At 40.4% G+C, this 230,686-nt stretch carries 203 protein-coding genes and 4 tRNA genes (2 of these 207 running past the window's edge); 151 read left to right on the plus strand and 56 right to left on the minus strand.

Features of this window, described 5'->3' with window-relative positions; translation table 11 throughout:
* The 12 genes from KO530_RS09625 to KO530_RS09680 all read left to right on the plus strand — a co-directional run.
* Positions 1-88: the final stretch of a sulfatase family protein gene (locus KO530_RS09625; protein WP_216048201.1), read on the plus strand. It extends 1,382 nt beyond the left edge of the window; the window shows 88 of its 1,470 coding nt (coding positions 1,383-1,470); the start codon falls outside the window, past its left edge; the stop codon is at positions 86-88.
* A 102-nt stretch (positions 89-190) separates the two neighbouring features.
* Positions 191-2,623 carry a right-handed parallel beta-helix repeat-containing protein gene (locus KO530_RS09630; protein WP_216048202.1) on the plus strand — a complete coding sequence of 811 codons (2,433 nt, stop codon included), beginning with the start codon at positions 191-193 and terminating at the stop codon, positions 2,621-2,623.
* 115 nt (positions 2,624-2,738) lie between these two features.
* Complete coding sequence (locus KO530_RS09635; protein WP_216048203.1) at positions 2,739-4,400, plus strand: sulfatase family protein; 1,662 nt, start codon at positions 2,739-2,741, stop codon at positions 4,398-4,400.
* A 2-nt stretch (positions 4,401-4,402) separates the two neighbouring features.
* On the plus strand, positions 4,403-7,024 hold the full coding sequence (locus tag KO530_RS09640; protein ID WP_216048204.1) for a glycosyl hydrolase family 95 catalytic domain-containing protein: 2,622 nt from the start codon (positions 4,403-4,405) through the stop codon (positions 7,022-7,024).
* A gap of 222 nt (positions 7,025-7,246) precedes the next feature.
* Positions 7,247-8,269 (plus strand): glycoside hydrolase family protein, encoded by a 1,023-nt coding sequence (locus KO530_RS09645; RefSeq protein ID WP_216048205.1) that lies wholly within the window; start codon positions 7,247-7,249, stop codon positions 8,267-8,269.
* A 3-nt stretch (positions 8,270-8,272) separates the two neighbouring features.
* Positions 8,273-9,466, plus strand: coding sequence for a putative glycoside hydrolase (locus KO530_RS09650; RefSeq protein ID WP_216048206.1), 1,194 nt, complete (start codon positions 8,273-8,275; stop codon positions 9,464-9,466).
* 389 nt (positions 9,467-9,855) lie between these two features.
* Positions 9,856-12,291 (plus strand): glycosyl hydrolase family 95 catalytic domain-containing protein, encoded by a 2,436-nt coding sequence (locus KO530_RS09655; RefSeq protein ID WP_216048207.1) that lies wholly within the window; start codon positions 9,856-9,858, stop codon positions 12,289-12,291.
* A gap of 233 nt (positions 12,292-12,524) precedes the next feature.
* Complete coding sequence (locus KO530_RS09660) at positions 12,525-15,008, plus strand: hypothetical protein (RefSeq protein WP_216048208.1); 2,484 nt, start codon at positions 12,525-12,527, stop codon at positions 15,006-15,008.
* 20 nt (positions 15,009-15,028) lie between these two features.
* Positions 15,029-16,921: a sulfatase gene (locus KO530_RS09665; RefSeq protein WP_216048209.1), complete on the plus strand. Its 1,893-nt coding sequence runs from the start codon at positions 15,029-15,031 to the stop codon at positions 16,919-16,921.
* 13 nt (positions 16,922-16,934) lie between these two features.
* Positions 16,935-17,408 (plus strand): ATP-binding cassette domain-containing protein, encoded by a 474-nt coding sequence (locus KO530_RS09670; protein WP_216048210.1) that lies wholly within the window; start codon positions 16,935-16,937, stop codon positions 17,406-17,408.
* Positions 17,409-17,953: 545 nt separating this feature from the next.
* A complete protein-coding gene (locus KO530_RS09675) occupies positions 17,954-18,244 on the plus strand; it encodes an EF-hand domain-containing protein (protein WP_216048211.1) in 291 nt (96 codons plus the stop codon).
* 97 nt (positions 18,245-18,341) lie between these two features.
* Positions 18,342-19,814 (plus strand): tetratricopeptide repeat protein, encoded by a 1,473-nt coding sequence (locus tag KO530_RS09680; protein WP_216048212.1) that lies wholly within the window; start codon positions 18,342-18,344, stop codon positions 19,812-19,814.
* Between the two features lie 396 nt (positions 19,815-20,210).
* On the opposite strand, the gene KO530_RS09685 is transcribed toward KO530_RS09680, so the two are convergent.
* The 5 genes from KO530_RS09685 to KO530_RS09705 form a co-directional block, all read right to left on the minus strand.
* Positions 20,211-22,697: a PDZ domain-containing protein gene (locus tag KO530_RS09685; RefSeq protein WP_216048213.1), complete on the minus strand. Its 2,487-nt coding sequence runs from the start codon at positions 22,695-22,697 to the stop codon at positions 20,211-20,213.
* A 47-nt stretch (positions 22,698-22,744) separates the two neighbouring features.
* Positions 22,745-24,256, minus strand: coding sequence for a sulfatase-like hydrolase/transferase (locus KO530_RS09690; RefSeq protein ID WP_216048214.1), 1,512 nt, complete (start codon positions 24,254-24,256; stop codon positions 22,745-22,747).
* 143 nt (positions 24,257-24,399) lie between these two features.
* Positions 24,400-26,226 (minus strand): alpha-L-fucosidase, encoded by a 1,827-nt coding sequence (locus KO530_RS09695; RefSeq protein WP_216048215.1) that lies wholly within the window; start codon positions 26,224-26,226, stop codon positions 24,400-24,402.
* A gap of 52 nt (positions 26,227-26,278) precedes the next feature.
* On the minus strand, positions 26,279-27,847 hold the full coding sequence (locus KO530_RS09700) for a sulfatase-like hydrolase/transferase (RefSeq protein ID WP_216048216.1): 1,569 nt from the start codon (positions 27,845-27,847) through the stop codon (positions 26,279-26,281).
* A gap of 5 nt (positions 27,848-27,852) precedes the next feature.
* Positions 27,853-30,285, minus strand: a complete 2,433-nt coding sequence (locus KO530_RS09705) for a glycosyl hydrolase family 95 catalytic domain-containing protein (RefSeq protein WP_216048217.1) — start codon at positions 30,283-30,285, stop codon at positions 27,853-27,855.
* A gap of 562 nt (positions 30,286-30,847) precedes the next feature.
* Between KO530_RS09705 and KO530_RS09710 the strand changes: the two genes are divergently transcribed.
* The 5 genes from KO530_RS09710 to KO530_RS09730 all read left to right on the plus strand — a co-directional run bounded on the left by KO530_RS09710 (position 30,848) and on the right by KO530_RS09730 (position 36,661).
* Positions 30,848-32,062 (plus strand): putative glycoside hydrolase, encoded by a 1,215-nt coding sequence (locus tag KO530_RS09710; RefSeq protein ID WP_216048218.1) that lies wholly within the window; start codon positions 30,848-30,850, stop codon positions 32,060-32,062.
* Positions 32,049-33,515 (plus strand): alpha/beta hydrolase family protein, encoded by a 1,467-nt coding sequence (locus KO530_RS09715; RefSeq protein WP_216048219.1) that lies wholly within the window; start codon positions 32,049-32,051, stop codon positions 33,513-33,515. Before KO530_RS09710 ends, KO530_RS09715 begins: the two co-directional genes overlap by 14 nt.
* 235 nt (positions 33,516-33,750) lie before the next feature.
* Positions 33,751-34,548 (plus strand): IclR family transcriptional regulator, encoded by a 798-nt coding sequence (locus KO530_RS09720; RefSeq protein WP_216048220.1) that lies wholly within the window; start codon positions 33,751-33,753, stop codon positions 34,546-34,548.
* Between the two features lie 291 nt (positions 34,549-34,839).
* Positions 34,840-36,264, plus strand: coding sequence for an L-fucose:H+ symporter permease (fucP, locus tag KO530_RS09725; RefSeq protein WP_436792298.1), 1,425 nt, complete (start codon positions 34,840-34,842; stop codon positions 36,262-36,264).
* Between the two features lie 46 nt (positions 36,265-36,310).
* A complete protein-coding gene (locus KO530_RS09730) occupies positions 36,311-36,661 on the plus strand; it encodes an L-rhamnose mutarotase (RefSeq protein ID WP_216048221.1) in 351 nt (116 codons plus the stop codon).
* Positions 36,662-36,774: 113 nt separating this feature from the next.
* Here KO530_RS09730 and smrA read toward each other — a convergent pair whose 3' ends face one another.
* Positions 36,775-37,359, minus strand: coding sequence for a DNA endonuclease SmrA (gene smrA, locus KO530_RS09735; protein WP_216048222.1), 585 nt, complete (start codon positions 37,357-37,359; stop codon positions 36,775-36,777).
* Positions 37,360-37,475: 116 nt separating this feature from the next.
* Between smrA and KO530_RS09740 the strand changes: the two genes are divergently transcribed.
* Positions 37,476-39,383 (plus strand): M1 family metallopeptidase, encoded by a 1,908-nt coding sequence (locus KO530_RS09740; protein ID WP_216048223.1) that lies wholly within the window; start codon positions 37,476-37,478, stop codon positions 39,381-39,383.
* 74 nt (positions 39,384-39,457) lie between these two features.
* On the opposite strand, the gene KO530_RS09745 is transcribed toward KO530_RS09740, so the two are convergent.
* Entirely contained in the window at positions 39,458-40,072 is a 615-nt protein-coding gene (locus KO530_RS09745; RefSeq protein ID WP_216048224.1) for a MarC family protein, read from the minus strand.
* 401 nt (positions 40,073-40,473) lie between these two features.
* Between KO530_RS09745 and KO530_RS09750 the strand changes: the two genes are divergently transcribed.
* The 4 genes from KO530_RS09750 to KO530_RS09765 all read left to right on the plus strand — a co-directional run bounded on the left by KO530_RS09750 (position 40,474) and on the right by KO530_RS09765 (position 45,857).
* Entirely contained in the window at positions 40,474-42,303 is a 1,830-nt protein-coding gene (locus tag KO530_RS09750) for a cation:proton antiporter (protein WP_216048225.1), read from the plus strand.
* Positions 42,304-42,369: 66 nt separating this feature from the next.
* The gene (locus KO530_RS09755) at positions 42,370-42,981 is read left to right on the plus strand and encodes a biliverdin-producing heme oxygenase (RefSeq protein WP_216048226.1); all 612 of its coding nucleotides are present in this window, start codon (positions 42,370-42,372) and stop codon (positions 42,979-42,981) included.
* Positions 42,974-45,313 (plus strand): ATP-binding protein, encoded by a 2,340-nt coding sequence (locus KO530_RS09760; RefSeq protein WP_216048227.1) that lies wholly within the window; start codon positions 42,974-42,976, stop codon positions 45,311-45,313. Before KO530_RS09755 ends, KO530_RS09760 begins: the two co-directional genes overlap by 8 nt.
* A 94-nt stretch (positions 45,314-45,407) precedes the next feature.
* Positions 45,408-45,857 carry a response regulator gene (locus KO530_RS09765; RefSeq protein ID WP_216048228.1) on the plus strand — a complete coding sequence of 150 codons (450 nt, stop codon included), beginning with the start codon at positions 45,408-45,410 and terminating at the stop codon, positions 45,855-45,857.
* A gap of 38 nt (positions 45,858-45,895) precedes the next feature.
* On the opposite strand, the gene KO530_RS09770 is transcribed toward KO530_RS09765, so the two are convergent.
* Together KO530_RS09770 and KO530_RS09775 are read right to left on the minus strand one after the other, a co-directional pair.
* A tRNA-Arg gene (locus KO530_RS09770) sits at positions 45,896-45,972 on the minus strand.
* Between the two features lie 144 nt (positions 45,973-46,116).
* The gene (locus tag KO530_RS09775) at positions 46,117-47,295 is read right to left on the minus strand and encodes a flagellar assembly protein T N-terminal domain-containing protein (RefSeq protein WP_216048229.1); all 1,179 of its coding nucleotides are present in this window, start codon (positions 47,293-47,295) and stop codon (positions 46,117-46,119) included.
* A gap of 321 nt (positions 47,296-47,616) precedes the next feature.
* On the opposite strand from KO530_RS09775, the gene KO530_RS09780 reads away from it, so the two are divergent.
* A complete protein-coding gene (locus tag KO530_RS09780; RefSeq protein ID WP_216048230.1) occupies positions 47,617-48,081 on the plus strand; it encodes an LPP20 family lipoprotein in 465 nt (154 codons plus the stop codon).
* Between the two features lie 25 nt (positions 48,082-48,106).
* Here the strand turns inward: KO530_RS09780 and flgN are convergent, their stop codons facing one another.
* The 3 genes from flgN to flgA form a co-directional block, all read right to left on the minus strand.
* Complete coding sequence (gene flgN, locus KO530_RS09785; RefSeq protein ID WP_216048231.1) at positions 48,107-48,532, minus strand: flagellar export chaperone FlgN; 426 nt, start codon at positions 48,530-48,532, stop codon at positions 48,107-48,109.
* A gap of 48 nt (positions 48,533-48,580) precedes the next feature.
* Positions 48,581-48,913 carry a flagellar biosynthesis anti-sigma factor FlgM gene (gene flgM / locus KO530_RS09790; protein ID WP_216048232.1) on the minus strand — a complete coding sequence of 111 codons (333 nt, stop codon included), beginning with the start codon at positions 48,911-48,913 and terminating at the stop codon, positions 48,581-48,583.
* A 150-nt stretch (positions 48,914-49,063) separates the two neighbouring features.
* A complete protein-coding gene (gene flgA / locus KO530_RS09795; RefSeq protein ID WP_216048233.1) occupies positions 49,064-49,795 on the minus strand; it encodes a flagellar basal body P-ring formation chaperone FlgA in 732 nt (243 codons plus the stop codon).
* 169 nt (positions 49,796-49,964) lie between these two features.
* On the opposite strand from flgA, the gene KO530_RS09800 reads away from it, so the two are divergent.
* From KO530_RS09800 to flgL, 13 genes are all read left to right on the plus strand, one after another.
* Complete coding sequence (locus KO530_RS09800) at positions 49,965-50,891, plus strand: chemotaxis protein CheV (RefSeq protein ID WP_216048234.1); 927 nt, start codon at positions 49,965-49,967, stop codon at positions 50,889-50,891.
* 29 nt (positions 50,892-50,920) lie between these two features.
* Positions 50,921-51,757, plus strand: a complete 837-nt coding sequence (locus KO530_RS09805; protein WP_216048235.1) for a CheR family methyltransferase — start codon at positions 50,921-50,923, stop codon at positions 51,755-51,757.
* A gap of 106 nt (positions 51,758-51,863) precedes the next feature.
* Positions 51,864-52,268: a flagellar basal body rod protein FlgB gene (flgB, locus tag KO530_RS09810; RefSeq protein WP_216048236.1), complete on the plus strand. Its 405-nt coding sequence runs from the start codon at positions 51,864-51,866 to the stop codon at positions 52,266-52,268.
* Positions 52,265-52,687, plus strand: a complete 423-nt coding sequence (gene flgC / locus KO530_RS09815; RefSeq protein ID WP_216048237.1) for a flagellar basal body rod protein FlgC — start codon at positions 52,265-52,267, stop codon at positions 52,685-52,687. Before flgB ends, flgC begins: the two co-directional genes overlap by 4 nt.
* A gap of 26 nt (positions 52,688-52,713) precedes the next feature.
* Positions 52,714-53,400, plus strand: a complete 687-nt coding sequence (locus KO530_RS09820; RefSeq protein WP_216048238.1) for a flagellar hook assembly protein FlgD — start codon at positions 52,714-52,716, stop codon at positions 53,398-53,400.
* A 40-nt stretch (positions 53,401-53,440) separates the two neighbouring features.
* Positions 53,441-54,823, plus strand: coding sequence for a flagellar hook protein FlgE (flgE, locus tag KO530_RS09825; RefSeq protein ID WP_216048239.1), 1,383 nt, complete (start codon positions 53,441-53,443; stop codon positions 54,821-54,823).
* Between the two features lie 181 nt (positions 54,824-55,004).
* On the plus strand, positions 55,005-55,748 hold the full coding sequence (locus KO530_RS09830) for a flagellar basal body rod protein FlgF (RefSeq protein WP_216048240.1): 744 nt from the start codon (positions 55,005-55,007) through the stop codon (positions 55,746-55,748).
* A gap of 30 nt (positions 55,749-55,778) precedes the next feature.
* Positions 55,779-56,567 (plus strand): flagellar basal-body rod protein FlgG, encoded by a 789-nt coding sequence (flgG, locus tag KO530_RS09835; protein ID WP_216048241.1) that lies wholly within the window; start codon positions 55,779-55,781, stop codon positions 56,565-56,567.
* 11 nt (positions 56,568-56,578) lie between these two features.
* Positions 56,579-57,268 (plus strand): flagellar basal body L-ring protein FlgH, encoded by a 690-nt coding sequence (flgH, locus tag KO530_RS09840; RefSeq protein WP_216048242.1) that lies wholly within the window; start codon positions 56,579-56,581, stop codon positions 57,266-57,268.
* Positions 57,269-57,309: 41 nt separating this feature from the next.
* Positions 57,310-58,392 carry a flagellar basal body P-ring protein FlgI gene (locus KO530_RS09845; RefSeq protein ID WP_436792301.1) on the plus strand — a complete coding sequence of 361 codons (1,083 nt, stop codon included), beginning with the start codon at positions 57,310-57,312 and terminating at the stop codon, positions 58,390-58,392.
* A 25-nt stretch (positions 58,393-58,417) separates the two neighbouring features.
* Positions 58,418-59,395 carry a flagellar assembly peptidoglycan hydrolase FlgJ gene (gene flgJ, locus KO530_RS09850; RefSeq protein WP_216048244.1) on the plus strand — a complete coding sequence of 326 codons (978 nt, stop codon included), beginning with the start codon at positions 58,418-58,420 and terminating at the stop codon, positions 59,393-59,395.
* Positions 59,396-59,419: 24 nt separating this feature from the next.
* Positions 59,420-61,516: a flagellar hook-associated protein FlgK gene (gene flgK / locus KO530_RS09855; RefSeq protein ID WP_216048245.1), complete on the plus strand. Its 2,097-nt coding sequence runs from the start codon at positions 59,420-59,422 to the stop codon at positions 61,514-61,516.
* A gap of 8 nt (positions 61,517-61,524) precedes the next feature.
* Complete coding sequence (gene flgL / locus KO530_RS09860; RefSeq protein ID WP_216048246.1) at positions 61,525-62,751, plus strand: flagellar hook-associated protein FlgL; 1,227 nt, start codon at positions 61,525-61,527, stop codon at positions 62,749-62,751.
* A 7-nt stretch (positions 62,752-62,758) separates the two neighbouring features.
* Here the strand turns inward: flgL and KO530_RS09865 are convergent, their stop codons facing one another.
* Positions 62,759-63,688: a hypothetical protein gene (locus KO530_RS09865; RefSeq protein WP_216048247.1), complete on the minus strand. Its 930-nt coding sequence runs from the start codon at positions 63,686-63,688 to the stop codon at positions 62,759-62,761.
* A 258-nt stretch (positions 63,689-63,946) separates the two neighbouring features.
* Here KO530_RS09865 and KO530_RS09870 point away from each other — a divergent pair, with 258 nt between their 5' ends.
* The 36 genes from KO530_RS09870 (at position 63,947) to KO530_RS10045 (ending at position 101,250) form a co-directional block, all read left to right on the plus strand.
* On the plus strand, positions 63,947-64,771 hold the full coding sequence (locus KO530_RS09870) for a flagellin (RefSeq protein WP_216048248.1): 825 nt from the start codon (positions 63,947-63,949) through the stop codon (positions 64,769-64,771).
* 364 nt (positions 64,772-65,135) lie between these two features.
* Entirely contained in the window at positions 65,136-65,978 is an 843-nt protein-coding gene (locus KO530_RS09875) for a flagellin (protein ID WP_216048249.1), read from the plus strand.
* 499 nt (positions 65,979-66,477) lie between these two features.
* Entirely contained in the window at positions 66,478-67,305 is an 828-nt protein-coding gene (locus KO530_RS09880; protein WP_216048250.1) for a flagellin, read from the plus strand.
* An 861-nt stretch (positions 67,306-68,166) separates the two neighbouring features.
* A complete protein-coding gene (locus KO530_RS09885) occupies positions 68,167-68,991 on the plus strand; it encodes a flagellin (protein ID WP_216048251.1) in 825 nt (274 codons plus the stop codon).
* 92 nt (positions 68,992-69,083) lie between these two features.
* Entirely contained in the window at positions 69,084-69,509 is a 426-nt protein-coding gene (locus tag KO530_RS09890; RefSeq protein WP_216048252.1) for a flagellar protein FlaG, read from the plus strand.
* 19 nt (positions 69,510-69,528) lie between these two features.
* Entirely contained in the window at positions 69,529-70,989 is a 1,461-nt protein-coding gene (gene fliD / locus KO530_RS09895) for a flagellar filament capping protein FliD (RefSeq protein WP_216048253.1), read from the plus strand.
* Between the two features lie 13 nt (positions 70,990-71,002).
* Entirely contained in the window at positions 71,003-71,434 is a 432-nt protein-coding gene (gene fliS / locus KO530_RS09900; protein WP_216048254.1) for a flagellar export chaperone FliS, read from the plus strand.
* Complete coding sequence (locus tag KO530_RS09905; protein ID WP_216048255.1) at positions 71,431-71,739, plus strand: hypothetical protein; 309 nt, start codon at positions 71,431-71,433, stop codon at positions 71,737-71,739. The genes fliS and KO530_RS09905 overlap by 4 nt, the downstream gene beginning before the upstream one ends.
* A gap of 476 nt (positions 71,740-72,215) precedes the next feature.
* Positions 72,216-73,217 carry a UDP-N-acetylglucosamine 4,6-dehydratase (inverting) gene (gene pseB, locus KO530_RS09910; protein ID WP_216048256.1) on the plus strand — a complete coding sequence of 334 codons (1,002 nt, stop codon included), beginning with the start codon at positions 72,216-72,218 and terminating at the stop codon, positions 73,215-73,217.
* Positions 73,218-73,244: 27 nt separating this feature from the next.
* Entirely contained in the window at positions 73,245-74,390 is a 1,146-nt protein-coding gene (gene pseC / locus KO530_RS09915; RefSeq protein WP_216048576.1) for a UDP-4-amino-4,6-dideoxy-N-acetyl-beta-L-altrosamine transaminase, read from the plus strand.
* Positions 74,387-75,079 (plus strand): pseudaminic acid cytidylyltransferase, encoded by a 693-nt coding sequence (gene pseF / locus KO530_RS09920; RefSeq protein WP_216048257.1) that lies wholly within the window; start codon positions 74,387-74,389, stop codon positions 75,077-75,079. The genes pseC and pseF overlap by 4 nt, the downstream gene beginning before the upstream one ends.
* 1 nt (position 75,080) lies before the next feature.
* On the plus strand, positions 75,081-76,040 hold the full coding sequence (locus tag KO530_RS09925; protein ID WP_216048258.1) for a glycosyltransferase family 9 protein: 960 nt from the start codon (positions 75,081-75,083) through the stop codon (positions 76,038-76,040).
* Positions 76,033-77,085 (plus strand): pseudaminic acid synthase, encoded by a 1,053-nt coding sequence (pseI, locus tag KO530_RS09930; protein WP_216048259.1) that lies wholly within the window; start codon positions 76,033-76,035, stop codon positions 77,083-77,085. Before KO530_RS09925 ends, pseI begins: the two co-directional genes overlap by 8 nt.
* 30 nt (positions 77,086-77,115) lie before the next feature.
* Positions 77,116-78,174, plus strand: coding sequence for a UDP-2,4-diacetamido-2,4,6-trideoxy-beta-L-altropyranose hydrolase (pseG, locus tag KO530_RS09935; protein ID WP_216048260.1), 1,059 nt, complete (start codon positions 77,116-77,118; stop codon positions 78,172-78,174).
* A gap of 7 nt (positions 78,175-78,181) precedes the next feature.
* A complete protein-coding gene (locus KO530_RS09940; protein ID WP_216048261.1) occupies positions 78,182-78,754 on the plus strand; it encodes a GNAT family N-acetyltransferase in 573 nt (190 codons plus the stop codon).
* 11 nt (positions 78,755-78,765) lie between these two features.
* Positions 78,766-79,011: an acyl carrier protein gene (locus tag KO530_RS09945; RefSeq protein WP_216048262.1), complete on the plus strand. Its 246-nt coding sequence runs from the start codon at positions 78,766-78,768 to the stop codon at positions 79,009-79,011.
* The gene (locus KO530_RS09950; protein ID WP_216048263.1) at positions 78,989-79,729 is read left to right on the plus strand and encodes an SDR family NAD(P)-dependent oxidoreductase; all 741 of its coding nucleotides are present in this window, start codon (positions 78,989-78,991) and stop codon (positions 79,727-79,729) included. Before KO530_RS09945 ends, KO530_RS09950 begins: the two co-directional genes overlap by 23 nt.
* A 3-nt stretch (positions 79,730-79,732) precedes the next feature.
* The gene (locus KO530_RS09955) at positions 79,733-81,148 is read left to right on the plus strand and encodes an AMP-binding protein (protein WP_216048264.1); all 1,416 of its coding nucleotides are present in this window, start codon (positions 79,733-79,735) and stop codon (positions 81,146-81,148) included.
* Positions 81,145-82,254, plus strand: coding sequence for an acyl-protein synthetase (locus KO530_RS09960; protein ID WP_216048265.1), 1,110 nt, complete (start codon positions 81,145-81,147; stop codon positions 82,252-82,254). Before KO530_RS09955 ends, KO530_RS09960 begins: the two co-directional genes overlap by 4 nt.
* Entirely contained in the window at positions 82,251-83,423 is a 1,173-nt protein-coding gene (locus tag KO530_RS09965; protein WP_216048266.1) for an acyl-CoA reductase, read from the plus strand. The genes KO530_RS09960 and KO530_RS09965 overlap by 4 nt, the downstream gene beginning before the upstream one ends.
* 134 nt (positions 83,424-83,557) lie before the next feature.
* Positions 83,558-84,859 carry a phosphoenolpyruvate mutase gene (aepX, locus tag KO530_RS09970; RefSeq protein WP_216048267.1) on the plus strand — a complete coding sequence of 434 codons (1,302 nt, stop codon included), beginning with the start codon at positions 83,558-83,560 and terminating at the stop codon, positions 84,857-84,859.
* Entirely contained in the window at positions 84,859-85,983 is a 1,125-nt protein-coding gene (aepY, locus tag KO530_RS09975; RefSeq protein WP_216048268.1) for a phosphonopyruvate decarboxylase, read from the plus strand. The genes aepX and aepY overlap by 1 nt, the downstream gene beginning before the upstream one ends.
* Positions 85,980-87,083, plus strand: a complete 1,104-nt coding sequence (locus tag KO530_RS09980) for a phosphonoacetaldehyde reductase (RefSeq protein ID WP_216048269.1) — start codon at positions 85,980-85,982, stop codon at positions 87,081-87,083. The genes aepY and KO530_RS09980 overlap by 4 nt, the downstream gene beginning before the upstream one ends.
* A complete protein-coding gene (locus KO530_RS09985) occupies positions 87,083-87,994 on the plus strand; it encodes a nucleoside-diphosphate sugar epimerase/dehydratase (RefSeq protein ID WP_216048270.1) in 912 nt (303 codons plus the stop codon). The genes KO530_RS09980 and KO530_RS09985 overlap by 1 nt, the downstream gene beginning before the upstream one ends.
* A 187-nt stretch (positions 87,995-88,181) precedes the next feature.
* The gene (locus tag KO530_RS09990) at positions 88,182-90,404 is read left to right on the plus strand and encodes a hypothetical protein (RefSeq protein WP_216048271.1); all 2,223 of its coding nucleotides are present in this window, start codon (positions 88,182-88,184) and stop codon (positions 90,402-90,404) included.
* Positions 90,405-90,414: 10 nt separating this feature from the next.
* Positions 90,415-91,632: a glycosyltransferase gene (locus tag KO530_RS22230; RefSeq protein ID WP_216048272.1), complete on the plus strand. Its 1,218-nt coding sequence runs from the start codon at positions 90,415-90,417 to the stop codon at positions 91,630-91,632.
* Positions 91,633-91,715: 83 nt separating this feature from the next.
* A complete protein-coding gene (locus KO530_RS10000; RefSeq protein WP_216048273.1) occupies positions 91,716-92,750 on the plus strand; it encodes a glycosyltransferase family 2 protein in 1,035 nt (344 codons plus the stop codon).
* A 161-nt stretch (positions 92,751-92,911) separates the two neighbouring features.
* Positions 92,912-93,634, plus strand: coding sequence for a methyltransferase domain-containing protein (locus KO530_RS21945; RefSeq protein WP_216048274.1), 723 nt, complete (start codon positions 92,912-92,914; stop codon positions 93,632-93,634).
* A gap of 139 nt (positions 93,635-93,773) precedes the next feature.
* Positions 93,774-94,847 (plus strand): TDP-N-acetylfucosamine:lipid II N-acetylfucosaminyltransferase, encoded by a 1,074-nt coding sequence (locus KO530_RS10010; protein WP_216048275.1) that lies wholly within the window; start codon positions 93,774-93,776, stop codon positions 94,845-94,847.
* A gap of 359 nt (positions 94,848-95,206) precedes the next feature.
* Entirely contained in the window at positions 95,207-95,908 is a 702-nt protein-coding gene (locus tag KO530_RS10015; protein ID WP_216048276.1) for a WbqC family protein, read from the plus strand.
* Positions 95,909-95,945: 37 nt separating this feature from the next.
* Complete coding sequence (locus KO530_RS10020) at positions 95,946-96,608, plus strand: acetyltransferase (protein ID WP_216048277.1); 663 nt, start codon at positions 95,946-95,948, stop codon at positions 96,606-96,608.
* A 15-nt stretch (positions 96,609-96,623) separates the two neighbouring features.
* Positions 96,624-97,562 (plus strand): hypothetical protein, encoded by a 939-nt coding sequence (locus KO530_RS10025; RefSeq protein WP_252729082.1) that lies wholly within the window; start codon positions 96,624-96,626, stop codon positions 97,560-97,562.
* A gap of 30 nt (positions 97,563-97,592) precedes the next feature.
* Positions 97,593-98,387, plus strand: coding sequence for an FkbM family methyltransferase (locus KO530_RS10030; protein ID WP_216048278.1), 795 nt, complete (start codon positions 97,593-97,595; stop codon positions 98,385-98,387).
* A 5-nt stretch (positions 98,388-98,392) separates the two neighbouring features.
* Positions 98,393-99,175, plus strand: a complete 783-nt coding sequence (locus tag KO530_RS10035) for a phytanoyl-CoA dioxygenase family protein (RefSeq protein WP_216048279.1) — start codon at positions 98,393-98,395, stop codon at positions 99,173-99,175.
* 14 nt (positions 99,176-99,189) lie between these two features.
* A complete protein-coding gene (locus KO530_RS10040; protein WP_216048280.1) occupies positions 99,190-100,092 on the plus strand; it encodes a hypothetical protein in 903 nt (300 codons plus the stop codon).
* A gap of 75 nt (positions 100,093-100,167) precedes the next feature.
* Positions 100,168-101,250: a DegT/DnrJ/EryC1/StrS family aminotransferase gene (locus tag KO530_RS10045; RefSeq protein ID WP_216048281.1), complete on the plus strand. Its 1,083-nt coding sequence runs from the start codon at positions 100,168-100,170 to the stop codon at positions 101,248-101,250.
* 12 nt (positions 101,251-101,262) lie between these two features.
* Here KO530_RS10045 and KO530_RS10050 read toward each other — a convergent pair whose 3' ends face one another.
* Positions 101,263-104,907 carry a 6-hydroxymethylpterin diphosphokinase MptE-like protein gene (locus tag KO530_RS10050; protein ID WP_216048282.1) on the minus strand — a complete coding sequence of 1,215 codons (3,645 nt, stop codon included), beginning with the start codon at positions 104,905-104,907 and terminating at the stop codon, positions 101,263-101,265.
* 304 nt (positions 104,908-105,211) lie between these two features.
* Between KO530_RS10050 and KO530_RS10055 the strand changes: the two genes are divergently transcribed.
* The 19 genes from KO530_RS10055 to flhB all read left to right on the plus strand — a co-directional run bounded on the left by KO530_RS10055 (position 105,212) and on the right by flhB (position 124,377).
* Positions 105,212-106,012: a flagellin gene (locus KO530_RS10055; RefSeq protein WP_216048283.1), complete on the plus strand. Its 801-nt coding sequence runs from the start codon at positions 105,212-105,214 to the stop codon at positions 106,010-106,012.
* A gap of 348 nt (positions 106,013-106,360) precedes the next feature.
* Complete coding sequence (locus tag KO530_RS10060) at positions 106,361-107,830, plus strand: sigma-54 dependent transcriptional regulator (protein WP_216048284.1); 1,470 nt, start codon at positions 106,361-106,363, stop codon at positions 107,828-107,830.
* A 179-nt stretch (positions 107,831-108,009) separates the two neighbouring features.
* A complete protein-coding gene (locus tag KO530_RS10065; RefSeq protein WP_216048285.1) occupies positions 108,010-109,191 on the plus strand; it encodes a sensor histidine kinase in 1,182 nt (393 codons plus the stop codon).
* Positions 109,188-110,531 carry a sigma-54-dependent transcriptional regulator gene (locus KO530_RS10070; RefSeq protein ID WP_216048286.1) on the plus strand — a complete coding sequence of 448 codons (1,344 nt, stop codon included), beginning with the start codon at positions 109,188-109,190 and terminating at the stop codon, positions 110,529-110,531. Before KO530_RS10065 ends, KO530_RS10070 begins: the two co-directional genes overlap by 4 nt.
* A gap of 272 nt (positions 110,532-110,803) precedes the next feature.
* Complete coding sequence (gene fliE / locus KO530_RS10075) at positions 110,804-111,124, plus strand: flagellar hook-basal body complex protein FliE (protein WP_216048287.1); 321 nt, start codon at positions 110,804-110,806, stop codon at positions 111,122-111,124.
* A gap of 19 nt (positions 111,125-111,143) precedes the next feature.
* A complete protein-coding gene (gene fliF / locus KO530_RS10080; RefSeq protein ID WP_216048288.1) occupies positions 111,144-112,847 on the plus strand; it encodes a flagellar basal-body MS-ring/collar protein FliF in 1,704 nt (567 codons plus the stop codon).
* Positions 112,848-112,855: 8 nt separating this feature from the next.
* Positions 112,856-113,893, plus strand: coding sequence for a flagellar motor switch protein FliG (gene fliG / locus KO530_RS10085; protein WP_216048289.1), 1,038 nt, complete (start codon positions 112,856-112,858; stop codon positions 113,891-113,893).
* A gap of 28 nt (positions 113,894-113,921) precedes the next feature.
* Positions 113,922-114,731 (plus strand): flagellar assembly protein FliH, encoded by an 810-nt coding sequence (fliH, locus tag KO530_RS10090; protein WP_342804674.1) that lies wholly within the window; start codon positions 113,922-113,924, stop codon positions 114,729-114,731.
* 3 nt (positions 114,732-114,734) lie between these two features.
* Positions 114,735-116,069: a flagellar protein export ATPase FliI gene (gene fliI, locus KO530_RS10095; protein WP_216048290.1), complete on the plus strand. Its 1,335-nt coding sequence runs from the start codon at positions 114,735-114,737 to the stop codon at positions 116,067-116,069.
* Complete coding sequence (fliJ, locus tag KO530_RS10100) at positions 116,069-116,506, plus strand: flagellar export protein FliJ (protein WP_216048291.1); 438 nt, start codon at positions 116,069-116,071, stop codon at positions 116,504-116,506. The genes fliI and fliJ overlap by 1 nt, the downstream gene beginning before the upstream one ends.
* A 41-nt stretch (positions 116,507-116,547) precedes the next feature.
* On the plus strand, positions 116,548-118,836 hold the full coding sequence (locus KO530_RS10105; protein WP_216048292.1) for a flagellar hook-length control protein FliK: 2,289 nt from the start codon (positions 116,548-116,550) through the stop codon (positions 118,834-118,836).
* Between the two features lie 93 nt (positions 118,837-118,929).
* Positions 118,930-119,451, plus strand: coding sequence for a flagellar basal body-associated protein FliL (fliL, locus tag KO530_RS10110; protein ID WP_216048293.1), 522 nt, complete (start codon positions 118,930-118,932; stop codon positions 119,449-119,451).
* A 31-nt stretch (positions 119,452-119,482) separates the two neighbouring features.
* On the plus strand, positions 119,483-120,541 hold the full coding sequence (fliM, locus tag KO530_RS10115) for a flagellar motor switch protein FliM (protein WP_216048294.1): 1,059 nt from the start codon (positions 119,483-119,485) through the stop codon (positions 120,539-120,541).
* Positions 120,542-120,568: 27 nt separating this feature from the next.
* The gene (gene fliN, locus KO530_RS10120; RefSeq protein ID WP_216048295.1) at positions 120,569-120,982 is read left to right on the plus strand and encodes a flagellar motor switch protein FliN; all 414 of its coding nucleotides are present in this window, start codon (positions 120,569-120,571) and stop codon (positions 120,980-120,982) included.
* A complete protein-coding gene (gene fliO, locus KO530_RS10125) occupies positions 120,942-121,430 on the plus strand; it encodes a flagellar biosynthetic protein FliO (protein WP_216048296.1) in 489 nt (162 codons plus the stop codon). Before fliN ends, fliO begins: the two co-directional genes overlap by 41 nt.
* Complete coding sequence (gene fliP / locus KO530_RS10130; RefSeq protein WP_216048297.1) at positions 121,423-122,172, plus strand: flagellar type III secretion system pore protein FliP; 750 nt, start codon at positions 121,423-121,425, stop codon at positions 122,170-122,172. The genes fliO and fliP overlap by 8 nt, the downstream gene beginning before the upstream one ends.
* A 12-nt stretch (positions 122,173-122,184) precedes the next feature.
* The gene (gene fliQ / locus KO530_RS10135) at positions 122,185-122,454 is read left to right on the plus strand and encodes a flagellar biosynthesis protein FliQ (RefSeq protein ID WP_216048298.1); all 270 of its coding nucleotides are present in this window, start codon (positions 122,185-122,187) and stop codon (positions 122,452-122,454) included.
* A gap of 4 nt (positions 122,455-122,458) precedes the next feature.
* Positions 122,459-123,241, plus strand: a complete 783-nt coding sequence (fliR, locus tag KO530_RS10140) for a flagellar biosynthetic protein FliR (protein ID WP_216048299.1) — start codon at positions 122,459-122,461, stop codon at positions 123,239-123,241.
* Between the two features lie 11 nt (positions 123,242-123,252).
* Positions 123,253-124,377 carry a flagellar biosynthesis protein FlhB gene (gene flhB, locus KO530_RS10145; protein ID WP_216048300.1) on the plus strand — a complete coding sequence of 375 codons (1,125 nt, stop codon included), beginning with the start codon at positions 123,253-123,255 and terminating at the stop codon, positions 124,375-124,377.
* A 57-nt stretch (positions 124,378-124,434) separates the two neighbouring features.
* Here flhB and KO530_RS10150 read toward each other — a convergent pair whose 3' ends face one another.
* The 3 genes from KO530_RS10150 to KO530_RS10160 all read right to left on the minus strand — a co-directional run bounded on the left by KO530_RS10150 (position 124,435) and on the right by KO530_RS10160 (position 126,130).
* Positions 124,435-125,292: a PA4780 family RIO1-like protein kinase gene (locus KO530_RS10150; RefSeq protein ID WP_216048301.1), complete on the minus strand. Its 858-nt coding sequence runs from the start codon at positions 125,290-125,292 to the stop codon at positions 124,435-124,437.
* A 95-nt stretch (positions 125,293-125,387) separates the two neighbouring features.
* Positions 125,388-125,582: a YwbE family protein gene (locus tag KO530_RS10155; RefSeq protein ID WP_216048302.1), complete on the minus strand. Its 195-nt coding sequence runs from the start codon at positions 125,580-125,582 to the stop codon at positions 125,388-125,390.
* A gap of 23 nt (positions 125,583-125,605) precedes the next feature.
* The gene (locus KO530_RS10160; protein WP_216048303.1) at positions 125,606-126,130 is read right to left on the minus strand and encodes a hypothetical protein; all 525 of its coding nucleotides are present in this window, start codon (positions 126,128-126,130) and stop codon (positions 125,606-125,608) included.
* A gap of 130 nt (positions 126,131-126,260) precedes the next feature.
* On the opposite strand from KO530_RS10160, the gene KO530_RS10165 reads away from it, so the two are divergent.
* Entirely contained in the window at positions 126,261-126,767 is a 507-nt protein-coding gene (locus KO530_RS10165; RefSeq protein ID WP_216048304.1) for a DUF3087 domain-containing protein, read from the plus strand.
* A 102-nt stretch (positions 126,768-126,869) separates the two neighbouring features.
* Here the strand turns inward: KO530_RS10165 and KO530_RS10170 are convergent, their stop codons facing one another.
* The 9 genes from KO530_RS10170 to KO530_RS10210 all read right to left on the minus strand — a co-directional run bounded on the left by KO530_RS10170 (position 126,870) and on the right by KO530_RS10210 (position 137,215).
* Positions 126,870-127,583, minus strand: coding sequence for a DUF3379 family protein (locus KO530_RS10170; protein WP_216048305.1), 714 nt, complete (start codon positions 127,581-127,583; stop codon positions 126,870-126,872).
* Positions 127,576-128,133 (minus strand): sigma-70 family RNA polymerase sigma factor, encoded by a 558-nt coding sequence (locus KO530_RS10175; RefSeq protein WP_216048306.1) that lies wholly within the window; start codon positions 128,131-128,133, stop codon positions 127,576-127,578. The genes KO530_RS10170 and KO530_RS10175 overlap by 8 nt, the downstream gene beginning before the upstream one ends.
* A gap of 162 nt (positions 128,134-128,295) precedes the next feature.
* The gene (locus KO530_RS10180; RefSeq protein ID WP_216048307.1) at positions 128,296-130,149 is read right to left on the minus strand and encodes a DUF885 domain-containing protein; all 1,854 of its coding nucleotides are present in this window, start codon (positions 130,147-130,149) and stop codon (positions 128,296-128,298) included.
* An 18-nt stretch (positions 130,150-130,167) separates the two neighbouring features.
* Positions 130,168-131,916, minus strand: a complete 1,749-nt coding sequence (locus KO530_RS10185; RefSeq protein ID WP_216048308.1) for a BatD family protein — start codon at positions 131,914-131,916, stop codon at positions 130,168-130,170.
* Between the two features lies 1 nt (position 131,917).
* The gene (locus KO530_RS10190; RefSeq protein WP_216048309.1) at positions 131,918-133,804 is read right to left on the minus strand and encodes a vWA domain-containing protein; all 1,887 of its coding nucleotides are present in this window, start codon (positions 133,802-133,804) and stop codon (positions 131,918-131,920) included.
* Positions 133,801-134,805, minus strand: coding sequence for a vWA domain-containing protein (locus KO530_RS10195; RefSeq protein ID WP_216048310.1), 1,005 nt, complete (start codon positions 134,803-134,805; stop codon positions 133,801-133,803). Before KO530_RS10195 ends, KO530_RS10190 begins: the two co-directional genes overlap by 4 nt.
* Positions 134,798-135,304 carry a DUF4381 domain-containing protein gene (locus KO530_RS10200; RefSeq protein WP_216048311.1) on the minus strand — a complete coding sequence of 169 codons (507 nt, stop codon included), beginning with the start codon at positions 135,302-135,304 and terminating at the stop codon, positions 134,798-134,800. The genes KO530_RS10195 and KO530_RS10200 overlap by 8 nt, the downstream gene beginning before the upstream one ends.
* Positions 135,301-136,248 (minus strand): DUF58 domain-containing protein, encoded by a 948-nt coding sequence (locus KO530_RS10205; RefSeq protein ID WP_216048312.1) that lies wholly within the window; start codon positions 136,246-136,248, stop codon positions 135,301-135,303. Before KO530_RS10205 ends, KO530_RS10200 begins: the two co-directional genes overlap by 4 nt.
* Positions 136,249-136,258: 10 nt before the next feature.
* Positions 136,259-137,215, minus strand: a complete 957-nt coding sequence (locus KO530_RS10210) for an AAA family ATPase (RefSeq protein WP_216048313.1) — start codon at positions 137,213-137,215, stop codon at positions 136,259-136,261.
* Positions 137,216-137,470: 255 nt separating this feature from the next.
* Between KO530_RS10210 and fadI the strand changes: the two genes are divergently transcribed.
* The 3 genes from fadI (at position 137,471) to KO530_RS10225 (ending at position 141,371) form a co-directional block, all read left to right on the plus strand.
* Positions 137,471-138,781, plus strand: a complete 1,311-nt coding sequence (fadI, locus tag KO530_RS10215) for an acetyl-CoA C-acyltransferase FadI (protein ID WP_216048314.1) — start codon at positions 137,471-137,473, stop codon at positions 138,779-138,781.
* Positions 138,782-138,791: 10 nt separating this feature from the next.
* Positions 138,792-140,981 (plus strand): fatty acid oxidation complex subunit alpha FadJ, encoded by a 2,190-nt coding sequence (gene fadJ, locus KO530_RS10220; RefSeq protein WP_216048315.1) that lies wholly within the window; start codon positions 138,792-138,794, stop codon positions 140,979-140,981.
* Between the two features lie 192 nt (positions 140,982-141,173).
* Entirely contained in the window at positions 141,174-141,371 is a 198-nt protein-coding gene (locus KO530_RS10225; protein WP_216048316.1) for a hypothetical protein, read from the plus strand.
* A 79-nt stretch (positions 141,372-141,450) separates the two neighbouring features.
* Here KO530_RS10225 and KO530_RS10230 read toward each other — a convergent pair whose 3' ends face one another.
* From KO530_RS10230 to KO530_RS10240, 3 genes are all read right to left on the minus strand, one after another.
* The gene (locus KO530_RS10230; protein ID WP_216048317.1) at positions 141,451-141,681 is read right to left on the minus strand and encodes a hypothetical protein; all 231 of its coding nucleotides are present in this window, start codon (positions 141,679-141,681) and stop codon (positions 141,451-141,453) included.
* Between the two features lie 348 nt (positions 141,682-142,029).
* A complete protein-coding gene (locus KO530_RS10235; protein ID WP_216048579.1) occupies positions 142,030-146,514 on the minus strand; it encodes an EAL domain-containing protein in 4,485 nt (1,494 codons plus the stop codon).
* A gap of 310 nt (positions 146,515-146,824) precedes the next feature.
* On the minus strand, positions 146,825-149,590 hold the full coding sequence (locus KO530_RS10240) for an insulinase family protein (RefSeq protein WP_216048318.1): 2,766 nt from the start codon (positions 149,588-149,590) through the stop codon (positions 146,825-146,827).
* Positions 149,591-149,945: 355 nt separating this feature from the next.
* On the opposite strand from KO530_RS10240, the gene sixA reads away from it, so the two are divergent.
* Together sixA and KO530_RS10250 are read left to right on the plus strand one after the other, a co-directional pair.
* On the plus strand, positions 149,946-150,425 hold the full coding sequence (gene sixA / locus KO530_RS10245) for a phosphohistidine phosphatase SixA (RefSeq protein WP_216048319.1): 480 nt from the start codon (positions 149,946-149,948) through the stop codon (positions 150,423-150,425).
* A gap of 74 nt (positions 150,426-150,499) precedes the next feature.
* Positions 150,500-150,679: a hypothetical protein gene (locus tag KO530_RS10250; RefSeq protein ID WP_216048320.1), complete on the plus strand. Its 180-nt coding sequence runs from the start codon at positions 150,500-150,502 to the stop codon at positions 150,677-150,679.
* A gap of 37 nt (positions 150,680-150,716) precedes the next feature.
* On the opposite strand, the gene KO530_RS10255 is transcribed toward KO530_RS10250, so the two are convergent.
* Together KO530_RS10255 and KO530_RS10260 are read right to left on the minus strand one after the other, a co-directional pair.
* Positions 150,717-152,009 carry an HlyC/CorC family transporter gene (locus KO530_RS10255; protein WP_216048321.1) on the minus strand — a complete coding sequence of 431 codons (1,293 nt, stop codon included), beginning with the start codon at positions 152,007-152,009 and terminating at the stop codon, positions 150,717-150,719.
* A 79-nt stretch (positions 152,010-152,088) separates the two neighbouring features.
* On the minus strand, positions 152,089-152,880 hold the full coding sequence (locus KO530_RS10260; RefSeq protein ID WP_216048322.1) for a cytochrome C assembly family protein: 792 nt from the start codon (positions 152,878-152,880) through the stop codon (positions 152,089-152,091).
* 172 nt (positions 152,881-153,052) lie between these two features.
* On the opposite strand from KO530_RS10260, the gene ffh reads away from it, so the two are divergent.
* The 13 genes from ffh (at position 153,053) to KO530_RS10325 (ending at position 162,402) form a co-directional block, all read left to right on the plus strand.
* Entirely contained in the window at positions 153,053-154,459 is a 1,407-nt protein-coding gene (gene ffh / locus KO530_RS10265; protein ID WP_216048323.1) for a signal recognition particle protein, read from the plus strand.
* Positions 154,460-154,780: 321 nt separating this feature from the next.
* Complete coding sequence (locus tag KO530_RS10270) at positions 154,781-155,338, plus strand: CHRD domain-containing protein (RefSeq protein WP_216048324.1); 558 nt, start codon at positions 154,781-154,783, stop codon at positions 155,336-155,338.
* 388 nt (positions 155,339-155,726) lie between these two features.
* Entirely contained in the window at positions 155,727-155,921 is a 195-nt protein-coding gene (locus KO530_RS10275; RefSeq protein ID WP_216048325.1) for a hypothetical protein, read from the plus strand.
* A 29-nt stretch (positions 155,922-155,950) separates the two neighbouring features.
* The gene (locus KO530_RS10280) at positions 155,951-156,112 is read left to right on the plus strand and encodes a hypothetical protein (RefSeq protein ID WP_216048326.1); all 162 of its coding nucleotides are present in this window, start codon (positions 155,951-155,953) and stop codon (positions 156,110-156,112) included.
* A gap of 212 nt (positions 156,113-156,324) precedes the next feature.
* A complete protein-coding gene (rpsP, locus tag KO530_RS10285; protein ID WP_216048327.1) occupies positions 156,325-156,576 on the plus strand; it encodes a 30S ribosomal protein S16 in 252 nt (83 codons plus the stop codon).
* Between the two features lie 23 nt (positions 156,577-156,599).
* Positions 156,600-157,124 (plus strand): ribosome maturation factor RimM, encoded by a 525-nt coding sequence (gene rimM, locus KO530_RS10290; RefSeq protein WP_216048328.1) that lies wholly within the window; start codon positions 156,600-156,602, stop codon positions 157,122-157,124.
* Entirely contained in the window at positions 157,125-157,922 is a 798-nt protein-coding gene (trmD, locus tag KO530_RS10295; RefSeq protein WP_252729086.1) for a tRNA (guanosine(37)-N1)-methyltransferase TrmD, read from the plus strand. It abuts the gene before it with no gap.
* A 19-nt stretch (positions 157,923-157,941) separates the two neighbouring features.
* Complete coding sequence (gene rplS, locus KO530_RS10300) at positions 157,942-158,301, plus strand: 50S ribosomal protein L19 (RefSeq protein ID WP_216048581.1); 360 nt, start codon at positions 157,942-157,944, stop codon at positions 158,299-158,301.
* Positions 158,302-158,651: 350 nt separating this feature from the next.
* On the plus strand, positions 158,652-159,278 hold the full coding sequence (locus KO530_RS10305) for an OmpA family protein (protein WP_216048329.1): 627 nt from the start codon (positions 158,652-158,654) through the stop codon (positions 159,276-159,278).
* A 137-nt stretch (positions 159,279-159,415) separates the two neighbouring features.
* Positions 159,416-160,222: a Rossmann-like fold-containing protein gene (locus KO530_RS10310; RefSeq protein ID WP_216048330.1), complete on the plus strand. Its 807-nt coding sequence runs from the start codon at positions 159,416-159,418 to the stop codon at positions 160,220-160,222.
* A gap of 121 nt (positions 160,223-160,343) precedes the next feature.
* Positions 160,344-160,916 carry a sugar O-acetyltransferase gene (locus KO530_RS10315; RefSeq protein WP_216048331.1) on the plus strand — a complete coding sequence of 191 codons (573 nt, stop codon included), beginning with the start codon at positions 160,344-160,346 and terminating at the stop codon, positions 160,914-160,916.
* Positions 160,917-160,956: 40 nt separating this feature from the next.
* Positions 160,957-161,697, plus strand: a complete 741-nt coding sequence (locus KO530_RS10320; RefSeq protein ID WP_216048332.1) for an enoyl-CoA hydratase-related protein — start codon at positions 160,957-160,959, stop codon at positions 161,695-161,697.
* Between the two features lie 123 nt (positions 161,698-161,820).
* The gene (locus KO530_RS10325) at positions 161,821-162,402 is read left to right on the plus strand and encodes a DNA-J related domain-containing protein (protein ID WP_216048333.1); all 582 of its coding nucleotides are present in this window, start codon (positions 161,821-161,823) and stop codon (positions 162,400-162,402) included.
* A 35-nt stretch (positions 162,403-162,437) separates the two neighbouring features.
* On the opposite strand, the gene KO530_RS10330 is transcribed toward KO530_RS10325, so the two are convergent.
* The 3 genes from KO530_RS10330 to KO530_RS10340 all read right to left on the minus strand — a co-directional run bounded on the left by KO530_RS10330 (position 162,438) and on the right by KO530_RS10340 (position 165,764).
* Complete coding sequence (locus KO530_RS10330) at positions 162,438-162,854, minus strand: hypothetical protein (protein WP_216048334.1); 417 nt, start codon at positions 162,852-162,854, stop codon at positions 162,438-162,440.
* Positions 162,854-164,014, minus strand: a complete 1,161-nt coding sequence (locus tag KO530_RS10335) for a porin (protein WP_216048582.1) — start codon at positions 164,012-164,014, stop codon at positions 162,854-162,856. The genes KO530_RS10330 and KO530_RS10335 overlap by 1 nt, the downstream gene beginning before the upstream one ends.
* 214 nt (positions 164,015-164,228) lie before the next feature.
* Entirely contained in the window at positions 164,229-165,764 is a 1,536-nt protein-coding gene (locus tag KO530_RS10340; RefSeq protein ID WP_216048335.1) for a putative bifunctional diguanylate cyclase/phosphodiesterase, read from the minus strand.
* Between the two features lie 671 nt (positions 165,765-166,435).
* Between KO530_RS10340 and KO530_RS10345 the strand changes: the two genes are divergently transcribed.
* Both KO530_RS10345 and tyrA read left to right on the plus strand, forming a co-directional pair.
* Entirely contained in the window at positions 166,436-167,527 is a 1,092-nt protein-coding gene (locus KO530_RS10345) for a 3-deoxy-7-phosphoheptulonate synthase (RefSeq protein ID WP_216048336.1), read from the plus strand.
* 12 nt (positions 167,528-167,539) lie between these two features.
* Positions 167,540-168,685 (plus strand): bifunctional chorismate mutase/prephenate dehydrogenase, encoded by a 1,146-nt coding sequence (gene tyrA / locus KO530_RS10350; RefSeq protein ID WP_216048337.1) that lies wholly within the window; start codon positions 167,540-167,542, stop codon positions 168,683-168,685.
* Between the two features lie 75 nt (positions 168,686-168,760).
* Here tyrA and pheA read toward each other — a convergent pair whose 3' ends face one another.
* The 3 genes from pheA to yciH all read right to left on the minus strand — a co-directional run bounded on the left by pheA (position 168,761) and on the right by yciH (position 171,402).
* Positions 168,761-169,942, minus strand: coding sequence for a prephenate dehydratase (gene pheA / locus KO530_RS10355; protein ID WP_216048338.1), 1,182 nt, complete (start codon positions 169,940-169,942; stop codon positions 168,761-168,763).
* A 308-nt stretch (positions 169,943-170,250) separates the two neighbouring features.
* Positions 170,251-171,051, minus strand: a complete 801-nt coding sequence (locus KO530_RS10360; protein ID WP_216048339.1) for a response regulator transcription factor — start codon at positions 171,049-171,051, stop codon at positions 170,251-170,253.
* Positions 171,052-171,078: 27 nt separating this feature from the next.
* The gene (gene yciH, locus KO530_RS10365) at positions 171,079-171,402 is read right to left on the minus strand and encodes a stress response translation initiation inhibitor YciH (protein WP_216048583.1); all 324 of its coding nucleotides are present in this window, start codon (positions 171,400-171,402) and stop codon (positions 171,079-171,081) included.
* A gap of 206 nt (positions 171,403-171,608) precedes the next feature.
* Here yciH and KO530_RS10370 point away from each other — a divergent pair, with 206 nt between their 5' ends.
* The 22 genes from KO530_RS10370 to KO530_RS10475 all read left to right on the plus strand — a co-directional run bounded on the left by KO530_RS10370 (position 171,609) and on the right by KO530_RS10475 (position 189,878).
* On the plus strand, positions 171,609-171,914 hold the full coding sequence (locus KO530_RS10370; protein WP_216048340.1) for an STAS domain-containing protein: 306 nt from the start codon (positions 171,609-171,611) through the stop codon (positions 171,912-171,914).
* Between the two features lie 14 nt (positions 171,915-171,928).
* A complete protein-coding gene (locus tag KO530_RS10375) occupies positions 171,929-173,572 on the plus strand; it encodes an ATP-binding SpoIIE family protein phosphatase (RefSeq protein ID WP_216048341.1) in 1,644 nt (547 codons plus the stop codon).
* Between the two features lie 3 nt (positions 173,573-173,575).
* Positions 173,576-174,028, plus strand: a complete 453-nt coding sequence (locus KO530_RS10380) for a GNAT family N-acetyltransferase (RefSeq protein ID WP_353371167.1) — start codon at positions 173,576-173,578, stop codon at positions 174,026-174,028.
* A 150-nt stretch (positions 174,029-174,178) separates the two neighbouring features.
* Positions 174,179-174,631, plus strand: a complete 453-nt coding sequence (locus KO530_RS10385) for a TerB family tellurite resistance protein (RefSeq protein WP_216048342.1) — start codon at positions 174,179-174,181, stop codon at positions 174,629-174,631.
* Between the two features lie 401 nt (positions 174,632-175,032).
* The gene (locus tag KO530_RS10390; protein WP_252729088.1) at positions 175,033-175,296 is read left to right on the plus strand and encodes a hypothetical protein; all 264 of its coding nucleotides are present in this window, start codon (positions 175,033-175,035) and stop codon (positions 175,294-175,296) included.
* 198 nt (positions 175,297-175,494) lie between these two features.
* Entirely contained in the window at positions 175,495-176,901 is a 1,407-nt protein-coding gene (locus KO530_RS10395) for a sensor histidine kinase (protein WP_216048343.1), read from the plus strand.
* The gene (locus KO530_RS10400; RefSeq protein ID WP_216048344.1) at positions 176,898-177,470 is read left to right on the plus strand and encodes a hypothetical protein; all 573 of its coding nucleotides are present in this window, start codon (positions 176,898-176,900) and stop codon (positions 177,468-177,470) included. Before KO530_RS10395 ends, KO530_RS10400 begins: the two co-directional genes overlap by 4 nt.
* Positions 177,467-178,822 carry a sigma 54-interacting transcriptional regulator gene (locus KO530_RS10405; RefSeq protein ID WP_216048345.1) on the plus strand — a complete coding sequence of 452 codons (1,356 nt, stop codon included), beginning with the start codon at positions 177,467-177,469 and terminating at the stop codon, positions 178,820-178,822. The genes KO530_RS10400 and KO530_RS10405 overlap by 4 nt, the downstream gene beginning before the upstream one ends.
* A 298-nt stretch (positions 178,823-179,120) precedes the next feature.
* The gene (aspS, locus tag KO530_RS10410) at positions 179,121-180,887 is read left to right on the plus strand and encodes an aspartate--tRNA ligase (RefSeq protein WP_216048346.1); all 1,767 of its coding nucleotides are present in this window, start codon (positions 179,121-179,123) and stop codon (positions 180,885-180,887) included.
* A 1-nt stretch (position 180,888) separates the two neighbouring features.
* Positions 180,889-181,359, plus strand: a complete 471-nt coding sequence (nudB, locus tag KO530_RS10415) for a dihydroneopterin triphosphate diphosphatase (protein WP_216048347.1) — start codon at positions 180,889-180,891, stop codon at positions 181,357-181,359.
* Entirely contained in the window at positions 181,350-181,874 is a 525-nt protein-coding gene (ruvC, locus tag KO530_RS10420; RefSeq protein ID WP_216048348.1) for a crossover junction endodeoxyribonuclease RuvC, read from the plus strand. Before nudB ends, ruvC begins: the two co-directional genes overlap by 10 nt.
* Positions 181,875-181,922: 48 nt before the next feature.
* Positions 181,923-182,546: a Holliday junction branch migration protein RuvA gene (gene ruvA, locus KO530_RS10425; RefSeq protein WP_216048349.1), complete on the plus strand. Its 624-nt coding sequence runs from the start codon at positions 181,923-181,925 to the stop codon at positions 182,544-182,546.
* 154 nt (positions 182,547-182,700) lie between these two features.
* A complete protein-coding gene (ruvB, locus tag KO530_RS10430) occupies positions 182,701-183,711 on the plus strand; it encodes a Holliday junction branch migration DNA helicase RuvB (RefSeq protein WP_216048350.1) in 1,011 nt (336 codons plus the stop codon).
* A gap of 543 nt (positions 183,712-184,254) precedes the next feature.
* On the plus strand, positions 184,255-184,665 hold the full coding sequence (gene ybgC, locus KO530_RS10435; RefSeq protein ID WP_216048351.1) for a tol-pal system-associated acyl-CoA thioesterase: 411 nt from the start codon (positions 184,255-184,257) through the stop codon (positions 184,663-184,665).
* Positions 184,655-185,344 carry a protein TolQ gene (tolQ, locus tag KO530_RS10440; protein ID WP_216048352.1) on the plus strand — a complete coding sequence of 230 codons (690 nt, stop codon included), beginning with the start codon at positions 184,655-184,657 and terminating at the stop codon, positions 185,342-185,344. The genes ybgC and tolQ overlap by 11 nt, the downstream gene beginning before the upstream one ends.
* Before the next feature lie 8 nt (positions 185,345-185,352).
* Positions 185,353-185,775, plus strand: a complete 423-nt coding sequence (gene tolR / locus KO530_RS10445; protein ID WP_216048586.1) for a protein TolR — start codon at positions 185,353-185,355, stop codon at positions 185,773-185,775.
* A gap of 7 nt (positions 185,776-185,782) precedes the next feature.
* The gene (tolA, locus tag KO530_RS10450) at positions 185,783-186,649 is read left to right on the plus strand and encodes a cell envelope integrity protein TolA (RefSeq protein ID WP_216048353.1); all 867 of its coding nucleotides are present in this window, start codon (positions 185,783-185,785) and stop codon (positions 186,647-186,649) included.
* A gap of 3 nt (positions 186,650-186,652) precedes the next feature.
* Positions 186,653-188,008 carry a Tol-Pal system beta propeller repeat protein TolB gene (tolB, locus tag KO530_RS10455; protein WP_216048354.1) on the plus strand — a complete coding sequence of 452 codons (1,356 nt, stop codon included), beginning with the start codon at positions 186,653-186,655 and terminating at the stop codon, positions 188,006-188,008.
* Positions 188,009-188,057: 49 nt separating this feature from the next.
* Positions 188,058-188,624 (plus strand): peptidoglycan-associated lipoprotein Pal, encoded by a 567-nt coding sequence (gene pal / locus KO530_RS10460; protein WP_216048355.1) that lies wholly within the window; start codon positions 188,058-188,060, stop codon positions 188,622-188,624.
* A 12-nt stretch (positions 188,625-188,636) separates the two neighbouring features.
* Positions 188,637-189,407, plus strand: coding sequence for a tol-pal system protein YbgF (ybgF, locus tag KO530_RS10465; RefSeq protein WP_216048356.1), 771 nt, complete (start codon positions 188,637-188,639; stop codon positions 189,405-189,407).
* 224 nt (positions 189,408-189,631) lie between these two features.
* Positions 189,632-189,707: transfer RNA gene (locus KO530_RS10470), tRNA-Lys, on the plus strand.
* A 95-nt stretch (positions 189,708-189,802) separates the two neighbouring features.
* Positions 189,803-189,878 (plus strand) — tRNA-Lys (locus tag KO530_RS10475).
* Positions 189,879-190,775: 897 nt separating this feature from the next.
* Here the strand turns inward: KO530_RS10475 and KO530_RS10480 are convergent.
* Positions 190,776-191,270 (minus strand): hypothetical protein, encoded by a 495-nt coding sequence (locus KO530_RS10480; RefSeq protein ID WP_216048357.1) that lies wholly within the window; start codon positions 191,268-191,270, stop codon positions 190,776-190,778.
* Positions 191,271-191,397: 127 nt separating this feature from the next.
* Entirely contained in the window at positions 191,398-192,297 is a 900-nt protein-coding gene (locus KO530_RS10485; protein ID WP_252729091.1) for a LytR/AlgR family response regulator transcription factor, read from the minus strand.
* Positions 192,298-192,409: 112 nt separating this feature from the next.
* On the opposite strand from KO530_RS10485, the gene KO530_RS10490 reads away from it, so the two are divergent.
* The 5 genes from KO530_RS10490 (at position 192,410) to yegD (ending at position 198,014) form a co-directional block, all read left to right on the plus strand.
* The gene (locus KO530_RS10490; RefSeq protein WP_216048359.1) at positions 192,410-193,570 is read left to right on the plus strand and encodes an acyltransferase family protein; all 1,161 of its coding nucleotides are present in this window, start codon (positions 192,410-192,412) and stop codon (positions 193,568-193,570) included.
* A gap of 97 nt (positions 193,571-193,667) precedes the next feature.
* On the plus strand, positions 193,668-194,726 hold the full coding sequence (gene nadA / locus KO530_RS10495) for a quinolinate synthase NadA (RefSeq protein ID WP_216048360.1): 1,059 nt from the start codon (positions 193,668-193,670) through the stop codon (positions 194,724-194,726).
* Between the two features lie 114 nt (positions 194,727-194,840).
* Positions 194,841-195,428: an HAD family hydrolase gene (locus tag KO530_RS10500; protein ID WP_216048361.1), complete on the plus strand. Its 588-nt coding sequence runs from the start codon at positions 194,841-194,843 to the stop codon at positions 195,426-195,428.
* Between the two features lie 500 nt (positions 195,429-195,928).
* Positions 195,929-196,018: transfer RNA gene (locus KO530_RS10505), tRNA-Ser, on the plus strand.
* Positions 196,019-196,532: 514 nt separating this feature from the next.
* On the plus strand, positions 196,533-198,014 hold the full coding sequence (yegD, locus tag KO530_RS10510) for a molecular chaperone (protein ID WP_354667872.1): 1,482 nt from the start codon (positions 196,533-196,535) through the stop codon (positions 198,012-198,014).
* Between the two features lie 236 nt (positions 198,015-198,250).
* On the opposite strand, the gene KO530_RS10515 is transcribed toward yegD, so the two are convergent.
* Both KO530_RS10515 and KO530_RS10520 read right to left on the minus strand, forming a co-directional pair.
* On the minus strand, positions 198,251-199,204 hold the full coding sequence (locus KO530_RS10515) for a transposase (protein ID WP_216048362.1): 954 nt from the start codon (positions 199,202-199,204) through the stop codon (positions 198,251-198,253).
* 339 nt (positions 199,205-199,543) lie between these two features.
* A complete protein-coding gene (locus tag KO530_RS10520) occupies positions 199,544-200,479 on the minus strand; it encodes a LysR family transcriptional regulator (protein WP_216048363.1) in 936 nt (311 codons plus the stop codon).
* Between the two features lie 115 nt (positions 200,480-200,594).
* Here KO530_RS10520 and KO530_RS10525 point away from each other — a divergent pair, with 115 nt between their 5' ends.
* Together KO530_RS10525 and KO530_RS10530 are read left to right on the plus strand one after the other, a co-directional pair.
* The gene (locus KO530_RS10525) at positions 200,595-201,620 is read left to right on the plus strand and encodes a zinc-binding alcohol dehydrogenase family protein (RefSeq protein WP_216048364.1); all 1,026 of its coding nucleotides are present in this window, start codon (positions 200,595-200,597) and stop codon (positions 201,618-201,620) included.
* A gap of 49 nt (positions 201,621-201,669) precedes the next feature.
* The gene (locus KO530_RS10530; protein WP_216048365.1) at positions 201,670-201,963 is read left to right on the plus strand and encodes a putative quinol monooxygenase; all 294 of its coding nucleotides are present in this window, start codon (positions 201,670-201,672) and stop codon (positions 201,961-201,963) included.
* A 140-nt stretch (positions 201,964-202,103) separates the two neighbouring features.
* Here the strand turns inward: KO530_RS10530 and KO530_RS10535 are convergent, their stop codons facing one another.
* Together KO530_RS10535 and KO530_RS10540 are read right to left on the minus strand one after the other, a co-directional pair.
* Positions 202,104-202,523, minus strand: coding sequence for a hypothetical protein (locus KO530_RS10535; RefSeq protein ID WP_216048366.1), 420 nt, complete (start codon positions 202,521-202,523; stop codon positions 202,104-202,106).
* A complete protein-coding gene (locus tag KO530_RS10540) occupies positions 202,520-203,686 on the minus strand; it encodes a hypothetical protein (RefSeq protein WP_216048367.1) in 1,167 nt (388 codons plus the stop codon). Before KO530_RS10540 ends, KO530_RS10535 begins: the two co-directional genes overlap by 4 nt.
* A 486-nt stretch (positions 203,687-204,172) precedes the next feature.
* On the opposite strand from KO530_RS10540, the gene KO530_RS10545 reads away from it, so the two are divergent.
* A complete protein-coding gene (locus tag KO530_RS10545; RefSeq protein WP_216048368.1) occupies positions 204,173-205,321 on the plus strand; it encodes a sensor domain-containing diguanylate cyclase in 1,149 nt (382 codons plus the stop codon).
* Positions 205,322-205,394: 73 nt separating this feature from the next.
* Here the strand turns inward: KO530_RS10545 and KO530_RS10550 are convergent, their stop codons facing one another.
* From KO530_RS10550 to KO530_RS10595, 10 genes are all read right to left on the minus strand, one after another.
* Positions 205,395-205,682 carry a hypothetical protein gene (locus tag KO530_RS10550; protein WP_216048369.1) on the minus strand — a complete coding sequence of 96 codons (288 nt, stop codon included), beginning with the start codon at positions 205,680-205,682 and terminating at the stop codon, positions 205,395-205,397.
* On the minus strand, positions 205,679-207,295 hold the full coding sequence (locus tag KO530_RS10555; protein ID WP_216048370.1) for a PepSY-associated TM helix domain-containing protein: 1,617 nt from the start codon (positions 207,293-207,295) through the stop codon (positions 205,679-205,681). Before KO530_RS10555 ends, KO530_RS10550 begins: the two co-directional genes overlap by 4 nt.
* A 5-nt stretch (positions 207,296-207,300) precedes the next feature.
* Positions 207,301-207,585: a hypothetical protein gene (locus KO530_RS10560; RefSeq protein ID WP_216048371.1), complete on the minus strand. Its 285-nt coding sequence runs from the start codon at positions 207,583-207,585 to the stop codon at positions 207,301-207,303.
* A gap of 102 nt (positions 207,586-207,687) precedes the next feature.
* Positions 207,688-209,823: a TonB-dependent siderophore receptor gene (locus KO530_RS10565; protein ID WP_216048372.1), complete on the minus strand. Its 2,136-nt coding sequence runs from the start codon at positions 209,821-209,823 to the stop codon at positions 207,688-207,690.
* Positions 209,824-210,106: 283 nt separating this feature from the next.
* Entirely contained in the window at positions 210,107-210,538 is a 432-nt protein-coding gene (locus KO530_RS10570; protein WP_216048373.1) for a DUF3293 domain-containing protein, read from the minus strand.
* 2 nt (positions 210,539-210,540) lie between these two features.
* Positions 210,541-212,358 (minus strand): ankyrin repeat domain-containing protein, encoded by a 1,818-nt coding sequence (locus KO530_RS10575; protein ID WP_216048374.1) that lies wholly within the window; start codon positions 212,356-212,358, stop codon positions 210,541-210,543.
* A 4-nt stretch (positions 212,359-212,362) separates the two neighbouring features.
* Complete coding sequence (locus tag KO530_RS10580) at positions 212,363-212,866, minus strand: RipA family octameric membrane protein (protein ID WP_216048375.1); 504 nt, start codon at positions 212,864-212,866, stop codon at positions 212,363-212,365.
* 228 nt (positions 212,867-213,094) lie between these two features.
* Positions 213,095-213,613, minus strand: a complete 519-nt coding sequence (locus KO530_RS10585; protein WP_252729093.1) for a nuclear transport factor 2 family protein — start codon at positions 213,611-213,613, stop codon at positions 213,095-213,097.
* Positions 213,614-213,744: 131 nt separating this feature from the next.
* Complete coding sequence (locus KO530_RS10590; protein WP_436792299.1) at positions 213,745-216,000, minus strand: TonB-dependent receptor; 2,256 nt, start codon at positions 215,998-216,000, stop codon at positions 213,745-213,747.
* Between the two features lie 360 nt (positions 216,001-216,360).
* Positions 216,361-217,005: a peptidylprolyl isomerase gene (locus KO530_RS10595; RefSeq protein ID WP_216048376.1), complete on the minus strand. Its 645-nt coding sequence runs from the start codon at positions 217,003-217,005 to the stop codon at positions 216,361-216,363.
* 212 nt (positions 217,006-217,217) lie between these two features.
* Between KO530_RS10595 and KO530_RS10600 the strand changes: the two genes are divergently transcribed.
* From KO530_RS10600 to KO530_RS10640, 9 genes are all read left to right on the plus strand, one after another.
* Positions 217,218-217,868, plus strand: a complete 651-nt coding sequence (locus KO530_RS10600; protein WP_216048377.1) for a hypothetical protein — start codon at positions 217,218-217,220, stop codon at positions 217,866-217,868.
* The gene (locus tag KO530_RS10605; RefSeq protein ID WP_216048378.1) at positions 217,861-218,661 is read left to right on the plus strand and encodes a DUF3307 domain-containing protein; all 801 of its coding nucleotides are present in this window, start codon (positions 217,861-217,863) and stop codon (positions 218,659-218,661) included. The genes KO530_RS10600 and KO530_RS10605 overlap by 8 nt, the downstream gene beginning before the upstream one ends.
* A gap of 328 nt (positions 218,662-218,989) precedes the next feature.
* Positions 218,990-219,307, plus strand: coding sequence for a hypothetical protein (locus tag KO530_RS10610; RefSeq protein ID WP_216048379.1), 318 nt, complete (start codon positions 218,990-218,992; stop codon positions 219,305-219,307).
* Between the two features lie 78 nt (positions 219,308-219,385).
* Positions 219,386-219,643 carry a hypothetical protein gene (locus tag KO530_RS10615; RefSeq protein ID WP_216048380.1) on the plus strand — a complete coding sequence of 86 codons (258 nt, stop codon included), beginning with the start codon at positions 219,386-219,388 and terminating at the stop codon, positions 219,641-219,643.
* A 403-nt stretch (positions 219,644-220,046) separates the two neighbouring features.
* Positions 220,047-221,807: a methyltransferase domain-containing protein gene (locus tag KO530_RS10620; protein WP_216048381.1), complete on the plus strand. Its 1,761-nt coding sequence runs from the start codon at positions 220,047-220,049 to the stop codon at positions 221,805-221,807.
* A gap of 183 nt (positions 221,808-221,990) precedes the next feature.
* The gene (locus tag KO530_RS10625) at positions 221,991-222,704 is read left to right on the plus strand and encodes an NYN domain-containing protein (RefSeq protein ID WP_216048382.1); all 714 of its coding nucleotides are present in this window, start codon (positions 221,991-221,993) and stop codon (positions 222,702-222,704) included.
* A 122-nt stretch (positions 222,705-222,826) separates the two neighbouring features.
* Positions 222,827-224,848 carry a serine hydrolase domain-containing protein gene (locus KO530_RS10630; protein WP_216048383.1) on the plus strand — a complete coding sequence of 674 codons (2,022 nt, stop codon included), beginning with the start codon at positions 222,827-222,829 and terminating at the stop codon, positions 224,846-224,848.
* A gap of 402 nt (positions 224,849-225,250) precedes the next feature.
* Positions 225,251-226,369, plus strand: coding sequence for a purine-nucleoside phosphorylase (locus KO530_RS10635; protein WP_216048384.1), 1,119 nt, complete (start codon positions 225,251-225,253; stop codon positions 226,367-226,369).
* 97 nt (positions 226,370-226,466) lie between these two features.
* Complete coding sequence (locus KO530_RS10640; RefSeq protein WP_216048385.1) at positions 226,467-227,897, plus strand: adenosine deaminase family protein; 1,431 nt, start codon at positions 226,467-226,469, stop codon at positions 227,895-227,897.
* 92 nt (positions 227,898-227,989) lie between these two features.
* Here the strand turns inward: KO530_RS10640 and KO530_RS10645 are convergent, their stop codons facing one another.
* The 3 genes in view from KO530_RS10645 to KO530_RS10655 are tightly spaced (at most 1 nt apart) and all read right to left on the minus strand, a layout consistent with a single transcriptional unit that may run on beyond the window.
* Positions 227,990-228,712, minus strand: coding sequence for a LytR/AlgR family response regulator transcription factor (locus KO530_RS10645; protein ID WP_216048386.1), 723 nt, complete (start codon positions 228,710-228,712; stop codon positions 227,990-227,992).
* On the minus strand, positions 228,690-229,751 hold the full coding sequence (locus tag KO530_RS10650) for a sensor histidine kinase (protein ID WP_216048387.1): 1,062 nt from the start codon (positions 229,749-229,751) through the stop codon (positions 228,690-228,692). The genes KO530_RS10645 and KO530_RS10650 overlap by 23 nt, the downstream gene beginning before the upstream one ends.
* Position 229,752: 1 nt before the next feature.
* On the minus strand, positions 229,753-230,686 hold the 3' portion of the coding sequence (locus tag KO530_RS10655) for an alpha/beta hydrolase family protein (RefSeq protein WP_216048388.1). It continues 434 nt past the right edge of the window; 934 of the gene's 1,368 nt are visible here — the last part of the coding sequence; the start codon falls outside the window, past its right edge; its stop codon occupies positions 229,753-229,755.

The following is a 230,686-nucleotide window of genomic DNA, read 5'->3' on the forward strand; positions in this document are numbered from 1 at the left end:
AGCTGAAACCACTAATCTATTTGAAAAGCGCCCTGATATTGCCAAGCAATTACTTGTTGAGCTTCAGGAAATTCGTAGTAGAAGGTAGTAGTCGACAACAATTTGCAACTTTCTGTTTGCGCTTTTAAATAAAATAACATGCTGTGATAAGCAATAAAGTACTCTATTTACTCTGGGAATTAATCTTTACATGAACAAAAAAGATGCCACTTTATTATGCTTGTCCTTGTTAATAGCGCTCACAGGTTGTAAATACGCGGCAACGCCAGAAACGTCTAGCCAACAGACGAAGGCTCAGCAAACAGCAGTATTTTCCAGTTTTAAGGTTACACACAATGGTGAGCGCATTATTTTAGTCGCTCACCCAAGCGGGGATAGTCTGATAGATGCACTTTCTCACGCTAAAAAACTGTTAGCACAAAAAAAGTCGGTCGAAATTCAGTTAACTGAAGGTACATATCATCTGACACAAGGGATTATTTTAGGCCCAGAATTTTCTGGAACCGAAAAAAGCCCATTTGTTATCAAACCGGTAAATAATCATCAGGTAGTATTGAGCGGCGCAACACCAATAAAGCCCAAGTGGCAACGTCATAACGATAGGCTATTAAAAACACAGGTTGATGCAAAAGAATTCGACTTGCTTTTCATCGATGGTAAACAACAAGTTAGAGCTCGTTATCCTAATTTTGATAAAGATATTGCTATATTTAACGGATTTGCGACTGATGCGATTGCCCGTGAACGTGTTGCAACATGGAAAAATCCTGAGGGCGGTTTTGTGCATGCTTTACACCGTTCTCGCTGGGGCGGCATGCACTATAAAATTACCGGTGTAGACGAAAGTGGCGAGGTGATTTTAGAAGGTGGTTTCCCAAATAATCGAACTTCTGGTTTGCATAACATGTACCGCTATGTAGAAAACGTTTTCGAAGAGCTTGATGCTCCAAACGAATGGTTTTTTGATAAACAAACCAAAACCTTATATTTTTATCCTTCCCAAGACTTCGATATAAAAAATAGCAAAGTTACCGTATCTCAATCGGCACATCTTATTGAACTGCGGGGCAGCATTAATCAGCCGGTTAAAAATATCCATATACAAGGTATTACCTTTACCCAAACTAAAAAGACATTCATGCAAACCAAAGAGCCGTTGCAGCGAAGCGATTGGACGATTTATCGCGGTGGTGCTGTTGTGCTAGAAGGCACTGAAAATTGCCAAATCAGCAATAACGTGTTTACCGAGTTAGGGGGGAATGGCGTTTTTGTCAGTAACTATAATCGTAATGTGACTATTGCTAGTAATGAGATTTTTAATATTGGGGCCAGTGCTATCGCCTTTGTTGGCAGCCCAGATGCTTTACGTTCGCCAAGTTTTCAATATCGCACATATGTAGAACTTGATGATATGGATATGCAAGCTGGGCCCAAAACAGCTAATTACCCGGCTAACTCAAAAGCGCACGATAATTTGATCCACCACATAGGACAAATTGAAAAACAAGTAGCTGGCGTGCAAATTCAAATGGCGGCAGATATTACCGTTAGCCACAATTCTATTTATCATGTTCCCCGTGCCGGTATTAACATTGGTGAGGGGGCTTGGGGTGGGCACATCATTGAATACAACGACGTATTTGATACTGTGTTAGAAACCAGTGACCATGGCGCATTTAATTCCTGGGGACGGGATCGTTTTTGGCATCCGAATCGAAACGTTTTGTTCGATATCGCCAAAACACATCCTGATTTGTACAAACTCGATGTGTTAAAGCCCATTGTCATTCGGAATAATCGTTTTCAATGTGATCATGGCTGGGATATAGATTTGGATGACGGTTCTTCCCATTATCAAATTTATAATAATCTGGCATTAAGCGGTGGCATTAAATTGCGTGAGGGTTTTAATCGGGTCGTTGAGAACAATATTGTGATCAATAATTCTCTGCATCCACATGTGTGGTTTGAAAATAGTAAAGATGTATTTCGTCATAATATTGTCTTTGGCTCCTACAAACCGGCGCTAATGAAAATAGAAAAGTGGGGGCAAGAAATTGACTACAACCTATTTAGTACAGAACAACACTTAAAGGCGTCGCAAGCATTTAATACTGACCAACACTCTATTTATGGCGACCCGCAGTTCGTCGACCCACAATCTGGCAACTATCACGTTGGTAAAGCATCACCTGCCCATAAAATTGGTTTTAAAAACTTTGCGATGGATAAATTTGGCGTGTTAAGCAAGCACTTAAAAGAAAAAGCCGAGCAACCCAGCATTCCCGAATTAACAAATAAAGACGCGAAAGGCCGACACGATCATTTAATTAGCTTATTTGGTGCGCAATTTAATTCGGTTACAACACTAGGTGAGCAGTCTGCCTTGGGTATTCCTGAAATAGCAGGCGCATTTGTTGAAACCATTAAAAGTGGCATTGCGCAAAATGCAGGTTTGCGTGTTGGGGACGTCGTACTTTACGCCATTGTTAATGATAAGAAACAGAAAATAGTCAGCAATACCGATTTACGTGATGCATACGATCAAACGGAATGGCAAGAAGGCCTTAAATTGATCATTGTAAGAAATCAAAAAGAGCAAATGATTTGGTTAACTTATTAAGTAAATAAAGTACCTATTTGTCGCTATTTGAAATGACTTGTTAGCTTGACTGTTCTTCAGGTTGTGAGGGGCAGTTTTGATAAAACGAATGGGCAATTAAACATACGGATAAACAATGAAAATATTTGCAAGAACATCATTATTGAAAAACGTCACATTACTTTGCGTGATATTCACCTTGTCTCCCTCAGTATCTGCAGACACTAGCAAACCTAACATTGTTTATATTTTGGCTGACGATATGGGCTATGGAGATATTCAAGAACTTGCTCCCCATGGAAAAATAAAGACCAAAAACCTTGATAGAATTGCTCAAGAAGGCATCGCATTTTCGCAAGCCTATACAGGTTCATCTATTTGTACTCCTACACGCTATGGTCTTATGACGGGCCGATATCCTTGGCGTGAAAACGTTAATCTTGCCGCTAATTATGGCTCTCGCATTATGCCTGAAGGGCAAGAAACCGTTGCTACCTTTTTACGTAGCCAAGGTTATAAAACATTGATGGTGGGTAAATGGCACCTTGGCACAAGTTGGACGATGAAAGATGGCTCAGTGGTGAAGTCACGACAAAGTATGAGCCATAAAGCGACGCTTAGCGAAGATAAAAGCATTAATTTTAGTGCGCCTTTTTATGGCGGTCCAACCGACCATGGATTCGATTCTTGGTTCGGTATTGCGGGGAGTTTAGATTTTGCACCATACGTTTATCTTGTCGATAATAAAGCAAGTAAAATACCTACAGAGCACCTTGTTGGTAAGAATCGATTTGGTCATCGCACCGGCTTTGCTGATCCTGATCTTGAGCCCTCTCAAGTTCTGGGGGAATTTACAAAACGTACCGTAGCGGCAATTGAACAACAAAATAAAGATGAGCCTTTCTTTTTATATATGCCTCTTAATGCACCGCATTCGCCTGTTGTTCCTTCGAAAGCATTTCAAGGGCTGAGCAAAATTGGCCCGAATGCTGACTACCGTATGGAAATTGACTGGACCGTTGGGCAAGTGCTCGATGCTTTAGACAGAAAAGGTTTATCAGAGAACACGCTAGTTATTTTCACTGCCGATAATGGCTCTTACCCGGGCGCAACAATAGAACTTAAAGAGGCAGGGCACGACACTCACGACGGACGACGTGGCGAAAAAGCCACTTTGTTCGAGGGCGGTCATCGCGTGCCGTTTTTAGTCAAGTGGCCTAAAGGCATTAAAGGTGAATTGAATCGTAGAGAAAACGACAATATTACCTTAGAGGATTTTATTGCCACCACCGCTGATATTCTCGGTCAACCAACACCTGATTATGCTGTTGATAGTGTAAGTTTTTTACCTCAATTACAAGGTAAGGAAGCGCCTGTTGGGCAACGAGAGGTTATTATCAGTAGTTTACATAACATTTTAATTGCACGTGATGGTGAATGGAAACTCATCTATAAATCTTTAGCAGAAATCGCAGAGATTAGACAACGAAATCAAATAAACGCTAAAAAGCTAAAAGAAGGCTACTTTACGCCCAAAAGTAACGAACCATGGTACCAACATGTAACCCTTTTTAACCTAAAAGACGACCAAGGTGAAACGGTTAATATTGCCCGACAAAACCCAGAAATAGTTGCACGCCTCCACAGCGCTGTTCAGAAATCCATAAAGGATCAACGAACCAACAAGGGCGAACCCAAACCAAAAATTAATTGGCAGGTTAATTTCGGCATTGATGCCGATCAACAACGTCGGCTAGCCATACTTGATAGCTTACAATCTGCGAAGGTTAGTTACTGACTATGATTTTCAAACGAGCATTTTATACTGCAAAGTTAATGTTACTGAGCTTAAGTGGATTGTTGTTAGTGGTGGGGTGTAGTGGCGAGCCCTCAACAATGCAATCACCGACTATTGAACGTAAAGAGAGTACGTTAACGACTGCATATAAACACGGTATTACTATGGTTACGCCAGCGTTTAATTGGCGTGAAGGCTTACCCGCTGGCAACGGCACCATCGCTGCCACTGTATACGGTGCGATAGCTGAAGAGCGCGTGTTATTTAACCATAATGAATTATGGTATGGCGGCAAAATATCACCTTTGCCCGACGTTTCAGATGAACTACCCGTGGTGCGACAACTGATGTTGGATAAAAAGTACCTTGAGGCTAACTATCATTACACCAATAAATTAAGGGAAAAAAGACTAGATAGTGCCAATGCCAAGTACCACCCCGCGTTTGATCTTTTGGTAACTACAAACGCTGAACGCATGTTCGCAGACTATGCGCGCACGCTTAATTTTGAAACCGGTGAAATAGAAGTGAAATGGCGAGATGGTGACATTAGCATGTCCCGTCGTTTGATTGTTTCAATCCCTGATCAAATATCGCTGATGTCTATTAAAGCGAACAAGGCCAAATCGATTACGGGTGAAGTCACTTTAGATATTCACGATTTACGGGATGCTATCGCACAAAAAGGTGGCAATTTTGATCCGGGCTTCCGATACAAAAGTCACGCCGATGGTGAGTTTATTAGTTTTAGTTCAACAGGCAGTGATCGCGGTGAATTTGGTGGCGTAGTGCGTGTGGTTGTTGATGGTAGCAATGCTCAAGCGCTGAACATTATACCTAGTGCAAAAAGAAAGTTAGACGGCTATGTTGGACAAACGGAAGGTAAAATTAGCTATCAAAATGCAGACGAGGTGACGTTGTACATCGCCGTATTTGCCAACGAAGATAGTTCTACTGCAATTGCCCGGCTCAAAAGCGAACTTGCCGAAATTGATGAAGGTTATGACGCCTATTTTGCGCGGCATAGTGCCCTACAAAGTCAGAGATTTAATAGCATAAACGTCAATATCAATCCAAATGGTAGCAATAACACGCCAAATGAAGTCTTGTTACTCAATGCTTATCAAGGTGATGTATCTAAAGAGCTTAAACAAAAGATGTTTGAGTATGGCCGTTATTTACTTATTTCTAGCAGTACAGCTGGTGGCTATCCTGCGAATTTACAAGGTATTTGGAATGGTTATTATAGCCCACCTTGGCGCTCTTTATATGGTATCAACGAAAACTTGCAAATGACCTATTGGCAGGGCCTTCCTGGTAATATGAAAGAGTCGATGATGGCGTTTTATGACTATTTTGACAGCCATATTGATGAATTTCGGGAAAACGCACGTAAATTGTGGGGAACACGGGGTATTTATATTCCTCCCTTTATGTCTCCAGATTCCGGGGTGCTTCGCCATACCGCACCACATGTGGTTAACTGGACCGATGCTGCGGGGTGGCTAGCAGCATTTTATTATGATTATTACCTGTTTACCGGCGATGAAAACTTTTTGAGAAATCGCGCTGTTCCTTTCATGAAAGAAGTAGCGCTATTTTATGAAGACTTTATTGTTAAGGGACCTGACGGTAAAAATATGATTTTTCCGTCCCAATCACCAGAAAACGAACCCGCAGAAATGCATATTACCGATGCACAAACAGGTCGTGTTCATAAAGTAAAAGTACAAATTAATTCAACCATTGCCTTTGCGATATCCAAAGAAGTACTGCGCAATTTAATAGCAGCTAGTGAACTATTGGATATAGAGCAAGCCGGTGTGAAACGTTGGAAAGCGTTACTTGCTGATATGCCAAATTATGCAGTGAATGAAGATGGCGCGTTACGTGAATGGATGCATCCTGATTTTAAAGACAATTATGAGCATCGTCATCAATCCCATATCTATCCATTATTCCCCGGCCAAGAAATTACGGCTGAGTCTGAACCTGAGCTATTTCAGGCCAGCAAAGTTGCCATTGAAAAACGTTTACGTATTGGTCTGAAATCACAAACCGGTTGGTCACTTGCACATATGGCAAATGTTTATGCGCGCTTAGATGACGGTGAAAAAGCACAAGAAGCCTTGGATATTTTAACCCGTTGTTGTTTAGGTCAAAACCTATTTACCTATCACAATGATTGGCGAAACATGGGCGCGACCTTACCGCTTATTTGGGGGCCAACAGCACCGTTTCAAATGGATGCGAACTTTGGTTATAGCGCAGCAGTTACTGAAATGTTAGTAGGCTCTACGCAAAGCATATTACGTATTTTACCAGCGATTCCAGGTGATTGGGACGAAGGAAGTTTTAGCGATATTTTAACCCGGCTAGGAATTAAAGTTTCAGCAAAATGGAGTGAGCAGGCAAAACAAATTGAGCTATCCCTAGTAGCAACAAGAAAGAGTCATTTCGATATGAAATTTCCGTCGCCAATTAAACAGATAACGGCAAGTGAAGAGCACATACTGGGTCCCTCAGAATTCGGCGAAAATTACACAAAAGTGAGTTTGTCGGCAGGTCAATCAGCGACTTTTCAGGTGAGTTTGAAGTTAGCTGCATCTGATGTCAATAAATGATGTTGACTATGTTTTAATTATATTTTGTTTTATATATACAATGATGATTTGTATGTGATATAAAATCGAAGGCGTCGAACTAATTGATATTATTCATATGACGTCTATTTATACGCAATTTGCTAAGTAGAAATGCAATAAACAAAAATAGATAAATTAATGTTCATCGTCCTACTGGCTGAGTTTGTGATTTGATTTAAGTTAAACCAAAGTGGAGAGTTGATGAGAACAATATATATAGCTATTTCTGCCTTTGTATTTGGACTTTTGTCCCAGTCAGTAGCAGCCATCGAAGAATCAGCCTTAGTAAAATCTATGTTGCCAGGACCTTTTATCTTGCCCGCGCCAGAAGGAACTTGGACATGGGGGATGGCGCCGATTTATGATGACAACGGTAAAGTACACGTCTTTAATTCTATTATTCCTAAAAATGGCCGATGGACTAAACATAGTAAAATTGTACATTGGATAGCAGATAAACCTGAAGGCCCATATACGCTGCTAGGTGATGTGTTGGTCAGTGACAGTGCCAGCTATCATAATCCACAAATTTCAAAAGTGGGCGACACATTCGTTCTCGTGTTTCTATTAAATCGATACAAAGACGAGAACGGTTCAAAGCAAGAAGTGGGCATAGCAACCACCCAATCTTTAATGGGGCCTTGGATCGAAAGTCCGCATAATCCAATTATAAAAGCGACACCTGAAAATGGTGAACATGCTTCAAATCCTACTTTTGTTGTCGCGCCCGATGGTGAGTATAGGATTTACCATAAAACCATGACTACCCATGAAGGCGAGATTTATCGTGAGATCTCGCTCGCCACAAGTAATAATATTGAAGGGCCGTATAGGGTTTCTGAAAAAGGTCCTGTGATCACTTATGCAGAGCAAAAAGTGGATATTGAAGATCCTTATGCATTTTATTACAACGGCATGTATTACATGATCTTAGAAGATCGACAAGATGTGTCGGCGTTGCTGGAAGGTAAGCATACCGGTGATGCAAAGAAAGGGGGATGGAGACCGGGGTTACTGTATAAATCGAAAGATGGCCTTGATTGGGGCACACCAAGTGAAGCCTATAAAACGAACCAAATTTATTACGGTCACAAACTGGCTCGTAGCGAGCGGCCAAGTATTTTATGGAAAAATGGCAAACCGGATTACCTATACCTTGCTTGTCACGATGATGACAGTAGCGCGGGATATATTTTGAAAATTAATGGCTGGGAAGGAGAATAAACAATGTTAAAGAAGACGTTTAAAGCTATAACGTTGTTTACAGGTTTGGCAATTTTTAATCAGGCATTAGCAACAAATTCAGACAAGTATCCAGAGTTTTCTTGGGATACTATGCCGCTATATATGCACGTTTGGAAACAGACATCATATAGCAAGGATGAACTTAACTATTTAGCCCAATTTCCACTTATCACCTTAGAAAAAGCTCAGGGTAAAAAAGAAGGGTCGGTTCAAGAAGGCACCTTGAAAGCAGCTCGTGCAATCAAACAGATTAATCCAAAAAGCAAGATACTCTATTATAAAAATATCGTTATAGATTGGCACAGCGGAGCGAGCAAAGATCTCGCCAGAATACCCAATGGATATTTGCAGACTGACGATGGCGATTATCCTGTGGTGAATGATAACAGCAATACGAGGTTTTTCGATATCTCCAAGGGTGAGGTCCAACAGTGGTGGCTCAAAGACGCAAAGGAAATGTTAACCGATGAGTCAATAGATGGCCTATTCATCGATGCCAATATCAAAGTACTTATTGGCTACTATTTTGCTAAATCAAAGAAGCTGGGACAAGCCAAAGCGGATGCGTTAATCGCTGGATATCATGACTTACTCAGCGCAATTAATAACGAATTCCGCGATGACAACATTATTTTGGGAAACATTATCAGAGCACGTTTTGATAACGCTGGACTGGAATATATGGAATATTTCGATGGCTCATATTTCGAAGGATTTGAGCATAACGTTGGTGGTGTTTCCAAACCTGACTATCTTGTTAAGGGGATAGAAGCTGGTCAAAAGGCTGCTCGAGAAGGGAAAATTTTAGCTTTTACCGCAGGACTTGGTGAGGCATTAAAACAAGACAGTTCAAAAATTGGACTTGATGAGGCTCGTCAGAAAGTAGGCAATATCCAACACATTCAAAAGCGTTTAGATTATCTAACTGCTATCTTTTTGGTAATGGCCGAAAAGTATAGCTACTTTTACCCTCACGATGGTTTTGGCGTACAAACCAATAAACATGGCGAGCAACGCAATCGAACTTGGATGCAAACTTTCCCCGCATTTAAAAATAGGCTTGGCGCTCCTAAAGGACCTGCGAAAAGGGATGGTTATATATTCACCCGAGAGTTTGCATATTGTTCTGTTTATCTGAATGTACAAACACAAGAAGCTAGATTGACATGGAAATGATCGCGACAGTGTAAATCACAATGAGGTATATCGAGGGAGTAAGCAGTTTGAGTAGTGGGATGTAATCGCTGAGCTCTAAATATCCAAACAGAAGTTCATCGCGGGATTATTGAGTCCTCATCAACACCGCTAAGTGATTTTTACAATTCATCCAACCAAAAGGGCTGCATTGCCCTTTTTCAATTGTTTAATTATCAATTTAATAAAGCGAATTAATTTTTAAATAATTCGTTTCATATGTTAAACAATGTTTGAAATATTGTTATGACTGCTATAATATCCGTATGCAAAATAATCATTCTCTTTTTAATATTTATTAGAATTTCTAGGTGTATTGAATTAGAAATTGGGGAAATACCTTGGTTAATTATCACTCTATAAAAAATAAAATGAAGACGCTTAAAACTGACCATCTTAAATGTGCTTTGTTATTGGTTGGGGCTTCATTCTTAGCATCTTGCTCGAACAATAATGAAGGGATAGCTGCTGCGGAAATGGTTAAGCCCAAAGTAGCAGTAAACATCGATTATAAATCCTTTCTATCACAACAAGATCTGATTTGGGATCGGATCCCAGATAAATGGACCGTCGCTCCTTATACCGGAAACGGTAACGTCGGATTTTTATTCTATCAAGCTGAAAATGAAGCCAAAAATGTTATTTCTATACATACAGGTAGACATGATTATTACGACCATCGCTTACCTTATAAAGGTGAGGAAATGCTATGGATCTACCGAGGTAGACTGCCCTTAGGACATTTTAATCTTACCTCCAAAGGTGATATTGAAAAAGTAGATCTTAGACTTGGATTATATGACGCAGAGCTAACCGGTGAAATCACCACAAGCCTTGGTTCATATGCAATTAAAGGCATCACGCATAGTGAAGAAGATATCATTTATTTTGAAACTGATGCTAAAGACGGAGAGTCAATCACTATAAGTTGGCATCCGGATGAGCCTTATCCACCGGTAAAAGGATTTTTCGATAGAGGAAGAGGTCCTAAATCTGCCCTTTGGGATCGCATGCGGAATGCGCCCATGCCTATGCCTCCGAAAGCTTCAGTATTCAAAGAAGATGATATGAATTTTAGTTTTCAACCATTGTACCAACATCGTGGTGAAACTACTGTTGGCTGGGAAGTGCTTGGAAAAGAGTCTGGCAAACAATATTTATCAGCCAGTATCCATCATAGTTTCCCTGAAAAAAACAGTCTTCAAAAAGTGAAAGCGAATCTACTAAAAGCCCGTGAATTATTAGACGAAAAGCGGTTTTTTCAAACCCACCAACAGTGGTGGCATAACTATTACCCACAAAGTTTTTTATCTATCGGTGAGCCAGAAAAAGAAGCCTTTTATTGGATACAAATGTACAAATTGGCGTCAGCTAGCCGCGGCGATGGTCCTATTCTTGATTTAATGGGGCCATGGTACAACGATACCTTCTGGCCAATGGTGTGGGGCGATTTGAATGTTCAACTAATTTACTGGACACACTTAACAGCTAACCGCATGGAGTTGGGAGAATCCTTAGTCAATAATATAGATAAATATCATGACAACCTAACTGGTAACGTACCTAAACATTGGAAAGACAGTGCCGCTGTTGGTGCATTATTCCCGCAAGATATGGTGTCGACTAATGGTGCAAAAGTCCCTGATATGTTGGCTTGGTTATTACACGATTATTGGCTACATTGCGTTTATTCAGGTGATGAGCAGCGATTGCGTGATGGCTTATTTCCTATCTTGCGAAAAACCGGCAATAGCTACTTAAATTATTTAAAAGATAATGCTTTAGTTTCTGATGATGGCACTATTCATATCAAATACAGTTGGTCTCCTGAATATAAGCCTGGTCGAGGTCAGGACATCAATTTCACGATTGGATTGTTACGTTGGACATTCGAAACCTTAATCGAACTTGATCAAAGCAATAATATGAATGATCCACTCTCAGCCGAATGGAAACGGGTATTAGACAATCTTGTGCCTTTTCAAGTAGACGAGAATGGTTTACGGATAGGCAAAGATATTCCTTTTGATAAGCCGCACCGCCACTATTCACATTTACTGCCGATTTACCCTCTAGCCCAATTGAATGTGGATAACGAGGAAGATGCCAAGCTTGCACGGACATCGGTAGACCATTGGTTAGACGTGACTATGTATAGTCAGAAAAAGGCCAGCGCGATGAAAGTTACTGGTTATACCGCAACTGGCGCAAGTTCTATTTACGCAACTTTAGGCGATGGCGAGCTAGCTTATAAATATTTAGACTTTTTTATTAATCATAAAAATGTTTCACCTACGACTATGTACGCCGAGGTGAAAACGCAACCGGTAATAGAAAGTCCACTATCTTATGCTACCTCAGTGCACGACATGTTATTACAAAGCTGGGGCGGTAAAGTTAGGGTATTTCCTGCGGTTCCTAAACATTGGGAAGATTTAGCGTTTCATCAACTACGGACTCAAGGTGCATTTTTGGTAACGGCTAAAAAATCTGCCGGACAAACTCAATTTGTAGAGCTGCAAAGTTTAGTGGGAACGCCGTTAGTTATTAATCCTGATATTGCTAACCCAATTATCTATATTGACGGTAAGTTGGCTGACAATACGCTTGTGAGAAAAGACCAACGTGGATTTTTCCACATCGAATTAGCAAAGAATGAACGTGTTTTGTTCATGTCGCCAAACATTTCTCAAGGTGACCTATTTATCAGTTCCCAAGACATTGAAAAATCTCAGCAAAACCTATTTGGTCTAAGTGAGAAAACAACCCGTTTACCATCTCATGCATTTTATTACGGTGAAGAATGATCTTTAGCTGAATAAATTGTTGCAACTTTCGTATTGAAGCAAGCGCTAATGGTTTAGCGCTTGCCTCTGCGTTACTTAAAGACACTGAGTAAGCAAAGGTTATTTTAAACAGTATTGATTCATTTTTAAAAAAGTATCACTAAACAATATCCCAATAAGCCTTTTGCGGCCCGAATACACTTTGATCCACCACAGGCTTGAATATATTTCACTGCACGTTGAAGGAATATCGAATGAAAATAGTGTTCATCCCATTTATCTGTCTAATGCTGGTTTCTTGCAATAGCGCAAATCAAATTTATAGCAGTACAGCAGAAATAAATGACTCAGGAAATCCCGTCACGCCAAATAGCAACGCTTACCCTGCTTCATTAATGTGGAAAAATGGCGTGCCATATTTGAATGTGGATCGCCCAGAAGATAAGCATTTACGTGGTTTTAATCAACATAAAACGGCGTTAGTTTGGCAAGTAGGGCAGAACAAAATTGAAGTTAATCCAATCAATATGCAATTTCATTTTGGTGTCAAAGATAAAACCCAAACCAGCTCATTATCATTTGAAATTGTAACCACGGCAGGCGATAAATATTCATTAAAATTACAATTACCACCTAACGTCAATCATGCTTTTCCAATTCGTTTAATTGAAACCGGTAATTGGTTTCAATACTTATCTTTCCATGAGTTTTCTTTAGTTCCAGATAATAATGTCGATCAAATTATTGATGTAGAAGGTCATTTAGATTGGAAGGCTTGGCACAACTCAGGCTCTATATCTTTAACATTAAAATCAACCAAGCAGGTTAAGATTAGCGCTATTAATCCAGTATGGTCTAATCAGGGGCAAGGCATAAATCCGGCTATTAAAAATAAACATAAACAAAATATTACCTTAGCACTGGCTTATAACCTGACAGCAAACCAAGAGGTGCAGTGGTTTGATTTGGAACAAACACCAGTTACCGACATAAAAGTTGTCTCAAAACACTCAACTGTTTCTTTTGAAGCTGCAAATAATGCATGGGAAATTAAACTGCCAGAGATAGAGCAATCAAAACGATTAAGTCGAACCTCCCTTGATGTTTTAAATCGAACAACAACAAATCGTTTTTCTTTGAGCAATGATAGTGCTCAAGCGCAAACGGTGAATTTACGATTTATACATCCCAAACACTCAAAAATCGGTTTTGTGCCTATTTTGCGTGACCATAATGGTATCCAAACAGGCTGGCCCATTCAGGTCAGCAAAAATTGGCACGTTCGTGCAGGACTGCCACGGATAGAGAATGATGGCGCTTGGATTCATACATCTATTAGTTTAAAAGTGCCGGCAAAAAGTCATCACAACTATACCTATGAAATAGTGCATGCCAATTGGAATGGCGTACCAGCAGCATCAGTAGCGCAATTAAGTTTAGTAGGTTGGGGCGGCAATGGCTTTTGGTTGCAAGCGGCTTTAGGCAATTGGAGTGAACACTTTTGTTTTCAACCTGGCAGAGCCCTACGTCGGTCAATGATCACTGATATTAGGCCGCTGTTCCAAAAAGGTATGAAAAACAAAAGTGATGATAAGGGCTATGACTGGACCAGCAATATTGGCGGTGGTGATACTGGATTATTACATGATGAAAACGGCCGCTACATTCAATGGAAACAAGCAAAAACAGAGTTCCATTCACTAGGTCCTATTTTATCTGAAGTATCGATAGCAGAAATCACCACAAATGATTCTGCAACATTGCGCAGTACTTTTATCATGCCACGTAGTGATGATTTAAATCGTAGTTATATAAAACTTGAATTTGAAGTGCTGAAGCCTTTAGCTATTTCGCGTTTTGCACTCTTTCAATTTGGCACAGATTATTATGCATCAGGGCGCTCGTTATCTGTGAAATATGGCCAAGGTAATAAGGTAGACGAACTTTCACAACAGTTAACTCCGTTGCAAAGTGCGAAACAAATCAAATCAGCTGCGGTTCCTTGGCCTGGAAACGCTCCTTGGGCTTTGTTGCCTGCACAGCTCAACCCTCATAATTTACGCACCGGTTATGGAAATCGTGCGGCAATACTTCGTGACTTTAACGCAACTATTGCGGGTAAAAAACTGAATAATGCTTGGCTACATTCGTACGAAGTCGGTGACAACAACGAAGCTGGCAATGTGAATATTGAGTTAGGAATTGATCCACAAATAACACAATTAATGCCGGGGGATATTATCAATGCCACGGTTGAAGTCCTAGCGTTACCAGCTAGTGCTAACTTTTACGTTGGAAAAGATGCCAACATCAAAGAAATTATAAAGGGTACAAATGGAATACAAGCCTTAACCATCAATGAGGCGGTCAAAAACCAAGTTACCATTATCAGAGCTGATGGTACGAATGTGGAGTCAACACTACCTGAAATAACTTACGCCGAAGCGATACAAGGATTTAGTGTTTCAGGTGGGCAAGGATGGTACCCCATTAAAGTGATTGGATTGCCGCGGCCTACAAGCGTTTACTGGGCCGAAAAGGTTAATACTGGTTATGAGCCACTGGGGAGCAGCTTCGACGAAGAAAAAGAAGCTCAGTGGAATTGGCAAGCTGATAACAATACTTGGAACAGCGTATTAAGCCTGCGTTCGTTAAAAAAACATGAACAAATTCGACGTTTTAAATTAATTCCAAGACCCGCATTAGAAGATGAAGAAACGATACTTTTATCAAAATAAACTGATTTGAGAATACTATTATGATAACCATTAAAAAAATCGCATTTTTCAGTGCAGTCTTAATTTCAGGTTGCACCACCGTGCATGAAGAGGTTGTGCATCAGCGCCCTGAAAAACCCAATATAATTTTACTGCTAACTGACGATCTTGGTTGGCAGGATGTGAAAATTTATGACATTGATGAGCCGTCGCCATTCGAAACACCAAACATCGATGCACTAGCAAGTAAGGGGACTATGTTTTGGCAGGGTTATTCGCCAGCACCGTCTTGCGCACCTAGTCGTGGTGCCATTATGACAGGGGCGCATCCAGCCCGCACTCAATACACCCATGTTATCGGTGGCACACCGCCAGCGCCGTTTCATAAAACTGCTCATCGCATGATGCCACCTTGGTATAGTGGACGTGTATCAACAGATTATGTTTCGCTGCCGCAAGCACTTAAAAACAACGGCTACACTACAGGGCATAGTGGTAAGTGGCACATGGCTAGAACTTATCCTGAACCAGAGGATCTTGGCTTTGATTGGACGCGGACTAATCAAGGCACTACTAGACGGATGAAGCCACATAGGTTAACGGGGTTTGCGACGAACAATCCCAAAGATCCGTATCGTCTTGATGAAAACGGATTTGCTACCCACCAACTGAGTGAAGATGCATTAACCTTTGTGCGCGAAAATAAAGCTGACCCATTTTTTCTTTATTATGCCACTAAGCTAGTGCATGCGCCTATTCATACACGCAGCGAACGTTTGCTTAACAAATATGTGAAAAAAATGGGTGTTGAATTACCGGAAAACCCGCAAGAATGGAAAGGTGAGGGACAAACAAACCCTTTTTATGCTGCTATGGTTGAGGAGCTTGATTATTACGTTGGACAAATGTTCGACTATTTAGATAATACAGAAGATCCCCGTTGGCCTGGACATAAGTTGAGTGAAAACACCTATATTATCTTTACTTCGGATAACGGTGGTATGGAAAACATGCCGGGTGAAAAGATCGCCGAAAATTACCCATTGGATCGTGGTAAAATTTCTGCCATGGAAGGGGGGACACGAGTGCCTCTGATTATTGTTGGTCCTGGAATTAAAGCTGGTGTGCAAACCGATGTTATGGCCTCCGGTCTCGATTTTTATCCGACTATTCTTTCTTGGACGAATACACCGAAGCCGACAGGTAGTCAGTTTGACGGTAGTGACCTTTCCAAACTTCTCGCCACAGATGCTACCGACCCGCAATTGGTGAAACAACAAGATGGGCAGGTACGCGACACTCTTTTGTGGCACTTTCCGAACGCTTTGGCGCTGGAGAGTACGATTCGAATCGGCGACTATAAGTTGGTGCGTAACTATGATCATCTAGATCCTAAAAATGACGAGTTAGAGCTGTATCAACTTTATAAAACTGAGGGTGGAAAGCAAATTCGTGTGGACATCGAAGAAGCCAATAATTTAGCCACCAAGATGCCTGATAAGGCGCAGGCGATGAATGCGAAGTTGACCGAGAAGTTAGAAGCCATGGATGCGAGTTACCCTTATTATAATCCGCATTATAGTGACTCACTCCCAAATAAAGAAGCAGTACCAACGGTATTGTCTCACCAAAGAAATGGCAATGTGGTTGAATATCGTTATCAAGAAAATGGTGCGAAGCTGGCACGTGCGCAATTGATGTATACACTTAATGGAGGCGCTAAGAAGGAGGAATGGTTCCGCATGCCTGCTCAGGTCTTACCTGGCAATAAAGTGACTGTCACCTTGCCCGAAGGGACAACCCACTATCTGATCAACTTAATCGATGAGAACAATTTCCTCGTGAGCTATCCATACGTGAAAAAATCATCACGGGGTAATAACTTGCCGTCGAAAGTGGCGCCGTCTGTTGAGGAAAACTTGAAAAAGAAATAACTTAAAGGAATAAATGTTTAAAAGCCTATTGAAAAATAGGCTTTTTTATTTGAATGCTGTTTTGAACAGTAATAGCGTAATTTTATTACGCCCCATCACTCACATGGCTGGTATTTGGCTCATCATTACCGTTCTAGTAGAGCTGCGCCGTAATATGAGCGTGGTGTTACAAGAAAGTATGCTTTTTTCTGGCACCAGTAAAGACAATATTTGCCAGAGCCTACCACAAGTTTACGAGCAAACTACGTTACAAGCAGCAGAGCTTGCAGGTGTTACTGCCTTTACTAGCGAATTACCAGAGGGGTATTACACTCAAGTGGGTGAGCGTGGCAGCGGTTTGTCGGGTGGTCAAAGGCAACGGGTGGCATTAGCAAGAGCACTCATCACCAACCCTAAAATTCTTATTTTATACGAAGCCACGAGCGTCTTTGATTATGAATCAGAAGCGGCAATTATGGTTTATCTTGGGGGGATTATTAGCTGGTAATTCTTGTTGCCACTAATAATACCGGCAAAATATATAAAGTTGAAACAGGCCTGCTTATGGCAAGGATGGTGATTAACGATATTAAATTATATCGTTCATTTTATAAAGGAAGAACAGCATGACATGTGAGCATAATACGAAAGAAAACAAAAAGGAAATTTGTGGTGTTTTTCGTGAAATCACCGTCGTTAGTCAGCGTCATAGTTAATCGTAGTTTTAATATAAATTATTGTGTTATGCGCGGTAGCGCCAGAGTCGTGCATCCTCCTTGCTATACAATAAGTTACACTCACTCAATTCAAATATAAAATGTACTTTTACATACACCTTGGCTTTATGTTAACCTGATGTTACTAATTTGCAATGTCGCTGTAGAACGTTATTCGTTTAGTACTTGAAAAGTGAAAGGAAGAGTTTTTCGAGTTTCATCTGAGTTGCTTAATGCGCACATTGTGAATGGATCGTTAAATGTTAAACGAAGAAGTTTATGGCAACTATTGGATTGACGCTGACAAATAAACTTCCATTAAAAAAGAGGTGTAATTTTGAAAAATTTATTAAAAACAGTGATTGCTACAGCATTTGTAACAACATTATTTGCATGTTCAACAACTTCAACAACCTCAAATACTAAGCAAGACCGATTTAGCAAAGTAGATGCTAATTCTGATGGTCGCGTAACCGTCGAGGAATTTTCGTCTAGTATTAAAAAGCCTAAAAATGGACCAAAGCGCTTCGGCCTACTCGATGTTGATAAAAACGGCTACCTTAATAGAACCGAACTTGAGGCCGAAAGAAAGAACAAGAAAAACAAGAAAAAAAAGAAAGAAAATTAATTGAATCATTTGGTAAAAATGCCGTGATATCAACAGACAATATTGTGATGACTGATAAAATTATTATTTACATTAGGGCTGAAATGGAAAAAGAATTATGATGTTTTTAATTAAGCTAATAAGCATTATAACAACCCTATGTTGTTTCTCTTCATCGCTTGTCTTTGCCCATGATATTTTTAAGGCCGATGAATATTATACTGCGAAAAATTTTAAACTCGCAAAAGCTAGCTATTCGGATGCGGCAAAAGTAGGAAACCCTTATGCATACTATCGGCTTGCTACTATGTATTTCAAAGGCTTAGGGACCGATAAAGATGCGTTCAAAGCACTTATATATCTTTCATTCGCGGCCGAATACGACTTTCATGATTCAAAATCGTTAGTAGAGAAAATATTAAGTAACATGGCTACTAAAGAAAGGCTAAACATTCAAAAATTTCTGAATAAGTTACTAAGCGAAAAAGGTAAAAAATACATCAGTAAAAAATATTTGCCTGAACTTGCTGCAAACAAATTGGCAAACAAGATTACCTTTGATGGAAAGGCGCAATTAGAATTAGACGATTTTGAATTAGAGCTTGCTGACAATGACTTGCTAGTTGATTCTGATTACGATATGGGCGGTGACAGTGAAGACTCGTTCGATATGGATTTCAGTTTCACGACGACGTCTAGCGAGCCCTTTGTCATTATCGATTTTGACCTTGCGCCTGACGGCTCTGTTCGAAATATTGTAGAAGTGCAGCGCGATGGGCGTGCCACTACTTTGCTCGATCAATTCTCTCGGTATTCTTTAGCTAAGCCTACAATACAACACGAAACCGTTGAGTTTGTTGCTAGAGTCAATTTAGGTATTGCTAGTTACGATAAACTCACTTTGCGTAGAAAAAACGCGCAAATGTACCTATCGCTGCTTCGCCAGAGTGAAAAACTCAAGGCGAGTTCTAGCTTAAAAGACCGTTTTCAATATGCGCAGCTATTGCAATATTTTAGTTGGTTAGAGCAGTATGAAGGAGAAGCAAACGAACGCCTTAAAAGCTTGGCCGAAGAGGGCCTTCCTGACGCTATGTATGAATACGGCCTTAAGCTTTATCGAGAACAGGATGATATTGAACAAGCCATTGATTGGATTGGGCAAGCCAGTACTTATGGTTTGGCGAAAGCAGAATCTCGCTTAGGTAAATTATTAATTAGTAGCCCTTGGGTGCAGAAAGACGAAACGAAAGCCTTGTTTTGGTTAGAATCTGCAGCGAAGAAAGATGATATTTCGGCTACCTTAAAGGCTGCAGAATTGAGACTATTTGCTCAAGATAAAGCATTACGCAACTTTTCTTTGGCATTAGAATATCTAACAAAAATAGGCGAGCAACAAAAATGGAATCCTGAATACTACTATTTACTTTCACAAGCATATCGTTTTGGTGAACAGCGTAATTTTCAACAAGTTATTCAATATCTAAAACGGGCAATAAGCATGGGAGAAAGAGTCAACTGGGACATTGAGCCATGGCAAACGCTGTTAGCACAACTCACCATTGGGAAAGTGTTTATTAGTGAAGAAAGTTAAGAAAATTTCAATACAATATCAAGCTGTTATTTTGGCACTGTAGTTGTCGCTGAGCATCAGTAACTGTGCGATAATTTTTCGCAAGAAAATATTAAAATATAGGCGGGTTATCGCTACTCATCTCATATTCCAGACGATTTTGGCGAAGTTAGCTCCCCGTGTGCTAGCCATTGTTCTTCTATAGATTTCCGTAATTGCGGTTTGGAACAAACACATAGGGCGTAGTAAACACAACATGATGATCCATATAGGTGCGTCAAATGGGGGAGGTAACACGCTGACAAACCATAAGTCGCCAACATTTCCTTGATACTCGGTCATAATAGATTTTAAGTTGCACCTGTGCCACGTTGGTAAATAGAACAGACCATATGATAGGTATGACAAGAGTTAATTTCATTTATTGAAGGTGCTTCTTTTTAGGCTTGATACACTTTTCAACTGCAGATCTTTATCCATTTGGAGCATCAATTCGATGACTTCCTGATTGCGCACCAATTTAAGGTTGAGTAGATCCGCAGGTGTACGTTTCAAGGTTTGATTTAATTGACGTAACTTAGAAACTGATTGGCCATTAACATTCTGAATAACATCGCCTGCTATTAACCCCGCTTTAGAAGCTTTGCTATCTTTTGGCACTGTTTTTATCACAACTCCACCTGCTTGTTTACTGACGCCAAAAGCAGAAAAGTCATTACCGGAAAGGTTTACTAAACTGGCCCCCATCCATTTACCTGTAAACGATGGCTGTGCTTTACGTTTGGTTTTTACCGGAGCGCTAAGGTTCGGGGTTCGAGCGATAGCACGTAAAGATGCTTTTTTGACACCAAATTGATCCATCGGAAAATTCTTGAAACCGATCTTCAACGCAGGGGAGTTAGGCTTCACACGGAAGTCTCCGTTTTTCGGGTCGACAAACATCGGATCGCCAAAGGCTGAGTTTTTATCCCAACTTAGGTTGTCGGAAACCGACATTACTTTTTCTTTGCTTTCGCCATAGAAGTTTTTATCTACCATAACTTGATCAACAAAGGGATGAGTCATTCGAGCAGGCTTGTGCCGAGACATGAAAATGTTGTTATAAACTTTATCACCACTTTCTTTATACCAAACATGTGGGTGCAAACCACTGTGAACTGCAATGTTATTCCAGGCGTGGCGGCGAAAACCTTCACGCAATTTTAACCCTCCAGCTAACATCAGGTTATTATAAATATCGTAATTAGTAGAGCCGTCATCTAAGTCAATATCCCAGCCGTGATCACTGCGCCAGCGACTATTACGGATGGTGGTCGTTTCGACTGCATCCAAAAATGGTAAGTCGGGAGCCTCATCAATCGCTTGTTGTGATGTGGCTTGGTCACTTCGCCAGTAACGATCTCGTCCCCAAGAATTGAACGAGCCGTGGTCATGTGTTTCTAGCACGGTGTCAAACACATCAACGCGCTCAATCAAATGCCCACCCCACGTACCGTCACCAATATTGATTCCCGCTCTAGCTGTATCGTAAATTGAAACATCGCGAACCGTAATACCTTTTGCCATAGAAATCTGCACACCAGCAGGCTGACGTTCTACACTGCCTATTTTGTGGATAAGACAATCTTCCACAGTTGAATTAGCTGGATAGTTATTCGTTTTTGGCCCTGGAGTCCGGTCAATTTTAGACAAGTCATTTGTTTGCTTATATTCAAATAAAGGATTACGCACGGCATCAGGATCACCAACAAAGGCTACACCACTGGCACCCGTATCATGAATATGACACCCTTTAATCAATACGTTACGATTATAGTTGTTGACGAAAATAGCATTGCCACCGACCTGATCGAATTCGGTATCTAAAATATGAATGTTTTCAGTGCCCGTAAGAAGGAATGCGCCTCCGCGATAGATTGTCCAATCTGAACGTAGCAAAGGCTCCTTAGTTTTCATGAAAGTGCGAGACGCATGACGTACAACAAAACCTTGTAGGGTAATGTGTTTTACTGGGTTTAATTCAGTACCCTTAAACTCTACAAGATGACTCAGGCGTGCCACTTCTACCTTAGCTGTATTTAGATTTATCCCTTTGGCTGGTTTAAAATAAAGTTTATTTTTTGGGGCGTCATGAAACCATTCGCCTGGTGCATCAAGTTCTTCGAATATATTTTCAACCATTCGAAAGTCTTTATGCATGCCCAGTTGACGGTTATTTTGCCAACCACCTTCATAAGTTATTTCGTTATTGCTTTTCTTGCCAGTGATTTGATAATGGTATCCGCCCCATTGTGAACGATGCATTGCATGAATATAACCACCCCTAGGATCGGCCCAGTCTGCCGCTCGTTCTGCAGAAAAAGCATCGGCCGCATACCCTTGATAGGCTGCTGTTTTTTTGCTCGAATCATAATTGGGGTATCGTGCCATACGCTGATTTTGACCATCAATAAAAAGTTGATCAATGTTTAAACCTACAGGTGTATCGGTTTGGAAAATACCATTTTTATAAGCAGACCAAGTAAGCTTCAATTTTGTACCACCACTTAACACCGCTAGCCCTTCATTCTCTGCTTTGTAAATAATGGGATATCGCTCACTACCAGAGTCCGCCGGTTCAAAAATCAATGTCTCGGGCAAATAATAAACGCCATCAGCAACATGTACTATTACCGCTTCTTTTCCTGCAAAAGACTGAGCGAGTTGTTTGGCTTTAGCTATTGACGCAAGCGGTTTCCCTTGTCGCCCGCTGTTGTTATCCGTTCCTGTTGGTGCGACATAGATCTCAGCTGCGTGGACACTAGACATGCAACTAAAAATACATAGTATTATTGGTGCTATAGCAGATTTATAAACTGCGCTTTTGTGAGTGTTAAAGGGGTTTATCAAGTATTTAGTAGGCATTAAACGTTCCTATCAATATATTTTGCAATTGGTGTCTACTCGCTGCATTACTGAAGAGCTTGTGCATAAAGTTGTGCCGCCTTTTTCCGCATTTCTGCTAAAGTCGATTTGTAATTTGGATCAGATACGAGGTTGTTTTGCTCATCAGGGTCATTTGCTAGCTCGTAAAGCTCCTCAATTACTGGCGAATGTTCGAAATACTCAAAATACTGATACTGTTTTGTTCGTATCCCACGGCTACGATAAGAGCGATTATTTTTTATAACTTCATTATTCTTGGCTTCAACCTGCTTTCCTTTGGTTCTTAACAGCTCCTGAATAAAAAAGTTCTCTGTCAAAACGCCTTCCCGCCATTTTTTCATGTCTTGCTTACCCTCCATGAGTGGACTTAAGTCATGACCTTTCATTACCGGCGGTATGTCTAAGCCTGCCAAAGACAAAATCGTGGGGGCAATATCTGCAGACGAAACCATGGCATCAATCCTACGACCATGGTTTTCTTTAGAGGCTCTTCCATCAAATACAATCAGTGGTTGTTTAATGGCTTCATCGTATTGAATCGCTTTGTCGTAAAGCCCACGTGAACCGTGGTAACGTCCATTGTCACTGGTGTAAATGATGATTGTGTTATCTAGTAGGTCAAGCTCTTCTAATTTAGCGACTAAACGACGAACTTGCTCATCTACACTATAACTCTGCACTGCAAAACGTCGAGCAAGTGTTTGGTAAAGTTCAGGCGTGGATGTCCGTTGCATGTGAAGGTAGGTGCTGCGGCTATAGTCTAATACTTTAGGCAACTGGTCATTTTTGCCTTCTACCCAATTAGCAGGTACCTGCATTTTCTTGTCTTTAAACAGTTCAACATGTGGACCATACATGTCAGTATCACGGTCATTCTTGACCGCATCGAAACTGACTGAAAGGCTAAAAGGTTGACCCTTCGGCTGCGTTTCTAAAAACCGGATCATTGCATCCCCTTTAATCAACGTTCGCTCTTTAGGGTTACGATCCTTACGATAGATATGAGCTAGCTTTTTATCACTTTTAGGAAAGTGAGGGCCTTTTTTACTTGTTGTTGAAATACCTGCATAAAAGTCAAAGTGGTCGGCAACGGTTTCGGGTAATGCTTCTAAGCTAACGCCAAACTTACCAACAAACCCTGTGCGATAGCCTGCTGCTTTCATCAGCGCTGGATAGCTTTGGGCAAACTCTGTTGCAGGTAATGTGCGATTATAAGGGTAGGTGAAACCTACACGATGATCTGAAAAATAACGTCCGGTGAAAATCGTTGTTCTACTTGGCATGCAAATAGCTACAGCATGATAGGCATTGTCAAAACTAACTCCTTGAGCGGCAAGCTTATCAATATTGGGAGTAATTGCATCTTTACTACCGTAGCTACCTATAGTGTCCCAACGCTGATCGTCCGTCATTAAAAACACAATATTAGGAGGAAGGTCTGTTTTAGTTGATGGGGTAGGAGTAACTGCCAATAAAGCTGTTGATTGCGAAAAAAATAATATCAAAAATGAAATATTGAAGAAATTAAATTTTTTCAAAATGAAAGCTCCTTACGTTCGTATATGTCACTACGGGATAACGCTTTTTCATTTGTTATCAGCTCAATTGTTGATCTATGTTTTCTGTCTAAAAACAAAGGCGTTAATTAAACACATCTTGTCGATGTGTAGGCCAATTAGGGTTATTTGAAAATGATCTCTACAGCAAATCCATTTTCAGCCTTTTGCCAATCACGGGCATCGATAACAAGGGCGTGATCAGTTTGTTTCCAAGATAGTTTTTGAGTACTGCCGAGTAATCTAACCGCGTCTATATGTCCGCTGCCTTTGCCCAAAGAAAGTATTTCAATGCTGTCCTGTGGCGGCATTAACGACATTGCATATACTTTGTTTTGTTTTGCCGTGAACCAAAAGTCTTGATTAGTAAATTGACGATTAAAACCGGATTTTGCGCGATGGCCGGTGCCTGACAATAAGGTTTCGTTTGCGCCCTCATAACTGGTATCCCAACGTGTTGTGCCAAAAATTGCAGCGCTATTGGTTTGTATCCATTGGCCCATTTCAGCAAGACGTTGAGCGCTTTCTGGCGGGACATTGCCTTGACCGTCGGGCCCTATATTGAGCAAATAGTTGCCACCTTTGGACAGAATATCGATAAAGTAGTAAAGCAGCTCTTTGGTGCTCTTCCAGTCGTCATCATAAAATTTAAAGCCCCAAGAATTATTGGTGGTGCCGACTGTCTCCCATTGTTTATTCATTTTCTCTGATGCAGAAGGAATAACATTGTCACCCGCATCTAGGTAGTCGCCAAATTGATAACCAACACGACGGCTCACTAACACGTTGGGATTGATATCGTATGCCAATTTATAAAAGTCAAAAGCTTGTTTTTCGGTAATAAGTCCGTCGCCATCAAACCAAATTAACCGTAGTTTTGGCAATAAGGTGAGTAATTCTTTAATTTGCGGGTAAGCTTTGTTGTTTAAGTACTCTGCATGGGTATTCAAACTAGGATCCCATAGGTTCTTACCTTGTGCATGGGTATAAATTCCTAATTTGTCGTTTTGTTTTTTAACGTTTGCGTAGTTGCCATCTGTCCCGTCAAACCAATCGTTGCCATGGGAATAGTAGATACCAAACTCGATGCCCTCTGATAGACAAGCATCATACAGCTCTTTGATTAGATCGCCCTGATACGGCGTTGCATCAACAATATCGTAATCGGACACTGCTGAGTCGTAAAGCGCAAAGCCATCGTGATGCTTAGAGGTAATAACGAGGTATTTCATGCCAGCTTTCTTGGCCAGTTGTGCGAAATTTTGCGCAAAGGATTTGTCAGGGTTAAAAGTACTCGCCAGCTGTTGATATTCTGCGCGAGGTATTCTGAAGGTCGACATTAGCCACTCTGCCACTCGAGGACCAGGGTAGGGCGAATCTTCTATACGGTTTTTTTTCCACATGCCACCTGCCTGAGAATATAACCCCCAATGAATAAACATGCCAAAGCGCGCTTCTTTAAACCAACGCAGTGCTTGTTGCTTTTCCGGTGACTGGTGCATAGTTAGCCATTCGTTATAGTATTGACCAGTGCCAATTGGGTTGGAGCGGTGGGGAACAATTCTAATTTGTTTGACTGGCAGTGTTGTTGTTAATGATAGCTGGTATTGGTTGTTAGCCTCCAAAATTACAGGGCTGCTAAACTCATATACAGAGCCCGATTCAATTTTGTATTTCCCGGTCAACACTTCGCTTTGGTTCTGGCCGTTAATGTTTAACTTACTTAAGGCCTCTTCTCCAGTATCATTAGTGACCAATTGCACGACAAATTTGCCTTTGTGTTTAGCTAAGAACGACTGATCTCGAAATTTGCTTGCTGAATTAATATCGATCACAACCCAATCTTGTCGAGTTGGATTTGATTTGTTGACAGCTAATGAGCTACATCCATTACACAACAAAACGATGCTAATGAAAGTGATACAAGTGGAGACTCTATTGAATATTGTCATGTTGATTTTGTTTACCTGAATAAATTAAATGTGAAAGCGTTTAATCTCATTATCAATAAAGTTCTTTTACTAATGTCTGTGCTCTGGTTCGATAGTACTCAAGCTGTTTTGCGTACTTGGGATCTTTAGCTAGATTGGTCAATTCATTAGGATCCGCCACTATATTAAATAACTCTTCATAAATAGGTTCTTCATTGCTAGCAAAAGACTGTTGTGGCAAATACCGCATTCTGTCTTGCTTCTTACTAAACGAACGAATGTATTTGAATTTTTTATCGCGCACGCCTTCTTGTCTTGGATAGCCTTGGTCGGTAAACAAGTTTTCAAGAAAAATATCTTGTCTCCATGACGATTCTGTTTTCGTTTCTTCTATCAGTGGAACTAAACTTTTACCTTGGTATGAAGATGGGACATCGGTGCCAGCCATATCTAAAAGCGTTGCCACTATATCTTGCCCAACCACTAAGTCATCGATGTGCTTGCCTTGGATGTCAGTGTCGAAGAAAGGAGAGTAGATAATAAGCGGGACGTGCACAGACTCGTCATACAGAATCGTTTTTCCACCAAGTCCATGCTCACCAAGTAACAAGCCGTTATCTGAAGCGAAAACGATGATAGTATTTTCATCTTCAGAGATCGTTTTTAATAGTTGACGTAGTTGTCCAACAAACTGGTCAATGGCGTATACAGCCCGCGCCATCTTTAATTTGTCATTTAACAATTTAGGTTTATTTTCAGTGACATAATATTTCATTAGGTCAGTACTGGCGTACACATCTTTAGGCAAGCTAATAGGCACAGGATAGCCCGCTGGTAGGTCAATTTGATCAACTTTATCTTGGAATAGCGTCTTATAGATAACAGGGTCGCTTTCCAATTTACCCATTGTGCCAATGCTAGAAGCATGGGGTAAATTAAAGTTAATCCACGCAGCAAAGGGCTTATTGGGATCTCTGCGGTGTATACTTCTTTTCGTCGAAGGTTCGGCATTTTCATAAAAATAATCGTAATCTTCGTTTTGCGATAAATAGGCTTGAGTCGCCTCCATTAAGCCTTCAATTTGTGTTTTGTTTTTCAAATTTGAGAAGGTTTTATGGCGTTTAAGATGAAAACCCAAATGGCCAGATGCAAAGTATGAAAAATCGATATTTTTACGTAAAGGACTGTCGTTTTTATCAGCTATTTTTGTATGGTGTTTGCCAATAAAGGCTGTGGAGTAACCCTGCTTTTTAAGCTGCATTAACCAACTATTGTTAAAAACTTCTTCAGTAATTACGTTTTTAGACATGGAATGAAAGCCAATTTTGTTTTTTCGCTCCCATTGGCCTGTAAACATGTTCGCTCTGCTGGGGCCACAAATTGGGCTGGTAATAAATGCGTTATCAAAGAAAACCCCTTCTTTAGCCAACTGATCGATGTGCTTAGTGGGCGATAGTGGATCGCCCGTCATAGTCAGAGAATTAAAACGTTGATCGTCAGTAAAAATGAAAATCACGTTTGGTTGCTTGTTTTCTTTACTAAGGGGGGTTGATGTTGTGGATTCAGCAAACGCTGGCATGTTCATTGTGAGTGTGCAGGCAAGAGATAAACACTGGAATAAGAATATTGAATTTCGACGCATGGTATTTACCTCTTGTAGTAATAGTGATGGCCAGGTAGGCGTTTGGTTTTTTCGTTTAAGCCAAACATATTCCATTCCTCAGGATTGATTGGGGTTGGCTTAATGCTTAACGCGGTGTTTTCGATGTTTGCTTTGGTTAAAATCGCGCGCTCGCCTTTGCTGAGTTTTATCTGATAAAAACCAGAATCATCACGAAACGCTTGTGTTTCGTTAGCAAGTTTACCTTGAATATAAATCTTAGGGTTATCAATGTCTGTTTGAATCACCAAAGGCTTACCAGCGAGGCTTTGTACTTCAACGAACTGGGTTATGCCTTGTTGTTTACTGGCACTAACTAAAAACGCACCTTGTGTACGAAGTTGATAAAAGGCGAGTTCCTGCCAATGCGCAGGGCTTGCTGGAAATACTCGAATTTTGCCGCCCCAACTTTGCAATAACATGTCGTGTACCGATGTAGCGTAGGATAATGGGCTCTCAATTACAGGATAGTTTCTGGATTCTGAGTACATTGTGGTGGGGGAAACATTCTGGTGCTGAATAAAATAATCGAGGTATTGATACGCTTTTACTGAATCACCTAACATCGCGTAAATCGAAGTTGCGCCAGTTGCGGTATAACCGGTTACCGGCATAGCATCTATTTTAATATTTTTATTCATTGAAGTTTCTAGCCAATGATCGACACTGGTGCGCAACAATTGCTTGTTTTCAGGTTTTTCTGGCGTGATCACCGCCAGAGGGTAAAACGGTAATAAATGTGAATAGTGACGATGGGGTTTACTAAACGGAATATCCTTACCTATTCGCAACCCATTTTCATCAATTTGGAATCCAACTATATTATCTAGGATATGTTGCCATTCGTCGGCTAGCGGATCTTGTATATCATAATTTTGGTTGAGATCGATTAGCGTTTGTAAACTCCAGCGCATCAGCCCGATTGTGAAGTTAATATCTTGACCATGGCCTGGTTTATATTCAGGGGACCAACTATGTTTTATGTGTATTGTGCCACTTTTTGAAGGGACGGGGTTTTCGTCCAAGTAATTGCGATAGCTGTTTACGGTTTTACGTAAAATCGGAAACAGTCCGTCTCGCATGCAATTATCATCTGCTAAATATTCGCAATGTAGCCAATAGTCGTGAAGTAACCAAGCCAACATATCTGGTACTTTTCGAGCGTTGTCAGAAACCATGTCTTGTGGAAATAATGCACCTACTGCAGCGCTGTCTTTCCAATCCACAGGAACGTTTTTGGTTAAATTTGTTGCGTACTTATTAATATTATTTATTAAAGAATCACCCAAAGACATTCGGTTTGCGGTGAGGTGTGTCCAGTATATTAGCTGCACGTTAAGATCGCCCCAGACCATTGGCCAGAAGGTTTTATGATACCAAGGCCCCATTAAATCAAGTAGCGGACCATTTCCCCGGTTGGCAGACGCTAGCTTGTACATTTGAATCCAATAAAATGCTTGTTTCTCAGGCTCGCTAATACTTAAATAACTTTGCGGATAATAGTTGTGCCACCACTGTTGATGTGAAGAAATAAACTGCTCGTTTTGGACCGTCTTACGTGCTTTTTGAAGGTTTTCCTTGACCGTTTGCAAACTGTTTTTTTCTGGGAAACTATGGTGAATACTCGCATATAAAGCTTGCTGGCCATCTGCTTTACCTGTGACTTCCCAGCCAGTTGTTGTTTCGCCTCTATGTTGATACAAAGGCTGAAAGCTAAACGTAAAGCCGTCCGATTCTATTTCGGTTGCTGCTGGAGGCATCGGCATAGGTGCAGTTCGCATCTCATCCCAATAGGACGACTTAGGGCCTATACCATCGTCTAAAAATGCTCGCACAGAAGGGAAGGGCACGTCTGGATGCCAACTAATGGTGATTGATTCTCCGTCTTTAGCATCCGTTTCGAAATAAATAATATCCCTTTGGCTATGGGTTAAACCTCTAACTGAATAGCTGCCTCGACTTGTACTAATTGTTCCGGTGAGTTCAGCATCCCAGAGGCTTAATCTAAGATCCACATCAGTGATCTTACCGATAGAAGTCAGTTTAAAATGGCCTAAAGGTAGTCTGCCTCTATATATCCATGGCATTTCTTTTCCGTCGTGAGGTAAACGGTGGTCATAGTAATCGTGTCGTCCAACATGCAAGGAAATGCTGTTGTCTTTATCACTTTGGGACTGATAGAACAAAAAGCCGATATTTCCGTTACCGCTAAAAGGCGCGACTGGCCAACTATCGGGTAGCCGATCCCAAACTAAATCTTGTTGCTTTAAGAACTCAGCGTAATCAACATCCAAGCTTACTTTTAAGTCCGAACTTTGTGTGGAAACGACTGAACTATTATGTACAACGCTATGTACTGAAGGAGACAGTAATAATGCGATACATGCTAATTTTATCGTTGTTAGCCAGAAAAAATTCATTTATGACAATCCTGAAGGCGTTATTTTCACGTAGAAAAACCTTAATATAGAGCTGTACAGATAAAATGGTTTTCTGCTTACTGTAGCGAACCACTCAAACCACTCAAACCACTCAAACCACTCAAACCACTCAAACCACTCAAGCCTCAGTGCATTCATCTGCAAAAACCTGAACTCATAATAGTGATACCTCATTTTAAATATAAAACAAAATATTATATGTGGAATTTATTGGAATGTTATGATTTTGTCAATTATTTGTTTTTTTGCGCTGTATTAGCACAATAAATTTTGAACACTTTAGTAGACTTAGTTCAACAACTACCTCTATATTCGTAGTGATATTTCAAATATAAAATTATATTGAGTATATGAAATTAATCGTGTATGTTAATTTTTTGTTGGATAGGCTGCTTAAAAATGTGTTAATTAAGAATAGATAACCCTTAGAAGCAGTTAGGAATACCTCATCTAATCGCATCTGTGTACAAATAGTTTATTACTGATTAATAGCAAAAGGTACAGCAAACGAGATGCCGCTATGGTTTTTTTAAAGGTTAAAATGAAGATTAAAACATCAACTCTAATCTGCTTTATATTAATGGCAACGTTTTTATCTGGTGCGCTTCGTGAGGCCCATGCTTCTCAATTATCAAACAATCCGTCACAGTCTCAAGTCACCAGTGCTTACCCTAACTTTAATTGGGATACTGTTCCTGTTTATGCTCATTTTGGTCGCACAAAGGGAGACCTTAGCCATGAAGAGAACCTGTTTATTGCTAGCCACTATGACTTTGTCACATTGGAAAAAGGACATGGATTAAAAAAGCATGGCAGCTCTGAAAAGGGCATTATTGCTGGGGCGAAAGCATTAAAACAGCTCAACCCGAATATGAAAGTACTGTTTTACTGGAATGGGTTACTTGATTATTCGCTGTATGACGCTCATGACACATTTTCAAAAATAAAAAACGGCGCAATTAAGACTAAAAGTGGCGAATTGGACCTCAAACGCGGACATTTGAAAAAGTATGATCTAGCCAATCCTGAAGTGCGAAGCTGGTGGATAAAAGTTGCCAACGATGCCATTCAACAGGGGCAATTAGATGGCGTCTTTATTGACGCATTACCACAGATCTCGATCAAGCCTGAGGTGAGCGCAAAAAGACTTGGCACTGCTCGCTTTAAAGCGTTAGAAGAGGGAGTCATCAAATTATTGGATGAAACTAGCGCTACCCTTGGTGCTGAAAAACTTATCATTTATAACGGTATTCGTTCTATTCCTGGAGGTTGGGAAGACGGTGGTTTACGTTATCTCAATCATGCAAATGGAGTCATAGTTGAGCATTTTGATCAGTTTCAAAGTCGTTCTAAGGAGATGATTCAACTGGACATGGAACGCATGATGCAGGCCGCGAAAACCGGAAAAATTGTCATTTTCAAAGCTTGGCCTGGATTTAATTTTACTGACAAGCAAATGATGAAAAAGCCAGAAAAAGAACTGTATGAACTGGCCAAAAAGGCCATTGATTTCCCCCTTGCCTGTTTTTTAGTCATTGCTCAGCCTTATTCTTACTTTAATAACACTTGGGGTTACCGCGATCATCATGGCGCATTGCAGTGGTATCCTGAGTTAGATCGAAAACTCGGCGCCCCCTTATCTGATGCGAAGCAAGAAGGGTGGACTTATACACGAGAGTTTGAGCATGCTTCTGTTGTCGTCAATATCGATACCAAAACCGCCAAAATTACCTGGGGTCAACATGAAGATTCATAGTCACTTTACCAGTATCAATGCCACAGACTTATGCTGGCAGATTACCAAACGAAGTGGGCGATACTTTCATCTACGCCATATTATTAATTTCATTTCCCATAAAATATTCGCAGATGATGCAGTGACGACAAGTTTTAGGAGGTTCGCAGTTGTTGTCATTTTTAGTGGTTTTTTACATGGCTGCAAGGCAATACAGCAGGAGGATACTGGCGCTAATATAAATGTAGACATGTACTTTTCCAAACTGGCTAAAGAACATGTTGCACAGGTTGTATCATCAAAGCTACGCGCTGATGGCATGCTTGAACTCTACTTAGAAGGTGAACCCTACACCGATAAAAGTGGACAACGTAAAACCACTAAAATATTTGCTCTTTATAAGTTTCCAGAACACCCACTGACAACGCCATCGGGTAAAACCCCTGGCATGGTTTTAGTGCATGGGGGAGGGGGGACAGCCTTTAAAAATTGGGTTGATAAATGGAATGATGCAGGCTTTGCGGCAATTTCTGTCGCTGTGGAAGGGCAAACTGACATTCCCGCCGATGATCTTGAAGAAGCAAAAATCAATGACACTTTGAGGTGGCAAAAACATCTAGGTTCTGGCCCTTCTAGACAAGGAATTTATGCAGATTCTGATAGACCACTGCAAGATCAATGGATGTTTCATGCTGTGTCGGCGGTAATTCGAGCTAAACACTTTTTGACCGCACAAGCGGATATTGATAAGCAACATATTGGCCTGACCGGAATATCTTGGGGCGGGGTCATTACTTCAACCGTCATGGGATTTGACGGTAGCTTCGACTTTTCTATCCCCATATATGGTTGCGGTTTTCTTGATGGGATGCAGAATCAATATCAGCAAGCCTTAATGGGAAATTCTGCATACCAAAATACATGGGAGCCCGGACATCGCATAAGCAATTATCGTCAACCTTCTCTTTGGTTGACATGGCGTGACGACAAACATTTTGCACTCGATGCGCAGGCGAGTACATATCAGCAACTAAGCGGTGATTATTCAGTGAGTATCAAGCCGGGAATTAGGCATGGACACAAGCTTGGTTGGGATCAGCCTGAATCCTATCTTTTTGCTAGACAGATTGTGCGTCAAGGCACAGTCTGGGCTAAATCGCTTTCAGTTAAACAGCTCAACTCTGGCAAAGCTCAAGCTGAATTTTCGATCAATTTAGATAACAAAGATTATCAAGTCGCTAAAGCGACAATTCACTATACAGCAGACCAAGGACATACAGGTAAAGCCTCATGGACTCAAGCTGACACTAACTTAGTGACGCCTAGTTCGATACCCGGGCAATATATTGCAACCTTTGATGCACTTCCTTTGGATGTCCGTCACTGGTTTGTTAATTTGCAGGTGTTGGTCACTGATGAAAATCATAAGGAAAATCAGACATACACAGTAAGCAGTGAACTATTTTCAAATTAACTCAAAGTTGATTTTGTTTTAAAAGGTCAGACTCTACGGGTTTTGAAATCTACTCTATTCAACAAAATTGATAGTTTATAATCAAAGGGAATGTAGCTATTAATCTAACGAGTCTGACGCCTAGTTAGTTAAATAAGCAATAATAACGTTTGCAAAAAACAGACTTGTTCTTACAAAAAATGTAAAGCATTATGCTGCAGAACAAATATTACCAAGGGTTAAACAGGGAACAAAAATGACAAAAGCGACTGACAAATCAGAAAACTCTAAACGCAAAACTTACAGTGCCCCAGCACTTGAGAAAGGGTTAGATATTCTGGAGCTGCTAGCCAATCAAGCTGAAGGCATGAACATTGGTGAGATTACCAAAACGCTAAATAGATCAGTCGGCGAGTTATTTAGGATGTTAGTGGTGTTGGAACAACGTGGTTATGTTTCACTTCAACCGGGCAGTGACAGGTACATGCTAACCTTAAAAATGTTTGGTTTAGCCCATCGCTTCCCGCCCGTTAAACGCTTGACCAGTGTTGCGACTCCGGTGTTACAACGCTTGTCCTACGCGATAGAGCAATCTTGCCATTTAGTCATATATTATGAAGGTAAAGGGCACGTAGTCGTACAGCAGGATTCACCATCAGAAAGGGTATTTAGTGTGCGTTTGGGCGCTGAAGCACCTTTAATGAACACCTGTTCAGGACACTTGTTGTTGGCATTTGCAGACCAACATACTCGCGAACAAATGTTAAGTCGTATTCCTGCACATCACTCTACTGATCTTGACTTTAATTTGGATAAAATGGTTAGAAAAGTTCTGAGTCAAGGTTACGAATGTATCCATAGTGCGCAAGCACAGGGGATTCAAGATATCGGTTATCCAGTTTTTGATTATCAAGATCAAGCAGTAGCCGCGTTAATTGTCCCTTTCTTTGAGTATCTGGATGGGTCACATCAAACTAATATCGACGACGCCCATAAATTGATCAAACAGGCAGCGCTTGAGATATCCACCGCGTTAGGATTTGATGCTTCCTAACTATTTGCGAAGCACCTAATTGGCTTTTGTCATTATAAATTTATTCGAAAGTACAACTGTAAATTAAGTTTGCATATGAAATTATGTTTTAAATGTAAAATAATTCTTGCCCTTGTTATCGCTTTGTGAGAATCTTTGATTGATTTTGTAAAAGCGTGAATTCGCTTTTGTTTACAAAAAGATTTGTCTTGGGTTAGATGCAAAACCAATAATTTGCATCACCTGAGTCGATGAATTTTAGAGGCAACTCAATCACTGTCTGTCATTTAAATTAATTAAGTTGGAAAGAATATGACATTGCAAGTCGAAGCAGTTAGTGCACAACAAGCGTCAAAACAGAAATCCACATCTCATCCGCGCATAATCGGTGAAGGCATGTTAGTGCCTTTTATCCTTGTAGCGATGCTTTTCCCATTATGGGGTTTTGCCAATGACGTAACCAATCCGCTTGTAAAAGCTTTTAAAGATATTTTTCTAATCACCAATGCACAAAGTAGTATGGTGCAATTTGCCTTTTACCTTGGCTACGGCATCATGGCTGTTCCGGCTGCGATATTTATTCGTAAATATTCTTATAAATCAGGTATTTTGTTGGGGCTTGCGCTTTACGCCGTGGGCGCTCTATTATTTATTCCCGCCAGTGTCCAGCAAGAATTCAATTTCTTTCTTGCAGCACTATGTATTTTGACTTGTGGTTTAGCGTTGTTAGAAACCACTGCAAATCCCTATATTTTGTCTATGGGTGATCCGGCAACAGCTACTCGTCGTCTTAATTTAGCTCAGGCATTTAATCCAATTGGTTCGTTAACCGGTATGTTTGTCGCATCCACGGTTATCTTAAATAAATTGCAGGTAGAAGAATTCCGCGCCGCTGAGCGTGCGGTTCATCCTGAATATGCTGAGATGCTGCCTAGCGTTGTTGACGGCAAATTGACTGCCGCGTTAAGTGAATTTGCGCAAAACCAGCCTGTCGCCCATCAAGCAATGCAATCGGCTGATTTGATCACCGTAAGAGGCCCTTACATCGCTATAGCTGTGGTGGTAGGAATTTTGTTTTTAGTGTTTCTATTTAGCAAATTACCACGCACGATTTCCCATGATAAACCATTAACTCTAAAAGAATTAGGCGCAACCTTTGGGCGCTTATTCACTAATGGTCGTTACATTGAGGGAGTGATAGCACAGGCCTTTTATGTGGGGGCACAAATCATGTGTTGGACATTTATTATCCACTATGGCATGACCGCTGTAGGCCTCACTGCATCGGAGGCGCAAGGTTACAACATTGTGGCAATGTCACTGTTTCTAATTAGTCGTTTTGTATGTACTTTTTTATTAGGGTTTATTCGTCCTGGTCCGCTGCTGATGTTGTTAGCATTAGGCGGTATTACATTGTCTTTGGGTACGATATTTTTAGGCGGAATGTTAGGGTTATGGTGCTTGATTGGTATTTCAGTTTGTATGTCACTGATGTTCCCCACGATTTACGGTATTGCTCTAAAAGATTTAGGCGATGATGCCAGTTTGGGTTCTGCTGGTTTAGTTATGGCCATTGTTGGCGGTGCATTAATGCCTCCTTTGCAAGCAGCGATGATTGATGCAGCGCCTATTATTGGTGACATTCCGTCAGTAAAAACCTCCTTTTTATTACCTTTGCTATGTTTTGTGGTGATTAGCCTATTTGGTTATCGCGCACATCACGTATACAAAGTTTAAAAGATAAAAAACATTTATAGCCATTGTGCGAAAGGGGAACCGACCTATGGATAATCAGCGTTATTGTCTTCGTCTTGAATTGCAAGACGATGATGAATTGATTCGCTTATACGAGCAATATCATCAGCCCGGTGCAGTGTGGCCAGAGGTACTTGAGAGTATCCGCGCTTCTGGCATTGAAAATATGCAAATTTTTCGACTTGATACGCATTTAGTGATGGTGTTGGACGTTAAGCCTAGCTTTAGTTTTGAAACTAAAGCTAAGTTAGACAGTGAAAATCCTAAAGTGCAGGAATGGGAAAGGCTGATGGAACGTTTCCAGAAAGTCGACAGCCAGCAGCAAAACGCTAAATGGCAACCTATGCAAAACATATTTGATCTGCAAAAAAATGGCTGATTAATTGTGACCTTACTCAGCTAAGGTAGCCTTTGCCTACCTTAGCTTTACTTTACTACTGTATCTTGTACACACCCTTCGCAAAACATCATCAAACTCGGCTTGTTAACCGGCTATTTTTTACGATGTAATTCTCGATTAGTGGCTTTGTCTGTTTCACTCTTTTTCAGCAGCACATACACGGATGCTGAACCGCCATGGTGTTTTTGCGCCGTATGAAAGGCCAAAACTTGCGGCATTTGCTGTAACCATTTGTACACATAACTTTTTAGAAATGCAGGGAAAGGCTGACTATTCAAACCTATTCCATGTTTTACTAATAACGTTCTAATACCCTTTTGTTGGGATTGCAGAACTGTTTCAAACAGTGCTTGTCTAGCTTGTTCAAATTTATACTGCTGCATATTAAGGGTCGCGTCGATCTTGTATTTGCCTAAACGTAAATTTTTAAATACACCTTCTTGAACTCCCGACTTTTTGTAAATAAGGTGATCGTAGGGGTCTAAAGGTTCTACGTACTCGGTACTTAAATGATTTTGCGCTAAATTTAACTCTCTTTGCAAAGCCTCTCGTTTTAAGCTTTGTGCGAGGGTTGGCTTGGTTTTCAAGGTGGTTACTGTATCTTGTTTAGGGAGGGGCTTAACATCTTGCATCGCATCCAAAAACGTCGAAATATCTTGTTCATTTTGTTTAGCCATAACTCCCCCTGTCGACAATTAATGTTTCACTTAACCTAGCTTTAAATTAACGGCTATGCTTTCGGTTCTAACTAGTTTTATGTCACAATTAGCTAAAAAGTTCACTAGGAAAATAAATGAAAAGTATTCGTTATCTTGCATTTTTATGGATATCTACTTTGCTGGCATGTTCAAATCCTGAACAACCCGCTGAAATCAAAGCACCACAAACACCACAGAAAACACCACAGCAAACATCAAAACAAACGCAAATAGACCATGCTAAAGATTATCATTCTTTTGCTAATCCGGATGTTGTGAAAGTTTCACACATCGATTTAGATTTGACCGCAGATTTTGACAAAAAACAATTGATAGGCACGGCAACGCTTACTTATCAAAAAGTTGATGAGCAAGGGAAAACCCTGATTTTGGATACTCGGGGATTAACCATTTTGGAGGTGACTTCAGGAAATACACCGGTTGCCTTTGAGCTTCAAAAAGAAGTTCCAAATCTGGGCTCAGCGCTGCACATTACGTTGCCCGAACAAGGTAATCAAGTCAGCATAAGTTACCACACCTCAAAAGATGCGTCAGGCGCTCAGTGGTTAACACCAGAACAAACTGCCGGTAAACAGTATCCATTTCTATTTACCCAAGCACAGGCTGTTCATGCTCGTAGTTTCATTCCATTACAAGACTCACCACAGGTGAGAGTGACCTATACAGCCACTATTCGCACACCTAAAGAATTGCTCGCGGTAATGAGTGCTGCAAATGATCCTGTTACACCCCGAGACGGCGTTTATGAATTTAATATGCCGCAACCTATACCGTCTTATTTAATCGCATTGGCAATAGGTGACCTTCATTTCAAAGCCATGGGCGAGCGCACAGGTGTTTACGCCGAGCCATCAATCCTTGATGCCGCGGCGAGTGAGTTCGAAGACACCGAAAGTATGTTAGAAGCGACTGAAAAGACCTATGGGCCCTATAGTTGGGATCGTTACGATTTATTGATTTTACCGCCGTCATTCCCTTTTGGTGGAATGGAGAATCCGCGTTTATCCTTTATAACACCGACAGTTATTGCAGGAGACAAAAGTCTAGTGTCTCTAATTGCTCATGAGCTTGCGCACAGTTGGTCTGGCAATACAGTGACGAATGCGACTTGGCGGGATCTATGGTTAAACGAAGGTTTTACGACTTATTTAACCTATCGGATTATGGAAATGATCTACGGAACAGACCGCTACAATATGGAAGCGGTTTTGGGATACCAAGACTTACAAGCCGATATTGCTGCGTTACCTGAAAATGATGAAATTCTGGCGATTGATTTACGAGGACGTAATCCTGATGACGTATTTTCAAATATTCCTTACGAAAAGGGCGCTTTATTTCTTCGCGAAATCGAACAAAAAGTAGGGCGAGATAATTTCGATAAGTTTCTACTTGAATATTTTAATCATTTTGCGTTCAAAAGTATTACAACCGATCAATTTGTGAGCTATTTGGATCAAACGTTACTGACTACTTACGCAGATGTTTTAGACAAAGAGCGTATTCATCAATGGATTTTTGAACCGGGTATTCCAGATGGAGCACCCATGCCAGAATCAGATGCATTTAGTAAAGTTGATACAGTACGTGATGCTTGGTTAGAGGGAAGTTTAAGCGCTAAACAGATTAATACTCAAGATTGGACTGTTCATCAATGGCTGTACTTTTTAAATAATATGCCACAGAAGCTAAACGATATGCAGTTGGTTGAACTTGATAGTACCTTCCAATTAACGGCGAGTAAGAACAATGAAATTGCTCACAGCTGGTTATTAATCGCAGTGAAAAATGAATATAAACCTGCCTATGAGAGACTCTATAGTTATTTGGTCGGAATTGGTCGCAATAAGTTAGTCAAACCTTTGTATCGAGAGTTAGCTAAAACTGTAGAAGGTAAAGCATTTGCCAAACGCGCATTTGAAGAGGCTAAGCCTGGTTATCATCCATTGACAGTGCATGCTAATCAGGGATTTGTTGAATAACAAAGGGCAGCAGTGAAGTTGTTTTAAATAAAAAGGGAGCTGATAAGGCTCCTTTTTGATCTTTATTTAGTTACTTAAGAGAAACTACTAATCCACTTCTCAATAGATAATGCTTCAATCACAAACTCAACAGAAAGTGCGGCTAAAATCATCCCCATAATGCGGGTAAGAATAGAGGCTCCACCAGAGCCGATAATGCGTATGATTTTTCCAGACAGCAGCAACAATACAAGGGTGATAAGCAATACACTTAACATCACCAAAGCGGTAGTAATTTGTTCTTCAATAGGATGAGTATAATTATCGGTTAATAGGATAACCGCTAAAATTGCTCCTGGAGAGGCAGTAGCTGGAATCGCCAAAGGGAACACGGCCATATCATGATCTTTATCCATTTCTTTACGGCTTGAATTATCATCAAAAATCATTTTAATTCCAAACAGAAATAAAATGATTCCGCCGGCCACTTTAAAAGACAACAGACTAATTCCCATTGCCGTTAGGATGATTTGACCAACTACAATTGCTCCCAAAAGTACCAAGCTGGAATAAATTATTGTTTTGAATGCTGTTTTACGGCGCTCTGCTGGCGTAAGGCTACTGGTTAACCCAGCAAAAAGCGCCATAGTGCCTATTGGGTCAACAGTTGCCCAAATAATTAAAAAGTCATTTATTGTTTGTTCCATCATGCTGTATTTACTTCTCGGTCAAAATATCGAATGTTGATCGCATCAAACCTGATAGTTTGATCATCGGTTAAAAAATGGGGTCAAAAAGGCTATTTCAAGGCAGGTATTATGCTTGAGATCTTGATAGCAAAATCTTACAAACTAATTTCCAACTAGAACTTAAGCGCAATTGTAAACTTTTTTGCCTCACTTTTCGTAAATTAATTGGTCATCGGTTGGATTGTATCGAAGCTGAGTAACCTGTATAAATGCTACTTACCATTTGTTATTGTTTAAATGGGATTTGTTGATTCATTTACAACTATATCTGTTCGTCATTTAGTTAAAAAATGCTTAATACTGGCATTAAAAGCTATTAAGAAAATTATTGGAAAGTTTAACTAAGATATTAAGGAAAGTACTTGATTGATATTACTGCTGGACTGGTTTTGGTAGGATTGTTATCCATTTTTTGTCAATATTTTGCCTATCGCATAAAACTACCCGCAATCTTACCTCTGTTAATTGTTGGGATTATAGTTGGCCCCGTTACCGGTGTGATTAATGCCGATCAAATCTTTGGTGACTTATTGTTTCCTGTGGTGTCGTTGTCTGTCGCGATTATTCTCTTTGAAGGTGCGTTAACACTAAGGTTTGAAGATTTACGCGGACACGGTTCGATGGTTCGAAATTTGTGTACATCAGGCGCGGTTTTGACCTGGTGTTTAGTGGCTGTGATCACTCATCTAGTTTTAGATATGTCTTGGGAAATGGCATTTCTATTTGGTGCAATTGTTACCGTGACTGGACCAACCGTTATTGTTCCCATGCTGCGTACCGTCAGACCAAGCAATAAATTAGCAAATATTCTGCGCTGGGAAGGGATTATTATTGATCCTATAGGCGCCTTGTTAGCAGTCTTGGTATACGAATATATTATTTCTACGCAGGATGCGCTGAGTCACACTCTATGGGCATTTAGCATAACAGTAGGGATAGGTCTTGGTGTTGGTGCTGTAATGGGGTATTTGCTCGGACTTGCCCTGAGACGAAATCTCATTCCTCATTATTTACGCAATACCGCTGTGCTTACCTTGATGTTAGGCGCATTTGCCGGTTCAAACATGATGGCTCACGAGTCTGGATTACTCACTGTGACAATTATGGGGATGTGGTTGGCTAATATGCGCGATGTTGATGTCGATGACATACTAGAATTTAAAGAAACCTTAAGTGTACTGTTAATTTCTGGCTTGTTTATCTTATTGGCCTCGAGGATTCAGTTGGATTCCATTCTCAATGTAGGCTGGGGCGCGATCATTGTTTTATTGGCAATAATGTTTGTTGTCAGGCCAATTTCGGTGATGGTTTCTTCCTTGAAAACAGGTTTAAATTGGCGCGAGCAAGCATTCTTAAGTTGGGTTGCACCCAGAGGAATTGTTGCTGCGGCAGTATCTGCTTTGTTTTCATTGAAGTTAGAGGCGCTTAATTATGCGCATATTGAAGTACTAGTACCTTTAGTTTTTCTCGTGATCATTTCTACCGTTGTGGTGCAGAGTTTAACCGCCGTTCACGTGGCCCAATGGCTTGGCATTCGTGCCCCTAAACCAAATGGGTATTTGATCTTTGGAGGGGGTGAATTTTGTAGAATGTTTGCCAAAGAACTGATGGATAATGATGTAAATGTGTGTGTAGCCGATACAAACTGGGACTCTATTCGGTCCGCTAGAATGCTGAATATTCCCACTTACTTTGGTAATCCAATGTCTGAACATGCTTCACGGACCTTGGATTTCACCCTATTTGGCAGAGTGCTGGTCATGTCGCCTTACCGCCAATTAAATCCTATGGTGACCTTTCATTTCGAAGATGAAATGGGGAAAGGAACTGTATTAGGTTTAAGTAATAATGAGCAACAACAAAGACCTAGCCATCAAGTATCAGAATCCTATGCGAAAAAATTGGGATTATTTTCGGACGGAATTACCTATGGAAAGTTAGCAAGTTGGGTGGCCAAAGGTGCCAAAATCAAAACAACTCGGTTAACGGAAAGTTTTTCCATGGAAGATTATTTGCAAGAATACGAAGGTAATTTATTGCTTTTGTGCGCATTTGATAGTCACAATAAATTACGCATGATTACGAACAAAAAATCGTTAGAACCTAAAGCTGGGTGGCGAATAATGAGCTTAGTGATCCCCAAACAAATAGAATCAGAAACGGCTGTTAAATCTAAGGATGATAAGTCATAAAGATGGTGAGAAATTTATATATTACCCTGAAAAATTCCATCATTTTGCTAGTTACGTACTCACAAAATGAATAACCGAATTAATAACCCAAGTATGGATATTGGTGTATTTGTAAAAACTGAAACAGCGGAACTTCATCGTTCAGTAGAAAGTGATTTGTCTAGGTTTCTATTTCTTAGAAACCTGAGCTGCAATACCTATTTGCAAATTCTACAGGCATTTTATGCAAGTTATGCGGCAATGGAAAATGTGCTTCGTGACTACCCAGAGACTAACGAGTTAATCGCGGGCAGAAGCAAGTTGCAATGGTTACAAAATGATATTGAATATTTGTCGTCACAGTTGCAAACCATTCCCGCCATTGTTAATCAAAACATCGAAATTGTTGCCTCCAGCAGTGCTGAGGCGATGGGAATGTTATATGTCATGGAAGGAGCTACCTTGGGGGGAGCGCATATTGAACTACGGTTGAATAAACATGATTGGCTTAGTGAATCTGCAGGTCTGTCATTTTTCAAAAGTTACGGTGATTTTCGTTTAGCAAAGTGGCGCGAGTTTAGCGAAGCGCTCAAAATGTTCCATCAACAAAATGTTTTGAGTGAGTTGGATATTCAAAAAGGTGCGCAAAAAGCGTTTCATTGTATCCAAAGCTGCTTAAGGGGAGCGCTTAATGAATGAGCAATTCGATGTAACCATAGATAATTGTCATAAAGAACCAATTCATATACCTGGCTCAATACAGCCTCATGGTTACCTGCTAGTGGTGCATCCTGAGACTTTTCGTGTGCATTACGTTAGTGAAAATATGGCAGAGTTGACAGCTATTCCGTTGACCGAATTGGTTTCAATACCACTAGATAAGTTGCTGGACAACGACTTTGTAGAGCTTCTAAAGAAACTGGAGTTCGAGCATGGATTCAGTGAGATCAATCCTCAACGTGTAAGCCTTCTTACTCAACAATCTAGCGCGCAAAAATTTAATGCGGTGATGAGCATTAATGAGCGATTTCTAATTATTGAATTAGAACCTAAAATTAATGAGGATGCTGTCTCGTTTAATCCAGTAAAGAACTTGATTAATTTGTCACTCAATAACTTGATGGTAACCCACGATATTGAGAGTGTATTCGAGCATGCAGTCGATCAAATACGAGATATCACAGGTTTTGATAGAGTGATGCTGTATAAGTTTGATCAAGATTATAACGGTGAAGTGGTTGCAGAATCCAAAGTAGACTCGTTAAATTCATTTTTAAAACAACATTTCCCTGAATCTGACATCCCTAAACAGGCTAGAGAACTTTATATAAAAAATCCAATTCGCTTACTAGCAGATGTGGATGCGATTCAATCGCCGCTCTATCCTCAAGACCAACCTGTGGATCTTGGGCAAGTGGTGCTAAGAAGTGTTTCTCCGATACATTGTCAGTATCTTCGTAATATGGGCGTAAAGTCGTCGATGTCCATTAGCTTAATTGTTTCTGGCAAGTTATGGGGGCTAATCGCATGTCATCACTATTCACCTCACGTTGTTAATTTTGAAACCCGCGAAGTGGCGCTTTATTTTGGTTTAATGCTGTCATATATCATTTCCTTAAAAGTGCAGGCGGACGCCGAGCATCGAGATTCAGTCGTACGTTCGCTAAACGCCTCAATTACTGAAAAAATGGCGGAACATATTTTCTTTACGGACGGGTTGCGTGAAGAGTCAAAAAATTTAAAACGAATGATGAATTCAACCGGTGTAGCTTGGCGTTTAGAAGATAAAACCGAGTGTTTCGGGGTAACACCTCCTACTGAGCGTATTGAAGCACTTTATGAGTGGGCGACGTCTAATAAATTAATCAACGATACCATTTATTACACTAACACATTGAGTAAAGACTACCCCGAATTTGCAGATATCAGCGATATTGCCAGCGGTGTTTTTATTCTGTCAGTTTCCTCAGTCAGTAATCTATTTATTATTTGGTTTAGAAAAGAAGTAGAACAAACCAAAGATTGGGGAGGAAAACCAGAAAAAATGATTGAATTTCTCGATGACGGTAGTCACCGTCTGATGCCACGCAGTTCATTTAGGTTGTGGCGCGAAAATGTGAAAAATCAAGCGCTGGCATGGGAACCCATAGAGTTGTCTTGTGCGCTAAAATTTAGAAATACTGTGGTTAATTATGTGCTGTCTAAATCGGAACGTTTAGAGCAAATAAACGAAACCTTGGAACAGAAAGTGGCGGCCCGGACAGAGCAGCTCAGAATAGAAATTGCAAACAAAGAGCGAGCTCAACTCGAACTTGTGGAAGCACTCTCGAAATCTGAAGAATCTAACCGAGAACTAGAGCGTTTCGCTTTTGTTGCTTCCCATGACTTACAAGAACCTTTGCGAAAGATTCAATCATTTGGTGGACGAATTGAATATTCGGAGTCAACATTAAGTGATAAAGGCAAAGTTTATCTCGAAAAAATGATGACTTCAGCGCAAAGAATGCAAACGTTGATAAAAGGTATTCTGAGCTTTTCGCGTATTCATCGTGCCAATGATGGATTCATTAATTTGAGTTTTGATCAGTTAATTCAAGACGTTATTCTTGATTTGGAAATGTTAATCGCGGAAAAAGACGTGATTATCAATACCGCTCACATTGGCGAAGTTTATGGTGACCAAAATCAATTACGTCGTGTGGTACAAAACATAATTCAAAATTCCATCAAATTTACTTCACAAGGAACACAGCCAAAAATTGATATTGATGTCACCCATAAAGATGAAAAATTTGTGACTATTGCGTTCAAAGATAATGGAGTAGGTTTCGATGGTATTCATATGCAAAAGATATTCGGTTTGTTTGAACGGCTTCATGGTAAGTCAGAGTATGAAGGCACAGGCTTGGGATTAGCTATCTGTAAAAAGATATTGAGCCGTCATGGCGGTAAAATTTGGGCAGATTCAGAACTTGGAAAAGGCGCTACATTTTTCATAACCGTGCCTCTTATTGACCCTAAAATTAACTAGTGTACGTTATCGTTATTAACAATCAGAACCTTGTGATATATTCGCGATTAAAAATAATAACAAAGACCTTTGTAAGGGAAAACAGGTTCCAGTCATGAATAATATAAGTTCAGTAGCGACAAAACTTAGAGCGGTCAGTTACATTTTAGTGGCGGAAGATGATTTGGATGATCAAGAGCTGATCCGTGACGCGCTAACTGAAAATAATCTGACATTGGATAAAATTAAGTTTGCGCAAGATGGCGAAGAGCTAATATCGGTGCTTAATAGTGCTGAAGTGCTGCCAAACTTGATACTGCTAGATTTAAATATGCCGCGTAAATCGGGGAGAGAAGCGCTGGCAGAAATTAAGCAAGATCCAAGACTCAAACATATACCGGTTATAATTTTCACAACGTCTGATTCTGAAATTGATATCAAAGAGTGTTATTTTCTGGGCAGTAACGCTTATTTAACTAAACCAAACAACTACTTTGCTCTTGTAGCATTAATGAAAGACCTAATTAACTTTTGGTTTTGCCAAGCGCAAATGGTTATCGATTAACGATGACAAACTCCCCCTTTATAAACATTCTAATCAAATGGCGTCCCCTAGAGGATTCGAACCTCTGGCCTACCCCTTAGGAGGGGGTCGCTCTATCCAGCTGAGCTAAGGGGACATGTTCCAACATCAGAGCGGGCAAGACTATACTAAATTTGGCAGTATTAAGACAAGTCTGGGTTTACTGGTTTTTAATGAGAAATCGAATAGCAATTTCGATGTGCTTAAAAGGACATCAATAATCTAATCGCAAGCCCCTAATTTATTGTCTGGAAACAAAATCATTGGCTTGAATATTGGCCAGTAAAGTACCGTCTTTTGATACCGCAACCGCAGTCCCTGGCGAAACACTCACAACTCGCACTGGGGTAGGGTGTAGATTAAACTGGGTAAAGGTTTGGCCCTGAGGGTTGTGTTTCTGTTGCAGCTGAAATAGGGTGAATTCATCACCGTTTTGAATGCCTTGGTTGCTACCAATATTGAGGGTTAGTTGATCACCTCTTACTTGTATTATGCGTCCGTACGTAGGCGAACAAGCTAACTTTTCGTCAACGTTAATAGCAATATCCTGCATGATTGAGGAAATTGCCACACCGTAAGCACTTTGCCACAACAGGCCGCTATTTATGTCGACACTTTGATGAGTATCGAAGTCCCATGGTGCGTTTGAAGAATATAATTTCTGCCACATCAATGTACCAGTGTAACCGTCATAAAGGGCAACTTGATAGCTGAAATTTCTTATTGGTGTAGGGTTATTCCAAAATTGCCATTTAGACTGGTTAACATTGTTTAAACTTAGATCCTTAACGGTGGCAGTTAGCACATATTGAGAGCTTGATTGTTTGGCTAGTGCCATTGCATCGTTGATCATTGAAAGCGGTTGTTGCGCATAGTAGAAAGGTAATATGGTTTGAATACTCGATTGCTGTGCGAAGTCTTCGAAGTTTTGTTGAAGTACTTCTGGCAACCTAGTACCTATTTCAAATAGATTGCCGGTAGTGGCTTGCTCTCGGTTGTCTATTGGGTGCCAAGTGGTAACTATACTTTTAGGGTATTCTGATGATTGACATGTGTTTTTTTGAGGGAAAATATCTGCCCGCAAGGAAACTGTGAGGTAGCCATCTCTAAAAACTTCATCTATTAATTCAATACTATTGACTTCGCCACTGGCGCGAATCGTTAAGTCATCATTTTGCAATACGCCGTTTGCCATTTTTTGCACACTGTGTACCGAAGCTCCGGCAAATAACAATACTTGCTTAATTGCTTCTTGGGTCGCATTTTGCCGCGCTAACTCAATATTGCCGTTTCTTATTGCCGCTTGACCACTGGACTCGAACCAAGCTGCCAACGACTGCGCTGAAAAGAGTGCTGCGCAAAAGGCACAGAACAAAGTGATTAACTTAACAGAAAAAATTTGGCAGTTTATGGGCTTCATTTCAAAAAATATCCAATTAACGCTTAAATTCAAAACGGCTTTAACGTGTGTATTTGCATGCGTAGCCACTTTTTACGTATTTAGTTACTATAGTTAGTAAATCAGGTAATGCATCTTTTGTACCTGTTTTCAGATGGCGGTTAATCAGTAACCAATTTTCTTCTATCACAGTTGGTCTACTTACTTGGATCTCAATTTTTTTGTGATAAGGAACAAATATTGCAGTGAAAAATCTTGAAGACAGTTTGAAATGGTTTTGAATTATCAATTGAAGCCTAATGCAGCTTAACAATGCGCTGTAAAGATACTACTGAGAAAAATATGAAACTAATTTATACCTTTGTGATTGCGGGATGTCTAGCCGGATTAATCGGTTGTCAAAACATCATAGACAAACAAGTAGAGTGGGAAACCATCGAACCTGATTCTTATCCTGTTATTCGCTCTATCGGCTATGCGCCAATAGATGCTCAACGGGGAAATAACCGTTCAGCGAAAGTACTAATGGCAGTGAAAGCATCGAAACTGGATGCTTACCGTGAGCTAACTGAGCAGGTTTATGGACAAAAAATTGACGGTGAACAGTCTTTGGCTAATCTTGTGCTCACTGATACTCAACTAATGGCCAGTGTTCAAGGTGTGATCCGCGGTGCACGAGTAGTAAAAAGCTACCCCATTGGCAATGACTCTTATGCCACAGAGTTGGAGTTGGATTTTAGCCTAGTGCATGATTTATATCTGAGTACTGCCAAGCCGAAACAAGTGAAGAAAGTTCGTTATTATTAAATTCTATTCCTTTGAGAACGAACTTTTAAACGGTCACACTCTTACCTGAAGAACCACCTTTAGGTTTGCCGCTTTTATCGTAAGTCATGGTTTCTTTAGCTCGGGATTCTAACAGCAAAGTGCGAAGATGTTGCAAGCGCAACTGACCTTGTTCTACCGCTTTTTGATTGATCTCGGTTCTGAATTTACATTGGGACAAAGATTGATTAATTTGATCAAATAAGTCTGTTACAGCTTGCTCTGATGTTGCTTCAGGTTGTTTCTCAACTTCCTGCTCAACGCTTTTGTCAGTGCTGGCAATCGATTCTAACAATTCCGATTTTTCATTGATAACGGAAGTGAGTGATTCAGCGTCTCGCGTACTGATTAAATGCAGCTCAGACTCAAGCAATAAAATAAGTGAATCAAGTTGTTGTTTCTGTTTTTGGAGGAGGGCAATTAGGTTTTTCATTTAGCTTTGCTTTTATTTTGAGAAGCTAAACCAATCTGGCATCAAATTCTAATCTTCAATGCCAAATACTTGAGCTTCGAGTTTGCTAATTTTTTGCGCCAATACTTCAGGGTTAACGCGATATTCTCCATTCTGTATGGCTTTTTTCAATTTGTCGACCTTTTCCTGATTGACAGGTGTATCACTAGATTTCTTTTGAACCTGGCTAAGCTGCTGAGCAGATTGCGTGAGTGATACTGAATCTTGACGTGGCGCTTCTGCAGACTTAGATTGCTGAGCAGCAGATTGCGCAGTCGCTTGACTCTGAGATTGCTGTTGATTCAGCCTCTGATTCTCAAGTTGTGGCTTTTGATTTCCACTATTTATATTGTTAATTGCCATAATGACCTCGAATACCTAATTTGCCTCACTTATCTTATCGGCCGGAACTTAAAGACCTTTAGCTAAATGTAGAAAAAAATTAAATATTATTTAGATAAGCTCAAATCTGCGCTAACCAGATGTAATAACCCATAGTTTACGCTAATTATATTAAATCTGCACCACTACTTGATGGGTATTCACCACCTGTGCATGCACCACTCTATTCGACTTGCTGTTTTTCACCGCAATCGTATCGCCAAGGTTACCATCCTGTTGGGCTATACCTTTGGTTTTAATGCTTACCCCACCAGTATCAGCGGTAATCAGAATACTGTCTCCTTTACATACAAAACAAAGTTGGCCGGGGACTACGGGTTGGCCAGGTCGACTTCTTTTTTTCATTCGAGCGCCTACCACAGTGCTGATATCGGCAAAGGTACTCGTTCTTATTAGGTTTTTATCAAGCATCACAACTTTAACATCATTCTCATTTAAAACAGTGCCAGGACTGACCGAGGTGGTGAGCACGACTACGGGTTGCACGCGAGTGGCTTTTACCATCATATATAAGTACCAATTCGTTTGTTCACAACTGGTTCTCACCGTTATGTTACTTTGCGCTAGCGCTTCTTTACTAGCCGATATGGTAAATGGAGTAGGGCAATCAGGAATGACTATCCTTTCGTCTAATGGCATCGCTTTTACTAGCAAGTTATCATCACTTGCTGCAGCTATATGCCTCAGCTGCGTATTAACGTAATTTTCTACTGCTTGACTAAGTTGTTGGTGAGCAGGGTTAGTGTCGCTGGACGCCGCAGCGAAACCACTGTTGAGAGTTAAACAGGCGCTGAAGAAAACACTTAATAACTTACCAGTTGTACGAATTAACGATATTTTCATGTTCAGGTGCCGCCGTTTTGTCTATGCTTATTAAATCGTTAAGCAAACAAAGATAAACGTCAAAATTCAGTCACAAATACGATTTTTGGCGCTAAAATTAGTTAAACTTGGTTTTCTAATAGGGACAACGCAACAATTGTGCCTACTTTAAATTTAATTGGGGTGGTATATGTCGGGAGTTCTTGACTCAGTTAATCAACGCACACAACTTGTTGGTCAAAACCGACTTGAATTGCTGCTATTTAGATTGAATGGCAGACAGCGATTTGGCATCAATGTATTTAAAGTGCGTGAAGTATTGCAGTGCCCCCAGTTAACCTCAATACCTAAGCAAAATAAGTTAATTCGAGGTGTTGCTCATATTCGTGGCCAAACGATCTCAGTAATTGACTTGAGTATGGCAACCGGCGGCAGAAAAATAGAAGACGTTCGCAACGCATTTATTATAATTGCTGAGTACAACCGTTCAGTGCAGGGTTTTTTAGTCGGCTCAGTTGAACGTATCATCAATACCAATTGGGATGCAATTATGCCTCCTCCTCAAGGTACCGGGAAAGCAAGTTATTTGACTGCAGTGACGGAAGTTGATGATGAGTTGATTGAAATTCTTGATGTGGAAAAGATTCTAAATGAAATCTCACCATTAAAAACTGAAGTCAGTGAAGATTTAGCAGCGGATTTAAATATGTCAGAATCTCCTGCAAATGATAAAATTATCTTTATCGCTGATGATTCATCAGTGGCAAGAAGCCAAGTTAAAAAAGCACTTGCTGCGTTGGGATTAAACATTGAAGTGGCTAAAAATGGACTTGAAGCGCTTAATCGTTTAAAAGAAATTGCCGCAGAAACTGGCGACGTCACCGATAAAGTTGGTGTGTTGGTGTCTGACATAGAAATGCCGGAAATGGATGGTTATACACTTACTGCAGAGATCAAAAACACACCGGAGCTAAGCAAACTCAAAGTAGTATTGCATACTTCTTTAAGCGGTGTATTTAATCAAGCAATGGTACAAAAAGTTGGAGCAGACGACTTTATTGCTAAATTTCACCCAGATGAGCTAGCGTCAGCTGTGCAAAAATGGTTTAACAAATAAAGCTCTACTTTACCTACGGAAATTAATGTTTGAAATTAGATCAATTAGCGCCGCACGAATTCTTAGAGTTTACGCATTTTTTAGAGCGTCAGTGCGGTATTGTACTAAATGAGAAAAAAAGCTATTTAGTTTATAGTCGCCTAGGACCCTTGGTTCGCCAAGAAAACTTGGCAAGTATTTCTGAGTTACTGAAGATCGCGTATAGCGGCCATTCCCCCAAGATGCGGGAAAAAGTCGTTGATGCTATGACTACTAATGAAACGTTGTGGTTCCGTGACAAATACCCCTTCGAAATTCTATCTAATAGATTGTTAACTGAGCTTTCTAAAGCAAAGCGTAAAGTGAGAATTTGGAGCGCAGCTTGTTCGTCCGGGCAAGAACCATTTTCCATTGCAATGTGTATTCAAGAATATAAAAGAGCTAATCCTAGAGCCTTCCCGTTAGGCGTGGAGATTGTTGCTACCGATATCTCAACTGATATGCTTCAGCGGGCTAAAACCGGCAAGTTTGATAGTATTTCGATTAGCAGAGGTTTGTCGGAGGAACGTAAAGAGCGTTTTTTTAAAGCGGTCGATAACAACCACATGCAATTGGATAAAGAAATCGTCTCTATGGTGAATTTTAAACCTCAGAACTTACTAAATAGTTATTCTGGGCTAGGCCGATTTGACGTGGTTTTTTGTCGAAATGTGCTGATTTATTTTTCTGTAAACAATAAGCGGAAAATACTGCAACAAATTGCCGCTTGCCTGCAAAACGATGGGGCTTTATTTCTTGGCGCATCTGAATCTATCGCTGAATTGAATCAATTATTCAGTTTGGTGCGCAATAATCCCGGTCTATTTTATATTAAAAAAGCTAACTAATACATACTGTTATGTAATATCCACGGTTCATCCGTATCCACCTCCCTATGTCTTGGCATAACCCTTGCTAAATTTCTCACAAGCGAGTTTTTAAGATGAGAACAACATGGCAATCAGTCTTGATAAATTAACCGGACTTCACGACCGAGCAATGCAGGTTAGAACCGAAACTATGGAAGTTATTTCTGGAAATTTGGCAAATGCTAATACACCAGGATACAAAGCCCGTGGCGTAGATTTTCAGAAAGCCATGCAATCAGCAAATCAAGAGCGTCAGCAAAATATGACACGTACCCATGAAAAGCACTTTGAAGGTTCAATGCAATCTCAAGCAAGTATTGAATTTCGAATTCCATTACAACCTGATACTGGTGATGGTAATACGGTAGAGGTGCAAGCTGAACGTAATGCCTTTTTGGAAAATGGAATGCGCTATCAGGCAAGCATCCAATTTTTGACTGGCAAGATTAAAGGTATGAAAAAAGCACTAGCTGGAGGGCAAGGCGCATGAGTTTATTTAGAGTTATGGATATTGCAAGCACTGGCATGTCTGCAGAGAGTGTTCGATTGAATACAACGGCCAGTAACATTGCCAATGCAAATAGTGTCAGTAGTAGTTATGACGCCACATACAAGGCTCGCCATCCTGTTTTTGCTGCCGAAATGCAACGTGCAACAGAGTCACAATCTCAAGGCGCAGGCGTACAAGTATTAGGTATTGTTGAAAGCCAAAAGCCACTGCAAATCGAATACAGCCCAGGTCACCCAATGGCAGACAGTAATGGCTATATCTACAAGCCAAATGTGAATGTGGTTGAGGAAATGGCTGACATGATGTCAGCGTCAAAATCTTATGAAACTAATGTTCAGTTGGCAGACACTACAAAACGTATATTCAGACGTGTGTTGCAACTTGGTCAGGGTCAATAAATCACTGATTTAGTGAGGAAAGTAACGTGGAAATATCAAAATCGACAGGATTAGATTCTAGCCTGTATGTACAAGAAGAAACCGTGCCTATTGATGATGGCAGTAATGAAAGGTTAAGTCAGGAAGACTTTTTCTCTTTGCTAACTGAGCAATTAGCTAATCAAGATCCTACCAAACCTGTAGATAACGATCAGATGGTATCACAAATGACCAGCTTCAGTATTTCTGAAGGTATTGATTCACTGAATACTAAATTTTCTGAATTTGCTTCTAGCATGACCTCAAACCAAGCATTACAGGCTTCCAGCCTTATTGGCCAAGATGTCTTATTACAAGGTAACGTTGGATATTTAAGCGATACTAGTAACGGCGTAACCGGGGTGGTTATTTCCGATCAAACCACTCAAGATTTACAAATTACCATTGAGTCTGAAGCCGGCGAATTAATTAAAACCATTGAAGCTGGTACACAGTCGGCAGGTAATATTGAATTTAGTTGGGATGGTAAAGATGCTAACGGCAATCCTTTGCCAGCCGGCAATTATGCAGTTTATGCACAAGGTACACAAAACGGCGAGTCAACAACCTTACCTACAGCGGTCAATAGGCATGTGGATAGCGTTAGTTTTGCGAGTAACAATCAAGGTGTCATTTTAAATTTGGATGGCGAAACAAGTGTCAATTTGAGTGATGTCATTCAAATCGGTGGTTAATTAAAAAATGTTAGCCCTTTAGTTTAGGAGAGAATAAACGATGTCTTTTAACATAGCATTAAGCGGTGTATCAGCTGCTCAAAAAGATCTAGATGTCACTGCAAATAACATTGCAAACGTAAATACTGTCGGTTTTAAAGAATCTCGTGCCGAATTCGGTGACGTTTATGCTTCGTCGCTATTGGCAGCTGGTAATACAAAAGTTGGCGACGGTGTCTTAACCCAAGATGTTGCTCAGCAATTTTCTCAAGGTAGTCTTCAGTTTACCAATACAGCACTGGATTTGGCGATTACTGGAAATGGTTTTTTTGCCACGACTCCTGAAATAACCTCTCGTGATTTTTCATTTACTCGAGCAGGGCAGTTTAAGCTTGATCAAGATAACTTTGTGGTTAATTCCAACGGTGATAACTTAATGGGCTTCCCGGTCAACGCTGATGGTACCTCTTCATCTGTGGCTTTGAGCACAACTATTCCGGTGAGAATTCCAGACTCTTCAGGCTCACCACAACAAACCACCGAAGTTGCACCTCGCTTTAATTTGCCAGCAGGTGATGATGCTAAAGATATAACACTTTTTGATCCTAACGATCCACTTACCTATAACGCAGCTACATCTATTACCGTTTATGATTCGTTGGGTGATAGTCATGTGATGACCTATTACTTTATGAAAGATTCTGCAGCAACCAATGAATGGGTAGTAGTTAATTATGTGGATGACACTGCTATTGATATAGCAGGTGACACTGAAAACGTTGCTGGTACAGATCCTAATAACATTGCAGGTTCAGTATCCTTAGGAGCTGATGCGGTCTCTGGGTTTAGAATGCAGTTTAGTAGCGGCGGTGATTTTATTGGTATTCAAAATGGTGATGGTACCCCTGTTGCCACCGGCGATGTGACGACTGTTCAGTTAGGTAACCCGCCGTTGATAAACGGTTCTGATGCAACTCAGACGATTACTACCAACTTCGCGCTTGAAGTTGGTAGTGCAACGGCAGATGAACCGACTCAGTTTGCCTCTTCGTTCGAAGTTACGTCATTAGAACAAGATGGTCTAGCCGTTGGAAGACTTACAGGTATTGACATAGGTCCGGATGGTTTAGTGCGCGCTACTTTTTCAAATGGTACATCTGAACCTGTAGTTCGTGTTGCCCTAGCTCGTTTTGCAAATGAACAAGGCCTAACCCAACAAAGTAGTACACAGTGGAAAGAAAGTATTTTGTCTGGCGAAGCGCTAGCAGGGGAAGCGACCACCGGTACCTTCGGTGATGTTAACTCTTCAGCGCTTGAACAAGCGAACGTGAATTTAACCACGGAGTTAATCGATATGATTATCGCCCAGCGTAACTTCCAAGCGAATTCACGGGCACTTGAGGTGAATAACCAACTTAACCAAACTATCTTAAATATTCGATAATCTGCCATCAATTTAACAATGCCGCTCTAATCAAGAGCGGTATTTTTTTGTTAAATTTCAAAGGAATACAGAAACTTCATCAAGCCTTCTGCATTTACACGCTTTTAATTCTGTTTTTATGTGCCAATGGCATCTTTATTGCAATCTTTTAGGTTACGTTAACCAGAGTCAATAAGTTGTCATGGATAAATTACTCTATATATCAGCCAGCGGAGCCAGCCAAGACCTATTGGGCACGGCTGTGCGAGCGAACAATTTAGCAAATGCACAAACCAATGGCTTCAAAGCCATGTTGGAAAACGCTAGAGCGATGCCGGCATACGGCGAAGGTTTGCCGACTCGGGTCTTTTCCATGACTGAATCCCCGTTTAATAATTACGCTGGTGGCGCAATGATCCAAACTGATCGTGAGTTGGATGTTGCTATCCAAGGGGACGGCTGGTTTAGCGTGTTGGATGCACAAGGAAACGAAGCTTATACCCGCGCTGGAAATTTGCAATTAGGCGCTGATGGTGGTCTCGAAGATGCCCACGGAAATTCGGTTATAGGCGATGCCGGAGGCATATTTTTGCCGATTCCTTTATCCAACATCAATATTGCTAACGACGGAACAATTTCAGTACGACCACAAGGCGCGCCTGAAACCGTTTTAGAAGAAATTGGCAGATTAAAAATGGTCAATCCGAATGTCGCAGATATGGAGCGCGGTGAAGACGGTTTATTTCGACTTAAAAATGGTCAAGAAGCAAATGAAGATATCAACGTTAGACTTCGTACCGGCATGGTGGAAGGGAGTAACGTAAATGCGATTGACGAAATGGTAAATATGATCAGCTTGCAACGTCACTACGAACTGCAAGTCAAGATGATGAAAAAGGCCGATACGCTAGATATGCGCGGCAATCAACTACTCAGAATTATTTAGTACTAAAACTTAAAATAGCGGAGGTGAATTATGCACCCAGCACTTTGGATAAGTAAAACAGGACTCGATGCAGCCCAAACAGATGTATCGGTTATCTCAAATAACTTGGCTAACGCCAGCACAGTGGGTTTCAAAAAAGATAGAGCGATATTTGAAGATTTACTCTATCAAAACATCAACCAACCAGGTGGACGTTCATCTGCTGACACTGAACTACCCTCGGGACTAATGTTAGGTGCAGGTAGTAAGGTGGTTGCGACCCAAAAATCCCACACCCAAGGGAATATGTTGACCACTGATAATGCACTCGATATGTCGATTCAAGGACGCGGTTTTTTCGAAATACTGCAGCCTGATGGCACTATAGCTTATACCCGAAATGGTCAATTTACGTTGGACGATCAAGGGCAAATTGTGACACCCGGTGCCGGTTTTTTATTGCAACCGAACATCACAATTCCTGAAGACGCGCAACAAATAACTATTTCACAAGATGGTGAAGTCTCAGCTTCTATTCGTGGACAGGCGGATCCTACAGTTTTAGGACAAATCAGTTTATCGGATTTTATTAATCCAACTGGTTTACAGCCTATCGGCCAAAATTTGTATGTTGAATCTGCGGTAAGCGGAGCACCGATACAAGGCGTACCTGGCTTGGAAGGTTTGGGCACCATCGTTCAAGGGGCATTAGAGACTTCAAATGTCAACGTTACCGAGGAATTGGTTAACCTAATTGAAAGTCAAAGACTGTATGAAATGAACTCGAAAGTGATTTCTTCAGTTGACCAAATGTTGGGTCAGGTAATTCAGCAACTATAGTGAGCTTAATTATGGCTAAGTTAACTTATTTTCTGACTACATTAACTCTATTCGTGCTGACTGGGTGTGTAAGTTCACCTATGGTCGGCCCTTTGCCAAATGATCCAAGTTATGCGCCAGTTATACCTGACATGCCTCGCCAAAAGTTAACTCAGGATGGGGCAATTTTTCAGGCAGACATGGCAAACAGCATTTATTCAGATGTAAAGGCTAGACGCATCGGCGATATTATCACCGTGAATTTGCAGGAAAACACCAGCGCTACCAAGTCGGCAGGTACTTCAACCTCAAAAGAAACGGATGTTAACGTTGATACGATCATTGGTTTGGGCGGTGAAGCGTTGAATATTGGTGGTAAAAGCATTCAGTTGGGTGTTGGTGCCGACAATGAGTTTACTGGCGATGCACAGGCCAACCAAAGCAATAACTTGAGTGGCAATATCTCTGTCACCGTTATTCAGGTTCTGCCGAATCAAAATTTAGTGGTGCGCGGAGAAAAGTGGCTGACCTTAAATAATGGCGATGAATACATCCGCTTAACGGGCGTCGTTCGTCCAGCTGATATTAGTCCTACTAATGAAATTGTTTCTACAAAAATTGCCAATGCCCGTATTCAATACAGTGGTACAGGAACCTTTGCCAATGCCCAAAAACAAGGCTGGTTAAATAAATTCTTTTCCTCTGAGTGGTGGCCATTTTAATGAAAAATTCAACGTTACGTTCATCGCTCATTTATTTGCTGATGGTGGTTCTGGTCACGCCTTTTGCCCATGCACAGCGGATCAAAGATCTTGCTTCCATACAAGGGGTACGTAGTAACCAATTGGTAGGTTATGGCTTAGTAGTTGGTCTGCCAGGAACGGGTGAACAGAGTCCATTCACTGAACAGAGTTTCCGTACCATGTTGAGCAATTTTGGGATTAGCTTATCGTCGAGTGTGAAACCAAAGATAAAAAATGTAGCGGCTGTCGCCGTGCATGCCGAATTGCCCGCTTTTATGAAACCTGGCCAAACAATCGATGTCACCGTTTCTTCTGTAGGTGAGGCTGCCAGTTTGCGCGGTGGAACCTTATTGCAAACCTTTCTTAAAGGGTTAGATGGCAAAGTGTATGCCGTAGCCCAAGGGAGCTTGGTGGTAAGTGGATTTGGTGCTGAAGGCGCTGATGGTTCTAAAATCGTTTCTAATACACCCACGGTTGGACGCATTGTTAATGGTGCTTTAGTTGAAAGAGCGGTTCCCAGTGGACTTATGCAAAATGACTTTTTAACTCTGAACTTGAATTATCCGGATTTTTCTACCGCCAAATCTTTGGCGGATACAATTAACCAACGTTTGGGAGCAGATCCTGAAATGGGTTATTTGATAGCCACGCCTATTGATGCCGCGTCGGTGCGAGTGTCAGCGCCAAGGGACGTAGGGCAACGGGTTAACTTTGTGGCTACCCTAGAAAACTTCACTTTTACCCCAGCTGATGCACCGGCAAAAGTCATTATTAATAGTCGTACCGGCACTATTGTTATCGGTAAAGATGTGCGTTTATTGCCTGCTGCCATTACCCATGGTGGACTCACGGTCACAATTTCGGAATATCAAACCGTTTCTCAACCTAATGCTCTTGCCCAAGGACAAACTGCGGTCACCAATCAGTCGATTGTTGACGTGAGTTTGGATGATAGCCGTATGTTTAAATTTGATCCTGGAGTGAGTTTAGATGAGCTGGTTCGTGCTGTGAATGAAGTCGGCGCGGCTCCTGGAGATTTAATGGCCATTCTTGAAGCCTTACAACAAGCGGGCGCCTTGCAAGGCGAACTCATCGTTATTTAATTGTTTGTGAATCAGTGAATTTATTATGGAAATGAACAACCACATTGATCAACAACTTGAATTATCGCGCAATGTCCACGATTTAAAGGGCATCGATAATTTGCGTCAGGCTGCCCAGCGTGGTGATAAACAAGCATTAGACGAAGCGGCTAAACAATTTGAAGCGATATTTGTGCAGATGATGCTCAAATCAATGCGTAAAGCCCAAGATGCATTGGCTGACAAAGACAGCCCGTTCAATTCTCAACAAGTTAAATTTTACCGAGATATGCACGATCAACAATTGGCTGTTGATTTATCGTCAAGAGGCGGAGTGGGGATTGCGGATTTGATCGTTCAACAACTCAGCCCTGGCGAAAACGGATTCATGCCGGCCAGTGCGGTTCGTGAAAATGCCAATTTGCATAATATGGTTCGTCAAGCAAGTATGGAGTACTCAAGCACTCAGAACGACAGTGCTGCTGTACAACCAAGCCAAAATGCGACTAAACAAAGCGCCTTCGCTTCTCCGTCTGAATTTATGCAAACATTGTTGCCCCATGCGCAAGAAATAGCACAAAAAATAGGTATTGATCCTAAGGCTTTATTAGCTCAAGCAGCCGTTGAGACAGGCTGGGGACAATATATGATCCATACCGGAAGTGGTCAAAATACACATAATTTATTTGGCATCAAAGCTGATAATCGCTGGCAAGGAGAGACAACCGCAATCAACACTGTTGAGTTTGAACAAGGTGTGGCTAAGCAACAAAAAGCGCAGTTTAGAACCTATGATTCTTTTGCCGATGGCTTAAATGATTATGTGTCTTTTGTGGCCGATAATCCAAGATATCAACAAGCGTTGGAAAACGTTAAAGATCCTCAAGCCTATTTTAGTGCTTTGCAATCCGCTGGTTATGCTACTGATCCTCAATACGCGAACAAAATTCTGTCGGTATTAAACAGTGATACGTTCAAATCAGCGTTGTCCACATTAGCGTTTGGAAAGCAAAATGCTGAATAACGGATTTCAGTGGGAGTCACACAGATGATCAGAGCTGCCGATCTATACACGATAGCAACCAGTGGTGTGCGCGCCAGTAATCAGCTGCTTGCCACTACCAGTAACAACATAGCGAACGTTAACTCCGAGGGCTATGTTAGAGAGCGCACAACCTTTGAAAGCCAATTAGTGGGCGGAGTTGGTCGTGGCACCACCGAACGTGTTTTAGACACCTTTGCACAAAATCAACTGCGCCGAGATACGACACAAGTTGGCGAATTCGAAACCTATTTCCAGCGCTCTAGTGTGTTAGATAATATCTTTGCTAGCGAAGCAAATAGCATATCAAGCAGCATGAGTCGATTTTTCAGTTCATTGCAAACAGCGACTGATGAGCCCACAAACATGGCGGCTCGACAGCTCGTTTTAGGTGAAGCAAATGCCTTAGTCGGCCAAGTGAGTACTTTGTCTAAGTTTATGGACGATAAAGAAAAAGAACTTAACTTAGAATTAGATGCAACAATCAACCAAGCGAATAAACTGATTGAGACCATTGCCGAGCTTAATGCGAATATTCGGATTGCAGAGGGCAACAATATATTTGACGAGCCTGGCGTGCTGAAAAATCAGCGCGATAATGCGATTTTGGAATTGGCTGAGATAATGTCGATTGAAACCCGCGACAATGGCAATGATGACGGTTCATTAATGGTGAATCTCACATCTGGAGAATCACTGGTTTTGGAAGACGGATCTTTTAATCTGTTTCAGCTAAGTGGTGATCCAGATCCCGATTATCGAAACCTGTATTTAGCCAGCACCGGTAAACCAACCACATTGAGATTACCTGAGCAAAATTTAGGTGGCCAAATGGGCGGATTATTCCGCTATCGAGATGAGGTTTTGGCGGAAGGCCAGCGAGAACTTGGACAAATATCCATTGCATTGACCAGTGCTGTAAATCAACAAAATCGTCTGGGAATGGATTTTGACCAGCAACTTGGTGGTAATATCTTTTCGAACCCTGAATTTCAGGGATTAAATTATTCTGCCAATTCTGATTTGTCGTTAACAATGAACGGTAGAGTGGCTGAAGATGGCGCGAATAAAATCACCGCGGCTGATTATTTAGTTGAAATTACCGGGACTTCACCAGGTACACCCGATACCGTTGATATAAGCGTGACCTTAGTCAACCCCGATGGTTCCTACGTCACCGATGTTGATGGCAACACACTTACGCAGTCTTACTCAGGTTTAGAAGCACAAGCCGATACATTTACCGAAGTGCTCGGTGGTCTTGAGTTGGAATTTCCCAATGGAGATAGTTACGCTGTGGGAGATCGGTATTTATTTCAGCCAACCAAAAGCACAGCGCAAGCAATAGATGTGGTGATGACCCGACCCGAAGACATCGCGTTAGCTTCGCCATTTCGAGTCGATAGTAATTTGGATAATTTGGGGGATGCTCGATTAACCGCATCTACTGTTACCAATACCTTTGTCGATACTACATTGACCGATGCTAGAGCCTCCACCTTCGATGGTAGTGGCGGATTTGTCGCAGGTAGTCCAGCAAGTATTGTGTTTAATAGTGAATCTGAATTTGAAATTTTTGACGAAGCCAATAATTCATTGTTAGTGGTGTCAGGGGTTACTGACTACAATAATTTAATGCAACAAGCCGCAAGTGATGGCAGTTGGCCATTCTCAGCTTTAGCGGATTTTCCCGGCTATGACTTTAGTTTACAAGGCACACCAGTTGCTGGGGATCAGTTTACAATTAGTTATAACACCGATGGTGTAGATGATAACCGTAATGGCTTAGAGTTGGCTGGTTTGCAAGACCAAGATATCATGCAACAAAACAACAACGGTGGCAGTAATTTGGTTACTTTCCATGAATCTTACGCCAATATTGTAAGTGCTATCGGTGCAAAGACTGCCTCTGCAAATATTTCGTTGCAAGCGGCTGAAGCCATGCAAACTCAATCCAGTGATTGGTTTCAATCGGTATCTGGGGTGAATTTAGATGAGGAAGCAGCAAACTTGATTCGTTTTCAACAAACTTATGCGGCGGCAGCAAGAATTTTAACTACCGCAAACGAATTGTTTGACACCATTTATAGTGCTACAAGGTAAATTGTACTATGGCCAGAATATCCACTAATCAGTTGTATGACAGAAGCATTAACACTATTACGCAGAACCAGGGAACCTTGTCTGATGTGCAGCAGCAATTGTCTTCAGGGAAAAAACTATTACGACCTTCTGATGATCCAGTTGGCGCCGCTCAAGTTGTTCGATTAACCGAAGACCTGGACAAAATCACCCAATTCAAACGAAATAATGATTTGCTGGCCAATTCATTGCAGCAGGAAGAAGTTGTCCTAAGGAATATTAATAGTGCTTTGGATAAAGCAAGGCAATTAATGGTTCAATCAGGCAATGGAGTTTACGACGAATCTGATTTACAAGCGATTGGAATTGAAATTGGTGCGATTCGAGACGAAGTATTTAGTTTGATGAATACCCAAAATTCCAATGGTGAATTTATTTTCGCCGGTTATCAATCTCAAACCGAAGCGTTTACTTATAATCCTTCAGCGGTCGGTGAAAAGTATACGTTTTCTGGGGATGATGGAGTGAAAAAAATCCAAGTCTCCGACGCGCTGAGTATTCAGTCTAATAGCTCTGGAAAATCTGTTTTTGAAAATGTACAAGCTAGGCTTAATTTTAGTGTCACCGGAGACGTTGGTATATCGTCAATTTCCTCTGTTATTACTGAGCAAGCTGCTTTCGATAAATTTCATAAAAATAATTACGATGCTGTGACCCCGGCGAACAACCAGTTTCAAGCGACTATACTAGCGGGCAATCAACTGCAAATTGATAACTTGGGTAGCGGCGATACAATTGCTACAGTTAATTTTATTTCTGGGGAACCCCTAGTGTTTAATGGCATTGAATTTAATGTTGAAGGAAGTGTCGGTAATACCTTTGACTTTGAATTAGATAAGCCAGAAAAGAAAAATATAGCCGAAACATTAAACAACTTTTATCTGGCGCTGAATAATGGCGATTTGACTGATAAAGGACTTAATGAAGCCATAGCCGATGCACTGGTGGGTATTGATAATGGTTCAAAGGCGTTAGCTAATGCAACTTCATCCTTAGGTGGCCGCATGAATGTTGCCGAGTCGGTTTATGAATCGAATTTGGATCTTGAAATCGCCAATAAAACAGCCCGTGCGAACATCGAAGATGTGGATTATGCAGAGGCCGTTTCTGAATTGAGTAAACAAGAAACCGCATTGCAAGCAGCTCAAGCAACTTTTTCGCGCGTAACTGGACTAACGTTATTTGACTATATTTAATTTTAGATCAAAGGTTTAGCTGCGCTAAATAGATGTGACTTTGATTGTCGATATGACTTGAATAATAGCTAACGTATATTTTTTCATTATAGCGCACCATGCCCGCATAACTGCAGTCGCCACCTGAGGGTAGAACAACCTTTAGGATCAACTTTTTAGTTTCAATGTTCATTTGCCAAAGCGCAGTTTTAAATTTTCCATTCAACCAAGCCCTACCACAAATCAATATATTTTCCGGACCATGTGAAATGATAACAGGCGCACCAATATATTGTTGCAAATCAAACCACTGCCAACGGTTATAGGGAGGTTTTGAAAAGCCACATTGCGCAGTAAACGAGTCAGCATCTCTGCGAACCACGGCATAAGCATCGCCATTTTTCATAAAACACAAATCACTTTCATTAGGATAACCAAGTCCGTGACTGGCTAGACTAAGCACATTAGGTTTTACACAATCAAAGGTGCGTAATGGATTACCTTTATATAGGTTCAGTTGTTGTTGAGCACGTTTGTAAGCAAATCCATAGGCTTGTTCTCCTTGCCAGCGTATTCGCCAAATCCACCAATTTTTTTCTGCAAACCAATGTTGACTCGACCAACTTAATCCATCTTGGGAAAACCAACACAACGAACGACTATGCCGCCACTTGCCAGTTTCATCATAACAACGAGCGTAGGCAGTCATCAGTAATTTGCCATCGGGCATGACCGTTAACTTAGGATCTCGCAAATCACAATTTGCCATTTTAAGGGTGGTGCTGTTAATTTTTTTACCAAATAGGTCGCAAGTAACGATGCGTATGTCACCATCTTGACTCATGTGATCTGACGCTTCTCTAAAACTAACAAATAGTTTGTCAGCAAACTCACAAAGATCGGTAAAAGCGCTGTGTTTAGATGTTTTCCAAATCGAATTAGTCCAATTAATCATCATTTTTAAAATTTATTTTTATCTAAAAAGCTATTGAATCTCAATTAATTACAATTTGCAAAGCGGAAATTTTTTGCCGTTTTTATAAAAAACGGCAAAATTTAGTTAAAGGGATTTTTTAACCCGTCGATACCCTATCTGAGAGAGCCAGTAACACCGATCTAGTTTTGACTAAGATTGATGTTCTTGAATGTGTTTTTTAACCACCGATTTTTATCGGTTGCCAGCGAAACGCTGGACTGAGAGTGTAGGAGATATCCCATGGGATTATACGTTAACACCAACGTTTCGTCTTTGAATGCGCAACGTCAATTATTTGATTCATCTAACCGTTTAGGCACGTCTTTTGAGCGTTTGTCTTCTGGTTTCCGTATAAACCGTGCAGCGGATGATGCTGCTGGTTTGCAAATTACCGACCGTTTAACCACCCAGGTTCAAGGTCTTAACCAAGCTGTAAGAAATGCCAATGATGCGATTTCTTTAGCACAAACTGCTGAGGGCGCGTTAGGAGAAGTTACAAACTCACTTCAACGTATCCGTACTCTTGCAGTCCAATCACAAAATGGTATTAATACCTCTGCTGACCGTTTAGCACTACAAAAAGAAGTTTCAGCACTTAAAACTGAAATTTCACGTATTGCTCAAACTTCACAGTTTGCCGGTGTCGACATCCTTGATGGGGCATTTTCAGCTGCATTCCTAGTGGGTGCAAACGGTGGTCAAACTATTTCTGTTAATTTGTCTAGAACTAGTGGTTTTGGGGCTTCTGGCCTAGGTATCGCTGCTACGTCAGTTGCGAGTATTGAATCTGCATCTGCAGCGTTAACAGAGATTACTGCTGCAATTTCAACTGTAGGAGCTGTACGTGCCGATTTAGGTGCTCTGCAAAACCGTTTCCAATCAACTATCAGAAACTTAAGTAATATATCTGAAAATGTTGCTGGAGCTCGTTCACGTATTCGTGATACAGATTTTGCTACAGAAACTGCTGAATTGACACGTAATCAGATTATCCAACAGGCAAGTTTAACTGTTTTGTCTCAGGCTAATCAGCGTCCACAATCAGCGCTTCAGCTTCTAGGTTAATAGAATACGATTGGGAAATTAAAGCCAGGGGGTAGTGATTCTGCTTTTAATGGCCCATAACGTAGAGAGTGCGCTCTTTCCCTCCTAACGTGAGAGCGCTTCGCCGACTAATTTAGTCGGCTTTTTTCTCAACCTAACTAATTGATATTAATAGGGATAATAATTTAGCTTAAATTTATGCTAAAGGATTTTTCGATCCTGTTCGATAAAGATTCCAAGAGCGATGTACAAAATAAAAAAATAATAAGTACACGCCTAAATAAGTGACGTAATAAAACTAATAATAGCGCACTTAGAATCACCGCAAAAACCACTAATAATAATAATAGGTTTGGCGGATTGCTTAAATCGTTAGGAGAAAAAAATGTCTTTATACGTCAACACAAATGTGTCGTCGTTGAATGCGAGTCGTCAGCTATTCACGTCGAACAATAATTTAAGTACAGCGTTTGAACGCTTATCTTCAGGTTTGCGCATAAACAATGCGAAAGATGATGCCGCCGGACTGCAAATCTCCAATCGACTTACCACGCAAATTCTGGGCCTTAATATGGCTGTAAGAAATGCAAATGATGGTATTTCGCTTGCGCAAACTGCAGAAGGTGCATTGGCCGAAACTACATCTGCATTGCAACGCATACGTGTATTAGCGGTGCAATCTCAAAATGGTATTAATGGATCGGCAGATCGATTAGCACTACAAAAAGAAGTAGATGCCTTAAAACAAGAAATAAGTCGAATTGCCGCAACTTCGCAATTCGGTGGCGTTAATATTCTTGGTGGTGCCTATTCGTCCGCCTTTTTGGTGGGTGCTAATCCAGGTCAAACTATCAGTGTCAATATCTCTAGAGCAGGTGGATACGGGACTTCCGGCTTATTCGGTTCTCAGAGTATTGAAGCAAATTTAATATCTGTTGCTACTGAGGCCGATGCGTCTCGTGCTATGACGGCTGTATTAGGTGCAATTTCTATTATCGATGCTAAACGCGCTGATTTAGGTGCGATTCAAAATAGATTTCAATCAACTATCAGAAACTTAAGCAACATTTCAGAAAATGTTTCAGCGGCGAGATCTCGTATCCGCGATACAGACTTTGCGGCTGAAACCGCTGAACTAACCCGCTGGCAGATAATTCAACAGGCCAGTATTACAGTGTTGGGACAAGCGAATCAACGTCCTCAAGCTGCATTGCAACTGTTGCAATAATATAAGTAGAGAAAAATCATGAAATATGATGCTGAGCAAGCAAAAGGGGCAGGCTGCAACATTGAAGATTGATTGAACAAAAGAAAACGGTCGGATTGCAAATTGTGGGGGCAGGCTGCAACCGACCGAAGAAGGAACGTTTTACTAGAACAATTAGATAACTCACGCTATGCAAAGGCGCGGGCGAATTCTCACTCCATAATAAAGCCTTAGGCTTTTTTAATGGGCAGTCGACTGGGCAGAAAAGAAGCCAGGAGGTAGTGAGGGGTATTGAGGTATAGGCCATCAATCCCGCCCGTCGACTTGAGCTTTCGCTCATGCTTTTTGTACAGCTTCGTCAAACGTAATTGTTTGGCAAAACTGTCAGCCATGGTAATGACTGACAATATGGATTTAGCATTATGTGTGCCAAATTTATATTTAACTGAGTTGCCTACACTTATTCTATTATAAAACTTTTGATAAACAGTAAGTTAGTTAAAGTTTAGGAGTGTGGATAATGACATTGTTTGTGAATACAAATATTTCATCAATTAATGCCAAGCGGCAATTAATTACCACCAATAATGAGTTAAGTACCGCTTTTGAACGTTTATCGTCTGGCTTTAGAATTAATGGCGCTAAAGATGATGCAGCCGGTCTGCAAATATCTAATCGTCTAACCACACAAATTTTAGGCTTGGATATGGCGGTGAGAAATGCAAATGATGGCATTTCCTTAGCCCAGACTGCAGAAGGAGCGTTAGCAGAAAGCACGGTAGCGCTTCAACGTATAAGAGTTTTAGCCGTACAATCTCAAAATGGGATTAATAATTCAGCGGATCGCTTAGCCCTGCAAAAAGAAGTGTCGGCATTAAAAACTGAAATAAGCCGTATTGCCAGCTACAGTCAGTTCGGCGGAGTAAACTTACTCGATGGATTTTATTCTTCAAAATTTCTAGTCGGGGCCAATGCTGGTCAAACGATTAGTGTCAATATATCCCGAGAGGGTGGATATGGTATTTCGGGTTTATTTGCCGGATTTAATCTTTCGGTTGCAACAGAAGCTCAGGCTTCAGCGGCGTTAACCAGAGTAAGCCAAGCGATTTCCATTATTGATGCTAAGCGGGCTGATTTAGGGGCGATTCAAAATCGCTTTCAATCCACTATTCGTAATTTAAGTAATATATCTGAGAACGTATCAGCGGCAAGATCGCGTATTCAAGATACAGATTTTGCCACAGAAACGGCAAGTCTTACCCGCGCACAAATTTTACAGCAAGCCAATTTAACTGTTTTGTCCCAGGCTAATCAACGGCCTCAGGCTGCATTACAGTTGCTCGGGTAATATAGAGATAATCAAATTTCTGAGGGTAGGAAATGAGAGGCCAACCCAGAGGCACATTGGAAATGTGTCTAGATAGGCCAGGGATGGCGGTGGTGTCGGCACCACCTAAATAAAAAGCCGACTAACAGGACTGAGAGTGTAGAAGTTTGGTTGAGAGGCCAGTATTCATTCTCTAACCCTGCCAGCCGGACAGAAACAGTATTTGCTCGTACTCCTAACGTGAGCAAGTTGGCCAGGTCATTTGATCTGGCCTTTTTTTATTCTTATGCCAAAAAAATGGCTTTTCTATTTTGTCTCACGTTTATACTTGCATAACTTAGCAATCGCTGTGCCAAAACTCGCTCAAGTCTAAAAGTGAAATATTCAAAGTAACAAACACATTTAAATTACAACAAAGTAATATTGCTCAGTTGGCGGTCACCTACGTTAACCAAATCGCATTTAACTTTGCTTCCTTGAGGTGACTCTGACTCAATGCGCAATATTTAGTTCAAACCAATTAAATGGGCGTTGAAAAATAAACATTGGGCTTCCTACATAAAACCAGCCTAAACACCTTTTTATCTCCTGCTATTCACTTATCTTTTTAAAATAAATATTCATTATTTTTCATCTTTATATAAAAATTGTTATTTTTCAATTATTTACATTTAACGAAAAAATAATAAAAAAACTAAAGATCTTCAAGTAGCGGTCGATAACATTAGTTGAGGGGAATTCTTTTTAAAGAATTTTATGTTGAGAATCGGTAGAGGTGCTGATTCTTAAACAAAGAGAGGAGGCTTACAAGATTTATTTCTTGGAAGTCAAAATTGAGGCGAATTACCTTATCAGTTAATAGGTAGTTCTCAGGAGGTAAATATGGGTTTATATGTAAACACCAATGTGTCGTCTTTGAATGCGCAGCGCCAGTTGTTTGATTCAGGACAGGCACTTAGCACATCATTTGAAAGATTGTCGTCAGGCTTTCGTATCAACCGAGCAGCAGATGATGCGGCCGGTTTACAAATCTCAGATCGTCTTACTACTCAGGTACAAGGTCTAAACCAAGCGGTACGTAATGCAAACGATGCTATTTCACTAGCACAAACAGCTGAAGGTGCATTAGGTGAGGTTACATCATCATTGCAACGTATTCGTACTCTGGCGGTACAATCTCAAAACGGGATTAATACATCTGCTGACCGTTTAGCACTGCAAAAAGAAGTTTCTGCATTGAAAACGGAAATCTCACGTATCTCAACCGATTCACAATTCGCCGGTGTTGATATTTTGAAGGGATCTTTCTCGGCAGCTTTCTTAGTTGGAGCAAATGGCGGACAAACTATATCCGTGAACTTATCTCGCTCTGGCGGTTACGGTTCTTCTGGTTTGAATATAGGTTCTCTTTCAGTTGCCACTATCGCAGGTGCATCTGGTGCACTAACTTCGATTGATAATGCAATATCAACAGTGGGTGCTGTGCGAGCCGATTTAGGTGCGTTGCAAAACCGTTTCCAATCAACCATTCGTAACCTTAGCAATATTTCAGAAAACATTGCCGGTGCACGTTCACGTATTCGTGATACAGACTTTGCAACGGAAACAGCTGAACTAACCCGTAATCAAATTGTTCAACAGGCCTCTTTGTCTGTGCTTAGCCAAGCAAATCAGCGACCTCAGTCGGCGTTGTCTTTGCTAGGATAATTTGATTAGCTTTTTTAAGGTTAGTCTAACAATGATAATGCCACTATACTCTATACAGTTAGTGGCAAATTGCTTTTAAGTGGAGGTGGAAGATGGATGTCAATTTTTCACAGTATGGCCAGAATTTTGCACAGCAAGAGGTATCAACACCTGTTTCTGTAAACGTATCTGAACAAAATCAACTCAGAAACGAACAGAAAGCGGTCGCCGAGTTTGCGCAAAATGGTCAAGAAAAAGAAAGGCAGGCCGATAACAACGCATCAAACAATGAAAGTTCTTTGAACATTGAAAGTGCGGTTAGTGAAATAAGTGATTTTCTACAGGCAACTAATCGTCAACTGTCGTTTTCTGTTGATGAAAAGAGTGAACGACAAGTGGTTAAAGTAACCGACTCAGAGTCTGGGGAAGTGATTAGACAAATCCCCTCTGAAGAAGTACTTGCTTTGTCTGAGAGAATCAAAGATCTCCAGTCTGACGTTGGCAGCGCAGTAGGGGTATTATTAAACAAACAAGCTTAGTTTTTAAAAGAGGTTCGTTATGACTATTCAATCGTTAGGTGTAGGTTCTGGGCTGGCGTTAGATGATTTAGTCACTCAGCTAATTGCGGCTGAGCGAGCACCAAAACAGACTCGTTTAGACGACAAAGAAGAGGCCTTAGACGCGGAAATTTCTGGTATTGGCCAGCTAAAATCCAAAATGAGTGACTTTTTAGACACCGTAGATGAATTGCGCAGCGATAATAATTTGCAAGGGCGTGAGCCTAAGATTACCAACCCAGATGATAGCATCGAGCCTTTTACTGCTGAAGCTGCCAATAGTGCTGTTAAAGGCGAATATCAAGTAGCTATTACTCAATTAGCTAGTGGTAGCCGGCTAGAAACTGCGGATGCAAGTGATGGCGGCTTTGCAAGCAAAAGCGACTCTGTTTTATCCTCAGGTAGCGGTAGTCTTACATTTAAAGTTGATAGCAGCGGCGATAGTTTCGATATTAATGTTACTGCGGGTCAAACCCTCCAACAACTTGCCAATGCAATAAATAGCTCAGATGATAATTTCGGTATTAACGCCAGTATTATTGATACTGGTACTGCATCTGGTGGCGCTAAGCTGGTTTTAACTTCATCAACTACAGGTGAAGGAAATGATTTAGTCATTGTCAATAATGATAATTTGGCCGATTTGGATAGAGTTTCCACCACAGATTCTACTGAAGTTGCAACCTATCTAGAGCCCGTGGTAAGTGCACAAAATGCGAAAGCGACGATCGACGGCATTGCGGTGGAATCCAGTACTAACGAATTTGAAAATACTATTTCAAGTGTTTCGTTTGAAGCATCAACGCTCTCCACTAAAGATTCTTTAGGGGAATTTCAGACTTCCACTCTAAAAATAGGTTACGACACTGAAGGTTTAGATAAAAAAATTCGAGATTTTGTCGATAACTTTAATGCACTTGCCAAAGAGATCGATACGCTCACCAAATATGGTACCTCTGAACTAGAAGACGACGGCGTGTTGGCCGGTGATTTTATGGCGCGAAGCATTACTTCTGGCTTAACGAGTATTATCGGCTCTAGTGTGGAATCATCTGCTTTGGGTGGTTTATTCGCAATCGGAGTAGAGCTTAATTCTGAAGGTAAATTGGAAATTAGTTCATATGATGAGTTTGGACTAGGTAGCGGTGAAGATCGTCTGGCTGAAGCATTGGAAGATAATTTTGATGATATCGCAGCACTATTTACAGATGATGAGGATGGTATAGCCGCTAGATTGTACGACTATACTAAAGAATACACTACTTTTAGTGGGCTGTTAGCTACTCGAGAGCGCTCAGCAAAAGATGAAAAAGATCTGTTGTCTGATGAGCGAGAACAATTCGAGCTTCGCATGCTCGGCTTTGAAGAAATTTTACGTGATAAATATTTAAATCTTGACCAAACTGTAACTAAACTGAACCAAACCGGTAGTGCGTTATTGGCATCGCTAGGTCAAGCATAAGGAGTTGTAATTTATGGCGCTTAAAGGCATCAATGCTTATAAAAAAGGCAATTTAAAACAAGATGTGGCATCTGCGGATCCTCACAAAATTACCCTGATGTTGATGCAGGGCGCTTTAGACCGCATGGCCTATGGTAAGGGCTGCATTGAGCGCAGAGATTTTGAAGGTAAGTCAGAGCACTTATCTCGAGTCTCCGCTATTTTAATGAATCTTCGGGATACCTTAGATTTAGAAATCGGCAGTGAAGTGAGTCAGAATTTATTTAATTTGTATGACTACATGATCCAGCGCGTAACTGACGCTAATATTCAGAATGACTTGAAGATCATGGATGAAGTGATTAATCTGTTGTTACCTATTAAGAATGCCTGGGCGAGTATCCCCGAAGATGCGAAACAAGAAGCTTATGAAGCGCAAAGGCAAAAACGTACTGCAGTCGTGTGAGTAAACTAACCTTAAATCATCGATTTACACCAGATAACCTTAAAGATATCAATGGCCAAATTGAAGCTGTTTTAGACGCTAAAGAACTTGATAATGAGTTGCTCAAGCAACTAATTATAAAACGCGATGTTGTGGTCACAAATCACCTTAAATCCCTAGAGCGAGACAATGAAAAAGTTTTTGCTGAGCATGAAATAATAGTTAACAATACGCTTTCAACGATAGTAGAAAGCCAACTTAAAGAATCTTTAACACAATTAAGTGGATTAATTAGAGGCAAGAAAATAGTCAACAAATACAAATAATTCACTAATATCAATGTTCTTTACTGTCCAAATAGCGTTAAAAATTCAGCCTGCAAAGTTAGTCAATTATAAAACCTTTCGTTATTAATAATCTCCGAAACATTTTAGTTATGCCGCAATTCTCATAAGCTAATATATTACTTATACTGGATTTTTGAACGCAGTATTAGATAATCATTTTTCATAATTGATAGCTCTGAGTTTAGGTTGTGTCACTTAAACCAATAGGAATGGAAATTGCTTGTTATGACTATATAGAGGTATAGTTTCAAAAGTTTGACGTTACTTATTGGATTTGAATTGCAAACTACCAAATAGTGATTACATTTAAATCAATTAAGTCGTTGCTGCGTTTATTAGCGGTTGAAAAACTAAATAGACATATAGCTAGAAACACATATAAACCAACATAAAATTACAAGCAAAAACGCAGTTACATCTTTTCGCGTTTCAACAGTGTTAGGTAGACAAGATAAATGTTTGAAAATAAAATTATATTGATAACCGGTGGAACAGGTTCGTTTGGAAAGCGTTTTGTTTCACATCTATTGAAAAACGAAAAGCCTAAAAAAATCATAATTTATTCCCGCGATGAACTAAAGCAATTTGAAATGCAGCAGCAATTTGATGCTCCTTGTATGCGCTATTTTATTGGTGACGTAAGAGATAAGCACCGCTTAAAATCAGCGATGAAAGATGTGGATTACGTTATTCATGCTGCTGCTTTAAAACAAGTTCCTGCGGCAGAATATAATCCGAATGAATGTATCAAAACCAATATTTATGGTGCGCAAAATGTAATTGATGCCGCCATTGAGACTGATGTTCGCCGAGTTATTGCCTTGTCTACAGATAAAGCCGCCAATCCAGTTAACTTATATGGCGCCACCAAGTTAGCGTCTGATAAATTATTTGTTGCCGCAAATAATATCTCCGGTGCAACTGGGCCGCGATTTGCTGTAGTACGTTACGGTAATGTTGTGGGCTCCCGAGGTTCGGTCGTTCCATTTTATCGTAAGTTGCTCGCCGAAGGTAAAACCAAGCTACCAGTAACCCATGATGAAATGACGCGATTTTGGATAACCCTAGATGAAGGCGTTCAGTTTGTTATTACCAACTTCCAGCGTATGCAGGGTGGCGAAATTTTTGTGCCTAAGATCCCTTCGATTCGCATTTTGGATCTTGTCGAAGCCATGAGTGGAGGTCGTGATTACGAAACCATCGGTATTCGGCCTGGAGAAAAGCTGCATGAAGTTATGGTGCCTGAAGAAATGGCCCATCATTCCCTTGAATTTGACGATCATTATGTGATTACACCTGCAATTAAGTTTTTTGATAAAACCGTCGATTATCGGTTAAACAAATTGGGGGAAAAAGGGCAGCCAGTACAAGATAAATTTGAATATCACTCTGGTACCAATCCACACTTTTTAACCGTTAAAGAACTTGAAGCCTTAGATAAGTTAACTTTAGATTAAGGCCCAATATTGAATAATCCAAATGATTTGATTCCTTACGGTAAGCACTTTGTTGATGACGACGATGTTGCTGCTGTAATTGATGTCCTGCAAAACCAATTCCTAACCCAAGGCTGTGTTGTTCCTAAATTCGAGCGAGCATTAACCGATTATACTAATGCCAAATATGCCACTGCAGTGAATAGTGGTACATCTGGACTGCATGTGGCGTGTTTAGCGCTTGGCGTTGGAAAAGGAGATGTTGTTTGGACTTCTCCCATTTCCTTTGTTGCCAGTGCAAATTGTGCTTTGTACTGTGGTGCATCAATTGATTTTGTGGACATTGATAGTGCGACGCGAAACATCAGCGTTGAAGCCCTTGAAAACAAATTAGCAGAAGCTGCAAACGTTAATCGGTTACCCAAAGCTATTGTCGTCGTACACTTTTCTGGCGCGAGTGGCCCGATGCAAGAAATTGCAAAACTTTGTAGGCAATACAAAGTGCAGATTATTGAAGATGCGGCGCATGGTTTGGGGGGAAGTTATCAGAATTACAAAATCGGCAGTTGCCAATACTCTGATTTGGCGGTTTTGAGCTTCCATCCGGTTAAATCTATTACCACCGCTGAAGGCGGTGCTGTGCTGACAAATAATGAAGAATTGCATGAGCGCGCTAAACTGTTCGCTAAGCATGGGGTAACTCGGGATCCGAAACAAATGCAAGGGCCATCTGATGGACCTTGGTATTATCAACAAGTAGAACTCGGGTATAACTACCGCTTGAGTGATCTACACGCAGCTTTAGGCTTATCGCAACTCAAAAAATTAGACGGTTTTATTACAAAACGTCAGAATCTAGCCCATCGTTATCAAGACTTGTTGAAACATTTACCACTAAAATTACCAGACATGGATAATGCCGATAATGGTGCCTGGCATGTTTATATGATTGAAGTTAAACAGCACGACCGAAGTGCAGTTTATAATGGGTTAATTGCACGGGGAATCGGCGTTAATGTGCATTATATCCCAATACATCTGCAGCCTTATTATCAAAAGCTTGGTTTTTCTGAGGGGGATTTCCCTAATGCAGAAGTTTATTATCAAAATGCGTTAACTTTACCTTTATTTCCTAGCATGACAGCCGATGATCAAGACAGAGTTGTGCAAGCATTAAATGAGGTATTAGCTTGAATCTAGCTATCATTCCCGCACGAGGCGGAAGTAAACGTATACCGGCAAAAAATATTCGTGATTTTGCGGGCAAGCCGCTTATTGCCTATTCTATTCAAGCAGCTCAGGAAGCAAACTTGTTTGATAAAATTTGGGTATCTACAGATTCTCAAGAAGTGGCTGATATTGCGATAAAATACGGTGCAGAGGTACCTTTTCTGCGACCAGAAAATTTATCCAATGATGTCATTGGAACGCGTCCAGTGACTAATCATGGGATACAATATTGTATCGATAATTTTGAAAAACCAGAATTTTGTTGCTGTATCTATGCTACAGCGCCTTTTTTGCAAGCTGAGTATTTGCAAAAAGGTTTAGTGTCTTTGCAGCAAGATAAAGATAAATCTTTTTCTTTTGCAGTCACCAGTTTTGCATTTCCTATTCAAAGAGCTATCAGTGTTCAACAAGGTATTGTTGAACCAATGTTCAAGCAAGATATATTTAAGCGTTCACAAGATTTAGAAGAAGCTTATCACGATGCTGGACAATTTTATTGGGGCCGAACCGATGACTATTTGTCTAAAAAAGGCATATTTTCGCAACACAGTGTGCCCATTGTTCTTCCTCGTCATTTGGTTCAAGACATTGACACCCCCGAAGATTGGCAACGTGCAGAATTGATGTATCAAGCCTACGTCAAAGGAATTTAACATGAGTAAAGTTTTAGTAATCCGTATGCTAGAAATGGGCGATGTCGCTAGCATTGCTGTACCCACTATTCGTCAGCTTCAGCAGCAAAATCCAGATACTGAAGTCTACTGTTTGACCCATGGCGGTGGTGTAGATGTACTGCAACTTGCTGTCCCTAATGCGAAAATATTGAGTTTACCTGACCAGCATTGGCCAGATAATATTCTGCATGCTTTAGAAGCTTTTATTGGTTTAGCCGAGCAAATTATTGAGCTTGGCTTTGAACAAATTCTAAACTTAGATACTGCATTCATGCCTTGTATTTTGGCTCGATTTCTTAAAGATGCCGGTGAACCTGTGCAGGGTAATTATTTGAGTATACCTCTGCAAAGCCTTCTCGAACAGATTCAAAATCAAAGTTTGAAACCTGAATACGTGAATAACGCGGGTGAGTACATGCAGAGTACGTTTATGGGGATGAGCCGCTGGCATAGTCAATGGTGGACAAGTGATAATCTGCCTGATGGGGGCTACCCTGAATTTTATCTGACTCGTTGTTGTGGTTTTAAAAATATGTCTATGGATTGGCATATTGAGGTTAAACCAGCTCAAAAATATCAAGATGTTAGTCAGCGCATTATCTATTTGGCACTGAATGATATACAGCATCCTTACCCACAATTACATGAACTGGAAACAATACTAAAAAATAACGGATACCTAGTCATACTAGACGACGAACAAGAGACTTTGGGGCTGCGTCTACAAGGCTTGAAAGCGAGTGATCTTTTAGTTTGCTTACCTAATGCAATGTTCTCTTTAGCCAGTTGTGTTGAGACACCTACTTTATTAATACCAGGGCAACTTGATCCTCGCATTTTGATGCCTGATTATGCAACAGATCAAAACAGTGAGTTTCCTCAGGCTAATGAACTTGCGCAGAGTATTACGTCAATATTTGAGGCCCAAGAAAATGCATGATATCGCCATTGGAGAGCGATTAATTGGTCCTTCACATCCGCCTTTCATTATTGCAGAACTAAGCGGTAACCATAGTCAAGATTTTGAACTTGCCGTTGCTATGGTTGAAGCTGCCGCAAAGGCCGGTGCTCACGCAATAAAATTACAAACTTACACTGCCGATAGCATGACATTAAACGTCGATTCGGTTGATTTTGTGATTCAAGAAAAAGACAGTTTATGGCACGGTGAAGCGCTACATAGTTTATATGCAAAAGCATCTACACCTTATGAGTGGCATAGTCGGTTATTTGCGCGTGCAAAAGCCCTTGGAATGGAAGCTTTTAGCTCGCCATTTGATGAGGCTGCGGTGGATTTTTTGGAAACCTTAGACGTCCCTTGTTATAAAATTGCCTCTTTTGAATTAACTGATATTCCGTTGATACGCAAAGCTGCGGCAACTGGAAAACCGTTAATTATGTCAACGGGCATGGCAACTTTAGCTGAAATAGAACAAGCGGTAGATTGTGCTAAAAAAGCAGGATGCGAAGATATTATACTGCTCAAATGCACTAGCACTTATCCAGCACAACCGAGCAATACCAACTTAGTGACTATTCCTCACTTACGAGGTTCATTTAATCAACAAGTAGGCCTATCTGATCACACTGCTGGTATCGGAGTCTCGGTGGCAGCAGTCGCACTAGGTGCAACTGTGATTGAAAAACATTTTGTTCTCGATCGAAATGCTGGGGGGGTAGATGCCGCATTTTCATTAGAGCCTGCGGAATTGAAATCGCTGGTAGAGGAGAGTGCGCGAGCCTTCGATGCTATGGGTAAAGTGACCTATGGGGGAAGTGCGGCAGAAGAAAAGTCAAAGCATTATCGACGTTCTATTTTTGTCAGTGTTGATGTGAAAAAAGGCCAAACTTTAAGCCGTGAAAATCTAAGAATTGTACGTCCTGCAAGTGGTCTTGCGCCAAAACATTGGGATAGTGTGTTGGGTAAAAAGGCGAAAACTAACTTGCCTGCTGGCACAGCCCTTGATTGGGACTTATTTGAATGAACACCGTCATCATAACCTTCTAATTACTTTATGAAGCATATTTTATTCAGAGTGAATGCCGGGGTGTCCTCTGGTTTAGGACATTTGATGCGTTGTTTGGCGTTGGCTCAAGCTGCAGCAAAAAATCAACTCACTCCTGTATTTATGCTTAACGCTGAAGCGTCAAAAATTAGCAATGCTCGTCAGGATTGGGTTGGGCAAACCATTGTGATACCCGAAACCACAGAGGATGCTCAAGAGATAGACCTTATTGCTCAGTTTTGCCGACTCAATTCGGTTGTGGCAATCGTGATTGATGGCTATCATTTTACGTCTCAGTATCGCCAGCGGTTAGCGCAATTAGATTACCCAATAATATGCTTTGATGATATGAATAATTCAGGAAACCTGTATGCCGATCTCATCATCAATGGTTCTGGTAGTGCACATCAGTTGAAATATGACGTCAACCAGCCAAACACGCATTTGTGCATAGGTGAGTCTTATCGGGTTTTACGCCAAGAATTTTGCGAGTTCAAACAACAAACATTTGAGCAGCGAGAATATTTCACTATTATTATGGGCGGAAGTGACCCAAATAATTTGACTCTGCCTTTGTTGCAATGCATTGAACAAAAAGGCTTTGATGGGAAGCTCAAAGTGATTACTGGCGCAGCTTACCCTTATTTACAAGAGCTCAATAAATGTATTCAGGTCAGTGAGCTGGACATTCAACATTTACACGATTGTCAGCAAATAGCTAAATCATTTTTGCAAACACGCTTGGCCATTTCCGCTGCCGGAGGCAGTCAATTCGAATTACATGCTACTGCGACACCCAGTTGTTTAGTCACTGTGGCTGACAATCAGCTTAATGCTACTCAAGCAGCTGTAAAACAAGGTTGGTGTATTGCTGAGGATTTCAGCAAAATGCAAAGTGACAACGAAAAGCTGGGTCTTATTGAAGACGTTACGGCGCGTTTATTGGTCTTATGGTCTGATGATAATAGGTTGCTTCAAATGCATAATAGGGCGTTAGGAAGCAGTGACACCAACGGTTCTCAACGGATCATCGAAAAAGTTAAGCAGTTATGTTTTGATGGAGAATAGTATCATTATGGACGAAAATCAGGTGCTTAGAGGTTATCAGGTCAGTTTACGTGAAGTGCAGGAAAGTGATCTGCCACTACTGCGAGCTTGGCGAAATGACCCAGAGGTTAGTCAGTTTATGATTTCCCAAGCAGAAATCAGCGAAGAACAGCAATCTGCTTGGTTCCGCAAAGTGAGCCGTGACCCTAGCCAGCAGCATTTTATGATTGTCTACAAAGATCAGGACATAGGTAGTTTAAATATTAAATCGAGAGTATTGGGTAAACCGCTTACTCAGGCACACACTATTGAGCCAGGATTGTATATTGGCGCAGCAAAATATCGCAATAACATAATCGCGTTTTCTCCCACGTTATTAATTAATGATTATTGTTTTGAATCCTTAAAGTGTAAAAAGCTAGTAGCAAGAGTAAAGTCGGATAATCAGGCAGCGCTTAATTACAATCTAAAATTAGGTTATCAAATAGTCAAACCAGGTGATTTAATTGAAATTAGTTTGAATTTCGATGATTATCAACGGGATAGCAAAGCACTGAAAGCCTTACTTTCTCGCACTCCTAGGAAGAACAGGGAGTCATAAAGGAAATTTACATGAATAACCAACAACTCGTAAAACAAGCATTTGCTGACAGTTTAGCTATACCCTTGGAAAAGGTGAGTGACGACTTAGCCTATAACAGTATTCCAGAGTGGGATTCCACCGCCCACATGATTTTAATTGCTGAATTGGAAAACCAATTTAACGTAATGTTGGATACCGACGATATAATAGATATGAGTTCAGTAGCTAAGGCAAAAGAAATTCTCGCTAAATATGAAATCGAGTTTGATGCTTAATCAAAAAACACTATTGATTACGGGGGCTAGCGGCGGTATTGGTCGGGCAACTGCAATTGAATGCGCCAATCAAGGCGCATTTGTGTATCTGGCTGGGCGTGATAAAGAACAACTGCAAGCCTTGTCGAGTCAGTTAGTTAACAGCAAAGTGCTCGCCTATGATGTCACCGATGAAAGTGCCGTTAAACAAGGGTTTTCAAGCATCATGAAAGAGTCGGGGCAATTACACGGCTTAGTGAACTGCGCTGGAAGTATGTTGGATAGTGGGTTTATGCTAACTCGGTCAGCTGAGCTGCAAACGCAATTTGCCGTCAATAGTGTTTCAGCGTTTACCCACAGCCAGTTGGCGATGCGACTGATGACAAAGAATCGCAGTGGAAGCATTGTTAACCTTTGTTCAATCGTCGGTGAAAACGGCAGCGCGGGGCAGGCAGCCTACGCGATGAGTAAAGCAGCATTATCAGGTTTAACCAAATCATTATCAAAAGAGTTGGGGGCTTTAGGTATTCGTGTGAACGGTGTTGCTCCAGGGTTTATTGATACGGCCATGACTGCTTCTTATGGGGGGCAAAAACGCCAAGAGTTAATTGCCGCTAGTTCATTGCAACGAGCCGGTACAGCTGAAGATGTGGCCAAATTAATTAGATTTTTATTGTCAGATGATGCCTCATTTATTACCGGTCAAATTATCGGTATTGATGGTGGGTTGAGCTTATAAACCATGTTTTATGACGCACTTTCCCAACATGCTAACAATATCGCTGCCATTGAAGGAGAGCAGCAACTTAGCTATGCGCAGCTTGAACAAGCTTGCAGACGTTTGGAAGGGGACCTCAGTCAACATTTAGGACGCCGTAAAGGTGTGATTTTTATTATGGCCTTTAATGGTTTGTCTACCTTAGTGGCTTATTTAAGCGCGCTTAGACAGGGCCATTGTGCAATGTTATTAAGTCCAGATACAGCAGCCTCAGATTTGCAGAATTTGTATGAGCAGTTTGCTCCAACGGTGACCATAAGCTGTGAAGCCAAGCAACAAACTACTATTCAATATCATCAATTTAGAACCTCGCTGACCCATTGTATGGCGAACTTACTATTGTCCACCTCTGGTTCAACCGGCACGGCTAAACAAGTTGCACTGAGTGCGGATAATTTACAATCTAACGCTGATGCTATTTGTGACTATTTACCGATAAAATCATCTGATAAAACATTATGTTCGCTGCCATTTTTCTATTCTTATGGTTTGTCTATCATCAATTCCCATTTAAACAAGGGCGCTTGCTGTGTTTTTACGGATGCAAGCCCTGTTAGTCGTGATTATTGGCAGTTATTTGAAGAGCATCAAATCAGCAGTTTTGCGGGCGTTCCTTTTACTTATGAGATGCTTCTCAGATTGCGCTTCCATCAGAAAAAGTTGCCTCATTTACGTTATTTTACCCAAGCAGGTGGCAAGCTTAATGTTGATGCAGTCAAAGCCTTAGGTGAGTTTGCTGAAAATAATCAAAGTCAGTTTTTCGTGATGTATGGTCAGACAGAAGCAAGCCCTCGAATGGCTTTTTTACATCCAGATCTGGTCCTACAAAAACCTGAATCAATCGGTTGTGCTATTCCAGGTGGACGATTTAAATTAGTCGATGAGCAAAATCAAATAATCGAGCAGGCCAATAGCGTTGGTGAACTGTTTTACACAGGACCGAATGTAATGCTTGGTTATGTGTGTAATATTACCGATTTGAATGCATTATCCGCTGATTCAAGCCAATCTAAAAATGCATGGCTAGCCACTGGCGATTTAGCGTATTTTGATGAAGATGGTGATTATTTTATTGCAGGCAGAAAATCCCGCTTTCTAAAATTATTTGGATTACGAATTGATCTCGATGAAGTTGAAAGAAAGTTATTAGAACTGGGTATTACAGGGTTAACTACAGGTAACGATAATTATCTGGTGATTGGCACAACCGCTTTGAGTATTGAACAATCTGCAAATGATGTAAAAGGGCGGATAAGCCAACTATTGGATCTACACCCGAGTGTTATAAAAGTGATTCACCTTGATGTTTTGCCGCTGACTGAAAATGGTAAAAAAGATTATCAAGCAGTGCTTAAATTGGGGTTGCAAAAATCCTCATGAAAAATACTGATAATCCAATCCTTGTAGAGTACCTAAGGTTGTTCGAAGACCTGCTAAGCGCCGGTGTATATTCCCTTGAACAAGATAAAAAAGAAGCGCTTTTGTTACCGGTTTTAAATCAATTGCATCAGCTTCACCAATTACAAAACGACGAATACAGGAACATTGTTAAACAGCACAGTGCTGATGCTAAACGTATTGAAGAACTTCCTTATTTAGCGGTGCGTTTGTTTAAACACTTGAACTTAAAAAGTATTAACGAAAAAGAAGTCTTTAAAACCCTACAATCCTCTGGCACAACGAGTCAAACCCCAGCGACTATTTATTTAAATAAACAAACCAGTGCTCGACAAAGTAAGGTGCTAGTGAAAATTCTCCAGCAGACTATAGGTAAACAGCGTTTGCCCATGCTGATAATTGATTCCCCCGATATTTTAAAAAAACCGGAATTTAGCGCTCGAGCTGCGGGCATTCAAGGTTTGGCATTTTTTGGCCGTGATCATACCTATGCCCTGGATGAAAATATGCAGCCTAATTGGCCTGTTATTGAAGCATTTTGCCAAAAGTACGCTGAACAGCCCGTGTTGATTTTTGGTTTTACTTTCATGGTCTGGTTGTATTTTATAAAAGCATTACAAAATAACGGCAAGACAATATCCTTACCAAATGGCATTTTGATTCACAGTGGCGGATGGAAAAAGCTAGTTGAACAACAGGTTGACAATGTCACTTTCAAGCAGACGTTGATGGCAACAACTGGCATTTCAAAATGCTTTAATTTTTATGGCATGGCGGAGCAAGTAGGGTCGGTGTTTGTAGAGTGTTCACAGGGCCATTTACATGCCCCCATATTTGCCGATGTGGTGATTCGTGATCCGTTTACATTGAAGGAGTCAGCCATGGGCGAAACAGGTTTAGTGCAAGTTTTATCAGCCTTGCCAAGCAGCTATCCTGGACACAGCTTACTTACTGAAGATTTAGGTGTTTTAAAAGGTGTGGACGATTGTCTGTGCGGCGCCAAAGGCAAGTATTTTGCAATCAAAGGTCGACTCCCTAAGACCGAAGTGCGCGGTTGTAGTGATACACACTCAGAGGCATCATCATGAGCTCGTTGACTATCTTAGCGCCAGAGGGAGGTGATTTGAATATGATCAATCACCGCGCTGAAGGCTTTAGGTGTTTTGATCCTGAAGTGTTGAATTTTATTGAGGCTTTGTCTACTGCATTGTTAAAAGATAGCGAAGCCAAATCTTTTCCAGAATTAGTGGCTTTGGGGTTCTGGTTACGGAAATCTAACCTGAAAAAATTACATGAATTTGCTCCTACCGGGATTGTTAAACCCCTAGGATGGGTTTTGCATTTCACCCCTGCAAATGTGGACACTATGTTTATCTACAGCTGGATATGTTCCTTGCTAATGGGGAATCACAATGTCGTTCGAGTGGCAACCAAAAGCACCGAATTAAGAGGGTGCTTATTGGGTATCATAAACCGGCTTTTTGCGCAGCCAGCCTTCGTTCGATTAGGGCAGTATAACCTGTTTATACATTACGATAAGCAGTCAGAATATTCGAAAATACTCAGCAGTAAAGCGGATGCGCGTGTTATCTGGGGTGGAGACGAAAGTGTTAATGCTATTCGACAATTACCTTGTCAGCCCCGTTGTCGCGATATTAGTTTTGCTGATAGGTATTCTACTGCTGCGATCAACGGTGACCAATTAACCACAGAGAATGTACCTAAATTAGCGCAACTCTTATGGCAAGATACTCAGCCTCATGGGCAGTTGGCGTGTTCATCACCGAGGTTGATTTATTGGTTAGGCGATAGGACTTTGCAACTTGCGTTATTTCAACAAGTAAATTGTCTGGCCACGCAAAACGAACAAACGATTAATAGTTTAAATGATCACCTGGTTACGAGTCAGTTGCTAAAAAGTACCGGGGAAGCTGCTGAGCCCATCATTCAAAGCGCCGTGGGAGTGATTCCTGTCAGCTGTTTTGATGAGCATTGGCTAGATTGGCATCTCGGTGGTGGTTACTTTTTACTGATGCAAATAGACACCTTGGAAGACATAGCAGCAACAAGCAATGCTAAACTACAAACCTTGAGCTACTGGGGGCTAGAGCAACAAAGCTTAATCAAGTTTGCTCAGCAACCGTCGATACAGGGAATAGATAGAATTGTGCCTGTGGGACAGGCATTAGATTTTTCTCCGGTTTGGGATGGATATGAATTGCTGACAATGTTGTCCAAGGCGATTGAAGTTAAATGAAATTGTCCAAAAAAAGATCAATCATCAATTGTTGTGACTTTTGCAATAAAAAAATATTAAACAACGATTAAGTAAGATAATTATAACTGAGAAGATAATAGCTTCTTGAATGAATAGATGAGATGTAAAAAGATATGACCAAAACAGTTTATGTAGGAATGAGTGCCGATTTAGTTCATCCAGGCCATTTAAATATTATTAAAAAGGCTTCTGAATTAGGCGAAGTGACTGTTGGTCTGTTGACAGATAAAGCGATTGCTAGTTATAAACGTGTTCCTTTTATGACGTTTGAGCAACGAGAGCAAGTTATTCAAAATATAAAAGGTGTAGCACGAGTTGTACCGCAGACTACGTTAGATTATGTTCCAAATTTAGAAAAATACAAACCTAACTATGTAGTGCATGGTGATGATTGGCAGCAAGGCGTTCAGAAAAAAGTCCGTCAAAGTGTGATTGATTGCTTAGCACAATGGCAAGGTGAGTTGGTTGAAGTTCCGTATACCCAAGGCATTTCCTCCACAGCACTCCACAAAGCCATGAAAGAGATTGGAACAACTCCACAGATTCGTTTGAAATCACTAAAACGTTTGCTCTCAGCCAAACCATTGTTGCGTTTTTTGGATATTCATAATGCCTTGTCAGGTTTAATCATCGAAAACGTGAAAGTCACCACTGATAAGGGCCCACAAGAATTTGACGGTATGTGGGGAAGTAGTTTGACCGACTCAACAGCCAAAGGAAAGCCTGACATTGAAGCTGTTGATGTGTCGTCGCGGATGAATACGCTCAATGAAGTATTAGAAGTGACAACTAAACCGATTATTTACGATGGTGATACCGGCGGAAAAACGGAACATTTCGTTTTTACAGTAAAAACTTTAGAGCGTCTAGGAGTCTCAGCGGTAATAATTGAAGACAAAACTGGATTAAAAAAGAATTCGTTATTTGGCACCGAAGTGGCTCAAACCCAAGATAGCATTGAAAACTTTAGCATGAAAATTCAGGCGGGTAAGCAAGCCCAAGCTACAAATGACTTTATGATTATTGCTAGAATTGAAAGTTTGATTCTTGAAAAGGGGATTGATGACGCGATACAAAGAGCAGAAGCATTTTTAGATGCTGGAGCCGATGGTATTATGATCCATAGTCGAAACAAGTCACCAGATGAAATTTTCGCGTTTTGTGATCGTTATGCACAGCTAAAAAATAAAAAGACTTTGGTTGTAGTGCCATCTAGCTATAACAGTGTCTATGAGTCTGAGTTAGCGGCTAAAGGTGCAAACATCGTTATTTATGCTAATCAGCTGTTACGCAGTGCCTATCCGGCTATGGTTGATACCGCTACATCAATTCTAACAAATGGTCGCTCTGCTGAAGTTGATGACAAAATGATGCCTATAAAAACCATTTTAGAGTTAATTCCCGGTGGTAAGTAATGATTAGCCCAAAAGGATTTTGTGATCAACTTACTAAATTCGGAATAGAGTTTTATTGTGGTGTCCCTGATTCACTTTTAAAAAATTTGTGTGCTTACATTGACGAAAATTTATCGAAGCAACAGCATATTATCACGGCCAATGAAGGTAATGCTGTTGGACTTGCTATGGGGCGGTATTTAGGTAGCGGCACTCCGGCAGCGGTCTATATGCAAAACTCAGGCATAGGCAATGCAGTAAATCCTCTCGCTTCTTTAGTTGACCCTGCTGTGTATAGCGTCCCTATGTTATTAATCATAGGTTGGCGTGGCGAGCCTGGAGTCAGTGATGAACCACAACATGTTAAGCAGGGACGGGTAACTGAACAACAATTGGAAATACTAGGTATTCCCTATGTGATTATTGACAGTCAATCAGAAATTGACTCGGTTTTAGCAGGCTTACTAGAGCAAATGACTAACGAAAGCAGGGCAGTTGCTATTCTGGTTAGAAAAAACACTTTCAGTAAACCTAACACAGGTGAAACCAAACCAAGTTTATATCAGTTAAAACGCGAAGATGCCTTGACTAGTTTATTAAAGGTATTTGATGCAAATGATGTTGTTATTTCGACCACTGGAAAAACTTCTCGAGAAGTATTTGAACTAAGAAAAAAACGCAACGAACCGGCTTCAGATTTTCTCACCGTAGGTGGCATGGGACATACTTCTTCTATTGCAATGGGAGTCGCACTTAGCGCACCAGAAAAAAGAGTGATAGCAATTGATGGTGATGGTTCAATGTTGATGCATATGGGCGCTTTGCCTATTATCGGGCAACATTGCAGTAGCAATTTGGTGCACATCGTTCTCAACAATCAAAGTCATGAATCAGTAGGTGGGCAACCCACAGTTGCGGGTGAAATTGATATGGAAATGATGGCTAAAGCCAGTGGATATAAAGCTTATTATTGTGCATCAGATGAGTCTTCTATTGCTTCAATTTGGTCGAGTCTAGTGTTTAATTCCGGTCCCGTTTTTTTCGAAATTAGAATAGCTCAGGGTGCTAGAGATGATTTAGGCCGGCCGACAAGTAGCCCTCTAGAAAACAAAAATACCTTTATGCAGCATGTTGGCATTGAATGATGACAGCGCTTTTAACACAATATTCAGATGTAAATATCATCGAAACTGACGACTTCTTGGCGCAATTGCCTGCGCTTGTTTGCGCTGGGAATATTCTCTTGGTTACCAGCAAAGGGTTTACTAAAAGAGGAGTAATTGGGCAATTTATAGAAAGTTTTGGTGGCGGATTTAATAACAATAGAGTGCGTGTTTTTGATGATGTAACGCCCAATCCTGAAAAAACCTTTTTGGAAAACAGTTATTCTACATTTGCCGATGAAAATATACTTACAATCATAGCTCTAGGTGGTGGCAGTGTAATTGATACAGCTAAAGTATTTGCTGCTATGTTAAGTTATAAAAAACTGTCCCTTGAGCAATTGTTAACTAGAAAAGATATTACATGCCAGGTTAACTTAATTGCAGTGCCTACTACATCAGGTACAGGTGCCGAAGTCACGCCGTTTGCAACCGTTTGGGAAAGTGAGAGCAATTCTAAACATTCGCTTTATGGTATTCGACCAAGAACAGCAATTTTAGATCCTAATTTGACCTTGACCTTACCCTATTCGGAAACACTTTATCCAGCACTGGATGCGTTGTCTCACGGATTTGAATCTTTGTGGAATAAGAGCAAGACTCAGTTGAGTCAAGAGGCTGCAATATCTGCTATCGAATTAATCTGTGAGGCGCTGCCAGAAGTCGAGCAGGATTTAACTGATGTCCGTGCTAGAAAAAAACTTCAGTGTGCGGCTACGCTTGCTGGCTTGGCCATTTCCACTACTAAAACTGCCATTGCTCATGCGATTTCTTATCCTTTGACTTCAAAATATGCCGTGCCTCATGGTTTAGCTTGCAGTTTTAGCTTGTTGGCGATCATCGATATTGTAGGGCAAAAAAAATTAGATTTACCCTCAAGTCTATTCTCTAAAGTGTCAAAACTTTTACAAAGGGTGAACTTCACTAAACAACTGTCACCTTTTATTAAATGGTCAGAGGTTCAAGACTTATCCAAACTGAACTTTGATCAAAGTCGAACAGGTAATTTTATTGTGCCAGTAGACAGAGCTTTAATTACAAAAATATTACTGCAAAGCCAAAAATTAGCAGAGGTAGAATAATGAAAATAAATACGCTTTTGTTTGGTGCTGGACCAGGTGCCGGGTACTTTATTGATAATACTCGTGATGAGCGCGATTTTGTTGGCATCTTAGATAATGACACGAAAAAGGTCGGCAATGTTATTTTTGATCTTAATGTTTATTCACCTAAGTCATTGTCTGATATTGACTATGACGAAATAGTCATTACTACACAATGGGCTATGGCGGTTAAGTCTCAGTTGATAGAAGAGTTTGGTGTTTCTGAAACTAAAATAGTACTACCCGTAAAAAATCAATTGAAAACGGAATTGCCATTTTATTGTGACAATAGTTTGAAGCTAGGTAGGAGAATAATAAAAGGCCTAAGCAGTTTAGCCGTTGCCGCTAACTTACCCTTGGTCATCGATTTTGGCACTTTATTGGGGATAGTGCGTGATCAAGATATTATAGCTTGGGACGATGATATCGATTTTGCAGCACCGCAAGATAAAGCCGCAGAAATTGAATCTTTAGTAGTTAATTTTGTTGAGGAAAACCCTGAGATCAATTGGTGCATGGAAAAAGTCACAGATGGAAAAGGTTTAACCACGTCTATTTTATTAAAGTTCAAATCTGATTCAGAAGACCTTCTGATTTTTACTACGTCCATTTCTTTTAGAGGAGAACAGGATGGTAAATCGATTCATTTGCCTAGTATGGGTATGTGGTATGCCCCAAAGCATCATTTTAAAAGCTTCACTGTTTTAGAATGGCAGGGAGAAAATATTCAAGTTCCTGCTGATTATCAAGCTTATCTAACGTTTCAGTATGGTGATTGGGAAACTCCTAAAAAAGATATCAAATTGACAGATTATGCCCATCTTCAAGAGGTAAGTTTTGCTGATATTAAGGCAGAAAAAAGAACCCTGCAGACTATTTCTAAAGAGTGAATGAATAAACGTATCGATTCAAACAAGTATGCAAGTGGATTTTTAATTAAATATAAAAGTTTATTCAATATTATACGAATATAACAACATTGATAGGTAGTGCTTAATGTCTAGACTGATTTCAGAAATTGATTCGTACATCGAAAGTCATAATATAAAAGTCGTATCTTTTGATTTATTTGATACTTTGATTTTTAGAAAACTAGCTAAACCCACGGATGTTTTTTCACTTTCATATGCAAAAGTTAAAGATCAGCTTGGACTGCCACTACAAGATAAAGAATTTCAAGAGTTGAGGGTATTGGCCGAAAAAAAAGCAAAAAAAGAATCGATTAGCAAGGAAGTTACTTTAGAAGAAATTTATGATTTTTTACCTTTTTCAAAATCAATAAAACAAACTTTATTAGAAAGTGAGCTAACCACGGAATCCGATTTTTCATTTTTATACCAACCAATGTTAACTCTTGCCGAGTCTCTAGTAGATCGAGATATTCAGGTTTTATTTTTGTCTGATATGTATTTGAGTAAAGCGCAAATTCGTGAGATGTTTTTTAAAAGTTCTACCTTTTCTAAGGCCGTTCCTTTATATGTTTCCTCAGAATATCGGGCAAATAAAGCAACAGGGCAGTTGTTCAAAATTGTAAAAGAGGATTTAACTACAGAATATGATTCATGGTTACATATCGGCGATCATGCTATATCTGATGTTCGTTCTCCTAAAAGTATTGGGCTGCATTCGATACATGCATCCCCACAGCTAAATATCGTAGATATTTTCAAAACTGAGCAATCACTTTTTTTAAAGAACCCCAAATTTAATGCCGTAAGACGGCTAGCTTCCATGCATTTCGATAATTCATTTGAATCTAGCAAAGAACGCAGTGCTTTTGAGGTAGGTGCGTTTGTGTGGGCGCCAGGCTTATTTTCTTTTGCTGATTGGGTGATAGATAAAACACTGGAAGTAGAAAGCACAACCATTTTATGTTTAATGAGAGAAGCTGAAGTGTATGTGCCTCTTATTGCAAAAAGGTTAGAACAAAGAGGAATAATTGGGATTTCAGTTCAGCGACTTTATGCTTCACGTAAATCCACATTTTGGCCTTCTATTGATTCTGATTCAGAACATTGGATTGATGATGTACTGGAATTGCTAGTTGCTAGACGAGGTTATTCAGTAGATGATTTTTATAGAGATTTTTTTATTCCTGTTGACGAGTTACACGCTACCTTTCAAACTAGCTACGTTAAACATGCAGATAGCCTCTTTTATAAAGGTGAAAATTTATTAAAGGTCCTTAGGACGTTAGCTTATAAAAACGCTAAGCATGTTAAAAATTACATTAATGAACAAAAGGCTAGGTTCGTTAGGTACTACGATTCTCATATTTCCACACCTTACAAAGAATGTGTCGTGGTTGATTTTGGCAATGGCGGCACGATACAAAATCAAATTCAAAACATATTAGGGCAACACTGCTCGGCTAACTTACTTTTTTATTCATCAGAAAGAATTTATCGATATACAAAAGACACCCTATATCAAAATTTTATCAATGCCGACAACGACATGAACAATTTCAGGAAGCTGCTCGCTAGATCACCGGAGTGCATTGAAGCTTTTTTGGTTGGGGATTGTGGTACCACCTTGGGGTACTCTGATGACAAAACTGGCACGCCTATATTAGAAGAAAAACTAGTTTTGAATTCAGGCATTACCAAAGCATTTTTGTCAGGGGTCAAACAATACTTTCAGCATCACTATGAGTTAGGATTTGGTTTCATTGATTCATCAGATAGCATTGCTTTATTGTTGCGTTTTATTCAGTTTCCAACCCTTGAAGAGTCCTTACTCTATACAAAAGTTTATCATCAAGATAATTTTGGTTCTAATGACAAATATCCCGTGATATCCGAGCATCAGATTGATGAAGTGAAAAAGATTGGAGTTGAAAATTCATTTCTTGAGTTTAGTCGCTATACTAAATGGAAAGCAACATATATTCATTGGCCACAGGCTATTCTAAATCTTATTTCCAATAAATTCATGCAAAAACAACATGGTTTAGTGTCAATGGACACCGATAACGATGTTGCCGAATTGTTCGAGTTAATTGTCCAACATGAATGGACTAGTTTTAGTGTTTATGGTGCTGGTGAGTTTTTTGAAAAGTTGCTCCCTTATATAAAAGAATATTCACTTAATGTTGATTTGGTAATTGATAGAAAAGCCGAGATATCAGGCAGTTATGAATTTCTTGGCTATGACGTAGTCTCAGTAGATCAGGCTGTAAAATCAAAATGTAAAAATATCGTTGTTTGCTCTATGAGGTTCAAGGATGAGATCATCAAAAACTTGCGCGAACAATTCACCAAATATAAGTGTGAAAAATTCCAAATTTTGAGTTTGTAGGGGAATTATAGTGAGAGTAGCTATTATCTCTAAAGCAGTAAATTTAGGCGGTGGTGGTAGTAAAGTGGCCACGACATTAGCTAGATTACTGCAGCAAAACGGCCACTTTTGCCATCATTTTCGAAGGGACACTGAGTATGGTTATGAGGCCAATCAAAGTAATTTATTTGGTCCATATGAAAAGCTTTTTAAATGGCTTAAATTTAGATTCCAAACTCTTGGTTTTCAAGAAAGTGTCCCGTTGGAATATTTCTACCTCAAATCTGAAATAAAGCGTTTAAAAATCGACATCATTCACATTCATGATATCACTACAGCGCTGTCTCCTATAACAATAGCACTTCTGTCTAGACACTTTCCCATTGTATGGACAATGCATGACTATTCTCCATTTACGGGAGGGTGTATATACCCTCTAGGTTGCGTTCGTTTCATGTCTTCTTGTGGCGAGTGTCCCCAACAATCTATTTGGCCACTAGAAGGAAAGTTTGACTTAACACGTTCTCATCTAAAATTGAAACGTTGGTTGCATAGTAAAAAATTATATCTTGTTTCGCCCTCTGAGTTTTTAAAAAATCAAGCCTGCTTGAGTGGCATAAGCCATAAAAAAATATCAGTCATTAATAACAGTGTTGATACGAGTACCTTTTATCCAATGGATAAGAATGAAGTGAAAATATCGTTGGGGTTAGACCCAGAGAAGTTAACTATTTTAGTTATTGCGTTTCAAATTAATAGTCCATACAAAGGTACTGATGACGCTTTAAAAATTCTACATAGATTAGGTTCTAATATTCAAATTATTGTTGTAGGTAAAGTTACAAAAAAAGACAGACAACACTTTAAATGCCTTAATTGTACATTTTCTGGATACATAACCAAGCCAGAACAGTTAAATAAGTTTTACAATGCAGCCGATATATTTTTAAATTGTAGTAAAGCTGATAACTTCCCACTCGTTGTATTGGAATCTTTGGCCGCAGGCACTCCTGTATATGGTTATGCGACAGGTGGAATCGTCGAAATGATAACAAATGGTATCAACGGAAGTTTAGTCAAAGCAGGACGATGGGAAGATTTGTATAGGGCTATTTCCAACCTGAGTATAGAGGATTTAAATAAACAAAGCATTTCGGGCAGAAATGTTGCCTTAGAGTCCTTCTCTGAAGAGGGGTTTGTAGAGAAGACTGTTTTACTTTACAAAAAAATACTGCAGAACAATTATTAATTCAATTTGATTGTTTACATTAATAAAAACACAAGTAAAAAGGACATAAGTTAGCTCTGTTAATTTGTGATGAAAATTAATCTATGCCTGTTCCTATTTCTGTTCTGATACCATGTTTTAATGTTGAAAAATACTTGTCTGAAGCATTACAATCTATTTTAAGACAGAGTTATCAGAACTTGATTATTTTGGTTTTAGATGACGGTTCTACGGATAATACTTTAGATATTGCCCAGCAGTTTTCTGTAAAAGATGAAAGGGTCAAGATACATCGTAATATTAAAAATATGGGGATAATAGCAAGTAGGAACAAATTACTTGAACTGTGTGAAACAGACATCGCCGCATGGATGGATGCTGACGATATCGCGGTACCGAGCCGCATTGAACAACAATTAGGATTTTTAAGTAGCCATCCAGAATGTGTAAATTGTACCTGCCACTTTTATAGGAAAAATAATCTATCAAAAAAGCTAGTTGCAATTCCTCATCAATATTTATCCCCTGAATACTTATTGTTTTATAATCATATTTTAAACCCAGGCAGTATGTTTCGGGTAGACATTTGTCGCAAAAATAAAGTTAGATTTAGAACGGAGATTTCTGGTGCAAGTGATTACTTATTCTGGGTTGAATTGTCAAAATTTGGTGAAATCGGCTTAGTAGAGGAACCATTAATGGTTTACCGTGAGCATAGTGGTCAGGAAACCATCGCTCAAAAATATCGTCAAAATCAAGGATGTTTAGAGATCGTTCAATCCCAATTGAAAGTTTTTGATTGTGAGGCTGAAACAGAAGTGCTTGCTAGAATGTTGGTGTACCCAGCAGAGACGTTAAACCTTGACTTCAATTTATCTTACATGAAGCGCTCTGCATGCATCATAAAAACGATTCTACAAGCATTACCTAAATCCAAATACAATCAAGAACAAGTAAGACAATTGTTAATGGGGATGTTTCGTCGGCAAGCTTGGAGAAATGGGCTTCTAGGCCTATTAATTTTTTTGAATGTATTTGGAATTGAAGGGTTGAAAAATAGCCGCAATTTCGGATTTGATCTGTTGAAGCAAGCAATCGCCTTTGACTTTAGACGTGTTATACACTTTTTTAAAAGATAATGAATTCAATTTATTTTTTAGCTGGGCATATAAATTAATTGATTTTACAAATTGGTCGATAAGTTGTTTATAAACATAGTTAATACTAAAAAGAATAGTCATTTTGAGGGAGAGTAGTGGAATTCGCGAGGTTAATAAGGCGGTTAAAACGCTGGAAAGAAGTGAGTGGTTTTAAACATAAATGTCCCATGTGTAATTTTTATATGGGTAGCTTTAAGCCCTATGGCTTCGATTTGCCAGTCATGTATGAAAAGCAAGTTGTTGGCGGTGGTAGAAGAGAAAATGCGCGATGTTTTATCTGCGGTTGTTTAGATAGAGAAAGACTAATTTATATGTTTTTAAAGCATCAGACATCTCTTTTAAGTGACAATATAAAGGTTCTTCACTTTGCACCAGAAACAGTATTAAGTCGTAAATTAAAGAGTATATTTTCACACTACATAACAGCTGATTTAAACGCAAAAAATGTTGATATGACAATTGACATGACCGACATTCCTTTCCCAGATGAGCATTTTGATTTAATTATCGCGAATCATGTATTAGAGCATATTCCTGATGATAAAAAAGCGTTGAATGAACTTAAAAGGGTATTAAAAAGTATGTCTGGCCTTGCAATTCTTCAGGTGCCTATTTCATTGAATAGTGAACAAACCTATGAAGACTTCAGTATCGATACTGACGAAGGCCGACTCCATGCATTTGGACAGGAAGACCATGTGAGGCTCTATGGCAATGACTATGGGGATAGACTAAAGCAAGCTGGCTTTGATGTTCAAGTTTTCGATTGGAAATCTAGCAGGACTTTATATCCTAAGAAAAAAAATAAATTTGGATTTATTGCCCAAGAAAAAATTTACATTGTAAAAAATACAAGAAATTAATTGTATGTTAGATATTTTTGAATATTCATTTGCAATAAAAATTATCTTTAATTAACCCAGATAAGAAAATAAAATGAGAATTGCACATCTTGCCGTTAATCACAAACACATCGACAATGTTGTTAACTTGTTCAATGGGGTGAAATTAGAAGAGCATACTTTTTTTCTCGAAAAGCAAGATGCAAAAATGGCAGAAATTCCAATCTGCAATTCGAGTTTGAGTCAGTATATTAATTTTGAGTCGAGTGAGGCGCTATTTATAGCGAGAATACTTGAGAGTTTTGATTGCCTTATCGTCCATTGCTTAACTCCCTTACATACCAGAATAATAAACCTTATTAAACCCGGCTCTACCATCATTATGTGGAAAGGCTGGGGGTTTGACTACCTAGATTTAGTTTATGATGATTTTTCCGATTTACTCGAAGATAAATCCAAAAAATTATATTTAGATTTAAGGTTGGCAGGTTCAACTGCTGACAGTCGTTATACAGTTTCTGAAAGCAAAAAAAAAGCTATTAAAAAAATTCAGTTATTCTGCCCCGTTTTTGAAGAGGAATTCGAAATAATTCAAGCTAAGCACTCGTTTACTCAGCATCTTAAATATATCGAATGGCGCTACGGATTTGATTATCCAATAAAAAAAGTAGTTAAAGCCAAAGATTGTATAGTTAAAACAGATAGCCTTTGGTTAGGAAATAGTTCTACGATTACTAATAATCACATAGATTATTTATCTATTGCTACTAAAAACAAATCTCTAAGAAGCCTCGTGCATTATATTCCTATGTCATATGGTTTCGATAATTACAAAAATGAAATTAAAGATGCAACTGAATCCGTGCTCGCTAATAACTTTGAAATCATTGATGAGTTTTTTGAGTTTGGCCAATACGTTAATTTAATTGCACGATCTAAGTACATGGTAATGAATCACATTAGACAGCAAGCTATGGGGAATATTTGGATTGGGTTACTGACAGGCTGTACCGTTTTTCTTAATGAGAACAGTCCTGCATTTAGTTTTTTCAAAAACAGAGGATACGTCTTGTATTCTATTTCTGATCTAGACTCTGCTACCAATGTAGTCGAATTTAAAGTAACTGAAAAGCAGGCAGATGCTAATGCTGAAAAAGCACTTGCTATGTTTAGTAATCAACAAATGAGTTTTAGGACTAAAAAGCTCATTCAATTGATTAAGTCCTACTTTTAAATGAGGGGATTTGGGGACTAAGTGACTTTGCAGCGATTGCAGAATTTTAGTTTCAAGCAAACTGAAAATAAAAATCTGTCGAACAGGTTCAAAAGTAATTTAAAAAATAACGGCTTTTGCACTAGGTTCTAGCTTGTAAGGAGTTTTTTAATATGATGTTTTGACTGGGCAAAAGCAGTTTTTGAAAAAGCAAGTTTTTAAACTATATGAATTAAACTTAGTTGATATTTGAGGGAATGATAAATGCAGCGAGAAGCATTGTTTGTATATAAAAGATATTTTAGAACGATATTAATAGAAAATAATTCAATAGTTTTACACCCAATCAACCTTGTAAGATAAATAAGAAAATAATATTTATGACTGTCGCAATAATGCAACCTTACATATTTCCTTATGTAGGCTATTTTCAGCTTATTATGGCTGTTGATAAGTTTATTTTTTATGATGATGTTGATTTCATCAAAAGAGGTTGGATTAATAGAAATCGTATTTTATTAGGTGAAAATGAATATCTTTTTACTATTCCTTGTGTCAAACCGACCTATAAAAAGAAGATTTGCAACATTAAAGTGAACCATGATTGCACTGATACCGAAAAATTACTGAAAACCTTATATCATGCATATAGTAAAGCTCCTTTTTTTAAAGATGTTTATCCTTTACTTGAAGAGCAGTTTACTAATTATTCTCAAAGTATTAGCACCTTAGCTGTTCAGTCAATAAAAATGGTCATTGATTACCTAGGAATAGAAAAGGATTTTAAACTGTCATCTGAACAACATTATTGCAATAATCATTTGAACAAAGCTGATCGTTTAATTGATATTACGAAAAAAGAAGGCGAAGTAATTTACATTAATCCTAAGGGAGGGGAAGCTCTTTACGATAAACCTTACTTTGACGCGCAAGGTGTCGAGCTGATATTTCTTCAATCTGTTTTACCTAAATACAGTCAAAGTTCTCCACATTTTGTCGCTGGATTGTCGATAATTGATGTGCTAATGAATTGTGATAAAGAGCAAGTATTTAATATGTTAGATAATTATCAATTGCGATAATTGCTTTCTATTTTTCACCTCCAACTTAGGATAAGTTATGAGCCATTCAAAAGTCGTTATATTTGGAATTCTTGATACGGCCGAATTAGCCCACTTTTATTTAACTCACGACTCAGATTTTGAGGTGGTGGCGTTTACTCTGCATTCAGAGTTTATCGAACAAAATCAGTTCAAAGGTTTACCGATAGTCCCTTTCGAGAATTTGGAAAACGTTTATCCGCCTTCTGATTACGGCTTGTTTGCTCCTATGACAGGGAGAAATATGAATCGAAATCGTGAAAAAATTTACTTAGAAGGTAAAAAGAAGGGATATCAATTCATATCTTATATCAGTTCGAAAGCCACTGTATTTCCAGAAACACGTATTGGTGACAATTGTTTTATATTGGAAGACAACACAATCCAGCCTTTTACTAGTATCGGCAATAATGTGGTTCTATGGAGTGGTAATCATATCGGTCATCATGGTGAAGTCATGGACAATGTGTTTTTTACTTCACATGTTGTTATGTCAGGGCATTGTAAAGTAAAGCCATATTGTTTTTTGGGTGTTAATGCGACTATTAGAGACTATTTAAATTTAGCCGAAGGCACTTTAGTTGCAATGTCAGCTTCTATTACTAAAGATACTGAAGCTTGGGGGGTCTACATTGGTAATCCCGCTCGCAAAGGTCCTAAACCTAGCCATGAAGTATATTAATGAGGTTGGAATATAATGTTATGGAAAAAAAAAGGATTAATTTATAAACCTTCAGGTGAAAAGAAGTGGAGTTGCAGCCATGCACAGGTACCCGTAGCCGAATTTATTGCCGAGCAGGATAAAATCCGAATCTACTTTTCAACTCGAGATTCATTAGGGCGCAGTTTGCCTGATTATTTGGACGTGTCAGCCTTTAATCCCCAGGAAATAATATATAAAAATCAATCGCCTATTCTTGATTTAGGTGAAAATGGAACTTTTGATGACTGTGGGGTTATGCCCTCTTGTGTTGTTAATTCTAATGGTAAAAAGTATCTCTATTATATTGGGTGGAATGTAAGAAATACTATTCCGTACCATAATGCTGTCGGTCTAGCGATTAGTGAAGATGATGGAAATACATTTAAAAAGTTTTCGGAAGGGCCTCTGTGGGATAGAGACTATAAAGAACCACATTACTCGGGAAGTACATGTGTATTAATTGATGACAATAATGTTTGGCGCAATTGGTACCTTTCTTGCACTGAATGGAGGCGTGTAAATGGGAAGATGGAACCTCGTTATCATATAAAATATGCAGAATCTAATGACGGTATCGATTGGAAAAGAGAGGGGATCATTTCGATAGATTATGCCGATTCAAATGAAGCGGGTATTGTCAAAGCTAGTGTAATTAAAAAAGCCGGAAAATACTGTATGTGGTACTCCTATCGAAATTTCAGTGACTATCGGGTTGATCCTAAAAATAGTTACCGAATTGGATATGCCGAATCCTTAGATGGAATGCATTTCCAGCGAATGGATAGTTCGAGTGGGATTGATATCAGTTCAAGTGGATGGGACGATGTCATGATTTGTTATCCTCATGTTATAGATGTTAGAGATAAACGTTTAATGTTTTATAATGGAAATGGATTTGGGCAATCGGGGTTTGGTTATGCTGAATTATTATGAAATTCAAGTGTTAAAGAGAGCTGAATAATTATGGTTGATTTTGTTCCGTTAGAGCAACTTGTTCCTGACAATAAACTAAAGCTTGTCGACGAGGCTGAAAAGTATAACGAGGTATATACGAAAGTAAAAGTACGCCGACAAACTTGCCAATATCTTACAAAATCTAGGCGTACATTGTGGCAGGCAGTTGGAATTGAGTATATTGAGCCTGAAATGCTTGATTATATCGATTCACATAAAGCCGGATCCATATTCTATGATGTTGGAGCTAGCAATGGATTATTTTCAATATATGCAGCACAGTGTGGGTTGAGTGTTTTTTCTTTTGAACCTGAAGTGCAAAACTTTTCTTTGTTAAGCGGAAACGCATATTTAAATAAAAATGTTCTTAACCCTATTAAGTGTTTCAATATAGCTTTGGGAGATAGCACCAGTTTAAATAATATGTTTATTTCAAAATACGAAGCTGGTGGACACATGAAAATTTTGGGGCAGCCGCTTAAAGTAGGAGATACTCAATTGTTTTCACCAGATTTTGTGCAAAATGTAATTGCATATTCTTTAGATGACTTTATACGTTTATTTAATTTACCAATTCCGAATCATATTAAGATAGATGTAGATGGGAGTGAAACGCAGGTCCTAAATGGTGCAGAAATGGTCTTGTCATCGAAAGCACTTGAGACTGTATTCATTGAATTAGAAACAAATAACAATAACACATTGTCAATTATTCAAAAACTTACTGATAGCGGCTTCAAAATTCAGACTAAGACACAAGTGCAGAATTATCAGGGGCTTTTCAATTACGTTTTCAGGCGGTGAACCATATGTCACAAGTTTTCTCAGAATTTAAATCCAATGGCTATTATCTTGCTAAAAATATTTTAGATAAATCTATTATTTTTGAAACTGTTGACAATATTAAAAAACACTTTGATAACCAAATTACGTTATTCAATATAGAGCCACCTGCAGACGTTTTTGAATCAATGCAATTACTCCATAAAATGGATATCGAACAATATAAGAAAACAGCAGCAAGCCTTTGGCGAAAAATGAGTGTTTATAATTTACTTCACCATCCAATAATACAGAATTACGTAAATAAAAACTTTTTAATACAGGACATTGTTATCCCTGGAGGGCAAGTTGTACTCATTCAAGCAGAATCACTGCGAATACCAAATGGATATTTTGGTTTAAGTGCTCATCAAGATTTCCCTTCTGTAAATGGTAGTTTAGATGGTTTTGTCGTTTGGGTACCTCTTGTCGATATTGATGTACATCGTTACCCTTTGGAAATTATTCCAGGCAGTCATTTAAAAGGGGTTTATCCCACATTAGAAAATGAAAATTCAACATGGGAGATTAAGCAGGAGTACTATTCTGAATCGGATTTTTTGCCTGTAGAATGCAGCGTTGGTGACGTTGTTTTTTTATCTAACTTTACAATTCACAGAAGTTCACAAAAAGGTGATGGTAGGTTAAGGCTAGCATGCAGTACTCGTTATGATAACAGCGATGAAAAAACTTTTATTAAAAGAGGGTATCCAAGTGCTTATATTAGAACTGTCGATCGGTCTCAATTCACAAAACAACTCTACAAATAGGTTTGAATTTACAAATGAGTAAACACTTTATAGTTACCTCTCATGGCTGGAGCGCAAGTAATTGGGTTGCTCATTCACTTAATTTAAATGAAAAAATACTATGTACACATAGTGCTAGGAATGCACTAGCTAATGACGCTCAGATACATAATCGTGATAACTTCATAAAAAATTTAAGTAACTTTCATGAGGGGTATTTAAATCGCCAAGAATCTTCATTGGATGGTTTTTATCAATATATAGAGAGCCTGGGTAACTCTGATTATTATGGTTCTGTTCATTTGCTTAGGCTTCGTGATATACCCATTTTATATCGTAAATACGGTCCGCCATCTAGAAATTTTAAAATAGCTAACCTCGTAAGGAATCCTGTAGATTTAGTGTGGAGCGGGTATGGTCAATTACAAGATTTATTCCTATTTGACATCAATGAATTGTATTGGACCTTAGATAAGATTATTTCTGAAGGTAAAAATTTTACTTATAGCTTGATTGAAAAGTATCAGATAAATATAGGGGAATATAAATATCTGGCTTTTATAGGTGCTTGTGCAATATTAAGTAGTATTAAAAAAGACTGTGATGCTTATGAATTAATTGATAGGAATAAAACAAATATTGACTTCATTGGAACATTCACAATGGAGTCAATTACACAAGAACGTGAGAGTTTTAAACAAATGTTATCTAAGCTCACTGATAATTCAGCTTTAACCTCAGTGGATTATTTGGATAAAGTGTTCGGCGAAGGTGAAATTAATCGACATAAAAAAGATAGCAAGAAAATAACGTCTAGAGAACGGTATAATTCATTTGAGCCTTGGCAAAAGGATACATTTAATTATTTTTTCAAAAAGTTTGATTTACGGTCAAAATATGAATCATTTGGTTATGATTTTTCGTACATAGAAGTTTGATTTTAATTCTATAATTTCCACAAAAGTAATATGTTGTTCTGCTGCTTGCTCGAATAATTGTACAAAGGTGTTAAAATGATTACAGTAACTCGTCCTTGGCTACCTGATCGAGAGCGCTTAGATTCATATATAGATCAAGTTTATAAATCAGGACATTTGACAAATAATGGCCCACTTGTACGTTTGCTCGAAGAGAGACTGCAAACTTATTTAGGTGTAAAACATCTCATACTCGTAAGTAATGGAACATTAGCATTACAAATCGCTTATAGAGCGTTAGACGTGACCGGTGAGGTTATAACCACTCCTTTTAGTTTTATCGCCACAAGTAGTAGCCTAGCATGGCAAAATTGTAAGCCCGTTTTTGCAGATATTGATCCGTTAACTTTAAATATAGATGTTGATAATGTGACGTCTAAAATCACACCAAAAACTAGTGCTTTGGTACCTGTTCACGTTTTCGGCAATCCTTGCAATGTTGAGCGCTTGAACGAAATCGCAAGTAAACATAATTTGAAAATCGTATATGATGCGTCTCATGCTTTCGGAGTAGATTACCATGGGAAAAGTATTCTCTCGCAGGGGGATATTAGTACTATAAGTTTTCATGCAACTAAATTATTTCATACGATTGAAGGGGGCGCTCTTGTTACTAATGACAGTTCCTTGGCTAAAAAAATTCGTTTGATGATAAAATGTGGCATTGTAGATGAGGAAAATATAGCGTTATGCGGGATCAATGCAAAAATGCATGAATTATCCGCTGCGATGGGGCTGTCTGTTTTAGATGATATTGATACTATTAAAAAAAACAGAGCGCAAATATGGCAACAATATAAAATTCACTTATCAGACTATTTGAAATTCCAGAAATGGAATGAAAATGCGACAAACAATTGTGCATACGTACCAGTGCTGTTTTCTAATGAACAGGAATTGCTTGCAGTTAAAAATACTTTAAATAATTTCGATATTTTTCCTCGCAGATATTTTTATCCTAGCCTTGACCAAATTAATTTTTTATTAAATAACAATAAATGTCTTGTTGCAGACGACGTTTCGAAACGTATTTTGTGCTTACCAATCTATCCTAACTTGAAGAAGCAGCAGCAGCGACAAGTTATTGAACTAATCAAAACTGCGTTGAAACTAGTATGAAGATAGCGCTCATTATTTTTGAGACGGAATTTCTTTATTCAAAACAATGAGTTCACTTTTAGAGTAAATGGTGTCGTTATATAAATTTGGGTCATTTCTTAGGTAGTTGCCTTTAAGATTGTTGAAAAGTTCAGCTGTAACTCGTTTTGTTAATAAATCCTCATTAATTTGGAAATTTTTTAAATAAGTTCCCCTAGTTCCTGTATTACAGGTCGCTAATCTTGGTATATATGTATCCTTATAGGCGACAGTATATAGCGGAAAGTCAAAAAGGTAGTAATTAAGTGTACTAGGATATCGTGATTTAATATTTAGATCTTCAGGGGAAGTTCCTTTTTCGGGAATTATATACCGCGGATAAATTACATGCGCGTGGTGCTTTTCCAAACAAGCACGCAATGTAACTTTAGCCAAATAGAGTAAGTTTGAAAGAACTGATGAACTTTCACTGTTGGGGTTGATTAATGTTGGTAGTAGAGTGACTTTGTCACTACGAGTTACTAATTCAAAGGATTCTTCATAACCACAATTGATAAGTGCTATTGTACTTTTCCCCCCTAAAATTTTATAGGCACTAAAACTGGTATTGAATTTGTTTTGCTTTAGCCTTTCTTCTGTATAGTAAATTACGTAGTCAAACTGTTCGTTTTTAAATTCATTTATATTTTCATTATTGCAAATTGTTAAAGATTTGAGTTCGGGATAATTATTTATTACGTTCCTTTTAACTGCACCGGAAAATACAGATGAGTTTGTTACGACTAATAGTTTGTTCTGCTTTATTTGATGTGAAAACAGCAAGTTTTCACGATGTGTTTTTCTGTATTCTGATGTATCAAACTCTACAATATCCGAACTAACATGAGTCTTTATTCCATTTATGGTTTTCCGCCACTCTTGCATACACTTGTCTACACTGTCCGAAAGTTGATTTTTATTCGAGTAACTTAATGATAGTTTCAAAAGCAATGCGTTGGCATAATTGACAGTGCCGTACAGATAATAAAATAACAAGGATTTTCCACTACGGTAAGAGTGGAATAACATGGCTTTTTGCTGTGCGATTATCTGGTTTACTTGTTCTTGTGTGTCCATTTCTTGACTGAGAAGTTTTTCCATCGCGGTGATTTCTCTAATCAGATTAGATTGTAAAAAAGTACTTTCGAACTTTTCAGTAAAACCTTCTATATGGTCAGTTGAGAATGCTTTTTCTCGTATGTGTTTGAGAGCTGTTTGTTTTTGCTCTTCAGTTGCGATTATAAGCAACTCTTCTATATGCAGTGGAGTGGTGTTGTGAATTTTAGCGCCATCACTACAATTATAAAATGTTTGGTACTGGGACTTTATTGCGGTGACTTGTTCGATGATTTGACGTGATACTTTGAATTCATGTTTAGTGTTAACGGTCGCTCTAAAATTCCCTGGAACTACTATAGATGTGTTGTTTTTTTCTGCATAGTCATAGGTTTCTTCTCCGTCTTCTAAGTAGTAACCTGAATCTTTTGAATGGTGATGTTTTACATCTACAAAACCTAAGTCTACGCCCATAAAATAGACACTGGTAAAGCCCAATGAATTGATAATATTACATACAAAATTACTTACCGTGGGAAAGGCATGTTTAAGCACTTCGAAGTGCTTTTCTCCGAGTACGTGTAATGCAGAAACCGTAGATGATTCACCTTCTTTAAAGGCGATCAAAACATCTTTATATAAATCGCAAGTATCTGGATGAACTCCATTGCACGATATCAACGTGATCTTTTTTAAAAAATCTAAACTACCAATCAACGTTGCCCAGTCATAGGTACTTCTATTTTGTTCTATTTCAGCGTGGAAATCGGGTACAATTCCATTTTTGTACATCACTTGTAATGCAGTGCCACAACTAACAATTATTGCTTTGTCTTGCCATTCTTTAATCGCCTCTATAGAGCTATCTAAAGATGGTCCGTTACCAACAATAAATATTGGAACTTCTTTGTCATCGTAGCTCAACTTTGCAGAAGGGTTTTTAGTTAAAACGGGGATCTTTCGTCGCATTCCTTCTTTGGTATGCGCGATCCCATAAAATGCATGATCAAAATATTCGCCCATGGAGATAACAACTTGCAATTGTTCGCGTAATTGAGCAATGGCACTGTTTAATGATGAGTTGTAATAGCTTTGGTAAAAATAAGTATTGTTAAGAATATAGGGGCCAATTGAGTGGAATTGAGTTAATAAATCCCTGAATAAATTCGTACCGTCATCACCAATGTTAAGATAAATTCGTGCATCTGTTTTTTCAATTTTTTCGAAAATTGCGGTCCAATCAATAGCAAATAATGAGGCATAGAAAAAATCTGAGTTAGGTTCACAAATAAATAGCTTTTCTACTTTATGATCTGCCAACAAACGCTCTACCTGATAACCCACACCCAAACCAAACATGATGATAGATGCAACCGTTTCGGGTAATTCGCCAATTTCATCTTCGGCTTCTTTTAAAAGCTCTTCGGTTTTCTTTACAAATTTATAGTGTTCGTAGTGGGCTAACTTTGTACCCGTATAGCCTAAAACCAAACCGTCTTTATTGGGTTGGGAATAGAAGTTTTTGAAGTTTAATTCACAATCTTGAACCGGTGATTCACCATACCAGGTTGTGAGATTTTCCTTATTTAATAAGTTAATTTCATCATCTTGGTTATCAATGGGTAGCCAATTTTGTGGGGTATAGGATTTAAACTGTTTATAGATTGCTGGATAATATTTCTCGAAAGCCTTTAAGTTTTGCTTGAATCTTGATTGGCTCTCAGACACAGATTTACATTGCTGAAGATCGATTTCCGGTGTCCAACTAGGTACATAGGTCAAATAGTTTTCTGTGGTACTGACTTTAAATCCATTCTTTTTGATGTCTGCCCAAGGCCGATGTGATAATTCTTTGAAAATAGCGTCGAAAATAGGGTGATTATAGTGTTTGAAAATACGGAATTCGGTGATGCCTTCATGTTCTTGTATTTGTTGAATATCTTCAACAATATTACGACCGTCTTTTTCAATTTGTAGGAAAATACCTGTACCATTACTTTTCGCCAATGCGAATATTTCAGACCAATCTATTGCCAAGGTCGAGCATTGAAAGTACTGGATTTGCGGTTCATAAACGATGAGGTATTTAATTCGATGCTGACGTAATAACTGTTCTAAGTGCAAACCTAAACCACAACCTAATACCACTAGGCATTCTATCTCTTCAGGTAACGATGGCTGTTTTTGTCTAATTTGGTATGCGTCAAGTTCTTGGAAGTCAAGAGAGCATGACGTTGATTCTTCCGTTTTGGATGTCTCTGTACTGATCTCAGATAAGGTTATTTTCGGACTATGTTGTTCAAAGCGCTGAACTTGTTGCGTCACCTCATCTAAAGGATGAAAACCATACAATGTCCGTCCAATACCGTAATCGACGATATTTATTTCACCATACTTATTGCTAAACAATGAATGATTTTGCAAAGACGTAGATTTAAGTGTCGGCACTAAAGAGGGAATATTACGGGTAAAGCTATTAATATTTTTATGCTGCATGTCTACAATAGTTGCAGCTAGCTTCTGATCTAATTTTTCCTGTTTTTCTTCATCTTTTTCAATGTGTAGTCGTATATTTTTAAGCATGATTTCTTATTTGTTTGCGCCAGAAGTTAACTCATTCAAACCTAACAACGAGTCTAAAGTGTTATTTAGCATTGTTATATCGATAATTTTATTTTCTTTTTATGTACTAAAATGATTGTGACCGTTGATAGGTATCCGAGTCAATCGTGTTTCTTGGTTTCGTATTATTTTGCTAAACAATAAGATGAATAAATATACATAGTTATGAAAAACGATACCTAGTTCAGGTCCTTTGTGTCGCCACTTGCTTACTTTATCGGCAATATTTTGCTATCCTCAAGGGGAGGTGTTAGAGGATAAATTTATGATTAATATTGATTCAAGCAACAATTCATCAATTTTACAGCAGTTACAGCAGAAACAAGAAACCTTGTTTGAAAAGCTGGCTTCCGGTAAGCGAGTGAATAGTGCTGCCGATGATTCTGCTGCGCAACAGATTATTGATCGATTAACCACTCAAGTAGAGGGGAATCGACAAGCTATCTCCAATGCCTATGATGGTGTTTCCTTATCTCAAGTTGCCGAAGGCGGCTTGTCGGGGATTAACACTGATGTAAATCGAATCCGTGAATTGTCTGTTCAGGCTGGTAATGGCATTTTGAGTGACTCAGATAGAGAAGCGCTGCAATCCGAAATTTCTCAATTACAAAGCAACATAACCCAAACCATTGAGCAAACCAATTTTGGTGGAAAGCCTTTGTTGTCAGAAGAAGGTAATATTGATTTTCAAGTGGGGGCTAATTCAGGCCAACGTATTGGTGTTGGAACTCAAGATGTTGCCGCACAACTTGATGATGTATTGAATATCGATGTATCCACGTCTGCTGGAGCTGAAGAGGCTTTAGAAATTGCGGATAATGCATTGGAGTTTGTTGGTGGTGCTAGAGCGGATTTAGGTGCGACGCAAAATCAATTTGCAAGTGCGGCTCGAAACTTAAGCCAAGCCGATGTCAACGTTTCAGCTGCTAGAAGTCGACTTCAAGATACCGATTATGCCCAAGCGACAGCAGATAGTATTGCCACTGGAATTCAAAGTCAGGCCTCGTTATCTGTGCAATCTCAAGCTAATCAGCAACAAGGTCAGGTGTTGTCTCTTTTGAGTTAATTCAGGTAAAAATGGTTTTGTTTATTTGAAAACCGCAATAACCACATTAAAGCAGCTTAGGCTGCTTTTATTTTGTTCAATTAACTGATTTTATTCATAAACATAAAAATTGATTGTTGCTATCCGACAACGAATGTTTAAAATCAAGTGAACATTTATAAGTGTGTTTAAGTTTCATTTTATGCTTTGCTGACACGAGTAAAAATATACGCTAATCTTTGATTAGACAGAATGTTCAATATAGTTATCTTCGGATGCCTATTTTGAATAGAAAAGCTTGGCAAACATTTACTTGGAATTAACACGCGCTTGAATAAAAACAATAAAAATAACAAAGTTGGGGAAAGGATGAGCACTATTCTGATTATCAGCGAGCAAATGACGCGCGCCAATAATCTCAAAACTATCTTGTCTTTCTTAGGCGAGCATTGTGCGATTGTACCGTTTTCCCAAGCTATCTCTTCGTTGAAAAAACAAGACAGTTTTGAAGCTGTCATCATCGACTTTGAGTCGCCAGAACTTACTGATGACGTAGTCAGTAAATTTCCAGCCCAGCCCTTCATTGTTATTGGCAATTCAGCCGTTGATGGTGATGCAGAGTTCCGAGCTAATATCGTCGGACAGTTAGTTGAACCCGTAACATATCCCGTTTTGACTCAGATGTTACATCGTTGTCAGGAATACTTGCGCAAAAGACCTGCAAAGACCGCAAATACAAGTAAAACTAAATTATTTCGCAGCTTGGTTGGCAAAAGTGATGAAATTCAAAATGTACGTCACTTAATCGAGCAAGTATCAAGCTCTGATGCGAATGTGCTGGTGTTAGGTGAATCCGGAACTGGCAAAGAAGTTATCGCCCGTAATCTACATTTTATGTCGAATAGAAATAATGGGCCTTTTATACCTGTCAATTGCGGAGCGATTCCTGCTGAACTTTTAGAAAGTGAGTTGTTTGGCCATGAAAAAGGCGCGTTCACTGGCGCTATCAACTCTCGCAAAGGTCGTTTTGAACTTGCCGAAGGTGGCACTTTATTTTTAGATGAAATTGGTGATATGCCTTTGCAAATGCAAGTTAAATTGTTACGTGTTTTGCAAGAACGACAATATGAACGAGTAGGGGGAAATAAACCCATAAAATGTGATGTTCGCATTGTTGCTGCTACCCACCGAGAGCTAGAAACGATGATCGCTGAAGGCTCTTTTCGTGAAGATTTATATTATCGTTTAAATGTTTTCCCTATCGAAAGCCCGGCATTAAGAGAGCGCAAAGAAGATATTCCATTATTGTTGCAAGAACTGGTCTCGCGATTGGAACAAGAAAATGAGAAATCACTGCGTTTTACCGAAAGTGCAATCAATTCACTGGTAGAGCACCTTTGGCCTGGAAACGTCCGTGAGCTTTCCAATTTAGTGGAAAGACTGCTCATTTTGTTCCCCAATCAAGTGGTTGATGTCACCGATTTACCAACGAAATATCAGTATACAGATGGTGATAACTTCGAACCTGACTACCCTGAAGAGTTGTTAGAACGTGAAGCTATAATCGCATTATTTAACGATACGAATGACAGCGATGATGAATTGGTTGATTCCGATGATAATAGCGAACAAGTTCAAAATGGTGAGTTACATACCAACTCAGCTTTGCCATCAGATGGTATGAACCTCAAAGAATATTTATCTGAATTGGAAATCAGTATGATAAATCAAGCGCTTGATCAGCAAGATGGTGTTGTTGCAAGAGCCGCTGAAGTCTTGGGGATGCGCCGTACAACTCTGGTTGAGAAAATGCGTAAATACGGAATTGTTCGCGACTAACGCGATGTTTTAATTGATACATTAATTGCGCTATTTTTTGATAAAACTCCCTCCCGTCATTTTGTTGACGTTTAATATTTCTTCTAAAATCATTTAACTCGTTGATATTAAGAGTAAAATAATTGGCATGCGATATGCTAAATACTCACTATATGTAATATTTTTGACGTGAGGACATTATGGCGCTAAGCAGTGTATTCAACATATCGTATGAAGACGACCAAAACCAAGTTCGCAGTACATCATCGTCTCATTCACGTGAGCTTGACCCTTGTTTAGCTGCACCTCAACCGCTGAATTTATCTACTACTGAAGTGTCGAAACAAGAATTCGAACAGTTGAAAAGCCAAGCCACTCGGCTTGAACACCTTTTACAGGTAATGCCGGCTGGCGTTGTCGTAATTAATGGACAAGGTCAGGTAAAACAAGCTAATGCCTTAGCCAAAGCGTTGTTAGGAGAGCCTTTAGAAGGGCAAGCTTGGCGAAAAATTATTGCCCGGTCGTTTAAACCTCAAGCCGACGATGGTCATGAAGTCTCATTACATGATGGTAGAAAGGTTAAATTATCAATCACGCCATTAACAGCCGAACCTGGACAGCTCATAGTTTTAACCGATTTGACTGAAACCAGACAGTTGCAGCAGCGCATTAGCCATATGCAACGCTTATCTTCGTTGGGCAAAACCGTGGCTTCGATCGTGCATCAAATACGTACACCTCTGTCGGCAGCCATTTTATACGCTTCTAATTTAGCAAGTAACCAACTTAGTGATAGTGCGCGAGAGCGTTTTAGTGAAAAGTTAATGCTCAGGTTGAAAGACTTAGAAGGTCAGGTAAATGACATGTTGTTGTTTGCTAAAAGTGGCGAAGAGCAAGTCGTTCAAAACATCTCTGTAGCAGAATTGATGTCTGAATTATTGGTTTCATCAGAAAACATGGTTCAGCAAGCAAACGCACAGTTGAGCGTGAAAGATATCGATCCACAATTAACAATTTTAGGTAACAAGCCCGCACTTATAGGTGCGCTACAAAATATTGTACACAATGCGATTCAAGAGCAGCCTGAAGATTGCCAGATAACTATTAGCTGTTTGAGCGATAGTCAGCAAGTGAGTTTACAAATCCAAGATAACGGCCCCGGCATAAATCCACAAAGTCTAAATCGAGTTTTTGAACCTTTTTATACGTCAAAAAGCCATGGTACAGGTTTGGGACTTTCGGTAGTTGCCACAGTGGCTAAATCCCACGGTGGTTCGGTGACTGTTTCAAATATGCCAGGCGCAGGAGCATGTTTTAGTCTCATGCTTCCAACCATTAAATCAAGCCAGACAACTAAACAGGCTTTGGGAGAGAAATCGTGAGTCAAACCAGCATATTAATTGTAGAAGATGATGCCGGGTTAAGAGAGGCATTAGTCGACACCTTATTACTTGGCGGTTATGAAGTGATAGAGGCAAACTCGGCTGAACAAGCGATGGTCAAACTCAGCTCACATAAAGTTGACTTAGTGGTTAGCGATATTCAAATGGGTGAGATGAGTGGTCTTTCATTACTGCGCAGTATTAAAAACAAGTTTCCCAGTTTACCTACTTTGCTTATGACAGCGTACGCCACTATTGATGATGCGGTTCAAGCCATGCGTGATGGCGCTACCGATTATTTATCAAAACCATTTAGTCCTGAAGTGTTGCTAAATTTGGTTGGGCGATATGCACCTGCTCAGCAGGTGGAGTCTCGCGATCCTATTGCTGCTGATCCACTAAGTATTAACTTGCTTAATCTTGCTAAGAAAGTCGCTACCTCTGATGCCACTGTAATGGTATTGGGACCGAGTGGATCAGGTAAGGAAGTATTGGCCCGTTATATCCATGATCAATCTAGTCGCAAAGACCAGCCGTTTGTAGCAATTAATTGTGCTGCGATACCAGAGAATATGTTGGAAGCGACTTTATTTGGTTATGAAAAAGGTGCCTTTACCGGCGCATTTCAAGCCTCGCCAGGTAAGTTTGAACTGGCCCAAGGTGGTAGTATTTTATTAGATGAAATCACCGAAATGGATTTAGCACTACAAGCGAAGCTATTGCGTGTATTGCAGGAAAAAGAAGTTGAGAGACTAGGTGGCCGTAAAACCATTGCATTGGATGTACGCGTAATTGCCACTAGTAACCGCGATTTAAAACAAGTGGTTAGTGACGGAAAATTTAGAGAAGATTTGTACTATCGATTAAATGTTTTTCCATTGATGTGGCACCCGTTGGATAAGCGAGCAGGGGACATAGTGCCTTTGGCCGAGCACATGATAGAACGACACTATAATGGTAAACAGGCTGCTCCTAGTTTAACCGCTTCTGCGCGAAGTAAGTTGATGCAGCATGCATGGCCTGGCAACGTGAGAGAATTAGAGAACGTAATTCAGCGCGCACTTATCTTATCCGATGGAGAAACAATTGATGCTAATGACTTGATGATTGAAATCGAGACAGGCCAGACACTTGTTAGTGACCAATCAAGTCAAAATGAAGTTGATGATAGTAAATTAGGTAGTGAACTGCGTCATCAAGAACACCAAATCATTTTAGACACTTTGCAATCCTGCAACGGTCGTCGTAAAGATGTAGCTGAAAGATTGGGTATTAGTCCCAGAACCTTGCGATATAAATTGGCGCGTATGCGCGAGGTAGGAATAGAGCTACCCGCTTAATTATCCCACGTTTTCACAATAGCCGTTTCTCCAACGGCTATTTTTTATGGTTTTTACGGGGGGAATTCCGCATGACTTCCATCCTACCCCCATCACACTTAAAGCAAGTGGCTCCGTCAATAAAATGACAAAATTTGTAACTCATTGATATTTATTGTAAATAAAGGTTGGCATTGAGATTGCTTAGTTATGCTATACGTTTAAAAAACTATCGCTTTGCCGCATTTTTTTGACTCTCGCAAAGCCTATTGATTATACCACTGGAGCGACACATGGAAATCAAAGCACAATCTTTATATCAAGAAATGCAGGCAATGGCGTCAAATGCACAAATGGATGTTGCCCAGCTTCCTGGCACCAATCCTTCCTCCCATAATTTTGCCGAGATGCTAGGTCAGGCTATTAACACAGTTAATGATATGCAACTCGATGCCAAAGGCAAACAAGAGGCATTTGAGATGGGGGATCCGAATATGAGTTTAGCTGACGTCATGTTGACTAAAGAAAAATCCAGTATTGCTTTTGAAGCTACAGTACAAGTACGAAACAAAGTGCTAGAAGCTTACAAGCAAATCATGAACATGCCAGTTTAACATAGCAAGAGGATAACTCGTGGCCGAGGCAACTAGCACTGAGCTTGCACTTAGTGACAATGATAATTATTCAGACTCCACAGAACTAGAGCATAAATCTGGTTTCATGGACGCATTAGGTAGCGTAGATTTAATGCGCCAAGTAACCATAGTGATTGCTCTGGTAATTTGTATCGCCATTGCTATTTTTATTGTCATTTGGGCGCAAGAACCTACTTACCGCCCATTGGGCAAAATGGACACCCAAGAGCTTATCGAGACCCTTGATTATCTTGATCAAAATTATCCAGATTATATTCTTGAGGGTAATGTCGTTAAAGTTTTAGAAAGCGATTACAAAAATATAAAACTAAATATGACTCGTCAGGGGCTTTCTTCTTCTTCTGAAAACTCTGGTGCAGACATTATCATGCAAGACATGGGATTTGGGGTTTCACAACGGGTTGAAAAAGAACGTTTAAAACACGCCAGAGAACAACAAATAGCGCGAACCATTGAGGAAATAAATGGGGTTAAACGGGCAAAAGTGTTACTAGCTTTACCGGTTGAAAACGTTTTTGCGCGACGTGAGAAAAAAGCCAGTGCAACTGTTGTTGTTACCTCTGGGCGAGGCTCTAGTTTATCAAATGAAGAAGTCGACGCGATTATTGATATTGTTGGTTCAGCCGTTCAAGGTATGGAACCAAGCCGAGTTACGGTCACAGATAGTAATGGCCGATTACTCAACTCCGGTTCTCAAGATGCAGCATCTGCGCGCTCAAGAAAAGAATATGAGTTAGAGAAACAGCGCGAGAATGCCTATTTAGAAAAAATCGATTCTATCTTGATCCCAGTATTGGGCTTAGGAAATTACACAGCGCAAGCTGACGTAACCATGGACTTCACCGCTGTTGAACAGACCCAGCGCCGATATAACCCAGATTTGCCGGCAATACGCAGTGAAATGCTGGTGGAAGAGAACAGCATAGGCGGAGCAATCGCAGGTATACCTGGAGCATTAACGAACCAACCGCCTTTAGATTCGACAATTCCTGAAAATGCCACTGGTAGTAATTCGCAAACGACATTACCGGGTAGAAATTCTAAGGAAGAAACGCGAAATTACGAGTTAGATACTACAATTAGTCATACCAAGCAGCAGACTGGCTTTATTAAACGATTGAGTGTTTCGGTTGCAGTGGATTATATTACTGAAGTGGCAGAAGATGGCACTGAGTCAATCTCACCTAGAGCACAACAGGAATTACTTAATATTCGCCGTTTATTACAAGGTGGAATTGGATTTGATGTTACCCGTGGTGATTCGTTGGAAGTGGTGAGTATCCCCTTTAGTAGAGACGACGATTATGTGCCAGTTGAGGTTCCTTATTACAAAGAGGAATGGTTTGCGCAAACGGTAAAAGTAGCTGCCGGAGCGCTAATTATCATCGTCTTGATATTTGCCTTAGTTAGACCGATGTTAAGTCGTTTAATTAATCCTCAAGACACCACTGAAAGCGAAGACTTTGATGTTGATAGCGCGCTAGACTTAGGTGATGAAACCATTAGTATGTTATCTCAGGAATTTGATGAGGGGCAGGTTGGTTTTGCTGCAGACGGTTCTTTGATGTTGCCTGATTTACACAAAGATGAAGACGTATTAAAAGCGGTTCGCGCCTTAGTTGCCAATGAACCGGAATTATCAGCTCAGGTAGTAAAAGGCTGGTTGATGCAAGATGAGTAGGATTGAACATGCCTGATGAAGAGTTGACTGAATCCAGCGGATATGACGTTGGAAAATTAGAAGGTGTAGATAAAGCTGCAATTTTACTTTTGAGTTTATCAGAAGAGGATGCCGCACAAATTCTTAAACATTTAGAGCCCAAACAAGTACAGCGTTTGGGTCAAGCAATGGCGCAAATCGATGATATGACGCAGCCTAAAATCACGGCCGTGCATAAACATTTTATCGAAGAGATTCAAAATTACAGCACTATCGGTTTCCAAAGCCAAGACTTTGTGAAACGTGCGTTGACTGCTGCGCTAGGTGAAGATAAAGCGGCTAATCTTATTGATCAGATTCTGATGGGAAGTGGCGCGAAAGGTCTCGACTCCCTTAAGTGGATGGATTCTAAGCAAGTTGCCAGTATCATCCGAAATGAACATCCTCAAATTCAAACCATCGTCATGTCTTACTTAGATGCGGAACAATCCGCAGAGATATTGTCGCAATTCCCAGAAAAAGTACGTTTAGATCTGATGATGCGGGTGGCCAATCTTGAAGAAGTGCAACCAGCAGCCTTGCAAGAATTAAATGAAATTATGGAAAAACAATTTGCCGGTCAAGCGGGTACGCAAGCGGCTAAAATGGGCGGCTTGAAATCTGCAGCAGATATCATGAATTACCTTGATACCAATATCGAAGGTCAGTTGATGGACGCAATACGCGAGCAAGATGAGGAAATGAGTCAGCAAATCCAAGACTTAATGTTTGTCTTTGATAACTTAGCTGATGTGGATGATCGTGCAATTCAGGCAATACTGCGTGAAGTGCAACAAGATTCATTGCTCAAAGCGATTAAAGGCGCCGATGAAGAACTGAAAAATAAAATCACTAAGAATATGTCCAAACGAGCTGCAGAAATGCTGATTGATGATTTAGAAGCGCTTGGTCCTGTTCGTATTAGTGAAGTAGAGACAGCGCAAAAAGAAATTTTATCGGTGGCCAGAAGATTGGCTGATTCCGGAGAAATTATGCTTGGCGGTGGCGGCGGGGAAGAATTCCTATAATGGCACCTATTATTAAACGAGCTTTTTTGTGACGGATAAAAATGTGACTGAAAAAGATAACAGTGATAAAGACTTAAGTGATGACGACATTGCCGCTTGGGAATTGCCTGTCTTAGAAGAAACATTTGATGCCAATCCCAGCAAAACCAACGTATTTAATCGACAGTCAACCTGGAAATATGAACCTCCGGAGGTGGAAGAAGATGTCTTGCCTCCTACGGCCCAAGAAATCGAGCAAATCCGCGAATCTGCTTATCAAGAAGGTTTTGAACAAGGGAAAAAAGAAGGTCATCAAGCAGGTTATAATGATGGTAAAGAGTTAGGCCTGCAAGAAGGTAAAGAACAAGGTCTGCAAGAAGGTAAAGAGCAAGGTCTGGTCGAAGGAAAAGAACAAGTTGAGTCGCAAATAGAGTCTTGGCATGGGTTGATGGAACAGTTACATCAACCGGTATCCCAAGTTGAAGAGGTGTTGCAGTCTGAATTAGTCAAACTGGCCGTTTCCTTGGCAAAATCAGTTATTCGCACCGAAGTACAAACTAATCCAGAAATTCTATTTAACGCTTTAAACGAAGGCTTAAAAGCACTTCCTATCCATGAATCTCAATATCAAATTCACATGCATCCTGACGATATCGAGCTGGTCAAAGAACGCTATACTCCTGAACAAATAGAAAAAAACGCTTGGGTATTTGTGGAAAACCAGAATATGTCGAGAGGAGGCTGTGATATCAGCACACAAAATAACGCAGTTGATGCTTCAATTGAACGAAGAGTGAAGGACGTGCTGAATAAATTTTTGCTTGAGCAGGGACTTAGCGATATTGAAAGTGAGTCCTAAACCATGTCACAACAGCTGCTTGATCGAATTAAATCACTGCAAAGCCAAATCCCTGAAGCACATACTGTTGCATCTGGTAAATTAGTCAGAGGCATAGGCTTAACGCTAGAAGCGGTTGGCTGTCAAATGCCGGTGGGAAGTCAATGTTTAGTTAAAACAGTAGACGGACAGATTGAAGCTGAAGTCGTCGGGTTTGCGGAACACATCACTTATCTTATGCCTACCGAAGCGGTTAAAGGGATAGTGCCTGGCTCCCGTGTAGAACCACTCAATCGCGAGCCTGGTTTGCCTGTTGGCATGTCTTTGTTAGGACGTGTAGTTGATGGTAATGGTCAACCATTAGACGGCCTTGGTGCGATTAAAGCAGAAAAAAGAGTTCCACTGAGCAAAGCACCCATCAACCCCTTATCCCGTAAACCTATCACTAACCCTTTGGATGTTGGCGTTCGCGCGATTAACTCAATGATTACCGTTGGTGAAGGCCAAAGAATGGGATTGTTTGCAGGTAGTGGTGTAGGCAAAAGTGTGTTGTTGGGGATGATGACTCGCGGCACCTCAGCCGATGTTGTGGTAGTTGGGTTAGTGGGTGAACGTGGCCGCGAAGTAAAAGAATTTATTCAAGATATTTTAGGTGATCAAGAAAGGCAAAAGTCAGTGGTTGTGGCGTCTCCTGCAGACACTTCACCATTAATGCGACTTAAAGGTTGCGAAACCGCGGTGGCTATCGCTGAATATTTTCAAGATAAAGGCCTTAATGTGCTGCTGCTAATCGATTCATTAACCCGATACGCAATGGCGCAACGTGAAATTGCCTTAGCGGTTGGTGAGCCGCCAGCAACCAAAGGGTATCCACCCTCAGTATTTGCCAGGTTGCCTGCATTAGTGGAAAGGGCCGGAAACGGTAAAGAAGGTCAGGGATCTATTACTGCGTTTTACACTGTGTTGACCGAAGGTGATGATTTACAAGATCCCATTGCAGATTCAGCGCGGGCGATTCTTGATGGTCATATCGTACTATCAAGAAATCTAGCCGAAGCTGGTCACTATCCGGCAATCGATATTGAAGCTTCTATCAGTCGTGTTATGCCAATGGTTGTGAGTGAAGAACACCTAATGGCGAGTCGTCGGATTAAACAGGTATATTCAAATTATCAACAGAACAAAGATCTAATCAATATCGGTGCTTATACAAAAGGAACTGACCCTAGAATGGATTTAGCCATAGCTGCTGAACCCGTAATCAACACGTTCCTGCAGCAAGGCATGAAACAAATATTGCCCTATGATGAATGTCTTGAAGGGATGATGTCTTTGACAAAAGGTTTGGGTAACGGCTAATGGCGCAGCGGCAGTTAGAATTAGTAGCAAGGTGGGAAAAAGACAAAGAAGATCGTCTTGCTCAGGATTTTCAGTTGGCTCAACAACATGCCGAGTTAAACAAGCAAAAGCTGTCGAGCTTAGAAGGCTATCGCCTTGATTATTTGCGTCAGACGCAGATGAAGGGAGCAGGAGCGCTCAATATTGATAAATTTAATAAGTTACATTCATTTATTGGCAAATTAGATAGAGCCTGTCAGCAACAAATGCAAGTGCATAATCAATCTGTTTTAGTTGCTGAACAACGCAAAAATCTTTGGTTAGCGCAACAGCGTAAACGCAAAGCTGTGGAGATGCTGTTAGAGAAAAAACGTCAAGCGCAAGAAGTGAGGAATAATAAACTTGAACAGCTGTTTATGGACGAGCTTTCAACCCAACGCTTTATCCGCAATCAGTAATTTGTTCTTTCTAGCCCTTATTTGACAGGTTGGAACACTCTTTGCTGTATCCAGTTAAGATGATTGATTTAAGCCATAAATCAATGCTGAAACGGGAATTAGAGATGCAAGATATTGCCACCACTAAATCAGAAATTGCCGCCTTGGTAACCAAGGTGAATGATTATTCTGGCAACAATTTTAATCAACAGCAAGAGTTTGGTTCGTATTTGAAACAAGCCGATAGAGTATATGGCTATCCTGATGAGCCTCGTAAAAATCATACTGCTCAGGAAAATATAAAGCCCGTTGATGAAAATCAAAAAAATGCGCTGCGCGAAAAAAGCAAAGATGATTCGCGAGAATACGCTAAGCCTGTTGAGCAAAAATCTTCCAATCATGCACCTCAGAGCTCGCATACAGATAATCCTCAAACCTCAGGCTCTAAAGACAGTCTTGATTCAACAGTACAAGACGTCCAAGAACAAGTTAGTGTAAGTGGCCAAACGAAAGGGCTTAATTCAAAGCATCATTCGGAACAAGCTAACGGCGTTGAAGAGTCAAAATTGAACAAAGCAGGAGATGAAAGTGAGCTTATCTCTGCTGAACAAAAAGATCTGGAAAATACGGTTTCAACGTCTCTTGAACAGGATAGTCGTAATCTTGATGAATCTGTTTCCGAACAAGGAATGGTTGACGAAGCTAGCCTAATAGATTGGTTATCATTGTTGGAAAAAAGCATTGCCAAAGCGACTGATGGTGGCGAACCGCAAGTAAAAGAAGAAGGGGAGTTGCTAGACCCTTCGATAGCCGAAAAACTCTCAACTGATCAATCTGCATTGGAGTCAGATGAAGGTATCGATTTAGCGGCGTTTAATGCTTTACTACCAACTGAAAATTCTGAATTGGTAAATGATGATGTTCAATCTGAAGTTAACATCACAAATAGTGAACTGGAAGTGAGCAGTCAAGAAACGATTTTGGCGAGTGTCGATAATTTGTCAAACGATGAGTCAAACAAAGTGGAAAGGAACGATATTTCACTAGAGCAAGAAACCAAGTCAACATTGGAAAAATTGACGACCTTAATCACTGAATTACAAGCTGCGTTTAAAGCATCCCAGCAAAACACGGAAAGTGGTGAAGTAGAATCCTTAGATCAACTGTTAACTCGCATTAGCGAATTTGTCGAACAGATTGATCCCAAGGTCATGGAAAAATTACAGCAAAGTTTAACACTTGAGTCAGAAGCGGGGGCGGTGTCAAATAACATGCTGGCGGACACAGAAATGCCCACGGATAACGCTATCACTGAAGATATGCAGTTACTGTTAGATTTACTGGCCGTTTCAAACGTCACAGATGCAACCACTAAGATGCCGGCGAATAGCAATACTCAGCCCAGTGACGAGCAAACAATAACATCGCAAGCGCAAAATATTACAACTATTGCAAATCAAGAATTAACAGCCTCGGGTAAACAACTGGATAAAAGTGTTCGTGCATTACTCGATATACCTTCTGACAAACTTGACGCGGCCTTAGCAAATCTGGCTCAGCGGTTAGACGTTAAACCGTCTACTGACCAAGCTGACACCTCTGGCACTAGCATTAAAACTGATTTTATCAGTGCTCTTAAAAGTGGGGTTGAAGAGGTAAAAGCGCAAATTAAGCAAGGTCATCAACCGGCAATAGATTTATCTACATTGGTAACTGATGCTGCAACTAAAGTCGGTGCAATGCCAATTGTGCCAGAAGTGTTGGATCAATCGGTGACTCGATTTAACCAAAGCTTAGAATTGGCGAGTCAATTAAATGCCAAAATAGAACAGTTGCAGCATCATTTTGTATCTGAAAAAACATTAGTGAAAGAAAATATAAATCAGGCGCAACATTTGCAAACTAAACAAGGTCAGCAGTTAGCGCAATTTGATAAAGCGGTGAATATCACTCGCAATGAAGGTTTGCAGCAGTTAACTGAAAAAGTGCGCTGGATGGCGAATCAAAACAATTTGCAAGCCGAGATTCGTTTAGATCCGCCGGACTTGGGAGCCATGAAAGTGCGTCTGAACATGTCTGGTGACACCGCGAGCGTCAATATTGTGGTGCAATCGCAACAGGCCCGCGATGTGCTTGAGCAGGCAACACCAAGACTAAAAGAACTACTTGAACAGCAAGGTATTGAACTTGGGCAGTCTTCAGTACAACAGGAACAAAATGATAAGGGGCAACAAGATTCAGAATATGTTGGCACTCATCAAGCAGAAGAGAATATGCAAGGGGAAGAGTCTCAGGTTATTGAGCAACGAATTTCCCATGGCAGATTAGGTGGAATAGACTACTTTGTGTAATAGATGCGTGATTGTTTGATTTGAATCGATCCGTCAAAGCAATTTATTGATACAATCCACCTAATAGTCACAACAAATTTAACTGAGAAGACAATGGCAGAAGAAGAGTTACAAATGGAAGAGGGCGGTAAAGGCAAAATGATGATTATTATCATCATCGCTGTAGTCTTGATTGGCGGTGGTGCTGCAGCCTATTTTTTACTTGGTAGTTCAGATGAGCCAGATATGGCAGTTAATTCTGAAATGACAGCAGAGTCAGGTGACGATGGCGCTGCGATGTCCTCTGCTAATAAAGGAACGGCTCTGTATGTGGCGATGCCACGTCCATTTGTGTTTAATGTCCCTGGACAAGGTAAAGACCGTTTAGCACAAATAAAAGTGCAATTGATGGTGCGCGGAACCGATAATGAAGAATTGGCGAAAATGCACGTCCCTTTAATTGAAGGCACCTTGTTAAAAGTATTCAGTAGTTCAAATGCAGATGATTTAGTCACTGAGGCCGGTAAAGTTTCATTAAGAGACCAAGCAGGCAGAGAAGTACAAAAAGTATTAAAAGAAACAGTCGGTAATGAAGTAGTTGAACAAGTACTATTCACTGGCTTTGTAATGCAATAATCGGTAAATGTTGATTTAAGCGAGCAAAACTTTGAGCGATTTATTATCACAAGACGAAATTGACGCGCTACTCCACGGTGTTGATGACGTTGAAGAAGACGATACAGAGGATCTCGAATCTGATGGTTCGATGATTGAGTACGACTTTTCTTCACAAGACCGCATTGTGCGTGGCCGTATGCCCACGCTGGAAATTGTGAATGAGCGATTTGCAAGACACATGCGTGTGAGCTTGTTCAACATGATGCGTCGCTCTGCAGAGGTATCAATCAACGGTATTCAGATGATTAAGTTTGGTGAATATATCCATACGTTGTTTGTGCCTACAAGTTTAAATATGGTTCGTTTTAGACCACTCAAAGGTACTGGTTTAATTACCATGGAAGCGCGTTTGGTTTTCATTTTAGTTGACAACTTTTTTGGTGGTGACGGTCGCTATCATGCAAAAATTGAAGGCCGTGAGTTCACACCAACTGAACGACGCATAACCCAAATGTTACTTAAATTAATTTTTGAAGATTACAAAGAAGCATGGGCGCCTGTGATGGATGTTTCTTTTGAATATTTAGATTCAGAAGTGAATCCGGCAATGGCTAATATCGTCAGCCCCACAGAAGTGGTCGTGATCAGTTCGTTTCATATTGAGCTAGATGGGGGAGGTGGTGATTTTCACGTCTCGTTACCTTACTCTATGTTAGAGCCGATTCGAGAATTATTGGATGCCGGCGTGCAAAGTGATAAGGAAGACACTGATTTACGCTGGAGTAAAGCGCTTCGAGATGAAATCCTCGATGTGACAGTGGCTGTATCAACCCATATGTTAGATGTGGACATCTCCCTACAAAGGTTAATGGATTTTGAACCTGGCGATATTATTCCGATTGAAATGCCTGAAACAATAACCGTATTGATTGAGGAGTTACCCACGTTTAGGGCCAAACTAGGCCGCTCACGAGACAATATAGCGGTAAAAATTACGGAAAAGATTCCACGACCCACTTCAGTTAAATCTGAATTGCAATTATTAACGAAAGGCGGACGCCGAATAGACAGTGATGCTGAACTTTCTATACTTGAGGAAGATTTATGAGCGTCTGCAAAAACGAGGTAAAGAACAATGAGTGAAGATGATGCAATGGACGACTGGGCTGCAGCCATGGCTGAACAAGCTGAAGAAGAAGGTGCAGATAAAAACGCCGATCAAGACGCTGAAGTATCGGTAGCTGAATTAGACGAATTGTCTGAAGATGCGCCTATAACTCAAAAAGAAAAGAAAAAGCTCGATACGATTTTGGATATACCTGTAACCATTTCTATGGAAGTGGGACGCAGTCATATTAGCATCCGTAATTTATTGCAATTGAACCAAGGATCGGTGGTTGAATTAGACCGAGTCGCAGGCGAACCTCTTGATGTGTTAGTAAATGGCACGTTGATTGCTCATGGAGAGGTAGTAGTCGTCAACGATAAATTTGGGATTCGGTTAACGGATGTTATTAGTCAAATCGAGAGAATTAAAAAGCTTAGGTAGTAAAAACTCATATAAAACATGGGCTTGGATTGCGCTGAGCCCACTTTTCATCCTTTCTAAAAGTGCTTTCGCGCAAGTCGAAAGCCTTTCAAACCCCACTTCTGTAGTGTCAATTTTTCTATCATTATTGCTGGTTATCGTGATAGTTGTTGCGTTGGCGTTGTTAATGCGACGGTTTAATGTCACTGCAACCGGAAATGGTCAGTTGCATGTCGTAGCATCTATGGTGGCAGGCACCCGAGAACGAATTATGGTCATCGAAGTTGGTGACGAGCAGCATTTAATTGGGGTAACGGCGACTAATATTAACCATTTAGCAAAGCTCGAAAAGCCTCTGGAAAAACCGACCAATTCATCAGCCGATAGCTTTAAAGACAAATTAACTCAAGCACTTGCCGGTAAAATCAATCCTGGCTTTGACAAACAGAATGGGCAAAACAATGATTAGATTTTTACTGGTATTGTTGGGCGCCATTTTATTGGCTCCTACGGATGCGCTAGCGGCTCCTGGTGTTGATGCATTAACAATTACTACCAATCCAGACGGTACACAAGATTACACCATGACGTTGCAAGTGCTGGCAATAATGACTGCACTGAGCTTGTTGCCTGCGTTTGTTATGATGATGACGTCGTTTACGCGAATTATTATTGTACTGTCAATTTTGCGTCAAGCTATTGGTCTTCAGCAATCGCCTTCAAATCAAATATTGATTGGCGTCAGTTTATTTCTTTCTATGTTTATTATGGCGCCAGTTTTTGAACAAATTAACGAAAATGCCTTGCAGCCATATCTGAATGAAGAAATGACCTCTCTTGAGGCTTATGAACAGGCGAAGATTCCCATGCGCGCTTTTATGCTTTCGCAAACACGTATCAAAGATTTAGAAACCTTTGTGCAGTTGGGCGATATGCAAGGGCAGTTTGATGATCCTTCAGAAGTGCCGATGAATGTATTAATCCCTGCGTTTGTGACCAGTGAGCTGAAAACGGCCTTTCAAATTGGCTTTATGTTGTTTATTCCTTTTCTCATTTTAGATCTAGTGGTGGCATCAATCCTGATGGCAATGGGGATGATGATGTTATCTCCTATGATCGTTTCGCTGCCATTCAAACTTATGTTGTTTGTGTTAGTGGATGGCTGGAATCTTATTTTTGGCACCTTGGCCACAAGCTTTGGTTTAGGTTAGGGAGATACTGCTATGGCACCAGAAGTCTTTGTCGAAATACTAAAAGAAGCCTTACAAATGGTCATTTTGTTGGTTTCGGCGATTATTTTACCCAGTTTATTCGTCGGTCTAATAGTGGCAGTTTTCCAAGCTGCCACCTCTATCAACGAACAAACCATGAGTTTTTTACCCCGTTTAATTGTGACTTTATTAGTGTTGAGTTGGGGAGGCCATTGGTTAGTGCAAAAGTTAATGGATTTCACTTTCACCATGGTTGAACGCATACCTGAAGTTGTAGGTTAACCTTTTGGAATTTGCTGCGTCCACCATCACCGATTATATGGCAGATATGTTACTGCCATTTATGCGTATCTCTGGTTTGTTTGCAGCTATGGTGGGTATTAGTGCGAAAACGGTTCCCACTCCAATTCGTACTCTACTTACGCTTTTTCTTACCTTACTTATTATGCCAGTCGTGCCGCCTGTGGATATATCAGAGATATTTTCAGTCAGCACTTTTGTGTTAATTATTCAGCAATTAATTATCGGTTTGGCGATTGGATTTATTTCAGCAATGATGCTGGATACATTCGTTATTGCTGGGCAAGTTGTTGCGATGCAAACCGGTCTAGGTTTTGCCTCAATTGTTGACCCTGTTAATGGCATTAACGTACCTGCAGTAGGTCAGTTTTACCTAATATTAGCCACGTTGCTTTTTTGGGCTCTGGATGGCCATTTAGCGATGATCAGTATGGTTGTTATGAGTTTTGAGGCGTTTCCAATTGGTGAAGCTTGGTTTCAACCTGAGCAATTTAGAGAAATTGCCCATTGGGCAAGTTGGATGTTTGTTGCTGCGGTAACACTCTCTCTTGCACCTATTGTTTCGCTTTTACTGGTTAACTTAGCCTTTGGTGTTATGACAAAAGCCGCGCCACAACTGAATATTTTCAGTATTGGCTTTGCAATAGCACAAATCATGGGACTACTCATTATTTGGTTAACCATGGATAACTTCACCCACCATTTCGAATTGCAATGGCAAAGAGCCCAGCAGTTGATGTGTAATTTATTGCAAGTTTGCGCGAATTGAGGACGGCATAGATGGCTGATTCAAGCGAAAAAACAGAAGACCCCACGGCAAAAAAGAAGGGTGATACCCGAAAGAAAGGGCAGATTGCCCGCTCCCGTGAGTTATCAACTACCCTAGTGTTAGTGGGAAGTGCCATTGCATTTTTGTTAATTGGCGAAGGAATCGCCACCGCATTATTCCAAGTTATGCAAAGAACTTTCACACTCTCCAGAGATGAAAGCTATGATTTTATTCATATGTTTCAAGCTTGGGGATACGCCTTTGAAACTATCAGTATCCCCGTATTGTTTTTCCTGTTAATTGCTATGATTGCTGGTATTTACGGCAGCATAGCCCTGGGGGGATACAACTTCACTTGGCAATCCACTAAACCCAAAGCGAGTAAAATTAATCCCTTAGCCGGTTTCAAACGCATGTTTGGAGTCAATGGTTTAGTCGAGTTATTAAAAGCAATTGCTAAATTTGTGGTAGTGGCTTGCGCCGCATACATCGCGTTTATTGTTTTTCAAGACGAAGCCTTGCATTTAGATATGGAAATATATCCTCGTAATCTTTTCCACGCCATGGAGCTATTGGCATGGGCCTTTTTGTTTTTGTGTTGTGCCTTGATACCGATCGCAGCCTTTGATGTGCCATATCAGACTTGGAAACATGACAAAGAAATGAAAATGACTAAACAAGAAGTGAAAGATGAGCGCAAAAACTCTGAAGGTGATCCACTGGTTAAAAGTCGAATTCGAAAACTACAATATCAAGCGGCAGCAAAACGCATGATGCAAGAAGTGCCTAAAGCTGATGTGGTGGTGACTAACCCAACTCACTTCTCAGTAGCCTTGAAATACGATAAAAATGGCGCTACAGCGCCTATTCTGGTGGCCAAAGGGGCAGATGAACTAGCAATGCACATACGTAAGATAGCTGGCGCACACGGAATTCCTATTATCTCTTCGCCGCCATTAGCCCGTGCAATATTCCACACCACAGAAGCAAATAGCGAAATTCCTGAAAAATTGTTTATGGCTGTGGCTCAAGTATTGGCTTATGTATATCAGGTTAAATCGTTCAAGAGCGGCAAAGGAAAACGACCTGCACCACTGAACAAGAATCTTCCGATACCAGAGGATATGCGTTATTAAGTCCTGAGTGAGAAACGCGTACAGAAGCGCCAAAACATCAAAAATGACAATGCTGGGTTATTCGTCACTGTCAGCGGCACGAATGCGCGCTAATCTTTCTTCTTCTTCGGCAAATGCGGCTTTTATTTCTTCTAAAACGTTGTCGACATCGGCGGCACTTTCATCAAACTCAAACTGCCCAGTTAGCACAGATTCAGGGGTTAATTCACCGGCTTCAAACAATGCCCACATTTCCTCAGCATAATGAGTGTGGCGTAATTCTGGCGCGAATTCCGCGTAATAATCGGTCATGTTGCGCACATCACGCTGTAACATGCTAAAAGCGTTATTATTCGCCGCTGCATTAACTGCCTGCGGCAAATCAATAATTACTGGGCCGTAATCATCAACTAATACATTAAATTCCGATAAATCGCCATGTACTAAGCCACAACACAACATCAACATTACGTAGAACATGACTTGGGCATGATCTTCTAAGGCTTGTTCTTTTGACATGGACACATCATTCAAACGTGGGGCAACATCACCATTTTCAACAGTGACAAGCTCCATCAGCAACACCCCATCATAACAACCAAAAGGCTGCGGCACTCTAACCCCCGCTTTAGAAAGGGTAAAAAGCGCGTCTACTTCGGCATTTTGCCATGCGTCTTCTTGTTGTTTGCGGCCAAATTTAGAACCTTTTTCCATGGCTCTTGCGCGCCGACTATTTTTAACTTTTCGACCTTCTTGATACTGTGCTGCTTTTTTAAAACTGCGTTTCATTGCCTCTTTGTAGACTTTGGCGCAGCGGATCTCTCCTTGGCTTTTCACCACAAACACAGTGGCTTCTTTACCGCTCATAAGTTGGTAAAGTACTTCGTCGATTAGTCCGTCTTCGACTAAAGGTTGTAAACGTTTTGGAATTTTCATGGCGCGTTTATACAGCACTCACTGGTGTTTTTAAATAGCTGGTGGGTGAATTATGTTGTTTATGTACAAGCAAAAAAAACATATTAGCGATTCTTTTAAGACAAAATCTGTTTCACTCTGCCGACTTGACCATCATCAAGTCGCACTTTTATACCGTGGGGATGGTTGCTAGATTTAGTCAGGATCGTCGAAACGACACCTTCTGTAAGATTACCGCTGCGCTGATCTTGCTTCAAAACAATTGCTACCTTTGAACCAATTTTAATATTTTCGCGTTTACTGCCGTCCATTCATTTTTCCTTTTAACCTAGCCCTATCTTTGGTAGTGAGCTAATACATGGTCAATAAAGCTTAACCAAATTTCATTTGGCTGCCATATCGCTAACATTTCTTGTTTCGCAGTTTCTTCTGGTACTTGTAATTGCGTGACTTGATATAGATATGTGAAAACAGAACCTCGCCAGTTCAAACGGCAATGAGTGAGCGTAACCCCATCGTGCTCATTGAGATTCTGCATAATTGAAACGTACTCTTGGAAATTTGCTAGGGTGGGGTTTTCCCATTCAACAGCAATATTATGATACCCCAATGCTAAGCTGCTGATTAATTGTTGGTGTTCAGTCCGATCCCCTGGAATCAAATCCACAACCTGGTTTAAACCAATCTTCTGCAACATCTCAAGGTGTGGTTTAGTGGGTAAACCTGAACTCACCATTTTTTCGTTGTTAACTTGATAGTTCTTTAACTCAGGAGTGGATATATCAAGGGTATTTTCCGCTGCATGGGCGTTAAACACAAGAAGGCAGCTTGCAAATAAGATGAATGCGATATTCTTCACGTGGTTTTCCCTTAGCAATATATTGAAAAGTAGTTTATTGGCTCACAGTATAAAATACTTTTTAGTTAAGGTAGTAACTTAGTTACAATTGAATACATCAAATATCTTAAAAAGTTGTACTCAGATAATTATGCATCTCATAGACATTAACAAAGCACGTTATCGCAAGCGCCTAAATCGTATTATTTTGTCTTGTGTCATCATTTTTGCGTTAGGCAGTTTAGCCATCTCGCAACTGTTGATCTGGTTATTTCCAGATCCAAGCGGTAGCCATTTTCATTGGAATTTTCTAGGAGTGTTAATAACTGCCATAACCATTGGATGGTTATTAAATAAGTACCGGTCGAACGAATTTATGACTGAGGTGGTTTATGTATGGGAACTTAAAAAAGCGCTGAATAAAATTAATCGTAAGATGACCCAAATTAAGGCTGCAGGACAAAAGGGGAACATCGACGCTTTGATTACCTTACAGTATAGCTACGCTGGCTCAAGGCAACTTTGGCAGTTAGACGATAATACGATTACGATGGATGAATTAGCCATTCATCAAGCTGAACTTGACGCTATTGCCTCGCAATACAACTTAACCTTGGATGCAAATGATTACAACGAAGAGATGTTAAAGCAGTTTTAAATCAGAACAGAGAGTTGTTAACTTAGCGCTGATGATAGTGGGATAGTTTCAAGCCACTATCATCAGTTGATGAGAAAGAATTAACCTTTCTAGCTATAATATTTAAGCACTAAAGCGTAATGTTTTTTGCAGTTTTTCTTTCATTTTTCCAACAGACTTTCCATGCTCACCAACAACGATTACGTTGGCTTGATGGCTACTAAACATTTGCCCTTTTAAGTGGTTACCTGAAAAGTTTTCATCGCTGTGCATATCATTTGATTGAGGAACTACAAAAACGGTTATCTTTTCACCCTCTTCAGATTCCAACACCATATGGAAACTGCGAACGTTATCGAATACACAAAAATTAGCAAAATAAATGCGTCCTACTTTTTGGGTGAACTCCGCACCAAGGTTCGCTAACTGAACATTGACGTTATCTAAGGAAAAATCACCATCAACTTGCAGTGCATAACCATTACCTTCTTGAGTAACGTGGGCTAACGCATGTTCGCCTAAATCGATACCTGGTGGTTGTTGAAATAGGCTAAAACTAATACCAATAACAAAGGCCACTGATGCTGCAACGGCTAAATGTATGCGACTTTTAGTTCGCTGTGTTCTAACTACTTCTGTTGATTGTCTTAAAATTAATTTTTCAGCAAGGTTTTCAGGAACAGAAATACTGGCTGCCTTAGCAATAGATTCATCTAATTGCTTAATTTCGTCCCAAAACTCTTGTTTTTTAGCATCTTCTTTAGCTGCTTGTATTACGTCGTCTTCAGCACAGTTTGGGTCTGCGTAAATGGTACGACGGAATGTTAAATCATCCATTTTTATAACCTCTGCTGTTATTTGATTTCTCTAAAGCTTCTTTTAACTGACTGCGCGCTCTAAATAACCTGGTCATTACCGTATTCTTATTGAGATCCAATTGCTGAGCAATTTCGTCTCCGCTATATCCGTACATAACTTGAAGTATAAGGGGTTCTCGATACTCTTCGTTTAAACCTGCCATTAGCAATCTGAGCTCTTGATACTCAATTTCTAATTCGTTTGACAAATTATCACCTTCTAAAGACACATCGTCCATATCGACTAAATCAAACTGTTTACGTTCAAATCGCCGAGCGTTTTCGCGACGAAGAATGGTGATTAGCCAAGACTTCGCAGCTTTTTCATCTTTTAACGAATCTAATGATTTCCAAGCACGTAAAAAGGTCTCTTGAACAATATCCTCAGCCACTGCTTTATCTTTTACTAACCAGTAGGCGTACCTAAATATGTCGGCATGTAGGCTATGTACTAACGCCTCATACCGTTTTTGTTTTGCTACCACATCATCAGAGACCGAGTCATTGGCAGATTGCTTTCGAAAAAACATAGGTTCTTAAGCCTTTTTTATTAAGTTTATGATTAGTATAAGAATTTATTTTTAAGTTTATGACAATAAATTTAGCCTATGGAGCTAACTATTGACAGGGTTTAGGGCATTAAAAATCCGGTATTACCCGGATTTTTAATGTCACAGCTAATTTAGCTTCATTTATTGTTGGCTTTGAACCCACACTTTAATCTTATCTTCTAATATATTAAGCGGCACGGGACCGTCTTTTAACACTTCATCATGAAATCCACGAATATCGAATTTTTCGCCAAGGGTCTGCTCTGCATAGGCGCGTAGTTCCATGATTTTTAATTTACCAATCATATACGCCGTGGCTTGGCCAGGCATTGCAATGTAGCGTTCAATCGCTTTGACTGAATCTCCCTCGGGGTTCGGCGTATTCTCAACGAGGTATTGAATGGCTTGTTCACGGCTCCATTTTTGCGAATGAATCCCTGTATCTACCACCAAACGACATGCTCTCCAAAGCTCCATTGCTAAACGTCCAAAATCAGAGTAAGGGTCTTGATAAAATCCCATATCTTTGGCGAGTTCTTCAGAGTATAAACCCCAGCCTTCGGTGTAAGCCGTAAAAGATACATATTTTTGAAACTCTGGTATGCCTTCTAATTCCTGCGCAATCGCTCGTTGCATATGATGTCCAGGGATCCCTTCATGATAAGCTAGTGCTTCCATTTGATAGGTTGGCATATCTTTCATGTTGTAAAGATTCGCGTAGTAACTGCCTGGTCGTGAACCGTCTTTTGACGGGCTTTGATAAAAGGCTTTGCCGGCAGATTGTTCTCTGAATGGTTCGACACGCTTAACAATCATTTCTGCTTGTGGCATTAATCCAAAATATTCAGGGATCTTGCTTTTCATTTCGTTGATGAGTGCGGTTGCATCAGCTAAGTACTGATCACGGCCAGTATCATCATTCGCATAATAAAACTGATCACTAGTGCGCATAAAGACAAAGAAGTCCTGAAGAGAACCTTCAAAATTGACTTTCTCCATAATTTCAAGCATCAAGTCGTGAATACGTTCTACTTGTTTAAGACCTATCTCGTGAACTTCCTGGGCGCTCAAATCGGTGGTTGTAAACCAGGCTAATCGGTTGTCATACCATTTGTCTCCATCAGGTAAGCGCCAAACACCATCACCTTCAGGGGAGAGTTCACGCTGTATTTCTAGCTCTGCAATGAGTGCTTGGTAGGCAGGTAAAACAGACTCTTGAAGTGCATCTCTTGCTTGTTTCATCATGCCAGTCTTTTCGGCATTAGAAATATCTAAGGCATTCAGTTTGTCTTGGAAATCCTTCCAAATGGTGGAATCTTCAGCTGACTCGATAAAAGGGTTACCACTGATGACGTTATGCGACGCTTGGATCATTTGGTCGTATGACCATTTAGGTGGGAAAACGCCTAGTTCTTGTCTGATTTTTAATTGCTCTATCACTTGCCCAAAAAGGTCATCGACTTTTTCCAATCGTGATATATACGCTTGCGCATCTTCAACGTCATTTACTCTATGGATATTCACTAAAAAGCTTGGCACAACTGTATGAAAAGCGCGGAATTGGTCCATGATGTAAGTGTGATGTCTAAACTTGTCATTTGCCAATCGACGTTGAATATCAACTTTGGCAATTTCTAGGCTCATTTTTTCTTGCTGATTTAATTGCGCTGAATCGAACTCGTTTAAAGCTTTTAGACGTTGTTGTAAAATCGTAATGTCTTGGTCTGTGGCGTTATCTGAAATATCATCCCATTTATCGTAATCCCACTTATAACCAAGATAACTTTGGGACATAGGGGAGCGTTTCAAATCTTCTTCAAACATGTCAGCGAAAAAGGCAGCTAATCTTTCTGATTCACTAAGCTTAACTTGCTGGCTTTGTTGTTCTTGCAGTTGAGCTTGTGTATCCGAATTTGTGTTTTGAGCCGGTTCGGAGCACGCCATTAGCGCAAGTGAGATAAGGCTTAGCGGAACAAATGATTTCAATGTCTTCATGGTGTAATTTTCCTGACGTTAGTGCGCAACCCGTTGGGATGCATATAAAGGTTGCAACGAAGGCGACTTATTTTTATTTTTTATTATATCTTGACGTAAACGTGCTAATACATTTAATAGGGTATCACTTTTCCAATTTTTGTCACCTTGCGCGTATTGGCTGGCAAACATTGATTTCAGTTCATCTTGTAATTCTGAGTCTGAAATATCATTTTCATCTAATAATTTGGCGCCACCATATACTGCTAAGCTTGTTTGCCATTTAAGTAATGCAGGATAAATTTCGCCGATTTTATGACTCTTTAACGCCGCTTTTAGCAATTTCCAGTTTTCAGACTCTAGGTTATTAGTATTCAATTCCTGTTTGGCCAAGGGCGGAGCGTTTTTCGAACGACTTGAAAACCACCAAATCAGTAATGTAAGCAACCATATAGCTAATAAAACCCAGCTACTAATACTCCACAATGATGTTACTGTGACTGTCTGCACCGTTGGTGTTAATGGGCCTGGAGTCTGGGTATCTACACTAGCAGGTGCCTGTGTTTCTAATAGCGGATTTGGGGAAGTAGGGGGTAAACCAGTTTGATTAGAAGATGCGGCTGCAGCCACTTCAATACTTCGAGCGGGTAATTCTGCATATTCAGTTTGCTTAGTTAACGTATTAAACCACGCTACTTTCACCGGAGGCAAAACAAATTGTCCCGCTCGATTTGGAATAATAGCTATATTTTCAACACGTTGCGCAATAATGTTGTCTTCACGAGTAACGGACGCTGTAGTCGCTTGATCGGGATAGATTTTAAAATCAGGTGGGTATATTCCTGTCATTTCCGGTAATTGTTGTTCGGATACACCCAGTGCCGATAAGGTCAGCGTTCGTGTAATAGGTTCGCCCACCTTTATTTGTGACAAGTCAGGCTGCCATTCTTCATTCAACTGTACAAATTCACTGGGTAACCAATGCTCATTAAAATCAACTGGAATAGGCTGAACATCCAGAACCACGTCGGGCGCAACTCGATTGATAGGGCGCGTCTGATTAAAGTAACTAAAGCTATTTTGAGTTCGATCAATAACCTCAGCTTCAAACAGCGGTCCCTTTATTTTAACTTGACCACTTGCCTGAGGAATAATTGCGTAATTGCGTTCAATTATCCGGTAACGTTGACCATCGACAATTTCTGAATAATCTTTGTCTTTACCAATTAGGCTGATGTCTGCGTTTTCCAAAGAAGGCTCAGACAAACTGCCTCGTTGTAAACTGGTAGCAAGGTGAATTTTGACTTTATATTTCACCATTTGTTGTACAAAGGGTTGGCCTACATCGACTTCTGCGGTAATAAAAGCTTCTCGTGCTTTACTGTTACTGGCAGCTGAAACAGGTAGTATTCTAACCGTTATCGGTTGAGTTTTTTTGCCTCCCACATCGAAGGGTGGGATTGTAAACGTTCCTTGCTGGCGTGGAATTAAAATTGTCGTCCAGGTGGTAGAGCGAGTCGTATCAAAATTGATTACTCTCGTTTGCGTGCTCACTGACGTTCGACCCACAACGAAGTCATCTTCTAACACGCTAGGGTCAAAGGCATCATTATTTGGGTTACCAAAAGCGACGACAGACAGCACGATAGATTCATCTGCCATGGCTGGATTTTTATCGACACTTGCCGTCACACTTTCAACTTGTGCATACACATTGGTAATACTCAGTAAGCTGAAAAACAATAAAGTTAACAATAAGGTTTTGCGGGTTAACAATTTAACTAACATATTACCAATTCCTCTTCGACTGGCTTGGCGTACGTTGACGACGTCGTTGTTGATTTTCCAGCAGCATTTTGCGCTTGAGTAAATAGGACGGATCATCGGGGACGCGATTGAGCAAATTTTGCATTCTTTGCATTTCTTCACGCTCCTCATCCGTCATTGATTCTTCTGCTTCTTGCACCTGCTGTGCAGCTTGCTGTTCTTGTTCAGTCTGTTGCTCTTGTTGTGACGGGTCCTGCTGTTGCTCTGACTCGTTTTGTTGTTCAGATTCGTCTTGTTGTTCGGAATCATCTTGTTGGTTTTGTTCAGCATCTTGTTCATTTTGAGACTGATCTTGCTGTTCTTGATTTTGTTGCTCTTGCTGCTCTTGCTGAGACTCTTGACTTTGCTGGTCTTGGTTCTGTTGATCTTGCGAGTCTTGTTGTTGCTGCGACTGTTGATCTTCAGATTGCTGCTCTTCAGAGTCGTCACCTTGTTGATCTTGCTGTTGGTTTTGTTGTTCTTGCTCTTGCTGTTCTTTTAGTTGTTCGAGTATCTCTTTGTTTTTCAACGCATCTGCATGATCAGGTTGTTGCGCAAGAGCTTCATCATACCTTTGTATGGCCTCATCTAATTCGCCCAACTGTGCCAGTGCATTGCCTTGATTGTATAGTGCTTGTGGGCCTTCAGCTTTTGAAAATGCATCCAAAGCGGCTTGATAATTACCTTGTTTGTAAAGCGCTGCGCCTTGCCACATAGGACTTTCAAACTCGTTTGCTGCTTGCTCATAATCTTGCTTTTGCAGAGACTCTAAACCGCGTTGATCTCTGTTTTTAAACCAGTCTTGCCAGGTATTTGCAAAGGCGGGTTGGGGCGCCAATGAACTGGTTACCAAGGTAACTAAAAATATCGCAACATAACCTCTTCGAAAAGCCAAAGCGGCGAGCGGTAACAACAGCAAAAGCAGATAAGGACCGGCTTCTTGCCATTCATCACCAAACTGTTCATTGTCATCTTTGTTTGAAATTGTTTCGTGATTTATCAGGCTTTGCTCCGTTAAATATTTAATATCACTGTCATTTGCTGTAATCGCATAAAACTTTCCACCGCTTTTGCGGGCTAAACCTGACAATATTTGTGCATCCATTTTAGGGATAACTATGGCGCCTCTATTGTCTTTCAAAAAGTCACCATCAAGCAATTGAATAGGAGCACCTTCAGCTGTGCCCACTCCCAAAATGGAAATACGATAGGGAAGGCTTTCAATATAAGTATTCAATTCGGCTAATTGTGAAACTTCCACACCGTCGGTTATCCAAAATATATCGCCCTCTAAAAAACCAGCATTTTTGAGTAATTCGGCCGCCATTTTGAGACCTAGATAGGGTTCACTGCCTGATACCGGCATAATTTCTGGCGTTAGGCTTGGTAGTAAAGCTGTTAGGTTCTGCGCATCTGAACTTAACGGACTAATGGTAAAAGCATCGCCCGCATAGGCGACTAATCCAACATCACCTTCAGAAATTTCATTAATTAAATCAATAGCTTTGTATTTTGCACGGGTCAATCTGTCTGGCGTTAAGTCTGTGGAGCGCATCGACATGGACATGTCTAGCACTACTGCTTTGCCAGCATTGAGTTGAAAAACCGGCTGAGGGAGCCTTTCCCAGCTTGGTCCAGCCAACGCGGTAACGGCAATTATCCAGCCTAAAGCCACTAAGCTTAATGGTGGACGCCTTTGGCTGTTGCCTTTTTCAGATATAAGGTGCTGATAAAGGTGACTTGCTACAACTGACTGCCAACCAGATTGACGTCTGTGTATGTTCATCAATAAAATCAGTAATAACAGCAGTGGGATTAATGCAAAAAACCATTCAGGTCGTAAAAAATGGAAGCTGTCTAAATTAATCATTGTAGCCTCCCCAAAAATCGTTGTTTTATCCATCCTAGAGAACTATTTAAGGCAATTAAAAAACTGAAAATAAGTGCCAATGCTAGCGGATAAAAATATAACGCTTGCAACGGGCGCATCTGGCGGTTTTCTCGTTCAATGGGCTCTAGAGCATCCAAAATAGAATAAATTTGCTGTAAAGACTGGGTATCTTTGGCTCTGAAGTATTGGCCGCCCGTGGACTCGGCAAGTTCAGTTAGCATTTTTTCATCCAAATCTCTCGATGGGTTCGTTCGACGCTGCCCAAAAAAACCTTGGGTTATCATAGAATCTGCGCCAACCCCTATCGTGTATACGGTTACATCATTGTTTATGGCCAGTTCGTTGGCTTGTGCCGGAGTAATATTGCCCGCAGTGTTTTGTCCGTCGGTCAATAAAATGATCACTTTGTTCGATTCTTCTCGGTTGGCAAAACGTTTTATAGACAATCCAATTGCATCGCCAATTGCCGTTTGTTCGCCAACTAAGCCAATCTGACTTTCAAGTAGCAGTTGCTCAACCGTTTTTCTGTCATAGGTTAGTGGAGCTTGTAAATAAGCTGTGTCGGCAAATAATATTAAACCTAACCTGTCACCAACCCGTCTTTCGATAAAATCACTGAGTACGCTTTTAATCATGATTAAGCGATTTACTCGACGGCCATTCACCACCATATCTTCTTGATTCATACTGCCGGATAAATCTACCGCTAGCATTAAATCCCGTCCTTCAGATGGAATGTTAACAGGCTCGCCTAACCATTGTGGACGAGCGGCTGCGATAACTAATGCTATCCAGGCCAAAATGGCGATTATCAAATTGATTCGATTCGGGCCGGTTTTTTTGTTATTGGTTGCCAAATTTGCCGTTAACGCTGGGACGCGTAAAGCAGCTCCTTGCTGTCTTTCCTTTTTGGGCAGTAACAATGCAAGCAACGGCAACGGTAATGCGAACAATGCCCACCACCAAGCAAACTCAAACATTAGGAGCCTCCTCAATCAGCACCGGGCGATTGGATTTTCGTTTAGGTGGTAATGCCGATTGCAACCACGTTTTAGCCGTTAGGGCCGCTTTATTAACATCTTTGTTAGGCGCATCTCGATACAGTAAATCAACAAATTCTTGAATTTCATGTTGAAAACTCTGTTGTTGTTTTGCAGATAATTGACTGCTTAAAAATGCGCTCCATTGTTGCCCGTGAAGCGAGGCTATTTGCTCTTGAGGAAAATAACTTAAGGCCGCTCGTTTTAGCACAATATTGATTTGCGAAATCGCATTTTGTTGGTTTAAATCGATAGCTGATAGCGCCAAAAGTGCTGCTTTTTTGGCTCGACGATGAAGTATGTAGTGTCGAACGCCATAAATAATGCTAACTAAGATTAACAAAACCAAAATAGCTGATACCCACCATCCCCAGGCTAAAGGCCAGATACTGACCTCTTGGGGAAGTTGAATGTCGGCTAACTGATCTAGCGGATTCATGCAATTTCTCCACGCTTTTCAACTAGCTGTTGTTCGATAGGAACCGCAGCACTAACATTTAATAACTGGGTTTTGCATTGCTGCAAGGTGCGTGATATTTGTTCAAATTGACGTTGATGAGATCGATGATATTGTTGAGAAACGGTTTTTTCTCCTAACACTAACGTTTGCTGATCAACGCCATCGGTAACTTCAACCGTTTGTGAATTTGATACTTTGGGCAAATCATGTTCAAAGGGGTCGGTGATGGAATAAGCCACTACTTCACTGTGCCTTGATATACGACTCAGGTGCTGTTTCGCTGCTTCGTTGAGATTTTGAAAATCACTTAGTACAAAGACTAAGCTACCAGGGTGAACTAGTCTTCTCAAGCGTGCACAAGCATCAGAAAATTGGAAGTTTCCAGGTTGTAAATCATCAGGTTGATGAACCTCTACTAATCCGTGTAGTAATCCTAGAACAGCCTTTTTCCTAGTCAGTGGTTTGAATTCTCGGTGTTGGTGTTGATTAAACACCAGGCCACCAATTCGATCGCCACGATTTGTCGCAGACCATGCAATCAATGCCGCTAAATGAGCAACTTGCACCGACTTATAGAGTAATTGAGTGCCAAAGTGCATGTTAGGCGATAGATCTGCCAAAATAAAAATGGGGCGTTCTTTTTCTTCCCTATATAGCTTTGTATGGGTTTTTCCAGAACGGGCGGTGACTCGCCAATCAATGGCTCGTATATCGTCACCAGGTTGATAATGTCGCGCTTCATCAAACTCCATTCCCCGGCCTTTGGTTTTCGCCAAATAACTTCCCGCCAATTTTGATTGGATGGTTTTACGGGGCGCCAAGTTGAGTAGGCTAGTCTTTTTTTGGTAATACAGTAGCTGTTTGATGTTTAAACTAACACCATCAGCATTTAACCGGGTCAACCAGTTTGATACATCTTGCATAGGATAAGGTCTATGGTACTGGAACAAGCGTTAAAATACGGTCTAATAGCTGATTCGCATCGACGCCTTCAGCCTCGGCTTCATAGCTTAGTAATAACCTGTGGCGTAATACATTGTGGAATACTGCACGAATATTATCGGGACCCACAAAGTCTCTCCCCATTAACCAAGCATGTGCTCTTGCGCACTTATCTAACGCAATGGTTGCCCGTGGACTGGCCCCAAATTCAATCCAATTAGCCAGTTGTGGATCATATTTTTCCGGTGTCCGAGTGGCAATGATGAGCTCTACAAGATACTTTTCTAAAGATTCTGCTAAATGAATCTGCAATACTTCTTTACGTGCCGCAAAAATATCCGCTTGATTCATAATATCAGAATTGATTTTTTGACTGCCAATGGCTTCATCCCGCGTTAAACGCAAAATCTCTAACTCTGTCTCGGCCCCAGGATAATCAATTTCTAAGTGCATTAAAAAGCGGTCTAGCTGAGCTTCAGGTAATGGATAGGTACCTTCTTGTTCAATCGGGTTCTGAGTTGCCATTACCAAAAATAAATCTGAAAGAGGGTAGGTCTTATTACCCACGGTGATTTGTTTTTCTGCCATGGCTTCAAGTAATGCTGATTGAACCTTAGCCGGTGCTCGGTTGATTTCGTCAGCAAGTACTAAGTTATGGAACAAAGGACCTTTCTGAAAAACGAACTCTCCGGTTTCAGGACGATAAATATCAGTCCCGGTCAAATCGGCAGGAAGCAGGTCGGGCGTAAATTGAACACGGTGAAAATCACCTTCAATCCCCTGCGCTAAAGCATTTACCGCTCGTGTTTTAGCCAAACCTGGAGGGCCTTCAACCAACAAATGCCCATTTGCCAACAAGGCGATCATAATGTTGTGGGTTAGGTTATTTTGTCCGATCACCTGCGAATCAAGATACGCTTGTAATCGCTTGAATTGTTCAACTGCCATTAATTTGTCCTAACTACGATGAAAAAGGGTGTACATCAGATAAATGCGATGTGCATTTGGTGCTACATAGTGACACATCCTTTTATATAAGGTTCCCTTTTCGAAATACAATGTTACAAATTGCCAAATTAATCGGGAATCTATGCGAAAAGCTAATTTGTTAACTAGAATTTGAATTTTATCTAACACTCTGTACAATTGGCTCATACATTACAGGTCAGACCACTCTGGCCGGCAAAAATACGAGGACAAATAATGTCAGCAAAACAAACAGTTACTACTCGCAGTGGCGATAGGATCGCTATAGTGGCGGGTCTACGGACTCCTTTTGCGAAAATGGCGACCTATTTTCATGGCGTACCCGCTGTTGATTTGGGGAAATTAGTCGTCAACGAGATGATTACACGCAATAATTTGGATCCCAATTTAGTGGAGCAACTTGTTTATGGCCAAGTTGTGCAAATGCCTGAAGCGCCAAACATTGCTAGAGAAATTGTACTTGGCACTGGCATGAACGTGCATACTGATGCGTATTCCGTTTCCAGAGCTTGTGCGACTAGTTTTCAAGCCACAGTCAATATTGCTGAATCTATGATGGCAGGAAACATCGCCGTTGGTATTGCTGGCGGAGCTGACTCAACTTCAGTGTCGCCTATTGGGGTTTCAAAACCTCTTGCTAGAGCGCTTACCGATCTGCAAAAAACCAAAACACTTGGTCAGAAGTGGAATGTGTTTAAAAAGCTTGGATTCAAAGATTTATTGCCTGTTCCGCCCGCAGTAGCTGAATATTCCACTGGTTTATCAATGGGACAGACAGCCGAGCAAATGGCTAAAACCCATAACATTTCACGACAGGAACAAGATGCCTTAGCTCATCGTTCTCATTCCTTGGCAGCTAAGAGCTGGAATGAAGGCTTTTTAGACGATGAAGTCATGACAGCTTACGCCGAACCATACAAAGGGGCATTGGAAAAAGATAACAATGTGCGCTTCGATTCAACGTTAGAAGGCTATGCCAAGCTTCGCCCTGTTTTTGATAAAAAACACGGTACAGTAACCGCTGCGAATGCAACACCATTAACCGATGGCGCATCTGCAATCGTGATGATGACGGAAAGCCGCGCAAAAGAATTAGGCTATAAACCGTTAGGGTACATTCGTAGTTATGCGTTTGCTGCCATAGACGTTTGGGAAGATATGTTGATGGGACCATCTTATGCGTCACCAATTGCATTGGACAGAGCAGGGATGACCTTAAACGACCTAACATTAATAGAAATGCATGAAGCGTTCGCTGCGCAAACACTGGCAAATATCAAAATGTTTGCAAGCGACAAATTTGCACAAGAAAAGCTAGGGCGAAGTAAAGCCACTGGTGAAATAGATATGGACAAGTTCAATCAAATGGGAAGTTCAATTGCTTACGGACACCCATTTGCAGCAACCGGTACGCGGATGATCACTCAAATGCTAAATGATCTTAACCGCAAAGGCGGTGGTGCAGGTTTAGTGACTGCGTGTGCTGCAGGTGGCCTTGGTGCTGCAATGATTGTTGAAACAGAGTAAGGGGAATTACGTGGATAATGCGAATAAAGAAACTGAACTAACTCAAGCGGGCCAAGTATCTGAAGAGACTAAAGTATCTCAGCAAAATAGCGCCTTTACTCTAGATCTACAAGACAATGGCGTTGCTATATTAACTATTGATGTGCCTGGCGAGTCGATGAACACGCTAAAAATGGAATTTGCAGATCAAATTTCAGTAATGCTAGATGAAATCGAAAGCAATAGTAAAATTAAGGGGGTGGTGGTTGTCAGTGGCAAAGAAAACTCCTTTATAGCGGGTGCTGATATTAGTATGTTAGCCTCTTGTGAGACTGCTCAGGATGTCGAGACGATTGCCACAGGCGGACAACAAATCTTTCAGCGTATAGAAGACATGCGAGTGCATTTTGTCGCTGCAATTCATGGTCCGGCACTAGGTGGCGGTCTTGAGTTGGCCTTAGCTTGTCATTCAAGAGTATGTACTGACGATAAAATAACCCAAATGGGCTTGCCTGAGGTGCAACTTGGGTTGCTTCCAGGAAGCGGCGGCACGCAACGTTTGCCGCGATTAATTGGTATCCAGCAAGCGATGAAAATGATGCTCACTGGTGCTGCAGTACGAGCTAAGCAAGGACTAAAATACGGTATTGTTGATGATATGGTTCCACGTTCGATTCTGCTCGAGGTGGCCACAGAAATGGCGTTGAAGTCAAAACCGCAACGCACACCCGTTAAAATGAATTTAGCGAGCCAATTCTTAGAAAAAACGTCAATTGGACGAAATACTCTTTTCAAACAAGCAAGAAAACAAACCATAAGTAAAACTAAGGGCAATTATCCCGCTCCTGAATTAATTATTGATTGTATTGAAACAGGCTTTGATAAAGGCATACAGGAAGGGATGGCGGTAGAAGCTAAGAACTTTGCTTATTTGGTTATGACCCCTGAATCTGAACAACTGCGTAATATCTTTTTCGCAACTACGGAAATGAAAAAAGAAACAGGTGTTAGCGGTGTTGAGCCTGGACAGTTGAAAAAAGTGGGTATCTTAGGTGGTGGATTGATGGGCGGTGGTATCGCGTTTGTTACCGCTACTAAAGCAGGGTTACCTGCCAGAATTAAAGATATCCGGTCTGAGGGAGTCGCTAATGCGATGAAATACTCCTTTGATCTTTTAAATAAAAAGGTTAAACGCCGGTTTATGCGAAAGTCTGAAATGCAGCAGCAAATGTCTTTATTGACTGGGAGTGTTGATTACGCAGGATTTAAAGATACCGATGTGGTGATTGAGGCCGTTTTTGAAGACTTAGCGTTAAAACAGTCCATGGTCTGTGATGTAGAGGCGAATTGTAATGAAAATACGATATTTGCCTCTAACACATCGTCAATTCCCATTGCTCAAATAGCTGAAAAGGCTGCTCGACCAGAACAAGTTATTGGATTGCATTACTTTTCACCGGTAGACAAGATGCCGCTTGCTGAAGTTATTGCCCATGATAAAACCTCAGATAAAACCATTTCAACTACGGTGGAGCTGGCTCGTAAACAGGGTAAAACACCTATTGTGGTTAAAGATGGAGCTGGCTTTTACGTCAACCGTATTCTAGCTCCTTATATGAATGAAGCGGCAAATATACTCTTATCCGGTGAGCCAATTGAGCATATTGATAAATCCTTAGTTAAATTCGGTTTCCCAGTGGGGCCTGTTAAGTTGTTAGATGAAGTTGGTATAGATGTAGGCACGAAAATAATACCTATTTTAATGGCTCAATTTGGTGACCGATTTAAGTCAGCAGATGCATTCGATAAGGTGCTTGCTGATGATCGTAAAGGCAAAAAGAACAAACGTGGTTTTTACGCTTATTCCGGAAAGAATTCAGGAAAAGAAGTTGATGAAAGTGTTTATGAGCTTTTGGGCATAAAACCAGAACAACGCATGAGCGGAGTTGAAATATCTGAACGTTGCGTAATGTTAATGCTAAATGAAGCGGCAATGTGTTTGCATGAAGGTGTGATTCGTAATCCACGAGATGGTGACATTGGCGCTATTTTTGGTATTGGTTTTCCGCCATTTCTTGGTGGTCCTTTCCATTACATGGATAAGCTTGGCGCAAAATTTGTTGTCGAGCGTTTACAATATTACAGCAGTAAATTCGGTGATAGATATCTTCCAGCAACCAAACTGGTTGAGATGGCGGATAATGATGAAACCTTCTATTGAGCTGCTGAATCTATTGATGGAATGTAAATTACTGGTAAATGAATTGTCTACTTAAAGGGTTTGTTTTTGTAATTAAATTGTTAAAAGCCGGGCTTTGCTCGGCTTTTTTAGTTGAAACCTCTAAAACTACTAGTTTTGTAAGTTTGCTTGAGTATAATTTGCGCGATTGAAACTATGCATAGGCGGGCGAAAATGATTTTAGCGATAATAAGTTGTTTAGTGTTTAGCGTATATTACTATGTTGAAGCTTTCAAAAGTGCGTTACCAGCGAAAAAGTGGGCGTTAGCAGGGCTTATGTTTGGTCCCATGATCTTACCAATGTTTTCAATTTCTCAACGAGTCGCTTTGCGTCAATCTCGTGGTTTTAATAATTCTCTGCTAAGAGTGTAGGGCATAAAAAAAAGAGAGGATAACCTCTCTTTTTTCAAATACTGTCCTTGTCATATTCTAAAATCCAATGCATTAGCACTTAAAAACCAATACCGCCACCAGGCTTAAGAACCTTATTATTATCGAATCCGATACCGCCACCAGGCTTAAGAACCTTGTTAGTGTCGAATCCAATACCGCCACCAGGCTTAAGGACTTTGTTTGAACTAGTCGATACAGTTTTTTGCTGTTCGGTTATATTGGCACCATCTAAGTTTGCGCTTGTAGGTGTCGTAGTTAGCATTAGTGCTACAGCATAAGCTTTTAACATCTTTCGGTTCCTCTTTGATACTTCTGTATTATTTTAATTTTATAACTGACAATTTTTTGTCAATCATTTATATATCTGCGAGGAATATGCCAACTTTAACTTTTGCTGAAATATTTTACCGATTAGAGCGTTGAAATCCTCACATTCAAATGAATTAACCTTATAATTCAATGGTTTGGGATTTTTGTTGTTTTTGCAGGATTTTTTAAAAATTAAGAGTTCATCATTGGACGTCAATTCCACAACTAATATCAAAAGTCGATATTCTGGCGTTGGAATTTTGACTGTTAGTCAGCAAGCGAGCGGGTTGGTGATACCTAGAAGATAACGAATTAACCGGAGTGTAGGTTAATTCGTGCCGATTAATTGGCTAATGTGGACATTTTCGGCCAACAGTTTTTCAAACTTTTTGGCATTTAAGGGTTTACTATATAAGTAGCCCTGCAACATTTCACAATCATAAAGGCTCAGAATTTCGAGCTGTTTCTCTTGTTCTACGCCCTCAGCAACTACTTTTAACCCTAGATTGTGGGCAATATTAATTATTGCTGCGGTCATATGTTTGTCTACGCTACTAATAGCGATGTCATCAATAAAAGCTTTATCTATTTTCAGCGTATTGAGCGGGAACTTCTTCAAATAGGCTAAAGATGAATAGCCGGTGCCAAAGTCGTCTAACGCGAGGTGTATGCCCTTCTCACGCAATCTTTGCATCATTTGCAAGGCTTGCTCTGGATTTTGCATTAGCGTGCCTTCCGTTATCTCACACTCTAAATGGAGCGGTGATAAGCCTACTTTTTGTAGTATACGGGAAATACGATCATCAAGATCCGGCAATTCAAATTGCCGAGCCGAGATATTCACTGCTACACGCCCAGTGAATAACCCTTGTGAAACCCAACGTTTAGTATCTTCACAGGCTTTGCGAAGTACTTGCTCGCCAATGTCAATGATTTGACCCGTTTCTTCTGCTAAGGGAATAAATTGTGCTGGGCTGACAATACCTTTGTCGGGGTGTTCAAAACGTACTAAGGCTTCCATGCTTACAAGTCTGCCGGTGGCGATATCAACTTTAGGTTGATAGAAAACAGTGAACAAGTCATCTTTCAAACCATAGCGGATAAGGTTTTCGATTTGTAATTGGCGAACTGCATTTTGGTTCATTTCACCGCTAAAGAATTGGTATTTGTTGCCGCCAGCATTTTTGGCAAAATACATCGCAGTATCAGAATTTTTTAACAGCTCTTGAGTTGAAGTACCATCTTCAGGATAGAAAGCGATACCAACACTTGCCCCTAAAACAAATTCTTGTTTGTTAATCAAAAACGGGTGGGCCATCTGATCTAAAATACGCTGGGCATAATGGTTAATGCGCTGCATATCTTCTTCGCGGTCGACTAGAATACTAAATTCATCGCCGCCTAAGCGGTAACATGTTGCATTGGTGCCGGTAATTTTTTGCAGCCTTTTACCAATTTGCTTGATCAAAATATCACCAGTTTGGTGGCCTAAAGAGTCATTGATTTTTTTGAAGTTGTCCATGTCTAAACACACTAACGCATGGGGCACATCTTTACGCACTAGGTTGTGATGGCTAGCTTGGAAAAAAGATCGATTGGGCATTTCTGTTAGTGGATCAGTATTGGCCAATTTCAACAATTCTTTTTCGGTGCTTTTACGAGAAGTGATATCCGAAAATACACCCACATAATGAGTTGTTTTGCCATCTTCTCCATGGATCGCATCGACATTCAATTCCATTTCATAGCGTTCGCCATTGGCGCGTCTAGATTCAACTTCGCCATTCCAATTGCCTTTTTGACGCAGTGCTTTTTTCACTTCCTCGGTGAAAGCTTCCGGGTATTGATTGAATTTAAGATAGCTAGCTAAACCCTGCTCACGGGTTTCACCGGTGTAATTACAATAAGACTGATTAACTGAAATAAAGCGGAAGGTTGTATCGGCAATAAACACACCGTCAGAAATGGTTTCAATTGAACGTTCGTAAAGTTTAAGCTGTTCTTCGGCTTGTTTTAAATGACTGATATTCTTAAGGGTACCAGTCATCCTAATCGGCTGATCATTATTATCCCGCTTGACAATCATCCCTCTATCTAAAATCCAAACCCAATCACCTTTAAATGTGCGAGCTCGATAGGTAACTTGGAAATAGTCCGATTTTTTATCGATGTGGGTCTTTAGCGCTTCTTGAACCCGTAACATATCATTGGGATGGATATTGGCTTGATAGGAACTGTTCGAACGAATGTCGTCTTGCGGAAAATCCATCGTTCCCCATGTATTGGCACGATATACCTGCCCTCGGTAAACATCCCAATCCCAGAGTTCATCTCCACTGCTCCAAAGGGTAAGCTTTAGACGTTCTTCACTTTCTTTAATGGCATTTTGTACCGCCAGTTTACGCCTGTATTGCCGTAACATCAGCAATAATACAAGAATGGCGGACAATCCATACAACGCCATGGCTGGTGTATCTAGCCAAAGCGGCGGTGAAATCATTATGTTAAGTCTTGCGGTCTTGGACCAAGGCCCATCACCAATACGTCCTTGGACTTCAAAAACATGGTTTCCATAGGTTTCAATGGAAAAGGAAGCAAACCTTCCATTATTGCCGGTTTCAATCCAGGTATCTCGCCAACCCAGTAATCGATAACGATAGTTCAACTCATTTTGATACAACGAATTAATATGATCGAAATACAAAGTAAATGGAATGTTTTCGTAAGACAAAGAGATAGAACTAGTTAAACTCAAGGGTTTAGTTAATGGCGAGCCTTCAACACCGATAGCTACAGGTTTATTGTGAATCCATAATTCAGTGATTTTGGGCGGACTTAAAGTTGGTAAGGGGGATGCTGTTCCGCTATTTCCCAGCGTTAAATCTGTGAGTTTTTGGGGATTAAAAACATGGAAGCCATCTGTGCCACCAAAAAACAACATACCTTCTGCTGTCATCAAGGTGGCGCCTTGGTTCAAATCATTGTAATCCAAAGTTTGTCGAGGAATTAACTGTAATATCTCACCTGTTTCCAATGAAATTTGCCAAATTTCTGATTGACTACATTGCCATACCGATGTTTGATTTTGGGTATCTAGTACGGAATTTACGACAATGCCTCTCACGTTATATCCACGGGGGTGGATCTGTTCTATCGGGGCATATGTTTTTTTATCAAGTTTGAAAATTCCGTGTTTTCCTGTGGACGCCCAAAACGCATCAGCCGTTTCATGAACGTTATAAACCACGGGTTGATCTTCGTCTAAATTGTTTTGTAATAAGATACGAGTAGAGTTTGCGTAGTTTTGATCGGTAACAACAATGCCTGCATCAGTTTTTAGCCATATATTGTTTTGGCTATCTAAAAGCAGTTGGGCTATCACTCCACTATTCAAGCCTTTATAAGATATTTCTGTTGGTGTTTTGGCTAGGTCTTTAGCATCGACTAAAAAAGAATGCTCCTTAATGTCTTTTACCCAGAACTGCTCTTGCATCGGCTCTAATTCGGTTATCGGTGTTCCTGAAAATAACGTTTTTACATGATTTAAATTGTCATCTTTGAATTCATAAACATGAATACCGGTATCAGTGGCCAGCCACAAGCGTTTTTCTGCATCAACCTCCACATCCCAGACGAGAGTAGTGGATTCTTGCAAAAAGCGTCTAAATTCACCTGTTTGGATATTATATAGACTGACTCCTCCACTTAACGGAGCTATCCATATAGTTTTATCACCGTTATCTGCAAACCCCCAGACACTATTACTAATGCCCGGCAAATTATCATTAACTATTTTGAAATGTTTAATCGCGGAAAACAATTTATGATATTGGAAAAGACCTGCCGCATGTGTACCAAACCAAATTGAATTATTACTACTTTTATAAGCTTTAATAATGATTGTGTTAATTAACCCTATGTATTTCCCATTATCTCGGTCAATGGAAAATACTGACTGCTCTCTACTATCATAAATACTGATACCATCTGTGGTACCTAACCAAACGTTGCCATCATCGCTTTGTACTATGGTACGAACAGTGTTGTTAATAATTTTCAGTTGATCATTTCGCAAGGCATCCAGTTGTAACTCTATCTGGTAATCTTCTGATAAAACAATAGCGCCAACCGAAGTACCTAACCAATACTGGTTATCAATTTTTACTATATCAAACAGGGTTTTCGCATTTAACTGAATATTCCAGGGGTTTTTCTCTTGTAAATTGTATAAATAGTTAGTTTTTGGGTCGATAGCATAAATGCCGCTTTTTTCAGTACCTAACCAAATAATATCGTCTTCAGCGTAAATAGTTCTTACTGAGTCATTTAATTTAGCACCGTTACTAAATTCAACGACAGTAAAGTCATCTAATTCTGGGTTATATTCGTAAAGTGATGTTTCACCTGAAAAAAGTAATTTACCTTGTTTGGTTTCACCAATAGCCCAAAATATATTGGATTTTAAATTAGAGTTCTTTCGGCCATACACTTGGAAATCATCTTTTTCCGGTAGGTACCTGGCAATTGCCCCCATACTTGAAAACCATAGGTTATTGTTGGAATCGATAAATAATTTTCGAATCACTTCAATGGGAAACTGTTTTTCGTCTGGTAATTTAGGGGTATATTGTTTGAAATCTGTGCCGTCAAAACGGTTCAAGCCATCGACTGTGGCGAACCAAATGTATCCATCTTTATCTTCAATAATATCTAATACGGTTCTTTGAGACAGGCCTTGTTGCACCGAGAAATTACGAAGCTGAATATCTGCTACATTGGCGTAGGATTTAGAATAGGATAAGGACAAAAGCATGATTAATGCGATTAGCCCAGTAGACTGAAATAATCGTCTCAAATCGATGTTTCACCTATCTCAAATGCATTTTGTTTTTTTATTATTATTATTTTCATAAAAAGCAATGACAATGTGATGAACTAAGGTAGCTAATATGCCCAATTTAAGTGCACTGTACAAGTTCTGAGTGACTTCTTTACCGTTTAAATAACAAATATTTACATTTTCGTTTAAAAACCGTTCTAAAATACTGGTTTAAAAAGTCAGGAACATGCAAATTGGAAGTGATGGTAGTTAAGCGCCATGTCACTTTGCGCAACCTCAAAATTTAGATAATGTAACTTGCTTGATGTTTAAACGCCGTTAAATCATCGATCTCTTTGCCATCTGCTGGAATATCTTCCGGCTTATTTTTATCTCCACAACAATATAGTACGAGGGTCCCAACATTTGCAGGCGCTATCAGTAGTTGACAGAAGGTCTTGATGTCGTCAAAGGTTAATGAAAAAAGGGCTTTTGCTATTGCTGTCTGTAAATTAAACTCAAGGTCTTGGTTACCGATGGCAAGCCATAACCTTTGTGCTTTAGCGGTTAGATTGGTGTCATTACCTTGCAACTGTTTAGACACGCTGGTTCTAACGTGCGACCAAACTTCTTCATAGTCATCTATGCTTGCAGTGATTTGTGCAAGGAAACTCTGTATTTCAATCAAAATTTGTTTCGCGCTGAAATTAGGTGATTGTGCATAAAAAACCATGCCGGGGTGTTGATTAAGGGGTAAATAACCACTGCCAACCAAGTAACCTAATTGTTTTTCATTTCGAATTTCATGAAAAAAGGGTGAGGCCAATAGCTGTTCCACTAAAATGGTTAACGCAACATCTTTAATTGAGGCTGTAGGTGTTTGTAAATAAAGCACTACTGCAGAATCTGGGTGTTGACTCATTACCTGATTTTTATAGTGAATAGTATGCTTTAAATCAACTACTTCACGCTTTATTTGACTTCCCGTTTGACTAGGTTTAGGCATATCTTTCAATCTACTTGCAAACTGCTTAGATTGTTGCATTGTCCAATTGCCAAACACAAACGCCTCAACCGAGTAATTTTTAAATAATTGCTCTTTGAGCCAGTAGATATCTTCTATTGTGGCATTTTCAACCAGTGGTAATAATTCTAGTGGCGCATAAGTAAAGCGCTGAATTAAGCCTGAAAGCCGCGAAAACAAACGGTTAATCGGTTTATTTAATAGTGAATTTTGTAAGTTTTGAAGTTGTTTGTGTTTTACCTGTTCAAACAGCGGTTTTAGATCAACGTCGGCCATCACTTGATTTAAAATATTTATACTGAGTTCAAGTTGGTTGTGCGAAAAACCATTTGTGTGAATAGAAAAACCACCTTGATGCGCATACAAATGATAATGCAACCCAGCAACACCGGCATGGTAAAATTGGTCGTTTAAATGCTCCACCATCAATGCAACCCATAAACGCTTGTAGGCCGAAATTTTGGCCCCTTGGGTAACTGCCTCGCAATCAAACGAAATAAAGCAATCTCCTTTGGGTTGACTAAACAGTGAATCCTGCGCAAACCATACCTGTAAGTTTTGCTCATGCAAAATTTTGCTAGGTAAGAGATATTTGTCATCCACGTCTACCAGTTCACAGGATTCTGTTATGTATGGATTGGGGGGAGGCAAATGAACGTCATCGAGGTCGCTAGGTGTCGACAGTGCTTTTAATAAATTCCCATCTATAGATTCAATCGCATAAGGGGTTTCGTACCAACGTGCAACTTTGTTTGTTTGCACGTCTTTACTGATTAACTTCAAGCGCATATTCTCTGGACTCATGAAAGTTAAGCAAGTCTCAATTGGTTGCACTGAAAAATCGGTAATTAAATAATCACCTGTTAAAATATCGGCTTCAGGGTAGTGAAACATTAAATTGGAAAATTGTACTGCGTCATCTAAGGGTTTTGCATTTTCGATGTGGTCAAAAGCCAATTTTCCTAAAATGGCTTTCTCTTTAATGCGCCATTCGTCAAGTGCATTATTGCGAATGAGCTTGAGGTAATAAAATAGACTATTTAGCACTTCTGAAATATTGTCTTTGCCGACTTCAGTAAGTTGTAAATTGACATTAAAATCTTTGAAGCCAGTTCCATTGATGCCGCCTCCAGCACTTAGGTTAGTCGCCCAATTCATGCGCTTATAATGCGTCAGTAGACTACCTTTACCCTCATCCCCTAATAAATGACTAATAAATTCCAGTGGTTTTGAATCACAATAATGTTGCATGTCTGGTAATGCGAAACTAATTATTAAGCGGCGCGCATCTTTGATCGGTTTAATACTTATTTTGACACCCAACTGGTTTGGCAAATACAAAGGTGGTGGCGTGGGGCGCTCAAAATCACTACCAGATTTGATTGTGCCAAACCTGTCTTCTACACATTTTTGTTGTTCTTCTAAAGACATGTTACTGACAACACATAAGGTCATATTGTTGGGTATATAGTGCTTTTTATGCAGCTCAATTAGCGCACTTTGAATTTTTTCTATGGAGTGCGCGCAGAACGTTTCTCCGTTACCCACTGAAAATTTACTAAATGGGTGATTTGGATTGCATGTTTCTTTGTGTACTTGGTAGAGGCGTCGCAAATCGTCATGTATTTTTAAGTTGAACTCAGCATCAATGGCTTTTATTTCTTTGTCGATTGCCTTTTTGCTAAATAGCGGGTTAAACAGCATGTCAGCAAATCGCTGCAGCCCCTCTGGCAAATATGTATGTGATACATCGAAATGGTAATTCGAAAATTCCGTGCCGGTATAAGCGTTAACACTGCCGCTATGGGGCGAAAGGAATTTATCTAAGTTGTCTGCATCTTGAAACATCTCACTGCCATTAAATAGCATATGTTCAAGTAAATGGGCTAGGCCATGAATGTCAGCCGGATCATCAAAATGTCCGGCTTGAACGCACACTGCTGCTGCAGATTTTCGACAATCAGCATCATTCACTAATAATACTCGCAGGCCATTGGCAAGTGTAACCTGTAGATAGGCCCGTTTGTCGTTTATACTTAGCTGCAACTAGATCACCTTCTTGGAAGTTTGATAACAAGCATAACTCAATAAAAATTTTTTTAAATAAACTGGCTGAATTTGTTTATTAAAAAATGACGAATTGGAAAAATGAAAAAGTAGAAACGAATTGAACCTGTTTATTTTTCGTGCTTAATTATTCATATCGACTTTAAATCTCAATAAATGAGTAGTTAACTTACCCTTAACAGCTATTTTGTCTAAATTAAAAAATAAACCTCTAAAACATATCGTTTTTATTGCATTTCGACTCTACTATATGAAATTGAATTCAGGCAATATTGATATTCATAACAATCTGCACAATAGTTTGTGTTGAAAGCTCTCGTAATATGGACCAATTATGTACATTTTTGTGATGCGCCATGGTGAAGCCAAACCATCTTTGCAAAATGATCAATTAAGACCGTTAAATGACTATGGTATTTCTCAGGCTAAGCAAAGTGGGAATTGGCTGCAATCGTTTGCAGAAGAGTCAAAGGTACCACTAAGCCACGCCATGGTGAGCCCATTTGTAAGGGCGCAACAAACATTTCAGCAAGTAAACCTTGCGACAAAGATTGTTGATATACGCTCTAATTCAGATTTAGTGCCTAGCGGCAATTGTCAGGCATTACATTATTCTATTGACCAATTTGCTGAACAACACCCAAATGTTACTGGATTGCTTTTAGTTAGCCATATGCCATTTGTCAGTTATCTGGTTGATGAGATGTGTGAAATAGATGAATTGAGAATGTTTTCTACCGGTACAATTGTTTGTATTGACTATAATGTTGAAGAGTCGAAAGGTCACATCGTTAAAACATACACCCCTAAATAATATATCTGCTAAATTCCGCTTCAATATCCTACAGTTTTTGCGTTTTATTCCGATAAAAATCTGAGGGGAGGCCTATGTCTAGTAAAAGTTTACCTGCTTACTTACAGCAGGCATTGCAGCAGCACGTGGAACAATCGCAACTAACTCATGATGATGAGTTGGAGAATATTTACGTGCGCTTAGCAAAACTTAACGAAAACGTAGAGAAAATGAAGCAAGCCATCCTACTCAAGCGTGCACAAAAACAATCTTAATACGGAAAGTAATTTTACGCGCTAGGAAAATTTACGGTTAATTCGTGTCTTCTTCAGGTGGCATGCTGTAATAAGCTGGTAATACTCTCACGGTTTTCACCATGTTATCTTTAATTTCAATAACCTCTATAGGATAACCATAAAGACGAACACTGATGTTTGCGTCTGGAATGTCTTCTAAGTGCTCTAATATAAGTCCATTTAGTGTTTTTGGACCTTCGGTCGGAAAATGCCAATCCATTTCTTTATTCAATTCTCTAAGGTTAGCACTGCCATCAACCAAGACACTGCCATCTTGTTGAATATTTGCTTCTTTGGAATGATCTGGCGCAATACTAGTGGTGAAATCACCAATAATTTCTTCTAGGATATCTTCAAGTGTGACTAAGCCTTGTATATCGCCGTATTCATCAACGACTAAACCAATTCGTTCTTTGGCCGCTTGAAATTGATACATTAAGGTGTGCAGAGGTGTTGATTCTGGAGTGAAGTAAATTTCTCGCACTGCACGCAACAGGCTCGCCTTTGTAAATTGATCTTTAGACAACAATCTTAATGCGTCACGCATGTGAACAAAGCCAACTGCATCGTCAATACTGTCTCGATACAACAGCACACGAGTGTGTTGTGCGTTGACTAATTGGCGCTGAATATCCTTCCATTCGTCATTAATATCAATCGATACAATTTCACTACGTGGGATCATAATGTCTTCAGCGGTAACTTTTTCTAAATCTAAAATACCGACTAGCATTTCTTGGTGCTTCTGAGGGATCAAGGCACCGGCTTCATGCACAACTGTGCGTAGCTCTTCTCGACTTAAATTTTTACCATCATTGTTGACCGGATTAACCCGCAACAACATTAATAATCCATTACAAATTCCGTTGATAAGGTATACCAAGGGATATAACAGGAACATTAGGGGTAATAGAATAATCGAACTAGGGAAGGCAATTTTCTCAGGATACAGAGCGGCCACGGTTTTTGGTGTGACTTCAGCAAAAATCAGAATCACAAAGGTTAAACCGAAGTTGGCGATGGCTAAACCCCAAACATCACCGAACAAACGCAAGCATAAAATGGTTGCTACAGATGCAGCAGCAATATTAACTAGGTTATTGCCAATCAGGATCAGGCCAATTAATCTATCCGGTCGCGATAGTAACTTGGTTACACGAAGCGCACCTTTGTGGCCTTCATTTTCAAGGTGTTTCAGGCGATATCGGTTAATAGACATCATTCCTGTTTCAGAACTTGAGAAATATGCAGAAAGAAATATCAGAATGCCGAGCAGAGTTATTAACGTACTCGTCGAGATGTCGTCCAACTAAATTGTTCCTATATTAAGGTTCAGGTATGAATGTATGTTTATCTTCATCAGTATTCAAGCTGAATATTTAAATACTTCACGAGCCAAGTATAACTTCTTTCACAAAACGACTACCAAAATAAGCCAATGTTAGTAAGAAAGCGCCAACTAAGGTTGCCGATATAACCGGTTTTCCGCGCCATCCCCACTTGTGATGACCTATTGCAGTAACTGAAAATATTATCCACGCGATTACTGACAATATGGTTTTATGCGCTTGTTCTTTTGCCCACATATTATCAAGAAATACGAAACCGCTGATCAATGATAAGGTCAAAAGTATGGTTCCAGCTAACAATAATTTAAAAAATATTGTCTCAACTGTCATCAAAGGAGGTAGCGAAGAATGCAAAAGAGATGTTTTTTTCTGTTTTAGACGTTCATTTATATAAGCCAATTGAAGGGCATATAAAACCGCAATAATTAGACAGCCATAAGCCAGAAGAGCCAAGGTAATATGAATCACCAAGTCCGGTTGCAGTTGAATTTGCATGATATGTACTTCTGGGATCAACGCACCAAGCAATACTATTAGGGCAGAAAAACCGAATACAACAGGCATTAAAATCGCGGTAGCCAAAGCAAATGATGCGACCGTCATAGTTACTGTTACTAACCAAGCAATTAATGACGCAACATTGAGCATGCTCATATTCGCACCTGGAGCTTGATTGAGGGCTTCAATTAACAGATATAGATGCGTTGTTAAGGCTAAAAAAGCCGGTATTATCATCAGTTTAGGGTTCGGACCTTGGTGATGAAATAAGCGAGAGGTTACCCAGCCTGCGGCGAACAGATAAAAAACGATGCAGACAATTTGTATTAACACTTTTAAAAGCCCTATGGTAAGTAGTAGTAATTCAAACAGTTAGAGTTAGAAAACGGGATAAGTTTACCGTATATATTAGATCAGCCCAAATAAATCTTCTTAATAGTAAGGTTCTTATATTCAAATACATTAGGTATAATCCTGACTATCAGAAATAGGAAATAATAGAATTATGTTTGAGAACCTCACAGAACGTTTAGGTAAAACGCTTAGAGACATTAGCGGTAAAGGCCGATTAACCGAAGATAATATCAAAGAAACTTTGCGTGAAGTCAGAATGGCTTTACTTGAAGCAGACGTAGCTTTACCCGTAGTGCGTGATTTTGTTGCGCAGGTTAAAGAGCGCGCAGTGGGTACTGAGGTTACTAAAAGTCTTAAGCCTGGACAGGTTTTCATCAAAATTGTCCAATCTGAACTTGAATCAGTTATGGGGGCCGCTAACGAAAGCCTCAATCTAGCGGCGCAGCCTCCAGCGGTTATTTTGATGGCCGGTCTTCAAGGTGCGGGTAAAACCACCAGTGTCGGTAAGCTTGCAAAATACCTAAAAGAACGTGAAAAGAAAAAAGTCTTGGTGGTCAGTGCCGATGTTTACCGTCCAGCGGCGATTAAGCAACTGCAAACCCTTGCCGAAGATTTAGATGTGGGCTTTTTCCCATCCAGTTCACTGCAACGTCCTATCGATATTGCCAATGCCGCAATTGATCACGCTAAAAAGCAATTTTTTGATGTATTGATTGTCGATACCGCGGGTCGCTTACACGTTGATAATGAAATGATGGGGGAAATCAAAAACCTCCACGAAGCGGTAAAACCAGTCGAAACCTTGTTTGTGGTAGACGCCATGACGGGACAAGATGCCGCCAATACGGCTAAAGCTTTTAATGAAGCGTTACCGTTAACCGGGGTGATTCTGACCAAGGCTGATGGTGATGCTCGCGGTGGTGCAGCATTATCGGTTCGTCATATTACCGGTAAACCAATTAAATTTATTGGTATGGGCGAAAAGCTCGATGCCTTAGAACCTTTCCACCCTGAGCGAATTGCTTCTCGCATATTAGGGATGGGGGATGTACTGAGCCTTATTGAAGAAGTTGAGCGCAAAGTTGACAAAGACAAAGCGCAAAAACTGGCCAAGAAGGTTCAAAAAGGAAAAGGCTTCGATCTGCAAGATTTTAAAGAGCAGTTAGAACAAATGCGCAACATGGGTGGCATGATGGGCATGATGGATAAATTGCCTGGCATGGGTAACATGACTGCGCAAATGAAAGAAAAAGCCAACGACAAGCAGTTCACGCAAATGGAAGCCATTATTAATTCCATGACTCCTGGTGAACGTCAGCGTCCGGATATTATTAAAGGATCACGTAAACGTCGCATAGCCCAAGGCTCTGGAACGCAAATTCAAGACGTCAATCGCTTGCTCAAGCAGTTTATGCAAATGCAAAAGATGATGAAAAAAATGTCCGGTGGCGGCATGAAAAAAATGATGCGTAGCATGAAGGGCATGATGCCACCAGGTGGTGGAATGGGGGGACCTGGTCCTGGCGGTATGGGCGGAATGTTCCCACCCAAGCGTTAATTACCTTTCGTTTTTAAGCTGGAGGAATATCCTCCAGCAATCTGTGTGAATATCAGCAATAACAATTAACTCTTATCACAGCTGTTAAATATTCATTTCGCGCTAATTTCATATCTAGCCTTTTTTCACCGAAAAATACTGTTTGATGCTTTAAATCCCCGTTTACATTTTGCTTCGTTTAGCGGCCTAACAAACCTTAAAACTGTCACCCTTTTTAACACTTTGCCAATTGATGATTTGCAACCTACTAATAACGAAGGTAAAAAAAATTGGCTGATTAATTGCTTGTTTTTTAATCACCATTTAACCCAGGATAATATTATGAAAATTAAATTCATGATAAAGATCTCTTACGTGCTACTTCTTTCTACTTTCTCTTATTTAGCCAATGCTAGTTTCATGTTTTCAGCAACCTTGGAAGGGGAGCAGGAAGTTCCATCCATTGTAACCACAGCCTCTGGCATGGCGATGGGGGAGCTTAGTGGAATGTCAGGTTCCTATGTATTTAACTATCAAATAGATTATATGGATTTAAGCTCGCCAATTATTGATATAGCTGGTGGTGGACATTTTCACAACGCACCTCTGGGGGCAAATGGAGGAGTGATTCACCTCTTTGACACTGACACTTTTACTTTTCTCGGGACAACCTCAGGCTCAATTATGGGCGACTGGCGTTTCGATGATGTCACCAACCCGCTTACCGATGCTCTAGCTGAGCAACTCATGGCTGGTAATGTCTACATTAACTTACATACTCAAAACTTTAATGGCGGTGAATTGCGCGGCCAATTAACCGTAATGCCTGAGCCGGCAACGTGGTTTTTATTCGTGACGGGTATGTTATTTGTAATGAGTCGCAATAAAAGGGGTTGTTAGCTAACTGTGTTGATGTACAAAATTAGCTAAATTATTAAAAGATGGGGGGGAACCTCCATCTGTAGTTTTTTAGCTGCTTAGAGTCAAAACACCTAAGTTTAACCATTTTCACCACTAATTTATTCGGCAAATTGTATTCCGGTATTACGACTAAATTTCGTCTCAAATAGCAATTTAATCCACAACGGAATAAATACATAAGATGAGGTCACGTCTATTGCTGGTTTTTGCAGAACAGCAATGTTAATTTTTTTCGCTTTAGTTGGCATCCTGTCTGCAGATTGAATCTACTTCTATTGTTTGTACAATTGAGCACCGCGTAACAGATTTCCTCTTATATTGTTATGGTGCTGCTGAAGATTACTTAAAAAGGAGGAGTTACTATTTCATGTTAAATTTAATCGGTATTACCAATAGTTTTCGGATCAGTGGTTTAGTTGAAGATGCCAAACAGATTGATGCTCAACTGCATAGGGTTTTCACTGCATGGGGTAAACTCAACTTTTATTCCACCACCAGAGACGCCTATTATGCCATTTTGTTGGCAGAACAGGGGGAAATAGCCTGGCCAATGAGTTATTAGAAACTGTCGAGGTGAAGGATTATTATTTGATGGAAAATTTAAAGTATTTGCCTAGTCGTTACCAAATTACCCAGACATCTGCTTATCAAGAAAAGATGAATACGTATGAACAATTACTTGAAATAGAGCGAACTGAGTTTAAACAGCGCTGGCAAGAGCTTGGGTTAGACGTGTTTTCCGAGGCTAATTAAACTGCGTTTTAATCACTCTTATTTCATGTTTATTCTGACAGTTTTTAATATTCACGGTTAATTGTTTAAATATTAGCATTTTTAAGCCTTTCTTAGTTGCATTCCTAAGCCATATCAGTATAATTCGGCGGCCTTGATTTTCGGTGTCTTTGACATTAAAGAGCAGGGCAAACAAGTTAACAGTAACGCTATTACGAGTTTGAGGCATTTATATGGTTACTATTCGTTTACAGCGTGGTGGCGCTAAAAAGCGTCCATTTTATCAAGTAGTGGTTGCAGACAGTCGTCGTGCACGTAACGGCAAGTTCATTGAGAACATTGGCTTTTTCAACCCAACTGCACAAGGTCGAGCAGAACGTCTGCGTTTAGATCTTGAGCGTGTTGAGCATTGGGTAGGACATGGTGCAACTTTGTCTGACCGCGTAGCTCGCTTGGTAAAAGATGCAAAAGTCGTAGCTGCGTAAGCACTACAGAAATAGAGGTATAGATGAGTCTAGCGTCTGACACAATAGTGATTGGCAAAATCGGTGCACCTTATGGTGTGAAAGGTTGGGTTAAAATCACTACCTATACTGATGAAACACAGGGTGTATTTGATTATTCACCATGGCTTTTGGGCGATGGTAAAAAAGAATATATCGTTGACCTCTGGCGAACGCACAATAAAGGCGTTGTCGCGAAACTGGTTGGGGTGGAATCTCGGGATGATGCTGAAAGTATCAAAAATCTGGAGATTTTCATTAAAGCTGAACAGCTACCTGAACTGGCCGATGACGACTATTACTGGCGAGACCTAGTCGGCATGCAAGTGGTAACTGAAAGTGGTTATGATTTGGGTGTAGTGAAAGAACTGTTTGAAACTGGTGCTAACGATGTGATGTTAGTAAAAGCCAATTCAAATGATGCTTTTGGTCAAAAAGAACGCATGTTGCCATTCTTGCGGGAGCAGGTTATTAAAGTGGTTGATATGCAGGCGAAAACAATCAAGGTTGATTGGGATCCTGGGTTTTAAATGAACCCACTAATGATAGATCAAGAGCCGAGCTCTTGTGAACTTCGTTGGTTTGGTGTGGTAAGTCTGTTTCCAGAGATGTTTAACAGTTTTACACAACAAGGAGTGACAGGTCGAGCGGTGAAAAACCGGTTGTTAGCAGTAGAATTCTTTAATCCAAGGGATTTTACTCACGACAAACATCGAACTGTTGATGACCGTCCTTACGGCGGTGGTCCTGGCATGCTAATGATGGTTCAGCCATTAACAGACGCAATAAACGCTGCCAAGAAAGCAGCGGGTAAACAAACTAAGGTGATTTACCTTTCACCTCAGGGAAAGAAGTTAGACCAAGCCGGCGTGAAGGCATTGTCTGAAAATGACAGTCTGATATTTGTAGCCGGTCGTTATGAAGGTATCGACGAACGAGTCATACAGTCACAAGTCGACGAAGAATGGTCGATTGGTGATTATGTGCTTAGTGGTGGAGAACTTCCAGCGATGGTGCTAATGGATGCGATATCGCGATTTGTGCCAGGTGTGTTAGGGCATGAACAGTCAGCAGAACAAGATTCGTTCACTGACGGTTTATTAGATTGTCCTCATTACACTCGGCCAGAAAGTTTAGATGGTCGTAATGTTCCTGAAGTGTTATTAAGTGGAAATCATCAAAAAATCAGGCAGTGGCGGTTACAACAGTCGCTAGGGAGAACCTGGCTACGACGCCCTGAATTGTTAAATGACCTAGCTCTGACTGAGGAGCAAAAACGACTATTGGATGCATTTCAAAAATCGTTTTCGCAGCAAGATGACAGTTAATCTAGGATGAGAGGATATGATGAGCAAAATCAGTCAAGATATCATCAAGAAAATTGAACAAGAACAGTTAAAAACTGATCTTCCGTCTTTCGGGCCGGGTGACACAGTTGTTGTTAAAGTACGAGTTAAAGAAGGCGACAAAGAGCGTCTTCAGGCTTACGAAGGCGTTGTAATCGCTAAGCGTAACCGTGGCCTACACTCTGCATTCACTGTACGTAAGATCTCTAACGGCGAAGGCGTTGAACGTGTTTTTCAAACACACAGCCCTGCAGTTTCTTCTATTGAAGTTAAACGTCGTGGTGCGGTACGTCGAGCTAAGCTTTATTATCTTCGTGAGCGTTCAGGTAAATCTGCACGTATCAGAGAAAAGCTTAACTAAGATTTTAATTAATGCGTTATTGTTAACTTGTGAAAACCCGCGAAAGCGGGTTTTTTTATGGCTGCTTGTTATTCTTGGAGCAACTTATTCAACCTTAACATTTTATTCATAATTTCAAATCACAGTGTAAAAGATTCTCAAGCAGGCCAAAGATTTTGTTCAGCCAAGCTTCAGTTTTTTCAAGTTATTATTCTAATTGTATGATTTACGTCAACATTTGAGAAAAGAAGCTAACTTATAATGACATTGGTATAGATTCTGCTTTTTAACCTCATAGTTGATTATTTATATGCAAGTTATTGGCAATAAAGTTGAAAAATTATTTAGTATTTTCACTAACGGAGACCAGAATGAAAAAAACACTTCTAGCAATTACCCTTTCAAGTTTGATTATCAGCGGATGTGCTTCTAATGCCAACAATGCTCAGAAGGGCGCGGGAATAGGGGCTGTGCTAGGTGCGCTAGTCGGAAAAGGTACTGGCGACAATGATAAAAGCCGATACGTATGGGGAGCAGCTTTAGGCGCTTTAGCAGGGGGCGCTATTGGTAACTACATGGATAATCAGGAAGAAGAGTTCCGTGATGAGTTGGCACAAAGTGGGGTTGAAGTGTATCGAGAAGGCGACAGTATACGTCTTGCCATACCAGGTAATATCACGTTTGAAACAGGCAAAGCGTCAATTGTTACCAATTTCTATCCGGTCTTGAATGATGTCGCTAAAGTTATCAATCGCTATGAAAAAACGCGTTTGAGCGTTGAGGGGCATACTGACTCAGTGGGCGATGCCGCTTATAATCAACAATTATCGATCCAAAGAGCCAATAGTGTCGCAGCATACTTAGAATCAAATGGCGTAGCTACCAGTCGTTTGCAAACCTTAGGTTTTGGCGAGTCTCAACCCATAGCCACCAACGACACGGCAAGCGGTCGCCAACAAAATCGTCGAGTGGAATTACGGATTATACCTGTGCAATAATAGCGGTACCTCCATAAGCGTGTAGATTTATGCTTTTATCTGTCTGTATAAATCTTTTAAACGGTTTCTTTTGAAACCGTTTTTGTATTTGCAATAAACTCACGCAGACTTATACCAATGAAACGATTACCACAAAAATGATGTATTTAGATAAAGATTGGAGAGTACTGACCGTTGGTGATGGTGATTTGTCTTTTTCCTGGTCTATTTTCAAAGATTTAGCGATTAAAAATGTGACAGCGTCTGTTTTAGACGACAAGGACACTTTAACCAGCAAATATAGTAAAAACCAATTAGCTAATTTACACGCTCATGGAGTGAAGGTTTTGCATGAGTTGGATATCTGTAACCAGAGTAGTTTTTCGAGCAGTCTACATCACGCTTTCGACCTGATTATATTTCAATTTCCGTTAATCCCCGCTTTTTCTAATAAAGCCGAATTCGATACCAAGGGAAAGTTACATAAAAACACCTTAAATAGATTACTTATCTGGCGCTTTTTACAACATAGTTTTGATTACTTTCTTGATCCAAAAGGAAGGCAGTTAGCTTACATCACTTCCAAAGATGTAAAGCCGTATTCCCATTGGAATATTGAAAACTTAAACCCAGTGCCGGAACAAATCAATTTTTTAGGGTACATGACATTTCAGCCAGCTGATTTTCCCCGCTATCAACTACGCAATGTCGATCGCGATAAAATCCTCAAGTCTACCGCTAGCAAAACCTATGTTTGGGGAAGTAAAAACATTGATTACTCTGAACTTAATTTAACCCCAAGTTCAAAACATCAAGCGAATTGTTGTTCTTTATGCGGTAAAGGGCCATTTTCTGCTGATAAAGATTGGCAAGAGCATTGTTCATCTTCATTCCACCTTCGTTTAGCTGGTTATGAACAGCTTTGGCAATCATATCTTAATCACAAAGAGCAAACACAAGGTTAGATTTGAAAGGCCGTGTAAGCGAATAGGGTGGGTGGTTTATGCTTAGTTATCATTGCCAATGATTCGAAAAAATGGGTGCCATCATATAGAGTGCTTACCAGTATAGAGGAAGTCGTGCGTAATGAATGATTTGAGCGAAAAACAGAAAATGTTAGCCGGGTTGGAATATTTCCCCAGTAACAAAGAAATGCACGCTGAGCGGATGCACGCTAAAACCCAATGTCATTTGTTCAATCAACTAGAACCCAAAGACTATAAACAGGGAATGAAGTTGCTCAAAGCGTTATTTGGAAGCTGTCATAACTTCTGGATAGAGCCGCAATTTTATTGTGATTATGGCTACAATATCCATATTGGTAAGAATTTCTATGCCAATCATAATGTCGTCATTTTAGATGCGGCCCCTGTGACTTTTGGCGACGATGTTTTACTTGCTCCTAGCGTATTAATTTCTACCGCTACTCATCCTAAAGATCCGCAAAAGCGCAAAAAAGGAATGGAAACAGCCAGCCCTATTACCATTGGTAACGGAGTGTGGATAGGCATGGGCGCTAAAATTTTGCCTGGAGTAAACATCGGCGAAAATGCCATTATTGGCGCTGGCGCAGTTGTAACTAAAGATGTTGCAGAAAATACCACTGTGGCTGGCGTGCCGGCTACAGTTATTGATAATAAAAACAATCAACGCGATTAATTAACTAAAAATTCGTTACTAAACAGCGAGAGAGAACTAAATGCAAGAAATCATCACAACACTCGAAAATAATGTTTTAACCATGACCTTTAATCGCCCAGCGCAAAAAAATGCTATCAATCAGCAAATGTATGCTGAGTTGGCAAAAGGGTTAGAAAGAAGCTTAACCGATGATGAGATTCATTGTGTTTTGATAAGTGCTGAAGGTAACACTTTTACTGCAGGAAACGATTTAAAAGACTTTTTGCAGATGGAAATGACTGATGCCACACCAGTACAGTTGTTTTTGCGCGGCCTAGCGAAGATGAATAAACCATTGATCGCTGCAGTAAATGGACAAGCCATAGGTATCGGTTTAACCATGTTATTGCATTGCGATATTGTTTTGGCTTCAGAATCCGCTTCTTTTACAGCCCCTTTTACCAAGTTAGGGTTAGTGCCTGAAGCAGCATCATCCATTTTGCTGCCAAGTATTGTTGGCCATGCAGTTGCGAATGACATTTTACTGGCAGGTCGAACTCTTAGTAGCGCTGAAGCACTGAATTTTGGTCTAGTTTCTAGAGTGACTACAGATGATAATTTGGCGACTCTTGCTGCCGAGTTAAGTCAGCATATAGCTAGCTTACCTATTAAGTCGGTGATGAAAAGTAAAGCACTAATCCGAGATCACCAAAGAGAAATCATCAACGACCAGATGAGCAAAGAAAATATCGAATTTGCTAATCAATTAGGCTCTGATGAATTTAAACAAGCGGTAGCGCCTTATTTTAAGAAGAAATAGGGCAAAATCGTCATTATTGGGGCGCACAAAGTTGTTAGGCTAAATATAGTTGAGAATCAATTTTTTGCGGTGTTAAATGGCATAGAATTTGTGTTTTATTCCATCATCAAGTGAACGAATATTTTGTGGCAAAATCAACAACTGCTGGATACACTCGAAGATTTATTGCTTGCTCGTAAGCGCGCTATTAGCGAGTACGATATTATAACTTTGCTTCAGCGTCCTCCCTATTCAATATTTGACAAAGAGGCTCTCAGGGAGCCTCTAACGCTCTTTCGTTGTCATTTTATATTGTTCCATCACTTATACTTGTTGCAAGAGCGCTGGTTGAGACAGGGGCATGGAATGTTGCGAATTAATGTAAGTACAATAGTGCTATCCCCATTGGAAAATACGAGTTTATCGATTGAAAAGCTTGATCCCCTAAAAGACTATTATTTGGATTGGCAAAACTTTGATTCAACCTCAGAAAATGATGTGCAAGAGATGTTGGCATCATTTTGGAGGCAGATGAAGGTTAGCTTCGCGCAGGTTAATCGCAAAGATAAACAGGCGGCATTAACATTGTTAGGGCTGGAGGCTAACTATGATATCGCTAAGTTAAAATTTAACTATCGAAAAATGCTCCATAAACATCATCCCGATAAAGGCGGGGATGTGGAAATATGCAAAAAAATAGAGTGGGCATACAAGATACTTAAATAACCTAAAATCACAAATAGGCAGTACTGCAATTCTGTTTAGTTGATTGTCAGTATTACCGTCAACTCGCTAGGAATATCAACATCAGTTCCGAAATAGCCCAAAGAACCCTCGTTATTTTTTAGATATTCTAAAAGTTCGGCTTCGGAACCGACTTCTTTAGGTTCTTTTTTACGACCGGTAAAGCGCATCTGCGCCCAAAAAGACTGAATTCGGGACTCAGTAAGGCCGATCACTTTTGTATTAAATATAAGTCGAGTCTCATTGTCAGGAGAAAGGGCAATGGCGTGCAAATCATAGGGAATTGCGCCACCCATAAATAAATTTCTAATTTGCTGACGATTGAGTTGAATGGATTTATCAGCGGTATTGGCGACAACAATAATCGCTTCAGCCGAAGCCTTGTGCGCGCAACTAAACAACGTGAGCAGAATAAGAATGAGGTAAGGTTTCATTAAAATACCCACTCAATACCCAGTTGGTACAAAAGCCCATGGCCATCAAATCCACCTAAATCTTTGACTGCATAATCATTGCTGATATTGTCTTCAGCTTCCACAAAGGTCATTTCTGCTTTGAAGGCTAAATTGGGGTGATAATCCCAGCGAATTCCCACTTTAGTACCTTCTGCCTTGTCATCAGGAAAGGCCGCTAAAACGGCTAAATAAGTGGCCGCAAGTGTATCTAAGTCTGGTGATATACCAAATGGAATTTCGTTGTCTGGGTGGTCAAAGTGCAAGTTCTTTTTACTGTAAGATATGTACGCTGTGTAAGGATAGAAATTATAACCAACAGAGATATAAAAACTATCGATGTCTGCCACTAGGCCACTTTTACCGTCAAATCTAGATATTTCACTGCGTATAAAATAATCTACATTCTCATAATTGGCACTAAAATGATAAAGTTGGATAATACCGCTAGCGTTCAACCAATCAGCACTGTTGCTGAATCCTAACTGGCGTAACAGATGGCTAAATTCACTCGCTTCTGATTGTTCAATATTGACATCACCCTGGTTGAAGGATGCTCGCACGGTGAAATTGTTGTAATACACGCTTGCATTGACACCAAAAAGACCAATTACTTTGGTATTGATTTCTTGGCTATTTAAATAAATTTTGTCGTCGAATCGCCCCCAGTAACCTTCGTAACTAATTAACCAGTCTTTTAAGGTAAATTCATAGTTAGCTAGCAGACCATCGAAAGTTGAAAAGAAAGCCGTGTCGTAAAATTGTTGTGGTAAGGTCAACCAAGGATAAGCAAAGCCCACATCTAAACTGTCACTATAATTAAAAAACGGAATACGTTGTCTGCCAAGTTTGACTTGTAATGCATTGCTGGGGGCATAGGTGAGATAAAGCCACTCTAAACCTGAGTTACGCTGTTCATCAGTAAAACCGACAACTTGTCCTGTAAAGGATATTTCATCATTTAATAAGTAATCGGCCTGAATGCCTAATAAAGATTGTTTATCCAAACTAACACTGTTGTCGTAACCGACGTATTCAGCATTTTCATCATCAAGGTAGCCTAAAATTACTCGTGCAAACCCGGAAAATTGGAGTTTTTCATTGCTTTGGGAAAGGGCAGGCGAACTAAAACCGAATAACATGGTGACGATACAAAGTGTGATTTTTACAGTCGGGACTTTCAAGTTAAGAAACATTCTGAATAGGAAATATAGTTACCTATAAAATACTCTGCTAAAAGCCAGAGTCAATAAACATAACCACTTAAATTCTAATAAAAATATAAAATTTGGCATTTGAGCTCTGAACAGCAACAAATTAGTATTTTTTCTTGAGTTTTGCTATTCCTCTAAGAAATTAAGAGAGTAACTTATTAGAGTGTAAAAAGTGGCTAAAGTAGCTTTCATCTAGAGGTTTACTTAACCAATATCCTTGTATTTCATCACAGCCCATCTGGGTTAATAGATCAACTTGTTCACTCTCTTCTACACCTTCTGCTATTAGTGTCACCCCCAATTCATTGCCAAGCTCTATAACACTTCTTACAATTGATTTGTCTGCTTTATTAAGGTGCATATTACGCACGAATGACTGATCTATTTTGAGTTTGGTTACGGGGAAAACCTGTAAGTAACTTAAACTTGAGTAACCGGTTCCAAAATCATCGATAGCTAATTTAATGCCCATTTGGTTTAGCTGATTTAACGTGTTTATGGTATCGGCTTCTTTTGTAAACAATACCCCTTCAGTTATCTCCAATTCAAGATTTTTGGCGGCCAAGCCACTGCTTAACAACGCGCGTTTAACCATTTTTACAAAGTTTGGTGCGGAAAATTGTTTGGGTGATATATTCACCGCAATAACAATATCTTCAAATCCCATTGCGACTATGTGTTGGGCTTTTTGACACACACTCGTCAGAATCCAATCACCTAAAGGTAAAATCAAACCGGAATGTTCAGCTAAGGGAATAAATTCAGAGGGCGAAATCCATTGTTCATTTAATTGCCATCGAATTAATACCTCTGCCCCAATGATTCTTTTTTCTTTTAGAGAATATTGGGGTTGAAAAAACAACTGGAAATGATTGTCTACTATGGCTGAACGCATCGCATCTTGAAGGCTGTTTTGTCGCTCTACTGATTTACCTAGCTCATTACTGAACATCATATAATCGGTAAATTCCTGACTTGCAGAGTTTTCTAGTGCAATACGAGTATTGCGGATAATTTCGTCTGCGCTTTTTCCATCTGATGGAAAACTAGTAAAACCATAATCAAGTTTGACAGAATGCTGTCCTGAAAATAGCTGGTTTTTTACCTGATTATTTATCGTTGCAACTATTTGTTTGACTGTTGCGTGGCAGTTACTTTTTTGAAAAACTAGCCCAAAACTCTTTTCAGTTAATTGGAATAAACGCACATTTTGATGTTTTTCTACACAGGTGCCTTGGAGTAAATCAGAAAGTTCTTTCATTACTTTGCGGCTGGTTTCAAAATCGTTGTCAGCCAACAACTTGGAGTATGAGCGAATCTCTATTTGACCCACGGTAAAAGTTAATCTTTGATCCACCATTTGCTCAATAACTTGTTTAAAAACATAATGGTTATCCAAGCCTGTATCGGGGTTAATTTGGGCTTGTGAATCACGTTTTTGTTCCTCAAGTTTACGACTAGAAATATTAACCATATTAATATTCCATTGCTTTGCATTAGCATGCCACAATAATTCGCAGTCAAATGTATGTTGATTAATTTTGAATTCAAAGTGTTGTTGTTTTTCGTCTGCTAAGGCGCTGTTTTGATAATCAACTAAGTTCTTAGGTAGCAGCGACTTAGGATCATTGCCTGGATACCCTAGTTCTTTTATAAATCCCGTTGCAGTGGTGTTCATAAAAACAACTTGATTGTTTTTATCCAGAATAATAAATAAATTTGAGGAGTGTAGCGGATATAAAGCGAGGCCCTTGTTCAGTTTAGCTTTACGTATCCAAGGTAATAATATCTTCGCCAAAATTACAACTGCTACTACGCCTAAACTAACGAACAGTAGCGAATTGATTAACACGTTGGCCTTCCACAATACCCTGTTAATGGAAGCTGAATTATTAGCGAAATTGAATTTGCCATTTAAAAGTCCTTTTTATTTGCTGTGAAAAATCTTCACCTGAAACGAATCAATAGGTTTCATTATTAAAGGTAAACGATCAGACCTCAAAGATCGAGACTTGAAGTGGATTTAATCTTCACAAAGTGGGTGAAATTACTACCTTGTGTTTATTTGTTGTAAATTACTTAAGCCCTAGTTTTGATCCTGTAAACCGTAAATTTTTGTATTATTTTAAAATCCAATTAAGTGCCTATTAACTCCCTTTTTTAGCGTATTCGCACAGCAATCAACCGAAATCACTGGTTTTAGTAAATTCTGGTTGCACTACCGAATAAAGGCTGGTAAAAAGTCAAGCCTGTTTTGAAAATTGATGTAAATATTGTTGTATTGAAAAGTTTACATGGGTTTTCTGGTTAAGTTTTTGCGTTTTTAGATGTAGGTAATCAAAGATAGTTATGTATAAAGATTTAGTAAATAATGTACACGTTAGCGCCGAAGACGTGCTAGTGACACCTGAGCAGTTAGCTCAACAGCTTCCAGTGAGCGCCAAGGCCCTTAAAGCAATCGAAGATTCCCGAGCGATTATCAGCGACATCATTCATCGTAAAGATCATCGCCTTTTAGTTATTTCCGGTCCCTGTTCAATTCATGACATTGAATCCGCTAAAGAGTATGCACTCAAGCTCAAAGAACTGCATGAGTCATGCAAAGACACACTATTTATTGTGATGCGTGTTTATTTTGAAAAGCCTAGAACTACGGTTGGTTGGAAAGGCATGATTAATGATCCGGCACTAGACGGCACATTTAATATCGAAGCCGGTTTGCGCAAAGCCCGTGAACTGCTGATTTGGTTGGCTGATTTGGAAATTCCACTTGCCACTGAAGCATTAGATCCCATTAGCCCACAATACTTAGCTGAGTTATTTAGTTGGTCGGCAATTGGGGCGAGAACATCTGAATCTCAAACTCACAGAGAAATGGCCAGTGGCTTGTCTATGCCGGTTGGCTTTAAAAATGGTACTGACGGTAGTTTAGGAATCGCGATTAATGCGCTGCAATCTGCTGCTTCAGGTCATAGTTTTATGGGCATCAATAAGCAAGGACAAGTCAGTGTAATTAAAACCCAGGGTAACCCTGATGGTCACATTATATTGCGCGGTGGTAAGCAGCCTAATTACGACTCTGTGTGTGTATCCGAATGTGAAATCGAATTGAAAAAGTCCAATTTACACGCTGGTCTAGTTGTTGATTGTAGTCATGCTAATTCAAGTAAAGATTATCGTCGTCAGCCGTTGGTAGCGCAAAATGTGGTTAACCAGATTTTGGAAGGCAATCAATCAATTATTGGTATCATGTTGGAAAGTCATTTACGTGCTGGCAATCAAAAAAGTGACGGCAAGCTACCGGGTGAGCTAGAATACGGCATCTCCATAACTGATGGTTGCATCGGTTGGGAAGATACTGAAGATTTGATTAATCGGTCTAGAGAAAAACTCATTACGGTATTGCCAATGAGATTAAATAAATTTAAAGATTCTGCTTAAGGTAAAACTAGCATGCCAGACAAACCCATTTCGCTTGATGAATTACGCGTCAAAATTGACAAATTAGATAGCCAATTGGTCGATATACTGGCTCAACGAGCCAGTTTGACCACTCAAGTTGGCGAGTTTAAGAGTCGCACTGGTATGCCTATTTATGTTCCTACGCGGGAAGCTGAACTGATTGCAAAACGCCGAGACGAAGCACAAGACAAAGGCGTTCCGCCAAATTTAATCGAAGATTTGCTACGCAGAATAATGCGAGAGTCATACCAAACTCAGAATAACCAATATCTGTGTAAAGCCCCTGAAATTAAAAAAATTGTGGTAGTCGGTGGAGCAGGGGCTTTGGGACGTATTTTTGTGGATATGTTTACCCGAAGTGGCTATGCAGTGACCGTGCTAGAACAAAGCGATTGGCCAAATGCTGCGGATATACTCGCTAACAGTGAGTTAGTGTTGGTAGCAGTGCCTATCAAAATAACTGAATCTATTATTCAAAAACTAGGTCCATTATTGCCGGAAAATTGTATTTTAGCCGATGTGACTAGTACTAAGCTTAACCCGCTCAAAGCTATGATGGCCTGCCACAAAGGGCCTGTTGTTGGCTTACATCCTATGTTTGGTCCAGATGTACAAAGCTTGGTAAAACAAGTGGTTGTGGTGTGCGATGGAAGACAACCTGAAACATATCAATGGTTGGTTGAACAAATCAAAATCTGGGGTGCTATCGTGCATGAAAGCACGGCAAAAGAGCACGATGATGCCATGGCATTTATTCAGGTAATGCGCCATTTCAGTAGTTTTGTGTATGGCGCTCACTTAGCCGGTGAAGATCCTGATCTGAATCAGTTAGTTGCCTTTAGTTCGCCTATTTACCGCCTAGAGTTGGCAATGGTTGGCCGATTATTCGCGCAAGATCCCGAGTTATACGCAGATATCATTTTCACCAATGCTGAAAGTATAGGTTTGCTTAAACGTTTCCGTGATCGTTTCGATGATGCTTTAAAACTATTAGAAGAAGGTGACAAAGGTGAATTTGTTAAACAATTCTTTAGTATCGGACATTGGTTTGGCCCTTACGCCAAGCAATGTTTGGTTAGCAGTAAAAAGCTATTATTGAAGGCCGACGATGACAGAGTTATGGATGTTAATTCCTAACATTAGGTAGATGTTACAGTTTTTGCGTTAACAAAAAAATGCCCCTATTAGGGGCATTTTTTATGCCTTGCAGTACTAAGCCGTTAAGGCGTTTACTGCGGCGACTTTAGTCGCATTTATTTCTTCATTAGGGTAACAGCCAAGCACCTTAAAGTATCGGGTCGTTGCTGCTAATTCTTCTAGGGTTTTTTGCATCGGCCCATCTTGTACATTACCTTCTACATCAATATAAAACATCTCTTCCCATGGGTTGCCCGTGATTGGTCGAGATTCTAATTTGGTCATATTGATTTGATTATTTTTAATAATCAATAAAGCATCAACTAGGGCCCCTGGTTTTTGCACTGTTGACATAACTAACGTCGTTTTAGCAGGCACTTGTAATGGTACTTTCACTGCATTTCTAGCGACAACAATAAAGCGGCTATGATTTTCTTTTTGATTAGCCAGATTCGACTTTATTGCAGCTAAGCCGTAAAGCTTACCTCCCGCCTCACTGCCAATTGCTGCCACAGATTCACTATTAAGTTGATTAACCATTAACATTGCTGCCGAGGTACTGGCACAGGGTTTAACTTCTACATTCCCTAATTCTGCTAAAAAATAACTGCACTGAGCAAAGACTTGAGGGTGGGCATACAGTGTTTTTATTTTGCTAATATCCGTATCTGTTGATGCTAACAATGAATGATTTATCGGATGAGTTAGCTCACCAACAATTGACAAGCTAGTATGCTGCAGTAAATCGTAAACTTCGTTGATACTGCCCGATGTTGTGTTTTCGATAGGTAGTACCGCATAGTCAGCTTGATTAGATTCCACTTTTTCGACAATTTCTGCAAAACTAGAACAGCCAATTTCTAACAATTCGCCAGCTCTTCTAGAAAAGTATTTTTGTGTCGCTAAATAACTGTACGACCCTTTATCACCTAAAAATGCAACACGGCTCAATGGCAGACGACTACCTGGATTGGCTCGTTCCGCTAACAGTGCCTGCTGGTTGAGTACAGAATCTTCAATCACTACGTGGAATATTTGCGTGACGTAATGTGGATCTAGGCCATACTCTTGTCCTTTTTTGATCAACCTGATCAAAAGCTCTTCTTCTCGTATATGATCTCTAACCGGAATTTGATTGCGAATTTTTGTTTCCGCAACACTGTTGGTATATTGTTGACGTTTTGCCAACATCTCCAGTAACTCGGAGTCAAGAGCGGTAATTTGTTCTCGTAATTTTTGTAGTTCTGAGGTCGACATAAAATTCACTTTATTTAAACTATAAATGCAAAGCCTCCAACTATGGAGGCTTTGCAGAAAACTAGTGGATTATCATATTTTCCCATTGGCCGTGGATAAAAGTAATGAAACCGGTTTTGAGCGCCTTTTTCAGGTAAATATAATAACTATCTGTAAGTTCTTCAAAGGAGTAAAGAAACCAGTTGCAAGCTAGCTTCATCACTGGATTTGATAGTGGTGAGCAGAATCTATTAATTCAACGCCATATTGTCAATCGCAAGATGATATTAGTTATTGCTAATTTCAATGTAACTTCGTTGAATTAACCGTTAACTACCTAACAAAGTGGCAAGAATTTTACGTACCTCTTGTGCTTCAAAGGGTTTGTCACATAACGCGTTAACACCGGTATGTTGGATATTCGCCATGTGAGCACTATTGGTGGCTTCTGAGGTTACCATAATAATTGGAATATGCGAGGTGTCCGGATTAAATCGGATATACTCAGATAATTCACGACCATCCATTTCTGGCATATTGTAGTCAGTGACAACCAAGTCGAAAATATTATCTTTGAGCAGAGTCAGTGCTGTTGCGCCATTTTCAGCTTCTTTAATATTGCTTAATCCCATGCCCTCCAATACGCGGTGAATATGATTTCTCGCCAAACGACTGTCATCCACTAATAGCACTCGCACATCCTTAATATCGTACAATTCTAAATCCAATTCTTCAGAATTAATTAAGTCTAGAGTGGCATTTAATGCTCTTGCTAGATGCAAGGGTTCAAAAGGCTTAGGTAAAATGGCTGCGACACCGGCCTGTTTAAATTCTTCTAATTTGGCGACGCGATTTTCACTACTCACTAACATAAAAGGAATTGAGGCTGTTTCCACGTTACCTTTAATGTGTTTTATTAAATCTAAACCTGTTCCATCTTCAAAATACATAGCACTTACCACCACATCACTACCGTGAGATCTTAGTACGCTTTTAGCTTCTGCAAGAGTGGAGACAGAATCTACGGAGCCGACATTTTCTTTGATTAACAAAGATGAAATGATTTTTCTTTGGGTGTCAGATGGCTCAATTAGTAGAATATTGACGTCGCTCAACGAAATATGGTTCATAAAAATCCTGAAGTGATGTTGTAAAGGTTAACCGCCTGCAAGTTTGACTGTTAGACCTTTTTTCTCTAGAAGCAGTTTAATTTTATCGCGATTATCACCTTGGATTTCGATCACGCCGTTTTTAATAGCGCCGCCTGTTCCACAGCTTTTCTTTAACTCAGAACATAGATTTTTTAAAGCCTCTGCTGGTAAGTCAACGCCATCTATGGTGGTCACACCTTTACCTTTCCGGCCTTTGGTTTCGCGGCGAATCCTGACTATCCCATCAGTGTTTTTTGATTTCGGTTGTTCTTTTACTTGAGGTTCTAATCTACCGATGCCGGTGCTGTATACAAGATTATTTTGTGACATATGTGAAATAATTGAATCTAAGGATATCTCCAGTTTAGACAAAAAATGCACCTATTAAAACCACATCAGAATGATCAATGCATTTAACTGGTACAAACTAACTCGCTGAAACATATTTATCTTGGCTATACTAAAAAGAGTTGCCAAATAGAATCTGTGTGCGAAAGTAGGGGCAATTTAGCAAGAAGTAAAAAATGGAGTCACAAATGAGCTTGGAGACCCGCCCCGGTGACGGAGGAAAAGAGCTAATAATCTACATGGAAGAAAAATTCGATTTTGGCAAAGTACAAGAATTTAGAGACGCTTATTTATCCGCTTCAAATGATGTTGAAACAATCATAGTAGACCTGTCGAATACAGAATACATGGACAGTTCCGCATTAGGTATGTTGTTGAATATGCAAAAAGCGATGGAGGATAAAGTTACCACCTTTAAAATTGCTAACAGTCGTCCACAAGTGGCTAAAATTTTAAAGATTTCACGTTTTGATAAAAAGTTCGATATGACCTAGATGAGTCAATACCTTTGCGTATATTAATAGTTGATGATGAATCCCTGAATCGGTTCATGCTGGTTCATATGTTAGAAGAGGCTGGATATTTAGATTGCTTCGAAGCTGAGTCGGGTAGAGAAGCGCTGCAATTAGCTAAAAAGATTCGTCCAGACCTTGTGTTACTTGATGTGGTTATGCCTGATATGGACGGGTATGACGTGGCCCCGCTTCTTAAAAAAATGGCAGGTGATATCTACCTACCAGTGATATTTATTACCGCCATGGATGATCAGCCTGCGTTAGCTCGATGTCTTGAAGTGGGCGGTGATGATTTTGCTACCAAACCTTTTGACCGAACTATTTTAACCGCAAAAATAAGAGCCCATGCCCGTACTCGACTATTGAGTATTCGCACCAATAAGCAAAATGCCGAATTAAATTATTTTCGCAGGGGCGTAGAACGAGAGCACGCCATTGTTGAACATATTTTTGCGAATGCCTTAACTATCAATCAAGCCACCACGAAATATTTTGACTATCGCTTAGCCCCGGCCAGTACATTTAATGGTGATGTGTTTTTAACTGAACCTAGTCCCTCTGGAGGCATGTACTTTTTAATGGGTGACTTTACCGGTCATGGTTTAGCATCAGCTATTGGTGCGCTTCCTGTGGCTAGAGCATTTCAAGCGATGTCTAGAAAAGGCGTTTCAGTTTCTGAAATCTCACAAACCCTCAATCAAATTCTTTTAGCATTGCTGCCCTCAGATATGTTTTTTGCGGCAGTTGTCGTTGAAATTTCAGCGTCAGGTCATCAGTTTTCTGTTTGGAATGGAGGCATGCCAGACCTCACCGTTATGACGCCTGAGGGGCGCATATCAAAACGATTTATTTCGTCGCATATGGCAATGGGGATTCTTGAAGTCGATGAGTTTGAGGAAAATGTTGAATACTTTAATGCAAAAATCGGTGACAGATTAATAGGATATTCCGATGGCGTTATTGAGCTTACCAACGCTGAAGAACAAATGTTAGGGGAGGAGGTGGTAATGAGTTGGTTGGCATCCAATCCTTTGATGACTGTAGAACAAATTATCCAGCGAACTGAAAAATATAGAGGAAAAGCCGAGCAACTAGACGACATAACCTTCGTGAGTTATACCTGCCAAAATCTTGATGATTTAAAAGCTGAAATCGAAATTACGCGATTACCCTTTAACATTAGTGTTGATATGAAAGTCGAACAGTTAACCCAATTTACGCCAATATATGATGTTGTGGTGATGGTGTGTAGCCAGTTGGGTATGCAAAAAGTGCGTTCTGATTTATCTACTGTGATTAGCGAATTGTTTATGAATTCTTTAGATCACGGTATTTTGAAATTAAATTCAGATATTAAAAAGTCCACTGAAGGGTTCTTCGAATATTTTAAACTGCGTAATCAACGATTAGCGAAATTGACTCAAGGCGAAATCAAAATCGCGATTAGTTTTACCCCTAATATCAATATTTTGACGATTAATTTATCGGACTCGGGGGAGGGTTTTGACTTTCAAAAAATTCAGGCAAGTCAAGACTCTGATACCTATGGCAGGGGAATTCCTCTAATTAAAACATTATGTCAAAGCGTTCAATATTCCGATCAAGGACGCTCTGTATCAGCGACAATTAAGGTGTAAATAGTGATAACAATACGACAAGCTTCAAAAGCCGATATCCAAGCGCTAGTGGATTTTAATCAAGCAATGGCTTGGGAAACTGAACAAAAAAAACTGCAAGGTGATGTATTAAGTGCCGGCGTCAGCGCACTTATTAAAGACAGAGCAAAGGGTTTTTATTTAGTTGCCGAGCAAGATGATGGTGCTATTGCTGGAAGTTTAATGGTGACCTCGGAATGGAGTGATTGGCGAAATAGCCAGTTTTGGTGGATTCAAAGTGTGTATGTTCGTCCTGAAAACAGACGCACAGGCGTATATTCAATGCTATATCAAAAAGTAAAAGAATTAGCTGAACAATCCCAAGGGGTTTGTGGCTTTCGATTATATGTTGAGCACGATAATTTGGTGGCTCAAGAAACCTATAAAAAACTTGGCATGAAAGCGAGTCATTATTATATGTTTGAGACTGAAAACTAAATACGATTAAAGGTTAGGGTGGAATTTTGAAATACCACCCTTAAATTGGGTCAGCAAACGTAAATGTTAGTCCATTCAGCCCAAACCTCTTGTTTTGCGTTTAGTAGCGGTATTATTTTTACATTTCGCTTTAAAAATGTAGGAGTTTTTATGTTTAAAGCATTAGGTGATTGGTTTGAGCAACAATTACAACAAAATGAACCTGTGTCAGAAAAGCACACCGTTGAATTAGCCACAGCCGTACTTTTGTATGAGATCATGCGGGCTGACGGCAAGTTTGAAGAGTCGGAACAACTAGCTTATCAAACATTACTTAAACGGCATTTTGATTTATCAGCCAATGAACTAGACAGTTTAATCAAGTTGTCCTCAGATAAAGCAGGGCAAGCGGTGGATTACCACCAGTTTACCAGAACTATTAACCAACACTGTGATGTGCCAGAAAAGCTGCAAATTTTAGAATCATTGTGGCGGGTGGCTTATGCCGATAAACACCTTGATGTGCACGAAATTCACCTAATCCGTCGTATCTCAGATCTATTGCATATACCCCACAGTCAATTCATACAAAGTAAACTCAAAGTGACAGATAGTACCTCTTAACCCCAGTGAAAATGCCAATTGTCATTGATTGAAGACATGCTAACCAATTGAATTGTAAAGATAATATTAATCTTGAACGGTTGGTGTTGCGAAAAAGTAACGGTAGCACTTGGCTTTACTGTTCCTTCTAACGAAAATTAACTGTAAGTAATTGAATATATTACGTAATTCAAGTCTGGCATAAAACATGTTATAGCCCCTAGGTGTAACTGTGATAGCTGTACTGGTTCCTACGGCTTTTCAAGGAAGAACACAGCGAAGGTGACTTATAAATAACGGTTTTGTTATTGGCTGCGATGGCGTTTGCAACTTACTTTAAGTCATTCTGAATGCGTTTAATCGCATTGCATGGCAAGGATGCCTCTTCCTTTTCGCTAAGCAGTTCAAATGGAGATTGTTGTATGAAAAAGTTTATTTTTACGGGCTTAATGTTTGCGGGCATGATGATGCTGCAACCGGTAGTTAGCAGTGTAGCCCATGCCCAATCGGATCTTATTGCCGAAATGGACTTAGATGAAGACGGTATGATCAGTATTCGAGAAGCGGTCGCGGATCCTAATTTGTTGGCAGCGTTTGGCAAAATTGACACTAATGGTGATGGAAAGATCAGTGCCGAAGAGTTGTCCGAATCAAATATAATTAAACAAATTAACAAAAAAGCTTAGCTAAGCAGCGAGTTCGTTAATTTTTGACGCTTAACCTTTTTACCTCAACATTCTGGTTTTTTCGGCTCTGAAACCGTGTTACTTCCCTAAAAAACCTTATGTTGAGGTTCTTTATGAAAAACTCATTATTTGTTTGGTTTCATTTACGTCTTTGACATAGGATACTCCAATTTGTACGAAGTAGTTTAAGGTATGAAAATGCAAATTGGATCGTTACGACAACTCACATTAATCAGTTTTCTTATCGCGCTGATTCCTCTTGCTGTGTTGCTATGGCATAGCCAAAGTACGTTGACTAAAATGGCGCAAATAGCGGCCAGTGAAGCTCAATTTTCAGTAACCATGGCGCGACAAATCGGTGATATGGAGAATATCGCCATTGATGTGGAAAGATTGATCCGCCAATATCACGTATTAAAAAAGCCTGAATTAAAGCAACTGACTGATAATTCAATCAGTCGGCTTGAAACCAAGCTAGTTAACGTGTGTGCTGAATTACCCAGTGAATACGTCTGCTCTGCTTTACAAAAACGCATAGCATGGTTTGAAAATAACGGCCAAATCGAAGATAAACTCTTACTCGATGCGCAATTAGCGGAATTTCGTCGCTCTATTGAAGAGTTACAGCAACAAGTTGATTCGTTACTCGATGAACGCATTAAACAACAACAAGACTACGTAAATTCGGTGCAACAAACTCAAGCCTGGTCTACGGCTCTACTGGTCACGTTTTCATTGTTGTTAATCATTTTTGCGAGCCAATTGATTCTTTCGCCGGTGACAAAAATTGAACGCATTATCAGTGAAATTGCCAAACAATCAGAAACCTTGCCTAAAGTCTCTACCTCCGGTCCTAAAGAATTGATCGAAGTGGAGCACAAATTACACTGGTTAGCCGATCGCTTAAATCAACTTGAACATTTGCGTCATGCGCTTCTACGGCATGCCTCCCACGAGCTTAAAACTCCCTTAGCAAGTATCAAAGAAGGTTGTTCATTACTCTCTGAAAGTGTTGTTGGTCCGCTAAATGATCAACAAAAAGAAGTGGTTAGTTTATTAACCAGTAGTACAGAGCGATTGAATTTACTCATTGAACAATTACTTGACTACAACTTACTATTGCAACAGGCTAAGCCTGTGTATGAAAAAACAGACACTAAAAGTTTGCTAGAAGCAGCATTAATCGATAACGCTTTAGCAATACAACAGCATAAAAATGAAGTGAATGTTGATAACAAAGTGATAGATATGACTGTAGATCCCAATTTATATAGACGAATAATTGATAACCTTTTGTCGAATGCTTTAGCCCATGGCACGGCAGGTCGTCCTATAGATATTAAGCTTTATAAACAAAAGGATACCTTAATTTTGGATGTGGCTAACCGTGGGCGGAAAATTCCAATGGAACAGCGTAAATCACTATTTGAACCTTTCAAACGTGGTGAACATAGACGTAACGATAGAGTGATAGGATCGGGGCTAGGTTTATCTATAGTTGCAGATTGTGCACGAATGATGCATGGCACTGTTGAAATTGTTGATGTTGACTACGCAGACGTATGCATGCGAGTAAGTTTGCCACAAGACGAGGTGGCGGCATGAAAAAGTTAACATTATTGCTTTTAGGCTGTTTTATTGGGTTGGCTGGATGTGAAATCACACCTAAAGAAGCCGTACCGGTAACACCGATCATTTTACCAGAGCAGAATAAATTTTGTTTGTTTGTGGCTGATTCAGCGGTTGAACATAATTGTGAACTGACATATTGGCTAGATTTCTGGGTTGAACACGACACTCTTTCTTGGACACAACGAAAAGAGTTAATAAATCAGCTAGGAGATTCAACGGGCGAGTTAATGAAAAAAGTCCTGTTAAGCCAAGGCAAAGGTACGCCGTATCAAAATAGATTAAGAGCGCAAGGTTGGGCTGATGACTTGATTCCTTCGCTTACCGAACAAATGAAACAGCTGTTATTTGTGTTGGTTTATCGGCCAAGTCAGGAATTATTAGAGTTTGAATCTGCTTTGACGATTCTCACTCGGATGAATACCAATCAATCGAAAGAACTAGATGTTCAACAACAAAGATTGTTTGAACAGCAACAGCAAATCGACCAATTATTAAAAATTGAGGCATCTATGATGGAGAAAAAAGAGGGGATAAGCCAATGAGCAAATCTGAAACAAACGCATTACCACGTATATTGTTAGTGGATGACGATGAAAATTTGTTGCGTTTGATGACTATCAGATTGCAAGGAGAGGGTTATCAAGTTGCTACAGCTGAAGGTGGTAAAGAGGCACTAAGATTGCTCAATACCCAGAGTTTTGATGTTGTTCTTAGTGATTTACGTATGCCCGGCTTAGACGGTCTTAGCTTATTTGAAGAAATTGTATCCCTTCGCCGCGATATTCCAGTCATTTTAATGACTGCCCATGGCACTATTCAAGATGCCGTTGAAGCAACGCAAAGAGGGGTTTTTGGTTTTCTCACCAAGCCGATTGATCATGAAGCGTTGCGAGAGTTATTAGTCAAAGCAGTGAGTCAAAGTCAAAGTGCTCAAAATGGAACTTGGAGTGAAGAAATCATCACCCGCTCGATGCAGATGGAGCAACTGCTTGACCAAGCATTCAGAGTTGCCAAGCGCGACGTCAGTGTATTGATAAGTGGCGCAAGTGGAACCGGTAAAGAGTTGCTTGCCAAAGCATTACACAAAGCCAGTACTCGGGGGAACAAACCATTCGTAGCCATTAACTGTGGTGCATTGCCAGAAAATTTGTTGGAGTCTGAATTATTTGGTCATGCAAAAGGGGCTTTCACTGGAGCGGTCAACGAGCATCAAGGTCTTTTTCGTGAAGCTGACGGCGGAACGCTTTTCTTGGATGAGATCGGTGATATGCCGGTACCTTTGCAGGTTAAGTTACTAAGGGCTTTGCAAGAACAGCAAATTCGTCCTGTGGGCAGCAGTAAACAGATCCCAATTAACGTAAGAGTGATATCTGCTACTCATAAAGATCTTACCAAAGAAATGCAAGAGCAAAACTTCCGTGAAGATTTGTACTACCGCTTAAACGTGGTGAATTTAACCTTGCCATCTTTACGGGAACGTTCAGAAGATATTCCATTATTAACGCGCTATCTGTTAGCCAAAAGTGCAGAACGCCATGGCGTTAATGTCAGCCGTTTTTCTGATGATGCAATGCAGCTTTTAGCTACTGCACCTTGGCCTGGTAACGTCAGACAATTGGTTAACGTGGTAGAACAATGTGTAGCGTTAACACAAACATCGGTTATTGCCTCGCATTTAGTCGAGCAAGCACTGTCGGCTTCTGAGCAAAAATGGCCAACATTAACTGAAGCCAGAGACGCGTTTGAACAAAACTATTTGTTAAAATTGCTGAAAATGACGGATGGTAATGTGACTCGTGCGGCGGAATTAGCTGGGCGAAATCGAACCGATATGCACAAATTAATGAAAAAACACGATTTACATTCAAGTGACTTTAAACCTGAAGTCGCCTAATCCGCAATAAGCACTATATTCGCTCTTTCAAATAATAATTTGAGGGAGCGAATCTAGCCTTCAAGGTGTTTGGTTTACAGCACACAAGATTAATTTAGTTAAATTTTCTGCCACTACTGAGGATTTTTCATCGGTTGAAGTAAAATCCCCCATAAATGTTACTCTCAAGACTGTGCTTTGGCGCGGATTTGTTTATACTATGCGGCTTTTCAATCCTTTCGGATTTTATCCATAATTTTTTAGTTACATGACATAATTTATAAAATTATTGGTTATGTACTGGCAACAGAGGCTTTTCATGCGCACAGATTATTGCGGAAACATAAACGCAAGTTATATAGGTCAAGAAGTCACATTATGTGGCTGGGTAAATAAACGTCGTGATTTGGGCGGTGTTATCTTTCTCGATTTACGTGATCGCGAAGGTATCGTACAAGTAGTTTATGATCCTGATTTGGAAGATGTATTTGCCACTGCGAATAGTCTGCGTAATGAATTTTGTGTGCAAATCAGTGGTTTGGTTCGTAGTCGTCCTGAAGGCCAGATTAATAAAGATATGTCCACTGGCGAGATTGAAATATTAGGTAAGGCACTGACTATACTTAATAAATCTGCCGCTTTGCCATTAGATTGGAACCAAGAAAACTCAGAGGAACAGCGTCTAAAGTACCGTTATTTAGACTTACGTCGCCCAATTATGAGCGATCGTTTAAAATTTCGCGCTAAAGTAACCAGTGCGGTAAGAGGTTATCTCGAAGGTGAAGGTTTCCTAGACATTGAAACGCCAATTCTAACCAAAGCGACGCCTGAAGGTGCCCGTGACTATCTAGTGCCAAGTCGCACTCACAAAGGTGAGTTTTTCGCACTACCGCAATCTCCTCAGCTGTTCAAACAGTTGTTGATGATGTCAGGAATGGATCGTTATTATCAAATTGTTAAGTGTTTCCGCGATGAAGATTTGCGTGCTGATCGCCAGCCTGAATTTACCCAAATTGATATTGAAACAACCTTCCTAGATGCCGCAGGTGTGATGTCTATAACCGAAGGTTTAATTAAACAACTATTCCAAAAAATGTTAAATGTTGATCTTGGTGAATTTCCTCACATGACCTTTGCCGATGCAATGCGTCGTTTTGGTAGTGATAAACCAGATTTACGTAACCCTCTTGAGTTAGTTGACGTAGCTGACTTACTTAAAGATGTTGAATTTAAAGTGTTTGCTGGACCAGCCAACGATCCTAAAGGCAGAGTTGCCGTGATCCGTGTTCCTGGCGGCGCAGCTTTATCTCGTAAAAACATCGATAATTACGGCAGTTTTGTCGGCATCTACGGTGCTAAAGGCTTAGCGTGGATGAAGGTCAATGATCTTTCCGCAGGCATGGATGGTTTGCAGTCACCAATATTGAAGTTCTTGAGCGAAGATGTTGCCATGGGGATTGTTAAGCGTTGTGGCGCTGTTGATGGCGATATTATTTTGTTTGGTGCAGATAGTGCCAATGTGGTTACTGAAGCTTTGGGCGCTCTGCGTTTGAAGTTGGGTGAAGATCTTGACCTACTTGAAGGTGAGTGGAAGCCTCTTTGGGTTGTTGACTTCCCCATGTTTGAAGAGGTAGATGGAGACTTCCATGCGCTACATCACCCATTCACAGCCCCCCGTGATATGACACCTTCTCAGCTAGCACAGAACCCTGCTACCGCCATTTCTAATGCTTACGATATGGTACTTAATGGTGTCGAACTAGGCGGTGGTTCGGTGCGTATCCACGACCAAGCTATGCAATCTGAAGTATTCCGTTTGTTGGGAATTAGTGAAGAAGAAGCTGAATTGAAATTTGGTTTCTTATTAGAAGCCCTTAAATTTGGCGCGCCTCCTCACGCTGGTCTTGCGTTTGGTTTAGACCGCTTAGTGATGTTAATGACTGGTGCAACTTCAATTAGAGACGTGATGGCATTCCCGAAAACAACCACTGCTGCATGTCCTTTAACTGATGCACCATCTGAAGCTAACCCTTTGCAGTTGAAAGAACTATCCATTGCAACAGTCATAGAGAAAAAAGCCGAATAGTATGGCGTTTAAGCGTCCGGAATCTGCTTTAGTTGTCATTTTTGACGGGGCAGCAAATGTACTCGTCATGCAGCGTCAAGATGATCCTTATTTTTGGCAAAGCGTGACAGGTACACTCGAACCGGGGGAGTTGCCATTACAAACTGCAATTCGTGAAGTGGAAGAAGAAACAGGTATAAATGTAGCGCTAAATAAGCTTCAGCTTGTGGACTGTCGAAGTGTCAATCAGTATCCCATTCGTGATATATGGCAACATCGATATCCTCCCGACTGCCGATTCAACACTGAACATGTGTTTGCTTTGCAAGTGCGTGGGGATGAAAACATTAAGTTAACCGAACATTTATCCTATCAATGGTTGCCTAAAGAATTGGCAATCGAAAAAGTCTGGTCACCAACCAACAAGGTGGCAATTGAAAAATTCGTACCCAATTCTGCGCTAACAGTTGCTGTGGAAAAAGCATGTCAATAATCCTCGGTATCGATCCCGGTTCACGGATAACAGGCTACGGTGTTATTAAACAAACAGGCAATACCTTTAGTTATCTTGGCAGCGGATGTATCCGTGTTCAAGGTGATGAGCTGGCCCCAAGATTGAATCAAATTTACAAAGGCGTGACTGAAATAATTTGCCAGTTTCAACCGCAGTTCTTTGCTATAGAACAGGTTTTCATGGCGAAAAACCCAGATTCTGCATTAAAACTCGGTCAGGCGCGGGGCGCGGCTATTGTGGCAGCGACTAACGCTGATTTACCGGTAGCTGAATATTCGGCACGCCAAATTAAACAAAGTGTCGTCGGCAAGGGTAGCGCTGAAAAAAACCAAGTTCAGCACATGGTCACCTACTTACTCAAGTTAACCAAAAAACCACAAGCAGATGCGGCGGATGCACTTGCTGTGGCATTGTGCCATGGACATAGTTACCAAACTTTAATTAAGCTTGCTGGTCAAGCTAGCAAGACCGTGCGTGGTAGATTGAGGAAATAACCATTCCTAAATACCCAATTACATTACCCAGCATAATAGGACGTGTTTATGATCGGCTTAATTCGAGGCCAACTATTAGAAAAGCAACCCCCTGAAATTCTGATTGAAGCGGGTGGCATAGGTTATGAAGTGCAACTCCCCATGACCAGCTTTTATCAGTTGCCAGAAATTGGCCATGAAGCCACAGTTTATATTCATTTTGTGGTCCGCGAAGATGCACAATTATTGTTTGGGTTTGCAGATAAATCTGAACGAGCCTTGTTCCGAGAGTTGATCAAAGTAAATGGTGTAGGTCCCAAATTAGCCTTAACAATTTTGTCAGGTATGTCGGCATCGCAGTTTATTCAGTGTGTTAGTCATGATGATTATTCTGGGTTAGTGAAATTACCGGGCGTCGGTAAAAAGACTGCCGAGAGACTTGTGGTTGAAATGCGCGATCGCCTTAAAAAGCTAGAAGAGCAAGGCGACGGAAAACACCATTTACCACCGATGCAATTAGAAGCGCCTCAAGATAGCCTAATCAAGCCAACTGACGTAAAAGAAGATGCACTAAGTGCGATGGTTGCATTGGGTTATAAACCTGCGCAAGCGGCGAAAACGATTAACTCAGTGTATCGAGAAGGCATTAGTAGCGAAGAATTGATCCGTGAAGCATTGCGTTCGATGGTGTAACCTTCGCAACATAATCTAGACTGTACAGATATTACAATTTACTGTATAAAAAAACACTATTGTTTAGTGTCGTTTGTGAACTTGCAATAAATGAACTAAAGCGCGTCAAAAATTGCTTTTACCCTATGCGAAATATTAACCAGAAGATACATTCATGATTGAAGCTGATCGATTAATCCACCCCACGGCAGACACCGAAGACGAAGCGGTGGACCGTGCAATCCGACCTAAATTACTGGCCGACTACACTGGGCAAGATCATGTCTGTAAACAAATGGATATTTTTATTCAAGCCGCCAGAAATCGCAGTGACGCACTAGATCACTTACTTATCTTTGGTCCTCCAGGGTTAGGTAAAACCACACTTGCGAATATTGTTGCTAACGAAATGGGGGTTAATATTAAAACCACCTCTGGACCCGTTTTAGAAAAGGCAGGAGATCTAGCCGCTTTATTAACTAATCTAGAAGAACATGATGTGTTATTCATTGATGAAATACATCGTTTGAGCCCGGTTGTTGAAGAAGTCCTGTATCCAGCAATGGAAGATTATCAATTAGACATAATGATAGGTGAGGGACCAGCCGCTCGCTCAATTAAGTTAGAGCTTCCCCCTTTTACATTAATTGGTGCTACTACCCGTGCAGGCTCTCTTACTTCTCCCTTACGTGATCGATTTGGTATTGTTCAGCGTTTGGAGTTTTATAATCTCAAAGATCTCACGCAAATAGTTAAACGCTCAGCAAAATACTTAAACCTTAGCATCAACGAACAGGGGGCTTTAGAAATAGCAAGGCGTTCTAGAGGTACTCCTCGGATTTCTAATCGTTTACTGCGCAGGGTGCGAGATTTTGCAGAAGTCAAAGCTGACGGTGATATATCTGAAAATATCGCCGCCCAAGCACTGGATATGCTTGACGTTGATAAAGAAGGTTTTGATTACATGGACCGCAAGCTGTTACTTACCATTATCGACAAATTTATGGGCGGGCCAGTGGGATTGGATAACTTGGCAGCTGCTATTGGTGAAGAAAAAGAAACCATCGAAGATGTAATAGAGCCTTTTCTTATTCAACAGGGATTTTTACAAAGAACCCCTCGAGGACGAATAGTGTCACAGCGCGCTTTCTTGCATTTTGGTAAAGACTACAAACCACAAAATTAATCTACAGGCAAAAAAAAGCCCGCGAAGATCGCGGGCAAAGCAACAAGTATTTGGAAAGGAAAATTCCAGGGAACACATCTATCAACAAAAATTGACACATTTTCTGACTACCGCTTCGAAAATTCGTTGCGTTAGTCAAGAGAACGACGCGCATTCTATACGTTAGGAAAAAATCCACAATTGAAAAAAATTGTATTTTCGGATTAGAAAAAATAATGCTTAATATTTTTAATTGTTTGATTAAATTCTTTGTATCTCACGCTTTAGCTGTTCTAAGCTGATTATCGCTATTGTTTGATAACTCAATTGAAGTAAAATTGGATTAACAAAACTAGTGTAAAAGTTGAATTTTATGCTGAACTTATGCATGCTTATTAAAAAGCAAAACACACTATTATCTAGTTACAGGCTTAAATTTACTGGTTATCATTAAAATTATGATTTTAACTCATACATAATTATGCGATTTGTCGTATTAAAATTGAATTATTTTAAAGTCCGCTGGACTAACCATAAGCGTTATTTAAAGAGGTAGAAAATTCGATGCAATTTCCTGTTCATGAATTTAAATTGCGAGTCTATTACGAAGATACAGACGCAGGTGGTATTGTATATTATGCTAATTATTTAAAATTTTTAGAGCGTGCTAGAACGGAGTGGTTAAGAAGTTTTGGCATAGAACAACATAGTCTTTTGGAACAATTCATCGGTTTTGTCGTCAAACGGGTGGAAATGGACAATATTGCAGCAGCAAGGTTCGACGATTTATTGCAAGTCAATACGCAAATAATTGAATTAAAACGTGCTAGCATGTTGTTCCAACAACAAATAACAAATTCAAACAATTTAAGTTTGGTAAGTGCGAAAATTAGGGTTGCATGTGTTGATCTGAAGAAGATGAAACCTATTGCAATACCTGCATTCATTTTAGGGGAAATTTCAAGTGTCATCTAATTTGTCATTCTTTGACCTGTTTTTGCAGGCAAGTCTTTTGGTTCAATTGGTAATGCTGTTACTACTGGCAACGTCAGTTGTTTCTTGGGCATTCATTTTTCAACGTGTCAAAGTGTTAAAACTGGCAAAAACTGAAACCAAAAAGTTCGAAGATAAGTTTTGGTCTGGGGTTGACCTGAATAAACTGTATCAAGAACTTTCTGCCCGTCAATCTGTGCAGGGAATGGGCAGTTTGTTTTGTGCTGGGTTCAAAGAATTTGTGCGTTTGCGTAAAGCCACAGGCAGTTCAACCGAAACCACTATGGAAGGAACCTACAGAGCAATGCGCGTCTCGCTATCACGAGAAGTCGATCACCTCGAAGCTAACTTATCCTTTCTTGCTACTGCTGGTTCTATTAGTCCTTACATTGGTTTATTTGGTACTGTTTGGGGGATCATGAATTCGTTTATTGCGCTAGGTGAGGTTCAACAAGCCACCTTAGCTATGGTTGCTCCTGGTATTGCTGAAGCACTTATTGCTACCGCCATGGGCTTATTTGCAGCGATTCCATCGGTTATTGCTTACAACCGTTTTAGTAATCAAGTTGAAAAGCTAGAAAATAGTTACGGTAATTTTATGGAAGAGTTTTCTAGTATTCTGCATCGTCAGATATTGTCTCAACGAGTTGAGAGCGTTTAACCATGGTTGTGTATGAGCGTAAACGGCGACGTCCAGTTTCGGAAATTAACGTTGTTCCTTACATCGATGTCATGCTGGTACTACTGATCATCTTTATGGTGACCGCACCTTTGGTAACCCAAGGGGTAAAAGTGGATCTACCAAAAGCAGAAGCTGAAGCGCTACAAGATGATTCTAAACCACCTATTATTGCTTCGGTTAATGCCGCAGGTGAATACTTTATTAACGTTGGTGATAAGCAAGAGGATCCTATGTCAGCCACAGATTTGGCAGTCATAGTCGCACAGCAAATTAAGAAAGAACCGAATACTCCTGTTGTTGTAAAAGGAGACGGTGCGGTTCCTTATGCTAACGTAGTGCAGTTAATGGTCCTATTGCAGCGCGCTGGGGTACCATCTGTTGGTTTAATGACCGAGTCTCCTGAACAATAGGCTTTGCATGTATAAGTTTAGCCCTATTTTCATTTCAATTGCTTTACACATTATCTTAGGCGGATTGCTGGCGCTAAGTGTCGACTTTCATTCGCCCCCCAAGCAGATTGAATTAAATACTGCCAATTTCACGCCAATTGAAGCGACTGTGGTTGACCAAAAGGCTGTGAATGACCAGCTAAAACGTATTGAGCAGAAAAAACAAGCCGAAAAGCAAAAAGAGCTGCAAAAAATACGGGACGAGCAAAGGCGTAAGGCGGAAGCTGAGCAGCGTAAACGAGATATTGCGGCGAAAGAAAAAAAGCGTAAAGAAGACGCAAAACGTCAAAAACAAGCTGCGGCGGAGGCTAAAGAAAAGAAACGTTTAGCTGAAGAAAAAGCCCGTGTAGAAGAGCAGCAAAAAAAGCAACGTGAATTAGAGCGCAGAGCTGCTGAAGAAAGAGAGCGCAAGGCCAGAGAAAAACGCGCAAATGAAGAGCGGGCGAAAAAAGAAGCCGAGCGTAAAAAACGAGAAGAAGCTGAATTGCGAGAACAGGAACGGTTAATGCAAGAACAGTTGGAAATGGAACAATCTTCACGTAATCAGCAAAGGCAGCGTCAAGTTCTCTCCGAGACTGAAAAGTATACTGCGTTAATTAACGCGAAGATTGACCAAAACACCTATAAAGATGATTCGATGAAAGGAAAATCATGCAGAATTAATATTCGTTTGTCATCATCTGGATTTGTTATTCAGATTCGTACCCTTGGCGGAGATAAAGTTGTATGTGTGGCGGGTGAACAGGCAATTCGCAGAGCAGGTGAGTTGCCGATGTCCTCGGACCCACAGGTGTACAACAATCTAAAAGATATAACTATTAACTTTGGTTTTTAATGAATGAATAAAATAAACACTATTTTGCTAACCTTTTTACTTCTTTGCTTCTCATTGGAGTCACGTGCCACTTTAGAAATCTATATTACGGAAGGGGTCAATAATGCCCGTCCAATCGGTATTGTTCCGTTCCACGTCTCTGCAGGGACTCAGCCTCCAAGCAGCATTGACGAAGTGGTTGCTGCTGATTTAACTCGCAGTGGCAAATTTTTCGCGTTAAGTCGCGACAAAATGCCACAGTTACCAAAATCAGACAGCGAGGTGGATTATAGTGAATGGGCTGCAGCCGGTGCAGAAGCAGTGCTTATTGGTCATATTCAACAACAAGCAGCGGATGAATTTAAAATTACGTTGCAACTTCTAGACGTTATACGTGGCCAAATTACCGGTGGTCAAACACAAATGATGAGCAATGGCCAGATGGTAACTAATCGTGACCATATACTTGACGAGTGGAGCTGGGTTATCCGCGGTGAAGAGTTTCGTCAGTATGCCCACCGTATTAGTGACATAGTGTACGAAAAACTAACCGGTGAAAAAGGCGCATTTCTGACGCAAATTGCATACGTTATTGTTCGAGATTCTGCAACAGAAGCCAAACCCTTTCAATTAATCGTGGCTGATTATGACGGTCAAAATGAAAATATATTATTGCGTTCAAATGAACCACTAATGTCACCATCATGGTCGCCTGATGGCAGAAAGCTAGTCTATGTGTCGTTTGAGAATAAAAAGCCACAAATTTTTATGCAGGATATCTATACAGGCAGCCGAACTATGCTTACCGACTTTCCTGGCATAAATGGTGCACCTACTTTTTCACCAGACGGAAATCAATTAGCGATGGTGTTGTCTAAAGATGGAAATCCAGAAATTTATGTGATGGATATCGCGTCGAAGCGTTTGCGTCAGATTACTCGTAATCGCGCAATTGATACTGAACCAAGTTGGTCACCAGATGGTAAACATTTGATTTTTAGTTCAGAACGGGGTGGTAAACCTCAGATTTATCGAGTAAATTTAGCTACAGGTAAGACTCGGCGGGTCACATTCGAGGGTGATATGAACCTTGGCGGAACGTTTACACCAGATGGTACTCAAATGGTCATGGTTAATCGTACCCGCGGAAACTACCATATTGCTAAGCAAGGCGTAGACTCAGGCGATATGTTGGTGTTAACTAAAACATTTTTAGATGAATCACCAAGTCTTGCACCGAATGGCAGTATGATAATCTACAGTACTTTGCACGAAGGAAGACAGGTATTATCATTGGTGTCACTTGATGGACGATTTAAGGCAAGGTTGCCGGTGTCAGAAGGGCAGGTTAAGTCACCTAGCTGGTCACCATTTTTGTAATATAAACTAAAAACTGTTAGAAATTTCGAAAACGAGAAGGAATAACGAAATGCAACTTAAAAAAGTATTTAAAGGTTTGGTGATTGCACTGCCATTGGTGACCGTGATGGCGTGTACTACAACAGATAATGGTGTAGACGAAGCAGCAGCCAAAGAAGCAGCAGCGGCACAAGCAGCGGCTGATCAAGCTGCAAGACAAGCTGAAGCTGAAAAAGCAGAAGTAATGGCGATGCAGCAACGTGAAAAAATGGAAGCTGAACAGCGTGCTAGAGATTTAGCAAGTTTAGAGCAGGATCAAGTGGTTTACTTCGACTTTGATACGTCGAATCTAACTTCATCTGCACGAGCTATTTTATCTAAGCATGCAGCGTTTTTGGCAGCAAACCCAAATCAATCTGTCGTGATTGAAGGTCACTGTGACCGTCGTGGTACTCCTGAGTACAACATTGCATTGGGTGAAAGACGTGCTAAATCAGTACAAACATATCTGTTAAATGCTAACGTAAATTCATCACAGATTTCTGTGGTTTCTTATGGCGAAGAAAAACCTGCAGCAAATGGCACGTCTGAATCTGCATTTGCGCAAAATCGTCGTGGTGTTTTGGTATATCAATAAGATTGAGTCATTATGATTAAACGCATGAAAGCGATTAGTCTTTTACTTGTATACGGAGCCGCAGTTAATGCGGCTCCTGCGCCTGTAACAGACCTAAACGATGGATCCCTAACTAAACGTGTCGAAGTGTTAGAGCGTATCTTAGATTCACGCACAGAGATGCAGCATCGGATTCAACAACAGTTAGATGAAATGCAAAACGAAGTAAGCGAAATGCGCGGAACGTTAGAATTGCATAATCATCAGCTTGAAAAGATTTTAGAAAGACAACGTGAGTTGTATTTAGAAATTGATAAACGTATTGCTGCTGTTAATACTCAGAGTAGTCAGCAACAGTCGAGCGCTAATTCTAGCTCCAATAATCCTGCACAGATTTCGCAAGTAGAAGTGCCTGATTCTAGCAATGTAAGTGAAAGTGATGCGTATGATCGCGCTGTTAATTTAATCTTACGGGATAAACAATACGATTTAGCGATTCCAGAATTTCAATCGTTCATAAAAACCTACCCAAATTCCAGTTATGCGGCAAATGCACATTATTGGTTGGGGCAACTGTTGTTTAATAAACAACAGTGGGAAAGTGCAGCAGAACAATTCCAAATATTGGTGAGTGGTTACCCTGATTCATCAAAACGTGCTGATGCATTATTCAAATTAGGTGTGGTTGAACAGCGTAGAGATAATTTAGCCAGAGCAAAACAACTGTTCGAACAGGTTTTATCTGAATATCCAGATTCTGCATCTAGTCGTCTCGCAAATTCACGTTTAAGTGCGATGAATTAATTCAAAAATTAATAATTTTTTAAATTAGTTTGAATTAATTTTAGGATTTAAAACGGTATAAATCATATTTTAGTGCACATAATTTATACCGTTTTCGCCTTACTTGCTTAGTTTTTCAACGAAAAGACAAATAATTTAAAATAACCTCAGTTTTAGGTTGCACCACGAAGATATTTGAGTATTATATGCCGCCGTTGCAGGAGGTCTGTAACAAAACTGAAAAAGGGTCGTTAGCTCAGTTGGTAGAGCAGTTGACTTTTAATCAATTGGTCGCTGGTTCGAATCCAGCACGACCCACCAATTTCAGTTTAGAGTAAACATCCCTTCGGGGAGGACAGGATGTCCAAAATAATTCAGTACAACATTTACTGAATTAGTAAGAAGCTTCAATAGATGGGTCGTTAGCTCAGTTGGTAGAGCAGTTGACTTTTAATCAATTGGTCGCTGGTTCGAATCCAGCACGACCCACCATCTTAGAAAATTTCTCAATATAAAAATTAAACAATCAATCCACAAAATATCATGCAATTCGTGCAGGGTGAGAACCAGCCCGTTCGACAAATTGTCGGGAACAATTTGTACAGCCGCAGGCTGCCCAAAGGGTGAAAGGCAGGATGCCTGGAATAAATCCAGCACGACCCACCATCTTATCCATATCCTAGTAATACAAATTCCAAAACCTTAAATTCCAAACATCATGAAATTCGTGCAGGATGAGAATCAGCCCGTTCGACAAATTGTCGGGAACAATTCTGTAGGCGGGTGCTTTAGCCCCGCGATGGCTTTGTGATATTCCATGGCCTAAAGGCCGAGCTACAGGATGTGTAGGCGTGTTTTAGCCCCGTGATGGTTGATGCATTGTCTATGGCCATGGCCTAAAGGCCGTACTACAGGATGTGTAGGTGGGTGCTTTAGCCCCGTGATGGTTGATGCATTGTCTATGACCATGGCCTAAAGGCCGAGCTACAGGATGTGTAGGCGGGTGCTTTAGCCCCGCGATGGCTTTGTGATATTCCATGGCCTAAAGAGCATGCTACGGATTTCTGTTGTAGGCGTGTTTTAGCCCCGTGATGGTTGATGCATTGTCGATGGCCACGGCCTAAAAGCCGTGCAACAGGATGTGTAGGCGGGTGCTTTAGCCCCATGATGGTTGATGCATTGTCAATGACCACGGCCTAAAGGCCGTGCTACAAGGTGAGGGCGCTTCAGAGGCTCTTGTTGGCTAGCCGGCGAGGAAAATACATCTCACTCTGGATTTACGGCTAAACGCCCTTAGATTCGTGCTCAAGCTGCCTAGGATAGGTTGGCATCGACAGCTTGGTTGCAAAGTTAATAAGCAATAACGTTATTACTTGTTGATCTGCGTCGTTATGCACAGCCTTCAATGTATAAAATGGCTGGGTAGCTACCCAGTCTGAAACTGGTCACTTTATCGCGGTAAGTTTCAAAAATAAGACCGTTGCCATTGTTTAACTTAACTTCTAAATACTCGCCTTCTTCTCCGAGGTAAGGGTGCACAGACACTTTTACGTCGTTATAAGTTTTAATCACATCGGCTTTAGATGAATCTATGCCTAATCCTTCTTGAGTTTGTATTTGCGAGAGTTGTTCATCAATATCGAAACGCACAACAATACCATCCATTACCATGATATAGGGTCCATCAGCATGGGTTTTAGGCTCTAGGTAAAAACAAGATTGCGGTTCATCATAAAAGACCTCTTGTGACTGATAATTTTTAAGTAGCTTAATGGCGCTATCAGCTTGCGAACCTATTTTGATTCCAGCATATTCATCATCTTTGAGATTGTTGGCCAGCACGGATTGAGTCAGTAGTAGGGTAGCTAGTAGTGTAATGCGCATATCGTTCTCTTCAGTAATATGAGGTTATTTTTAAGTCTTTAGGCGTTACCTGCGCCATTTGCTTGTATAACGTGGCAAGTACGGCGGTAATTTTTAATGAGCGGCATTTTACCTTTGCTAGTCAAGGTTAACTCAGCTTTATTTTTAAATCGTCTTTGTAACGTCGCGATAGATTTAAGGTGTTACCCGCCTTTAAGGTTATTTTACCGTCGCCACTGGGCTGATACTGTATATTGTCTATGGCCGCTAAGTTCACGGCAAAGCTGCGGTGAACTCGACTAAAACCTTTATCACTCAGTCGGGCTATGGTGTCGTTTAACGTGCCTCGCAAAGGATAGATGCGTCCTTGTTTGTGTAAATTCACATAGTTTCCGGCTGATTCTAACCATTCAATTTCATCGATTTTCACTAAAAACTCTTTATCTAGCTTTTTGACTAATAAAAAATCCGGTGACGGAGCGGGCGAGGGCGCAGACATTGAGTCGGGTTTTGCACAAACCGCTTCTTCTTGGTCATTGACTAAACTCGCTTCTCCTTTAAGTCGTGCATAAAGCGACTGCATAACTTGATACAGAATTAACCAGAATACATATCCCCATGCATCTTTGCGGTATTCGTACCAAAATTCCCTCAGCCAAGGGGAGAAATCGTAATTTCCACCGTCTAACATGTAGACCCATTCTCGAAACATCACCATTAAGCCGACATGGGCCGCTGAATATAAAATAGTGATCAAAAAATGGATAAAAAGCTGTCGACCTAGATTGGCAAAACGCAGTGGCATGCGAGCAAATAATGCGACAATAAACGGCAACAAAATGAGTGTGCTTAATGCACTAGAATATTCCCAAACATAGGGTTCCCACATCTGAATTTGAACATCATTAGAGCGATTATGTTCCATCCAAACACTGGAGGCATTAATACTGTTATTAATAAGTAGATAAGCTGCAATCAGCAAATAGCTATACAGATATTTATGTTGGTCGAATTTTTCAAACCAAGTTGATTTTTGTTTATCCCGCATATCCACCGCTTATCCCTTTTGCCTTTCGATTGGTCATTGCGCTCTGTTTTTATTGTGTTTTGAGGCGGATGCTAAATCAACACATTTCTTTTACAAGCGGTGGGAATTAAACATGACACTATCATCTAATCAACGTCGTTATGATATTGATTGGCTAAGAAACTTAGCCTTTTTGATCCTGATTTTCTATCACATTGGAATGTACTATGTGTTTGATTGGGGCTGGCATATTAAGAGCGCAGAAACGTTTCGTTGGTTACAAGAAGTGATGATTTTAACCAATACATGGCGCATGTCGTTGTTATTTTTTATCAGCGCTATGGCATTGTCATTAATTGAAAAACGCTACTCCATTTGGAGTTTAATGGGACTTAGAACCAACCGCTTATTTGTGCCTTTGATATTTGGCATGTTTGTCATAGTCGCACCTCAAGTATATATCGAGGCACGGGCTCAATACTTAATTCCAGAAGGATTTTGGTCATTTTGGGTGGAATATATCAATCCCAATACGGATTTACTAAAAGAACATCAGTCGATTATCGGTTTGCTCACCTGGAATCATCTTTGGTTTTTACCCTATTTGTGGATTTACAGTTTAATTGTATTGGTGATTAGGCCATTGTTGGCCAACGTTATTGGCAGCAGGTTTTTTCAAAATATTCCCTTTGTGGTGGCTTTTATTTGCATAGTCGCAGGGCTGTTACTGGTGTACTTAACCTTGCGTCTTGCTTATCCCACTACCCACGATCTAACCAATGATTGGTATAATCATGCTAAGTCTTTTCTAATTTTTGTATTTGGCTATACTTTTGCCCAACAAATGCGCTGGTGGAATACTGTTATTGCTAAGCGTCGTTGGTTTTTATATCTGGCCATTTTAGGCTATTTGTTTATTGTTGCTGACAGAAACGGCGATTTTACCTGGCTGGCCGAGCAATATGAGGGTTCGATTGCAGTGCGAGGCCTGTACGGCACGATTTTTATCATTAACCTTTGGGCTTGGATATTTAGCTTAGTGGGCTACGCAGGCCAATATTTAAATCGTCCAGCAAAATTTGTTAGCTATGCAAATAAAGCCGTATTGCCTTGGTATATGTTTCACCAAACCCTTATTGTGATGCTAGCTTGGTATCTAAAGCCTTATAACTTGCCTACATTTTTTGATTTTCTTTTGATATTGTCCGGCACCGTCACTGGATGTCTAATCGGCTATGAAATTGTCAAACGTACTGCAATCACGAGGTGGTTGTTTGGTCTGAAACACAGCTAATAGTAAAAATAATACCCACAAAAATACTGGGTTTTTCATTCGATTGTAATAATTGTATAATACGCAAACATGTTAACCCTGTTTACAAGAGACCATAATGACGCAGGTGAATCGCATCGATTCTATTGACTACCCATTTCCGGCAAAACCAGAAGTACTCAACGCAGCACAAAACGCTTTTTATACTGATGAAATTAAACGTTTATTGGTTGAAAAAAACGCAGTTTTAGTTGCCCACTATTACACCGATCCTGAAATTCAGGCACTGGCCGAGGCTACCGGTGGCTTTATCTCTGATTCATTAGAGATGGCAAGATACGGCCGCGATAGTGATGCACAAACGCTGATTGTTGCAGGCGTGAAATTTATGGGCGAGACCTCAAAAATATTGAGCCCCCAAAAGACGGTGCTAATGCCAACTTTAGAGGCTACTTGTTCGTTGGACTTAGGCTGTCCAATTGATGAGTTTAGTGCGTTTTGTGATGCCCATCCAGATCACACCGTAGTAGTGTATGCGAATACCTCCGCAGCGGTGAAAGCGCGAGCAGATTGGGTAGTGACATCCAGTATTGCCCTGGAAATCGTCGAACATTTGGACGCCATGGGTGAAAAAATTCTGTGGGGACCTGATCGACACTTAGGTGCATACATCGCCAAACAAACCGGTGCCGACATGTTGATGTGGCAAGGTGAGTGTATTGTGCACGACGAGTTCTCAGCAAAAGCGCTGCAAAACATGAAGCACCTGCATCCTGAAGCAGCAGTATTAGTGCATCCTGAGTCACCAGCCAGTGTAGTTGAAATGGCCGACGCGGTGGGCTCTACTACTCAATTAATCAAAGCATCTCAGACCTTAAGTAATGAAAAGTTCATTGTCGCTACTGACCGCGGTATTTTTTATAAAATGCAGCAATTAGCGCCCCACAAAACGTTTTATGAAGCCCCAACTGGCGGCAACGGTGCAACCTGTAAAAGCTGCGCTCACTGTCCATGGATGGCGATGAATGGCTTAAAAGCGATTTACGATTCATTGATGGATAATAGCGGACATGAAATTTTTGTAGACGAGGCACTTAGACAAAAAGCCTTAGTTCCGCTAAATCGTATGCTCGATTTTGCCGCTGAACTAAAAATGAAAGTAGTCGGCAACGCCTAGTTTATCAATTTCATCAGTGGTTAATTTGAAATGCCAGCCATGCTGGCATTTCATTTTTGCTTCACCTAAACCCTATAAAGTTACACCACCCAACAAACCACATAGGATTATGCCATGTTAGATTTGAGTAAATACAAAGGGATTGTTTTTGACATGGATGGCACCTTGATAGATTCAATGGGGTCACATGCAACCGCTTGGCAACAAACCTGTGACAGTTTCGGAATTCCTTACGATAGAGAATATATTCACTCTCTTGGCGGCGTACCTACCAGAGAAATTGCCAAACTACTGAATGAAAAGTATGGTCTAAACTGCGATTTAGATGGTGTCGCTAAGAAAAAGCGCGATGCATGGCTTGCTCTTGATGATAACCTGACAATCATTCCGGACACTTTTGAAGTTATGCAGAGGTATCAAGGCAAGTTAAAAATGGGCGTTGGTACAGGTTCAGAGCGGACTAACGCGATTCGCATGTTAACTGAAACCGGATTGTTAGACAGATTAGAGACGGTTGTTACTTCATCCGATGTTACGCAGGGTAAGCCCCATGGCGAAACATTTTTAACGGTGGCTAAAAATATGGGATTAACCGCTAATGAATGTGTCGTGTTTGAAGACACCAAAATAGGTAAACAAGCAGCCGAAAATGCAGGGATGGACTGCATTATGGTAATAAATGGAAAAATCCAACTTCCTTAACTTTTTGAACAAGTATTAATCACTATTATTAAACCTTAGCAAATAATGCTAAATAATAATCCTACAAACGCCAGTTTATTGGTTTTTCTACTTGCTTACGGGCGCGTATTTCCCTAACATACGCACCCGTCTGAAAGTGACGGCAAGTAACATACTTGAGTAACGCGCACGCCGAGCGCCGATTTTAATGTTTACATTTTATATCGAAACGGGGAAGAATTTGGAGAGGTGGGTGAAGCCGGCCTCTTTAGGTGCACAACACCGCCCGGCTGAACGACCGGACATGAATGTACGGACTGGGTGCCGATCATCATGGATGTGTTAGCTCTGAGATAATTTCGAAGAGCAAGTGAAACAATTTGGAGAGGTGGGTGAAGCCGGCCTCTTTAGGTGCGCAGCACCGCCCGGCTGAACGGCCGGGCATGGATGTACGGACTGGGTGCCGATCATCATGGATGTGTTAGCTCTGAGATAATTTCGAAGAGCAAGTGAAACAATTTGGAGAGGTGGCTGAGTGGCTGAAGGCGCACGCCTGGAAAGTGTGTTTAGGGTTAAACCTAACGAGGGTTCGAATCCCTCTCTCTCCGCCAAATTTATCAAAAAAACCAGCAACTTAGTTGCTGGTTTTTTTGTTTGGGATCAATTTGGGATCAGTTCCACTAAGTTCAGATATGTTTATTCTATTGTTTTCACTATGCAATAAACTCATGGACAGGCATATTTTAAGATAGTAGGAATTGTTGAAATCAACAATAAAGTCATGGACAGGCATATTTTAGAAGTAGAAAGTCATGGATGAAAGTCATGGACAGGCATAAACTCATGGACAGGCATATTTTAAGATAGTAGGAATTGTTGAAATCAAAACCTTCGGGGTCAGCTCCCTTTGATTTCAGAGTAAATGATTTCCATCTTTCTCAAAACCTGTGGGATCTGGCCCCGCTGATTTCGTAGACGCAGGGGTCTTTTGCCAGTGTCTAAGCCCACGTATTTTATAAAATCCAACTTTTCAGTAACAAACAATGACCCGGTTAGCAAAAATAATGCTTTTTACTTTAGTGTGATTAGTCGGCTAATTTTGGGGTTGACTTTAATGAGTATCGAGTGAAATTAAACAGTAAAAATAAAGAGAATAAAATGTTCGCAGGTTTAGATTTTGGTACGTCTAATTGTTCCATTGGTATAATAGAACAAAGTGAACCTGCTCTTATTCCTCTTGAAGATGGCGAAACCACGATTCCTTCTTGTGTATTTTTAGAGCATGGAGTTATTAAACCAGAAAAAGTATCGGAGACAGATTTATTAGCTCGTGTGGAAGCAGAAAAAGCGGTACAAACCAAAAGAGCTAAAAGTGAAACAGACGCGCGGATTTTCACCGATGCTGAACTAATTAATATTTTTCGCAAAATAATCAGAGCTGAAAATCGCGAAGATGCTAAAACTGATCAACGTATGAAAACCGTAATGGAAGCGCTGGAGTTGAGCGACGATATTATTATTGGTCGAGAAGCGGAATTAGCGCACATTACAAATCCTGAAAATGGCTTTTACATTAAGTCGCCCAAATCTTTTTTAGGTGCAAAAATCACCAAAGCTCAACAAGCCATATTTGCATCTGTTATTGAGAAAATGCTGGCGTTTATAAAAGAAGAATCTGAATATATAAAGGGCATTGAGCTGGAGAGTGTTGTTATTGGCAGGCCCGTTAATTTTCATGGTTTACAAGAAAAAGACGGAAATAGTCAAGCCCTTAGTATTCTTACCTCAGCGGCCAAAAAAGTGGGTTTTAAAGATATTGAATTTTTAATGGAACCACTTGCAGCAGCATACGATTATGAAAGACAGTTAAGTCAAGATAAAGTGGTGCTTATTATTGATTTAGGTGGCGGTACAACAGACTGTTCGGTGGTTAAACTAGGACCCAGTTATATAAGCAGCGATATTCGAGAGAGTAATATTCTTGGTTGCTCAGGAAAACGGATAGGGGGCATTGATATTGACAACAAACTAGCGCTAATGGGGATAATGCCGCACTTTGGTAAAGATATTATATTAACTAACGACCTGCCGATTCCTCCCACATTATTCAGGCAGGCTGTGTGTGTTAATGATGTCGCTGCGCAGCGTGAGTTTAATTCAAATAGAACCGGTGTGGAATTGCAACGATATTGTTTTATGTCTTTGGATAATAGAATCGAGCGATTAAAAAAGTTGCGTGACGACAAACTAGGGCTCAAATTAAATAAAAGTTCTGAATTAACCAAAATAGCACTTTCAACCAACAATTTGACCGAGGTTAATCTCGATTATATTGAATCAAATTTACAAATCTCGGTTAGCCGAGATCAACTAGGTGATGCCATCAGTGGCGAATTAAAGCAAATTGAGTCTATCGTGAATGAGTCTTTACTGCAGTCAGGCGCTAAACCCGACACCATTTTTGTAACCGGCGGTACTGCAATTTCACCCGTCATCAAACAATGGATAAGCGCTATGTTCCCCGATACTGAGATTGTCATTGGGAACCATTTTGGTAGCGTTACAACTGGCCTAATTACCCATTCCCAACGCATATTTGGGAACTAAATCAGTAAATCATGGATTAAATTATGGACAGGCATTTTTAAAGGTAGTGAAAAAAGAGGCCTATAACTTTTACTGGAGTCTGATGAAAAGTATTAATGCGTTCGTAATTTAGATAAATACCTATGGAATCATCGGTTTCTGGGAAATGGGCGCTATTGAGCTGAATTTAGTGCAGGGGGAGGCCTGTCTCTTGTGCAAAGAAACAATTGAAATGAAAAGCGGCTTTAGTGGAGTCGTTAGCCTACAGAATTTTTTTGCCGACGTTTTCGCTTATAGCGTTTCAAGGTGTCTGATTGCCCTGCAGCCACGCTAAAATTGGTTTCAAAGGTCAAAAACATATCTTGCCAGGTGTGTTCATCCAACCCTAAACGTTGCAATATGGGTGATTCACTCATATCAATTGCCCCTCTTTTATTGGGATTAAGACTGCGACCAGATAGGTCAACCAACTTAAGATATTCGACTAAATCGAACATTAGTCCCTGCGGTTGTGGCTGCTTTGGGTTGCCAACAAAAGGCATTAACGTAGAGGGCTGATAACCTTTCTTAAAATCATGAATACGGCGTTTAATACTGGTGTGGTTAGAAGACTCTGGGGTTGTTGCCATTTTTGCTCGTATAGGGTTTAAATCCACATACACCATACAGGCTGCTAAGGCATGTTCATCTAACAGTGCTTGTGATTTGAATCGCCCTTCCCAAAAGTGACCGGTACAGTCATCCTCTTGATTAGCTTGTCGAGCAATCGGCTCATTCAATTCTCGCATAAACCAGCTAATGTCGGTTAAGCGATTATGATAAACGGACAAGGTTGACTGGAGTGTGATTTGTTCATCGTCTGTGAACACGGGAGCTTCTTTTGAGGTTAACCTCTGTGAGAGCAAGGTTCCTTTGTGAAGCTTGTGCCAGCGCTGAGCAATCTCTGTATCCGTCCAATGTTTAGCTTTGTCAGCATTCACATGTAAAACCACATGGGTGTGATTGCTCATCACTGCATAGGCACAAACTTCGATGGCAAATACGGTGGTTAAAAACAATAACCTGTCTTCTACCCACTGGCGACGATGCTCATAGCTTTTCCCTGTCAGTTCATCTTCACCACACAAAAAGGCACGCCGGACACATCGGGATACACAATGATAATAAGGGGTATCTGAAAGATTGATTTGTCGCTTCCTTGCCAGTGGCATAATTCACTCCCTGAATTAATCATACTAAAGCATAGTTGATTCTATTTTCCTAAGAGTCTAGTTCTAGTCTAGTTTGTGGCTGTCCATGTTTGTACATGTTTGTATGCAATGGCTGTCCATGTTTGTACTCATGTTTGTAAAACCTTGGAAGAGATGAAGGGATAGTATAGCCCAGAAGTAAACAAGCTATTTAATAATGTTAAAAATTTTAAGCGTATACACAAGAGAACTCAATCAGTTGAGTTTAGTGGCGCTGCAGATGGGGGGGAACTCTCTTCGCCAAATACTAAAACCTGCGAATCGAAAGGTTCGCGGGTTTTTTGTAATTGGCGGTAGGAACTACTTAATATTTTCCTGCGTTAACACCCCTTTATTAATCAGTTGCGCAAAAACCTCTGCGCACTTTATTCTGAAATGTTCTCTGAGCAATCGCACGGCTGGAGTAATTGTTTGTCTGCTTGGGCAGATCAGCCATAGTTCCGTCGGTTTGGGGGCAAATTCCTTTAATATCGGCACAACTTTGTCGTCAAGTAGGTCGTTCGACATATCTAAGCTAGACTTTGTCGCTATGCCTTTTCCATTTACACACCAACGCCTAACCAACTCGGCGTCGTTTGAAGCTCGATTACTTTGTACTTTTACTTTTATCGATTTTTCATTGTGATCGAATTCCCAAACGTCGTGAATAATGTCATGAAGTTGATATAAAAGGCCGTTATGGGTGGTTAAATCATTGGGATGTTGTGGTAACCCGTTGTTTTTCAAATATTCGGTTGTTGCACAAATTACACGGGGAACCTTGCAAATTTTAAAACCATATAAGTTTGCATCATTCGGTGTGCCATAGCGTAAAGCGATATCAACAGGATCTCGATAGAAGTCAATATTACTGTCACTAATATGTAATTTGACGCTAACGCCTGCGTGCTCATGCATAAACTCATCAAGCCAAGGTAGAATTAAATTGCGACCTAAATCTGAAGGTACCGAAATTCTTAATTCACCATCAATGACATCTAAATCCTCTTTCACATTTTGCTTAGCGAAATTGAGTAATTGTAATGCTTGTTCACAGTTGGGAATGTATTTTTCACCGGCAACGGAGAGCCTCAAATGTCGGGTGGTTCGGATAAATAACTCAACCCCTAACGCACGTTCAACTCGCTTTATAGCAGCGCTTGCTGTTGCTGTGCGCATATCTAAACTTTCTGCCGCCGCTGTAATATTGCGAAATTCAGCCACTTTTAAAATTACGTTAAGGTCTTCTAGTAACATGATTGTCAAAAATTATTTGATAAAGATTCAATCATTATGCTGTTTTTGTTTCGTTAAGCAAGCTCTATAATTTCTCCCAAGTTGATTAACATTGTCAAAACACAGGAATATAATTATGAAAGCAATTGGCTACAAACAAGCGTTACCTATTAATAACCCTGAATCTCTTATTGATATCGAACTGCCACAACCAACTGCATCAGGACATGACTTATTAGTTAGCGTCAAGTCGATTGCGGTTAACCCTGTTGATTACAAAATTCGCCAAAATGTTACCCCTGAGGCTGATGCATACAAAGTGCTAGGTTGGGATGCAGTTGGTGAAGTTGTGGCTATCGGCGATTCAGTTACCCAATTTAAACCAGGTGACAAGGTGTTTTATGCTGGTGATTTGAATCGTCAGGGCGGTAACGCGGAATTTCAGTTAGTGGATGAACGTATTGTTGGTCACAAACCAAAGAGCTTGTCTGACAGTGAAGCAGCGGCATTGCCGTTGACAGCAATCACCGCGTGGGAACTGTTGTTCGAACGTTTAGCCATTAAACAACAGCTCCCAGATACAAAAGAGCAGTCAAAGGATATCATTTTGATTATTGGCGCTGCAGGCGGCGTTGGCTCGATATTAGTTCAATTAGCCAGTGCTTTAACAGGTGCAACTGTTATCGCGACCGCTTCTCGTGAAAGCTCAGCAAACTGGGTAAAAAAATTGGGAGCGGATTATGTTATTGATCATTCTAAGCCTCTGGTTGCGCAAATTGAACAATTAAACATCGGGCAAGTGACCCATGTTGCGAGTTTAACCCATACAGATTCATACCTTGATAGCTATGTAGAATTGTTAGCACCAATGGGAAAAATTGCCTTAATTGATGATCCTGAATCCCTTGATATCAGCAAGCTGAAAGCTAAAAGTTTATCGCTGCACTGGGAGTTTATGTTTACTCGCTCAATGTTTACGGCCGATGATATGATTGAGCAGCATCACATACTGAATAAAGTAAGTGATTTGATTGACCAAGGTTATATCCAAACCACTGTAGGTAAACACCTTGGGACAATTAATGCGGCGAATCTAAGAGCCGCTCATGAAGAACTTGAATCAGGCAAATCGATCGGAAAAATCGTGTTGGAAGGCTTTTAAGCAACCAACTTAGCAGATCAAACTGAACAATATTAATTAGGAAATTAGCATGACTCAATTAACCATAGTGGCCAATATTAAAGCCGCTCCAGGCAAAGTAGATTTAGTCAAAGCGGAGCTGTTAAAGCTTATCGATACTACCCGCAATGAAGCTGGATGCATCAACTACGACTTACATCAAGATAACGAAAATCCAGCGCATTTTATGTTTTATGAAAACTGGCAGACACGTGAACTTTGGCAAACCCACATGGGCAACCAGCACTTAGCGGATTATATGGCTGCCACTGAAGGTTGCGTTGAAGAATTTATTTTAAATGAAATGACGGTAATTAGCGCATAGATTAATGTTAATGGCATGAACAAAACGTCTTTCACCAACTAGCTGGTTAGCGATGTGCACATCGAGCTAAAACGGTGGTTACGTTTTGTTCTATCTATTGGAGGGTAATAGTTGTTAATTGTAACTGCGAAGATAGACGGCTAATCAATGGTATAAACAACTAATAAATCATCGGGAATCGAGATACTGCCTCGCAAATACCCCAGAGTTCCTTCATTGTTGATTAGATACTCAAGCCAAGTACGCTCATTGGCGAATTCTTTCGGTGCTTTTTTACGCCCAGTAAAGCGCATTTGCGCCCAATATGATTGGATTCGCGATTCTGTTAATCCCACCACTTTTGTATTGAATATCACGCGGGTTACGTTATCTGGCGATAATGCGATTACGTTCAGATCATAAGGCATCATACCGCCCATATATAAATTACGTATTTGTTGCCGGTTAAGCTGAATTGATTTATCTACAATGTTGGCAACCACCACAATAGTTTCATTTGCCCTAGCAACTTGAAAAAAACAAAGTGATGCGAGCAGCAGCAAAATGCCCCATTTTTTCATAGAAATATCCATTCAATTCCTAGTTGATACAAGACCCCATGGCCATCGAATCCTCCTAAATCTTTGATCGCAAAATCGTTACTTACTTTTTCAGCGTCAACGTAGGTGACTTCTGCTTTAAACGCCACGTTATATCGCCAGTCCCACCTAAGGCCAATTTTAGTCCCTTTGCTCTTATCGTCAGGAAAACCGCTGAGTACGGATTCGTAGGTTGCCGCTAGAAAGTCAAGTTCATCTGAAATACCGTAGGGGATTTCATTAGGTCCGTGATCGTAATGCACATCTCGAGCGCCGTAGGAAATATATAAAGTGTATGGATGAAAGTTGTAACCTGCGGAAATGTAGAAGCTATCTATGTCGGGAACTGGACCACTTTCACCCACCATTCTCGCGACTTCGCTACGTACAAAATAATCTAGGTTCTCATAATTAGCACTTAGTTGATAAAAATGAATGAGACCATCCGGATTAAGTGATGCTGCATTTTGACTAAATCCATACTGATTGAGCAATTCAGCAAACTGTGTTGCAGCAGGAAGTTGCAGTTTGACGTTTCCTTGGTTGTAGGCTGCCCGAAACGTTAACCCATTATAGGATGCACTGGTATTAACTCCGAAAAGCCCTGTTACCTTGGTATCGATTTCGCCGCTAGCTAAATAAATTTTATCGTCGTAATAACCCCAATATCCTTCAAAGTTCATCACCCAATCGTGATAAATATATTGGTAATTAGCCATCACCCCTTCAAAGGTTGAAAAGAATGCCGTGTCATAAAATTGCTGGGGTAGCGTTAACCATGGGTAAGCAAAGCCGACATCGATGCTGTCACTGTAATTGAAAAATGGTATGCGCTGCTTGCCAAGTTTAAACTGAAGTGCGGTATTGGACGGGGTATAGGTTAAATAAAGCCATTCCAATCCTGAAGAACGTAGCTCACTTGTGTGACCTATCAACTGGCCGGTTAAAGAAAGCTGATCACTAAAAGTGTAATCTGCTTGCAGCCCAAGAAGGGATTGTTGGTCGAAACTTATGCTGTTGTCATAGCCCACGTACTCAGCATTTTCATCATCTAAATGACCCATAACCACACGAGCAAATCCGGAAAACTGCAATTTTTCATCAGCTTCTTCGGCGTAAAGTGTCGGCGCCCAGTAAAGCAGCATTAAACAGCATGAGGAAAATGCAATAGATAGTCGGCGCTTCATATTTTAAGTTTACAATCTTTTTGGCTAGGTAAAATAACTATAGTTCAAAATACTTGAGCCAGTTGTGGTGTCAAACGTTTTAGCATTGTAACTAATCCTAGTTGGCAAAATGTACTGTGAGTTTTACCTATACTGCAACAAATTTGAAACTGCATGGATTATTGAAACGATTTTTTTAAACGATTAAATTTGAGCTATGCTTGGGTTTTGAGGTACAAGTATTTAGCAGCAATTACGTTAATTTTTAGTCGGGCGGTCTAAAAAAAAGTTAATATATATTGAGTCTGCTCATATTTTTGAGATGATTATAAATTGCATTCTGGGCACACAACTTTTCCTACAATCTTTCGTGAAGTGCCATTAACTTGAGGACGCGATCTCTTGGTTGTTTATATAATTTTTATCATTCTGTTAATCTCGGTCCTTTTCGTTGGCCTACAACTGATGAAATATCGCAGTGAAGTTATTCAATTAAGACACAATCGAGACAGATACAAAACTATTGGTCAAATTGTTAAAAGTATTAATGCCGGCATGTCTTCAGAGAGAATTATTCAAATTGCGTTAGAAGAATTAGCCAAAAGATACCCGTTGTATCGCGTGTCCTATTCAACTGTTTCTGAGCAAGGTATTCTCAAAATTTGGCGTTGTTCTACTCCAAAACATATGCCTAACCTCGAGGGGCTAGAAAGTGACCTTAATATAGCGCCAGATTATTTGAAAGAGCTAAACCAGTTCAAACTATTAGCCGTTTCCGACGTATTAACTGACCACCGTTTTTTACCATTACAAGAGCCAATGACAAAGGGCAATACTCGCGCAGTTTTAGACGTTCCGGTTAGTCATAACAAAGGGGTAGTAGGCTTGTTTTGTTTGGACTCAAGCGAAAAGCATGAGTGGACTGTCGAAGAGATTAAAATGGTGTCCGAATTAGCTGAGTTTATGGAAATAGCAATTAAACAAGCTGACTACCTTAAGCACAAAGAAGATATGGCTATTCAATTAGAAGATTATAATAAGCGCTTGGAAATAGAAGTTAGAGAACAAACCAAAGAACTACAATACGCCAAACAAACAGCAGAGCAACTTGCCATGACTGACGAGTTGACCCAATTACCTAATAGACGCGCTTTTTTCTCAGCCGGTGAACAACTTTATTTACAAGCCAAACGACATGCTAGCTCGTTTTGTGTGGTCACCTTTGATATCGATAAGTTTAAAGACATCAATGACAACTACGGCCATGAACTAGGCGATATCGCGCTAAAAGAGATGGGTGAGGTGTTAACCTCAATATCACGCTCCTCCGACATCATTGGCCGTATTGGCGGTGAAGAGTTTGCAATGATATTAGCTGATACAGAAATCGCTGGGGCTATTCAATTTGCTGAACGCTTGCGGGTACTTACCCAGCAAAATACTATGAACACTTCTAAGGGCGAAATTCAATTCACTATTTCAACAGGCGTTGCACAATTTAGTGAGCAAGACGACTCATTGAAATCAGTCATAGCTAGAGCCGATACCGCGCTTTTTGTGGCAAAAGAACGAGGCCGAAATTTAGTAATATCAGAACTCCAGGTTAAACGTTAATTTTCATAATAAGTTTAAAACTCGCCTCTTAGATGTTTTAGTTTTGCGAGCTTGCTTATATTTCATCATTCATTTAAACCACAGAGGCGGGCAGTTCAGATACCATCCAACCTATTGTTGTTACCGCCCCTGAATACATCAATATGCCGGCATAATTGCTCATGATTATTAGCGGAATAAATGGCAGAGCTAAACTCCATGCCAGTAACTTTCTGTGCATAGGCGATAAGGTTAAGCTGCGGGACGTTTTGTTGTTGGTTTTGTTGGACAGTTGCTTGCGCCTTGGGTCGGTGAGGGCAAGCAAAAAAATAACCAGTAAGCTGAACGCGATAAAAGGCAGCGTCATAATTAAATGGTTCATTTTCTCACCTCTACATCAGATATGGTTGGAGTCCAAACATCACTTTCTTGGCTTTCCTGTTGACATTTTTTATGCAGAGCGAAAAAGCACCAAAGAGCGCAGGTAAGCAGTGCAAAGTCGATAAACAACATGTCCATCATGTTGAATTTCAAGGCCTCTAACCAACCTACATGTGAGCTGCTAAAGCGTAATACCGGTAATATTAAACAGAAGATCCCATTTCCTGCCAGCAATAAAATTTTGAGTTGTTTGAGGTTCTTCATAGACAAGCTAACTAAACTAATTAATGCGGCGGCAATCACGAACGAATATTGGGTCCATAAGCTTTGACTCGCCCCCATATTGCCACTAACAAAAAAGCCAAAGGCACTGACTAGTGAACACAGGGGAAGGCCATAAAAACCCCACACGCACATTCGGCTAAACCAGCGCCAACTGGTTTGGCTTTTTTCATTTCTATGAGCATAAAGTTGTAGACCTGTGATAGTCACGTAACAAGCGGCTACGCCTAGACTTATCCACACAATTTTCGACATTAGCCCGGCAAAGGTACCAAAGTGAATGGGATAAATTAATGACAAAATATCACTTGATACTGAGGGTACAGTGCCGACTAAGGGTTTGTGCTCAATGAAATCACCATTAGTGCCATCATAAACTAATTGTTCGTATCCAACCTTGCCTTCATTTGGCATAAAGAAAGCCAGTAAACTAGCCGACTCTGTGCCCATATGAGAGATGGACAAATAAGAGGGTACTGATGATTGTCGTGCTGCTGCATCTCTGACCATAGTTGTAAAATTAGCAGAAGTCATTGGTGCTTCGCTTTTGTGCTGTTGCTCGCCTACCAAAGCATACATAAGTGCTTCTTGATCACCGCCAAATGCCACCATTCCCATGGCAGGCAAACCAAACGCAGTGGAAAAACTGAAAAAGCTGCCGGTGAACGCCAATAAAATAGCGAACGGAATACTCCAGGTGCCTGCCACTGTATGAGAGTCACGTTTGAGGGGCTGGCCGTCACGTTGCTTGCGAATCGAAAACATATCGGTAAACAAATGACGGTGCATCATAAATCCAGACACAGAAGCAATTAACATTGCCAGCCCTAAAATCCCGGTGAGTATTAGCCCCCACGGAGCCGGAATATGCAATTCAGTATGAATGGAAACTAAAAATCGACTTAAGGCATAGGTATCGTCTTGGGCGAATATCTCGCTACCAAAACCGGTTTCTTTTGAGATGGTTTGACCCTGAGAATTAACTAAATACTGAACGCCATACTCGTCCATATCACCCGATGGATTTTGCTTGTGGGTGTGGAAGAAATACACCAATTGTTGCCTATCGTTTTCATAAGCAGAAATTTCATCTAAATACTCTACAGGGGTTTGGTCAGCTAAACGAGAAACGGTTGCATGGACATCAGAGGCAACTAACAGATTTTTATGATAATTACTGTTTGACCATTCGCCAATTTCATCGGCAACCACCGCTACTGTACCAGTAAATATAACCGCATAAAGTAACATTCCTAATACAATGCCAGACCAAGAATGAAGGCTAAGTAAAGCCTTAGCTTTAGAACGCAAGGGTGGAGTATTGTCAGTCATAAAGGTTAACCTAAAAATTGAAATGCAAGAATGGCACTGTTGGCAACAAATAATGTGGCAAGCAGCCATTGGGCTTTTTGCAGGTTTGTTGTCAGGTAAGTGTAAAAAAACAAAATCGCCCAAATGAGCGGAAACATAAACATCGGCATCATGATGTTATTCACATGGCCTGCTCCAGGTGGAAACCAGACAGCCATGGCGAGCATAAATAGCAAAGAGACCACAAGAGTAGCGGGCCCGCTTAGCCAAAAACGTCTGTTTTTAAGAAATTTCAAAGATGATGTACTCATGATTTGTTTCCAATTTTAGCTAATATGAAACACGCTTTTTGTGCCCAATTAGGAACGAAAAAAGAAGCCTATTGGTTACATAAGCTTCTTTTTGTAGCTTTATTAAAAGCCCCAACGCAAGGTTAGGCTATAGTCAGTTGGTGAACCATAAAACGCTTGGTCGGTTCGAACAGAGCTAAGGTATTTTTCATCTGTAATGTTGTCTAGGTTCAGACTAAGTGACACTTGCTCGCTGAATCGGTACTGCACATAGCCACCAATAAGCGCATAGGCGTCTTGAGTAATGCGTCCGAAACCTGTTTGGTAATACATTTCGCTTTGCCAACGAACAGAAATACCGGCATTGAGTTTTTCTTGCCAAGTCGGTGAGTAGTCAGCCATTAACTTCAAGGTTCTGCGCGGAATAAATGTGCGAGCTTCATCACCGTTTTCATCGTCCATGGTTAACGCGGTAAAGCCACCTTGGAGTGTCCACTCCTCTGAAACCTGACCTGACACTTCTAACTCAAAACCATTAGAGTCGACGTTTACACCGCGATACAGTGAATAATCAAAGTCATCTGAATAATCATCATCGTCAACGCCGTCACCGTCGCCATATTCGATAAATTCATACAGGTTTTCCTGTTCGGTGCGAAAAACGGCTAAACTGACTAATAAGTTGTGTTCAAAACGTTTTTTAATGCCCATTTCATAACTACGACCTTCAGCAGAGCCTAGGGGCTCAAGATCTTCGTTTAGATAATACTGAGGTTGATAAATGTCGCTGTAACTGCCATAAACATTTAGACCTTCCATCGCTTCCCAAGTAAAACCAATATATGGGCTGGTGCCATCTTCAGTGGTAGAAGTGGATGCGCCCCAAGATTCCCCTTCGTTTTCATAATCAACAAAACTTGCGCCTAACACAAAATCGAAATTCTCTGTAACGGCTAGTTGAATTGAGCCGTAAAAACGATTTAAGGTGACGTCTGTATAGCCAGCTTGATAAGGTTCTGCCCAGTCAGGTCTTGCCACTTCGGTTCCCGTCCAGCCGGGTAGGGCAGGCATAACGTCGAAACCGCTCAGTGCGCCGAATTCTAAATCGAGAGTTTCAGAGTCGGCGAGGCTAACTCCTAGATTGAACAAATGTTCCATCCCCCACGCTTGAAACGTGCCTTGTAAGGTATTGTCCCAAATTAAGATATCGTCTTCTGCGTAAAACTTGCCGGGGTAACCCAACATGCCTAAACCTGTTTCGTGATCTAAGCCAGTATTGGAATAAGCATAAAATAGCTCAGAATTATCTTCGTATTTGGTGTAGTTCAACTTACTGGTGAAATTGAGATCATCAGTGATGTACCAACTTAATTCTGCAAACGCAGTTTCATTCAAGGTATCCCAATACGTCCAGTTCATGCTGGTGGACTCAGAAACCGCAAAATCAGTTTGGGTACCATCTGAATAAATCATTGGAACCGCACCCCAAGTCACGCCATCACTGTTGTTATCTTGATAGGTGTAACCAAAAGTAAGAGTGACATCATCGTTAATTTGACCATCAACAACACCGTATACAACTGTGCGGTTATTCTCGTAGCGATCCAACCAGCTTTGTTTGTCTTGGTGCACGACAACCGCGCGGGCGGCCCAGCTTCCTGATTCAGTTAATGGCGTTGATACATCCACAACTGCGCGCATATTTGACCAACGGCCTAAGGTAACGGCAACACTTGCTTGGGGATCATTACTTGGGCGTTTTCTAACGTAGTTTACCGTACCTGACGGGTTGCCTAAGCCGGTTATCAGCCCGTTAGAGCCGCGAATAAACTCCACCTTTTCATAAATAGCGGTATCAAGATCGCCCACGAAAATATCACCAAAGGGGATGCCCGAGCCGTCTACATGCATACTGGTTATGTCAAAACCGCGGGCGTTAAAATAGGTGCGGTCTGTTTCTGTTTGGTCAATGTTGATACCCGTAACCTGCCTAAACAAGCTATTGATATCACTCAAGTTGTATTTCGAAATGGTGTCATTTTCGATGATTGACAGAGATTGAGGGGTGTCAAAACTATCTAGACCTAAACCTGTTGCCCCAGAACTAATTCGTTGAATGCGGCTTTCAACAATACGAATAACCTCAATGTCGTTTTCGGCTGTGTTATTCGTGTCTTCATTGTTTAAATCTGCTGCTTGCGCATGCATGCCTAACGCCAACATCAACGGTGATAATGCAAAAGTGTGCCTTTTATTCATAGTGCTCTCTGAATGTGAAGTGTGATTAATAAAGCGGGGTCATTATAATCATTGATAAACGTATTGCAAATGATAATCATTGTTATTTGTATATGGTGTTGGTGTTGTGCTCACAGTAATGAAGGTACTGAGTTGGAAGTGATGTTTGCTGTGCGGTTAGATTAATTCCCTAAGTAAAAAATGGCGGCCAACTAGGATAGATAAACCGCTCGCTCATCGAAAAAATCGACAGGGGAGGTACCGATGAAAAACTTAACGGCTCAGGTAATCTAGTAAAAGTGATCTAGCAAAAGTGCTCTATCAAAAGTAAATTTGGAATGGCGTCGTCTTCAATCCAGATCAGCGCATTCTGACCCCATTGTTTAGCTATATTTATGGCCTCTTGTTTATCAATATTGAGTACTAGCAGGCTCTTTTCTGCGGGCCAATGTCCTTTTGGATCTCGCCCTTCGCCGTTGATGAATTTGAAACCTAATTGCTGTATTTGGTTTTTTAATTGGGTGTGTGCATTGCGGTTTTGGGACTCTGGGAGTAGATGGCTACGAGGATTGTATGCGCTGATAAAGGCCGCTTGTTTGCAGTCCTTTTGATACATTAATCGTTGTAAGGCGTCACAGTATTTATCGACCAACATAACAAACTGGTTATCTGCTAATCCATCAGCAAAAACAACATATTCAGCATTTTTGTAAGCGGCTAATAAATCTTTATCCATGTTCAACCACCTCCGTCGCCTCCGCCCCCATCTCCGCCGCCATCACCTTCGCTTCCCCCTTCGCCATCGCCCTCTCCATTGCCGTCTCCACCTGCTGAAGCGGAAAATTGTTTAATGAATAAATCCGCCTCTTGTAAAATGGAATAATGTTGTACGTGGCCTGCTGGATTTAGATTAAATACTAAACCTTTAAACATATGTTGTGGAATATTAAGGCCAATAGGTTGAAAAGCAGCATAGGCTCGTTGCCACAATTCAGAGTACTTTGCGGATTGTAATTGAATTTCTGGCAGCATCACAAAGGTGGTTTTAAACAGTAGTTGATGCTTTTTAAGTTCTGCAGCTTCCCATAAAGTACCCGGTCGGTCAGAGGGAAGCATTAAAATGTGTGTAGCCCTGTGCATTAAATCTAAGACGTTAGACTGCCATTTTTCTTCTGTACTTTGCACTCTAGCTGCCCCTGCAAATTCACCAGGTACGCCAAAGGTAATGAGCAAAATATGCGGGGACAAAAAATGCGTAATAGCGGTTTCGAAATCTGTGTCACCTACCTTTAATGCACCAGTGGTTTCAAACGCTCTTAAGTACAAAATAAATTCTTTTGGTGGGACGCCATCTCTTTTTTGCTGAGTCGACAACATATCACCTGCCGCTTTGTCTAACTTTTTATGGATGCACACAAGCGCTTTTTTTCTTCTTTTGTATTCAAAATAAATACCCAATAAACATATAAACAGAGCGGCTAAAGCGCAATCAACTAGAAAGTCATAATAGTCAAACGCCATCATTACGCCATTGAGTATTGCCAGCAGCAGCACAGCACTGGGAAACAGCATGTTTAATTTCCCTGCACGGATAACGGTTGGATCAGTAATATGGATAAATTTGTTAGTCAGGCTGTGAAAACCAAAATCCAATAGCGTTTGAATATATTCTGTATTACTTGCATATTGATGAGCGGACGGTAGGGGATTGTTCAGTCTGTTATTTGATGCATCTGAAGGTTTAAATTTAATTATTTTGTAGGCAGGAAAAAAATAATAGAGCATAAAAATAAGATGTAAAAAAGGCAAGATTACAAAAATTGAACTGGGGTATTTTGTGTTTTCTTCGCTTAAAAACACAATACTTTTACTGTCGAAATTCATGCTGAACATAACAAAACTATGAATCATGATGAAAACGCCAATATCGAGTCCTATATTATTTTTAGCATGTTTGCCGATTAATTCAGCGAAGGATAGCGCTGGTTTGGTCTTTTTGGTCTTGGTTTTTTGATAAAACCCAGGCGCGTTGCTAATAATCTTGATTATTTTATAGGACTTTAATTTACCTATTTTTTGGCTACCAACGTAATCTATTACCCTACGACCGTTGCTGTCAGTTTGATTAGCGTTCGCACCATTTTCAAGGAGCAGTTTTACAGTCTCGATTTCACCTTTAGCACAAGATAACATGAGCGCTGTTCTGCCTAACAAGTTAGCTGTGTTCGGTTTAGCTCCTGCTGCCAATAATTTTTTTACGATATCTATCTGTTTGTGTTTGCAAGCGGTCATTAGTGGTGTAAACCCGAAAAAGTCTTGTTCTTCAATATCGTGTTCAATTGTTAATAGAATATCCAGCGCTTGTTGATTGCCCCGTTCACACGCAAATATCAAGGGGCTTTGACCTGTCGCATTTTTTACTGATATTGCTGTTGGGTCTGAGATTAAATCTTTAAGTTCAACGAGGTTATTTTGTGTTATTGCACAGAATATGGGGGCGTGATTTTGATCCGTCTGTTCTTCACCTTTTTTTGTTTTAAACAGAAGATTAAACATATTGTTAGCTGTTTAGAAACGTATTTAAGTTAAAAAAAGCAACCAATAAATGTAGCACCATAAAAATAATAGGTACTTGAGACTCAATGGACGTGAAAGGTTTGTATTTCTGTTTATTTTGCCCCTCTTCTAAGGCTTGCCACTCGGCTGTATATGGCGCTAAAGGCAGTTGCTTTTCTATTTCCAGTATCACTAAAAATTTTGCAGAATTAAGTGCTTTATATAAGAGGATCAACTGACGCCACATGAAACTTGCGATTATGCCAGCAATTGACAGTATGACTAAGGAAATGACTTTATCGTCACCTTGAAAGTTGAAGTAGCTTACAAACGAAACAATGATGGTGTTAATGCTAATAAAAAAACTATTTGTTGTTTGTCGACGATTACTAATATTCTCCGTTGCGGAAACACACATTTTATATTGTTCAAGGATGCTTTCCTGACATGTCTTGTCGCCAACAATGGATGAATTGAATAATGTCTCTTTGATAGAATGTTGCGTCATGGCTAAATTTATATCCTTTTTGATTTAGTATCGAGCGCTTGATTTTTATACTATTCCATTTTTAAAGTCTAAGGTAGCCTAGGCTGCTTTAATTTTTATCTTAAACAAGAAATAATCGGCAAGAAATAGCTAGGCTATTGAGGGAGGTTTATCGCTTTCGTCAAGGTGATCTTATTTTTCGCCGTGATGGGTTATGCGAATGGGCATCCCACAGGGATGCCCTCTGACTTATTTGTTTTTGCGTTGTGCAAATGCTTTTTTGTTGATCTCTGCAATCTCAAAAAATGCTTCATTGGCCACCAACACGCTCATGGAGTAATGTGCAATTTTCCAAGTGTCAGCTTGTTTAATCACCACACCAGTGCCGCGGAATCTTCCCCACTTTGGTGAGACTATTATTTCGTCGAACCATGCTGTGTTGCCACTGTCTGCAAAATTTATATGACGTTCAACGGACTTATACGTCCATCCTGTGCCGCCCTTAAAACGTTCTTTAACGTAGGCATCCAAAGTGGTGGGGCGACTCCATCGTTCCCAATCATCAGTTCCCATAAAGACGCCATTTTGAGTGAAAGCACCAAGGTAGGCATTCAGATCCGCTTGGCTTGCTGAGTAATGAAGACCGTCCATCAGTTTGTTAATCGACTCAGTGTTGTCTGTTATTGCTGATGGTTGCGGTCCAGCAAAACTGACACTGCTGAAAGACCAAAAAGCTATCATCACAATAGCGGCAAATCGTTTCATCATTATTATCCTGTTAAATGGCGGACAACTGCACGAGCTAGTTTTTAATGCTAAGTGCAATTGTCCGATTATTCGCTTATCAGCCTGCTTTGATCAAGCAGGCCAAATAAGCGATTTTTAATTGCGTTAACCTGTTAATAGTTACCGCGGAAGGTTAACCCAACCGTGCGAGGTGTCACACGAATAGTAGCAGGCTGATCAAAAGGCGGTCTGCCTATCGCCCGCACCACACCATCATCGTCGAACAAGTTATTTGCAAACAACGACACTTCAAATTCATCAAAGCGCACACCTAAGCGTAAATTAGCCACAGTATAAGCATCCATTTTACGATAGTTGGCAGCCTCTTCGTTAAACTCAGTAGCACGGTCTCCTGTGTACTGCACATTAAAATACGCGAAGCCCATGTAGTTTTGGCTTAACGCGCGCTCATAATCTGCACTAGCATTAAAGGTCGTTTCTGGTACGAACGGAGCTGAATCACCTTTTAACGCAGATAAATTAGGCACATCTGCATCCAAAGTACTGTTGATGTATGCACCGCCTAAAGACAACGTCAAGGCGTTAACGGGTTTCATACTAAGTTCAAATTCTATCCCTTGGCTGGTGGCTTCGCCGACATTTTCACGGAAACCAAAACCACACTCAAAGGAGCGGCTGGTTTGCATATCGCTCCAATCAATATGGAAAACAGTTGCGTTATAACTGAACATACCATCACTGGACACGCCTTTTATACCTGCCTCGTAATTCCAAATTTCATCTGGTTTAAAGAAGCGTGTATCGCCGCCTTCACGTTCAACTTGAGCCAATTCTTCAGAACATACTGATTCAGGAATCGCGCCGTTGATGCCACCGTAACGGAAGCCTTTCGCAGCTTGAGCATAAACCAAAACTTCGTCATTTAAACGATATGACACGTTCAGTTTCGGATTCACGCCATCAGTGGTACTTTCAGGTCGAATATCACCGTTTGATTCACCGTTGAACAAACCAGACTGGTAGAACTCGATATTTTGTTTCCAGTTGAAATAACGTAAACCGGCTGTGATAGAAAGATCACCAATGTCGTAATATGCTTCACCGAATAACGCATAGGTCTCTACGGTTAGATCGTCAAAACCGTAGTACAAGTGGTCCTCTGGTGCGCCAAAGGCCGAAGAAGGCACGCCTAATATTGCGTCCGCTCCTGGAACAGGAAAGGTGTTTTCATAAAACACATCTTTTTTATCGGCATAAGCACCCACAGTCCACTGCAACTTATCATCGGTGGTTGAGGCTAAGCGTAGTTCTTGCACCCAGACTTCAGAGTCAGTGAAATCGATGAGTTCGTGTGGCGTGACCTCGGGAGGAAGCGCCGACTCAAATAATAAATCTAACGAACGTCTGTTAATGATCGAGCGATCAAAATACGAAGTAGAACTGACCAACTCTGCCCACTCTAAATCATATTTTAAGGTTAGATTGGCAATATTTACTTCATCATCAAAGCCATCGAAAGACGTATAGTTTCTGGTTAAAAACGGGGTAGAGTCGATGTCTTGTGGATAGCCATTATCTGAGTAGTTATGGTGAAGTAGGGTTAATTCCGCACGCAAATTGTCGGTAGGGAAGTACAAAGTCGAGATTTTAGCGCCTTTCGATATGCCATCGTTAAGATCTTTTTCGCCAGTGACTTCATTATCGATGTAACCACCGTTGTCCATGTAATAGCCACTTGCACGAATGGCCAACTGGTTTTCGATGACCGGGGCATTGATCAGACCTTTCACCGAATAGTTTTGTGAACCATGGCTGATAGAAGATGCAGTGGCTTCATAGCGACCACCAAATTCGTTAAGATCAGGCTCGTTTGAAACGAGTCGAACCGTACCTGTCATTGAACCTGCGCCAAATAGAGTCCCTTGAGGGCCGCGCAATACTTCTACACGTTTCAAATCAAACAATGCAAACTCTGGGTTCATGCCGCCCATGGAAATTGGAATTTCATCCATATAAATGCCGACAGTTTCTTGGTTTTGCGTATCGTTGTCATTACCGCCACCATTAGCCACGCCACGGATAGATAAACGGGTTCTTCCCGGACCGTTTTGGTAAGAGGTTAAGCTTGGCACTACGCCTAATAAATCGGTAAAGTCGGCAGCGCCTAAATTATCAATTAGTTCGTCAGTTACCACGTTAATGCTAATTGGCACATCGTTCATATCTTCTGAACGTTTACGAGAGGTCACTAGCACACGCTCGACCTCAGCATCATTTGCTCCAGTTGCGTTAGATTGCGCGTACAGACTCATTGGTGATAAACAGGTAGCGACGGCTATAGCCACTAGGGTTTTGCTCTTTAAAGAAGGAGCAATAGAAAAAGGTGTAGTTGTTTTTTGATGTGTCACTGTTGTGAATCCCTTGTGTTTAGGTTCATATAATTAGTCTTTGGGAAATGCATGTGCATTGACGTATTTATCATTATCTCTGTTATGGATGATTGGTGTGTTTATTTAAGTGTTGTTAATCTATAACTAAGCGTTACTAACGACGAGCTAATAACTAAAAGCTAAGTGATGCCACTTATTTAAAGCAAAAGATAAAACTGCACTGGAAAAGTTTATCAGTAAAAATGTGCTAAGCAAACCTCTCCAAGTGCCTGAATGCTTTAAGTTTTTTTAAAAACTCAAATTGGAAAATATATTTCCCTAGATGTGCCTTATCATCTTAGTCTTAAAACGGTTTTTCGCTTTGATTGAGCTGATTTATTAATCAATGAGAGTGATTTTACTGACAACCACCTGCTCAGTTAATAATTGTCCTTCCACATAGGGATTGTCGTGAACTCGATTCGCAGGCATTGCCGCAATTTTATCTACCACGTCCATTCCCCCAATCACTTTGCCAAATACTGCAAAACCTAGTTTATCAGGGTGGCGTAATCCGCCTGCATCCAAATGCGGGTTATCTAAGGTAGAGATAAAAAATTCTGATTGCGCTGTTCCTAAATCACCACGGGCAAAAGAAACCGCGCCTCTTGTGTGAGTGAGAGTGGTTTGTGCCGTTGATTCGTGAGTGATTGCTGGTAGCGGAGCATCGAAAGGCTCATCAAGTGCCGCGTTTAAGCCACCTTGTAGAACCGCGATTTTCAGAGGGTGGTTATCATTGCTGTGATCAACAGTACGATAGAAGGTCAAGGTTTTAAAATGCCCGCCTTTTATGTAAGCAATGAAATTGTTCGCGCTTATTGGCGTGTTATTTGTGTCTAACTCAATTTCAATATTGCCATATTCAGTGGTCAACACAGCAACCGGAAGCTGAGCTTTTTTGGACGTCGCACAAGCGCCGAGTAACAAGATGCAAATGCAGAAGGTTAGAAAATACGAAGAAAACGTTTTAATTTGGTATGTCATTGATACATGTCAGTTTCGTTATTTGCCCTAGCTTAGCAAATATCACTAAACCTGAAAACCTGAGGAAACCCGCAGGTTTGTTCTGACCCCGCAGTGTCGCAGTTCTTTAGTCATAGCTCGCTAAAAACGTTAATTTAGCCAATTAAGGCTAAATTTGCGTATTTAGCCTATTTGGGCTAAATTAATACTGAGGCTCAAAAGAAGGAATTAGTGTGGAATACAATCAAAAACCCATCGCCGTGATTAGTGGGGATGTGGTTAACTCGACCCAATTAACTGCAAAACAGTTTGACCAACTACTGCAACGCATTAAAGACATCCAACAATGGATCAGTGAGGTAAACAATTTAAACACACATAGTATTAAACGTGGTGATGAATTTCAGACCTTGATCCATGATATCTCAAACGTATTGAGATATACCATTGTCTACAGAGTTGGCATAAAAGCCCTTGGTAAAGATTTTGATAGCAGGATTAGTTTTGCCATTGCTTCAAATGCACAATTGCGTGAATCAGTCTCTGAATCCATGGGGGAAGCATTTGTGCTTTCTGGTCGCGGTTTAAAAGCGTTAAAAAGTGATAGGTTGCTGTTTAGTTCTGATCGTCCTGAACTCACGGATTACTTCGATTTACTATTTAAATACCTTGATCGACAACTTACCGACCTGACACCACGCCAATGTGAAGTGATGCTTCCTATGCTTCAAACCAATCAAGAGTTATCTGTTAGCGACTTAGCAGGTAAATTAAATGTTGCTATTGCTACCGTTAGCAAGTCACTCAAAGCCTCTGGGTGGCCATTAATTGAAGCGTTAAATTATCGATTTGTACAACAATTAAAGGTAATTGAAGATGTCTGAATTTTTTAGTCTGCTGATTTCATTCTTATTGGTTCACATTATTTGTGACTTTTACCTGCAGCCAGCCCGCTGGGTAGAAGCCAAAAAGCAGCGCACCTATCGTAGTGTAGAGTTGTACTGTCATGCACTGCTGCATGGAGTCGTATTGATCTTGCCAGCATTGGTGTTAGACATTCATTGGCATTTGACCGCGTACTTAGTGGTGTGGGTAACAGTGACTCACTTTGCTATCGATCTGTGGAAAGTGACTAGCGCGAATGGTGATAAGCTGTCTCACTTTATAATCGATCAAACATTACATGTCACTGTACTCGCGGTAAGTGCTTTCTACCTTGTTGACGGCATCACTATTAATGCAGTATTAAAACATGAAAAGCTCTCAGCATGCGTTCAAGTGATTTTTGCGTATTTGTTGATTCTCAAACCAACTTCCATTGTGATTAGTCAGGTCCTGCAAAAATATACTCCATCGGGCTTTAATCCAGACGAATCAACACCACAAGACCAACCATTGAGCAAGCAAAGTAAACCTGAGATCACAGGCCTTGTTGCTGGTGGTGAGTTAATTGGTTACTTAGAGCGAGTATTAATATTGACCTTCACCCTTGTGGGGAGTTACGCCGCCGTTGGGTTTGTATTGGCCGCTAAATCAATATTTAGATTTGGAGAATTGAATAAAGCGAATGGTCGAAGTATGACCGAATATGTATTGATTGGCTCTTTACTCTCCGTTGTGATCACAACCTTGGTAGGTGCCATCGTCTCGTTAAGCCTGGGGGTGAAAATTAACTAAAAAATCAAACAAATCAAAGGGGTCAGATCCAACTGGTTTTAACTCAAAGTAAGAAAATCAAAGGCTCTGACCTCGCTGATTTGCCTTCGCAGATTTCGCAGATTCTCGGCAACGCTTCAGATGAAATGATCCTATTATGTGCAGATATTTATCGACAGGTGGGAGATTTTAGAAACTCGTTACACTTATACAAAAGATTAGACAATAAAGCTTTTAGTCAAATTGTCGAACCAGCAAAAAGTTGGTGTAAACAGCACATCACCAGCTTAATGGAAATCGGTGCCACAAAGGCGCAAATGCAGTCGTATTTTAGTAGTAGAGACTCAATATGAAAAAGCAACATCAAGAATTGCTAGTTAGTCCATCACATATAGTTTCATACGTACCATCACTATTCGCCTCATGGATGCAAAACTTGTGTGTGAATCAGCCTCAAAGCCAACCCCTTAGAAACCACGCACAACCGCCAATTACCTGTTTAGCTGAACGTAAAGTAAATACTAAAAATACGCAGCTGTTTACTAAATTAAAGCAGGTCACGGCGACGATTTTTCAGTGGCTTCTCAAGGGCAATGCGACCAATGCATTTTCTACTGAAACGCAAAGGCATGTTCTTCGAATATTTCTCTTAGATAAGAAAAGTTAGTTGAAAATACTTGGGGCAGTTAGCAGCCCCAAAACAAAACATTTTCTAATAATTGAGCACAAAAATTGAGAAGTAATCATGGACCCAAATCTTCTGTACATAACGATGCAAATAAGTCGCGAAAATTCAATTATTGAAAAAGCCGGAAAATCAGCGGACTTTACAAAACTAATTAAACTAGTCAAAGCCCATATTGTGTTAAGTGAAGAATTAAACTCCACAAGCATTTTTGCGGACAACTTGCATAACCTCGAAAAATTACAAGCAAAGTTAAACCGTTGTGAAATCACAGGTGACTTGTGCAAGGACTATCAATGCAATCAAAATATGCGATAAATAAAAAGCACGCAAACGCATACGGCCGTGCACAAATACACTTTCGGTAAAAGCGCATTATAGTAGTAGAGACGTAGTATGAAAAAACAACATCTAAAATTGCTATTTAGCCCATCACACTTAGTTCGGTACGTACAATCACCGTTCGTCTCATGGATGCAGCGCTTGTGTTTGGGAGTGCCTGAAGTTAGCTGCCGCACACGCAGCTTAAGAATAAAAATTTAAGTTTAATTTAAACGATAAAAGCTAAATGGTCGGAATTTTGTGTCAACTCTGGCAGTGTAAGGTTCTCTCAGTGAATCTCAATTTGATATCTGTAGCCCTATTATTAATATGAAGTTATGATAAAAATCTACATGTTTTTAATGTTGAATAATGAATAAATATCCCATTAAGGATTAATGTGTCTTCTGATTATTACAACAACAAAATAGAAGAAATAGCCCCTCAGTATTTGTCGCTGTCTTTCCTCGATGTGCATAACAATTGGGCGCATCATTTAACTTCATTGTTTGAGCAATCTAACGTCTCCATTTTAGATGTGGGGGCAGGGGTTGGGAGGGATGTTAGTTACATCGCGGATTTAGCTGAACAAAAATTGAAAAGTGACCAAAGTTATCAGATTTATGCTGTTGAACCTGCCTTGGAAATGTTGAAAGTAGGTAAGGTAACCACGGGAAATAAAAAGGTTCACTGGATTCAAGACGCTTTGCCTGCTCTTGATAAAACGACAAAATTAGAAGTTAACTTCGATTTGATTTTGTTAAGTGCGGTATGGATGCATGTTCCTCCAAGTCAACGGGCGAGAGCCATTCGTAAACTGGCTAATTTACTTAAACCTGGTGGAAAAATCGTTATTTCACTTAAGCTTGGAATGACCAAAGAAGAACAGCAAAGTCGTCAAATGTTCGATGTAAGTGTTGAAGAAGTCGAACATTTAGCACATAACTATGGTTTGTTTTCCAAATTCGAAGCGCAAAATGAAACCGATAAACTCGGACGAGAAGGGGTTTATTGGCAGACCTTAATTTTGCAGTTGCCAGACGATGGAACGGGCGCATTTCCTTTTATTCGCCATGTTGCTATCAATGATGGCAAATCAGCAACTCATAAACTTGCTTTACTCAGAGTGTTATTGCGAATAGCTGATGGTCACCCTGGTGCGGTCATACGAAGAGAGTCTTTAGCTAGCGGTGACAGAGTTATTTTACCCTTGGGGTTAGTTGCGTTGTATTGGATACATCAATACAAAGACTTAATTGACCATCATCAACTATTCCAAGTACCAAACGCGAAACCGAACATGGGATTTATGAAACCTGACGGTTGGCATAAATTGCGACATAGAACAGCGTCTGATTACCGCATTGGAAACATGTTTACCGGTGAAGATGCCATTGCACTGCATAAAACCCTAAGCGCCAGTGCCTCGAATATCAAAGAAATGCCTTGTCAGTACATTACTCTGCCTAATCAAAAAACACAGGTTTTTGAAGCGACAACTAAATCTGTTAGGGCTAAAGATAGTATTTTCCTAGATTTACCCACATTACAAAAATGGGGCGAATTTTCATTACCTGAAACCACGTGGCTGGCGCTGAGTCGCTATGCTTGTTGGATTGAACCCGTTTTAGTTAATGAGTGGGTGAAAACGATGGCGGCGTATAAAGGCAATTCGGATTATGCCAAGCCTGAAAAACAAGTTTACCTTTATCAAGCACTCAAATGGTTGGATCCACAGCGAACGACGTCTGAAGTTCGCAGCCGTTTTGAGACATTAGCTAAGTCGCAATCAATACAATGTGTTTGGTCTTCAAAGCGTTTAAACCAAAAATATGACATTGATCACAGCATGCCTTTTGCTCGTTGGCCTAATAATGATCTTTGGAATTTAGTTCCAAGTGATTGCAAAGTGAATAATATCAAACGAGATCGATTGCCCTCTGAGCATAAATTAAAGGAAGCAAAAGAACGTATGCAAGACTGGTGGTTATCTGCTTGGTTAGAAGATGATCTTATCAATCAGAAACAACGCTTTTTTGCTGAAGCGAATATAGCATTGCCAGGGTTAACGCCACAAAATGACTCGATAGATGACTTATTTGAAGCTCTGCTGCTCCAACGATGTAGATTAAAGGATATGCAGCAACTCAATGAATGGTAATTTCAGGTATTCGCTTGTTGCATTAATTTTCACATCTTTAGTGAGTTAGAAAAAAGTCACCGTTATTTAGCTAATAACGTATCCCCACTCATACTTTCACATCTTAAAAATAATTGATTCATTGCTGTTGGCGTTCCATTATGTTTCTTACATTAAAAGGGGCTGAAAAAGGAATTTTAAAGGATGAAAGAACAGGACAAAATCGCTTTATTTATTGATGCAGACAATGCGCCTGCTGCAAAAATTGGCATAATTCTGTCAGAATTGGCGCGTTATGGTGTAGTCAATATTCGCAAAGCTTACGGCAATTGGAAAAGCCCTAATATTAAGCCATGGGAAGATGTGCTGCATGAATTCGCTATCCAACCTATCCAGCAATTTGATTTAACCAAAGGCAAAAATGCCACTGATATAGCATTGGTAATCGACGCAATGGATATTCTGTATACCAAAGATGTTGATACAATATGTCTAGTCTCATCTGATTGCGATTTTACACCTTTAGTTACCCGAGCTTTGGCTGATGGTAAATTTGTGATTGGTTTCGGAGAGCGGAAAGCACCTACTGCATTTGTGAATAGTTGTTCGAAATTTCTTTACCTCGATGAAGAACCTGTAGACGAAAAACCAATACCCCATCGAAAGCCTAGTATCAAAAGCGATACGAAATTAATGAATATGTTGCGCCAAGCAATTGAAGCCTCCGAAGATGATGATGGCTGGGCGAACTTAGGCGCGATCGGTAAACATATTGCGAACCACGCATCTTTTGATCAGCGAAATTTTGGGTTTAAAAAACTCAGTGATTTATTTGCTGCCATTGACTTATTTGAGGTGATACAAAAAAACGGTTCAGGTACTTATGTACGTGATTTACGCAAAATGAAAACACACTGATTGATGTTTGCTACTAAAAAAGTTTAGTAGCAAATACAAAAAATCAAAATTATCGCAGTTCACTTTATTAAATCTTATTGCTCGTATAGACTAATATTTAATCAAATCAAGGGACTGTTACTATGCGAAATGTATCTTTCTACCCCATTATTTTCTTTTTTGCCTTTAGTTTATCTGCCTGTGTTGCTGATACTCAAAGTGTTAAAACTTCCGAACTTTCTGAATCAGTTGATCAGGCTTTAGGAGCTGATGATTGGTTGGGGGCAACCTATGATGCTCCGGAAAGTTGGGTTGAGGATAAGGGGCCTGAGCTAATTAAATACACCGCGCCTGAAGGGGATGGGGTGATAGTTATCACTGTGGTGAAAGGTGCCGATGATGCTGCTAAGGCGGCCATGCAAGCTTGGCAAAAATTTTCTCCTGGCTTTGCCCGTGAAGTGCGTTTCATTAACGATGAAGTAGCTAACAATGGTTGGCAACAGCATACCTTTATTGAATATGAAAGCGCGATTTCTGAAGAGCGGGGGTTTTATGCCGTTGTTTTGCGTAACGCTAACGACTGGCATGTGGTGCTGGTTGATTCTAGCTTTGCCGTGTTGGGTAAACGCGGCTCTCAGTTAAACACCTTACTACAAAGTTATACCGTGCTTGGCTATGACGGTGAGAACTTCGCTAGTGCGTCTGCCCACAAACTTGATCCACAAAAAGTAGAGGCGTTGCTGAGTTTTGTAAATGAGTCTGCCAAGAAGTTGAAAATACCCGGTGCTGGGATTGCGGTGATGCAAGATGGTAATGTGGTATATGAAGGTGGAGTAGGGGTGAAAAATATCGCCAGTGGCGAGCCTGTAGATAAAGATACTTTGTTCATGGTGGCTTCGAATACTAAAGGAATGACCACGCTATTGTTGGCTAAACTTGTTGAGATGGGCAAGCTTGATTGGGATGATAAAGTCACCGATCACTATCCTGAATTTAAACTAGGTAGCCAAGAAACCACAGATAAAGTGCTTATTCGTCACCTCGTTTGTGCGTGTACAGGTTTACCTCGTAAAGATATGACATGGGTATTTAATAGTGGGCCAGATGCGCCAGCGTTAATGGCAGTAGAAGATTTAGCCAATGTAGAGCCTACCAGTGATTTTGGTGAGTTATATCAATACAATAATCAAATGCCGGCAGTGGCCGGTTTAATAGCAGGTCATATTCTCTATCCTGACATGGAAATAGGCGCCGCTTATGACAAAGCTATGCAAGAATTTATCTTTGATCCCTTGCAAATGAATAACACCACTTTTTCTTTTGAAACGGCCTTAGCGGGCAATGTTGCTACACCTTATGCAATCAATTTTGAATTTGAGATTGAGGAAGTTGAACAGACTAGTGAGCATGGATTTAATCTGACGATATTGCCTTATCGTCCCTCTGGCGGGGCGTTTTCTTCCGCTTCGGATATGCTCAAGTATCTAGCCAACGAGTTGACGCTCGGTGTCAGTCCGCAAGGTAAGAGACTCTTTGCAGAAACGCCCTTATTGGAAAGACGTTTACCGGGCGTGTCTTCTGGTAAAGATGAATATTACGGGATGGGGCTTTCGACCAAGAAAATCGCAGGGGTAGAGATTATTGAACATGGCGGCAGTATGGCGGGGTATAAATCCCAATTTATTGTGATACCCAGTGCCAATGTCGCCGCAGTTATTTTGACTAACTCCGATGAAGGCTATTATTTAGCTTCTGCATTTCAGCGCAAATTAATTGAGTTGCTCTATAATGCCGAGCCTAAAGCGGCTGACGAAGTGGATGTATTTGCCCTTGAACAACAAAAGATCAATGCATCGCGATTAGACGAAATTGATTTGCCTGGCGATGCTGCGATTTTAGCTAGCTTAGCCACTCACTACGAAAATGATATTTTAGGCGAAGTATCAATTTCAACGGTAGCAGGAGAAACCATCTTCGATCCTGGTGTTTGGAAAAGCGCGTTAACCACTAAAACCAGTTCAGATGGCTCAAATTCTATAGTGATGCTTAATCCAATCATGTTTGGAATGGAGTTGGTTATTGGACAAAGCGAATCCGGTAAACGAACATTAAAATTGATCGATAGTCAGCATTCTTATGTGTTTACCGAAGTGAGTGCTAAGTAAGCTATTTTCTGATTTAGTTTATCGATTGTTTGCTAGGTGGTCAGTCTGCCTAGCGAACGTCTGAATTGTTAATTTTTTATTTTTCTGCTTTTCTTTAAACTACGATTCTTTTTGGGTTTTTTAGATATCTATTGATTGCAACTCCATGCACTAATTGAATGCTTATGCACCATGATTACCGCTTATTGTTCAAATAAGTAAGTGCAAAGGAAAACTGGGTCGTATTCTCAATCTGTATTTTTAACTGTCGATTATTTTCCTTAGCCCTTTCCCATCAATGGGTATACCTAACAACACCATTTAGCAGAAACATGTTCATTCGCCATTTTTAGCTAATCGGTATAATATTTGCTGACCAATCGGTCAAGTTTTTAAGTGTAATCTCAGTGGAGAAGTATAAATATGTCATTTTTGAAATACGCTAAGCCTGCCATGTTGGTTTTGCTAGCGGCTAACACAGTCGCCTGTGGTAATACCGAAACGGCTAAAACACAAGTTGAGCCTGTCAGTACGCTAAAAGTAGCTCAACAAACCCATGCAATTAAAGCAGTAGTGGTGACCATGTATGAGTCTGGCGATGCAATGGGAGATGACGCGGGGGAGCTTCAACTTTGGTTGGAGCGGGGTGACTTTTCTCAAAAATTAGACTTCCCATTAGGCGAGTACGATTTATACCTCAATAAAGATGGAGTGTTGGTTATTTGTGTTGGTGGTGGCATTCCTAATGCGACGGCGTCGATTATGGCACTGGGTTTAGATCCTCGCTTTGACCTGAGTAAAGCCTATTGGGTAGTTGCAGGTATCGCCGGTGGTGATCCACAAGACTTGTCATTGGGTTCAGCTGCATGGGCTAAGCATGTTGTCGATGGCGATCTTATATATCAAATAGATGCCCGAGAAATACCTGAATCATGGCCATATGGGATTATTCCATTGGGTGCCACCGAGCCTGCCCAAGAGCCAGAAGACATTTCTACCGGATGGACACTAGATACAGTTTCTTTCGAGCTAAACAGTCAGTTAGCCGATTGGGCTTACACTCAAACCAAAGACATTGAATTGGCCGATAGTGAAGGGATTAAAGAGTTTAGAGCGCTATTTAAAACCATGCCGAACGCGCAGAAGCCACCTTTTGTGACCATAGGTGACACATTAAGTGCAAGCAAATACTGGCATGGTAAGCACCTAAATGAGTGGGCCAACGATTGGTTGAAGTTATACGGTGGTGATGATGCAAACTTTATGACCAGTAATATGGAAGACTCAGGCACCTTAACCTCACTTTTACGCTTGGCTCGGATTGGTAAAGTTGATCCGCAAAGAGTGATGGTGTTAAGAACGGTGAGTAATTACACCATGGCGCCTGCCGACAAGTTAACCAGTTGGAGTGTCACTGCGCCGTATCCTGATGGTGGTTATCCTGCTAAAGATGCGGCTTATGTAGTGGGGAATACAGTTGTTCAGGAAATTGTGAAAAACTGGAGTACTTATGAGAATACGTTACCTTACCAAGTGAAATAACAGGCATTAATTTGGTTTTGTTCAACTAGCAGGTTAAATTAACCTGCTAAAAACCAATCAATCTTAAAATAAACCATTCCCTTTTGGAGCCATTACAATGAAATTGGTGTGTTTACTCTCTATCTTTTGTATGAGCCTTGTGTGTAATACCTTTGCCGCAACCTTTGATAAAGAGTTTGAAGCTTTTAAAAAAACGGCCTCGGCTGATGAGCTTTATCGGTTTTTATATGCGATGCCCAAAGGGGGCGACTTACACAATCATTCCACGGGTTCGAATCTGTCAAAATGGTGGTTTGATGAAGCCATAAAACAGCAGCAAAACGGTTATATTTACTATACGAAAGTGAAAATAAACAATTGCAAAGCCTATGCAGCAGGGCAAAATTCAAGCCCACCTTATTTAATGCTGTTTGTGAATATTCAGGAGTTTGAATACAAAAAACTCGATAGCTGTGAACAATCTGAATATAAACGCTTGCAAGATCTTAACCCAGAACAAAAACAAGCTTGGATGAATAGCATTCGTTTAGATAAACCCACTGAGGGACGTGATGAGTTTTTTGAAACCCATTGGGCGCGACTTAATTCGTTGATGTTCAACCCCTATATGCAAGCCAATTTAATTGTCAAAAACATGCAAGCCTTTGGCGCTGAAGGTTTATCTTATTTAGAAACCGATGCTGGCGTTCGTGGTTTTGTTCATCCTGATGGTAGCGCGTTTGAAGATGAGCAGGTTTATCAGATGTACCTTAAACGCTTTGCGCAAAAAGATGCCATTGACAGTGGGGTGACTGTTCGTCTGCAATACGCGTTATTGCGGTTTTCTTCGCAGGCCTTAGACGGACTAGAGTGGATGTATAAGTTTGTGTCTGAACATCCAGAGCTTTATGTCGCCGTTGATATGGTTGGCCGTGAAGACAACGACAAAGGCCATCCGTTGCGCTTTTTACCCACGTTACAGAAACTCAGACATCAGTATCACGGCGTTAACTTATCCATTCATGCTGGTGAAACTGATGAGCCTAATCAGCATATTCGCGATACCCTGTTACTAGGTGCCACTCGCATCGGTCATGGATTTAATTTAATCGACGATGCCGATACCTTATTGTTGATGCGCTACAACCAATACCTGATTGAAATTAACCTCATCAGTAATCTTTTATTGGAATATGTAGATGATTATTCACAGCATCCGTTTCCTGAATATTTACGCTTAGGAGTGCCGGTAGCATTATCCACGGATGACCGAGGCATGTGGGACTCAAACATGACCGATGAGTATTATACTGCGGTGACAAACTTTAATATGTCGTGGTCGGAATTAGTCAAAACAGGTGCAAACTCTCTGGCATTTTCGTTTGTCGACGAGCAAACGAAACAACAACTTTTAGACGATTACTACCAACGTATCGCTAAGTTTGAAAAAGCCTTCAAAGCCAAAAAGATGGCCGCGCTTAGTCAGGTAAAACCGGTTAGTTATTCCTACGCGTGTAAGGTATTTAAAGTCTGCGGTTCTTCATCTTAAAAGCACGGCTACATCTTATACGCGCAGCTTAGCCTAAGCTTAATCGAGCCGCAGTTTTCATTCTTAGATTTCCCGCGGCTGGGGCTGGTATCTTATAACCTAAACAATCCTCTGAACTCGACACTCTGGCGGCGCGATACCGTGACCTTAGTACCGTTTTTTAAGGTTAATTCTAAACTCTCATTCAGCAGTGGTGAAACCTGATCAATTTCGTTTAGATTTACCAACTGCTGCCGATTTGCTCTGAAGAATAAACCAGGTTGCAAGCGCGCTTGAATTTTACTCAGGGCTTTGTAAATCATCGGTCTATTGCGGTCAAAGTAAAGACGGCTATAGTTGCCCACAGATTCAATTAGATGCACATCCGCTATTTTCACTAACCAGCATTGTTCGCCATCTTTTACAAAAAACTGGCTATCAGCTGTAAGCAAGTCCGCTTTATCGGAGGACGGGCTATGGGGGCGGAGTTTATCCCTTACTTTTTCCAACGCTTGGTTGAGACGTTGTGCAGTGACCGGCTTCAAAATATAGTCTAAGGCGTTAAAGTCAAATGACTTAATGGCATATTGATCATAAGCCGTGGTGAAGATTACTTGGGGAACAGAGTCTAGTTCGGTGAGCAGATCGAAGCCGTTTTTTTCTGGCATATTAATATCCAGCAATATCAAATCTGGATTGGTCTCATCAATCAGATCAAGAGCCTCGTCAACATCTTGGGCTTCGCCCACCACCTCTACATCATTAACCTGTTCTAACAAGTTAATTAGCTCTAATCGTGCTAGTCGCGAATCATCAACTATTACTGCGCGTATCATCGCTGGTACTCCATGGAAGTAGTATATTGACCACAACCTGTTCATCTTGTTCGGTCATGGTAATAGTCGCGTTGTCGGCATAAAGCAGAGCCAAACGCTGTTGGATATTGTTTAAACCCATACCCGTGCTGTCTTGCGCACTTTTTTGGATCTTACCGCTGTTGCGTACTTGCAAAAATAAACTGTGTTCTTGGCGTTTTGCCACTAGACAGAGTTGGCCACCTTGCTTTTTGTTAGCAATGCCGTACTTAATCGCATTTTCAACTAACAATTGCAGCATCATGCGAGGAATAAATGCCTCTCGGGTATCCCTTTGAATATCGAACTCGGTTTGCAAACGGCCTTCAAGTTGAATGTCCATTAAGGCTAAATAGTCTTCAATCATGGTTAATTCGTCGGCCAAGGTAACCAAGTGATTGTTATTGGAATTGAGTGTGTAGCGATACATATCAGCTAAGTGACTTAGCATGTCTCTGGCTCTGTTGGCATCTTCCAAAATCAGGGCGCGAATATTGTTAATGGTGTTGAACATGAAGTGGGGGTTTAGTTGGTTAATTAACGCCTCTAAACTGACTTGTTTGAGGGTATCATCGAGTTGTTGTTTCTCTGCCTTGATTTGTTCAAATCTATGATAGCGCTTAATGGCAAAGTAAAGTGCTGACCAAATCAACATCACTAAACTCAAGTTAATGATATTTGAGACAAATTGCATCAAGGTGAACAGCGTAGGGGTGTTATACAATGCCTCAGCAAAGGGTTCAAAAATGATAAACACGAGTAAGGTAATGCATATGCCCGCGATGATACTAGCGCCAAACGCAGTTAAGGTTAACATCGGTGGTGGCAACGATAGTACTTTAGACAAGTGATAAAAACGTCGTAAGACCGATGAAACGAACAAACCAACAAGCACTAATACGCTAGTGGAGATGAACTCTGCCCAAGAACCGCCTTGCAACAAGGCTCGGCTAAAAAAGTTGATTGCGCCAAACAGCAACCAACCTATTAATTGAAGTAATATAAACGAACGTGACATCATATTAAATTCTAGCGTTAATCCATTCAGCCATTAAAACAAGCACATGGGTATCCATAGTTTGTTCGATACTAGCATACTCGTTAGGTAATCCTGTGTCTGCATTTTGAAATAAGTGATTTAGATTGGGCAGCGATTTAATCGTGAAATCTGCATGATTGTTCGCTGTTAATAGGGTGTTTAGCGCTGCTAAATTGGTCTGAGCTGCTACTTGCAAATCTTTAGCGCCGTTGATGGCTAGAATAGGGCAGCTAACCTTATCTAAATATTGTTTAGGTTGGTAGCCTAGAAAAAAGCGCATCCACGGTGAACCAAGTTGCTGAGCTTTGCCCGTTGCAGCGGCTTCAGTTGCACCTTTTTGAATGAAATAGTCATGAATCTCCTCGCTGCTCATGCCGTTAACAATGCGTTTATAAAGCTGTGTATCTTGTTGACGTTGTGCTTTTAGGGCAGCTTCTTCCACGCCCATTAACTTTTGGATATCAAACGATTGTTGGGTGACTAAACTCACGCCATCAACCCCTAAGCCAGCCATCATCACCACAAAGGCAATGTCTTGGTTTTTACTGGCAAGCATGGGCGCAATCATTCCACCTTCACTGTGACCAATAAGGCCGATTTTATGTTGTTTTATATCAGAGCGCGCAGCTAAAAATTCAAATGCGGCTTGCACATCTTCGACGAAATCTTCGCTGGTGGCGGTGGCAAAATCACCACCAGACTGGGCGGCTCCTCGGTCATCAAAGCGTAAAACTGCCAAGCCTTGAGTGGTTAAATAGTCTGCAATTACTGCAAAGGGCTTGTGTCCAAACAGCGTTTCATCACGGTCTTGTGGACCTGATCCTGAAATTAAAATGACTGCGGCAAAATCGCCTTCACCTTTAGGTTTAGTCAAGGTACCGGCCAAGTTGATATTTGCTTTGCTATTCTTAAATACA

The organism is Aliiglaciecola lipolytica (assembly GCF_018860635.1).
Taxonomy (GTDB): Bacteria; Pseudomonadota; Gammaproteobacteria; order Enterobacterales; family Alteromonadaceae; genus Aliiglaciecola; species Aliiglaciecola lipolytica_A.

Excerpts from the sequence above, each read along its gene's own strand:
- KO530_RS09950 (WP_216048263.1), top strand. The coding sequence starts at position 78,989 with ATGAAATCGAGTTTGATGCTTAATCAAAAAACACTATTGATTACGGGG.
- KO530_RS09730 (WP_216048221.1), top strand. The coding sequence starts at position 36,311 with ATGGATAATCAGCGTTATTGTCTTCGTCTTGAATTGCAAGACGATGAT.
- KO530_RS10630 (WP_216048383.1), top strand. The coding sequence starts at position 222,827 with ATGCGAAATGTATCTTTCTACCCCATTATTTTCTTTTTTGCCTTTAGT.
- KO530_RS10480 (WP_216048357.1), bottom strand. The coding sequence starts at position 191,270 with ATGCGCATTACACTACTAGCTACCCTACTACTGACTCAATCCGTGCTG.
- KO530_RS10345 (WP_216048336.1), top strand. The coding sequence starts at position 166,436 with ATGTATAAAGATTTAGTAAATAATGTACACGTTAGCGCCGAAGACGTG.
- flgC (WP_216048237.1), top strand. The coding sequence starts at position 52,265 with ATGAGTTTATTTAGAGTTATGGATATTGCAAGCACTGGCATGTCTGCA.
- KO530_RS10015 (WP_216048276.1), top strand. The coding sequence starts at position 95,207 with ATGACTGTCGCAATAATGCAACCTTACATATTTCCTTATGTAGGCTAT.
- KO530_RS10550 (WP_216048369.1), bottom strand. The coding sequence starts at position 205,682 with ATGAACCATTTAATTATGACGCTGCCTTTTATCGCGTTCAGCTTACTG.
- KO530_RS10055 (WP_216048283.1), top strand. The coding sequence starts at position 105,212 with ATGATTAATATTGATTCAAGCAACAATTCATCAATTTTACAGCAGTTA.
- KO530_RS10525 (WP_216048364.1), top strand. The coding sequence starts at position 200,595 with ATGAAAGCAATTGGCTACAAACAAGCGTTACCTATTAATAACCCTGAA.
- KO530_RS10555 (WP_216048370.1), bottom strand. The coding sequence starts at position 207,295 with ATGACTGACAATACTCCACCCTTGCGTTCTAAAGCTAAGGCTTTACTT.
- KO530_RS10315 (WP_216048331.1), top strand. The coding sequence starts at position 160,344 with ATGAATGATTTGAGCGAAAAACAGAAAATGTTAGCCGGGTTGGAATAT.
- KO530_RS10625 (WP_216048382.1), top strand. The coding sequence starts at position 221,991 with ATGAAAGAACAGGACAAAATCGCTTTATTTATTGATGCAGACAATGCG.
- KO530_RS09775 (WP_216048229.1), bottom strand. The coding sequence starts at position 47,295 with ATGAAGCCCATAAACTGCCAAATTTTTTCTGTTAAGTTAATCACTTTG.
- KO530_RS10370 (WP_216048340.1), top strand. The coding sequence starts at position 171,609 with ATGAGCTTGGAGACCCGCCCCGGTGACGGAGGAAAAGAGCTAATAATC.
- KO530_RS10225 (WP_216048316.1), top strand. The coding sequence starts at position 141,174 with ATGATTTTAGCGATAATAAGTTGTTTAGTGTTTAGCGTATATTACTAT.
- tolA (WP_216048353.1), top strand. The coding sequence starts at position 185,783 with ATGTATAAGTTTAGCCCTATTTTCATTTCAATTGCTTTACACATTATC.
- KO530_RS10060 (WP_216048284.1), top strand. The coding sequence starts at position 106,361 with ATGAGCACTATTCTGATTATCAGCGAGCAAATGACGCGCGCCAATAAT.
- KO530_RS10360 (WP_216048339.1), bottom strand. The coding sequence starts at position 171,051 with ATGAACCATATTTCGTTGAGCGACGTCAATATTCTACTAATTGAGCCA.
- ybgC (WP_216048351.1), top strand. The coding sequence starts at position 184,255 with ATGCAATTTCCTGTTCATGAATTTAAATTGCGAGTCTATTACGAAGAT.
- KO530_RS10235 (WP_216048579.1), bottom strand. The coding sequence starts at position 146,514 with ATGCTTTTGTCCTTATCCTATTCTAAATCCTACGCCAATGTAGCAGAT.
- KO530_RS09945 (WP_216048262.1), top strand. The coding sequence starts at position 78,766 with ATGAATAACCAACAACTCGTAAAACAAGCATTTGCTGACAGTTTAGCT.
- smrA (WP_216048222.1), bottom strand. The coding sequence starts at position 37,359 with ATGGCTAAACAAAATGAACAAGATATTTCGACGTTTTTGGATGCGATG.
- KO530_RS10280 (WP_216048326.1), top strand. The coding sequence starts at position 155,951 with ATGGAAAATTTAAAGTATTTGCCTAGTCGTTACCAAATTACCCAGACA.
- rplS (WP_216048581.1), top strand. The coding sequence starts at position 157,942 with ATGAGCAAAATCAGTCAAGATATCATCAAGAAAATTGAACAAGAACAG.
- KO530_RS10635 (WP_216048384.1), top strand. The coding sequence starts at position 225,251 with ATGTCATTTTTGAAATACGCTAAGCCTGCCATGTTGGTTTTGCTAGCG.
- fucP (WP_436792298.1), top strand. The coding sequence starts at position 34,840 with ATGACATTGCAAGTCGAAGCAGTTAGTGCACAACAAGCGTCAAAACAG.
- KO530_RS09870 (WP_216048248.1), top strand. The coding sequence starts at position 63,947 with ATGGGATTATACGTTAACACCAACGTTTCGTCTTTGAATGCGCAACGT.
- KO530_RS09925 (WP_216048258.1), top strand. The coding sequence starts at position 75,081 with ATGAGTAAAGTTTTAGTAATCCGTATGCTAGAAATGGGCGATGTCGCT.
- nadA (WP_216048360.1), top strand. The coding sequence starts at position 193,668 with ATGACGCAGGTGAATCGCATCGATTCTATTGACTACCCATTTCCGGCA.
- KO530_RS09695 (WP_216048215.1), bottom strand. The coding sequence starts at position 26,226 with ATGACAATATTCAATAGAGTCTCCACTTGTATCACTTTCATTAGCATC.
- KO530_RS10570 (WP_216048373.1), bottom strand. The coding sequence starts at position 210,538 with ATGGATAAAGATTTATTAGCCGCTTACAAAAATGCTGAATATGTTGTT.
- KO530_RS09685 (WP_216048213.1), bottom strand. The coding sequence starts at position 22,697 with ATGCCTACTAAATACTTGATAAACCCCTTTAACACTCACAAAAGCGCA.
- KO530_RS09660 (WP_216048208.1), top strand. The coding sequence starts at position 12,525 with ATGAAAATAGTGTTCATCCCATTTATCTGTCTAATGCTGGTTTCTTGC.
- KO530_RS09760 (WP_216048227.1), top strand. The coding sequence starts at position 42,974 with ATGAATGAGCAATTCGATGTAACCATAGATAATTGTCATAAAGAACCA.
- KO530_RS09890 (WP_216048252.1), top strand. The coding sequence starts at position 69,084 with ATGGATGTCAATTTTTCACAGTATGGCCAGAATTTTGCACAGCAAGAG.
- tyrA (WP_216048337.1), top strand. The coding sequence starts at position 167,540 with ATGCCAGACAAACCCATTTCGCTTGATGAATTACGCGTCAAAATTGAC.
- KO530_RS09845 (WP_436792301.1), top strand. The coding sequence starts at position 57,310 with ATGGTGGTTCTGGTCACGCCTTTTGCCCATGCACAGCGGATCAAAGAT.
- KO530_RS10405 (WP_216048345.1), top strand. The coding sequence starts at position 177,467 with ATGAGCAAATCTGAAACAAACGCATTACCACGTATATTGTTAGTGGAT.
- KO530_RS09640 (WP_216048204.1), top strand. The coding sequence starts at position 4,403 with ATGATTTTCAAACGAGCATTTTATACTGCAAAGTTAATGTTACTGAGC.
- KO530_RS10025 (WP_252729082.1), top strand. The coding sequence starts at position 96,624 with ATGTTATGGAAAAAAAAAGGATTAATTTATAAACCTTCAGGTGAAAAG.
- nudB (WP_216048347.1), top strand. The coding sequence starts at position 180,889 with ATGGCGTTTAAGCGTCCGGAATCTGCTTTAGTTGTCATTTTTGACGGG.
- KO530_RS10595 (WP_216048376.1), bottom strand. The coding sequence starts at position 217,005 with ATGACATACCAAATTAAAACGTTTTCTTCGTATTTTCTAACCTTCTGC.
- KO530_RS10485 (WP_252729091.1), bottom strand. The coding sequence starts at position 192,297 with ATGCGGGATAAACAAAAATCAACTTGGTTTGAAAAATTCGACCAACAT.
- KO530_RS10185 (WP_216048308.1), bottom strand. The coding sequence starts at position 131,916 with ATGTTAGTTAAATTGTTAACCCGCAAAACCTTATTGTTAACTTTATTG.
- yciH (WP_216048583.1), bottom strand. The coding sequence starts at position 171,402 with ATGTCACAAAATAATCTTGTATACAGCACCGGCATCGGTAGATTAGAA.
- KO530_RS09830 (WP_216048240.1), top strand. The coding sequence starts at position 55,005 with ATGGATAAATTACTCTATATATCAGCCAGCGGAGCCAGCCAAGACCTA.
- KO530_RS10400 (WP_216048344.1), top strand. The coding sequence starts at position 176,898 with ATGAAAAAGTTAACATTATTGCTTTTAGGCTGTTTTATTGGGTTGGCT.
- KO530_RS09715 (WP_216048219.1), top strand. The coding sequence starts at position 32,049 with ATGAAGATTCATAGTCACTTTACCAGTATCAATGCCACAGACTTATGC.
- KO530_RS09960 (WP_216048265.1), top strand. The coding sequence starts at position 81,145 with ATGAAAAATACTGATAATCCAATCCTTGTAGAGTACCTAAGGTTGTTC.
- fadI (WP_216048314.1), top strand. The coding sequence starts at position 137,471 with ATGTCAGCAAAACAAACAGTTACTACTCGCAGTGGCGATAGGATCGCT.
- KO530_RS10645 (WP_216048386.1), bottom strand. The coding sequence starts at position 228,712 with ATGATACGCGCAGTAATAGTTGATGATTCGCGACTAGCACGATTAGAG.
- KO530_RS09980 (WP_216048269.1), top strand. The coding sequence starts at position 85,980 with ATGATGACAGCGCTTTTAACACAATATTCAGATGTAAATATCATCGAA.
- KO530_RS10030 (WP_216048278.1), top strand. The coding sequence starts at position 97,593 with ATGGTTGATTTTGTTCCGTTAGAGCAACTTGTTCCTGACAATAAACTA.
- flgM (WP_216048232.1), bottom strand. The coding sequence starts at position 48,913 with ATGGCAATTAACAATATAAATAGTGGAAATCAAAAGCCACAACTTGAG.
- KO530_RS09955 (WP_216048264.1), top strand. The coding sequence starts at position 79,733 with ATGTTTTATGACGCACTTTCCCAACATGCTAACAATATCGCTGCCATT.
- KO530_RS10230 (WP_216048317.1), bottom strand. The coding sequence starts at position 141,681 with ATGTTAAAAGCTTATGCTGTAGCACTAATGCTAACTACGACACCTACA.
- KO530_RS09635 (WP_216048203.1), top strand. The coding sequence starts at position 2,739 with ATGAAAATATTTGCAAGAACATCATTATTGAAAAACGTCACATTACTT.
- KO530_RS10575 (WP_216048374.1), bottom strand. The coding sequence starts at position 212,358 with ATGTTTAATCTTCTGTTTAAAACAAAAAAAGGTGAAGAACAGACGGAT.
- KO530_RS10250 (WP_216048320.1), top strand. The coding sequence starts at position 150,500 with ATGTCTAGTAAAAGTTTACCTGCTTACTTACAGCAGGCATTGCAGCAG.
- KO530_RS09875 (WP_216048249.1), top strand. The coding sequence starts at position 65,136 with ATGTCTTTATACGTCAACACAAATGTGTCGTCGTTGAATGCGAGTCGT.
- flhB (WP_216048300.1), top strand. The coding sequence starts at position 123,253 with ATGGCTGATTCAAGCGAAAAAACAGAAGACCCCACGGCAAAAAAGAAG.
- KO530_RS09800 (WP_216048234.1), top strand. The coding sequence starts at position 49,965 with ATGTCGGGAGTTCTTGACTCAGTTAATCAACGCACACAACTTGTTGGT.
- KO530_RS10500 (WP_216048361.1), top strand. The coding sequence starts at position 194,841 with ATGTTAGATTTGAGTAAATACAAAGGGATTGTTTTTGACATGGATGGC.
- KO530_RS10050 (WP_216048282.1), bottom strand. The coding sequence starts at position 104,907 with ATGCTTAAAAATATACGACTACACATTGAAAAAGATGAAGAAAAACAG.
- KO530_RS09645 (WP_216048205.1), top strand. The coding sequence starts at position 7,247 with ATGAGAACAATATATATAGCTATTTCTGCCTTTGTATTTGGACTTTTG.
- KO530_RS10320 (WP_216048332.1), top strand. The coding sequence starts at position 160,957 with ATGCAAGAAATCATCACAACACTCGAAAATAATGTTTTAACCATGACC.
- KO530_RS10520 (WP_216048363.1), bottom strand. The coding sequence starts at position 200,479 with ATGTTACTAGAAGACCTTAACGTAATTTTAAAAGTGGCTGAATTTCGC.
- flgN (WP_216048231.1), bottom strand. The coding sequence starts at position 48,532 with ATGAAAAACCTAATTGCCCTCCTCCAAAAACAGAAACAACAACTTGAT.
- pseG (WP_216048260.1), top strand. The coding sequence starts at position 77,116 with ATGAAGCATATTTTATTCAGAGTGAATGCCGGGGTGTCCTCTGGTTTA.
- trmD (WP_252729086.1), top strand. The coding sequence starts at position 157,125 with ATGAACCCACTAATGATAGATCAAGAGCCGAGCTCTTGTGAACTTCGT.
- KO530_RS10275 (WP_216048325.1), top strand. The coding sequence starts at position 155,727 with ATGTTAAATTTAATCGGTATTACCAATAGTTTTCGGATCAGTGGTTTA.
- flgK (WP_216048245.1), top strand. The coding sequence starts at position 59,420 with ATGATCAGAGCTGCCGATCTATACACGATAGCAACCAGTGGTGTGCGC.
- KO530_RS10640 (WP_216048385.1), top strand. The coding sequence starts at position 226,467 with ATGAAATTGGTGTGTTTACTCTCTATCTTTTGTATGAGCCTTGTGTGT.
- fliG (WP_216048289.1), top strand. The coding sequence starts at position 112,856 with ATGCCTGATGAAGAGTTGACTGAATCCAGCGGATATGACGTTGGAAAA.
- KO530_RS10340 (WP_216048335.1), bottom strand. The coding sequence starts at position 165,764 with ATGAACACCACTGCAACGGGATTTATAAAAGAACTAGGGTATCCAGGC.
- KO530_RS10020 (WP_216048277.1), top strand. The coding sequence starts at position 95,946 with ATGAGCCATTCAAAAGTCGTTATATTTGGAATTCTTGATACGGCCGAA.
- KO530_RS10190 (WP_216048309.1), bottom strand. The coding sequence starts at position 133,804 with ATGATTAATTTAGACAGCTTCCATTTTTTACGACCTGAATGGTTTTTT.
- KO530_RS10490 (WP_216048359.1), top strand. The coding sequence starts at position 192,410 with ATGACACTATCATCTAATCAACGTCGTTATGATATTGATTGGCTAAGA.
- tolB (WP_216048354.1), top strand. The coding sequence starts at position 186,653 with ATGAATAAAATAAACACTATTTTGCTAACCTTTTTACTTCTTTGCTTC.
- pal (WP_216048355.1), top strand. The coding sequence starts at position 188,058 with ATGCAACTTAAAAAAGTATTTAAAGGTTTGGTGATTGCACTGCCATTG.
- fliP (WP_216048297.1), top strand. The coding sequence starts at position 121,423 with ATGATTAGATTTTTACTGGTATTGTTGGGCGCCATTTTATTGGCTCCT.
- KO530_RS10195 (WP_216048310.1), bottom strand. The coding sequence starts at position 134,805 with ATGTTTGAGTTTGCTTGGTGGTGGGCATTGTTCGCATTACCGTTGCCG.
- flgA (WP_216048233.1), bottom strand. The coding sequence starts at position 49,795 with ATGAAAATATCGTTAATTCGTACAACTGGTAAGTTATTAAGTGTTTTC.
- KO530_RS09670 (WP_216048210.1), top strand. The coding sequence starts at position 16,935 with ATGTTTAAAAGCCTATTGAAAAATAGGCTTTTTTATTTGAATGCTGTT.
- KO530_RS09755 (WP_216048226.1), top strand. The coding sequence starts at position 42,370 with ATGAATAACCGAATTAATAACCCAAGTATGGATATTGGTGTATTTGTA.
- KO530_RS10335 (WP_216048582.1), bottom strand. The coding sequence starts at position 164,014 with ATGTTATTCGGTTTTAGTTCGCCTGCCCTTTCCCAAAGCAATGAAAAA.
- sixA (WP_216048319.1), top strand. The coding sequence starts at position 149,946 with ATGTACATTTTTGTGATGCGCCATGGTGAAGCCAAACCATCTTTGCAA.
- KO530_RS09630 (WP_216048202.1), top strand. The coding sequence starts at position 191 with ATGAACAAAAAAGATGCCACTTTATTATGCTTGTCCTTGTTAATAGCG.
- KO530_RS10610 (WP_216048379.1), top strand. The coding sequence starts at position 218,990 with ATGAAAAAGCAACATCAAGAATTGCTAGTTAGTCCATCACATATAGTT.
- KO530_RS10035 (WP_216048279.1), top strand. The coding sequence starts at position 98,393 with ATGTCACAAGTTTTCTCAGAATTTAAATCCAATGGCTATTATCTTGCT.
- ruvB (WP_216048350.1), top strand. The coding sequence starts at position 182,701 with ATGATTGAAGCTGATCGATTAATCCACCCCACGGCAGACACCGAAGAC.
- ybgF (WP_216048356.1), top strand. The coding sequence starts at position 188,637 with ATGATTAAACGCATGAAAGCGATTAGTCTTTTACTTGTATACGGAGCC.
- fliD (WP_216048253.1), top strand. The coding sequence starts at position 69,529 with ATGACTATTCAATCGTTAGGTGTAGGTTCTGGGCTGGCGTTAGATGAT.
- KO530_RS10150 (WP_216048301.1), bottom strand. The coding sequence starts at position 125,292 with ATGAAAATTCCAAAACGTTTACAACCTTTAGTCGAAGACGGACTAATC.
- KO530_RS10585 (WP_252729093.1), bottom strand. The coding sequence starts at position 213,613 with ATGATGAAACGATTTGCCGCTATTGTGATGATAGCTTTTTGGTCTTTC.
- KO530_RS09700 (WP_216048216.1), bottom strand. The coding sequence starts at position 27,847 with ATGCGTCGAAATTCAATATTCTTATTCCAGTGTTTATCTCTTGCCTGC.
- flgG (WP_216048241.1), top strand. The coding sequence starts at position 55,779 with ATGCACCCAGCACTTTGGATAAGTAAAACAGGACTCGATGCAGCCCAA.
- fliE (WP_216048287.1), top strand. The coding sequence starts at position 110,804 with ATGGAAATCAAAGCACAATCTTTATATCAAGAAATGCAGGCAATGGCG.
- rpsP (WP_216048327.1), top strand. The coding sequence starts at position 156,325 with ATGGTTACTATTCGTTTACAGCGTGGTGGCGCTAAAAAGCGTCCATTT.
- KO530_RS10305 (WP_216048329.1), top strand. The coding sequence starts at position 158,652 with ATGAAAAAAACACTTCTAGCAATTACCCTTTCAAGTTTGATTATCAGC.
- KO530_RS10205 (WP_216048312.1), bottom strand. The coding sequence starts at position 136,248 with ATGCAAGATGTATCAAACTGGTTGACCCGGTTAAATGCTGATGGTGTT.
- KO530_RS10395 (WP_216048343.1), top strand. The coding sequence starts at position 175,495 with ATGCAAATTGGATCGTTACGACAACTCACATTAATCAGTTTTCTTATC.
- flgE (WP_216048239.1), top strand. The coding sequence starts at position 53,441 with ATGTCTTTTAACATAGCATTAAGCGGTGTATCAGCTGCTCAAAAAGAT.
- KO530_RS10165 (WP_216048304.1), top strand. The coding sequence starts at position 126,261 with ATGCATCTCATAGACATTAACAAAGCACGTTATCGCAAGCGCCTAAAT.
- KO530_RS10200 (WP_216048311.1), bottom strand. The coding sequence starts at position 135,304 with ATGAATCCGCTAGATCAGTTAGCCGACATTCAACTTCCCCAAGAGGTC.
- KO530_RS09885 (WP_216048251.1), top strand. The coding sequence starts at position 68,167 with ATGGGTTTATATGTAAACACCAATGTGTCGTCTTTGAATGCGCAGCGC.
- aspS (WP_216048346.1), top strand. The coding sequence starts at position 179,121 with ATGCGCACAGATTATTGCGGAAACATAAACGCAAGTTATATAGGTCAA.
- flgH (WP_216048242.1), top strand. The coding sequence starts at position 56,579 with ATGGCTAAGTTAACTTATTTTCTGACTACATTAACTCTATTCGTGCTG.
- KO530_RS10565 (WP_216048372.1), bottom strand. The coding sequence starts at position 209,823 with ATGAATAAAAGGCACACTTTTGCATTATCACCGTTGATGTTGGCGTTA.
- KO530_RS10210 (WP_216048313.1), bottom strand. The coding sequence starts at position 137,215 with ATGGCAGTTGAACAATTCAAGCGATTACAAGCGTATCTTGATTCGCAG.
- KO530_RS10045 (WP_216048281.1), top strand. The coding sequence starts at position 100,168 with ATGATTACAGTAACTCGTCCTTGGCTACCTGATCGAGAGCGCTTAGAT.
- ruvC (WP_216048348.1), top strand. The coding sequence starts at position 181,350 with ATGTCAATAATCCTCGGTATCGATCCCGGTTCACGGATAACAGGCTAC.
- KO530_RS10385 (WP_216048342.1), top strand. The coding sequence starts at position 174,179 with ATGTTTAAAGCATTAGGTGATTGGTTTGAGCAACAATTACAACAAAAT.
- KO530_RS10180 (WP_216048307.1), bottom strand. The coding sequence starts at position 130,149 with ATGAAGACATTGAAATCATTTGTTCCGCTAAGCCTTATCTCACTTGCG.
- KO530_RS10175 (WP_216048306.1), bottom strand. The coding sequence starts at position 128,133 with ATGTTTTTTCGAAAGCAATCTGCCAATGACTCGGTCTCTGATGATGTG.
- flgL (WP_216048246.1), top strand. The coding sequence starts at position 61,525 with ATGGCCAGAATATCCACTAATCAGTTGTATGACAGAAGCATTAACACT.
- KO530_RS09985 (WP_216048270.1), top strand. The coding sequence starts at position 87,083 with ATGAAAATAAATACGCTTTTGTTTGGTGCTGGACCAGGTGCCGGGTAC.
- fliQ (WP_216048298.1), top strand. The coding sequence starts at position 122,185 with ATGGCACCAGAAGTCTTTGTCGAAATACTAAAAGAAGCCTTACAAATG.
- KO530_RS09710 (WP_216048218.1), top strand. The coding sequence starts at position 30,848 with ATGAAGATTAAAACATCAACTCTAATCTGCTTTATATTAATGGCAACG.
- pheA (WP_216048338.1), bottom strand. The coding sequence starts at position 169,942 with ATGTCGACCTCAGAACTACAAAAATTACGAGAACAAATTACCGCTCTT.
- KO530_RS10000 (WP_216048273.1), top strand. The coding sequence starts at position 91,716 with ATGCCTGTTCCTATTTCTGTTCTGATACCATGTTTTAATGTTGAAAAA.
- aepX (WP_216048267.1), top strand. The coding sequence starts at position 83,558 with ATGACCAAAACAGTTTATGTAGGAATGAGTGCCGATTTAGTTCATCCA.
- KO530_RS10040 (WP_216048280.1), top strand. The coding sequence starts at position 99,190 with ATGAGTAAACACTTTATAGTTACCTCTCATGGCTGGAGCGCAAGTAAT.
- fliJ (WP_216048291.1), top strand. The coding sequence starts at position 116,069 with ATGGCGCAGCGGCAGTTAGAATTAGTAGCAAGGTGGGAAAAAGACAAA.
- KO530_RS09650 (WP_216048206.1), top strand. The coding sequence starts at position 8,273 with ATGTTAAAGAAGACGTTTAAAGCTATAACGTTGTTTACAGGTTTGGCA.
- KO530_RS09680 (WP_216048212.1), top strand. The coding sequence starts at position 18,342 with ATGATGTTTTTAATTAAGCTAATAAGCATTATAACAACCCTATGTTGT.
- KO530_RS10560 (WP_216048371.1), bottom strand. The coding sequence starts at position 207,585 with ATGAGTACATCATCTTTGAAATTTCTTAAAAACAGACGTTTTTGGCTA.
- KO530_RS09655 (WP_216048207.1), top strand. The coding sequence starts at position 9,856 with ATGAAGACGCTTAAAACTGACCATCTTAAATGTGCTTTGTTATTGGTT.
- pseB (WP_216048256.1), top strand. The coding sequence starts at position 72,216 with ATGTTTGAAAATAAAATTATATTGATAACCGGTGGAACAGGTTCGTTT.
- KO530_RS09880 (WP_216048250.1), top strand. The coding sequence starts at position 66,478 with ATGACATTGTTTGTGAATACAAATATTTCATCAATTAATGCCAAGCGG.
- fliI (WP_216048290.1), top strand. The coding sequence starts at position 114,735 with ATGTCACAACAGCTGCTTGATCGAATTAAATCACTGCAAAGCCAAATC.
- fliS (WP_216048254.1), top strand. The coding sequence starts at position 71,003 with ATGGCGCTTAAAGGCATCAATGCTTATAAAAAAGGCAATTTAAAACAA.
- fliL (WP_216048293.1), top strand. The coding sequence starts at position 118,930 with ATGGCAGAAGAAGAGTTACAAATGGAAGAGGGCGGTAAAGGCAAAATG.
- KO530_RS09940 (WP_216048261.1), top strand. The coding sequence starts at position 78,182 with ATGGACGAAAATCAGGTGCTTAGAGGTTATCAGGTCAGTTTACGTGAA.
- ffh (WP_216048323.1), top strand. The coding sequence starts at position 153,053 with ATGTTTGAGAACCTCACAGAACGTTTAGGTAAAACGCTTAGAGACATT.
- KO530_RS10390 (WP_252729088.1), top strand. The coding sequence starts at position 175,033 with ATGAAAAAGTTTATTTTTACGGGCTTAATGTTTGCGGGCATGATGATG.
- KO530_RS10065 (WP_216048285.1), top strand. The coding sequence starts at position 108,010 with ATGGCGCTAAGCAGTGTATTCAACATATCGTATGAAGACGACCAAAAC.
- KO530_RS10605 (WP_216048378.1), top strand. The coding sequence starts at position 217,861 with ATGTCTGAATTTTTTAGTCTGCTGATTTCATTCTTATTGGTTCACATT.
- fliO (WP_216048296.1), top strand. The coding sequence starts at position 120,942 with ATGTTATTAGTCAAATCGAGAGAATTAAAAAGCTTAGGTAGTAAAAAC.
- fliN (WP_216048295.1), top strand. The coding sequence starts at position 120,569 with ATGAGTGAAGATGATGCAATGGACGACTGGGCTGCAGCCATGGCTGAA.
- KO530_RS09865 (WP_216048247.1), bottom strand. The coding sequence starts at position 63,688 with ATGATGATTAATTGGACTAATTCGATTTGGAAAACATCTAAACACAGC.
- KO530_RS10270 (WP_216048324.1), top strand. The coding sequence starts at position 154,781 with ATGAAAATTAAATTCATGATAAAGATCTCTTACGTGCTACTTCTTTCT.
- ruvA (WP_216048349.1), top strand. The coding sequence starts at position 181,923 with ATGATCGGCTTAATTCGAGGCCAACTATTAGAAAAGCAACCCCCTGAA.
- KO530_RS10580 (WP_216048375.1), bottom strand. The coding sequence starts at position 212,866 with ATGACGCAACATTCTATCAAAGAGACATTATTCAATTCATCCATTGTT.
- KO530_RS10155 (WP_216048302.1), bottom strand. The coding sequence starts at position 125,582 with ATGGACGGCAGTAAACGCGAAAATATTAAAATTGGTTCAAAGGTAGCA.
- pseI (WP_216048259.1), top strand. The coding sequence starts at position 76,033 with ATGCATGATATCGCCATTGGAGAGCGATTAATTGGTCCTTCACATCCG.
- KO530_RS10310 (WP_216048330.1), top strand. The coding sequence starts at position 159,416 with ATGATGTATTTAGATAAAGATTGGAGAGTACTGACCGTTGGTGATGGT.
- flgB (WP_216048236.1), top strand. The coding sequence starts at position 51,864 with ATGGCAATCAGTCTTGATAAATTAACCGGACTTCACGACCGAGCAATG.
- KO530_RS09965 (WP_216048266.1), top strand. The coding sequence starts at position 82,251 with ATGAGCTCGTTGACTATCTTAGCGCCAGAGGGAGGTGATTTGAATATG.
- KO530_RS09665 (WP_216048209.1), top strand. The coding sequence starts at position 15,029 with ATGATAACCATTAAAAAAATCGCATTTTTCAGTGCAGTCTTAATTTCA.
- rimM (WP_216048328.1), top strand. The coding sequence starts at position 156,600 with ATGAGTCTAGCGTCTGACACAATAGTGATTGGCAAAATCGGTGCACCT.
- aepY (WP_216048268.1), top strand. The coding sequence starts at position 84,859 with ATGATTAGCCCAAAAGGATTTTGTGATCAACTTACTAAATTCGGAATA.
- KO530_RS09780 (WP_216048230.1), top strand. The coding sequence starts at position 47,617 with ATGAAACTAATTTATACCTTTGTGATTGCGGGATGTCTAGCCGGATTA.
- KO530_RS10535 (WP_216048366.1), bottom strand. The coding sequence starts at position 202,523 with ATGAAAAAATGGGGCATTTTGCTGCTGCTCGCATCACTTTGTTTTTTT.
- KO530_RS10540 (WP_216048367.1), bottom strand. The coding sequence starts at position 203,686 with ATGCTGCTTTACTGGGCGCCGACACTTTACGCCGAAGAAGCTGATGAA.
- KO530_RS10330 (WP_216048334.1), bottom strand. The coding sequence starts at position 162,854 with ATGAAACCTTACCTCATTCTTATTCTGCTCACGTTGTTTAGTTGCGCG.
- KO530_RS10170 (WP_216048305.1), bottom strand. The coding sequence starts at position 127,583 with ATGGATGATTTAACATTCCGTCGTACCATTTACGCAGACCCAAACTGT.
- KO530_RS09745 (WP_216048224.1), bottom strand. The coding sequence starts at position 40,072 with ATGATGGAACAAACAATAAATGACTTTTTAATTATTTGGGCAACTGTT.
- KO530_RS10530 (WP_216048365.1), top strand. The coding sequence starts at position 201,670 with ATGACTCAATTAACCATAGTGGCCAATATTAAAGCCGCTCCAGGCAAA.
- KO530_RS09740 (WP_216048223.1), top strand. The coding sequence starts at position 37,476 with ATGAAAAGTATTCGTTATCTTGCATTTTTATGGATATCTACTTTGCTG.
- KO530_RS09765 (WP_216048228.1), top strand. The coding sequence starts at position 45,408 with ATGAATAATATAAGTTCAGTAGCGACAAAACTTAGAGCGGTCAGTTAC.
- KO530_RS09720 (WP_216048220.1), top strand. The coding sequence starts at position 33,751 with ATGACAAAAGCGACTGACAAATCAGAAAACTCTAAACGCAAAACTTAC.
- flgJ (WP_216048244.1), top strand. The coding sequence starts at position 58,418 with ATGGAAATGAACAACCACATTGATCAACAACTTGAATTATCGCGCAAT.
- KO530_RS10615 (WP_216048380.1), top strand. The coding sequence starts at position 219,386 with ATGGACCCAAATCTTCTGTACATAACGATGCAAATAAGTCGCGAAAAT.
- KO530_RS10650 (WP_216048387.1), bottom strand. The coding sequence starts at position 229,751 with ATGATGTCACGTTCGTTTATATTACTTCAATTAATAGGTTGGTTGCTG.
- KO530_RS10545 (WP_216048368.1), top strand. The coding sequence starts at position 204,173 with ATGAAATATCGCAGTGAAGTTATTCAATTAAGACACAATCGAGACAGA.
- KO530_RS10515 (WP_216048362.1), bottom strand. The coding sequence starts at position 199,204 with ATGCCACTGGCAAGGAAGCGACAAATCAATCTTTCAGATACCCCTTAT.
- KO530_RS09705 (WP_216048217.1), bottom strand. The coding sequence starts at position 30,285 with ATGAATTTTTTCTGGCTAACAACGATAAAATTAGCATGTATCGCATTA.